The following is a 186,483-nucleotide window of genomic DNA, read 5'->3' on the forward strand; positions in this document are numbered from 1 at the left end:
GTGTGGTCTGGGTCGGGGGGGGGGGGGGGGGGGGGCACCCGGGGGGGGCCCCCCCCCCGCCCCCCCCCCCCCCCCCCCCCCCCCCCCCCGCGCCCCCCCCCCCCCCCCCCCCCCCCCCCCCCCCCCCCCCCCCCCCCCGGCGCGCCCTTCGGGCGCGCTAACCCTGTGTGCCAGGGGCACGCAACGGGATCACTCGACGCGTTCCACCGTCCCGCGCGCCCCAAGGCCCATCTGCATCAGCATCTTCCGCACGGCCGGCAGGGCATAAAGCGAGCTCACCCCGGCGGCCCGCGCATCGCGCAAGAGCGGCGTGCTCAGCATCGAGGTCCGGTTCAGCGCCGTGATCCCCGCGACCCGCACGCGGATGTCGCCGATCCGTGCGCGGTGATAGGCGCCCAGCATCTGCGCGTCCCCCAGCCCCTCGGGCCGCGCCACGGCCAGGTCCAGCAGCGCGCCGATATCCTTCAGCGACATGTTCAGCCCCTGCGCGCCGATGGGCGGGACAACGTGCGCCGTCTCGGCCACCAGCGCGACCCGCTCACCGTCGAGCCGCTCCGCCTCCTGCGCGATGATCGGCCAGATCGTCCGGCGCGAGGCCAGCTTCAGCGGGCCAAACAGGTGACAGGACCGCTCGGACATGGCCGCCTCGAAGGCCTTGTCCCCCAGGGCCATCAGCTCCAGCGCCTTCGGCCCTTCCTCCATCCAGACCACCGCCGAGGAAGGCATGCCCTGCCAATCGGGCAGCGGCACCAGCGTGAACGGCCCCCCGGTTCGGTGGATCTCGGTCGAGACATTCATGTGCGGGATCGGGTGCGTCACGGCAAAGGCCAGCGCCTTCTGACCGAACCGGGTGGTGCGCACGCCGATCCCCGCCGCCGCGCGCATCGGGCTGGCGCGCCCGTCGGCGGCCACCACCAGCCGCGCTGTCGCCCGGCTGCCGTCACTGAACGTGACCTTCGCCCCGGCCGTGCGGGTGAACAGGCCCGCCGTCCCGGTTCCCGGTCGGAACGCGACAGTCGGCAATTCGGCCAGCCGCGCGGCCATCTCGCGCCGGAGCAGCCAGTTGGGCAGGTTCCAGCCAAAGGGCAGATCGCCGATGTCGCTCGATTCGAAATCGCGGATGACGCGCGGCTCGGGCTCGGGGCCCCCGGCATCAACGATCCGCATGACGGTCAGCGGCGCCGCATATTCCGCCAACCGATCCCAAAGCCCCGCTCTGTCCAGCAGCGCGCGGGCCGGCTGCAAAAACGCCGTGGTCCGCATGTCGGAGCCCTCGGCCTCCCGCTCGGTCACCGGCGGGGCCGGGTCGACGCAGAGCACCGAGAACCCGGCCGAGCCGAAGGCGGCCGCCGCGGTCAGCCCCGCGATCCCGCCGCCCGAGACGATGACGTCGTACTGCATGGTCACTCTCCTTTGCGCCAGCATCTAGGGCGTGGCGCGGGAAATGACCATGCGGCCTACTTGCCCACGGTGATCAGCATCAGCACGACGAACATCAGCGGCGTCGCCGTCACCCCGACCATGGTCAGCGCCACCAGCCCCCAGGTCTTGACCGCCAGCACCAGCAGGGTCAGCAGGATGACGAGGAAATAGTAGATGTTGCCGTGGAAATCCCGGGCGAGGTCGCGGGCGAACCAGCCCAGCACGGGAATGCGGTAAACCAGGCCCGAGGGGCGCTGCGTGTCGATGATGGCCATGTCGCGGTTCCTTGAAGGTACACGCGTGATATGTGTTTCAGCCCGTTGCGATCAAAGCGACATTCTGCCCCGCGACTAATCGACGATGCGACCCAGAAACGCGGCAAGGTCGTCGGTGTGATGGTGGATGTGATCCGCCTCATGCGCCGCCTCGGCCACGTGCACGGTGCGCATCCCCATTGCATGCGGCACCTCGAGGTTGCGTGGATCGTCCTCGAACATCGCCGCCGTCTCTGGGTCCAGCCGGTCCTGTGCGAAGATGGATTCAAAGGCGGCGCGTTCCGGCTTGGGCAGGAAATCCGCGTGTTCGACGCCATAGACGGCGTCAAAAAGCCCGGAAAGCCCCCGCGCCTCGATCACCCGCTCGGCATAGGGGCCGCAGCCGTTGGTGTAGACGATGCGTCGTCCGGGCAGGGCGCCGATCCTGGCGGCCAGCTTCGCGTCGGGCGACAGCACCGAAAAGTCGATCTCATGCACCTCGGTCAGGTAGGGCCCGGGGTCCACGCCATGCACCCGCATCAGCCCCGCCAGCGTGGTGCCGTAGTCGCGCCAGTATTCGCGGCGCAGCGCATCGGCCTGCGGCTGGTCCACCCCCAACGCATCCATGACGAACCGGGTCATCCTGACCTCGATCTGGTCAAAGAGGCGCACGGCAGGCGGGTAAAGCGTGTTGTCGAGGTCGAACACCCAGGTGGACACGTGCGCAAAGCTCTCCTTGGGCATGGCGGATCCTTCCGGCCTGCGGCCATTGTGACGGTTGATCGGGGCGGGTGCATCTGCCTTACTACGCCGAACCGCAGACAGGAAACACCCCCATGGCCAGTTCACGACCCGCGCAGACGGATGCCTATTCGCTGATCCTCGATGCGATCGACGTCGGCGTCTACGTGCCCGGCGACCGGCTGGTCGAAAGCGAGCTGGCCGAGCGGTTCGGCGTCTCGCGCACGCCGATCCGCGAGGCGCTGCAGCGGCTCGAGACGCAGTCGCTGCTGACCCGCGACGGGCGGTCGCTGATCGTTGCCTCGCTGGACCATAACCAGCTGAGCGAATTGTATGTCGTGCGGGCCGAGCTCGAGGGCCTTGCCGCCCGTCTCGCCGCCCGCCACGCGACCGAGGAAGAGGTTCGCGTGATGGAGGAGATGGTCGAGGAGGACATGTCCCTGATCGGCCAGCCCACCGCGCTCAGCCGCGCCAACCGGCGGTTTCACAAGCAGATTCACTTGGCCTCGCACAACCGGTTCCTGGTGCAGCAGCTGGACCTGGTGCACCGGTCGATGGCGCTGATGGCGACCACGTCACTGGCGGCCGAGGGGCGGGGCGAAAAGGCCCTGGCCGAGCATCGCGCCATCGTCGAGGCGATCCGCGCGCGCGACGGGGATGCCGCCTACAAGGCGCTGCGCGACCATATCTCGGTCGCCTTCATGACCCGCCTCAAGCTCGATTCGGCCGATCCGGAACGGTCGGCCTGACCGCCAAGCGGTCCCGCGAGGGGGCCGCTTGAGAGCCTTCTGTATCTCGGCTTTGCTATTTTGTCGCCGTCACCAACCTCGGCCAAGGAAGGTGACGGGACGGTGTTTGGCGTCTGAGCCTTGTGGCCTGACCACGTCTGCTAGCGAGCCAGCACCGTCTCTCTTTCATCATCTCGAACAGTTGGATGCGGCCGACAAGGACCGCGAAGCAGAAGGAAGAGAGCATGAACTCAGTATCATCTGAACAGGTCATCGGAATAGGCGTCTCGCGCGACTGGCTGGACATCTATTGCCTGCCCGATGGGAAGCGCCTTCGGTTGCCGAACGCGCCAGATGGCCATGCCCAGGGGGCGTCCCTCGCGCGACGGCGCGGTGCCCTGGTCTGCTTCGAAGCCACCGGCGGACAGGAGTGGCGGCTATGGGCTGAGCTCGATGCGGCGCAGATCGCCACACGTCAATTGCCGCCCGCACAGGTCAAGGCCTTTGCCGCCAGCCGTGGCACACGGGCCAAGACGGACCGAATCGATGCGGAACTCATTGCCCGCTTCATGGTGTTCCGCCCCGAGGCAGGACGTAGCCATCCGGCCGGAAAATTGCGCGTGCTCAGGGCCTTGACATCGAAGCGAGGGCAACTCGTCGAGATGCGCAAGCGGCTAATCGCCCAGATCAAGGCACACGAAAAACTCGCAACCGCTGGAATGTTCAAAGACATGGACGTGGAGTTGAAGGCTTTGCTCGATGCCAGGATCTCACAGTTGGAAGAACGGATCGAGCAAGCCGTCGCGGCAGACGAAACACTGGTCGAAACCGCACGCATCCTGCGTTCTATTCCCAGTGTCGGCCCCGTTACCAGCACTATGCTGATCGCCGAAATGCCCGAGCTCGGGGCCATCTCCGGAGAACAGGCTGCCGCCCTGACCGGGCTCGCTCCAATAGCGCACGACAGCGGCGCCCTGCGCGGAAAGCGGACCATCGCCGGAGGACGGCGCGCTCTGCGGCATGTCCTCTTCCAGGCGGCGCTCGTCGCCGCACATCACAACCCCATACTGAAGGCATTCGCACAGCGATTGCGCGACGCAGGAAAACCGCACAAGGTCATCATCACCGCGGTCGCCCGGAAGCTCGTCACCATCGCGAACGCCCTATGCAGAAACCGAAAAATATGGGGCCCTCAAGGCGCATAACAGATACAGTTGCTAGTCCTTCCCCGGCTCGGCGGGACTGTGGCCGTGGCTGGTCTTGTCCCACCAGAACGGACTTCGGATCAGCTCGTAAAGCGCCTTGTAGGCGGCCAGCGTGCCGAAGGGGAAGTAGAACAACAGCGTCGGCACCCAGCGGCCGAGCTTCTTGTGCTTGGTGTTGGCGACGGCCACGGCGGCGATGGTCAGGTCCATGATCGTCGCCAGCAGGAACAGCACCGCGAGGCCCAGCGTCACTGTCTCGCCCAGCACCGGCACCGCCGGGTGGAGCAGGCCGAAGGCGACGATCCAGAAGGACCAGAGCAGCGGCGCCACGAGGAATTGCACCAGCGAGGCGGCAAAGAACACCTGGAAGCCAAGGAAGCGCCAGGGCCCCAGTTCGCGCCAAAGGGCTCCGGGCCGGCGCATGTGGACGAGGTAGGTCACCATGTAGCCCTTGAGCCAGCGCGAGCGTTGCCGCACCCAGGGCCAGAGCCGGTTGTTCGCCTCTTCGCGCGTCACGGTCGGCACCATTTCCGTGACATAGCCGCGGCGGGCCAGGCGCATGCCAAGGTCCGCGTCCTCGGTCACGTTATGGGCGTCCCAGCCGCAGACCTCCATGATCGCGGCGCGGCGGAAGAACACGGTGGTGCCGCCCAGCGGGATCGCGAAACCGAGCCGGCAGAGACCGGGCAGCATCATGCGGAACCAGCTCGCGTATTCCATGGTGAAACAGCGCGCCAGCCAGTTCGAGCCGGGGTTGTAGTAGTCGAGGATGCCCTGCAGGCAGGCGACGTGTTCGGGCCGGGTGCGGAACGCCTCGACGATGCGTTCGACCTGGTCGGGGGCGGGCGAATCCTCGGCGTCGTAGATGCCCACGATCTCGCCGGTGCAGAAGCCCAGCGCGTAGTTCAGCGCGCGCGGCTTGGTCTTGACGGGGCCATCCGGCACCTCGACCACGCGGAACCAGGGGGGCAGCGCGGCGCCCTCCAGCGCGCGGCGGGTGGCGGTGTCGGTTTCCTCGAGCACCAGCACGATCTCGAGCAGCGGTTTGGGGTAGGTCAGGCGCGACAGGCGCCCGACCAGCAGCTTGGCGACGTTCTCCTCCTTGAAAAGCGGCACCATGATCGACACGCGCGGCAGCGGATCGCCCCGGGGCGGCGCCTTAAGTGGGAGCGCCTCTGGCACCCTGCGCCGGCCGCGCAGCATGGCGGTCAGCACCGCGACCTTGAGCCCCAGCGTCATCACCAGCGTCGCCGCACCCCAAAGTGCCAGCAGCGCGAAGGCGTGGTTCGGGACGGCCAGCACGGCCACGGCCAGGACGATGCAGGCGACCAGCGTGATCCGCGTCGCGCGCCCCCCCGAATCGAGGAATTCACGGCAGGAATCGGGCTCGGGCACCCAGGTCTCGGCCGAGCGGATCAGCGTTTCGCGGTGCCGGGCGGCGAGGAAATCGTGAATCTCGCGTTCGCTCGCCAGGGCCATGGTGAGGCGGCCGGGCAGGGCGGGGGCCTCGGCCATCAGCCGCTCGAACGCCTCGGGGCGCGAGGTGGCCAGCACCAGCATGTCGCCGATCGTGCCCCAGGGCACGATGGCGTTGTCGCGGCAGAAGGTGACGGGCAGAAGGTCCGACACCGACGGATCGGGCGGGTCGTCGTTGAGGCTGAGCCGCATGGCGCCCCATTGCAGCGCCTGGGCGCTCAGCACCTCGTCCTCGGTCGCGAATCCCTCGGCGATGCAGACGCGGGACATCGGCGCGCGGCAGGTGCCGTGGATCGCCAGGGCGCGCAGCAGGTCGCCCGAGGTCATCACGCCCATGTCCAGAAGGATCTGTCCCAGCGGTTGGTTCAGGTGACGAGACGAGGCAGCGGAAACCGAGTCGCGATACGCGACACGCAGATTGGTCATGAAAACACCAGGGGCAGGGCAGCAGATCCTTCCCCATATGTGGTGAGCAATGATTAACGCGCAGTTAAGGAATTGGGAAATATTGGGGCGTTTACAGACATTTCGCGCGAATTTTGCCTGCTGGTGTTAACCATCTGTTAACCATTCCTGACCCCGCTGCAGGGTGACGCTACGGCAGGGTAGGGTGGTTCGGCCCGGCTCAGGCGCGGGCGGCCATGGCGGCGGCGAAGCGTTCGAACAGGTAGTAGCTGTCCATCGGGCCGGGGCTTGCCTCGGGGTGGTACTGCACCGAGTAGACCGGGCGGCCCTTCATGGCGATGCCGCAGTTCGACCCGTCGAACAGCGACACATGGGTTTCCTTGACGCCCTCGGGCAGGGTCTGGCTGTCGACCGTGAAGCCGTGGTTCATCGACGTGATCTCGACCTTGCCGGTCTCGAGGTCCTTGACCGGGTGGTTGGCGCCGTGGTGGCCATGGCTCATCTTGATGGTCCGGGCGCCCAGTGCCAGCGCCAGCATCTGGTGGCCGAGGCAGATGCCGAAGACCGGCAGCTGCGTTTCCGACAGCACCTTCTGGATCATCGGCACGGCATAGGCGCCGGTCGCGGCCGGATCACCCGGGCCGTTCGACAGGAAGACGCCGTCGGGCTGATGGGCCAGTACTTCGTCGGCGGTCGCCGTCGCGGGCAGGACGGTCACGTCGCAGCCGGCAGAGGCAAGGCAGCGCAGGATGTTGCGCTTGGCGCCGAAATCCAGCGCCACGACCTTGTGCCTGGCCTCGGTCTGGCGGGAATAGCCCGCAGGCCAGGCCCAGCGCATCTCGTCCCAGCGGTAGCTTTGCGCGCAGGTGACATCCAGCGCCAGGTCCAGCCCCTCGAGCCCCGGGAAGGCCCGGGCCGAGGCGATCAGCGCGTCGGTGTCGAAATTGCCCTCGGGGTCATGGGCCAGCGCCGCATGGGGCGCGCCCTGCAACCGGATCGCCCGGGTCAGGCGCCGCGTGTCGATCCCGCCGATGGCGATGCGGCCGCGCTTGGCCAGCCACTCCGACAGGTTCTCGGTCGCGCGCCAGTTCGACGGCTCGGTCGGGTCCCACTTGACCACCATGCCCTCGGCCACCGGATCGTTCGTCTCGTCATCCTCTGGGTTGACGCCGACATTGCCGATATGCGGGAAGGTGAAGGTGACGATCTGCCCGGCATAGGACGGGTCGGTCATGATCTCCTGGTAGCCGGTCATGGCGGTGTTGAAGCACAGCTCGGCGCGGGTCTGGCCCGTGGCCCCGAAACCGCGCCCGTAAAAGACGGTTCCATCGGCAAGCGCAAGACAGGCAGTGGGGCGATCGGCCATGGCAGCATCCTCCGTCGGGTCAAATCTTGGGCGTCGTAAAGGCGCCGGCGGGCGCGGTCAAGCCGGAGCGGGGCTTAATGCGGCGCGGCAACACCCCGGCGGCCGGCTTTGCCGCCCCGCAGCATGGGTTCTTGTCAGGTTGGGCCGTTTTGAGTAAAACGCAAGGCTTCACGGACCATGGGGATGGGACAGACATATGGAATTGCGCGACCGCGTGACCACGGCCCTCAAGCAGGCCATGAAGGACAAGGACGCGGCACGACTGTCGACCTTGCGCCTGATCAACGCCGCCATCAAGGATCGCGACATCGCGGCCCGCGGCGATGGCAACGACGAGGGCGTGGGCGAAGGCGAGGTGCTGCAGATCCTCGGCAAGATGGTCAAGCAGCGCCAGGAAAGCGCCAGCACCTACGAAGAGGCCGGCCGGCTCGACCTTGCCGAAAGCGAGCGCTCGGAAATCGAGGTGATCGAGGAGTTCCTGCCGCGCCAGCTGTCCGAGGCCGAGGTGGACAAGGCCGTCTCCCACGCCATTGAGGAGGTCGGCGCCAGCTCGATCCGCGACATGGGCCGGGTGATGGGCGTGCTCAAGGGCAAGTACACCGGGCAGATGGATTTCGGCGCGGTGGGGCCGCGGGTCAAGGACCGGCTCAGCGCCTGATCGGGACCACGGGGGCTGCGGCCCCCGTTTTCATGTACGGGGCGCGGCAATTTCGCTGTTTCGCTCTGGGCCGCCCGGGGCTATACCCGCGCCCGTTTGGAACGCATCAATCGACGGGGAGTCGAGCAAATGGCAAACGTGGTGGTCGTGGGCGCCCAGTGGGGCGACGAAGGCAAGGGCAAGATCGTCGACTGGCTGAGCGAGCGCGCGGATGTCGTCGCCCGCTTCCAGGGCGGTCACAATGCCGGCCACACGCTGGTGATCGACGGCAAGGTCTACAAGCTGCATGCGCTGCCCTCGGGCGTGGTGCGCGGCGGCAAGCTTTCGGTGATCGGCAATGGCGTGGTGCTGGACCCCTGGCACCTGGTCAAAGAGATCGAGACGGTGCGGGCCCAGGGCGTCGAGATCAGCGCCGAGACGCTGATGATCGCCGAGAACACGCCCCTGATCCTGCCGATCCACGGCGAGCTTGACCGCGCGCGCGAAGAAGGCGCCTCGGCCGGCACCAAGATCGGCACGACGGGCCGCGGCATCGGCCCGGCCTACGAGGACAAGGTCGGCCGCCGCTCGGTCCGCGTGGCGGACCTGGCGGACGAGGCGACGCTGATCGCCCGCGTTGACCGCGCCCTGCAGCACCACGACCCGCTGCGCCGCGGCCTCGGGATCGAGCCGGTGGACCGCGACGCGCTGATCGCCCAACTGCGCGAGATCGCGCCGCAGATCCTGCCCTTCGCGGCGCCGGTCTGGAAGGTGCTGAACGAAAAGCGCAAAGCCGGCAAACGCATCCTTTTCGAAGGGGCACAGGGCGCGCTGCTCGACATCGACTTCGGCACCTACCCCTTCGTGACCTCGTCCAACGTGATCGCTGGCCAGGCGGCGACGGGCGTCGGCATCGGCCCGGGCGCCATCGACTTCGTCCTCGGCATCGTCAAGGCCTACACCACCCGCGTCGGCGAAGGCCCGTTCCCGACCGAGCTGCTGGATGCCGATGGCGAACGCCTGGGCGAGCGCGGCCATGAATTCGGCACCACCACGGGCCGCAAGCGCCGCTGCGGCTGGTTCGACGCGGCCCTTTTGCGGCAGACCTGCGCCACCTCCGGCGTCAACGGCATCGCGCTGACCAAGCTCGACGTGCTCGACGGGTTCGACACGCTCAAGGTCTGCGTCGGCTACGACCTCGACGGCGAACGGCTCGACTACCTGCCGACGGCGGCCGAACAGCAGGCCCGCTGCACGCCCATCTACGAAGAGCTTCCCGGCTGGTCCGAATCGACCGAAGGCGCGCGCAGCTGGGCCGAGCTGCCGGCCAACGCGATCAAGTACGTGCGCCGGGTCGAGGAACTGATCGACTGCCCCGTCGCGCTGCTCTCGACCTCGCCGGAACGCGACGACACGATCCTCGTCACCGACCCGTTCGCCGACTGATGCTCAGCTACAAGACACGCAAGCGCCTCAGTATCCTCGTCCTCGTGGTGGGGCTGCCGCTCTACATCCTGGTGGCGGTCAAGGTCGTCTCGCTCTTCGACCGCCCGCCAATCCTGGTGGAACTGCTGGTCTATGTGGTCCTTGGGTTCCTCTGGATGATCCCCCTGCGCAAGGTCTTCCTCGGCGTCGGCAAACCCGACCCCGAGGATGACAAGGGCGGCCAGGACTGACCGTCCCTCCACTGACTTCCATGCCTCCGGCGGGAGTATTTGGGGAATAATGAAAGCAGGGGCGCGCGGATCCCTCTTCATCTTGCCGCCTAAACTCCGGGGTGCGTGAGGGGCTGGCCCCTCACTCCCACACGCTCCACGCGTGCAGACATCCCGGACTGCGCCCCCCGCCGCAACTCGCGCCGAATTCCTTTCATCTTTCCGGAAATATGCCGGGGGTGAGGCCCAAGGGGCCGAGGGGGCTGGCCCCCTCAATTCCCCCTCGCAGCCAAGCGCCCCGCTCAGGACAGCGCGCGCCAGCCGATGTCCGAGCGGTAGAACCCCTCCGGCCAGTCAATGCTGTCCACCATCGCATAGGCGCGCTCGGCCGCCTCGGCCAGCGTCGCGCCCCGGGCCGTCACGTTCAGCACCCGGCCGCCCGAGGCCAGCACCTTGCCGCCCTCGGCGCGGGTTCCGGCGTGGAACACCATGTTCTTCGAATCCTCGGGGCAGGCCTCCAGCCCTTTGATCTCCGTGCCCTTGGCGTAGGCCCCGGGGTAGCCCTTGGCCGCCATCACCACGGTCATCGCGTGATCGTCGGCCCAGTTGACCGTGCAGCCTTCAAGCCGCCCTTCGGCCGCCGCCTGCATCAGGTCCAGCGCCTGCCCGCCAAGGCGCAGCATCAGCACCTGGCATTCGGGATCGCCGAAGCGCACGTTGTATTCCACCAGCCGGGGCTTGCCGTTCTCGATCATCAGCCCCGCGTAAAGCACCCCCTGGTAGGGCGTTCCGCGCTCGGCCATCACGCGCAGAGTCGGCTTGACGATCTCGTCCAGCGCCATCTGCGCGATCTCGTCGGTCAGCACCGGGGCCGGGGAATAGGCGCCCATGCCGCCGGTGTTGGGGCCGGTGTCGCCGTCGCCCACGCGCTTGTGGTCCTGGGCCGTGCCGATGGGCAGGGCGGTCTCGCCATCGCAGAGCACGAAGAAGGACGCCTCTTCGCCGGCCATGAACTCCTCGATCACCACCTCGGCGCCGGCCGCGCCGAATTCGCCGCCGAACATGTCGCGGATCGCGTCCTGCGCCTGGTCCACCGTCTCGGCCACGATCACGCCCTTGCCGGCCGCCAGCCCGTCGGCCTTGACCACGATGGGCGCGCCCTCGGCCGCCACGTAGTCGAGCGCGGGCTGCGCCTCGGTGAACCGCTTCCAGGCGGCGGTGGGCGCCTTGGCCGCGTCGCAGACCTCCTTGGTGAAGCTTTTCGACGCTTCCAGCCGGGCCGCCTCTTTGGACGGGCCGAAAACCGAAAAGCCCGCCCCGCGCAGGTCGTCGGCCACCCCGGCGGCCAGCGGCGCCTCGGGGCCGACGATGATGAAATCGATGGAATTGGCCTCGGAGAAGCCGATCACGGCCGCCCCGTCCTCGATATCCAGGGACGCGCATTCGGCGATCTGCGCGATCCCGGCATTGCCCGGCGCCACGATCAGCTTGTCGCACTTGGGGTTCTGCAGGCAGGCCCAGGCCAGGGCATGTTCGCGGCCGCCGCCGCCGAGGATGAGGATGTTCATGGAAGGCTCCACCGGGTCCGAAAGGGTCCCGCGCCTTCTAGGCAGCGCGCGGCGCAAGGGCAAGCGCGCCGCGCTTTTTGCGGGTTTTGCGTCGCGTTCGTGCGTGGCATGGTCCGCGCCAAAGGAGACCGCGCGATGGACATGTTCGAAGACGCCCCCGGCAACACGCCCGAATACACGGTCAGCGAGCTGTCGGGCGCCGTGCGCCGCGCCATCGAGGGCGAGTTCGGCCATGTCCGCGTGCGCGGCGAGGTCGGCCGCGTCATGGTCGCGCGCACCGGGCACATGTATTTCGACCTCAAGGACCAGCGCGACGTGATCGCCTGCGTCAGCTGGAAGGGGCAGGTGTCGAAGTTCCGCCATCGCCCCGAGGAAGGGATGGAGGTCATCGCGACGGGCCGCATGACCACCTTCGGCCCGCAATCCAAGTACCAGCTGAACGTCGAGTCGGTGGAACCGGCGGGGGCCGGCGCGCTGATGGCGATGCTGGAAAAGCGCAAGAAGATGCTCGAGGCCGAGGGGCTCTTCGCGGCCGAGCGCAAGACCCCGCTGCCCTACCTGCCCGAGGTGATCGGCGTCGTGACCTCGCCCACCGGGGCCGTCATCCGCGATATCCTGCACCGGCTGCGCGACCGGTTCCCGCGCAAGGTGCTGATCTGGCCCGTGGCCGTGCAGGGCGAGGCCTGCGCGCGGCAGGTGGCGGCCGCCATCGAGGGGTTCAACCGCCTGTCGCCCGGCGGCGCCGTGCCCCGGCCGGACCTCTTGATCGTCGCGCGCGGGGGCGGGTCGATCGAGGATCTCTGGGGCTTCAACGAGGAGATCGTCGCCCGGGCGGCGGCGGCGTCGGAGATCCCGCTGATCTCGGCGGTGGGGCACGAGACGGATACCACGCTCATTGACTACGTCAGCGACCGGCGCGCCCCGACGCCGACGGCGGCGGCCGAGATCGCGGTGCCCGTGCGGCTGGAGCTGCTGACCTGGCTCGACGGGCAGGGTGCGCGGCTGAGCCGGGCGCTGACCTCGGGCATCACCCAGCGCGGCCAGCGGCTCCGTGACCTCAGCCGCGCCTTGCCGCGCCCGGATAGCTTGCTGGACCGGCCGCGACAGCGGCTGGATGTGGCGTCAGACCGCTTGCCCGCCGCGCTGACGCGGACGGTGCAGGCCCGGCGCGTGGCCCTCAGCGAGGCGGCCGGGCGGCTGCATCCGTCGACCCTGCGCGGCATGGTGTCGGGGCGGCGCGACCGGTTCGCGCTGTGGCAGGGGCGGCTCTCTCCGGCCCTGCTGCGGGCGGTCTCGGACAAGCGCAACGCGCTGGACCGGCGGGCCGACCGGCTGAGCGTCACGCCGATCCGGCGCGAGATCGCGCAGGGGCGGCGGGACCTGGACCAGCTGGCGCAACGCTTCGAGGCGGCGGCGCAGCGGCAGGTGTCCGGCTGGGCCGACAGGCTTGCGGGCCTCGACCGGCTGCGCGAGACGCTGGGTCACAAGGCGACCCTGGCGCGGGGCTACGCGGTCGTCCATTCCGATGCCGGGCTGGTGACCAGCAAGGCGGCGGCCGAGGCGGCGACGGGGCTGGAGATCGAGTTCGCCGATGGCCGGATGAAGATCGGCGGCGCGGCGCCGAAGAAGGCGGCCAAGCCGAAGCCGCCGGAGCAGGGGTCGCTGTTTTGAGCCGGGGAAGGTGGGGTGAAACCCCACCCTACGGATCTAGGCGGGCGTTTCGATCAAGGATGTAGGGTGGGGCTCCACCCCACCGGCCGTTGCGTCGAAAGTTCGCGTGGGCGGCGGTCACCTGCGCCCCGTCACGCCCCCACGTCGGGCCCGTAGCACACCATCGGATCGTCCCGCTCGCGCGCCTCGTAAAGCGGCACCTGCGTGGAATTCTCGCTGAATTCGGCGACCAGCCCGCCGGGGCTGTCGAAGAAGCGCCAGCAATGCGGGGCCGGGTCGTCCTCGTAGATGAAACAGATCTGCCCGTCCTCGGCCCCGTACCATTCCCCTGCAAGGCAGCGGCCGTCGAGGAAGGACCAGGTCACGCGCCGATTCCCTTCGTAGCGCTCGACCCCGTAGTAATTCCCGCTGCGCCCGAAATAGAGCGTCTTTCCTTCCGTGTAGCGATCGAAGGCTTCGGGGGTCATGGGGGTCTCGGCCAGCGCGGGGGCGGCGGCGAGGCAAAGCATAAGAGCGAGCGTTTTCATGCGCCGGAGCCTGCCAGAAACCAAAGCCAGTGGAAAGGCCGCGCCGATCACGCCGGCGTGGAGCCGCCAGCGCCTTGCCAGCGCGCCGCGCGGCGGTCCATCACCCGGCGCCAAAGCGGCGGGATTGTCGCGATGGTCGCCATCACGGGCAGCGAATGGGGCAGGATCGGCATGGTGGCCGCGTCGATCTCGAGCTCTTCGAAGCCGCGGCCGGGACGGATGTGGTGATCGGAATGGCGCGGCGCATTGAGCATCAGGGCGGCCGAGTACCAATGCGGTGCATTCCAGCTGTGCTGCGGGCCGACCGGTTCCAGCCGCCCGGTGGTATCCACGCGGCGCCGCAGCCCGTAATGCTGCACGTAGTCGGACATCAGCAGCTGCATCGTGGCATAGCCGGCCAGGCACACGAGGCTCAGCACCCCGGCCCAGCCGGCCAGCGCAAAGGCCGTCGTGGCGGTCAGCCCCGCGCCGCCGACGTAGCGCGCATAGGGGTGCAGCGTGCCGGGCTTGCACCGTTTGCTTTCGGCCCGAAAGCCCGCACGGAACGATCCGATCCAGGCGCGGGGCAGGAAGCGCCACAGCCCCTCTCCGGGCCGGGCGGAGTTCGGGTCGTCGTTCGTCGCCGCGTGGACATGGTGCACCAGCCGGTGGGCCGAGGCATGGTGGCCGAAAAGCAGCGAGATATAGACCCATTCGCCCAGCCGCCGGGCGGCCCGGGGGCTGGCATGGATCAACTCATGCGCGTTGGAATTCGACACCTGCCCGAAGAAAACGCCAAAGGCGAGGAAGGCGGCCAGCCTCTCCCACACGGCAAGCCCCGTCGCGCCCGACAGCGCCAGCACGCCCAGCGCCAGCAGCGGGAAATGCAGCGCGCCCAGCGTCACCGACAGCGCCCGCGCGGCCGAACAGCGCGCCAGCGGCAGCGCGATCCCGCGCGTCAGCCGGTCCATCGCCGTGACCATCGCTGTGACCGCCACAACCGCCAGCACCGACCACGCCCCGCCATAAAGCGCGGCCCCGGTCAGCAGCCCGGCCGGCCCCAGCGTGGCGATGGCGAATTTCAGCATCTCGGCTCCTTTGTTCCGACATGTCTTAGGCTGCGCCCCTTGCTAACCCGTGAATGCGGCCGCATCGGGGATGCCCCGGGCCCATTTCGTGGTCAAGGGGGCAGGGGGCGCGGGCCATCCGCCCTTCCATCCCGGCGCGTGTCACATTAGGTGGGTTGCAGGCATGGCGGTAAGGGGAGAGCCTGATGGCGTTCTTCAAGAAGCTCAAGGACAAGCTGTTCAAATCTTCGTCGAAGCTCGACGAGGGGCTGGAGGCAATCGTCAGCGATGGTGGCGAGGAAGAACTCGTCTCGGCAGAAGCGCCCGAAGAACGGCCCGCGCCGCCGCAGGAAACCCCGGCGCCCGACACGCCCGAGACCCCCGCGCCCGATCTGCCGGAGGAAACGCCGCCCGAGCCGGAACCCGAGATCACGCCCGATCCGGACCCCGAGCCGATCCCGGAACCCGAGCCGATCCCGGACCCCGAAACGCCATCCACGCCGCAGCCTGACCTGCCACCCGGCCCCACCCCCGGCGACACGATCCCCGGCCCCGGCCCGGTGGAAATCCCCCAGCCCGAGGCGCCCGCCGGCATCCCCTCGGGCCCCGGCCCGCAAGAGATCCCCGGCAGTCCCGCGCCGATCGAGATGCCCGTCTCTCCGACCCCGCAGGAAATTCCGACCAACCCCGGCCGGATGGAGCTGTCGAATACCGACGTGGCCGAGGTCGCCAGGGCCGCCCCCGCCGCCAAGCCCGGCTTTATCGGTCGCATCCTTGGCCGGGGCGTCGAACAGAAGGTGGTCGTGCGCCGCGTGCTCGACGACGACATGCTGGAAAGCCTCGAAGAGCTGTTGATCGCCTCGGACATGGGCGTCGACACGGCCCTGCGCGTGACCGCGAACCTTGCCGAGGGGCGCTATGGTCGAAAGATGAGCGTGGACGAGATCAAGCGCGCGCTCGCCGACGAGATCGCCCGCGTGATGGAACCCGTCGCCCGCCCCATGCCGATCTATCCCAAGACCCCGCAGGTGGTGCTGGTGGTGGGCGTGAACGGGTCGGGCAAGACCACGACCATCGGCAAGCTCGCCAGCCAGTTCAAGGCCGCCGGCAAGGACGTGGTGATCGCGGCCGGCGACACCTTCCGCGCCGCAGCCGTGGAACAGCTGAAGGTCTGGGGCGACCGCGCCGGCGTGCCCGTGCTGACCGCGCCCGAAGGGTCGGACCCGGCCAGCCTTGCCTTCGACGCCATGACGAAAGCGCAGGCCGATGGCGCGGACCTCTTGATGATCGACACCGCCGGCCGGCTGCAGAACCGCGCCGACCTGATGGAGGAGCTGGCCAAGATCGTCCGTGTGATCCGCAAGAAGGACCCCGACGCGCCGCACAACACGATCCTGGTGCTCGACGCCACCACCGGCCAGAACGCGTTGAGCCAGGTCGAGACCTTCCGCAAGCTCGCCGATGTCTCGGGCCTGGTCATGACCAAGCTCGACGGCACGGCCAAGGGCGGGGTGCTGGTGGCGCTGGCCGACAAGTTCGGCCTGCCGATCCATGCCATCGGCGTGGGCGAACAGATCGACGACCTCGCGCCCTTCGATCCACAGGAATTCGCCGAGGCGCTGACGGGGATCGAGGGGTGATCCGCGCCGCCGTCCTCGCGCTGGCGCTTTGCGCCACGTCGGTGGCGGCAAGGGATGTGACGCCCCGGCTTTGCAACGATGGCTGGACGACCTTTTACGACAGCATCAAGGCGCTTCACGCGAAACGCGGGATCGGCGGGGCGCTGGGCGACCTGCGCCGTCATCCCGGCCACGAGGTGGACGCAGGCTGGTGCCATATCGCGATGGAGGCGCCGGACGGTCGGCCGCTCGACATCCGCTGGCGCGCGGAGGATCTTGCGGAGGCGCTGGGCCTTGGCCGGATGCCTGCGCTGCTGGAAGTCGAGGTCCTCGGCCTGCGCCCGTTGGAGGCGGAGCGGGCCGCGCTGCCCGCGCCGCTGCGGGACGTGTCGGTCACGATCACGGCCGCGCTGCGCTTTTCACACGAAGACCAGATGCTGACGCTTGACACGCTGACGCTGGACGCAAGAGAGGCGGGGCGGATCAGCGCCTCTGGCCTTGTCACCGGCCTCGACACAACCAGCGCGCAGCGGGTGGTCGAGACGCTGGGCATGGCCCGGCTGCGCGCCGCCGCGCTGTCGGTCGAGGTGCCGCCCCCGGTCGCCGCCCTGCTGATGGATGCGCAGAGCCCGAGGCTGATCTTCGATGCGCTGCAGGGGCTCGACCTCGATCCGTCCTCGCGGCAGGCGCTGGATGACTACCTTTCGGCCTGGCCCGAGGTGGAGGGACGTCTCGAGGCAACCCTGCAGGCCGATCCCGGCCTCGGCGCCTTCCAGCTGGCCTATGTCCTGCCGAAACGACGCCCGGGCCAAACCCAAGCCGACCACGTCCGCGCCATCGGGCCGGCGCTTGCCGTGCTCACCAGCGGCGCGCGGCTGACGCTGCATTGGTGGCGCGCATCGTGAGCGCCCTGCCGTGAGCGACTGGCTGATCTCTCTCGAAGGGACCGAGGCGGGCCGGCAGGTCGCCCTGGGTCTCGCCCTTCTCGCCGCCGTGCTGCACGCGGTCTTCGGCGCGCTGCAAAAGGGCCGCCATGATCCCTGGCTGTCGCGCGGGGCGATCGACGGCGCCTACGGGATCATGGCCGCACCCTTCGCGCTCTTCGTCGTGCCCTGGCCCGCGCCGCACATGTGGCCGATCTTTGCCGGCGCCTTCGTGATCCACACGGTCTACAAGATGTTCCAGGGGCTGGCCTACACGAAAGGCGCCTACACGGTCGTCTACCCGGTGGTGCGCGGCACCGGGCCGCTGTTTACCGTCATCGGCGCCTGGATGATCTTTGGCGAGCGCTTCGCGCCTGGCCAATGGGCCGGGGTCGGCGTGCTGCTGGCCGGGATCTTCGGCCTCGCGCTCTACAATGCCCGCCACCTGACCCTGGCGCGCGACACGCTGGGCATCGCGCTGGTCTTTGCCCTCATCACCGGCCTCTTCGTCGCGCTCTACACCACCTACGACGCCTATGGCATCCGGGCGGCGGCCGATCCGTTCACCTTTCTCGCCTGGTTCTTCATGATCGACGGGCTGGTCTTTCCGGTCGTCGCCGGGATCCGCTGGCGCCGGATGGCAGAGCCGCCCGCGCTGGGCCCGCTGCTGCGCCGGGGTGTGATCGGCGGGGTCATTGCCTATATGAGCTTTGGCTCGATCATGCTGGCGACCCGCCTCGACAAGGTGGGCGAGGCGGCGGTGATGCGCGAGACCTCGACGGTCTTCGCCGCGCTGATCGGCTGGCTCTGGCTGAAAGAGCCGGTGGGCCCGGCCCGCGCGGGGCTGATCGCTTTGATCGCCGCCGGGGCCGTGATAGTGGAATTCGGCGGATAGAGCAGGGAGCCGACAATGGCGGAACGCAAGATCAACGCAGGCCTGAAAACGGCGCTCGAGATGGGGCCGATCGTGATCTTCTTCGCGGCCTATCTCTGGGTGCGCGACCGGGTCTTCACCCTCGGCGGGACCGAGTATGACGGCTTCATCCTGGTGACGGCGGGCTTCGTGCCGCTGATGATCGCCTCGACGCTGGTGCTGTGGAAGCTGACCGGGCACCTGTCGAAAATGCAGATCGCCACGGTTGTGCTGGTCACGGTTTTCGGCGGGCTGTCGGTCTGGCTCAACGACGACCGCTTCTTCAAGATGAAGCCGACGATGATCTACCTGCTCTTCGGCGGCGTGCTCGGTTTCGGCCTGCTGCGCGGCCAAAGCTACCTGCGCGTGGTGATGGAAGAGATGGTGCCGCTCGCCGACGAAGGCTGGATGATCCTGACCCGGCGCGTCACGGCCTTCTTCTTCGGCCTTGCCGTTCTGAACGAAATCATCTGGCGCACCCAAAGCACCGACACCTGGGTCTATTTCAAGACCTTCGGGCTGACGGCGGCGATCTTCGTCTTCTTCATGACCCAGGGAAAGCTGTTCCAGCAATACGGAACCGAAGAGACGGACGAGGGGTAGGGATGCCTCCGGCGGGAGTATCTGAAGAATAATGAAGGGATGGATGATGTCCCCCTTTTCATTATTCCGAAAGTACTCTGGGGAGTTTGAGGGGCTGGCCCCTCAAGTGCTTTCCACGAGCGTCACCGCCGGCGAGGAATCCCGGTGCTGCGACACCGGCGCAAACGCCGACAGCGGCGTCCGCTCCGGTTCGCGCAGCAGCGCGGAGTAGAGCGGCCAGAGCCCCGGCCGCAGGTAGGGCTGCCAATGGCAGGCCAGGCGGCGCGGGGCGGTGATGTCATGGCCGAGGCGGGCGAGATGAGTCGCCGTCTCCGGGCAGTCCAGCCGCAGCAGGTGATGTGCAGAACCCTGGAGCGGGTGCAGGCCAAGCGCGCGGTCGCGCCGCTGCGCCGGGCGCACGCTGGCCTGGAAGGCAAGGTCATAGACCAGATTCTCGGGGCCCCAGACCGTCAGCATCTCGGCCCGCCGGCCGGCGGGGGTCTCCAGCGCCTCTTGCGCGGCGCCGTGATACTCGGCCGGGTTCAGGCCGATGAGGCGGCCCAGGTCTCCGGGCGCGAGGTGGGGTAGGGACTGCAGCACCACCCGGACGCCCAGCGAATGGGCGATCGCATGGACCGGGCGGCGGGGCGCCATGCGGCGGACCTGCCGGATCAGCCGGGCCAGCTGCGCCCCGGCCCCGGCAGCACGCCCGTAGGCGCCCCAGATCGTGCCCTGCGCCGGCCAGCCGAAGGCCAGCGCCAGCCCCTCGTCCGACTGCCCCGCGCCGAATCCCAGTGCCTCGGGCCAGCTGCAGGCGCGGCGATGCGTGCGGGGACGGGCGGCAAGGATGTGCTCGTGCGGGCAGCGCCCCGCAAGGCCGGGACGGTACTTGAACCCGTGCACCATGACGATCACCGGCCCGTCGCCCCTGGCCTTCGCGCGCAGCGCGGCCAGCGGGTCGGCCGGACTGCCATGCAGGCTGAGCCCATCCGCCCCGGCATTCGTTCGGAGAATCGGCACCCGCCCCTCCTGTCACCATATCTTGTGGGATGATCCTGCCCGAAGGCTACGACGCGGGCGTGAAGCGCGCATTACACCTGCGTGACGTTGCCGGGCGCGTCGTCCAAGGCGCATCGGGCGTCGCGCGCGACATTGACGCAGGTATGTCCCGGCGCTAAACCGCCGTCCAAGTGGCGATTTGTTACCGGATTGCGGGCCACTCAAAACATGCCGCTAAAGAGGTCAGACGCAAGGAACCCCCTTTCGCTTGGCCGGACGGGGGTTTTTTGATGGGGCCGCGCCCCGAAGGAGACAGACATGAGCGACACGCGCAAACTGAGAACCACGCTTGTCCATGGCGGCGCCCGCCGCAGCCAGTATGGTGAGGTGAGCGAGGCGATGTTCCTGACCCAGGGCTTCGTCTACGACAGCGCCGAGCAGGCCGAGGCCCGTTTCGTCAAGGCCGGTCCGGACGAGTTCATCTATGCCCGCTACGGCAACCCGACCGTGCGCATGTTCGAGGACCGTATGGCCGCGATCACCGGCTACGAAGACGCCTTCGCCACCGCATCCGGCATGGCGGCCGTGAACGGCGCGCTGATGGCGCTGCTGAAGGCGGGCGATCACGTGGTGTCGTCGCGGGCGCTCTTCGGGTCCTGCCTTTACGTGCTCGAGGACGTGCTGGCCCGCTTCGGGGTCGAGATCACGCTGGTCGACGGCACCGACAATGCCGCCTGGGATGCGGCGATCCGGCCCGACACGACACTGGTGTTTCTCGAGGCGATCTCGAACCCGACGCTCGAAGTGATCGACCTGGCGCATGTGGTCGAGGTCGCGCATCGGAACGGCGCCAAGGTCATCGTCGACGATGCCATGGCGACACCGATCTATTCCTATGCCGCGGCCTGCGGCGCGGACCTCTGCGTCATCTCGACCACCAAGCATGTGGACGGGCAGGGGCGGATGCTGGGCGGCGTGGTCTGCGGCACCCGCGAGACGATCCGCGGCCCCATCGAATCCTACCTCAAGCACACCGGCGCCGCGCTGAACCCGTTCTCGGCCTGGGTCCATCTCAAGTCGCTCGACACGCTGGACCTGCGCGTGCGCGCACAGTCCGGTGCGGCCATGCAGATCGCCGAGGCGCTGGAAGGCCACCCCAAGCTCAAGGCGGTGCGGTACCCACAACTGCCCAGCCACCCGCAGCACAAGGTCGCCATGACCCAGGCGGCTTCGGGCGGGACCGTGCTGTCGATCGAGATCGACGGCGACCGCGAGGCCTGCTTCCGCTTCTTCAATGCCCTCGAGATCTTCACGATTTCGAACAACTTCGCCGATTCCAAGTCGATTGCGACCCATCCCGCGACCACCACGCACCAGCGCCTGCCGCAGGAACAGAAGGACATCCTGGGCATCACGCCGGGCCTCGTCCGCGTCTCGATCGGTCTCGAAGACCCCGAGGACCTGCTGGCCGACCTGCGCCAGGCCCTGGACGCGGTGTGACGGTAGAGTGAACCAAGAGCAGCGGCGGCGCGTAATGTCGGTAATTACTGGATTTCGCGCCGCCGATGCTTATGTTGCCCGGTGCGACTGGACCTGAAAGGGGGCCTGCGGATGAACCTCCACATGCGCGACATCGAAGACAGCCCGAGCCGCGAAGAAGCACAGGCGGCATTGCAACTGCTGCGGCGGTTCATGGGCCAGGCCGGGGAAAGCGAACGGGCGCGGCTGGTGCCCGAGATGCGCGAGCTTGGCGCGCCCGAATACCCGGAGCTGTCGCGCGACTACCCCGAGGCCTTTGCCGCCACCCCCGATTACCGCGCCACGCTGCCCGATCTTCAGAACGGCCCCGCCGCGCTGATCCGCGGCGCGCGGACGGAAATCCAGCATGTCGGCATCTCGAACTTCCGCCTGCCGCTGCGCTTCCACACCCGCGACAATGGCGACCTGACGCTCGAGACCTCCGTGACCGGCACGGTCAGCCTCGAGGCGGACAAGAAGGGCATCAACATGAGCCGCATCATGCGGTCCTTCTATTCCCATGCCGAAAAGACCTTCAGCTTCCAAGTGATCGAGGCGGCGCTGGACGATTACAAGTCGGACCTCGAAAGCTTCGACGCGCGGATCATGATGCGCTTTTCCTTCCCGCTGCGGGTGGAAAGCCTGCGCTCGGGCCTATCGGGCTACCAATATTACGACATCGCGCTCGAGCTGATCGAGCGGGCCGGGGTGCGCCGCCGGGTCGTGCATCTCGACTACGTCTACAGCTCGACCTGCCCCTGTTCGCTGGAGCTGAGCGAACATGCCCGCCGCGACCGGGGCCAGCTGGCCACGCCGCATTCACAGCGCTCGGTCGCGCGGATCTCGGTCGAGGTGCTGCCGGGCGATTGCCTCTGGTTCGAGGACCTGATCGACCATTGCCGCGCTGCCGTGCCGACCGAGACGCAGGTCATGGTCAAGCGCGAGGACGAGCAGGCCTTTGCCGAATTGAACGCGGCCAACCCGATCTTTGTCGAGGACGCGGCGCGGCTGTTCTGCGCCGAGCTGCGGGCCGATCCGCGCATCGGCGATTTCCGCGTGGTGGCCAGCCACCAGGAAAGCCTGCACAGCCATGACGCGGTGAGCGTGCTGACCGAGGGCGACTTGTTCGCGTCGGAGAGCCTCGATCCGAAGCTGTTCCAGACCTTGATCCACGGCTGATCCGGGGCGGGGATGAGATTGAGCGGCGGTGCCTTCGGGCGCCGCCGTTTTTGTTTGGGCCGCTAGATAGGCCGACGGTGCCACGATGCGCTAAGGGCAGTCTCCGGCCGCGGGTGGGGGTGAAGCCCCCGCCCGTCACGCTAGAAGCGTGCCGAGCATAGTCGGCGCACCTTTGGTGCGATGGGGCGGCCGGGGGCTGCCCGGCGAGCCGCCGGGCGGGACATCGCAGGCAAGGTCGCGACTATTGAGGCGTACAGTCGGATAGGTCTGCCAAGATCTGCTTCCCCGACGTCGCCCGGCACTAACGATCTTCCGATGCTGCAATGCAGTATAAGGTGCCCTATATTGGTGCCGTGGGAGGAGACCGAACGCGAACGCACGAGGTTTCCACGTGGCAAGACATATCACGACACCCGATATCGCGATCCGCACCGTTCCGCCCGGCTGGCGCGCGGCGCTTGATCGGTATTTTGCCGGGTTGGGGCAGGGGGTGAATGCGCATCTTGCATCCCGCGACCGGCTCGACCGCATCCTGGCGCTGAATGCGCTTTCCGATGACGAGCTGGCGCTGCTTGGCATTGCCCGGGACGACATCCCTGCCTTTGTCTTCCGCGACCTCTTTCCCACCTGACCCGGGCCGCGGCACCCCGCGCGCTTGACACAGCGCGCGACCCGCGCCAACGCTGCGGCCATGTTCGACATGCGCCCCGTGGGATACGTCATCGGTCTTCTGGTCACCGCGCTGTCGGTCACCATGCTGCCGCCCCTCATGGTCGACCTGGCCGAGGGGCAGGGCGAATGGCACGTCTTCGCAGAAAGCTTTATCGTGACCATGATGTCCGGCGTCATGATCTCGATGGCCTGCCGCAATGGCGTCAAGGAAGGGCTGACGATCCAGCAGACCTTTTTGCTGACCACCGGCGTCTGGGTGGCGCTGCCGATCTTCGGCGCGATCCCCTTCGTTCTGGGCGCGACCGAGGCGCGGTTCGTCGACGCCTTCTTCGAGGCGATGTCGGGGCTCACCACCACCGGCTCGACCGTCTTTTCCGGGCTCGACACCCTGCCCAAGGGGCTGCTCTTGTGGCGCGGCATCCTGCAATGGCTGGGCGGCATCGGCATCATCGTCGTCGCCATGGTTTTCCTGCCGGAACTGCGGGTCGGCGGCATGCAGATCTTCAAGGCCGAAGCCTTTGATACCATGGGCAAGATCCTGCCCCGCGCCTCCGAGATCGCCTCGCAGATCTCGGTCATCTACATCGCCATCACCATGGCCTGCATGCTCAGCTACGTGACCGTGGGCATGAGCCTTTTCGACGCCACGGTCCATGCGCTGACCACGGTCTCGACGGGCGGCTTTTCGAACTACGACGCCTCGTTCGGCACCTTCTCGGGGCCTGCGGAATACGTCGCCTCGGTCTTCATGGTGCTCGCCGCGCTGCCCTTCGTGCGCTACGTGCAGATGGTCAACGGCAACCGCATGGCGCTGTTCCGCGACAGCCAGGTGCGCGGGTTCCTGTGGGTCATCGGCACGCTGGTCGTGGTGACCTCGGTCACCTTGCTGCATGTCTTCCCGCACCACTGGGAACAGGCGGTGCGCGAGGCGTTGTTCAACATCACCTCGATCATCTCGGGCACCGGCTATGCCAGCGTCGACTACATGGCCTGGGGCCCGTTCCTGATCATGATCTTCTTCTTCATCGGCCTGATCGGAGGCTGCGCCGGCTCCACCGCCTGTTCGGTCAAGATCTTCCGATACCAGCTGCTGTTCGCCTCGATCAGGGCGCAGCTGCAGCGCATCCGCAGCCCGCACGGGGTCTTTACTCCGCGCTACGACGGGCGGCCGATTTCCGAGGACGTGCTGTCCTCGGTCATCGCCTTCTTCGTCTTCTTCATCATCTCGATCGGCGCATTGTCGGTGGCGCTGGGCCTCACCGGGCTCGACTTCACCACCTCGGTCTCGGGCGCGGCCACGGCGCTGGCGAACATCGGGCCGGGTCTGGGCGACACCATCGGGCCGGCGGGCAACTTTGCCACGCTGAACGACACGGCCAAGTGGCTGCTGGCCGTGGCCATGCTGGTCGGACGGCTTGAGATCCTGGCGGTCTACGCGATCCTTACCGTGCGGTTCTGGCGCGGTTAATGATGGCCCGGCACGGCCTCGGTCGGCAGCTGGCGGGCCTGGTCCGCCACGGTCTCACCCTGGTTTCCCGCGGTCAGCGGCAGCGACCCGATCGCGGTGATCACGACGGCTGCGGCGATGATGAGCTTTCTCATGGCAATACCCCTGGGCGTTGGCCCCGGACAAATACGGGGACGTTAAAGCGAAACTGCGCGGGATTGACGAAGCGTCGGTGAATGAAATGTGGCAGAAACGCGGCTTATACCGACAGTTTGAACCAACAGCCCGGCATCTGGCCATGAGAAAAGGGCCGCGCATTTCCCATGCGCGGCCCCTTGCCGATGCCTTGCGGTTTTCCGCCGGGGGTCAGTCCCAGCAGCTGACCAGCACGGTCATGCCGGTGGCGATCCGGGTCAGGTCGACCGGGTCCAGCACGGCCCCGCCCGCGGTCGCCGCGGCGGAAAGGCCCGCGCCCTGAAGCACGCTGCGGATGCTGTCAGACCCGGTGGCAAAGCTGACCGCGTCGGGCAGTTGGCGCGCGCCAGTGGTGCGTGGCAGCAGCATGCCCACGACCGAGCCCGCCGCGTCCAGCACCGGGCCGCCCGCGTCGCCGGGCTGGTGGTTCAGCGCCAGGCGGCGCAGCCCGGGCTCACCGCCCAGGCCCTTGACGTCCTCGAGCTTGCCGAAGGTCAGGGTGGGGGCGCCCAGCACCCCTTCAAAGCTGTAGCCCGAGACCGCGACCTCGGATTGCAGCCGCGGCTGCGCCTCGGGGAAGGCGGCGACGGACATCGGCGCCAGGGCCCTGTCGGGGCGCAGTACGGCGATCCCGGCGGCCTCGTCCAGCGTCACGAGGGTGGCGTCGAATTCCTCGTCCAGCGTGATGCGGGTGCAGTTCTGCACTGCCTCGGCCACGGTCACCACGGTGCCGCTGGCATTGACGTAGAAGCCCGAGCGCGACAGGCGCGGCTTGCGGATCTCGAGCCCGGCCAGCAGGTCGATGTCCTGCTCGGCCCGGCCGTCAGAGGGCTGCAGCACGGCGCCGGGGATGCGGGCAAAGCTGTCCTGCATGGCGGCGAGGATGCGGGTGCGGCGTTCTTCGTCACCGGCGGGCCAGATCAGGGTGAAGCCCTTGACCTCTCCGCCTTCCAGCGACGCTTCGGTGTGCGACACGATACGGTCGTTCTGCCCGACCAGCGTGAAATTGCCCGAGCGCCGCTCGCGCGGGCCGTTCAGCGGCACGATCTCGAGCGTCTGCATGATGTCGTACAGCCCGAACAGCGTGTTCTGGTCGCCCGCCTGGCTGATCAGCAGCACCCGCGCGCCATCCACCGTGCCGGTGCCGGTGTAATGGGCAAAGGGGTATTCGTAATGATCGAAAGCCACGGCGCCCGTGGGCAGTTGCATCGAGATGCCCGCCTCGTCGTCGCGCACCTGCGCCATGCCCATCCCTTCGAGCACGGCATTGTACTGCGCGATCAGTTCGGCCCGCTGGCGCGTGGTCAGCACGCCCGTGGTCTGGTAGCCGTTGGCGTCCTGCCAGGCGGCCATCGAGTTGCGGGTGCCGGCGCCGAAGGCCGCGTCGATGGTCGAATTGTAGAACCCCGCCCAGCGCAGGGCGATCTGCAGGTCCATCTTCTCGTCCCGGGTCAGCAACGCCTCGGACCGGCGCGCCTCGGCCGGGGTTTCGTCCACCGGCTGCGGGTCGGGCTCGGGGGTGGCCACGACGGCGGGCGCTTGCGGCGCGGGCTGGGTGGCCTCTGCGCCGATGGGATAGAAGCGCTGGCCGTAATCCTCGGCCACGGCGACGTAGCTGTCGCTGGGCACGGCACCGGCGCGGCGGTAGTCACGCAACCGTGCCTGGGCGGTGTCCGGATCGAACGGTCCCAGCGCAACGGCGTACCAGCCGCCGCCCAGGGCAAAGCCGTTCACGTCCTGCAACCGGGCGGCATAGCCGCGCACTGCCTGCTCGGCCTCGTTCAGGGACGGATGCGCCTCGATCTGGATATAGACGCGGTCCTGCGCCTGGGCCGCGATGGCCATGAGAAGAAGAGAAAAAATCGTCGATAGAAAAAGTCGCGCCATGTGCGGATTGCCCTTGCAGTCCTTGGTGTTTTCCGGGTTCCGACCTCTTTAACAAAACAAGGGCCGGGTGCACGTCAAATCGGCTTGAAGTCGCGGGAAAAGCGGCGGAACTGTCCCCATGGCAACGGGTTCGGGGGCGGGCGACGCGGCGGCGCGGCTCATTGACCCCGCGGGGCGCTTGGCCTAAAAGGCCGCGATGCGAAACCCAGCCAAGGGGGCAGAGCCGTGGCGGTGGAAAAACCCAAGTCTTTTCAGGAAATTATCCTGCGTCTTCAGGCCTATTGGGCGGCCCGGGGTTGTGCCGTGATGCAGCCCTACGACATGGAGGTCGGCGCCGGCACCTTCCACCCGGCCACCACGCTGCGCGCGCTTGGCTCGAAAAGCTGGGCCGCCGCCTATGTGCAGCCCTCGCGCCGCCCGACCGACGGGCGCTACGGCGAGAACCCGAACCGGCTGCAGCATTACTACCAGTACCAGGTGCTGATCAAACCCAGCCCGCCGGACCTTCAGGCGCTCTACCTGGGCTCCCTCGAAGCCATCGGCATCGACATGGAGATGCATGACATCCGTTTCGTCGAGGACGATTGGGAAAGCCCGACCCTTGGCGCCTGGGGCCTGGGCTGGGAAGTCTGGTGCGACGGCATGGAAGTCAGCCAGTTCACCTATTTCCAGCAGGTCGGCGGCCATGATTGCACGCCGGTCTCGGGCGAGCTGACCTATGGCCTCGAGCGGCTGGCGATGTACGTGCTCGGCATCGATCACGTGATGGAGATGCCCTACAACGACCCGCAGGCCCCCATCGCGCTGAGCTACGGCGATGTCTTCCGCCAGACCGAGGAAGAATACTCTCGCTGGAACTTCGACGTGGCCAATACCGAGATGCTGCTGAAGCATTTCGAAGAGGCCGAAGCGGAATGCGAGGCGATCCTGGCCCAGGCGCATGACGATCCCAAGACCGGCAAGCGCATCGTCATGGCCCACCCGGCCTATGACCAATGCATCAAGGCGTCGCACATCTTCAACCTGCTCGACGCGCGCGGCGTGATCTCGGTCACCGAGCGGCAGGCCTATATCGGCCGGGTGCGGGCGCTGGCCAAGCAATGCGCCGACGCCTTCGTGCAGACCGAAGCCGGGGGCTACGCCCCGAGCGCGGCCTGACATGGCGGGCAAGATCTTTGCCGGGGCACTTGTCTTGGTGGCACTGATCGCGGGCGTGGCGATGTATTACCTGCAAGTCTACGCCTATTACGACGAGGTTGTCGGCAACGGCAGGGACGACGTGACGCTGGTCAGCCTGGTCTCGGGCCAGCCAGAAACGATCCTTTACGAGGATTTCGAGGCGATCGACAGCGACAGCTCGCCCATCCGCTACCGCGCCTGTTTCACCACGCAAAGCAGCATCGCCTTGCTGACCGAGACCTACGAGAGCCTCGCCCGGGCCGAGCCGCGCGTCGCGCCGAACTGGTTCGGCTGTTTCGACGCCAAGCAGATCGGGGCCGATCTGGAACAGGGCGTGGCGACCGCCTTTGTCGGGGCGCGCAACGTGGACTACGGCATCGACCGGATCGTCGCGATCTACCCCGACGGGCGCGGCTATGCCTGGCACGAGATCAACGAATGCGGTGCGGTCGTGTTCAACGGCGACCCGCTGCCCGAAGGCTGCCCGGAACCCGAGTGACCGCGGGCCCTTGGCGACAATTCAGCGGCGGGCCCCCGGGTCCGCCGTTCACTTTTTACGGAACTGATCGCGATCTCATGCGCTGACCTTCCAGCAGAGGAGATCCCGCCATGACCGCAACCCCGACCCAATCCGGTTCCGACCGCGCCCCCCGCTGGGTGGTGCCCGTGATGCGCGCGGGCTATTCCGCCCGCGGCATCGTCTACACCATCGTCGGCGCGCTCGCCGTTCTGGCCGCCTGGCAGGGTGGCCAGGCCGAAGGCACCACGGACGCCGTCGCCCAGTTGCGCCAGGCGCCCTTCGGCACCGCGCTGATGTGGGTCGTGGCCATCGGGCTTTTCGCCTACATGGTCTGGCGCCTGATCGACGCGGCCATGGATCTCGAGGAGTACGGCGACGGCGCCAAGGGCTTCTTTGCCCGCGGCGGGCTGGTCGTGACCGGGCTGATCCACGGCGCGCTGGGGGTGTCGGTCGCCAGCGCCGCTATGAGTGGCGGCTCGGGTGGCGAGGGCGGCGGCGCGGAAAGCGCCACGCAGCAGCTCATGTCCATGCCCTTCGGCATCTGGCTGGTCGGCATCGCCGGGGCCGCAACCATCGGCGCCGGGGCCTATTACGTCTACAAGGGCGTGGCGGAAAAGTACAAGGAACACATCCGCGTCACCCCCACCGCCCGCAAGCTCGACCCGGTGATGAAGTTCGGCTGCATCGCCGAGGGCGCGGTCGTCGGCATCATCGGCCTGTCGATCGTGATCGCCGCCCTGACGGCCGATCCGAACCAGGCTGGTGGCGTAGGCGAGGCGCTGGCGCAGGTCCGCTCGGTCGCCTATGGCCGCATCCTGCTGGCCATCGTGGGCCTCGGCCTTGTCGCCTTTGCCGTCGAGAACTTCGTCGAGGCGGTCTACCGCATCGTGCCGCGCCGCGCCGGGTCGGACGTCATGACGCTGGCCCGCCGCGCCAAGCTCAAGGCCGAGGGCAAGGTGCAGGCCGCCACCGCCTGATCGTTTGAAGCGACCTGTGTTAACGGCCTCCGCACCCCGCGGAGGCCGTTCCCGCTTGCCGCCGGACGCGCGGGCCGTTATCCCCTGCCACGGACAATCCGGGCCCTGCTTTGGGGCCCAAAATTGACGTGGTGAGCCAATGCCCGACCTTCTGATCGAACTCTTTTCCGAGGAAATCCCCGCCCGCATGCAAAAGCGCGCGGGTGAGGACCTGAAGAAGCTGGTGACCGATGGCCTGGTCGAGGCCGGTCTCACCTATGCCTCGGCCGGGGCCTTCGCCACGCCGCGCCGCCTGGCCCTGTCGGTCGAGGGGCTGCTGGCCCGCTCTCCCGACCTGCGCGAAGAGCGCAAGGGCCCCAAGGTGGGCGCGCCCGACCAGGCGATCGAGGGCTTCTGCCGCGGGGCAGGAGTCGCGCGTGACGCGCTGCAGGTCCGCGACGACAAGAAGGGCCAGGTCTATTTCGCGGTGATCGACCGCCCCGGCCGCCCGGCGGCCGAGATCGTGGCCGAGGTGCTGGAAAAGACCATCCGCACTTTCCCCTGGCCCAAGTCCATGCGCTGGGGCGCGGGCAGCCTGCGCTGGGTGCGCCCGCTGCATTCGATCCTCTGCATCCTGAGCGACGAAGCCGGGGCCGAGACCGTGCCGCTTGAGGTCGACGGCATCACCGCCGGCAACATGACGAAAGGCCACCGCTTCATGGCGCCGGCCGCGTTCTCGGTGTCGTCCTTCGACGATTACCGCGCCAAGCTGCGCCGCGCGTTCGTGCTGCTCGACCCCGAGGAACGTGCGAACCACATCTGGACGGATGCCACCAACGCGGCCTTCGCCCAGGGGCTCGAGCTGGTCGAGGACGCGGGGCTTCTGGCCGAGGTCGCGGGGCTGGTCGAATGGCCCGTCGTGCTGATGGGCGAGATCGGGGCCGATTTCCTCGACCTGCCGCCCGAGGTGCTGCAAACCTCCATGAAAGAGCACCAGAAGTTCTTTTCCGTGAAGAACCCCAAGACGGGCCGGATCGAGCGTTTCGTCACCGTCGCCAACCGCGAGACCGCCGACAACGGCGCGACTGTGCTGGCCGGGAACCAGAAGGTCCTCGCCGCGCGCCTCTCGGACGCCAAGTTCTTCTGGGAGAACGACCTGCGCATCGCCAAGGGCGACAAGATGGCCCCCTGGGTGGCGCAGCTGGAAAACGTGACCTTCCACGCCAAGCTCGGCAGCCAGGCCGCCCGCATCGCCCGCATCGCCGCGCTGTCGGGCGAGATCGCGCCCATGGTGGGCGCCGATGCCGCGCTGGCCGTCGAGGCCGCCAAGGTCGCCAAGGCGGACCTGTCGTCCGAGATGGTCTACGAATTCCCCGAACTGCAGGGCCTCATGGGCCGCTACTACGCCGATGCCGCGGGCCTTCCGGCCGAGGTCGCCGCCGCCTGCCAGGAGCATTACTCGCCCCTCGGCCCCTCCGACGACGTGCCTTCCGCGCCGGTGTCGGTGACGGTGGCGCTGGCCGACAAGCTCGACACGCTGACCGGCTTCTGGGCCATCGACGAAAAGCCGACGGGGTCGAAAGACCCCTACGCCCTGCGCCGCGCCGCGCTGGGGGTGATCCGGCTGGTGCTGGGGAATGGGGTGAGAGTGAATATCGCTTCACAACTTCAGAGCGACTTCCATCTGCATCTTTCGGGAGTTCGGTACGACGTCAAAGAAACCTTCGTTAGCAACGAAGAGTGGTGGCCAGGAGATTTCGATGAACCTGAATTGAAACGTGGTGCGGTGGAGAAACAGGACTTCATAGTTTTCACAAATTCTGTAGAATCTATCGTCTTCAATTTCGACGGACTGAGCGACCGCTTTATTTCAAAGAGACAAGAAGTGATTGAAGGACGGAAAGCGGATCCACACTACGATGACTACGACCAGTACAACGAACTGGTTGATGAAATTCGGCTGCGAGCAAACTCAATTTGGTCGCCGGAAGCAAAAACGCAGAATCACATTCAAGCCGCCAGCTTGTCACTTGCCACCGACCTCCTCGCCTTCTTCCACGACCGCCTCAAGGTCCACCTCCGTGACGAAGGCGTGCGCCACGACGTGATCGACGCCTGCCTCGCAATGCCCGGCAACGATGACCTGGTGCTGCTGGTCAAGCGGGCCGAGGCGCTGACTGCCTTCCTTGGCACCGAAGATGGCACCAACCTGCTGCAGGGCTTCAAGCGCGCCAACAACATCCTCACCCAGGCCGAAGAGAAGGACAGCGTCGAATACAGTTTCGGCGCCGAGCCGAAACTGGCCGAGGATGCCAGCGAAACGGCGCTTTTCGCCGCGCTCGACGCCGAAGCGCCGCAGATCGCCGCCGCGATGAAGGCCGAGGATTTCGCCGCCGCCATGTCGGCGCTGGCCCGGCTGCGCGCGCCCATCGACGCCTTCTTCGAGGCGGTGCAGGTCAATTCCGACAACGCGGTCATCCGCCGCAACCGCCTGAACCTGCTCAGCCGCATCCGCACGCTCTGCCTTGGCGTGGCCGACCTTACGAAGATCGAGGGCTGACCCCGGACCCCGGGCCGGAAAAGTCTTCTGACGAAGACTTTTCGCCCCCGCCCGGCCGCCCACCAGTCGCTCCGTGGCGCGAAGATTGTTCGTCAGAACAATCTTCCCGGCCGCCTGCGACCTAGGTGCACGGGTCCGAACCAATCCTTGCCAGCGGCCGCGCGGCGCGTATTCTGCCTCCATCTCCGGAGGATGCCGCGTTGCAGCAAAAGCCAGGCCCGTTCACCTTCATCACGCCGACCGCGCCGGTCGCGACCCCGACCCATGGCGGCCGGGCCAAGTGCTTGCAGCGCCTGATCCGGCTCGACCTGCCGGTGCCGCGCACGGTCGCGCTGTCCTTCGACGCGGTGCATGCGATCGCCGCCGGCTGTGAACCCGACGTGGGCGCGATCCTCGCCGAGTTCCCCGAGGACGCGCTGCTCTGCGTGCGCCCCTCGTCCGAGGACCCGGACTGGGGTGGGCCGGGATCTGTGCTGAACATCGGCATGAACGACGCCAGCTTCGTGACCCTCGCCGACCGGATCGGGACCGAGGCGGCGACCGCGCTCTACCTGCGCTTTGTCCAGGGCTATGCCGTCCACGTCGCCCGCCTTGACGCCGACATCTTCGAAGACATCCACGGCGTCGATTCCGACGCGCTCAGCGAGGCGCTGCGCGTCTACCAGGACGAAGCCGAAGAACCCTTTCCCCAGGACCCGGGCGTGCAGCTGGCCGGCGTGCTCCGCTCCATGGCCCGCGCCTGGGAAGGCACCACCGCGCGCCTTCTGCGCCAGGCCAAGGGCGCGCCGGCCGATGCCGGGCTCGGCCTCGTGGTGCAGGAAATGGCGCTGGGGCTCGGGGCGGGCGAATGCGGCTCGGGCGTGTTGCAGCTGGTCGATCCGCAGACCGGCAAGCGGCAGATCACCGGGCGCTATCTCAGCCAGAGCCAGGGCCGCGAGGCGCTGACCGGCGGCAAGGCGATCTACCTCGAGCGCGACCCGCGTGGCCCCTCGCTCGAGGAACTGGCGCCGCAGGCCTTCGCCGCGCTGAAGGAGCATGCCGCGCTGATGCGCCAGCGCCTGCGCGAAGAGATGCAGATCGAGTTCACCATCGAGGACGGCCAGGTCCACATCCTCGACGGGGTCCGCGTCAGCCGCCGGGGCCGGGCCGCCGTGCGCATCGCCGTGCGCCTGGCCGAGGACGGCATCATCTCGCGCGAAGAGGCGCTGATGCGGGTCGAGCCGCGCGCACTGTCGGAAATGCTGCACCGCCAGGTCGCCCCTGCCGCGCCGCGCGACCGGATCGGGCAGGGGATCGCCGCCAGCCCCGGCGCCGCCTCGGGCGCCATTGTCTTTTCGACGCGCGAGGCGCAGGCCTATGCCGCCCGCGACGAGGCCTGCATCCTGGTGCGGCGCGAGACCGGATCGGAGGACGTGCGCGGCATGCATGCGGCCCGTGCCGTGCTGACCGAACGCGGCGGGATCACCAGCCATGCCGCCGTGATCGGCCGGGGCATCGGGCGACCCTGCGTGGTCGGCGCCTCGGACCTGCATTTCAACATGGCCAAGAAAACGCTGACCACCCGCGACGGCCGGGTCTTTCGCCGCGGCGACATCATCACCGTGGACGGCACCGCCGGGGACGTGCTGGCCGGCACGCCCGAGATGGTCGAGGCGGCGCAGGACGACAGCTTCCGCACGCTCATGGCCTGGGCCGACGCGGTGCGCGACATCGGCATCCGCGCCAATGCCGACACGCCGGCCGATGCGCTGACGGCGGCGAATTTCGACGCCGAGGGGATCGGCCTCTGCCGGACCGAGCACATGTTCTTTGACGCGGACCGGCTGACGGTCATGCGCGAGATGATCTTTGCCGACAGCCCGCAGGGACGGCGCGGCGCGCTCGAGCAGCTTCTGCCGATGCAACGCGCGGATTTCATTGAGCTTTTCCGCATCATGGAGGGCCGGCCGGTCTGCATCCGCCTGCTTGACCCGCCGCTGCACGAATTCCTGCCCGCCGACCGGACAGGCATGCGCGACCTGGCCGAGGCGCTGGACCGGCCCCTGTCGGACGTGGAACGCCGGGTTGAGCTGCTGTCCGAATACAACCCGATGCTGGGGATGCGCGGCGTGCGGCTGGGCATCGCCGTGCCCGAGATCTACGAGATGCAGGCCCGCGCCATCTTCGAGGCGACGGTCGAGGCGAACCGCGCCGGGCTCAAGGTGGTGCCCGAGATCATGATCCCGCTGGTCTCGGCCAAGCGCGAGGTCGAGATGGTGCGCGCGGCCATCGAATCCGTGGCGGGGCAGGTGCGCGGCCGCACGGGGGCGGAGTTCGAGTTCCGCCTGGGCGTGATGGTCGAGACCCCGCGCGCCGCGCTGCGGGCCGGCGACATTGCCGGGTATTGCGACTTTCTCAGCTTCGGCACCAACGACCTGACGCAGATGACCTATGGGTTGTCGCGCGACGACGCAGGCCGCTTCATGTCGACCTACGTGCAGCAGGGCGTCTACGACGAAGACCCGTTCCACGTTCTCGACCGTGACGGTGTGGGGGAGCTTTTGCGCATCGGGGCCGAGCGGGGCCGCAGCGCGGACCCGGGAATCACCCTGTCGATCTGCGGCGAACATGGCGGCAATCCCGAATCGATCGCCTTCTGTCGGGCGGTCGGATTCGACTATGTCAGCTGCTCGCCCTTCCGCGTTCCGGTCGCGCGCCTCGCTGCCGCGCAAGGCGCAATTTCAGACAAAATAAAGTAGATATGCCGATTGCGGTGCCCGACATTTGGTGTCAAATCTGAGGGCGATTCACCATGAGCAATCTACCGCCTATAGGGGCGGTGGACGCGCCGCGTCTTTTTGATGTAAGACGCCGACCGGCGGGGGCTGCTACCCGTCTGGTTACGGAAGGTGAAGATGCGGTATCTTTTTGCTGTCGTGGCGAGCGTCCTGCTCGCATCTGCTGCTACGGCCGAAGCCCCGGCTTCCAGGATCGAGGATGCGCTGCGCAAGGAACGCGTCGCGCTGGACCGGATCGGAACGGAAAAGCTCGAGACCCTGGTCGCGGCCCCGTCCTTCGACGGGATGCGCTACGACCGAAATTGGCTCGCCTCGGTCGAGCTCGAGCCGGGCAGCGATCAATGGGCCTGCCTCGCCCAAGCGCTCTACTTCGAGGCGCGCGGCGAGACGGTCAAGGGCCAGTTCGCCGTGGCCGAGGTGATCCTGAACCGGGTCGATTCCGCGCAGTTCCCGAACTCGGTTTGCGGCGTGATCCACCAGGGCACCGGCAAGAAATACGCCTGCCAGTTCACCTACACCTGCGACGGGCTGAAAGAGACGATCGCCGAGCCGGCGGCCTACAAGCGCGTCGGCAAGGTGGCCCAGATCATGCTGGACGGCGCCCCGCGCCCGCTGACGAACGGCGCCACCTATTACCACACCAAGTCGGTCAAGCCGCGCTGGTCGCGCCTGTTCACCCGCACCGCCACCATCGGCGTGCACCATTTCTACAAGCGCCCCACGCAGCTCAGCTCGAACTGACAGCCGCCGCACAAGATTTTTCATCTGAAAAATCTTGTGATCCGGCGCCAGGCGAAGATCGTTCGTCAGAACGATCTTCCGGTGCGGTGGGCGGCCTGCGTTTCCGATAGCGGTCGTATGCGCCGCATCGGCGCCAATGATGTCGGACCCGGTGCCTGCCCGGTCGCATTGTGCGCTGGTTGTGCCGGGTCGGTCCTGTTAATCAGCCCCGGCAGCCACACGGGCCGCAGCAGGGAGAGCGCATCATGACCCAGGACATCCGACTGGCCTTTGCCCATCCGTCAGAGCGGGCGGAGGCGATGGCGGGCGACGATCTGCTGGACCGGATCAGCCTGCGCGACCACGTGGTCGAGGCCGAGATCGGCGCCTTTCAGGCGGAACGCGGCACCACCCAGCGGCTGCGCTTCAACGTGGTGGTCGAGGTGCGCCCGCTGTCGGCCGAGATCGACGACGACGTCGACCGCATCCTCAGCTACGACAAGGTGACCGAAGCCATCGCCCATGAGCTGGCCGCCGAGCGGCTGAACCTGCTCGAGACCCTGGCCGAGCGCGTGGCCGAGCGCATCCTGCTCGAGCCCCAGGCCCAGCGGGCCTTTGTCCGCGTCGAAAAGCTCGACCGCGGCCCCGGCGCCCTCGGGGTCGAGATCGTGCGCGGCCGCGGTGACGTGCACCATGTCCAGCCCGAGGACCGGCCGCATCCCGTCATCGTTTACCTGTCGAACGCCGCCATCGCCGCGCCCGCGCTGCCCCGCTGGCTCGACCGGCTCGAGGCCGAGGGCGCGCCGGTGCTGCTCTGCGTCGGCACGCCCGACGTGGCCGCGCCGCAATCCGCCGTCGCCCCGGCGCAGCGCCGCATCGACCTGCTGTCGATCGAGCAGAACGCCTGGGTGCTGGCGGGGCGCGATCCGCGCTGCGTCGTGGTCGCCACCCGGACCGAGCTCGACTGGTCGATGAAGCATGGCCAGATCGCGGTCTGGGCGCCCTCCAAGATCGTGCTCGACGCCGCGCAAGGCCCCCGGACCCAGCCCAAGGACAGCCCCGGCCTGGCCGCCTGGTTCGCCGGCGAGATCTCGGCCCGCGAACTGGTCATCATCGGCGAAGCGGCACCCGCGACCGACATCCCCCTGCGCGTGGTCTCGGTCGAGGCGGGCCTGTGACGAGCCGCTTCTGGCCGATCCCCGAGGCGCGGCACGCCGGCGGCAGCCCCGGCCTGCCGCTCGCCGGCAGCCGCCATGTCGCCTGGGACCTGGTGAACCGGCTGGGCGATGGGCCGGACGAGCACCTGCTTGCCTCGGACCTCGTCCCCGAGAGGCGGGACCGCCTGGTGGCCCTGCGCGCGCCCGTCTGCGGGCTGTCGATGGACGTGCCGCGGATCATGGGCATCCTCAACGTCACGCCCGACAGTTTCTCGGACGGCGGCCGCCATGACACGCTCGAGCGCGGCGTGGCCCATGCCCATCTCATGGCCGCCGAGGCCGACATGATCGACATCGGCGGCGAATCCACGCGGCCCGGCGCCCGCGAAGTCCCGGTGGACGAAGAGATCGCCCGCACCGCCCCGGTGATCCGCGAGATCCGCGCCCAGGGCATCGCAACGCCGATCAGCATCGACACCCGCAAGGCTGCCGTGGCCGAGGCGGCCCTGGACGCCGGCGCCGATTTCGTCAACGACGTGACCGCCCTGCGCTGGGACGCCCGCATGGCTGCGCTCTGCGCCGACCGGGACGTACCGGTCTGCCTGATGCATTCCGTGGCCGACCCCGAGACGATGCAGGCCCATGCCACCTACCAGGACGTCACGCGCGAGGTCTATGACCACCTGGCCGAACGGATCGACGCCGCCCTGGCGGCCGGTATCCGGCTGGACAACATCGTGACCGACCCCGGCATCGGCTTCGGCAAGACGCTCGAGCACAACCTCGACCTGCTGCGCCGGTTGGCGATCTTCCACGACCTCGGCGCGCCGGTGCTGCTGGGTGCCTCACGCAAACGTTTCATCGGTACGCTGGGTCTTGCCGATGACGCGGCGGCGCGGATGCCCGGCTCGGTCGCAGTGGCTTTGCACGGCGCCGCGCAGGGAGTACAAATCCTGCGCGTCCACGACGTGGCCGAGACGCGGCAGGCGCTTCGGCTCTGGGCCGCCATCGCGGGCGACAACGACAACAGCGGGCCCGCCTGACGCCCGCGAAGACAAGGGGCAGGGTGACATGGTGCGCAAACTTTTCGGAACCGACGGGGTGCGGGGCAAGGCGAATGCGTCGCCGATGACCGCCGAAATGGCGATGCGGCTGGGCGCCGCCGCCGGGCGGTATTTCCGGCGTGAGGCCGACAGTTCCGTCCACCGGGTGGTGATCGGCAAGGACACGCGCCTGTCGGGCTACATGTTCGAAAACGCGCTGACGGCCGGTTTGACCTCGACCGGCATGAACGTGCTGCTCCTGGGCCCGGTGCCGACGCCCGCCGTGGGCTTGCTGACGCCATCCATGCGCGCCGACCTCGGCATCATGATCTCGGCCAGCCACAACCCGGCCGATGACAACGGGATCAAGTTCTTCGGCCCCGACGGGTTCAAGCTCTCGGACGAGGCCGAGGCCGAGATCGAGGCGCTCGTAGACCGGGGCGTGTCCCTGGCCCAGGCGCAGAACATCGGCCGCGCCAAGCGGATCGACGATGGCCGCTTCCGCTACCAGGAAAGGGTCAAGTCGACCTTTCCCCATGGCATGCGGTTGGATGGCATGAAGATCGTCGTCGATTGCGCCAATGGCGCGGCCTACAAGACCGCGCCAGAAGTGCTGTGGGAGCTGGGCGCCCAGGTGATCCCCGTGGGCGTCAGCCCCAACGGACGCAACATCAACGACGGCTGCGGCTCGACCGCGCCGCGCACGGCGGCGGAAACCGTGGTGGCCCATGGCGCGGACGTGGGCATCTGCCTCGATGGCGATGCCGACCGGATCATCCTGATCGACGAAACCGGCAAGGTGGCCGATGGCGACCAGCTGATGGCCCGCATGGCCGCCCGCTGGGCCGAGGACGGCCGGCTCGCCGGTGGCGCATTGGTGGCGACGGTCATGTCAAACCTCGGGCTGGAGCGTTTCCTCGAAGGACGGGGGCTGCGCCTGGAACGCACCGCGGTGGGCGACCGCTACGTGGTCGAGGCGATGCGGCGCGGCGGCTACAACCTCGGCGGTGAGCAATCGGGCCATATTGTCATGACCGATTTCGCCACGACCGGCGACGGGCTGATGGCTGGCCTGCAATTCCTGGCCGAGATGGTGCGCACGGGTCAGCGCGCCTCCGAGCTCACGAAGGCCTTCGAGCCGGTGCCGCAACTGCTCAGGAATGTGCGTTTCGGCACGGGCCAGCGGCCGCTTGATGCCGACAGCGTGAAATCCGCGATCGCCGGGGCCGAGGAGGATCTGAATGGCTCGGGCCGCCTGCTGATCCGCAAGTCGGGGACGGAACCGTTGGTACGGGTCATGGCGGAATGCGAGGACGAGGCGTTGCTGACCCGCGTGGTCGATGACGTCGTGGCTGCAGTCGAGGCGGTGACGCAGGGCTGATCCCGACTGCCGCCGTGGATGCGGATGGCCCGGACGGGGGGCCAGCCCCCCGCGCGCCAGGGCGCGCTCCCCCCGAGGTATTTTGCAAACAATGAAGCAATCTGGTTCGAAGGAGTCCGAGGCGCCAGCCAGGGCTGCTCCGCTCCTTCATTGTTTCAAAAATACCTCGGGGGTCCAGGGGGCTGGCCCCCTGGTGGCCTTCCGTCAGTCGCTTGCGCCGCGGGGATCAAGCAGACGGGCGAGGATTTCCGCTTGCGTGACCTGGCCGACAAGTGCGCCGTCGCGTAGCACGCCGACAGGCGTCTCGGACTGGCGGGCGGCCTCCATCACGTCGCGGATCGGCGTGCGGGGGGCGACGGAGATCGCGCAACTGCCGGTGGGGGGCGTCATGACGTCTTCGGCGCAAAGCACGCCGAGCGGGTTCATGTGCTGCACGAATTCGGCCACGTAATCCGTTGCGGGGGATGTAAAAATCTCCTGCGGGGTGCCGCATTGAACGATCCTGCCGCCCTCCATGATGGCGATGCGGTTGCCGATCTTGAAGGCCTCGTCGAGGTCGTGGCTGACGAAGATGATGGTGCGTTTCAACTGGGCTTGCAGCTCGAGCAGCTCGTCCTGCAGCTTGGTGCGGATCAGCGGGTCGAGGGCCGAAAAGGGCTCGTCCATCAGCAGGATCGGGGCCTCGGTGACGAACGCGCGGGCGAGGCCGACGCGCTGCTGCATGCCGCCCGAGAGGTCTCCGACCTTGCGCTCGGCCCAGTCCGACAGGCCCACGAGGGCCAGCTGCCGGTCGACCTTGTCCTGCCGCTCTGCCCGGCCCATGCCGGCCAGCTCCAGGCCCAGACCCACGTTCTCGCGGACCGACCGCCAGGGCAGCAGTCCGAATTGCTGGAACACCATGGCCACGTGATGTGCGCGGATGCGCCGCAGGGTCGCCGCGTCGGCGTTGGTCACGTCGACCAGCCCCTTGCCGTCAGAGACCAGCGCCGCGCCGCGCACCACCGGGTTCAACCCGTTGACCGCGCGCAGCAGGGTCGACTTGCCCGAGCCCGACAGGCCCATGAGCACGAGGATCTCGCCTTCCTCGACGTCGATGGAGCAGTCGTGCACGCCCAGCACCTGGCCCGTCTCGGTCTGGATCTCGGCGCGGCTTTGCCCGGCATCCATCAGCGGCAGGGCGCGGTCCGGGTGCTCGCCGAAGACGATGGAGACGCGGTCGAAGCGGACGGCGAGGGCCATCTCAGCGCTCGACCCGAAGGATGCGGTCGAGCATGATGGCGACGACCACGATGATGAAGCCGCTCTCGAAGCCGAGCGCGGTGTTGACCTGGTTCAGTGCCCGCACGACCGGCACGCCCAGCCCGTCCGCGCCGACCAGCGCGGCGATCACCACCATCGACAGAGACAGCATGATCGTCTGGTTCAGCCCGGCCATGATCTGCGGCAGGGCATAGGGCATTTCCACCTTCCACAGGGTCTGGCGCGGTGTGGCGCCAAAGGCCTGCGCCGCCTCGAGCAGCGGCCTGGGGGTCGAGCTGACGCCGAGGTGGGTCAGTCGAATCGGGGCGGGCACGACGAAGATTACCGTGGCCAGCAGCCCCGGGACCATGCCTATGCCGAAGAAGACGATGGCGGGGATCAGGTAGACGAAGGTCGGCAGGGTCTGCATCAGGTCCAGCACTGGCCGCATCCAGGCATAGAGCCGGGGGCGATGGGCGGCGGCGATGCCGATCGGCACGCCGACCAGCATGCAGACGACGCAGGCCGACAGGACCAGGGTCAGGCTCTCGGTCGTTTCTTCCCAGTAGCCCTGGTTGAGGATGAAGAGGAACCCGAGCGCCACGAAGAGCGGCACCTTCCAGCTGCGGTGCAGCGCCCAGGTCAGGCCGACGATCACCGCGATGACCAGCCATTCCGGCGGCGTCTGGAAGACCCAGAGGATCGCGTCGATCATCGCTTCCATCACCACGGCGAGGCCGTCAAAGAACCAGCCCCCGTGCACTTGCAGCCAGTCGAAGACGCTGGCAGCGGTCTTTCCGACCGGGATCTTGGTGTCTGTAAGCCATTCCATGGCCCGAGCCTTAGCGGGCGCGGGGCAGGGGTCAAGCCCCAATGGTGAGGGCCGGGCGTTTCTCCCGTGGCGGCTCGGTCGCTCAGGCGGCCCGTTGACCGGTGCCGCGGGCCGAGCCCAGCTCGAACTCACTGATCGCCTCGGCGAGGCTGCGGGCATGATCGGCGATTTCGAGCGCGGCGGCGCGGCTGGCCGAGGCCACCTGCCGGTTCTGCGCGGTCAGGGCGTTCAGCCGTTCCATCGAGGTATTGACCTGCCCCACCTCCTGGGCCTGGTCATCGGCGGTGGTGCTGACCTCGCTCAGCACCTCGTCGACGCGCTGGATATGGTCACGGATCGCGCTCAGTGCCTCGCCGGTGTTGCCGACCAGCGTCACGCCGCTGGTCACTTCGCGCACGCTTTCCTCGATCAGCCGCCGGATCTCGTGGGCGGCGGTTTGCGACCGGCCGGCCAGCTCGCGCACTTCCTGGGCGACGACGGCAAAGCCCCGGCCGCTGTCGCCGGCGCGCGCGGCCTCGACCCCGGCATTGAGGGCCAGCAGGTTGGTCTGGAACGAGATGTCCTGGATGACCGAGATGATCTGCGCGATCCGGTCCGAGGAGGCCGAGATCCGGTCCATCGCCGCCACCGCGTCGCGCACCACCGCGCCCGAACTGTCGGCGCGGGCACGGGCCTCTCCGGCCAGGGACTTGGCGCCCTTGAGCGAGGCGGTCGTCTCGGCCAATGCGCTGGTCAGCCGGGCCATGGCCTCGGCGGTCTGGCCGATGGTCTCGACCTGGTCGTCGGTGCGGCTGGCCAGGTCCTTTGCCGTGTGGCGCATCCCGTCAGAGCGTGCGTCGAGATCACCAACCGTGCGCGCGATCTCGGAGATCACGTCGCGCAGGCGCTGCGTCGCGGCGTTGAAATCGGCGCGGATCGAGTCGTATTCTGCGGCCAGCGGCGTATCGAACCGCAGCGTCAAGTCGGCGCGGGCGAGGGCATTCAGCCCCTCGGTCATCAGGTCGACGACTTGCTGGTGACGGGCGTTCAGGCTTGCCTCGTCGCGGGCTTTCCTGTCGCGGGCTTCCACGCTCAGCAGCTTGAAGGCATGCACCGAGCGGGCCATTGCGCCGACCTCGCCTCGGGTGTCGGTCAGGGGCACGGTCGCGTCGAACCGACCCTCGATGAACTCGCCCATGATGCGGATCAGGCGGCGCAGCCGGCGCGTGCTTGATTCGGCCATGGCGATTGCGAGGGCCAGCATCAGCCCCACGGCAGCGGCGACCACGGCGGCGGTCCGCCACATCGTCGCGTTGGCCGCTTCGGATGTCGCGACGGCCAGCACCTCCTGTTCGATCACCAACTCGCGTTCGAGCGCCCGCAGCGAATCGATCCAGTCGGTCGAGGCGGCGAACCAGGCAGGGGCCGTGAGCGCGCCGCGCGCGCCGCCATAGGGCAGGGCGGCGATGGCGTCACGCATCGGCGTCAGCGTGGTGGCCGCGTCCTGGGTCATCAGGCGGTCCACCAGTCCCGGCCGGTCCAGCGCCTGTTCGGCCTGCGCAAGAAAGGCCGCCTGCCGCGCGCCGAGGTCCATGAAGCGGCGGTGGATCGCGGCCGGGAAGTCTGCCCCGCCCAGCCCCGTGGCCCCCATCGCCCGTTCGAGCCCCGCGCTTTCCTTGGCCAGCGCGATCAGTTCGCGCCCCTCCATCAGCACGGCGCCATCCTGGGCCACGAAATGCGTTCGGATGCGGCTGGTGGCGTGCAGCAGGTCATTGATGATGCCGGTGTAATAGCCCGCCAGTTCGGGCACGGTCAGGGCCAGGGCGTCGATCTGCCCGCGCTGCGCGCCCAGCCGGTCCAGCGCCGTGTCGGCCGCCTCGATCCTGGTCGGAGCAAGGGCGCGGGTGCCGTCGATCCGGCTGCGGTAGCGGTCCAGCACAGCGTCTGTATCGGCCCGCTGCCGCGACAGCTCTGCCACGAAATTCGCGCCGGAAGAGCCGGTGAAGCCGGCGGAATAGCCGCGTTCCTTCTGCAATTCGTGGACGAGGTCGGCCATCACCTCGGATTCGACCGAGAGCCTGTCGATCCGCGCATGGCTCCGTGCCACGTCCCGAAGCTCGACGATCTTGAGCGTTGCGAGGACGATGACCGCAAGGAACAGCGGGCCCAGCGCACCGAGCATCATGAAACGAAGTGACATCAGGAAGGGCCCCGGCGTGGATCACGTTGAGGCATCATGTACGACAAACAATGAACAATGATTGAACGGCGGCAAAGCGCCGTGCAACAGCTTGAAAAACCGCCAGGTTTCAGGGGATCAGCCGCCGGTTTCGGCCCGCACGAAGGCCACGATGGCGTTGGCATGTCCATGCCCAAGCCTATGTTCGGACTTGAGCCAGTTGACCACCTCCATGTGCTTGAGGCCGGACTGGCCGCGCGCGAGGTCGAGCCAATGGTCGATCGGCTGGCCGTACTTTTTCTCGATCGAGGGGAAATAGGACGCGGGGCCCTTGGGTTTGTCGGTCATTGTCAACGGTCCGAAAGGGGAAGGCGGCGCGGGATGCGCGCCGCCCGCAGATCACATGTCGAGGGCGGACTGGACCGCGGCCATGGCGTCGCCGCCATCCATCGTGGTCACGCCGTCCAGCCAGCCGTCCAGCACCGAGGGGTTGGCCGAGAGCCAGGCCTTGGCCGCGTCCGACGGATCGGTCCCGTCGTTCAGGATCGCGCCCATGATCTCGTTCTCCATGGCCAGCGTAAACTCGAGGTTGGTCAGCAGCTTGCCGACGTTCGGGCAGTCCTCGACATAGCCCGCGCGGGTATTGGTAAAGACGCTGCCCTCGGCGCCGAACCATTCCTCGCCGCCGGTGAGGTAGGTCAGCTCCATCGCGGCGTTCATCGGATGCGGCTCCCACGCGAGGAACACCACCGGCTCGCCGCGCTTGTCGAGGCGAGTGGCCTGCGCCAGCATGCCCTGTTCCGAGCTTTCGACCAGCTCGAGCTTGGACATGCCGAAATCGTCGCCTTCGATCCGGTCGAGGATCAGCCGGTTGCCGTCATTGCCCGGCTCGATGCCGAAGATCTTGCCGTCCAGCGCATCGGCATGGGCCGCGATGTCGGCGAAATCCGCGATGCCCAGCGCCGCGCCGGCCGGGTTCGTCGCCAGCGTGTACTTGGTGCCCTTGAGGTTCTCTTTCACGGTGTCGACCGTTCCGGCCTCGCGGTAGGGGGCGATATCCGCCTCCATCGTCGGCATCCAGTTGCCGAGGAACACGTCGATGTCGCCTTCGGCGAGGCTGGTATAGGTCACGGGCACCGACAGCAGCTTGATGTCGGTCTCATAGCCCAGCGCCTCGAGCACCAGCGTCGTGGCCGCGGTCGTGGCGGTGATGTCGGTCCAGCCAACGTCGGAGAAGCTGACGCTGCCGCATTCGGAGTGGCTGGCAGCAAAGGCCGGCGCGGCTGCCACGATGGCAAGCACCGAGAGCGTGGATCTGAAGGTCATGAGGTGTCTCCCTGTTTTCTTGATTGACGGGTCAATAAAAATCGAATTAGCGTCTTTGGGCAACCTTTAGCCTGGTGATTTTATGCCCAAGATCGGGATGGAGCCTATACGGCGGGCAGCGCTGGTGAAAGCCACGATTGCCGAGATCGGCGAGGCGGGGACGCTGGACGTCACCGTCAGCCAGATCGCGAAACGCGCCGGCATGTCCAGCGCGCTGGCGCATCATTACTTCGGTGGCAAGGAACAGATCTTCCTCGCCGCGATGCGGCACGTGCTGGCGCTTTATTCCGCCGAGGTGCGCGGCGCGCTGATGATGGCCGACAGCCCGCGTGCCCGGGTCGAAGCGGTGATCCGCGCCAGTTTCACCCAGCAGAATTTCCGCCCCGAGGTGATCGCGGCCTGGCTGAACTTCTACGTTCTCGCGCAGATCTCGCCCGAGGCCATGCGCCTTTTGCGGATCTACCATGCGCGCCTCCTGTCGAACCTGACCCATGCGCTGCGTCCGCTTGCCGGCGACGCGGCGCCGGGCCTCGCGCAGCGCGTCGCGGGGTTGATCGACGGGCTCTACCTACACCAGTCGCTGGGGCAGGGCACACCGGATGGCGCGGCAGCGGTGGCACAGGTCATCGCGGCGCTGGACTGCGGACTCAAGGAAAGCTGATGCGCCCCAATATCCTCATCATCATGGTCGACCAGCTGAACGGGACCCTGTTCCCCGACGGCCCCGCCGACTGGCTGCATGCCCCGACGCTGAAAAAGCTGGCGGCCGAGTCCGTGCGCTTCCCGAATTGCTACACCGCCTCGCCGCTTTGCGCGCCTGGGCGGGCCAGCTACATGTCGGGTCAGCTGCCGTCGGTGACCGGCGTCTACGACAACGCGGCCGAGTTCGGCTCGGACATCCCGACCTATGCGCATCACCTGCGCCGGGCCGGGTACTACACGGCGCTTTCGGGCAAGATGCATTTCGTCGGCCCCGACCAGCTGCATGGGTTCGAAGAGCGCCTGACCACCGACATCTACCCGGCCGATTTCGGCTGGACCCCGGACTACCGCAAGCCGGGCGAGCGGATCGACTGGTGGTATCACAACATGGGGAGCGTCACCGGCGCGGGCGTGGCCGAGATCTCGAACCAGATGGAATATGACGACGAGGTCGCGCATTTCGCCAAGATGAAGGTCTATGATCTCGCGCGCGGCCACACCGGCCGCCCCTGGTGCCTTACGGTCAGCTTCACCCATCCGCACGATCCTTACGTGACGCGCAGGAAATACTGGGACCTCTACAAGGATTGCGAGCATCTGATGCCCGAGGTCGGCCCGATCCCCTACGACGATCAGGACCCGCATTCGAAACGCATCTTCGACGCCAACGACTGGCGCAGCTTCGATATCAGCGACGAGGACGTGCGCCGCTCGCGCCGGGCCTATTTCGCCAACATCTCCTATCTCGACGACAAGATCGCCGAGGTGCTCGAGGCGCTGGAGACGACGCGCCAGGCCGAGACCACGGCGATCCTCTTCGTGTCGGACCACGGCGACATGCTGGGCGAACGGGGGCTGTGGTACAAGATGAACTTCTTCGAGGGCTCGGCCCGCGTGCCGATGATGCTCAAGGCGCCGGGGCTGGCGCCCGCCCGCGTCGACGCCCCGGTCAGCAACATCGACGTCTGCCCGACGCTCTGCGACATCGCCGGCGTCAGCATGGACGAGGTCATGCCCTGGACGGCCGGCGAAACGCTTCTTCCTTACGCGCGCGGCACCGAACGCACCGCGCCCGTCGCCATGGAATACGCGGCCGAGGCGTCCTATGCCCCCATGGTCTGCCTGCGCCAGGGCCGGTGGAAATACACCCGCTGCGCGCTCGACCCCGAGCAGCTCTTCGACCTCTCGGCCGATCCGCACGAGCTCAGCAACCTCGCGGAAACCCCGACCGGCGACGCCGCCGAAGCCCTCGCCCATTTCCGCGCCATGGCTGATGCGCGCTGGGACCTCGACCGGTTCGACGCAGAGGTGCGCCGCAGCCAGGCCCGCCGCTGGGTGGTCTACGAGGCGCTGCGCCAGGGCGGCTACTACCCCTGGGACTTCCAGCCGCTGCAAAAGGCTTCGGAACGCTACATGCGCAACCACATGGACCTCAACGTGGTCGAAGAAAACCAGCGCTTCCCGCGCGGCGAATGACCGAAATGCCCCCGCCCGGCCCGATCCAGCGGCGCGCGCGTACCGCGCGCCCGGTGTCAGCCCCGCCGCCCGTCGGGCGACGTAGCCGGTTTGCCTCCGGCGGGAGTATTTCGGGAATAATGAAAGTACAGGCACACCCCATGTTCTTCGTGTTCCCCAAGGCCGATCCGCACAAGCGCGCCGACCTTGCCGCTCCGATCGCCTCGCTCCTTCATCGTTTTGAAAATACCTCGGGGGCGTCCGCCCTGGCGGACGGGGGCAGCGCCCCCAGGCACCCCATCCACAAGGACCCCCGCTGATGGAATCCGATTACGTCATCGTCGGCGCCGGCTCGGCCGGCTGCGCCATGGCCTACCGCCTGTCCGAGGCGGGTGCCTCGGTGCTCGTCATCGAACATGGCGGCACGGATGCGGGCCCCTTCATCCAGATGCCCGCCGCGCTCAGCTACCCGATGAACATGCGCCGCTACGACTGGGGCTACGAGAGCGAGCCAGAGCCGCACCTGGGCGGCCGGCGCCTCGTGGTGCCGCGCGGCAAAGTGATCGGCGGGTCCTCGTCCATCAACGGCATGGTCTACGTGCGCGGCCATGCGCGCGATTACGATCACTGGGCCGAGGTCGGCGCGGATGGCTGGAGCTATGCCGACGTGCTGCCCTACTTCAAGCGCATGGAATCCTGGCACGACGGCGGCCATGGCGGCGACCCGGACTGGCGCGGCAAAGACGGCCCGCTGCATGTCACGCGCGGGCCGCGCCGGAACCCGCTGTATCATGCCTTCGTCGAGGCGGGGCGCCAGGCCGGCTACCCGGTCACCGACGATTACAATGGCCGCCAGCAGGAAGGCTTCGGCCCGATGGAGCAGACCGTCTGGCGCGGCCGGCGCTGGTCGGCGGCCAATGCCTACCTGCGCCCGGCGCTGAAACGCGCCAATTGCGACCTCGTCCATGGGCTTGCCTGCCGCGTCGTCATCGACCAGGGCCGCGCCACCGGCGTCGAGATCGCCCGCGGCGGCCGGCGCGAGATCATCAAGGCCCGGCGCGAGGTTATCCTCGCCGCCAGTTCGATCAACTCGCCCAAGCTCTTGATGCTGTCGGGGATCGGTCCCGGCCGGCACCTCGCCGAGCACGGGATCGAGGTCATCGCGGACCGCTCCGGCGTCGGGCAGAACCTGCAGGACCACCTCGAGGTCTATTACCAGTTCGCCGCGCGCAAGCCGATCACGCTCTATTCCTACTGGAACCTGTTCTGGAAGGGAGTCATCGGCGCGCAGTGGCTGTTCACCAAGACCGGCCTCGGCGCCTCGAACCAGTTCGAAAGCGCGGCCTTCATCCGCTCGCGCGCGGGGATCGACTACCCTGACATACAGTACCATTTCCTGCCGCTCGCCGTGCGCTATGACGGCAAGACCGCGGCCGAGGGGCATGGCTTCCAGGCCCATACCGGGCCGATGCGCGCCGCCTCGCGCGGGGCCGTCACCCTGCGCAGCGCCGACCCGGTCGAGGCGCCGCGCATCGCCTTTAACTACATGTCCGACGCGCAGGATTGGGTCGATTTCCGCACCTGCCTGCGGCTCACGCGCGAGATCTTCAGCCAGGACGCCTTCCGCGAGCACGTCAAGCACGAGATCCAGCCGGGCGCCGACCTGCAGACCGACGACGAGCTCGACGGTTTCATCCGCGACCATGCCGAAAGTGCCTACCATCCCTGCGGCACCGCCCGCATGGGGCGGCGGGACGATCCGGGCGCCGTGGTCGACCCCGAGACGCGGGTGATCGGCGTCGATGGGCTGCGGCTGGCCGACAGCTCGGTCTTTCCGCGCATCACCAACGGCAACCTCAACGGGCCGTCGATCATGGTGGGCGAAAAGGCCGCAGACCACATCCTTGGCCGCAGCCCGCTGCCCGCGGCGAACGACGCGCCCTGGATCAACCCGAACTGGGAAACGGCGCAAAGGTGACAGCCCCGCGCCATTGGTAACCATGCCCGCCGCTTTCGCTTGAAACGCGAAAGCGGCGCGGCCATCTTAACGAAATGTTAAGACTTCGTTCCTTATTTGTTTCCATCGCGCTGGCCTGTGCCGCGCCGGCGCTGGCCGGCCCGCAGGGCGTGATCTCGGTCGTCGACGGCGACACGATCGACGTGGGCGGTGAACGCATCCGCCTGCACGGCATCGACACGCCCGAGGATGACCAGAGCTGCGGCGGCGGGGCCACGCCCATGTGGGCCTGCGGTGCCTGGGTCACGCGCGAGGTGCGCGCCCGCTACCAGGGCCGCCACGCCCTGTGCGAGGGGATTGAACGCGATCGCTACGGCCGTCTCGTGGCCAAATGCGTGGTCGAAGGGCGGGACATGGGCGATGCGCTGGTCGCGGAGGGGCTGGCCTTTGCCTATCGCACCTACTCGATGGACTACGACCTCACGGAAAAGCAGGCCGCGATTCGCCATGTCGGCCTGCATGGGCAGGGGGTGCAGCCGCCGCACCTGTTCCGCGACGCGCAGCGCAGCGTGCAGGCCCGGCAGACCGTCACGGCCGCGCCCGATGGCTGCGTGATCAAGGGCAACATCTCGAAGAACGGGCGGATTTTCCATGTTCCCGGCCAGGAATGGTACGACCGAACCCAGATCAGCCCGCACAAGGGCGAGCGCTGGTTCTGCACCGAAGCCGAAGCCCTTGCGGCCGGTTGGAGAAAGGCGCGGCGCTGATGCCTCTTTTGATCGGGATCAAGGTGTGACCCTGCGCCCTGCGCCAATGTGATCCCGACACGAAGAACAGGAGGATCACATGTCCCATACCCCCCATGAGCTGCACGAGGAATTCCCGGAATTCGCCGCGCGCATCAGCGAGCTAAAAGCAAATGACACCCATTTCGCGAACCTTGCGGACAAGTACCACGAGTTGAACCGCGCCGTGCACCGCGCGGAGACCAACGTGGAGCCGGTCGAGGAAATGACCGAGGTGCAGATGCGCAAGGAGCGGGCCGCGCTGAAGGACGCGCTTTACAAGCTGCTGAGCGCCGCCGAGGCGTGAGCAGCGGCTGAGCAATGCAAAGGGGGCGGATCCGGATGGACCCGCCCCCTTGGCATCGGGGAAGGGGAAGTCGCCGGTTGGGTCCAGGGTTCAAAGAGCTGAACTTACTGGCCATCAGCGGTAGATCGCGGGACTCAAATTGTTCAAAGCTGCTTGATCTGGTGCCGGAGTCCGACGAGACTGGTAATCTCGGTATTCGAATGGGCCTCGGGCAATGATCAGAAACATGGGTTTGAGCGCGGCTTTTTGTGTTCTCTTGGGCAGCGCTTCTTCTGCAGGTGTATGTGACTATCGTCTCAGCCAACTGGCCAGTCCCAAGACTGCAACGGCTGTTGCTACGGCAAGCGGCGCCGGTGCGACCGTGGGGCCGGCAACCATGGCGATCGGCGGACTCTACTTTTTCCCGCATGCAACCAGCGGGACATTAATGCTGGGTTCAACCCTCGCTGGAGCTTCCGGGGCCGGAACAGTCGGCATCATCGGCGGTAGCGGATTTGCAGCAACTGTACTTGCAGTCATCACTGCGCCAATCACATTGATCCTAGCAGGCGGCACAGCAATCTCGGTTGGTGGACTCGAGGCTGGGTGCTATTTTGTGGATGAACGAATAACCGAGGAACAAGAGGTACTTGCCGTCCTCAGGAAAGTCGCGTTGACTGCCAATGAGGACTACTTCAAGTTATTTGACGTGGATGAAAAGGAAGCTGCAGAGACGGGGACCTTCAGCCGGGTGCGTATTGTCGGCGAGGACGAAACGTATGAATTTTACGCAGTTTCGAAGCTCTACATTGTGAATGGAGAGTTGCTTCATAGAGATTGGGGTTTCAACACTTCGTTGGGAAACATTGCTGCGTCGGTTGTTGCGGAACCTTAGGTACTTTTTGGCTCCATTGTCAGTGATGACTCATGATGCTTGGCCTAACAACGTTGTTGCGTACGACCTCTTCCGCTTGTTGCTTCCTGATATGTGGCATTTAAGCTTTCGAAGTACGCTTGAATCCGAATGGTTTTTTGCCACAACAGGCGCACCGTTGCATGTTTTGACAACGACGTCCGCCTTTTCTGCGGGTCGCTTGAAGCGGTGGCACGCCCTCACTCCACATCATAGGGCAGCACCCCCCGCGCATTCGGATCGATGCTCAGCCGCCGTTCCAGCGGCGGCACCGACCGCTGATGACAGCGGGTCCGTTCGCAGATCCGGCACGAGATGCCGATGGGCTCGTAGGCCCGCGCATTGCCGACGTCCAGGTCGTCCGCATAGACCAGCTGCGGCGCGTGGGTGACCTCGCAGCCCAGCGCGATGGCAAAGCGGCGCACGGGCGCGCCAAAGCTGCCGCCCGGTTTCGACACGTCCCGGGCGAGGCTGACATAGCGCACGCCGTCGGGCGTCTCGGCCAGCTGGCGCAGGAAGCGGCCGGGCGTCTCGAAGGCGCGGTGGACGTTCCAGAGCGGGCAGGCCCCGCCGAAGCGCGCGAATTGCAGCCTTGTGGCCGAGTGGCGCTTGGTGATCGTGCCGGCCTGGTCCACGCGGACGAAAAAGAACGGGATGCCCTTGGCACCCGGTCGTTGCAGGGTCGAGAGGCGATGGCACACCTGCTCGATCGAGGCGCCGAAACGGTGGCTCAGCAGCTCGAGGTCATGGCGGACCCGCTGCGCCTCTTTCAAAAAATCCGTGTAGGGCATCAGCGCGGCCCCGGCGAAGTAATTCGCAAGGCCCACCTTGGCGATGGCCCGCGCTTCGTTGGTCTGGAAGCGGGCGAGGTCCAGCGTCGCCTCGAGCAGCTTGTCCTGCCGCACGAGGGCCAGTTGCAGCAAGAGCTGGAAGGCCTGCGTCTCGGGCGCGGCGCGGGAGGACAGGGTCAGGCAGCGTTCCTCGGGGTCGAACTGGCGAACTGCGGCGACATCGCGGTGCTCGACCCGTATCCCGATGCTCTTCAGCGCGGCCTCGGCGGCCTGGGGCACGCGGCGACTGTCGCCCGCTTGCCGCGCGAATTGCTCGGCCGCGCGGTCCACCGCGTCGATGTAATTGTCGCAATAGTGGAAGAAATCGCGCACCTCCTCCCAGGGGGAGGGCTTGGTGCGCGCATCCTCGCGCCCCAGCGCCTCGTCGAGGCTGGCGAGCCGCTCATGCGTCTGCCGATAGGCCCGGTGCAACGCCAGGAAGGCATGGGCAAAGGCCGGCGCGTTCGAGGCGGTCAGGCGCAGGTCGGCCTCGGGCGGGATGTCGTCAAAGACCGGGTCGGCCAGCGCCTCGCGCATGTCGCTGACCAGCCGGTCCGCGTCGCCGGTGCTCAACTCGGTCACGTCCATGCCGAATTGCTGCGCCAGCGCCAGCACGACCGTGGTCGACACGGGCCGCGCGTTCTTTTCCATCTGGTTGAGATAGGGCAGGGAGATGCCCAGCTTGGCCGCGAAATCCTTTTGCGTCAGGCCAAGGCGCAGGCGCTGTTCGCGCAGCTTGGCGCCGGCATAGAGTTTTTGCGTGGCCATGGCGGCTCCGGACTTTGCATGTTTGCAATCATCCGGAGCCTAGGTTTGCAAAGCGGCGCCCGCAAGCGCTGCGATCACATGCCCGCAATGCGCCGTTGCCGGCGGATCACGATGAACATCGCGATGAGTCCGCAGATCAGCGAGGTGAGCATCAAGAGCACCAGCGGCGTCTCGCCCGTCTCCGGCCCCAGGATCAGCCCGGCCAGGAAGGACAGCGCCGCCCCGCCGCCGATCATGATGGCGCCGCCCAGCCCGCTGGCCGCGCCCGCCTGTTTCGGCCGCACGGCCAGGTAGCCGGCGGTGGCATTGGGGATGATCAGGCCGTTGCCGAGGCCAACCAGGATGACCAGCCCGAAGAAGGTGTAGGGAGAGGCCTGGCCCGAAAGCCCGATCACCAGTTCGACCAGAAGGGCGCCGATGGCCAGCGTCAGGCCCGCGATGGCCATGGTGTTGATGCCGTAATGCACCGCGTAGCGGCCCGAGAGCCCGTTCCCGACAGCATAGCCGATGGCCGGCGCGCCAAGGAACCAGCCCAGCGTCTGCGGCGACAGCCCGTAGATGTCGCTGCCGACGAAGGGCGCCCCGCCGAGAAAGGCAAAGAACGACCCCGACCCCAGCGCGCAGGCCAGCGAATAGCCCCAGAACCGGGGCGAGCGAAGCAGTTCGGGGTAGTCGCGCAGCTGCTTGCCCAGGCTGTTGTCGCTGCTTTTCGGCGCGGTCTCGCCGCTGTCGGCCCAGATCAGCACGGTCAGCCCCACGCCGACGATCGCGAGGAACCAGAAGTTCGTGCGCCAGCCCAAAAGCCCGTCCAGCTGACCGCCGACGATGGGCGCGACCAGCGGAACGATGGCCATGCCCATGGTCACGTAGGCGATCCGCGAGGCCGCCTTTTCGCCGTCCACCGTGTCGCGCACGATGGCGCGGCTCAGCCCCATGCAGACGGTGACGACCGCCTGCACGGCGCGCAGCCCCAGCACGGCCCAGAAGTTTGTCGTGAGCGGAATCGCGATGGTCGCCAGCAGGAACACCGTCAGGCCGCCCAGCAGCACGGGCCGCCGCCCCAGCGCGTCGGAAATCGGCCCGGCCACGATCTGGAAAAAGGCCGAGGACAGCAAGAAGACGCTGATCGTCCAGCTCATCTGGGCCGAGCTGACCTGGAATTCCGCCCCCATCGAGGGGAGCGAGGGCAAGTAGATATTCGTCGCCAGGGCCGAGATCGAGGCCATGGCAATCAGGGTGCCGATATGCGGCGGGGAAGACCTGTCGAGAAAGACAGTGGTTTGCGCGCTACTCATGAGCGAAAGGGGTAGGCAGAAGGAAAAGTCTTGTCCATCCGCCTTGCAGGTCATCGTCACGCATTTCGCAAATTTGCAATTCGCAAAACATGCATTTGCAATGCTTTGCAAATTTGCTCAATTGTGCTTTGTGTCTGCGCCCGGCTTCGCTACAACGCAGAAAACATAGGGCGAGGAGACCAGCCGATGAAGGATATCCTGCACGAGCTCGAAGCGCGCCGGGGCCAGGCGCGACTTGGCGGCGGCGAAAAGCGCATCGAAGCCCAGCATGCCAAGGGCAAGCTGACGGCGCGCGAGCGGATCGAATTGTTGCTCGACGAAGGCTCTTTCGAAGAATTCGACATGTTTGTCGCCCATCGTTGCACCGACTTCGGCATGGAAAAGCAGCGCCCCTATGGCGACGGCGTGGTGACCGGCTGGGGCACGATCAACGGCCGCATGGTCTATGTCTTCAGCCAGGATTTCACCGTCTTCGGCGGGTCGCTGTCGGAAACCCATGCACAGAAGATCTGCAAGATCATGGACATGGCGATCCAGAACGGGGCGCCCGTCATCGGCATCAACGATTCGGGCGGTGCCCGGATCCAGGAGGGCGTGGCATCGCTCGCCGGTTATGCCGAGGTGTTCCAGCGCAACATCATGGCCTCGGGGGTGATTCCCCAGATCAGCGTCATCATGGGCCCCTGCGCCGGCGGTGCGGTCTATTCGCCGGCCATGACCGACTTCATCTTCATGGTGCGGGACAGCAGCTACATGTTCGTCACCGGCCCCGACGTGGTGAAGACCGTGACCAACGAACAGGTGACTGCCGAAGAATTGGGCGGCGCCTCGACCCATACGAAAAAATCCTCGGTTGCCGATGGCGCCTTCGAGAACGACGTCGAGGCGCTGGCCGAGGTGCGGCGCCTTGTCGATTTCCTGCCGCTGTCGAACCGAGAAAAGCCGCCCGTGCGCCCGTTCTTCGACGAACCGGGCCGGGTGGAAAAAAGCCTCGACACGCTGATCCCCGACAACGCCAATGCGCCCTACGACATGAAGGAACTGATCCTCAAGGTCGCGGACGAGGGCGATTTCTACGAGATCCAGGAGGATTTCGCCAAGAACATCATCACCGGGTTCATCCGGCTCGAAGGGCAGACCGTGGGCGTCGTGGCGAACCAGCCGATGGTGCTGGCCGGGTGCCTCGACATCGACAGCTCGCGCAAGGCCGCGCGGTTCGTGCGGTTCTGCGACTGTTTCGAGATCCCGATCCTGACGCTGGTGGACGTGCCGGGTTTCCTGCCGGGGACCAGCCAGGAATACGGCGGCGTCATCAAGCACGGCGCCAAGCTGCTGTTTGCCTATGGCGAGGCGACGGTGCCCAAGGTGACCGTGATCACCCGCAAGGCCTATGGCGGCGCCTATGACGTGATGGCGTCGAAACACCTGCGGGGCGATTTCAACTACGCCTGGCCGACGGCCGAGATCGCGGTGATGGGCGCCAAGGGCGCGACCGAGATCATCCATCGCGGCGACCTTGGGAATGCCGACAAGATCGCGGCCCATACCAAGGATTACGAGGACCGGTTCGCCAACCCCTTCGTCGCGGCCGAACGTGGCTTCATCGACGAGGTGATCCAGCCGCGGTCCACCCGTCGCCGTGTCAGCCGCGCCTTCGCCTCGCTTCGCAACAAGAAGCTGACGAACCCGTGGAAAAAGCACGACAATATTCCGCTGTAAGGGCAGGGGCTTAGCGATATGGCCAAGGGCTGGTACATCGACCGGGGCGTTGATGTCGTGACAGTGTCACGGCGCGTCCCTGTCCGCTTCGACCTTGCGGTCGAGGCGCGCCTGCCCCTGGCGCGCAGCCTGACGCGGGTCGCCCAGCAGGTGCGCCAGGACCTCTGGCGCGCCCTGCGGGACCTGCGCGGATTTGCCCCCGCCGTCCGGGTCGAACGGCAGGCCGATGCGCTGCTGGTCCGCGCGGGCGGGCAGGTGGACGGGCCGATCCCGGCGACGGCCGCGCGCCGCGTCGCGGCGCTGCTCGAAAGCCCCGTGCATCGCGCGCGGTGGCAGAGGTGGGCGTCATGATCCGCGGAACCGGCTGGCTTGGCCTGGTGTTGTCCCCGAAAGGAGGACACCATGACCCAGAGCCACGGAGCGTCCATCAAGGACGACGAGACCTACGAAGCCTTGCGCGCGGATGGCGCGTCCAAGGAAAAGGCCGCGCGGATCGCCAATGCACGGGCCTCGCGCCGCTTTTCGCCGTCGAAAAAGGGCGGCCGGGCCGGTCCCTACGAGGACTGGACCAAGGATGCGCTCTACCAGCGCGCAAGGGAGATCGGCATCGACGGCCGGTCGGACATGACCAAGGGCGCGCTTATCCGGGCCTTGCGCTCGCACTGATCCTGCTCGCCGCGCCCGCCTGGGCGCAGGACAGCCTCGTGCCCTCGGGCCAACCGGTCGAGCTGTTCGACGTGTTGGTCGACGAGGACGGCACCACGCGCTGGCGCTTTCTTGCGCCCGAGGTCCGCAGCCTCGACAGCGACGCGGTGCTGGACGACATGCAGGCGCTCTGCGAGACCTTCGTGCTGCCCAGCCTCGACGGCGAGGAAGAGGGCGAACGGATCATCGTCAGCCTGATGGATATCCCGGTCGAATTCGGCAAGATCACGCCGGAGGCGCGCCAGCATTTCGAGGTCTACACGCTCGAGAACGGCACCTGCATATGGGAGATGTTCTGATGCTCCCACAACATGTTGCGGGCCTCTCTTCATGCAGCGGCGGGCTTGCGTCTTCCGCGTCACAGCAAACCTGCCTTGCGCCGGGCGCGTATCGCGGAGCCTTGATTTCAGGTATGCTCGGGACTGGCCGTGGTGACGCGGCCGAGCCAACGCAACTGGTCCAGGGGGCGCCGCGCGCGACCTGCACCGCATTTGGAAACAGGAGACAGGCATGTCCAAGAGCATCAAGCTTCTCGCCCTTCTGGGCGTCGTCGGCACCTTCGCGGCCTGCGGCAGCACCGAGGAAGACTACGTGGTCGTCCAGCCCGAGCCGATTTCGGCCGAGCCGGTCTACACCGGCAAGTACAAGTAAGACCCGCGCGGGGCAGGCCGGTCGGCCGGCCCCGCACGTGGCCGCCTTTGCGCAGGATCAAGGTGCCGCGGCGGTCATCCTGTATCCTGTGTCCAACCGGGCCCGTTCGGCGGCGCGGTTTGCGACAACGGGAGCCACAGAGACATGCGCAACATTTCCGGAATTTTCCTCGCGGGCGCGTCGCTTGCCCTGCTGGCCGCCTGCGCGCAGGAACCTGCGCCGGTCGGGATGTCGCCGATCTTTGACAAGTACGGCGACCCCAGCTGCCCGGGCGGCTACAGCCTTGTCGATGACATCTGCGTGCCGCGTCCCGATGACCGGCCGCATGACGACGGGTCTGTCGCGGGGACTCCTGCTGGTGGGGCGGCCGGTGCCGGCACCGGCCCGACAACGGGCCGCGGCACCCGGAACACCAACCAGACCCAGAACACCAATCAGAATACCAACCAGGCCCAGAATACCAACCAGAACAACAAGCCCTGAGGGTCGGCGCGGCGCGCGTCCGGCACGGGCCGGAGGCGCGCCATGCTGAAGCACAGGGGCTTTCCCGGGCGTATGCCCGGTACCGATTACCAGTTCGTCATCCGTCGCGCGAACCCCAAGGGCGTCACGCCGCTGACCCCGCGCGAACGCTTCCGAGATCGCAAGCCGGCCGACCGGCGGGCGGATGCCGCCTTCATGGCGGCCCTCTGGGCGCATTTCGGCGATGAACCGTTCGAGCGGGGCAACCTCGACGCCGGCCGGCTGTCCTGGCTCTTTGGCCGCGAGGTCAAACCCTACGACCCCGACACCTTCGACCCGGCCAGCTACGAATCGCTTCTGGTGATCGACGAGGCCGTCGCGCGCGCCGCCTTTCCCGACGCGATGAACGGGAATTGGGCATGACCTCGCACCCAGAAATTCTATTTAGGCGAGAATTGGCCGACGCCTCTTCCTTTGCGTCAAGGTTGTTGCAAAGTAGGCGAAAGTGGCAGACGCTTGAGATCGACGGCTACGGGCCGGTCCACCATATTTCGGGCCGCGTTCTTCTCCGTTACCCTTCCCCTGAAGGGCGGCTGGTTGCGTCCCTTTACCAGCCGCCCACCCCTTTTCCCCCACAGGTCAGAGCCTCCCGCGCCAGTCGCGCCCGCTCCCTTTGGGATCGCCCCTGTTCAACCACAGGTGCAGCACTTCGAATTCGCACCAATTCCGTACACGGACCCGCGCGGGAGGCGCGGCCAAGACACCACGAAGGGACATGTGATGTTTGACAAGATCCTCATCGCGAACCGGGGCGAGATCGCCTGCCGGGTCATCAAGACGGCGCGCAAGATGGGCATCAGGACGGTGGCGGTCTATTCCGACGCCGACCGCCATGCGCTGCATGTCGAGATGGCGGACGAGGCCGTGCATATCGGCCCGCCGCCCGCCAACCAGTCGTATATCGTGATCGACAAGATCATGGAGGCGATCCGCCAGACCGGCGCGCAGGCGGTGCATCCGGGCTACGGCTTCCTGTCCGAAAACCCCAAGTTCGCCGAGGCGCTGGCGGCCGCAAACATCGCCTTTGTCGGACCCCCGGTCGGCGCGATCGAGAAGATGGGCGACAAGATCACCTCGAAGAAGATCGCGCAGGAGGCGGGCGTCAGCACGGTGCCCGGCTACATGGGCCTGATCGAGGACGCCGAAGAGGCGGTGAAGATCTCGAACCAGATCGGCTACCCGGTGATGATCAAGGCCTCCGCCGGCGGCGGCGGCAAGGGCATGCGGATCGCCTGGACCGATGCCGAGGCGCGTGAGGGCTTCCAGTCGTCCAAGAACGAGGCGGCGAGCAGCTTTGGCGACGACCGCATCTTCATCGAGAAATTCGTGACGCAACCGCGCCATATCGAGATCCAGGTGCTGGCCGACACGCACGGGAATGCGGTCTACCTGCATGAACGCGAATGCTCGATCCAGCGCCGCAACCAGAAGGTCGTCGAAGAGGCGCCGAGCCCCTTCCTGGACGAGGCCACCCGCAAGGCGATGGGCGAACAGGCCGTCGCCCTGGCCAAGGCCGTGGGCTATGCCAGCGCCGGCACGGTGGAATTCATCGTCGACGGCGACAGGAACTTCTACTTCCTCGAGATGAACACGCGCCTTCAGGTCGAACACCCGGTGACTGAGTTGATCACCGGCGTCGACCTGGTCGAGCAGATGATCCGCGTCGCGGCGGGTGAAAAGCTGCCCTTCGCGCAGGAGGACCTGAAGATAACCGGCTGGGCGATCGAGAACCGGCTTTACGCCGAGGACCCGTATCGCGGCTTCCTGCCCTCGATCGGCCGCCTGACCCGCTACCGCCCGCCGATCGAGATCGCATCCGGTCCGATGGCGGCCGCCGGCACATGGCATGGCGACGCGCCCACCGGCAAGACCGCCGTGCGCAACGACACCGGTGTCTTCGAAGGCGGCGAGATCTCGATGTATTACGACCCGATGATCGCCAAGCTCTGCACCTGGGGCGAGACGCGCGATGCGGCCATCGAGGAGATGCGCCAGGCGCTCGACCGGTTCGAGGTCGAGGGGATCGGGCACAACCTGCCGTTCCTCGCCGCCGTGATGGATCACCCGAAATTCATCAGCGGCGACATGACCACCGCCTTCATCGCCGAGGAATATCCCGAGGGGTTCGAAGGCGTGGAACTGTCCGACGACTGGCTCAAGAAGATCGCCGCCTCCTGCGCCGCGATGCACCGGGTCGCCGAGATCCGGCGCACCCGCGTGTCGGGCCGGATGGACAACCACGAACGCCACGTGGGCGAGGAATGGAACGTCGCGCTGCAGGGCACCGATTACACAGTCAGGATCGACGCCGACCATGACGGGTCGACCATCGCCCTGCCCGACGGGACCTCGCACCGGGTCGAGGGCAGCTGGACCCCCGGCGACCAGCTGGCCGAGATGACCGTCGACGGCCAGCCCATCGCGCTGAAGGTCGGCAAGATCTCTGGCGGGTTCCGCATCCGCTTCCGCGGCGCCGACCTCAAGGTCCATGTGCGCACCCCGCGCCAGGCGGAACTGGCGCGGCTGATGCCGGAAAAACTGCCGCCCGACACGTCGAAACTGCTGCTCTGCCCGATGCCTGGCCTCGTGGTGAAGATCGACGTGGAAGTGGGGCAGGAGGTGCAGGAGGGCCAGGCGCTCTGCACCATCGAGGCGATGAAGATGGAGAACATCCTGCGCGCCGAGAAGAAATCCATCGTCACCAAGATCAACGCCGGGGCCGGCGACAGCCTGGCCGTGGACGAAGTGATCATGGAATTCGAATGATCCCATGGCCACGCGCATCGCATATCGGCTAACGCCTGGTTCACCTTTCCCTGTCAGGGTGCCCGCACCCGCGACCGGGAAAGGAGCCTGCGATGCGCGCGGCCATATTGGCGCTTTGCGCCGGCCTCTCCTTGTCCGCCTGCAAGCTGGACAAGGAAGAGAGCCTGCGCAGCCTCGTCTCGGACTGGCTGTTCCTGGACGAGACCTACCATTTCACCTCCAAGGCGACCTGCACGGTGGCCGTGTTCCGCCTAACCTCGTCCGAGGTCAAGATGGCGGTGCCGCGCGCCCGCGACGTGCAGAAGGCGCTGCGGCTGATCCGCGGCGGCCGGCCGGTGCTGTTCGACATGGCCGGGTCCTCGCCCAACGCGGTGTCGGAACAGGTGATGTCCAAGGCACTGGAAGAGGGGCTGGGCCTGATCTCGACCGTCACGGGGCCCAGCGAGACATGCATGGACGACGAGGCCATCCTGCGCGGCTTTGCCCGGGTGGTGATGGCCGACGCCACCCTCACGCTTTACGATGCCGGCCGGAACATGCTGATCCTGATCTACCCGCCGGAAAACCTCGCCTTCGTGCTGCGCGGCAACGTCTGAGCAACGCGCCGACCGCGCGCCCGTGGTGCGGTCAGGATGCCTCCGGCGGGAGTATTTGTGGAATAATGAAAGCAGGGGCGCGGATCCCTTTCATCTTGCCGGTATATTCCGGGGGGGGCGCCAGTGTCGCGCCAGTGGTCCGAGAGACACGGGCGGCGGGGCTGGCCCCCCGGGGGCGGGGTCAGCGCGCCTCGCGCAGCTCCTGCTGGCGCAACGGCATCTTGTCGATCGAGCGCATGATCTCTCGCACGTCCCAGGGGAAGGGCTTGCGCAGGTACACCTCTCCGTCCTTGGACATGAGCACCAGCATGAAGCCGCGCGGCCGCATCCTGTCGCGCGCCTCGGACCCGGTGGCGGGGTCGGAATCGACCAGCACCACAACGTCGCGTTCGGCCAGCTCGTCCGCACGCGTGGCGAGGTATTCCATCTGCTGCTGGAACCGGGGGTCGTTTTCGCTGTCGGCAAAGACCAGCACTGGCCGATGGGTCCAGAGGAAGTCGTCCAGGGATGCCTCGGCGGCCGGGCGGAACAGCCCGCCCTCGTCGGTCACGGGGTCCGTCACTGCGGCCTGCGCCACCGCGCCCGTCGCCATCCACAGCAAAGTCGAGAACACCGCGATTAGTCGTGTCATGTCAGCTCCTTGTTCCAAGGATATAGGTGCGACCCCGCACTTGCACAAAGTTTTTAATCTTAATCCTTCCTCCAGAGGTCTCTGCCCATGATGCCTGCGCCGACATCTGTCCGGGGCGCGGGTCTTGCGCCCCCGGTGCGCCGGGAGCTTTGGCATGGATATCACCCTGCACGTGGGGGCGCATCGCTGTGCCTCGACCTCGTTCCAGTATTACCTGCGGGTCAATGCCGTGGCCCTTCAGGCGCGCGGGATCGCGGTCTGGGGTCCCAAGCGGCTGCGCAGCGGGATGCTGCACGGGCTGGGTCACCAGCCGCTCAGCGCGGCGGATCGCAAGGCGGCCGCGCGGGCGCAGGGGCGCATCCGGCTGAACCTCGCCACCGCCGCGCAGTCGGGCATCACCCAGGTGCTGGTGAGCGAGGAGAACCTGCTGGGTTCGATCCGGTCCAACCTGCGGCGCCAGCGGCTTTACCGCGACGCGGGCGAGCGGATGGCGCGGGTCGCAGGCGCCTTTGGCAGCGTCACCCGCGTGGTGCTGGTGGTGCGGCCACAGGATCAATACTGGGCCTCGGCCACCGGCCTTGGCATCGCGCGCGGGATCGCCGCGCCGACGCAGGACCGGCTCGACCGGCTGGTGACGCAGCCGCGCAGCTGGCGCGACGTGGTGACGGATCTCGCCTGTGCCGTGCCGGGGGCCGAGATCCTGGTGCTGCCCTTCGACCGGGTGGCGGGCCGGCCCGACACGCTGCTGCGCACGGCGACCGGCGGCGCCCCGGCCCCGCGCGAGGGGCGCGAGGCCTGGCGCCTGGCCACTCCGCCCACGCCCGTGCTGCGTGCCATCCTGCGCGAGCGGGGCGAGACCACGCCGATGCCCGAGGGCGACGGCCGCTGGGACCCATTCAACGACCTGCAACGGGCGACCTTGCGGGAAATCTGGGCGGACGACCTGTTCTGGCTGCGTGCCGGTGCGGACGGCCTTGCCCAATGGCTAGAGGAAGAGACCCCCAGCTTGCAGGCCGTCAAGGCCCCGGGGGCAGAGGACAGAGGATATGCCCATGACAAAGAGGGACACATGGTCTGAGCTCGCGGAAAAGGACCTCCGCGGCCGCCCGGTGGAGGACCTGACCTGGAAGACGCTGGAAGGCATCGACATCCAGCCGATGTATTCCGAGGAGGACGTCGCCGGCCTGCCGCATCTTGGCACGCTGCCGGGGCAGGCGCCGTTCACCCGCGGGGTCAAGGCGACGATGTATGCCGGGCGCCCCTGGACGATCCGGCAATATGCCGGCTTCTCGACCGCCGAGGAGTCGAACGCCTTCTACCGCAAGGCGCTGGCGGCGGGTCAGCAGGGTGTCTCGGTCGCCTTCGACCTCGCCACCCACCGCGGCTATGACAGCGACCATCCCCGGGTCGAGGGCGATGTGGGCAAGGCCGGCGTCGCGATCGACAGCGTTGAGGACATGAAGATCCTCTTCGACGGCATTCCGCTGGACAAGGTGTCGGTGTCGATGACCATGAACGGCGCCGTGATCCCAGTGCTGGCAAGCTTCATCGTCACCGGCGAAGAGCAGGGCCATGACCGCGCGCTGCTGGCGGGGACCATCCAGAACGACATCCTCAAGGAGTTCATGGTCCGCAACACCTATATCTACCCGCCCGAACCCTCGATGCGGATCATCTCGGACATCATCGAATACACGTCGAACGAAATGCCGAAATTCAACAGCATTTCGATTTCCGGTTACCACATGCAGGAGGCGGGCGCGAACCTGGTGCAGGAGCTGGCCTATACCCTCGCCGACGGCAAGGAATACGTGAAGACGGCGATGGGCGCCGGCATGGATATCGACAAGTTCGCCGGGCGGCTGTCGTTCTTTTTCGCCATTGGCACCAACTTCTTCATGGAGGCGGCCAAGCTGCGCGCCGCCCGCCTGCTGTGGTACCGCATCATGGACGACCTCGGCGCCAAGAACCCGCGCTCCAAGATGCTGCGGACGCACTGCCAGACGAGCGGGGTCAGCCTTGCCGAACAGGACCCCTACAACAACGTCATCCGCACGGCGTATGAGGCGATGTCGGCGGTCCTGGGCGGCACGCAATCGCTGCACACCAACGCGCTGGACGAAGCCATCGCGCTCCCGACCGAGTTCAGCGCCCGCATCGCGCGCAACACCCAGCTGATCCTTCAGGAGGAAACCGGCGTCACCAAGGTGGTCGATCCGCTGGCGGGCTCCTACTACGTCGAAAAGCTGACCCATGACCTGGCCGAGGCCGCGTGGAAGCTGATCGAGGAAGTGGACGAGATGGGCGGCATGACCAAGGCCGTGGCCTCTGGCATGCCCAAGCTGCGGATCGAGGAAACCGCGGCCCGGCGCCAGGCCGATATCGACCGCGGCACGCAGGTCATCGTTGGCGTCAACAAGTACCGGCTCGAGAAAGAGGATGAGCTCGACATCCTCGACATCGACAATGCCAAGGTCCGGGACAGCCAGATCGCCCGGATCGAAAAGACCCGCGCCGCGCGGGACCAGGCCGCCTGCGATGCGGCGCTCGCGGAACTGACGCGGCGGGCAAAGGACGGGGGCAACCTGCTCGAGGCGGCGGTCGAGGCCGCCCGCGCCCGGGCCACAGTCGGAGAGATCTCCATGGCAATGGAAAAGGAATTCGGCCGCCACCGCGCCGAGGTCAAGACGCTCGCCGGGGTCTACGGCGCCGCCTACGAGGGCGACGAAGGCTTTGCCGCGATCCAGAAGGATATCGAGACCTTCGCCGAGGAAGAGGGCCGTCGCCCGCGCCTCTTGGTGGTCAAGATGGGCCAGGACGGGCATGACCGGGGCGCCAAGGTGATCGCCACGGCCTTTGCCGACATCGGCTTCGACGTGGACGTGGGCCCGCTGTTCCAGACGCCCGCCGAGGCGGCGCAGGACGCCGTCGACAACGACGTGCACGTGGTCGGCATCAGCTCGCAGGCGGCGGGGCACAAGACCCTGGCGCCGCAGCTGATCAAGGCGCTCGAGGAAAAGGACGCCGGCGACATCATCGTGATCTGCGGCGGGGTGATCCCGCACCAGGATTACGAGTTCCTGAAAAAGGCGGGGGTCAAGGCGATCTTCGGCCCGGGCACCAATATCCCGGCAGCCGCGCGCGACATCCTCGACCTGATCCGCGCCGCCCGCGCGTGACCGAAACGGCCCTTGCCCCACGGGGCGGGGGCCACCTATCCTGCCCCCCGGGCGCCATGCGGGAGGGCAGCAGATGACGGGCAAGGTGACGGGGATCGGCGGGCTCTTCTTTCGCGCCCGCGACCCGCAGACGCTGGCCGCCTGGTACGCGACGCACCTCGGCGTCGGCGGCGACCCGGTCTGGCCGCAAGAGGCCGGGCCGACCGTCTTCGCCCCCTTCAAGGCCGACACCGATTACTGGCCCGAACGCACCCAATGGATGCTGAACCTGAGGGTCACCGGCCTCGACGACCTCCTGGCCCGGCTGGCTGCTGCCGGGATCGAGGCCGAAACCCGCCCCGAGGAATGGGACCACCCCGAGGTTGGCCGCTTTGCCCGCATCCACGACCCCGAGGGCAATCCGATCGAACTTTGGGAGCCGCCTGCATGAAGTAAGGCCCGCCGAACTTCTCGGGCATGGCTTGGGCCCGCGGGTCGCTCCGCATCGGCGACCCTGTCGTCTCGCGTCCGGTTTCTACCCCACGGTCCTGGCCGCCATCGCGCCCCTCGCCACTTCCGCCCTCTGATCCAATTTCATTGTGCCGATAAACTCCGGGGGTTTGGGGGCAGCGCCCCCAAGGCCTGCGTGATGAGGCGCAAACGGACCTGTGCGCCAGCGGCGCACCGCCGGATCAGAGGCCGAGCACCAGCCGCCCCTTTGCGCGGGAACAGCAGGCCATCATGCGCCGCCCCTCGGTGCGTTCGGCCTTCGTGAGCACGGCATCGCGATGGTCGGGCGTGCCCTCCAGCACCGCCACCTCGCAGGAGCCGCAGATCCCCTCGCGGCAATCGCAGGCCAGGTCGATCCCGGCGGCCTGCACCACGTCCAGCAGGCTGCGACCCGCTGGCACCTCCAGCTCGAGCCCGCTATCGGCGAGGGCGACGCGGAAGGCCTCGTCCGTGGCGCCGGCGGGCCGGGGCGCTGCCTCGAACCGCTCGACATGCAGCGCGCCCTCGGGCAGGTCCAGCGCCTCGAGTGCCTCGATCATCCGGCCCGGCCCGCAGGCATAGACCTGCGCACCGGGGCTCCGCCCGGCGACCAGCGCCGCCAGGTCGCAGCGCCCGCCGTCGTTCGATACGTGCAGCACCGCGCCCAGCGCCTTGGCGCGGCCCAGCAGCGCCATCCGGACCCGCGAGCGCCCCGCGTAATGCAGCGCGAAGGGCTTGCCCAGGGCCGCCAGCCGGTCGGCCATGGCGAGGATCGGCGTGATGCCGATGCCGCCCGCGATCAGCAGGTACGCCGGCGCCGTCTCGTCGAGGCGGAAGAGGTTCGAGGGGCCGCGCAGCCGCAGTTCGGTCCCCGGCCGCAGGCCGTCATGCAGGGCGGCTGACCCGCCGCGCCCGGCGTCTTCGCGCAGGATCGCAATGTCCCAGGCGCCATCGCGGCCGCAGAGTGAATACTTCCGGTCGAACCCGCCAAAGCTCAGCTCTACATGCGCGCCGGGGGACCAGCCGGGCAGGGGGCGGCCGCGCGCGTCCTCGAGCGTGACGCCCAGCACGCCCTCCGCCTCCTGCCGCACTGACGTCACCCTCACGGGACGAGACACGTCCCGCCGCGCAGGCGCGCCGACGGCAAAGTCGCGCGGGGCGCCGACCTGCGCGGGCAGCGCGCTGACGTCCCAGTCGACATGCACCGCCTCGGGGCCCCGGAACGAGGTGTTGGGCAGGTAGGAGAAGTCCTGCTCGGACAGCCGCAGGCCGGGGATGCGGCGCGACATCTCCTCGAGAAAGATCCGCATCTCCATCCGGCCGATGTTCTTGCCCATGCATTGATGCGACCCGTAGCCGAAGGTCAGGTGATCGGTCGTGTTCTCGCGCATGATGTCAAAGCGGTCCGGCTCTTCGAAATGGCGCGGATCATGGTTGGCGCTGGCCGTCACGATCAGCAGCTTGGCGCCCTCGGGCAGGTCCACCCCGCCAAGGCGCGCCGGCGTGGTCACCTGCCGCCGCCAGGCCACGACGGACCCCGCATGGCGCAAACATTCCTCGACCGCGTTGGGGATCAGCGACGGGTCGGCGCAGACATCCTCCCAGGCCTGGCGATGCGTCAGCATCAGCCGGAACATGTTGGCCGAGGCCAGCGAGGTCGTCTCATGCGCCGCCACGATGATCGCCATCATCATCGAATGCAGGTAATTGTCGGTCACCACATCCGGCATCACCGCGTTCTGGCGGATCGCGTAATGCATCCAGCCGGGCCCGTCGGGCTCGGCCCGCATCCGGTCGAGCACCTCACCGGCGTAACGCCAGAACTTGCCGACCGAATGGGCGACTTCCAACTGCTCTTCGGGGCTGGGCCGGCCCCAGGTGTTGACCGTGTGGGCGACGGAGAACCGCTTGAAGGTCTCGAAATCATCCTCCGGAACCCCGAGGAAATCCAGGGCCACGGCCAGTGGCACCTCGTACAGCAGATCGCCCACCAGTTCCGCCCGGCCGCGGTTGATGAACCGGTCGATCCGCTCTGCGGTCAGCGCACGGATGCGCGCGGCGCGGGGTTCGAGGTTCTCGGGGATGAAATGCTCCATCAGCGCGCGGCGGCGGGCCATATGGGCGGGCTCGTCCTCGTTCACCAGGGTGCGGTTCAGCGCGAAATCGTAGCCCTTGAGGATCTCGAGCGCCTCGGGCCGCACCGGGGTGATCTTTTCCAGCACGATGCAGGGCGAATAGGTGATGTTGTCGCGAAAGACCGCCTTGATGTCGTCGTAACGGCTGACCACCCAGTAACCGAGCCTGGGCGCGAAAAAGACCGGCAGCTGCTCGCGCGACCAGCGCAGGGCCTCGGCCGGGTCGGCCTGGTAGGGGGTGTCGAACGGGTCGAACGCCGCCGCCTGCGCGTGAAAGGGGCAGCCTTCGGCGCCCGTTGCCTGGTGTCCGTCCATGTCCTGCCTCCCTCGCATCGCGCAAAGGCTATCCGGGGGCCACAGGGGCGTCAACGCGGCCTGCCGCTGCGGCAAAGGTCGCGGGCCTGTCGAATTGACTGGATTTTTCCGGGAACGCGGCCAAAAATCTGCCTGAAGACCAAGAGTTTGGGGCACATCGATGGAATTGGATCACCTGGCCGTATCGGGCGAAACACTCGAGGCGGCGGTGGAGCACGTGGAATCTGCGCTGGGCGTGCGCATGCAGCCCGGCGGGAAACATGCGCTTTTCGGCACCTGGAACCGGCTGCTGGGCCTCGGTGAGGGGCTGTACCTCGAAGCGATTGCCGTCGATCCTGTGGCGCCGCCGCCGGGGCGGGCGCGCTGGTTCGGGCTGGACGATTTCGCGGGTCCGGCGCGGCTGACCAACTGGATCTGCCGCACCCATGACATCGAGGCCGAGCTGGCCACCTGCACCGAAAAGGCCGGTGGCGCGGTGGCGGTCAGCCGCGGCGATCTCAGCTGGCGGATCACCGTGCCGGACGACGGGCAGATGCCCTTTGACGGCGCCTTCCCGGCCTTCATCGAATGGGAGGGCACGGCGCACCCATCGGTCACGCTGTCTGACAGCGGCTGCGTCTTGCGGCAGCTTACGGTGGCCAGCCCCGACGCGGCGGCCCTCAGCGAGATCATGCGCCGCCGCGTGACCGACCCGCGCATCCGCATCGAAAGCGGCCCGGTGCCCGAGTTCCTGGCCGAGTTCGACACCCCCGCGGGCGTGCGGTCGCTGCAATGATCGTCCGCCCCGCGCGGCCCGGGGATGCGGGCCAGATCGTCGCCTTCTGGAACCCGGTGATCGAAGCGACCACCGTCACCTTTTCGACCGAGTTGAAGACCGAAAGCGGCGTGGCCGCCGATATCTCCGCCCGCGGCGCCGCTTTCCAGGTGGCCGAAGACGACGGCAAGGTGCTGGGATTCGCGACCTATTTCCCTTTTCGCTCGGGCCCGGGCTACCGCCACTCCAAGGAACACACGATCATCCTGTCCCCCGAGGCGCGGGGCAAGGGCGCGGGCCGCGCGCTGATGGAGCGGCTGTTTGACGTGGGCCGGGCCGAGGGCGTCCATGCCCTGATGGCCGGCGTCAGCGCCGAAAACGCGGCGGGCGTGGCCTTCCATGCCGCCATGGGGTTCGACATCCGATGGGTCATCCCCGAGGTCGGGCGCAAGTTCGACCGCTGGATCGACCTCGTGTTGATGCAGAAAATTCTCTGATGTCGCACTGACTTTGGCGCGCCGCAGGGGTATTCTGAGCCCATGTCGATCTGGACCCGCATCACCGAAGCCTTGCAGGCACTGGCCAAGGGCGAGAGCCTGTCGGCGGTGTTCGACCGCCTGCGCACCCCGCCCGAGCGCAGCGTGGCCTTCACCATCGCGGTGATTGCCCTTGGGGCCAAGATGGCCAAGGCCGATGGCCTTGTGACCCGCGACGAGGTGACGGCGTTTCGCGACGTCTTCCAGATCGCGGCCGAAGACGAGGCGGGCGCGGCCCGCGTCTTTGACCTCGCCCGGCGCGACGTCGCGGGCTACGAGGAATATGCCCGCCGGATCAAGGGGATGTTCGGCCCGGGCACGCCGACACTTTGCGACCTGCTCGAGGGGCTTTTCCACATCGCGGTGGCCGATGGCGAATACCATCCGGCCGAAGACGCGTTCCTGCAGAACGTGGCCGAGATCTTCGGCCTGCCGAAATCCGAGTTCGCGGCGCTGCGCGCGCGGTTCGTGCCCGAGGCCGAGCCCGACCCCTACACTGTGCTGGGCGTCAGCCCCGACACCCCCATGGACGAGATCCGCAGCGCCTGGCGGCGCATGGTGCGCGAGAGCCACCCGGACCGGATGATCGCCCGCGGCGTGCCCGAAGAGGCGGTGAAACTGGCCGAGCGGCGCATGGTCGACATCAACCGCGCCTGGGAGGCGATCCAGGCGGAAAGCGTCGGATGACGCGGCCCATCCGCATCGCGACCTACAACGTGGAATGGTTCGATTCGCTCTTTGACGACGCGGGCCAGCCGCTGGCCGACGACGGCTGGTCCGCGCGGCGCGACGTGACCCGGGCCGACCAGCTCGCCGCCCTGGGCATCGTGTTCACCGCGCTCGACGCCGACGCGATCATGGTGATCGAGGCGCCGGACACCCATGCGCGCCGCGACGGCGTGAGGGCGTTGGAAAACTTCGCGAAACTGATGGACCTGCGCGCGAAAAAGGCGCTGATCGGTTTTCCCAACCAGACGCAGCAGGAAATCTCGCTGCTTTACGACCCATACGTGATCGACGCCCGGCACGACCCCATCGGCCTGCCCGAAGGCGGCGCGGGCGAGGCGCCGCGCTTTGACGGGCAGTACCGGATCGACCTGGACGTGGATACGCGGGCCGACCGGGTGGTGTTTTCCAAGCCGCCGCTCGAGGTGGCGATGCAGGTGCGGGGGCGCGACATCCGCATGATCGGCGCGCATCTGAAGTCCAAGGCGCCGCATGGGGCGACCAACCGCGACGAGATCATGCGCCTGTCGATTTCGAACCGGCGCAAGCAGCTGGCGCAGGCGATCTGGCTGCGCGAACGGGTGGCGGCGCATCTGAACGCGGGCGAGAGCGTGATCGTTCTGGGCGATCTGAACGACGGACCGGGGCTGGACGAATACGAAGACCTCTTCGGCCGCTCCTCGGTCGAGATCGTGATGGGCGAGGATGGCGGCCCCTGCCTTTACGATCCCAATGCCGCGCGGGCGCTCAGCGGCAAACTGGCCGCGCAGCCGACCTCGGCCCGGTTCTACATCGGGGCGGAGGAGCGGTACCTGCAGGCGCTGCTCGACTACGTGATGATCTCGCCCGACCTGCGGACCGCCGATCCGCGCTGGCGCATCTGGCATCCGTTCGAGGACCCGGTCTGCTACAACACGCCCGAGCTGCACGATGCGCTTTTGACGGCCTCGGACCATTTCCCGGTCTCGGTCGACCTGGCCCTTTGAAACCGGCGGGGCCGGGCCCATCTTAAGGGGCATGAAACAGCTTGTCCTTGCCGCCCTGATCGCCTTGCCCCTGCCTGCCGCCGCGCAGGAGGAGGGGTCGGACCTGATGAAACGTGGGTTGCAGCTGTTCTTTGACGGCTTGCACGAGGAAATGGAGCCGGCGCTGCGCGAGTTGGACCTCTTGATGGACGACTTCGGCCCTGCGCTGCGTGATTTCGCCACCGAGATGGGGCCGGCCCTGCGGGAGCTCCTTGCCGAGGTGGAGGATTGGAGCGTTTACGAAGCGCCCGAGGTGCTGCCCAACGGTGATATCCTCATCCGCCGCAAGCCCGAGGCGCCGCCGCTGCCGCGCCGCGCCCCGATGATCGCGCCGCCCGAAGAGATCGAGCTGTAGACGCGTCAGTCCTTGTCGCGGTGGATCGAGACCGAGGTATCCTCGGCCCCCAGCGCCTTGGCCAGCGACTGGAACCGTGCCAGCGCGACCTCGCCGAAGAGCGGCGCGGCCCGTTCGGCCAGTTCCAGCTCCAGCACCTTTTTCTTGGGCCGCCAGCGCAGCTCGCCGGGGGCGGCATGGTCGGTCAGCCACATCATCGCGCCGAAACGCATGGCCTTGCCGACCACTTCGGCCTGGTGCACGTCCGCCGGGTCCAGCAGCCTGAAAAGCTCGGCATAGGGGGACCCGTCGCGGCTGTTGCGGTAGCGGTGCAGCAGCGACAGGCCCAGGTAGACGCGTTCGGAATGCTTCAGCCCGCCAAGGTTGGCGCGGGTGGCGTTGTCGAAGGTCACCTCGGCCCGGTAATCGGGGTGGGCGCGCCAGCTGACGTCATGCAGCAGGCAGGCGGCCTGGATGATGCGCTTGCGCTCGGGCCGGGCATGTCGGAACAGCGGCTCGATGAAGCGGTAGAGCACGCGGCCAAAGCCGGGGACGCGGGCGTCTTTCTGCTCGGCAAAGCGGCAGGCCTCGATCAGCGGGTCGCGGTCGCGCAGGTCCTGCGGCATCTTCTCGAACAGCAGCCCCTCGCGGATGCCGTAAGACGACACCGCGATCTCCTTGGGCGAAAAATGCCCGACCAGCACGCGCAGCACTTCCGACGCGAGCGGCACCAGCGACATCCGCGCGGTCGAGATCGAGCAGCGCAGGCGCAACTCCTCGAGGTCGTTCTTCTGGATGAACTTGATCGTCTCGCGGCAGGCCTTCACCGACATGCGGTATTCGTGCTGGACGTGCAGCGGGTAGCCGCGCCGTTCCATGTCGATCCGGGCGATGGCGCGCCAGGAGCCACCGACCAGGAACAGCCGGTCGTATTTCGGTTCGATCCGCGCCTGCAGCCCCTCGATCACGTCGCGGATGTACTTGGCGCGGGCCTTCTTGCCACCGGGAATGGCTTTTAGCTTGAGTGGCCCGAGGCCGGATGTGACACGCCGCCCGACCTCTCCGTTGCCGATCTCGGCCAGCTCCATCGACGAGCCGCCGATGTCGCAGACTAGGCCGCGCGCCTCGGGCCAGCCCAGCAGAACGCCCTGGGCCGACAGCCGCGCCTCCTCCTCACCGTCGATGACATGCAGGTGGAGGCCGGTCTTTGCCAGCACCTCGTCGCGGAATTCCTGCCCGTCTTCGGCGTCCCGTACGGCGGCAGTGGCGACGGCGGAAAGCGGCGCGATTCCAAGCCCTTCGGCGATGGTCTGAAAGCGGTGGATGGCCGACAGCGCGCGCACGCGGCCCTCGGGGTTCAACCGGCCGGTCTCTCCCAGGCCAGCCCCCAGCGCGGCCATGACCTTTTCGTTGAAGAAATAGGCGGGGCTGCGCGCGGCACCGTCGAACACCACCATCCGGACCGAGTTCGACCCGACGTCCAGCACGCCCACCCGGGCAAGGCGCCGTGCGGCGGGGTCGTCGTAAAGGGGCCGTCCGAACAGCTCCCAGTCGCGGTTCGCAACCTCGTTCATGGTGCAGCGTCTCACTTCCGGCTGGCCTTTGTCCGACCATGCGACAGCGGAGGGGCAGGGTCAATGCACCCCGCCGCCCGACCTTCGGTCAATCGTGGGTCAGTTTCGGCACGTCCCCGGCACCCGCCTTGCCGCGGCCCGACAGCGACGGGTTTTCCATGAAGAAACGGTGGCAGGAAAAGGCGAACTCCCCCTCGGCCAGGGGCGCGCGGGTGAAATGGCCGTCGGGCTTCATCACCCAGCTCTGCGCCACGTCGGCAAGGTTGGCGGCCATGATCTGTTCGACGATCTGCGCCTTGACCGTGGGGTTCGTCGCCTCGACCAGCGTCTCGACCCGGCGGTTGAGGTTGCGCCCCATCCAGTCGGCGGAGGACATGAACACCCGCGCCTCGGGCGAGGGCAGTCCATGGCCGTTGCCGAAACAGACGATGCGGCTGTGTTCAAGAAACCGCCCGACGATGGACTTGACGCGGATGTTCTCCGACAGGCCCCGGATGCCGGGCCGCAGCCCGCAGATGCCGCGGATCACGAGGTCGATGCGCACCCCCGCCTGGCTCGCCGCATAAAGCGCGTCGATCACCTGTGGCTCGATGATCGAGTTCATCTTGGCCCAGATCCGCGCCGGCCGCCCGGCGCGGGCATGCTCGGCCTCGGCCTCGATCAGCGCGATCAGCTTGGTCTTCATCATGTCGGGCGAGATCGACAGGTTCTCCAGCCCCTCGGGCTGGGCATAGCCGGACAGGAAGTTGAAGACCTTGGTGGCGTCGCGCCCCAGCGCCGCGTCACAGGTGAACAACGACAGGTCGGTGTAGATCCGCGCCGTGATCGGGTGGTAATTGCCGGTGCCGTAATGGGTGTAGGTGACCAGGTTGTCGCCCTCGCGCCGCACCACGGTCGAGATTTTCGCATGTGTTTTCAGGTCGATGAAGCCATAGACCACATGCGCGCCCGACCGTTCCAGCCGCCGCGACTGGCGGATGTTCGCGGCCTCGTCGAACCGCGCCTTCAGCTCGACCAGCGCGGTGACCGACTTGCCGTCCTCGGCCGCCTCGCACAGCGCCTCGACGATGGGCGAGTTCTTGGAGGTGCGGTAGAGCGTCTGCTTGATCGCCACCACGTCCGGGTCGCGGGCGGCCTGCTGCAGGAACCGGATCACCATCCCGAAGCTCTCGTAGGGGTGATGCAGCAGCATGTCCTTGCGGCGGATCGCGGCGAACATGTCGCCGTCGTGGTCGGTCACCCGTTCCGGCGTGCGGGGGGTAAAGCTGGGCCACAGCAGGTCTGGCCGGGCGTCGATCACCAGCTGGCCGACATCCGAGATGCCGATCATGCCGTCGACCTCGATGATCTCGTCGCCCTGCACGTGCAGCTCGCGTTCGATCACCTCGCGCAGGCGTTTGGGGGCGCCGGCGCTGATCTTCATGCGCACCACCTCGCCCCGGCGGCGGCGTTTCAGCGCGGTTTCGAATTCGCGCACCAGGTCCTCGGCCTCTTCCTCCAGTTCCAGGTCGCTGTCGCGCAGCACGCGAAAGGTGCAGTAGCCCTGCATCTCGTAGCCCGGGAAGAGCTTGGGCAGGTGCAGCAGCAACAGTTCCTCGAGCGGCAGGAAGCGGAAGCAGCCCGGATCGGAGGGCAGGGTGACGAAACGGTCGATCTGCGCCGGAATCGGCAGCAGCGCCTGCAGCGCACGGCTGTCGCGCTTGCGTTCCAGTTGCAGCGCCAGGCAGTAGCCGGTGTTCGGGATGAACGGGAACGGGTGCGCCGGGTCGATCGCCAGTGGCGAGAGCACCGGGAAGACCCGGTTGAGGAACACCTCTTCGAGATAGGGCAGGTCGTCCGCCTGCAGGTCGCCGCGCGCCAGGATCGACAGGTTCGCCGCCTCCATCTCGCAGCGCAGGCTGGTCAGCACCTCCTGCTGGCGCTCCATCAGGTCGCGGGCGTCGGCGTTGATCAGCACCAGCTGCTCGGCGGGCGAGAGCCCGTCGATGGCGGGGGTGGTGTTGCCGGCGCGGGCCAGTTCGCGCAGGCCGGCGACGCGGACGGTGTAGAATTCGTCGAGGTTGGTGGCCGAGATCGACAAAAAGCGCAGCCGTTCCAGCAGCGGCACGCGGGGGTTGTCCGCCTCTTCCAGCACCCGCCAGTTGAAGCCCAGCCAGCTGAGTTCCCGGTTGTGGAACCGGCCCGGCCCCTCGAGGTCGAGATCGGGCATCTCGGTCGGCGTGGGCAGGGGCGCCTTCAGGAAATCGGCCATCTGCACCTGGTGGCTCTCTTCGGTCGGTGCGTCGGGCGTCGCGTCCTTCATCGGGTCCTCGTGGGGTCTTGTGCGTGTGTCTGGCAGAGGCGCCGGGCCTCTGGGGCGTCATGCGACAGCCCCGTGACATCTGCATGACATTTCACCCGTTTTGGGCGGAATTGTCCAGCAATCGGCCCACGTAGGCGCGGGTCAATGGGCGCTTGTCCGCCATCGAGGCGGCGTCGAGCCGCGCGACCACCGATTGGGCAGAGGCAAAGCTGCGCTCGATCCGGGTCACGAGGTAGGCGATGACATCGGGCGGCGGGGCAAGTTGCTGATCGGCAAAGAGCTTGAGGATCACCGCGCCCAGCAGCGCGTCGTCGGGCGGGTTCAGCCCGACGGTCGGCGTGCCCTGCATCCGGCTGGCGAGGTCGGGCAGGGTCAGGCCCCAGAATGCCGGCTCGCCACGGCCCGTCACCAGCAGCGACTGGCCATTGGCCAGCACGAGGTTGTGCAGGTGAAAGAGCGTGCGCTGCGCCGCGCCGTCGCCGGCGATGGCGGGCACGTCCTCGATCGCGACGGGGCCGCTTGCCAGCGCGGGCACATCCGCCTCGGCCAGCGCGGCGGCCGGCACGATCCGCGCGCCGCTGGTGGCGGCCCAGACATGGGCGAGGTGGGTCTTGCCCGACCCCTCGGGTCCGATCAGCGCCAGCTTGTTGCCGGGCCAGCCCGGCCAGGTGCCGATCTGCGCCACGGCCACGGCATTGGCCGGCGAGACAAAGAAATCCTCGCGGCCCAGCGCCGGTTTCGCGGCGAGGTCGAATGTCAGTTGCCTTGGCATGGGATCACCCAGCCCGGTCCTGCGCGGCTTCTTCCTCTTCGGTCAGGCCCTTGTAGAGGCTGCTCGACCGGTACTGGTCGATGGCAAAGCGCACCAGCACGCCGATGGCGGCGGCAACCGGCACGGCGACCAGCATGCCCACGAAACCGAACAGCGCGCCAAAGACCGACAGGGCGAGGATCAGCCAGACCGGGTGCAGCCCGACGCTGTTGCCGACCAGCTTGGGCGTCAGCACGTTGCCCTCGATCAGCTGGCCGACCTGGAAGATGATGGCGACGGCGACGATCCAGTACCATTCGCCCCAGAACTGGAACAGCGCCAGCCCGATGGCGAGGCCGCCGCCAACGATGGCGCCGACATAGGGAATGAAGGTCAGCACACCCGCGATGACCCCGACGACCAACCCGAATTGCAACCCCACCAGCCACAGCGCCAGCGCGTAATAGCTGCCAAGGATCAGGCAGACCGTGCCCATGCCGCGGATGAAGCCTGCCAGCGTGCGGTCGATCTGCGACGCCAGGTGCCGGATCGTGTCCACGTGATCGCGCGGCAGCAGCGTGTCGACCCGCGCCACCATCCGGTCCCAGTCCAGCAGCAGGTAGACCGCCACCACGGGAGAGATCACGAACAGCATCAGCACGTTGAGGATCGACGCGGCCGAGCTGAGCGCGGTGTTGATCAGCTCGGCCCCGCGTTCCTTGATCGTGTCCCCGATCGAGGCGAGCGTCTCGCGGACCACGCCGCCGTCTTCCATCAGCTGCGGGAAATGGGTGTTCAGGAACTCGGGGATGCGACGGAAGAGCTGCGGCGCCAGCTCGATCAGCTGGCCGGTCTGGCGCACCAGCGAGGGCACGACCACGATGGCCAGCAGCACGAAGATGATGATCGCCGAGACGGTGATCGTCGCGGTCGCCATGGACCGGCTCAGCCCCGCGGCCTCGAGCCGGTCGGCAAGGGGGTCGAGGAAATAGGCGATGGCCGCGCCCAGCACGAAGGGCAACAGGATATCGCCGAGGAACCACAGCACCACGGCAAAGACCAGGGCCGCAATGCCCCAGTACCGCATCTGATCCCGGACGGGCAGCGCCATGGTCGTCTCCTCTTTCCGATGGTTGCTGTCTATGTCGCCTTTGCGCGTCGCCGTTTCAACCGAAAATGCCGGGGCGCGCGGGTGTCGCACCATCGACAGGGCCCCGGCTGCGGCGTATGGTGGCGCAATTGCGAAAGACCCTTGCGTGACCCAGGTTGACGATCCACACACACGGCCCCCGGGCCATGACGGCGGGGGGCCGCCCATTGCGCTGGGCGGCGCGGCCGGGATCGCCCCCGGGGACGTGGTGCACGAGATCCTCGCCATCGCCCATCTCGGCACGATCGAGGAGGTCTGGCAGCGCACAGCCGCCGCGCTGCGTCGCTATGGGTTCGTGCGCGTCAACTACGGATTTACCCGGTTCCGCACCGGGTTGGGGATCGGCGACCCGGATGACGCCTTCTTCCTGTCGACCCATGCGCTGGAAAAGGTCAAGGCGTTCCACGAAACGGGGCTCTACCTGCGCAGCGCCGATTACCGCTGGGTGCGCGAGAATGTCGGTGCCTGTCCCTGGGACTGGGTGACGCGCGAACGCGCGGCCGGGCGGCTGAGCCCCGAGGAAGAGCGCACCATGGACCAGCTGGGCGCGGGCCGGGGCCGGGCGGGGATGACGATCAGCTTTGCCGTGACCCTGCCGCGGTCCAAGGGGGCCATGGGTCTTGCCGCGCCGAAGGGCACCAGCCAGGACGAGGTCAACGCGCTGTGGCGGGCGCAGGGCGAGGCGATCGAGGCGCTGTGCAACTTTGCCCATCTCAAGCTGAGCCAGCTGCCGATGCCCGTCCCCTCGGGGCAATTGTCGGACCGGCAGCGCGAGATCCTGGAATGGATCGCGGACGGCAAGAGCCTTCAGGACGTCTGCGTGCTGACCGGGCTGTCGCTGTCCTCGGTCGAGAAACACCTGAGGCGCGCGCGCGATCTATTGGGGGTTGAAACGACCCCCCATGCGGTGGCAAAGGCATCGTTTCTCAACCAGCTTTTCGCACGAAATTCAGCGGGTTGAGGTGCATACCTCACGCTTTCGTGAGGTATGAGGATTCCCGCACTTTCGCCTGGTTAACGCGCACGTCATGGTCCGAATCGTTCCGGTCGGGGATGCGACCCGGGCGGGCGTGCGGTGGTGATTTCGGTAAATTGCCCGGCGCGAGCCTGGTCTGGCCCTTCACAGGGCTTGACGGCCGGGGCATCCAAGGGCGCGGTCGGCTGTCCCCAAAAGGCAGGCCGCGCCCGCTTTGTGCCCCGCGCGCGGGTCTTGCCCTTGCGGGCCGCATTCTCTAGGCAGGCGCAGGACCAGCCAATAGGACAGACCGGATGCGCCTTTCCCGCTATTTCCTTCCCGTTCTGAAAGAGACGCCCGCCGAGGCGCAGATCGTGTCGCACCGCTACATGCTGCGCGCCGGCATGATCAAGCAGGCCAGCGCCGGGATCTATTCCTGGCTGCCGCTGGGCTTCAAGGTGCTCAAGAACATCGAGAACATCGTGCACGAAGAGCAGCAGCGCGCGGGCCATATCCCGATGCTGATGCCGACGCTGCAATCGGCCGACCTGTGGCGCGAAAGCGGGCGCTATGACGCTTACGGCGCCGAGATGCTGCGCATCACCGACCGCCATGGCCGCGACATGCTCTACGGCCCGACGAACGAAGAGCTGATCACCGACATCTTCCGGTCGAACGTGACCAGCTACCGCGACCTGCCGCTGACGCTGTACCACATCCAGTGGAAGTTCCGCGACGAGATCCGCCCGCGCTTTGGCGTGATGCGGGGTCGCGAGTTCTACATGAAGGACGGCTACAACTTCGACCTCACGAAAGAGGACGCGCTGCACGCCTACAATCGGCACCTGGTCAGTTACCTGCGCACCTACGAACGCATGGGCCTTCAGGCCATCCCGATGCGCGCCGACGGCGGCCCGATCGGTGGCGATTACACCCATGAATTCCTGGTGCTGGCCGAAACGGGCGAGTCCGAGGTCTTTTACGACAGCGAGATCACCGATCTAAAGTTCGGCGACCGCGAGATCGACTACGACAGCGTCGAGCAGTGCCAGGCCGTGCTCGAGGAGTTCACCTCGCGCTATGCCCGCACGGACGAGACCCATGACGAGGCGGTGTTCAACCAGGTCCCCGAGGAGCGCCGCCGCACCGCGCGCGGCATCGAGGTCGGGCAGATCTTCTACTTCGGCACCAAGTATTCCGAGGCGATGAACGCGAACGTGCAGGGGCCGGACGGCAAGCCCGTCCCGGTCCACATGGGTAGCCACGGCATCGGCGTCAGCCGCCTGCTGGGCGCGATCATCGAGGCGAGCCATGACGACAAGGGCATCATCTGGCCCGAGGGCGTGACCCCGTTCCATGTCGGCATCGTCAACCTCAAGTCCGGCGATGCCGAGGCGGATGCGGCCTGCGACAAGCTTTACGCCGCCTTCACCGCCATCGGGCTCGAGCCGCTCTATGACGACACCAACGAACGCGCCGGTGGCAAATTCGCGACTATGGACCTGATCGGCCTGCCCTGGCGGATCACCGTGGGCCCGCGCGGCCTGAAGAACGGGGTGGTCGAACTGACCTCGCGCCGCACCGGCGAGAGCGAAGAGCTGCCGCCGGAAGAGGCGGTCAAGCGCATCGCCGGGATCTACGGCAAGCTCTGATCCGTCGCCAAGCGATGCAGACGGCCGGTCCCGCGCAAGCAGGGCCGGCTGTGCGCGTTTGATGGAAAGCCCGGGGCGTTTGCCGGAGGGTCGGCGCCTGTACAGGTCGCAGCAGGCACCATGTCCGCGCGTCTGAGGTAGCGACTGGGCTGGTGATCCACGTCGGCGGGCACGCGCTTGAGCGGCCCGGGGGCACCGGTTGACCAGACCTCCGCGTCTTCTGACGCCGGTTCAAGGGCGAGAAATAAATCATTGCCCTGAAACGGAAAACCCCCGCCCGGGTCGCGCCCGGACGGGGGTTTCCTGTCACTTGCGCCGGGCGTCAGCCCACGGCGCGGTCGTCGGGGCGAAAGCCGATGCGGTCCGACACGGTAAAGCGGCCGCCGTCGATCTTCTCGATCTTGCCCGACCGCAGCAGCTGGCCGAAGTGGCGCAGGCCATCCTCGCGGCTGAACTCGTCCACGCCGACCTGGCGCACCTTGGTCATCAGCTGCGGGCGCGAGAACTGCTCGCGGCCCTCGACAAAGCTCATGTAAGCGGCTGCGGCCTCCAGCAGGTCGGGCAGCTCGACCGCGCCCATCTCGCGGGCGAACTCGGTAAAGCTCTCGGCATCGCCGTCGTAGTCCGGCTCGTCCTGCACCAGGTCCATGACGCGGCGCGGCTGGACCGGATCGTGGGCCACGTCGATGCGCTGCTCGGCCACCAGCTTGAGCGGGGCGGGCCGCGCCGCCGGGGCGCGGGGCCGCTCGGCGGCGGTGTGTTCGGCCTGCGGGCGGCGCGGGCGCACCACCTCGGCCAGGTCGTCGCGATAGGCCTCGGTGCTGTCCTGGCCGCTGCCGTCGGTGTTCAGCCCCTTGTCGGCCTTGGTCGCGGCGACGGCGGCCCGCAGGTGCTGGATCGCGTTGCGGCGGCGGTTGCTTTCCGGCTCGGCCATCTGGGCCGTGGTCTCGTTCATCAGGCGCGAGACCGAGCCTTCCTCTTCGACCGGGCGGGCGGTCAGCATGGCGCGCCCTTCCGAGCCCATCTTGACCGTCTTGCGGGCCAGCTGGCGGATCTGCGCGGCCAGGCCGGATTCGCGCGGGGCCTCGTCCTCGGGGTCGGCGTCACTGCCAAGCCGGCTGCGCGCCGCTTCGAATTCGCGGTTCAGCTCGTCCTCGTCCAGCGGCTCGAGCGCGCGGGGGCGGGCGGTGGCGGCGTCGGGCCAGGCCTCGCCGTCCTCGTCGTCCTCGTCCGCGTCGAGGGCATCCCAGCCGGTCACCGCGGCCGTGTCCTCCTCGTCCTCGTCGTCATCCCAGCCGGTCAGGCGGTCCGCCTCGGCGCCGTCTGCGGCCGCGTCACCCTCGTCGTCGTAGTCCAGCAGGTCCGCGCCGGTCAGGATCCGCGGCCCGTTGGGGTCGTCCATCGCGGCGACGGCGTCATCCTGGTCGTCGTCATATGCCTCGTCCCAGGCCGCGACGGCGGCGGTCCGGTCTTCCTCGACGGCCTCCTCGTCCTCGTCCTCGTCGGCCTCGTCCCAGGCGGTGACGGCGTCTTCGTCCTCAGAGGTGTCGATGGAGTCGTCGTCCTCGTCCCACGCGGTGATCGCGCCCTTGTCCTCCAAGGTGGCGACGGCCTCGTCATACTCCTCGTCGTACTCGTCATCGAACGCGCTCTCGGTCCCGGCGGCGGCTTCCCAGGCGGCATCGGCCGAGCTTTCGTCCGTGTCCTCGCCTGCGTCTTCGTCCTGGGCGTCCGGGTCGCCTTTGAACTCGAACTCGATGTCGGCCAGCTCCTGTGCCAGCTCGGCCTCGTCCTCGTCCGACAGCGAGCTGCCGGACCAGCCCTGGGCCGCCGGCCGCGTGGTCTCGGCGACCGCCTCTTCGCTGTCGTCCTCGGCCACTTCCTCGACGGCGCCGGCTGCGACCGCGCGCTCGAAATGGGCCTTGGTCACCTTGATGACGCGGGCGCGGGGGCGGGCGGGGGCGGCAGGTTCGGCCGGGGCAGCGTCCAGCTCGGGGTCGGCCAGCAGGCCGGTTTCCGCAGTCGGGGCGGTCGGGTCCTCTTCGGCCAGCTCGAGGGTCTCGCGCGCGACCAGGTCGGCCAGCGTGTCGCCGTCATCCTCGGCCTCAAGCTCGGCAGCGGGTGCATCGTCGAACTCGGGATCGTCCAGCAGGCCGGTTTCCGTCGTGGCGACGGTCGGGTCCTCTTCGGCAAGCGCGAGGGGCTCGTGGGCGACCAGGTCGGCCAGCGTCTCTTCCTCGTCCCGGTCCGCGACCTCGGCAGTCTCGTCCTCGAACCCGGGGGCCTCGGCGGTCTCTTCCGCGTCGAAGGACAGCGCCTCCTCGGTCTCGTCCTCGTCGAACGTCAGGGCGTCCTCTTCGTCGGTCTCGGCAAAGGTCGCGTCAAAGCTGAGCGTGTCAGCCTCGTCCTCCTCGTCGAAGAGCGCAGGATCAAGCGTCACCGACACCGGCGCGTCCTCTTCGACCTCGGCGGTGTCGTCCTCGGCGAAAAGCGCGGGGTCGAACGTCAGCGGGGCGGTGGCGGTCTCTTCGCCGTCGCTTTCATCGGTCTCGTCCTCGTAGGCCTCCACGGCCAGCGCCTCGGCGGCGGTCAACTCGGGGCCGGTGTCCGCCTCCAGCGCGGCGTCGATCTCGCGGGCCGTCTGGGCCAGGAAATCGTCGGCATGTTCGTCCTCCGAGTAAGCCGGAGCAGGGGGCTCAGACTCGGAGGTGCCCTTTGAGACAACGTCGCGGATGCGTTGCAGCTTGGCCGCGACCGACTCTTCCTCGGTCTCGGGGGCCTCTGCCGCGTCATCCTCGTAGACGCTGTCCTCGGCGTCGATGATCGGATCATCGGTGCCGAAGGGCGGTGTTTCATCGGTGGCGGCGGGGGCCGCCTCGGGCTGCGGGGCGATCCCGCGGGTCAGGGCCTGCACGGCGGCCACGGCCGACAGGGCCGGAGCCTCTGCGGCGACCTTGGGCGCGGTCTCTGCGACGGGTTCGGGCGCGGCGACGGGTTCGGTGGCGGGCGCGGCTTCCGCTTCCGGCGTGGCCTCGGCGGGCGCCTCGGGCGCTTCCGACGCGGCCGAAGTCACAGCCGCCCCTGTCGCGGCGGCAGCCTTTGCGACGGGGGCGGCGACTTCTTCCTGCGTGGCAGCGCGGAGAAGGTAGGAGCCGTTGTCCTGCATGCGCGCCTCGACCCGACGCGAGATCTCGCGCTCGGCGATGCGGGCCAGCATCTCGGCATCGGGGGTCGGCGGTTCGGCGCCGAAGTAGCGGTCATCGGCCGCCAGGTCGCGGAAATACTCCGCAATGGCTTTCATGGTATCGAAGGAATCGTCGAACCCTTCGAGGGTGCACGAAAACGTTCCGTAGGATACCGTGAGGATCTTACTTGTACCAACCATCGCGTTGCTCGCTTTCCGTCTGTATCCGGTTCATGCCATTTACCAAGGACCTGTCGTCAATACGTGAACGATTCTATGCAAAGCAGCGTATCATTTCGTGACTTCATTGTGTCCTTTGTCCCAAGGCAGGGATAATTGGCGATGAACGCTCCGATTGTTCTTTCTGCGGAACCTGTCGCCCTCGTGGGAGGAGGGGATTGTTCGCCGCACGACCTTGCGTTGATCGCCGGCCGGGTGTCGGATTTCGTCGCCGCGGACAGCGGGGCCGAGTCGCTCTTAACCAACAATCTGCCCATTCGCGCGGTCTTTGGCGACATGGATTCTATTCCGGCCCCGGTACGCGCGGCAGTGCCCGAGGGGCGCCTGCACGAGATCGAAGAACAGGATAGCACGGATTTCGACAAGTGTCTGCGCCACGTGGAGGCACCGTTGATCCTCGCGGCCGGCTTCCTGGGCGCGCGGATCGATCACCAGATGGCGGCGCAGACCACCTTGGTGCGCCACCCGCACAAGCGCTGCGTGCTGCTGGGGGCGCATGATATCGTCTTCCTCGCGCCGCCCCGGATCTCGCTGGCGCTGGAGCCGGGCAGCCGGGTGTCACTGTTTCCGATGGGGCCGGTGACGGGGCGGTCGACCGGGCTCGACTGGCCCATCGACGGGCTGGAGTTCGCGCCCGATGGCCGGATCGGCACGTCGAACCGGACGGCGGGCGGGGCGGTGACGCTGGCGTTCGACGCGCCCCGGATGCTGGTCATTCTGCCACGGGCGGCGCTGGACGCGACGCAAGCGGGGCTGACAGCTGCGCCCGCGCGATGGCCTGCTCCCTGAACAGGACATAAAGCCCGGCGCCGATGGTGATGACGATGCCAAGGGCTGCCAGCCCGTTCGGCAGGTCCTGGAAGATCACCAGGCCGAGGATCGTGGCAATCGGGATCTCGAGGTACTGCATCGGCGCCAGCGTGGCCCCGGGGGCGTAGCGCAGCGACCAGGTCATCATCAGGTGCGCCAGTGTGCCCACCGCGCCGATGCCGAAGAGCAGCGCCCATTCCCCGGCATCGGGCGCCTGGAAGGTGAAGTTCGGCAGGCCGATCCGGTGCGTGACCAGCAGCACGGGCGTCAGCAGCACCGTCGCCATCACGCCGTTGACGGCCTGCAGGCCCACCGGGTCGGTTTCCTTGGCGATCATCCGCGTGATCAGCATGAAGACCGAGAAATTCACCGCCACCCCCAGCGGCCAGAGCGCGGGCCAACCGACCTCGGAAAAGCTCGGCTGGATCACCAGGAGCGTGCCGATGAACCCGACCGTGCAGGCGATCAGGCGGCGGGGGCCGACCTCTTCGCCCAGCACCAAGTTGCCCAGGAGCAGGTTGATGAACGGCAGCACAAAGGCGATGGCCACGGCGTCGGCCAGCGGCAGGTATTGCAGTGCCGTGAACATCATGCCGATGCCGAGGATATGCAGCAGCGTGCGCAGCGCGGCCAGGCGCAGCACCCGGCCGGACATGCGCCAGGGCAGGCGGGCCAGCCCCACCAGCGGCACCAGCAGCAGCGCCTGGAGGCCAAAGCGCACAAGCAGGAGTTGACCCAAGGGAAGGCTTTCGCCCAGCAACTTGGCCAGGGCATCGCCCATGGGCGCGAGAATACAGAAGGCACCCATCAAAAGGATGCCGAGAACGGGGCGGTCACCTTGCATGGCGCAACCTAAGACACGAAACTTTCCGTCACGCAATCCTTGGTTGATCTGTCCTAAGGTAAACCGCACGCAAGCTGTGCGGCACCGGGTCAGCAGTTCGGCACGTTGACGGCAAGCCCGCCCAGCGAGGTCTCCTTGTACTTCTCGCTCATGTCCTGGCCGGTCTGGCGCATGGTCTCGATGCAGGCGTCGAGCGGAACGAAGTGGCTGCCGTCGCCGCGCAGCGACAGGCTGGCCGCGCTGACCGCCTTGATCGCGCCGACGCCGTTGCGCTCGATGCAGGGCACCTGGACAAGGCCGCGGACCGGATCGCAGGTCATGCCAAGGTGATGTTCCAGCGCGATCTCGGCCGCGTTCTCGATCTGCTCGGGCGTGCCGCCCATCACCGCGCACAGCCCGGCGGCGGCCATGGCCGAGGCGCTGCCGACCTCGGCCTGGCAGCCGGCCTCGGCGCCCGAGATGGAGGCGTTGTACTTGATCAGCCCGCCGATGGCCGAGGCGGTCAGCAGGAATTCGGGCACCCGCCGCTCGGTCGCGCCGGGCACGTGGTCGAGCCAGTAGCGGATGACCGCCGGGACCACGCCGGCCGCGCCGTTGGTGGGGGCGGTGACGACCTGGCCCCCGGCGGCGTTCTCCTCGTTCACGGCCATGGCGTAGCAGCCGATCCAGTCGTTGATGACATGCGGCGCCTGCATGTTCATGCCGCGCTCGGCCTGCAATTCGTTGTACATCCTGGGCGCGCGGCGCTTGACGTTCAGCCCGCCGGGCAGGGTGGTGGCGTCGGAGGTCAGCCCCCGGTCGATGCAATCGCGCATGACCTGCCAGATTCGCGCCACGCCGGTGTCGAGGTCGCGTCCGCCGCGCGAGCGCTCGTTGGCCTCCTTCATCTGCGCGATGGACTTGCCCGAGGCCTTCGCCATCTCGAGCATCTGCGCCGCGTTGTGGAAGGGGAACGGGATCGCCGGGCCGGTGTCGGTGTCGCGGCCGGCGGCCAGTTCCGCCTCGGTCAGCACGAAACCGCCGCCGATGGAGTAGTATGTCTCTTGCAGGATCACGTCGCCCTGCGCGTCCCGCGCCAGCAGGATCATGCCGTTGGCATGGCCGGGCAGGGCCTTGTCGTAGTCAAAGCGCAGGTCCGTCTTGGGGTCGAAGGCCATGGCGTGCAGCCCGGGCGGGGTGACGGTGCCGGTGGCGTGGATCTCGGCCAGCACCGCCTCGGCCTTGTCATTGTCGTAGTCTTCCGGCGTGAATCCGGCGAGGCCGAGGATCGTCGCCCGGTCGGTGGCATGCCCGACCCCGGTGAAGGCCAGCGAACCGTGCAGGCTGCCCCCCAGCGCGGCCACGTCGAAGGGAGCGGCGCGCACCGCGTCGAGGAACCGCGCGGCGGCCACCATGGGCCCCATGGTGTGCGAGGACGACGGGCCGATGCCCACCTTGAACATGTCGAAGACCGAAAGGAACATGGCGTCTCCTGTTGCGCGTGTCTGATTTCGCCATCTCACGGGGCGGTGCGGGGCAGGTGCTCGAAAACGACATTCCCGGCATCGGAACGGACGTCGGGCGTCTTTCAGGCCTTTTCGGCGATCCAGACGAAATGCGTGATGCTGAAAAAGAAGGCGCCGCGCGCCGCCAGCTCTTCCTGTTCGGCCAGCCAGGCCTCTATCAGCGCCTCGGGCAGCAGGTCGTTCTGGCGGATGTAGGCGGGCAGCAGGAGCGACATCATCCGCGTCAGGCCATCGGGCCGGAAGTGCGTGTCGACGAAGGTCAGCGGCCGGCAGTCCATCGGCCGGAAACCGGCCGCGACGAGGGCCGGCGCCAGGCGTTCGGGCAGATCGCGATGGGCCAGGTGCGTATCGTAGGCGCCGAGCACCTGCGCCATGCGGGCCGGGTTCTCGCTGTGCCAGCAGCCCGAGCCGAAATGCATGTCGCCGATGACCAGACGGCCGCCGGGGCGCAGGATCCTGTGCAGCTCCGACAGGGGCGGGGCGAGGTCGGTGAAGTACTCGAAGCACTGGACGGATACGGCTCGGTCCACGCTGCCCGGGGCGAGCCCGGTGGCATCGGCCGGGGCCTCGATGAGCGCGACCTGGGGAAGTGCGGCGCAGGAGGCCCGCGCCCGCACCAGCATGGCGGGCGAGAGGTCCAGCCCGATCGCCCGGCCCGTCGGGCCGACGGCGCGCGCAAGGTCGAGCGTCAACAGGCCCGTCCCGCAACCGAGATCGAGCACCGTCTCGCCCGGGCGGGCCCCCAGCGCGTCGAAATTGGCCCGCCGCCGCGCGACGAAGTCGGCGCCGTGGTAGGCCGTCTCGAGAAGGGCCGTGGTGGCTGCGTCGAATGTCAGCATGGCAAGGCATCGTCCTGTCCGGGGCGGCGCCAGCGTAACACAGGGCGGCCGGATTGTCGCGCATTCGAGCCGTTTTGCCCCCTCGCGCGGGGAGGCAAAGCTGCGTATAACACAGCCAATTCTGTTTCGGAGTTTTGTCATGCCCGGAGAGCTGTCGCCCATCGACAAGGCCAAGTTCGTGGCCGCCAAGCGCGCGGCGCAATTCGTCGAGGACGGGATGCGCGTGGGCCTCGGGACGGGATCGACGGCGGCCTGGCTGGTGCGCTGCCTTGGCGAGATGGTGCGCGAGGACGGGCTGAAGTTCCGCGGCGTGCCGACCTCGACCCGGACGGCGCAGCTGGCCCGCGAGGTGGGGATCGAAGTGATCTCTCTCGACGAGGCGAAATGGCTCGACATCACGATCGACGGGGCGGACGAGTTCGACGGTGACCTGAACCTCGTCAAGGGCGGCGGCGGGGCGCTGCTGCAGGAAAAGATCGTGGCGACCGCGAGCGACCAGATGGTGGTGATTGCCGATGCGGCCAAGGAGGTCGAGCACCTGGGCGCCTTCCCCCTGCCGGTCGAGGTGATCCCCTTCGGCTGGCAGACCACGCGGGCGCTGCTCGAGGAAACGCTGATCTCGGTCGATGTGCTGGGCCGGGACGTGACGCTGCGGATGAACGGCGACGCGGCCTTTGTCACGGACGAAGGCAATTACATCCTCGACCTGCACCTCGGTCGCATCGGCAACCCGCGCCAGCTGGCGCTGGTGCTGAACCAGCTGCCGGGCGTGGTCGAGAACGGGCTCTTCATCGACATCTGCGATTCCGTTGTGGTCGGCTACGGCAACGGCCGGGTCGACGTGCGCGACATCAACTCCGGCACGGTCGAGACCGAGCGGCTGGATTTCGTGGAAAACGACAACCTCTTTTCAGACCTCGACGACTGACCGACCCCCGAAAAGTCTTCTGACGAAGACTTTTCGGCCACCGCGCACCAAGCGTCGGGCCGGGGGCGCCGCAATATTCTTCGTCAGAAGAATATTGCGGGAACACACAGGTCCCGTGGCCCGTGCCGGTCTGGCCTTTCCGCGCGCGGCGTGAAATACCGTGCGCGACCAAAGCAAGAGGCGGATCACATGAGCGATTTCGACTACGATCTCTTTGTCATCGGCGGTGGCTCGGGCGGGGTGCGCGCCGCGCGCGTCGCAGCCGGCGAGACCGGGGCCAAGGTGGGCCTGGCCGAGGAAAGCCGTTACGGCGGCACCTGCGTGATCCGCGGCTGCGTGCCGAAGAAGCTCATGGTCTTCGCCTCCGAGTACCCGATGCGCGTGGACGAGGCGCAGGCTTACGGCTGGGACGCGCAGATCGGCGATTTCGACTGGGGCCGGTTCCGGAACAACCTCGAGGGCGAGTTGGACCGGCTCGAGGGCATCTACCGCAAGCTGCTGGCGAACTCCGGCGTCGAGACCTTCGACACCCGCGCCAAGCTGCTCGATGCCCACACGGTCGAATTCCTTGACGGCACGCGCAAGACCGCCAAGCACATCCTGATCGCCGTGGGCGGCTGGCCGGTGAAGGCTGATGTAAAAGGCGCCGAACTGGCCATCACCTCGAACGAGGTCTTCCACATGGAGACCCTGCCCAAGTCGATCCTGATCCTGGGCGGCGGCTACATCGCCTGCGAGTTCGCCTGCATTCTCAACGGTCTGGGCGTGAAGGTCACGCAGTATTACCGCGGCGCCCAGATCCTGCGCGGCTTTGATGACGAGGCGCGCGGCCTTGTCGCCGAAGAGATGAAGCAGCAGGGCATCGAGATCCACACCGGCACCAATATCCTCGAGATGGAAAAGGTCGAGGGCGGCATCAAGGTCAAGGCCACCAACGGGACCGAGCAGGTGTTCGACGAGGTGATGTTCGCCACCGGCCGTTCGCCCAACACCACCGGGCTGGGCCTCGAGGAGGTCGGCGTCAAGACCGGCCGCCGTGGAGAGATCGTGGTGGACGACTACAGCCAGACCTCCGTGCCGTCGGTCTATGCCATCGGCGACGTGACCGACCGGCTGCAGCTGACCCCGGTCGCGATCCGCGAGGGGATGGCCTTTGTCGAGACGGTGTTCAAGGGCAACGCCACCCCGGTCGATCATGACCTGGTGCCGACCGCGATCTTCACCCGGCCCGAGATGGGCACGATCGGCATGACCGAGGAACAGGCCCGCGACGAGCGCCCGATCGAGGTCTACTCGACCTCGTTCCGGCCCATGCAGACCAGTTTCATCGGCAAGTCCGAGCGGGTGATGATGAAGCTCATCGTCTGCGCCGAGACGCGCCGCGTCCTGGGCTGTCACATCGTCGCACCGCAGGCGGGCGAGATGATCCAGCTGGCCGGCGTGGCCGTAAAGATGGGCGCCACAAAGGAGGATTTCGACCGGACCTGCGCGGTGCACCCGACGATGGCCGAAGAGATCGTGACCATGAAGAACCCCGTCCGCACCGCGTGACGGTTGATTTTGCGGCCGGACTGCACAGGTTATGTGCATGATCCGGACAGACAGACAGCATCAGAAGGGACCAACACTGATGGCAGGGAACACTGGCGGCCCCTGGGGAGGGGGCGGCAACAATGGCGGAAACGACCAACGTCCGCCGCAACGACCGAACGGCGGGCCGAACCGGCCGCAGGGCGAAGGCCCGCAGATCCCCGAGATCGACGAGCTCGTGCGCAAGGGTCAGGACAAGCTGAAGGTCCTGATGGGCGGCGGCGGAGGCCGTGGCCCCGGTGGCGGCGGCGCGGGCGGCGGTGGCGGCCCGGCCTTCACCAAGGGCACTGTCGGGCTCGGCATTGCCGCGGCCGTCGTGCTGTGGGGCTTTGCCAGCTTTTACACCGTCAAGCCCGAGGAACGCTCGGTCGAGCTGCTGTTCGGCGACTACCTCGCCACCGGCGATCCGGGCCTGAACTTCGCGCCCTGGCCCTTCGTGTCCTACGAGGTGGTGCCGGTGACCAACGAACAGACCGAGGATATCGGTGTCGGCGGCCGCTCGGGCGACGAGGGGCTCATGCTGACCGGCGACGAGAACATCGTCGACATCGATTTCCAGGTGGTCTGGAACATCAACGATCCGGCGCTGTTCCTGTTCAACCTGCGTGAGCCGCAGCAGACCATCCGCGCCGTGTCGGAATCGGCGATGCGCGAGATCGTCGCCCAGTCCGACCTGGCGCCGATCCTCAACCGTGACCGGGGGCCCATTGCCGACCGGCTGCTCGACCTGATCCAGTCGACGCTCGACAGCTACGACAGCGGGGTCAACGTCGTGCGCGTGAACTTCGACAAGGCCGACCCGCCGACCCAGGTCATCGCCGCCTTCCGCGACGTCCAGGCCGCGGAACAGGAACGTGACCAGACCCAGAAACTGGCCGATGCCTATGCCAACCAGGTGCTCGCCAATGCCCGCGGCCAGGCCGCGCAGCTGCTGGAAGAGGCCGAGGGTTACCGCGCCCGCGTCGTCAACGAGGCCGAGGGTGAGGCCAGCCGCTTCAGCGCGGTGCTCGAGGAATATTCCAAGGCGCCCGAGGTCACGCGCAAGCGTCTCTACCTCGAGACCATGGAGGAAGTCCTGGGCCGCATCGACAAGGTCATCATCGACGAAAACAGCGGTGGCTCGGGCGTCGTGCCCTATCTGCCGCTGACCGAGCTGGGCGGGCGCACCTCGTCCGGCCAGTCCAACACCGGGGGGAGCAACTGATGCGGAAATCGACCCTGATCATTCCTGCGCTGGTCGTCCTGATCGCTCTGGTTCTGTCGTCGATCTACATCGTCGACGAACGCGAAAAGGTCCTGGTGCTGCGCTTTGGCCGCGTCGTCGATGCCAAGGAAGACCCCGGTCTCGGCTTCAAGCTGTCGGTGATCGACACCGTCGTCCGATACGACGACCGCATCCTGTCGCGCGACCTCGAGCCGCTGGAAATCACCCCGCTGGACGACCGCCGCCTCGTGGTCGACGCCTTTGCCCGCTTCCGCATCGCGAATGTCGAACAGTTCCGGCAGGCGACCGGGGCCGCGGGCGACACGGCGATTTCGGTTGCCGGGCGACGGCTCGATTCGATCCTGCGCTCGCAGACCCGCGAAGTCCTGGGCTCGGTGTCGTCGAACGACATCCTCAGCTCGGACCGGGCGGCGCTGATGCTGCGCATCCGCAACGGCGCGCTGAACGATGCGCAGAACCTCGGGCTCGAGCTGCTTGACGTGCGTCTCAAGCGCACCGACCTGCCGCGCGAGAACCTCGATGCGACCTTCGGCCGGATGCGGGCCGAGCGGGAACGCGAGGCGACGGACGAACGGGCGCGCGGCCAGGAAGCGGCCCAACGCATCCGCGCCCAGGCCGACCGGACCGTGACCGAGCTGGTGTCGGACGCCAACCGCCAGGCCGAGATCATCCGAGGTGAGGCCGACGCCCGCCGCAACTCGATCTTTGCGAATGCCTATGGCGCGGACGAGGAATTCTTTACCTTCTACCGCTCGCTCCAGGCCTATCGCCGGGCGCTGCTCGAAGGCAATTCCTCGATGGTCATGAGCCCGGATTCGGAGTTCTTCACCTACCTGAAGTCCGATCGCGGTGTAGCCGGGACGGTCGTGTCCGGCATTCCCGGCACGCCCATGCCGACCGGTGAGGCGGCGCCTGCCGCCGATGCCGAGCCGGCCCCCGATCCGGCGCCCGCTGCCGACCCGGCCCCCGCCGGCGATGCGGCGACCGGTGACGCTCCGGTCCAGGCGGACCAGTAAGACATGGCCTGGGTCCTCCTGGGACTGGGGCTGGTATTGTTCGTGGAGGGGCTGGCCTGGGCGCTGGCCCCTTCGCTTGTCGAGCGTATGCTCGAAGCGCTGCGCCTCTTGCCGCTGGACCAGCGGCGCATCGTCGGCCTGCTCGCCATGGCGGCCGGCCTGGCGATTCTCTGGACGGTGCAGGCGCTGGGGCTGATCGGCTAGCTCAGCCTGCCGGGAGCTGCCAGCGCACGGGCAGGCCGGCCGCGGCCGTCGCGCGGGCAAAGGCTGCGCAGCGCCTGGCGTAGGTTTCCTGGAACTTCGCCTGCGTCTCTTCGGACATCACCCGTTCCAGCGCGGCGCGCGGCCCGATCTCGTCCAGCTCGGCCCGCGAGAAGGCCGGCAGGTCGAAGAACCCCGCCAGTTCCTTGACCCGCACGTCGTCATAGACGAACCCGGCCGGCAGCCCGGCCTGAAGGAAGGCGACCCCGCCATGGAACCGGTCGCCCAGGTAGACGTCGCGCGTGCCCGCATAGGCGCGCCAGGCGATGGGCGAGCGGAAATAGTAGTAGCGCGCGAAACCGTTGGGCAGGCCCAGCGCCACAGAGGCCGCGTCGCAGGCGGCCTTGTCGACCTCGTGGGTCTCGGAGTTGTAGCGCGTGGCGTCGCGAACCGGATCGGGAAAGAGCTGGTAGAGATCGTTCTGAAAGGTGAAATCCGTGTCGAATTCGGCCGCCATCCGGGCCAGCCCCTGGATCCGCCCCTTGGCACTGCCCGAGGTGGACAGGCGCCCCGCCGCGGTCACCCGCAGCCCGTCGTGCGGCGCGCCGGGCCGGATCGCCCGCACGTTGTCCGGCGCCACGTAAAGGCTGGGACAGCCCAGCGCCTGCGCCCTGTCGATGCCCAGCGCCTGCAGGAAGCCCGCCGTCCGCTCGCCCCTTGTGCCGATGATCGCCGCCCGCTCCTGCAGGGCCTTGAGCAGGCCCAGCAGCTCGGGCCCGATCAGGGCGGGGTCGGGCGGGATGTCGTCCTGCAACCCGATCCCGAAGGCGTAGATCTTTGGCCCTTGGATGCTGCGCACCTGGCGGGCGGTGCTGGCCATGCCCTGTTCAAGCTTGGCGAAGGCCGCGGGCGTGGTTTCGGCCCGCGCGCGGATGATGTTGGCAAAGTTCAGAACCACCGCGTCGAAATTGCGTGCGATCCCCTCCAGCCGGGTCTTCACCTGCTGCGGCGGCAGCTTGGGCGGCAGGCCCGGCAGGCGCCCGATGGTCGAATCCTGCAAGTCGCAGGCAAAGATCCGCGCCGCGGATTCGGCGTGGATCATGTTGCCGTTATTCGGTGTCACGCTTTCCTCGTCCAGCGCCAGCCCCGCGAGGGTCGAGAAGGTTTCGAGCGGCATTGTGCTGCGCGCCCGGTATGCGGTCGAGGAAATCTTCATGCCGGAATAGGCGGGGGTGAACAGCACTCTCACGGGACGGCATCTCCTCTGGGGGCCCATCGCGCGGCATGGCGCCGCGGGGCGTCTGCAGAGGGATAGCAAGGCGCCCGCGCGGACACAACGGCCGGGCGGGCGCCAGGGTCATCGGCCCGTGCCGCCGCCCCGGGGAGGGACACCCGGGCGGCAGCGGGGAAAATGTGGCCGACGAACGCGCGGTCAGTGCGCCGGGCGGATGAAGGTGCCGTTGCGCAGCTCGCGCATGGCCTGCTGCAGTTCGGCCTGGGTGTTCATCACGATGGGCCCGTGCCACGCCACCGGTTCCTGGATCGGCGCGCCCGAGATCAGCAGGAAGCGCACGCCGTCCTCGCCGGCCTGAACGGTCACCTCTTCGCCCGTGCCAAAGCGCACGAGGGTCCGGTTGCCCGAGAGGTCGCGGATATTGACCTCTTGCCCTGCCACCTCTTTTTCCAGCAGCACGCCGGTCGGGGCCGAGGCATCGGCAAAGGCGCCCGCGCCGGCGAAGACATATGCAAAGGCCCGGCGGTAGGTGTCGATCTTGAATGTCTTCTTCACCCCCGGCGGCACCGAGATGTCGAGGTATTGCGGATCGGCCGCGATCCCGTCGACCGGGCCGCGCTTGCCCCAGAAATCGCCGGTCACCACGCGCACCACGGTGCCGTCGTCGTCGATCACCTCGGGGATGTCAGCGGCCTTGACGTCCTGGTAGCGCGGCGCGGTCATCTTGTGCTGCGACGGCAGGTTGGCCCAAAGCTGAAAGCCGTGCATCTGGCCCTTGGCGTTGCCCAGCGGCATCTCCTGGTGCAGGATGCCCGACCCGGCGGTCATCCATTGCACGTCACCGGCGCCCAGCCGGCCTTCGTTGCCAAGGCTGTCGGCATGGTCGACCGATCCGGCCAGCACGTAGGTGATCGTCTCGATCCCGCGGTGCGGGTGCCAGGGAAAGCCGCGCATGTAGGCATGCGGATCGTCATTCCGGAAATCGTCGAACAGCAGGAACGGGTCCAGCTCGCTCGGGTCCTGAAATCCGAAGGCACGGTAAAGATGGACGCCGGCGCCTTCCATGGTGGCTTGCGCCTTGCGCGTCTCGAGGGTGGGGCGAAGGGACATGGGTTTCCTCCTGTTCGCTGTCTGACCCAGAGATAGGGGCAGGGGCGCCATCCCGCAATCGGCAGGCCCGCACGCGCGCTGTGCAGGAATGGACCGGGCCGTGCGCCCGTGCTAGTCCCGCGCGAGCACAAGGAGAGCGCGATGGACCATCAGCCCGAGACCACACCCGAGATCCTGGCCCGGATCGAGGCCTCGCCCGCGCGGCGCTGGCTGGCCGTGGGCATGCTGTGGCTGCTGGCGGTGCTTCTGCTGGGCACGGCGATCCAGTCGCCGCCGACGGACCGGCTGCTGCTGCTGTTCCTGGCGGGGGTGGGGATCGTGGCGATCCTGATGGCCGTGGCGCTCTACCGGGCGACGGCGCGCAGCCTGGTGCTGACGCGCGATGCGCTTTGGGAAGACGGCGGCGACCTGGTGGCGCGGATGGACAACATCCGCAGCGTCGACCGGGGGTTCATGGCGTTCAAGCCGTCGAACGGCTTTGTCCTGACATTGACCAAGCCAGAGGCCCGGGCATGGCGCCCGGGTCTCTGGTGGCGACTTGGGAAGCGCGTCGGTGTGGGTGGGGTGACGCCCGGGTCCCAAGCCAAGTCCATGGCCGACCTGATCCTGATCGCGTTGCGGGAACGCGACGGCCAGGACGGCCGGCTTTGATCACGCCCCGAGATCGTCGGGGTCGTAGCGCAGCTGCGGCGCAAAACGCGGGCGGTTGAACACACGCGTGTCGATGGTCCGCTGGCTCAGGCCCCAGCCCACCGGCGGCTCGTAAAGGATCGAGGTTTCGACCAGGATGGTCTGTTCCCCGTCAACCATGATCGGCAGGGTGTCGTGCCAGTTGCGCACGTCCTGATTGCGGTAGGGCTCGTAGCCGGCGCCGCGCACTTCGGACCAGACCACGTTGAACCGGTCGCGCTGTTCGTCGTAGCTGATCACCGAGACGCGCAGCTTGATATCCGTCGTCTGGGTGTCTGCCATGAAGGTCAGCAGGTTGTAGGCATTGTCGATATAGGTGTCGTCGATGAACTGCGTCTCGCGCGACAGCATGTCCGATACCGTGTAGGCGGCACGCTGGTTCACGGTCTGCGCCCGGAACCCGTCGAAGACCGAATAGAGCCCGACGAAGGTGGTCAGCAGGATCGGCATCAGGATGACGGCCTCGACCGTCATGTTGCCGCGTTCGACGCGGGCAAAGCGGCGCAGGGAGTCAGGCAGGCAGAACATCACAGGGGCTCCTGCACGTAGGCGCCGACCGAGATCAGCGAATAATCGCCCGCGCCGTCGCGGTTCAGCGACGAGGCGATGCCGGTGGTCGGGAAGACCGGCGAGAATTTCACGCAGGCGCGCAGGATCATCAGCTGGTTCTCGTCGCCGTTGTCGAAGGTGGCCTGCTCGTTCACCTCCTCGGACCGGTCCGTGCATTCGGCGTCGTTGTCGATGTTGAGGGTGCCGCGCAGGTCCTGGATCCGCATCTCGAGCATCATGTTCTCGGCACAGTTGGGGATGATCGCCGCGGTGTCGCAGATGGTCTGCACCAGGGTGTCGTGATCGACGTCCTGGTCGGTCTCGAGCTGCACCAGCCGCACGGCGGCATCGACGCCGAATTCCAGCCGGGCATGGCGGGCCGCGATCAGCCCCAGCTCGGTCGTGCCGCAGATGAAGGCCACGAAGATCGGGAACCAGAGCGCGAATTCGATGGTCATCGAACCACCGTCGCCACGCAGGAAGCGGCGCAGGGCTCCGCGCCGTCGGGCGCGGCGTCCTTGGCCCTTGATGAAAACCTTGTGTCGAGCCGTCATCGTCATCGTCACTTTCACTCAGCAGGCGGTCACCCGTTCAATGTTCGGGTCTAGCCACCGATTAAGGCGCGAGTTTGGCACAATCCGGCGAATTTCCCGGTTTTGGTCCTGTCGAGTGCGGGATCGGCCCGTCCTGGGCCAGCGCCTTCTGCGGTCCCGTTCCCCTCTTCGGCGCTGCCCCCGGCCGGTGAAACCCACCGGGGGCAGCTATGCCCGGCCGCGCGGGGTCGAATCGGCGGCCGGACATTTCCCTTAATTGATCAGCTTGAGCCGCTTGATCTGGTTGGCGATCTGGTTGAACGCCGTTCTGATCTGCGTGCCTTCCACGTCAAAGAAATGGTTCGGCGAAGAGGCACATTTCTGCATCTCAGAGGTGCCGTGTTCGTCGGTCTCGAAGGCGATGGACCAGATGATGATGCCCTCGTCCTTGGCTGCGGTGCAGATGTTCTGCAGCAGGGTGTCGCCCAGCGTGGCCGTGTACTTCTGCTTGTAGTAATCCGAGAAGGAGTAGCCGTAGGTCGTGGCCGCGCTGGCATTGCCGATGATGTCGCAGAGGTCGACGTTGCCGATGCCGCTGCCCTGGTTGCCGTCGAGGCCGAGGCCCACGCCGATCCCGTTGTTGCTGCAGACACCAACGCCGTTCAGCAGGCCGTTCGACACGTTCACCAGGTCTTCGGCCGCGGATCCGGCGCCAAGCAGGCCGCCGATCCCGACAACCGTCTTCTCGGTCGAGCCGTTCCACTCCGAGGTGTTCTTGATCGTGGTCTGGCCGCTCTTGAAGTTGGCCCAGTAGCCCAGGCTGTACTTGGCCCAGAGCGCGCGCTGGTCATAGGTCGCGTAGTTCGCCGGCTTGATCCGGTTGGAAAAGTCGTTCTTGCCATCCGTCATCAGGACCACGGTCTTGTAGGTCGTGCTTTCCTCGCCCTCGGCCGGGAAGGCGACCGGACGGTCGACAAAGGCCCCGTCGACCACGTTTGCGGCAACCAGCGCCTGGGTCACGCCGCGGAAGCTGGGGTCGAGCATGGCGGCGCCCCATTTCATCCCGAGGAAGATCGCGGTGCCCGAGCGCGGCTGGAGCGCTTCGATCTGGTCGATCAGAGCTTGCTGGTCCTGGCTCAGCGGGGTGATCGCCTCGTAGCTCTGCTGCGGGCAGACCGGGGCGTCCATCGCGTTGGTGGACCCGTTGAAGTTCCACTGGAAATGCGGGACCTGGTCGTAGGTCAGCGTGCGGTCAAGCGCGATGTCGCCGAATTCGCTGTCGGGGAATTCCACGCACCAGGAATAGGGGTGCAGCAGGTTCACGTTCAGCTGGTTCATCAGGTTCGGGCCGGCGGCCACGTGCTCGGAATAGGGCACCAGCGACAGCGACACCCGGTTGCGGGTGTTCTCGTTGACCATGGTGCGGACAAACTCGCTTGCCGCGTCCTGCAGGTTCTCGAGCTTCTGGTTGTCTTTCATCGACCCGGAGATGTCGAGGACGAGCGAAATTTCCACGTCGTTGCGGGTTTCCGTCGCGGTCCCCTTCGCGGGGGCCTTCAACTGGTCGACGCCGACCAGCTTGAGGAACAGCGAATCGCGCGGGGCCGAGGCTTCGGCAAAGACGGTCTTGGTGTTGCCGTCATCGCTTTCGAAGGGCGTCACGCGGTCGAGATATTCCAGCATGCCGGACTTGGCGAAATAGTCGCGGACGATGGTTTCCTCGTCCTGTCCCTGGCTGAGGCTGGCCGCGGCCAGAACGGCCCGGTCAAGCGTCGCCTGCAATTTCATCCGACGAAGCTCGGCCGCCATCATGTCGATGCCGAGACCTCCGAGAATCAGGATGGTCATGAACATGAAGACCGAAAAGATCGACATGGAGCCGATCTCGTCGTCGCGAAAGCGCCGGCCCATCTGGCGCCTTCTTGTCGCCCGCAAAAACCGGGCGGGGGCACTGGTATTCAACAGCATTCTACGCACTCCGTTTACCGGACCGATGCGAGGCCCTGTGGGGATCAAGGTCGCCGGTCCGGATAGGAACAATTTATTTCAGTTGAATTGTGACCCGATTGGGGCATCCGGGTGTCTGTTTCGAAGCCCTGTCGCCGGGTCTTGCCCAATGTCGGGCAGCCATGTCGACTGTTGCCGGATGCAGAACGCGTTAACGCACTTTCGCCAGGGAGCAGGTCGGGTTTAGCGCGACTTGGATCGGCATTCACCTCGAATTCCGTCTATTCCGTTAACCTGACGCGGGTGATTCCTTACGTGAACGTCAGGAAGACCGGGGGCGGCGATCCGGCCCCCCCCCGGGCGGGCCGTCACTGGGTCAGGCGCAGCTGGTTGATGTTGCGCGCGATGGCGGCAAAGGCATCGGTGATCTCGTCGCCCGAGACCGAAAAGTAGTGGTCCGGAGACGAGGCGCAGCCCGACATCACGGTGTCGCTGTGTTGCGGCACCTCGAAGCCGATGGCCCAGATGACGATCCCGTCGGCCTTGGCGGCGGTGCAGATGTTGCGCAGCAGCGTGTCGCCCTGGGCAGGGGTGTATTTCTGGGTCCGGTAGCTGCCCGCGCCATTGCCGAAAAAGCTGGGCGCGGCCAGGCCGTCATAAATCGTGTCCATCGCCACCGCGGCGGCGGCACCGTGACCGGCGTCGACCGCCAGGCTCTCGGTCACGCCGTCCCAGTCATTGACGCCAAGGATGGTGGAATTGTCATGCCCGCGCTCGTTGTAGAACCAGTGCCAGAGGTTCAGCTCGGCCCAGAGCGCGCGCTGCTGGTAGGTGGCGTAGTTCTTGGGCTGGATGCGGTTGGAATAGTCGTTCATCCCGTCGGTCATCAGCACCACCATCTTGTCGGTTGTCTGGTCCTCGCCCTCGGCCGGGTAGGCGACCGGACGGCCGGCAAAGACGCCGTCGACCACGTTGTCGGCCGCAAGGCTTGCCGTGATCGGGCGGAAGGCGGGGTCGAGCAGCGCGGCGCCCCATTTCATGCCAAGGAAGATCGAGGTGCCCGCCTGCGGCTGGAACGACCGGATCTGCGTGGTCAGCGCCACCGGGTCCTGGCTGAAGGGGGTGATCCGCTCGTAGGCCTGCATCGGGCAGACCGGGATGCGCACGTCGGCATAGGTGCCGTAGTAGTTCCACTGGTAGTGCTGCGCCTGCTCGTATCGGACCGAAAGGTCCAGCGCGGTCTCGTCAAAGGCGCTGTCCGGCATCTCGACGCAATGCGAATAATCATGCAGCCGCGTGGTGTCGAGCTGGTCCATGATCAGCGGCCCGGCGTTCACGTGTTCCGAATAAGGCACGAGCGAGATCGACACCCGATCGCGGTTGTTCGGCGTCAGCATCTCGGCGACGAACAGCGCGGCCGCGTCCTGCAGGTTGGTCATCTTGTCCTCGGACATCGAGCCCGAGATGTCGAGCACCAGCGAGATCTCGACATCGTTGACCCGTTCAGAGGCGACCGAGGCGACCCGCGCCTCGAAGCTGTCACGCCCCAGCACCTGCAGGAACAGCGACCGCACATCGGCCTCGGCCGTGGCCGACACCCGGCGCGAGGTGGTGCCCGAGGCGACCTGCACATCGGTGATCTCGCCCTCGACGCCGGCCTTGGCGAAATAGTCGCGCACCACCGTCTCGGGGTCGAGCGTCTGGTCGAGGTTGGCGGCGGCCAGCAGGGCGCGGTCCAGCGTCGCCTGCAGCTTCATCCGCTTGAGTTCGGTTCGCATCATGTCGATGCCGATCCCGCCCATGATCAGGATGATCATGAACATGAATACGGCAAAAATGGACATACTTCCGGACTGGTCGCGCAGAAAGGCGCGCGGCAGGCGGGGATTGGGGCACTTGTGACACATTCTGGCAGCTCTCCGGCGAAGCGGGCAGCGGGGACAGGCAGAAATCCCCTATTTTCGACGAATTTTCATGGTCCAGATGTTGCCTCAAGTGTGGCGGAATTGTGGCGCTGACCGGGCGGATTGCGTTCACTGTTGCGCCGGGCCGGGGCAATCGCGCAAGATGTAGTTGATTGTCTGGCATCCTGCGACGGCCCGAGGGCCATCACGCACCGCGGCGACGCGCCGGCCCCACGGATTTGCCGTCTTTCGGCCCCAAGAGGGGCGAGATTCGGATCGCGGGTTAACCGGTTTCTCACCTGTTTGCGGTTCGACTGCACTGCCAGCCGCCGATCAGGAGGAGAGAGAGGCGATGTCGACCCAACCCAAACCCGAGGCCCATGCGCAGGCCCAGACCCCCGCGGAACCCAGCTTCCGCCAGTCGGTGGACCTGATGTTCAACCGCGCGGTAGCGCTGATGGACCTGCCGCCGGGGCTCGAGCAGAAGATCCGCGTCTGCAATGCCACCTACACGGTGCGTTTCGGCGTGCGCCTGCGCGGCAAGATCGAGACCTTCACCGGCTACCGGTCCGTCCATTCCGAGCATATGGAGCCGGTCAAGGGCGGCATCCGCTTTGCCGACACGGTCAACCAGGACGAGGTGGAGGCGCTGGCCGCGCTGATGACCTACAAATGCGCGCTGGTCGAGGCGCCGTTCGGCGGCTCCAAGGGCGGGCTTTGCATCGACCCCCGCCAGTACGACGAGCACGAGCTGGAACTGATCACCCGCCGCTTTGCCTACGAGCTGATCAAGCGCGATCTGATCAACCCCAGCCAGAACGTGCCCGCCCCCGACATGGGCACGGGCGAGCGCGAGATGGCCTGGATCGCCGATCAGTATGCCCGGATGAACACCACCGACATCAACTCGCGCGCCTGCGTGACCGGCAAGCCGCTGAACGCCGGCGGCATCGCGGGCCGGGTCGAGGCGACGGGCAGGGGGGTGCAATACGCCCTGCGCGAATTCTTCCGCCACCCCGAGGACATGGCGGCGGCGGGTCTTGCGGGCTCGCTCGACGGCAAGCGGGTGATCGTGCAGGGGCTGGGCAACGTGGGCTACCACGCCGCGACCTTCCTGCAGAACGAGGACGGCGCAAAGATCATCGGCATCATCGAACGCGACGGAGCGCTGTATGACGAGACCGGGCTGGACGTGGACGCGGTGCATGAATGGATCCTGCGCCACGGCGGCGTGTCGGATTATCCAGACGCGCGCTGCCACGAGGACAGCGCCGCGGTGATGGAGGCCGAGTGCGACATCCTGATCCCCGCCGCGCTGGAAGGGGTCATCACCATGCAGAACGCGCCCCGGATCCAGGCGCGGCTGATCATCGAGGCGGCGAACGGTCCGATCACGGCGGGCGCGGACGAGATCCTGCGCGATCGCGGCGTGGTCATCATCCCCGACATGTATGCCAATGCGGGCGGCGTGACCGTGTCCTATTTCGAATGGGTCAAGAACCTCAGCCATATCCGGTTCGGCCGAATGCAGCGCCGCCAGGAAGAGGCGCGGCACCAGCTGGTGGTCGATCAGCTGGAACGGCTGTCGGATTCGCTGGGCAAGACCTGGTCGCTCGATCCGCAGTTCAAGGACCGCTACCTGCGCGGCGCGGACGAGCTCGAGCTGGTGCGCTCGGGCCTCGATGACACCATGCGCACGGCCTACCAGTCGATGCGCCAGGTCTGGCATGGCCGGGCCGACGTGACCGACCTGCGCACTGCCGCCTACCTCGTCGCGATCGACCGGGTGGCCAGTTCGTACCGCGCCAAGGGCCTCTAGCGCGGCGGTGAGTCGGGGGCGGAGACGCCTCCGACAATCGGCGCGGACGGGCGGCATTTGTCTCGTATTGGAGGGGCAAGCCGGGATTCCGCACGAAAAATGACACGAAGACGCCCGAAAGAAATCGGCAAATGTCCGGTGACACGACGTCGGCCCATCCCCGCAACGGGGCAGGGCGGACGGCAGCACCGGAGAACGCGCAATGCACCGCCAAGACCCACCGTCAGACCCCCTTGCCCCCCGCGGATTGCCGCGGGATCGGGGCGGCGTGCGCGGCCGGCCGCAGGCCGGCGGTGGTGGGAGCGCCCGGGAACTTCCCAATGAAACATGGCACAACGCGGCCAAGCCCCCGGGGCCGAGGGCCGCTCTTCCTTTCCGGGCACCGCGCCCGCGTCCAGCCGGCAATCCGGGGGCACGGCGGCAGCGCGAGGCGGTGCAGAAGATGGCCGAAACAAGGCAAAGATCCGGCACTTAACCAAGAAATGGCCGTCAACCGTCCACAAATCCTTCTCATTGCAGGGTTTAAAGGAAGATTAACGTATTCGAATCTTCCGATTGGTTAACACGCATCGGTGAGCTCGCGACGAGGACAGAACCATGAATGCCAAGACCCCCAGGACAGCCTCCTTCGTCGCGGAAGAAGACGGCAACGTGACGATCTTCTCGATCTTCATGATGGTCCTCTTGCTGCTCTTCACCGGTGCCGCCGTGGACATCATGCGGTTCGAGACGATCCGGACCTCGATGCAGTCGACCATGGACCGCGCGGTGCTGGCCGCCGCCGACCTCGATCAGGAGCAGGAACCCAAGGACGTGGTGCTCGACTACCTGACCAAGGCCGGCATCCCCTCGGCCCGCGCGACCGTCTGGGTCGACGGCGAGGTGAACTGGCGTTCGGTCAAGTCGACCGCGCATACCAATGTCGACACCATCTTCATGCAGATGTCCGGCTATGACAGCCTTTACGCCCCGGCCCGCGCGAAGGCGGTCGAGCGGATCTCGAACGTCGAGATCTCGCTCGTTCTCGACATCTCGGGCTCGATGCGCTGGAACAGCCGGATGGACAACCTCAAGCCGGCCGCCAAGGCGTTCATCGACAAGGTGATGACCAGCGAGTCGGACGGCGTGACCACGCTGAACCTGGTGCCCTATGCCGGCTCGGTGAACCCGGGCGACGCGATCTTTGACTACCTGCGCGGCGAACGGCCCAAGCTGAACGAGAACAACGGCTGGGGCAATGGCGACCAGGACGCGCCCGGCAACTCGCTGTGCAACAACAACGCCGAGAACGCCGACGAAGGCGCGGCCGACCCGTCCTGCCAGGACGGCACCAACACAAATGTCGCGAACACCGAAGGCTTCTTCCCGGCCTGGGACGGCGCCATCGACAACGTGGTGTTCTACTTCGACGAAAACGGCGACGGCATCGCTGATGGCCGCACCGACTATTCCTATAAGCTGGTCGACCTGCCCAACGCTTTCACCACCGACCTCGACCAGTTCTACAAGGGCGCCGTGGCGCAGATCATCGCCGAGAACGACGAGCTGGTGCACAGCGACCAGTTCCTGGGCGCCTCGATCAAGGGCGACAAGGGCAAGCGCAAGTATTACCAGGTCAAGGGCGACCAGAACGGCGAGACCGAAGATTACGGCCCGACCAAGAACAACGCCACCGTGACCGGCAAGACCTATTCCTACAGCGAGATCGACTACGACACCTACCTTGCGCTTTACGTCCCGCCGGTCGGCGAGACGATCACCGAGGGCGAAGAAGGCGTCAAGAAGAACAACCAGAACGTCAACATGCCGTCGTCCTGCGTCGAGATCTACAACGCCGAGTTCGACACCGCCGAGATGCCCAAGTCGGATGATTACATCCCGCATTTCAACTTCTGGCCCATCGACTGGCCGACCATGGACTGGGGCTGGTGCCCCGAGGACGACACGGCGATCCAGTACTATTCCGACGACGCGGAGTCGCTGAAGACCTTCATCGACAACCTGCGCATGCATGACGGCACCGGCATCCACATCGGCATGAAATACGGCCTGGCGCTGCTGAGCCCGGACATCCGCAACCACGTGTCCTTCCTGATCACGCAGAACCTCGTGAACGCCGACTTCCAGGGCCGGCCGAAGGATTGGGACGATCGCGAGACCGAAAAGTACATCGTTGTGATGACCGACGGCGAGACGACCGAACAATGGCGGCCGCTCAAGCCCAAGGCGCCCGAGAACGGTTATGTCGACCTGCAGACCCAGGGCTCGAGCACCTACGAGCAATGGCGCACCAAGTCGACCAACGTCGACCTGCTGCTTCGGCAATGCGACCTGGCCAAGCTCAAGGGTGTGACCGTCTTCGCCATCGCCTTCGAGGCCAATGCCACCGGCCAGGAACAGATGAAGTCCTGCGCCTCGTCGCCCAGCCATTACTTCAACGTCACCGGCGCCGAAATCGCGGATACGTTCGACATCGTCGCCCGGCAGATCAACAACCTGAGGCTGGTCCAATGACGCGCTGGATGTTCGGCATGCGCCGCTTCGGCAAGGATGAGCGCGGCTCCTTCTCGGTCGAATTCGCCTTCTACTTCGTGGCGCTCTTCATGTTGCTGGCCACCGGGGTCGAGATGGCCCACATGAGCCTGCGGCGCGCCATGCTGGAACGGGCGGTGGACCTGTCGGTCCGCGACATCCGCCTGGCCACCGGCATGCCGCCGACCTACGAGGAAGTGCGGGCCGAGATCTGCGCGGCCGCCTCGATCGTCGGGAACTGTTCCCAGAACCTGATGCTCGAGATGGTGCAGGTCGACCCGCGCGACTTCCAGCGCCTGCCGGCCGACGCCCAGTGCCGCAACGCCCAGGAAGCGCCCAAGCCCGTGCGCAAGTTCGACCCGGGCCAGGACAACGACCTGATGCTGATCCGCGCCTGCCTCAAGTTCAACCCGGTGTTCCCGACCTCGGGCCTGGCCGCGCGTCTTCCGCAGGATGCCGATGGCTATGCCAGCCTGATCGTCACCGCATCCTTCGTCCAGGAACCGAGGTAAGACCATGCTGACCCAGTTGATATCCCGCATCCGGGGGTTCCGCGGCCGCGAAGAGGGCAGCATGACCCTCGAGGCGCTGATCTTCATCCCGCTGCTGATCTCGACCCTGGCCGCGACCTTTGCCTTCCAGCAGATGTTCCACTACCGGACGCTGAACACCAAGGCCGCCTACACGATCACCGACGCCCTGTCGCGCGAGACCGAGGCGATCGATGCCGAGTATATCGACGGCATGCTCGAGCTGATGTCCTACCTGACGCACTCGGCCGGGCCCTATTCGCTGCGGGTCTCGGTGGTGCGCTACGAGGCGGCCAGCACCATGACCGACGAAGAAGGCAACGAGGTGATCGTTCCCGCATCCCTGTCCGTCGACTGGTCCAAGGTCCGCGGCGATTACGCCGAGCTGAACGACTCGACCGTCAGCTCGATCGCGGGCCGCCTGCCCAACATGCTCGACAACGAACGGATCATCGTGGTCGAGACCGGGACCGACTATGTCCCGCCGTTCCCGTTGCAGGATCTCGACCTGAACCGGCACTTCCAGAACCTCGTCTTCACCCGCCCGCGCTTTGCGCCGCAGCTGGTCTACGAAGAACCCGAGGACGGCGGCTCCACCTCCTGAGCGCAGGCGATTTTCCTGCCGCGCCATCCACGTGCGAGGCCATCGGCGGCCTCGCACGTGGATGGCGTTTTGCGTGTTGAACCTGCCGCGTGCTTTGTCCAACCTGATCCCGAACCATCGGGGACCCGTCATGCGATTTTCTGCGCTGGAAGTGCTGCGCCAGGGGCTGACCGGCAACAGGGGCTGGCAGCCCCATTGGCGCGACGCCCAGCCGAAGCCCGAGTATGACGCCATCATCATCGGCGGTGGCGGCCACGGGCTGTCGACCGCCTATTACCTGGCGCGGAACCACGGGCTGACCAACGTGGCCGTGCTGGAAAAGGGCTACCTTGGCGGCGGCAACGTCGGCCGCAACACCACCATCGTGCGGGCCAACTACTTCCTGCCTGGCAATGCCGAGTTCTACTCGCATTCGCTCAAGCTCTGGGAGGGGCTGGGCGCAGAGCTGAACTACAACGTGATGCATTCGCAGCGCGGGCTGATCAACCTGTTCCATTCCGACGGCCAGCGCGATGCCTTTGCCCGGCGCGGCAACGCGATGATCAACCAGGGCGACGACGCGGTGCTGCTGGACCGCGAGGGGGTGCGCAAATACCTGCCCTATCTCGATTTCGACAACGGGCGTTTCCCGATCCACGGCGGGCTGCTGCATCCGCGCGGCGGCACGGCGCGGCATGACGCGGTGGCCTGGGGCTATGCGCGTGGCGCCTCGGACCGCGGGGTGGACCTGGTTCAGAACTGCGAAGTCACCGGCATCGACATCGAGGGCGGCCGCGTGCTCGGCGTTCAGACCACGCGCGGGGCGATCAAGGCGCGCAAGGTCGGGATCGTGACGGCCGGCCGCTCGGGCCAGGTGGCGGCCATGGCCGGGATGCGCCTGCCGGTGGAAAGCCACATCCTCCAGGCCTTCGTCACCGAGGGGCTGAAGCCGGTCATCGACCACGTCGTGAGCTTCGGCATGGGGCATTTCTACATCAGCCAGTCCGACAAGGGCGGGCTGGTCTTTGGCGGCGATCTCGACTTCTACCCGTCCTACGCGCAGCGCGGCAACCTGCCCATGGCCGAACACGTGATGGAGGCAGGCATGACCCTCATGCCGATGATCGGCAAGGCCCGCGTGCTGCGGTCCTGGGGCGGGATCATGGACATGACGCCCGACGGCTCGCCGATCATCGACAAGACGGGGGTCGACGGCCTCTACCTCGATTGCGGCTGGTGCTACGGCGGGTTCAAGGCCGTGCCCGCCTCGGGCTGGTGCATGGCGCATCTGATGGCGACGGACACGCCGCACGAGGTGGCGCGCGGCTTCCGGCTGGACCGGTTCCGCGACGGGCAAGGCCTGATGGACGAGGAGGGGACCGGTGCCCAGCACAACCTTCACTGACCCCCACCAGCGGCAAGGAGCCTGAGATGCGTTTTCCATGCCCCCTGTGCGGCGATCGAGACCTGCAGGAATTCACCTTTGGTGGCGCGGCGGTCATGGCGGAACGGCCCGCGCCCGATGCGGGGGTGGTGGCGTGGGACGCCTACCTGCACCTGCGCGACAACCCGGCCGGGCGCAGCGAAGAGCTGTGGCAGCACGACAAGGGCTGCGGCGCCTGGATGGTCGTCACCCGCGACACGGTCACCCACGCCGTCCACGGCGCCCGGCTGACGAAGGGCGCGACATGACCCAACCCTTCCGCATTCCCGGCCTCGGCCGGGTCGACACTGCCCGGACCCTGACCTTCCGCTTCGACGGAGAGGCGTATACCGGCCATCCCGGCGACACGCTCGCCTCGGCGCTTCTGGCCAACGGCGTGCGGCTCATGGGCCGGTCCTTCAAGTACCACCGCCCGCGCGGGGTGCTGACCGCCGGGCCGGAAGAGCCGAACGCGCTGGTCACCGTGGGGAAGGGCGCGCATCGCGACCCCAACACCCGCGCCACGGTGCAGGAGCTGTTCGACGGGCTCGAGGCGGCCAGCCAGAACCGCTGGCCCTCGCTCGGGCTCGACCTCATGGGCGTCAACGACCTGGCGTCCCGCTTCCTCGGCGCGGGTTTCTACTACAAGACGTTCATGTGGCCGCGCGCCGCCTGGCTGAAGCTCTACGAGCCGCTCATTCGCCGCGCCGCCGGCCTCGGGGCGCTCTCGGGACAATCCGACCCGGACCGGAACGAAAAGGCTTTTGCCTTTTGCGATCTGCTGGTGATCGGCGCCGGCCCCGCTGGCCTGTCGGCCGCGCTGACCGCCGCAAGGGCCGGGGCGCGGGTGATCCTTGCCGACGAAAGCGCCTGGATGGGCGGGCGGCTCGCCTTCGACCGGCATGACTTCGACGGCCGCGCCGGGTTCGATTGGGCGCAAGAGGTGGTGGCGGAACTGGCAGCGATGGACAACGTCACCCTGATGCCCCGCACCACCGTGACCGGCGCCTATGACGGCGGCACATACGCGGCGCTCGAGCGGGTCGCGCGGCATGTCGCGCCGGGCCATGACGCCCCGCTCGACTGCTTCTGGCGCATCCACGCGAAACGCACGGTGCTGGCGGCGGGCGCGCTGGAACGCCCCGTGGCCTTCCGCGACAATGACCGGCCGGGCGTCATGCTGGCCGGGGCGGTGCGTGCCTATCTCAACCATTACGGCGTCGCGCCGGGCCGGTCGGTCGTGGTCTTCGGGACCAGCGACGATGGCCACCGCACCGCGCTGGACCTCGTGGACGCGGGCATCCACGTCGCCGCCTATGTCGATCCGCGCCACGAAGAGCGCCTGAAAGCCCCGTTCCCGGTCTACACAGGCTCGGTCGTGGCGCGCGCGCACGGCAACCCGGTCGAGGCGGTGACCATCCGCCACCAGACCGGCCGGGAGCACCGCGTCGCCTGCGACACGCTGGCCATGTCCGGCGGCTGGAACCCCACGCTGCATCTCAGCTGTCACATGGGCGACCGCCCGGAGTGGAACGAGGATATCGCCGCCTTCGTCCCGCGCCCCGACGCGGTGCCGGGGTTGGTCGCCGTCGGGGCGGCCGGGGGCAGCTTTTCGACCGCCGCCGCGCTGGCCGAAGGCATGGCCGCCGCCAATGACGCCCTCTCGGCACTGGGCTTCAAACCGCAGGACGTCGCGCTGCCCGTGGCCGAGGATGCGCCCTATGCCATCCAGCCCGTCTGGTCGGTGCCCGGCAAGGGCCGCGCCTGGCTGGACTTCCAGAACGATGTGACGATCAAGGACGTGACCCAGGCGGCGATGGAGAACTTCGCCTCGGTCGAGCACATGAAGCGCTACACGACGCAAGGCATGGCCCCTGACCAGGGCAAGTCGTCCAACGTCGCGGCCCTTGCCGTGCTGGCCGATGCGACGGGGCGCAGCATCCCCGACACCGGCACGACCACCTACCGACCACCCTTTGCCCCCGTGCCCATCGCCGCCATGGGTGCGGGCGGGCAAGGTGCGGGCTTTGCGCCAAAGCGCCTGACCACCAGCCACGCCGCGAGCGTGGAAATGGGCGCGCCGATGATCGAGGCGGGGCTCTGGTTCCGCCCCTCGTATTTCCCGGCTCGGGGCGAACGGGTCTGGCGCGAAAGCTGCGACCGCGAGGTCGCCTATGTGCGGAACGCGGTGGGCATCTGCGACGTCTCGACCCTTGGCAAGATCGACGTGCAGGGGCCGGACGCGGGGGCCTTCCTCGATTTCGTCTACACCAACACCATGTCCACGCTGCCCGAGGGCCGCTGCCGCTATGGCCTGATGCTGCGCGAGGATGGGCACGTCATGGACGACGGCACCGCCGCGCGCCTTGGCCGGTCGCATTTCGTGCTGACGACGACCACCGCCGCTGCAGGCCCGGTCATGCGGCACCTCGAGTTCGTGGCGCAGGTGCTGCGGCCCGACTGGGACGTGGCGCTGAGTTCGGTGACCGAGCACTGGGCGCAGGTCGCCGTGGCCGGGCCCCGGTCGCGCGAGCTGCTGTCGGGGCTGCTCGATGCGCCGCCCGAGCTGCCCTTCATGGGCTGCGGCCCGGTGTCGGTCTCGGGTGTTTCGGGGCGCCTGTTCCGCATCTCCTTCTCGGGCGAGCTGGCTTATGAATTGGCCGTACCTGCCCGCTATGGCGACGCGCTCTTCCGCGAGTTGGTGGCACGGGCCGAGGCGCTGGGCGGCGGCGCCTACGGGATCGAGGCGCTGAACGTGCTGCGGCTGGAAAAGGGCTTCCTGACCCATGCCGAGATGCATGGCCGCGTGACAGCGGACGACCTCGGGCTGGCGGGGATGCTGTCCGGCAAGAAGGACTTCATCGGCAAGGCCATGGCTGCGCGACCGGGGCTTTCAGGTCCGACGCGCGAGCAACTCGTGGCGCTGAAACCCACCGGTGCAGTCAAACAAATGACCGCCGGCGCGTTCCTCTTCGACGCGGGCGCCGAGCCGGTGCGGGAGGCCGCGCAGGGCTATATCACATCGGCCTGTTATGCCGTGACGCCCAGGCACACGCTGGCGCTGGGCTTCCTGCGGAATGGCCGCGCGCGGATGGGCGAAACCGTGCGCATGGTCGACCACCTGCGCGGCCTGGACACGACCTGCGAGGTGATCCCGCTGGTGACCTACGACCCGGACGGAGGACGCGCCCGTGGCTGAGCTGACCGCAACCCCACCCTTCGCCGGGCTGTGCCTGCCGCTCGAGATCGGCCGCGCGCGGATCGACGCGGCGGAGCTCGGCCAATTGACCAACATCGCCCCTTTTCGCGGCAAGGATGCGGCCCTTGCCACCGCCCTGCAGGCCGCGCACGGCCTCGATCTGCCGCAGGCGGGTCAGTCCAGCGCGCTGGACGATGCCCTCATCCTGTGGTTCGGCGCCGGGCATGTCCTGCTCTGCGGGCCGGCGCCGGATGTGGCACTCGCCGACCACGCGGCGCTCACCGCCCAGACCGACGGCTGGGCCGCGCTGACCCTCTCGGGCCCCGATGCCGAACCCGTCCTCGCCCGCCTCGTCCCGCTCGACCTCTCGCCCGCCAGCTTGGGCGCGGGCCGGACGGCGCGCAGCACGATCGGCCACATGCCGGCCAGCATCACCCGGCGACAGGACGGCACATTCCTGCTCATGACCTTCCGATCCATGGCCGGCACGCTTGCCGAGGACCTGCAAACCGCTATGTCTGGCGTCAATGCCCGGCGCTCGCTCGGATGACGCGGACGCCCTGACACGGAACGGGAGAGCCCCATGACCCGCATCTTCTCCGCGGCCCTTCTGGGCCTCGCCCTTGCCACGCCCGCCGCGGCCGACGTGACCTGCGACGGTGTGGCGGCCATGACGAACGAGGCCGTGGCCCTGCGCCAGGGCGGGGCGCAGAACGACCGACAGGCGATGAAGACGCTGATGGATGGCTACCCGGCCGGAGACGCCATGCGCGACCTCGTCCCGCAGATCGTCGGCTGGGTCTGGCAGACCCCGGCCGAACAGCTGGGCCCCGAGATGGGAGAGACGCTGGTGCAGCAACTGACCGCCGCCTATCCCGGCGTCTGCAAGAACTGAACCCGCCCCGCGCCCGAGGGGCGCGGAACGCCGAGGGCCAAGGCCCCCGGCGTGGCCTCCGGCGGAGGTATTTGAGAAACAATGAAGACCTGGCGCGCGGCCCCTCCTTCATTGTTTTCCAAATACCTCGGGGGGAGCCGAAGGCGGGGGGCTGGCCCCCCATTTCTCCGGACCGGCCGGGCGCTGGTCTCTGGACTTGCGCGGTCCCGCGTAGGATAACGAGGACATGAGTCTCCCACCCGGTTTTCTGGACGAACTGCGCAACCGCACCTCGCTGACCCAGGTGGTCGGGCGCAAGGTCATGTGGGACCAGCGCAAGTCGAACCAGGCCAAGGGCGACATGTGGGCGCCATGCCCTTTCCACCAGGAAAAGAGTGCCTCGTTCCACGTCGATGACCGCAAGGGGTTCTATTACTGCTTCGGCTGCCACGCGAAGGGCGACGCGATTTCATTCGTGCGCGAGACCGAGAACGTGGAATTCATGGAGGCGATCCGCATCCTGGCCGGCGAGGCGGGCATGCCGATGCCCGAACGCGACCCGCAGGCGGCGCAGAAGTCCGACCGTCTGAGCGAGCTGGCCGAGGTGATGGAGGCTGCCGTGCGGTTCTTCCGCATGCAGCTCAACTCCGGCGCGGCCGGGGCGGCGCGGGACTACCTTGCACGGCGGGGCCTCGATGCCGCGACGCTGGAGCGGTTCGAGATTGGCTTTGCCCCGCCCGGATGGGAAGCCCTGCGTGAGCATCTCGCGGCCAAGGGCGTCAAGCCCGACCTGATGCTGGCGGCCGGACTCGTGAAGGCCTCGGACCGGGGTCGCGCGCCCTATGACGTCTTCCGCGACCGCATCATGTTCCCGATCCGCGATGCGCGGGGCCGGGCGATCGCCTTTGGCGGGCGGGCGATGGATCCGAACGACAAGGCCAAGTACCTGAATTCGCCGGAAACCGAGCTGTTCGACAAGGGCCGTAACCTCTATAACCACGGCCCAGCGCGGGCGGCGGCGGGCAAGGGCCAGCCGCTGATCGTGGCCGAGGGCTACATGGACGTGATCGCGCTGGCCAGTGCCGGGTTCGAGGCCTCGGTCGCGCCGCTGGGCACCGCCGTCACCGAGACGCAGCTGCAGCTTCTCTGGCGGATCAGCGACGAGCCGATCATCGCGCTCGACGGCGACACCGCTGGCTTGCGCGCCGCCTACCGGGTCATCGACCTGGCGCTGCCGCTGCTCGAGGCCGGCAAATCGCTGCGCTTTGCGCTGATGCCAGAGGGCAAGGACCCCGACGACCTGCTGCGCGCCGAAGGTCCCGAGGCGGTCGAGCGGGTGCTGGGCGCCGCCATGCCCATGGTCCGGCTGCTGTGGCAGCAGGAGACCGAGGGCAAGGTGTTCGACAGCCCCGAGCGCAAGGCGACGCTCGACAAGGCGCTGCGGGCGCGGATCACCGCGATCCAGGACCCGTCGCTGCGTCGGCATTACGGCGACGAGATCAAGGAGCTGCGCTACCAGCTCTTCCGTCCCGCGCGGCCGCAATGGACCGGCGGGCGCAAGGGATCGCGGGCCTGGAACGCGCCGCAACCGGCGTCGGCGACGGCCAAGTCGTCGCTGCTGGCGGCGGCCGGGGACGAGGTGCAGGTGCACCTGCGCGAGCAGGTCGTGCTGGCCGTCTTGCTGCGCTACCCGCAATTCATCGACCGGTTCGAGCCGGACCTCGAAAAGATGACCTGCACGGACCCCGAGCACGCCCGCCTGCGCGGGCTGCTGCTGGGCGCGGCGGGCGAGGGGCCCGAGGCGCTGCGCGCGCGGATCGAGGACGCGCTGGGCTGCGGCCCTCTTGAAAAGTTGCAACAGGCGGCCCATGTCGCGATCACGCCCTGCCTCAGGCGGCAGGGCGAGGTCGAGCTGGCCGAGGCGACCGTGATCGAGCAATTCACCTGGCTCGAGGCGCGGCGCGGTCTTGCGACCGAGATCGAGGAGGCGATCGACGATCTCAACGACCTGCCGGACGAGGTGGTCACGCGGCGCCTGAGACAGGCCGCCGAGGCGCATCAGAAGGCATTGCGGAACGTCCAGGAGGACAGAACCGAATACGAGACCGGCCCCAACGGGGCCGCGATCAACCGGGCCGAGCGGGATGCGCTGGATGCGCTTCTGCAACAAATTTCGGGCCCGCGCGGCGATTCGGGGTCGTAGGGCACGAGTTGCTAACAATTTAAGGTCAAACGGGTGTGTATCGTCGCGAATCAGGATAAATGATTCGGACACGCCGAATCACTCGTTCCAACCAGGAGCTTTGCATGGCTGCGAAGGACAACGACGAAAGCAAGTCTGCCGAGAGCGAGGAGGCCTCGCTCGATATGAGCCAGGCCGCGGTCAAGAAGATGATCGCCGAAGCTCGGGAAAAGGGGTACATCACCTACGACCAGCTGAACCAGGTCCTTCCGCCCGACCAGGTCTCGTCCGAGCAGATCGAGGACGTGATGTCGATGCTCTCCGAGATGGGCATCAACATCATCGAGGACGAGGAAGCCGAGGAAGAGGCCGGATCGACCGAGGTGACGACCACCGGCGCCAAGGAACTGACCCTCGGCGCGGCCGAGACGGAAAAGCTGGACCGCACCGACGACCCGGTGCGGATGTACCTGCGCGAGATGGGCAGCGTCGAGCTGCTGAGCCGCGAGGGCGAGATCGCCATCGCCAAGCGCATCGAGGCTGGCCGCAACACGATGATCGCGGGGCTTTGCGAAAGCCCGCTGACCTTCCAGGCGATCACGATCTGGCGCGACGAACTGCTGTCCGAAGACATCCTGCTGCGCGACGTTATCGACCTCGAGACCACGTTCTCGGGCCAGATGGGCGACGATGACGACGAGCCGGTGATCGAGGCGGCGAACGTGTCCTCGGCCCCCAAGGACCGGTCGGACGAGCCCGAGCTGGATGCCGATGGCAACCCCATCGCCAAGGACGACGACGAAGACGACGACGAGCAGGCCAACATGTCGCTCGCCGCGATGGAATCCGCGCTCAAGCCGCGGGTGCTGGAAACGCTCGACCGCATCGCCGAGGATTACGCCCAGCTGTCCGAAATGCAGGACAGCCGGATCTCGGCCACGCTGAACGAGGATGACAGTTTCTCGGACGTTGACGAGGCGACCTACCAGAAGCTGCGGTCGGAGATCGTGCAGCTGGTGAACGGGCTGCACCTGCACAACAACCGCATCGAGGCGCTGATCGACCAGCTTTACGGCATCAACCGCCGCATCATGCAGATCGACAGCGCGATGGTGAAGCTGGCCGACCAGGCCCGCATCAACCGCCGCGAATTCGTGGACGAGTATCGCGGCTATGAACTCGACCCCGCCTGGCTGGACCGGATGGCCGAAAAGCCCGGGCGCGGATGGCAGATGTTCATCGAACGCTCCTCGGCCAAGGTCGAGGACCTGCGCGCCGACATGGCGCAGGTGGGCCAATATGTCGGCCTCGACATTTCCGAATTCCGCCGCATCGTGCAGCAGGTCCAGAAGGGCGAAAAAGAGGCCCGCCAGGCCAAGAAGGAAATGGTCGAGGCGAACCTGCGCCTGGTGATTTCCATCGCCAAGAAATACACGAACCGTGGTCTGCAATTCCTTGATCTCATTCAGGAAGGCAACATCGGCCTGATGAAGGCCGTGGACAAGTTCGAGTATCGCCGCGGCTACAAGTTCTCGACCTACGCGACCTGGTGGATCCGCCAGGCGATCACCCGGTCCATCGCGGACCAGGCGCGCACGATCCGCATCCCGGTCCACATGATCGAGACGATCAACAAGCTGGTCCGCACCGGCCGCCAGATGCTGCACGAGATCGGCCGCGAGCCGACGCCCGAAGAGCTGGCGGAAAAGCTGCAGATGCCGCTCGAGAAGGTCCGCAAGGTGATGAAGATCGCCAAGGAGCCGATCAGCCTCGAGACGCCCATCGGCGACGAGGAAGACAGCCAGCTGGGCGATTTCATCGAGGACAAGAACGCGGTCCTGCCGCTGGATTCCGCCATTCAGGAGAACCTGAAGGAAACCACGACCCGCGTTCTGGCCAGCCTGACCCCGCGCGAGGAGCGGGTTCTTCGGATGCGCTTCGGCATCGGCATGAACACCGACCACACGCTGGAAGAGGTCGGCCAGCAGTTCAGCGTGACCCGCGAACGGATTCGCCAGATCGAGGCAAAGGCGCTGCGCAAGCTCAAGCACCCGAGCCGCAGCCGCAAGCTGCGGTCGTTCCTCGACCAGTAAGGGCAGGGGGCGCATGTCCGGCGAGCCTCGCGCGGGCACGGCGCCCCTGTTCGACCCCCGGCAGCCCGAGACCGATCTCGGCCGCATGCTCGACAAGGCCGCGCCCCCCGGGCGCGGCTATTTCATTGCCTTCACCGCGCGGTCGGGCAGTTCCTGGCTGTCGGACCTGTTGTCCAGCCACGGCGGGCTGGGTCACCCCAAGGAATATTTCAACCCCGGTTTCCTGCCCACCGGGGCCGCGCGGCTTGGCGCGCGCGACGCCGCGACCTATGCCGCGCGGTCGGCCAAGCGCACCGCGCGCGCCGGGGTGCACGGGGTCAAGCTCACCTCGACCCAGGCCGTGCAGACCTTCGGCTCCATCCCTGCCTTCCTGGACCTGCATCCGGGCTATGCCGCGCTGCTGCTGGTACGGCGCGACATCATCCGACAGGCGGTCTCGCTTTACCTCATGCGCTTCCAGTCCCGCGTCCATTCGATCGAGGGGCAGGGCGAGGGCGACCGCGTCGAGGATGCGCCCTACGACGGCGACGCCATCCGCAAGCGCGCGCGGCAGCTCGCCGCGCAGGAGGAGGCCTGGGACGCGGCCCTTGCCGGGCGCCCCGTGCTGCGCCTGTGCCAGGAGAACATGCTGGCTGGCGACCCGGCTGCCCTGGTGGCCCGCATCGCCGCCCATGTGGGCGTGCCGGCGGGCACGGTGCCTTCCGTCGCCAGCCGCCACCGCAAGATCGGCACCGACCTCAATGCCCGCATGGCGGCGCGGTTCGCGGCCGAGATGCCGGGTTTCGTCACCAAGCTGGCAGAGGCCCGCGCGGACCGGCTGGCGCGGCTCGAGCCGCCGCTGGGCTGAGGTCCGGAATCCCTGACTACCCGGTCCGGTCCCGCGCCTGTACCCTATGCTTCTGCGACGCAATGAAACTTTCTGCCGGTTTCCGCGTTGGTGATGCAAAGGAGGACGTCACATGAAACGCGCTGCCCCTGTTCTGATTGCCGGCCTTGTCCTGACCGCATCCGCTGCCATGGCTGCCCTTGTCGTTGCCCCCGAGGACCTGCTGCCCGGCATCGACGCCCCCGAACCCCGCGGCGAGGTGATCGAGATCGCCGTGCCCGCCGCCGACCTCGAACGCTGCCAGGAGACCGTCGCCAACGTGCTGAGCGCCCCGGTCGATGCGCCCGCCAAGGTCTTTGTCGAGCCCGTCGCCATGACCGCGCCCACCGTGGTCTGCGTGGTCGAATAACGGCACCTCTCAAGCCGATCTTAACCGGCATGGGGCAGTCTGCCGTCACCTACACGCGGAGAAGCCCCATGTTCCGAATCCAGACAGCGCTGACCCTGGCTGGCGCTCTCGTTGCCGCGACCTTCGCGGCCGCCGCGACCCCGCCGGCGCAGCCCGGCACCCCCATCCTCATTACCGTGCCCGTCGAAGACCTCGCCCAGTGCCGCGACACGCTGACCAGTGTGCTGCCCGCCGCGGCCGAGGCGCCGCGTGGCGCGGCAGGGCAGGTGCGCCCGGTGGCCCGGCCCCCTGTACGCTGCGTGCCGGGCTGACTGCGGCAAAGCGCGTCATGGTGCGCACGACCCCGGGGTTTAGCTTTGCGGCATGCCCCGGAGGCTTCCGCGATGTTGCACGTGTCCGACCTGCCGCCCGATCTGCAAGCCCGCCTGGGCGGCCGTGATCTGATCGTCTTTGACGGCGTATGCGTGCTCTGCTCGGGCTTTTTCCGCTTTGTCCTGCGCCATGACCGGGCCGGTCGCTTTGCATTTGTCACGGCGCAGTCACAGCTGGGTACGGCGCTTTATGCCGCGCTTGGCCTGCCGACGACCGAGTACGAAACCAATCTTGTCATTGTCGAGGGCCGCATCCACCGCCACGCCGGCGCCTTTGCCGCCGCCATGGGCGCGCTGGGCTGGCCCTGGCGCCTGGCCGCCCCCATCGGCCTGATGCCGCGCTGGCTGACCACGCCCGCCTATCTTTTGATCGCGCGCAACCGCTACCGGCTGTTCGGTCGCCACGACAGCTGCATGGTCCCGCCCCCCGACCTGCGCGCCCGCTTCCTGGCCGGCGGATGGAGCTAGGGGACCCCTTCGCCCATGCCTGCGCCGCGCGCGGTGTCGCGATGCCCCCGGTGCTGCGCGATTTCCACGGCGCCCCCGGCATCTGGGCGGGTCAGGCCGAGGTCACCCATGGCCGCGGCCCGCTGGTCCGCCTGGCCCCCCGCCTTGGCGGCTTTCCTCCGCCCGGGACCTGTGCCGTGCGGGTGGACACCGCGCCGCACGGCTGGACCCGCGATTTTGGCGGCCACCTCACCCGTTCGCGCCTTTCCTTCGACGCCGAGACAGGCGAGATCGTCGAACGCTTCGGCCCCTTCGCCATCCGAATGACCCCGCAGGCCTCCCCTGACGGCATCGACCTCGCCATCACCGGCCTGCGCCTGTTCGGCCTGCCGCTGCCCCGCCCCCGCAGCGCGACGCGCGAACGTGCCGAAACCGCGACCCGCCTGCGGTTCGACGTTTCGGCCACGGCCCCTGTGCTTGGCCTCATCATCCGCTACAAGGGGTGGTTGGAAAGACAGGAGCCCCCCGATGCAGACCACCTTCACCATTCCGACTGAAGGCCAGGGCCTGTACGAGATCACGCGCGAGGTGACCGGCTGGGTCGCGAACGCCGGCCTGCGCGACGGGCTGCTGACCCTCTTTGTCCGCCACACTTCGGCCAGCCTGCTGATCCAGGAAAACGCCGACCCCGAGGTGCGCACCGACCTGCGCAATTTCTTCACCCGCCTCGTGCCGCCCACGACCGATCCGAGCATGGCCTACCTGACCCACACTTACGAGGGGCCGGACGACATGCCGGCCCATATCAAGGCCGCGCTGCTGCCGGTCAGCCTGCAGATCCCGGTCGCCTCCGGCCGGCTTGGCCTTGGCACCTGGCAGGGCATTTACCTCTTCGAACATCGCGACGCGCCGCACCGGCGTGACATCCTTGCACATCTTTGCTGACAGGACCTTGTGGCGCGTCATTACCCTCTATCCAAATCTGGGGCGCCCGCCTATGATCCTGTGGATAAGGGGGCCAAGATCCCCAATCAGAGGCGGTGACAAGGGAAAGGGGACAAGGGAATGCGTTGTCCGTTTTGCGGCAATATCGACACGCAGGTGAAGGATTCACGCCCGGCCGAGGACCACGTGTCCATCCGCCGGCGCCGGTTCTGTCCGGCCTGCGGCGGGCGGTTCACGACCTATGAGCGCGTGCAGCTGCGCGACCTCGTGGTCATCAAGTCCAACGGCCGGCGCGAGGATTTCGACCGCGACAAGCTGGAACGCTCGATCCGCATCTCGATGCAGAAACGGCCCGTCGAGCCCGAACGCATCGACCAGATGATCTCGGGCCTCGTGCGGCGGCTGGAAAGCATGGGCGAGACGGACATTCCTTCGAAGTCCATCGGCGAGATCGTGATGGAGGCGCTGGCCCGGATCGACACCGTGGCCTACGTGCGTTTCGCCAGCGTTTACAAGAACTTCCAGGCGGCAGACGATTTCGACAAGTTCGTGGCCGAGCTGCGCCCGGATCCGAACTCCGAGGCGTGAACGACGCGCGTTACATGGCCCTGGCCCTCGGGCTGGGGCGGCGTGGCATGGGGCGGTGCTGGCCGAACCCGGCGGTGGGCTGCGTGATCGTGAACGCGGGCCGCATCGTCGGCCGTGGCTGGACGCAACCCGGCGGTCGCCCCCATGCGGAAACGGTGGCGCTGGCCCAGGCCGGGTCGCTGGCGCGGGGTGCCACGGCCTATGTCACGCTCGAACCCTGCGCCCATCACGGCAAGACGCCCCCCTGCGCCGAGGCGCTGGTACGCGCTGGCGTGGCCCGGGTCGTGTCGGCCCTGCAGGACCCGGATCCGCGGGTGGCGGGCGGCGGCCATGCCATCCTGCAAGAAGCGGGGATCGAGGTCACCACAGGCGTGCTCGCGGACGAGGCCGCGCAAGACCACGCCGGGTTCCTGACCCGCATCACCCGCGGCCGCCCCCGGCTGACGCTCAAGCTTGCCCTGTCGCTCGACGGGCGCATCGCGACGGCCACGGGCGAAAGCCAGTGGATCACCGGCCCCGAAGCGCGTCGCCATGTCCATTCACAGCGCGCGCGTCACGACGCGGTGATGGTCGGCGGCGGTACGGCTCGCACGGATGACCCGTCGCTGACCGTGCGCGGGCTCGGCATGGCGCACCAACCCCTCCGCATCGTCGCCTCGCGCCGCCTGTCGCTGGCCGAGGATGGACAGCTGGCCCGCACCGCGACCGAGGTCCCGGTCTGGCTGCTGCATGGCTCGGATGCCGACCCGGAGCTGGCCAGCCGCTGGCGCGCCCGGGGCGCGACCTGCCTCGAGGTGCCAGTGATCCAGGGGCGCCTGTCGCCCTCGGCCATGCTGGACATGCTTGGCGTCGAGGGCCTCACGCGCGTCTACTGCGAAGGCGGCGGCACCTTCGCCGCCTCCTTGCTGGAAGAAGGCCTGGTCGACGAATTGCACGTCTACACGGCCGGCCTCGCCCTTGGCGCCGAAGGCCAGCCCGGCCTCGGCGCCCTCGGCCTCGACCGCCTGGCCGAAGCGCCACGTTACCGGCTCACGACGCTGCGCCAACTCGGCCCTGACATCTTCCACCGCTGGCAGCGCTGATCGCCCGATCCGCCCTTCATTGTGCCAATAAACTTCGGGGAGTGTGAGGGGCTGGCCCCTCACTCCGACGTCGATGTCGCAGCGCCTCCGGCGGGAGTATTTGCGGAATAATGAAAGCAGGCGCGCCCATTCCCATTCATTATTCCGAAAGTACTCCGGGGGGCGTCACCAAAGGTGACGGGGGGCAGCGCCCCCTGCCAGATCACCGCCAAAGATGCGCCTGGCTGGCGAAGACACCCTGCAGCTTGGCCAGCAGCCGGTTGGCCAGCCCGGGATGCGGGATGCGTCCCTCGGCCAGCCGCTCGGCCACGACCTCGACGGGGCAGGGCGCGCCGGTCACCGGGTCCCAGTAGCGCGGGTAGTCGATCAGCGTGGCGTGGACCAGCGCGGGCAGGGCAACGCGGTGCTTGCGGCGGCGCGGCGGCACAGGGCCGCGGTCGGTGGTCAGGCCCCAGCCGGCGTAGAAAGGCGCGCCAAGGCAGACCACCTTGCGCCCGCGCAGCAGTGCTTCGAACCCGAGACCCGAGGTCATGGTCCAGACCTCGTCCACCGCGTCCAGCAGCGCGGCGGGGTCGGCGCCTGGCAGCACGACATCCGCCAAGGCTTCGCCCTCGATGGCGCCCTTGCGCAGGCCCGCTTCGACATCCGGGTGCGGCTTGTAGATCAGCACGGCATCGGGGTTCGCGGCGCGTGCGGCGGCGAGCAGCGCGACATTGGTCCTGACCTCGCCCGCCCCGAGCCGGATCGAGGCATCGTCCTCCACCTGGCCCGGCACTAGGATGCGGCGGCCCGCAGGCAGCTCGGGCAGCGGCGGCAGGCCGGCTCCGAGGTTGTACTTGGTCAGCCCGTCTTCGGTCAGCCTGCGGATCAGCCGCTCGGCCCGTCGCTGCTGGTCGGGCCGCAGGTTCTTCGAGGCAATGATCAGCCTTTCCAGCCGCGAGGGCGCAGAGGGGTCGTAGTAGATGCCGAGATCGTCGAGCACGAGGCTCACTGGCGGCACCAGTTCCGCCCCAAGCCCACGCGAGCGCAGGAAACCGTCTTCGACCCGCACCATGTCGTCGCCCGCGGTGGTGCCCCAACCCATGACGCGGCGGTCGCCGAAATCACCGGGCGCGCGCCGGAACCGGACCGCCACCTGCTGGCCGAAATAGCGCTGCATGTGCGGGCGTTTCCAGAGCCGCATCCCGCAGGCAATCCAGCCCGTGCGATCCTCGCGCCAGGCGCGGACCTGCGCCTCGAGCGCATCCAGCACCTCCTCGAGCTGGCAGAGCCGGTCGCGGAACGGGTCGTACCAGCGCGGATAGAGGATCATGGCGGCGGCAAAGAGCTGCGCCCGCGTCAGGTTGCGCTGGCGCCGGTCGAGCGGCGTGAAATCCTGCGTCAGCCCCCAGCCGGCATAGAAGGGCTGGCCGAAGACATGCGGCTTGTGGCCGGCCAGGATCGCTTCGAACCCCAGCTGGGACGACACGGTGTAGACCGCGACGGCGCCTTCGAGCAGCAGCCAGGGCGAGATCGGCTCGTCGTGGAACTCCATCCCCTCCGACAGGTCGCCCGGCTCGAAATAGCCCTTGCGGTGGCCGGCGCGGGTCTCGGGGTGCGACCGGATCAGGATGCGGGCGGCGGGATGGGCCTCGCGCGCCTCGAACAGCATCTCGCGAAAGGTGTTGCGGTCGGCGCGGCTGGCCGTGACCGAGGCATCGCCCTTGGTCTGGTCGATCACCAGCACGTAGCCGGGGGCGGGCGGGTCGATATCCGTGCGGGTGGCGGCGTATTTCGTCAGGTGGCTGTCGCGCAGCCGCGCCATGGCATCGCGCGCGCGGTTCAGCAGGGCGGTGTCGTCCAGCGGGTGGGTGGCCAGCAGCTCTTCCAGTTCCGACGGCCGGGCGGGGTCGAAATGCACGCCCTTGGCATCGAGCATCAGCCCGACCGGCGGCTCTCCGTCCCGACCGGGGAACAGCGAGCGCAGGAAGGCATCCTCGACCCGCAGCACCGGCGCGTCGCGGCGGGCGGCCACCGCCTCGCCCCGCGGCGCTGTCGGCGACATGCCCCAGACGCCGACCATGTCGCCGTCGCCCGGCAGGCCCAGCTTGATGTCGTAGCCCGCCAGCTCGAGGATGCGGCGCACGCGGCCCTGGGTCAGGAACCCGCCGTTGTAAACGTAAAGCCGCCGGGGACGGGCCCCGGCGGCTTGGTCATCGGATGGCGCGGGGCCCATGGTGTCAGCCGCCGACGCCCAGCGTCGAGGCGGCGGTGCCGACCGAGCCGATCGCACCGAGCGAGCCGGTGAGCGCGGCAATCGTCTTGGACCACTGGGTGAAGGGCGCCTCGGTCACGTACAGCGTGTCGTCGTCGCGCACGCTGAAATCGCGCGCCATGAACATCCCGTTGGGTTCCGTCAGGTCGAGCACGTAGACCATGCGCTGCGGGCCCACCAGATCGCTGCGGCCCAGCACCTGGCCGGCGATCTCGGCCGGCTCGTTGCGGAACACGAAGACGCCGGTCGGATCGGCCGCCGAGGCGGTCAGGCCGCCGACGCGCGCGATGGCCTCGACCGCCGACAGGGTCTGGCTTTCGAAGGGCACGCGGGCCTGGCTGCCGGTGGCGCCCAGCGCGGTAAAGGCGCGGGTGTCTTCCTCGACCAGGATGCGGTCACCGGCGCGCAGGGCGATGTCGTTTTCCGGGTGGTTGAACAGGTCCTGGAACCAGATCGTGCCCTTGTGCCCGCCGCGGATCAGCGAGACCTGGGCGATTTCCGGCTCGATGGTGATGCCGCCCGCCTGCGCCAGCATGGCGCCCAGCGTACGGGTGGGCCGCTCGATGGCAAAGACGCCCTGCGTGCCGACCGAGCCGACCAGGCTGACCGTCGCGCCGTCGCCTGCGATGCGGCGCACCTCGACCTGCGGGTCGGGCGTCTGCTCTTTCAGCTTGTCGGTGATGATGCGGCGGACCGCTTCGGGCGAATTGCCCGAGGCTTTGATGCGCCCGGCATATGGCACGAAGATAAAGCCCGAGCCGTCGACCTGCACCTCTTCCAGCGTGGTGGAATTGGCGGTCTCGGCAGCCAGCAGGCCATCGTCGACGTTTTCCCAGATCGTCAGGCCCAGCGTGTCACCGGGGCTGATCGTGTCGCTGCCGACGCGGCCGGCGTTCAGGAAGGCATCGCCAAAGCCAAGCGCGGGCACGACCCCGGTCGCGGCGGTCACCCGGTCGTTCACGGCGACGACAAAGGCATCGCCCTGTTTCTGGACGGACCCTGCGTAGATCTCGCGCTTGTTGGGGCCGACGCGGGGCAAGCCGCAGGACGACACCAGTGCAACGGCGGTTACAAGGGCGACGCCTTTCGCCCAGCGGGAAGGATTGGACATCACTGCTCGGTCTCCTGGACCCGTTCTTGTTGTTGACCCGCGCCGGACCTGGCGGCCGGACGGAAATTTGCCCCGGGTTGTCCCGGATGCACTGCCTCAATCTGAACGCTAGACGGGAAGGCCTGCAAAATCCATCCCTTGGACGGGAAAGCTCAGGTCACGACCCGCAACTGTTGCCGTGGCGCCGCGGTGCCCTTGCGCAGCGCGTCATAGGGATCTTCGGGCGACAGCATCATGTCGACCACCAGCCGCAGCAACTGGCGCCGCCCCTTGGCCGAGTAGAACCCGCCCGGAACCTGGCTGGTTTCCAGCAGGTACCGGCGGTAATCGAGGTAGGCCCGGGCGTCGGGCCGGGTGGCGCCGCCGAAGAATTCCGCCAGCGGCTGGGTCGAAACGAATTCGGGCTTGGCATAGACCGCCGCGCCGAAGGTCTTGAGCGGGATGCCCCGCCAAAGCACCTGTTGCCCGGCGGTGGAATTGACCGTCACGGCGCTGCGCGCGTCATTGAGCAGCTGCGCCAGCTTGCCACCGCGGATGTAGTGCACGCGGTCCTCGACGCCATGCTCGCGCGCGAGACGCTTGAGCGTGGCGCGGATCGGGGCGCGGCCATCCTCGAGCGGATGCGCCTTGACCACAAGGTGGTGATGCCCCGGCGCGCCCTTGGCGAACCCCTCGACCACCACGGCCAGGAAATCCGTCATGGACCCGAAGGGCGAATGCATCTGGAAGCTGCTGTCATGTTCCAGTTGCAGCAGGCACATGTGGTACGGGTAGCCGCCGCCGCGCACGCGCCAGGTCCGCAGGATGCGGTCGGCGGCGGTCATCGGCATCGTCAGCAGCCGCTTGACGTAAAGCCGGAACTCCTGCGCCACGCCCAGGGCCCGGTGCGGGCGGAAGTTGCGGAAGGCGCGGTTCCGGAACATCACGAACCAGTGGTAGAGCGCGCCGTAAAAGATGTGGTGCCGCATGTCGCCCCAGTGCGATGGGGGCAGGGGGGTGTCGGCCTCGCAGAATTGCAGCGCCTGCTGCATCTCGGCCACGGACATGTCCATCAGCCGCGAATGGCCGTTCGAGCCGCCGCGCTCATAGGTCACCCAGTAGGGGCGCATGTAGCCTTCCTCGAAGACATGGACCATCAGGCCCAGCGCGCGCGCGGCGCTGACCGCTTCGGCATGGACGAACCGCGTGTCGCCATAGAGCACGATGTCGGTGATGCGCTTTTCGCGGGCGATCTCGCGGAAAGCGGCCGGCCAGTCGGACTGCTGCGCCGTGAAGGGCAGAAAGCTGGCGCTGTCGAACCAGAACGCCCGGTCGCCGGCGTTGAAACCCACGCGCCAGACCTCGGCGCCCGCCATGCGCAGCATGCGGCCGAGCTTCCAGAAGAAGGGACCATGCGGCCCCTGCAGGAAGAGGAAGCGGCGGTTATCTCCGGCGGCGTTGCCCAAGGTTCTGAAATGTCCCATAAGATCGAAGGTATACCCCTATACCTTGCGGCCGGGTCAAAAATGTGGCGCGGGTGGGGCGATTGTTTCGAATGAGGCGCAAAGGAGAGCCGGGCATGTTCACGGGCATCATCACCGACGTGGGTCGGATCGCGCGGATGGAGCAGCGCGGCGACCTGCGCGTGCGAATCGAGACGCGCTATGACACCAAGGGTATCGACATCGGTGCCTCGATCGCCTGCGACGGCTGTTGTCTGACGGTGGTTGCCCTGGGGCCGGACTGGTTCGACGTGGACGTGAGCGCGGAAAGTGTCGCGAAGACCGCGCTGGGGCGCGGCGCCTGGGCCGAGGGCAAACGGGTGAACCTCGAACGCGCGCTGAAAGTGGGGGACGAGCTGGGCGGGCATATCGTGTCGGGCCACGTGGACGGCGTGGCCGAGGTGATCGCCATGACGGACGAAGGCGACAGCACCCGCGTGACCTTCCGCGCGCCCGAGGCGCTGGCGCGCTTCATCGCGCCCAAAGGGTCGGTGGCGCTGAACGGCACCTCGCTGACGGTCAACGACGTGGCCGGGCGCGAGTTCGGCGTGAACCTGATCCCGCACACCCAGGCCGTGACGACCTGGGGCGAAACCCGCGTGGGCGATCCGATCAACCTCGAGATCGACACGCTGGCCCGTTACGTCGCCCGCCTGACCGACTACGCCTGAGCCAGCATTGTTCGGGGCACATGCGCGCGGTGCCGCGAGACCGGCCCGGGGCCGGTCCCGCGCCATGACCTCCGGCAAGAGTATTCCAGGAAAGTTGCAAGACGGATCCGGTTCCTTGTTCATCTTTCCGGAAATATCCCGGGGAGCTCGAGTGGCAGCGCCCCTCGTTTCCTTGTACCGCGCCTTCGGCGCGAGGGCCTGGCGCCTCCCTCCGCAGGACAGGTGACGCCTCCGGCGGGAGCATTTGAGGAAAAGTGAAAGCAGCGGCCCCGGATCCCTCTTCATCTTGCCGATAAACTCCGGGGGTGAGGCCCAGGGGGCCGAGGGGGCTGGCCCCCTCTGCGCCTGTTCAGCCCGCGCAACACCCCGAATTCGAACGAGCCATCGCCGCCTGCGCGCAGCCGCAGCTGGCCGCGATGCCGTCGCTGCGGGCCTGGGCGATGGCGAGCTTGCCGGCGATCAGGCGCCGTTCGGCCTCGGGGGCGGCGCGGGCGTCGAGGCAGGTCATGAGGCCATACAGCGACCAGACGTTGTCCGGGTGCTGGCAGGCGCGGGGCAGGGCGCCCGCAAGGCCCAGGTCCTCGCGGTAGACCTTCTCGGCCTCTTCCATGCGCCCCTGTTCCAGCAGCAGCGCGCCAAGCGCGTGGCGGGTGGGCTGCATCCAGCCCCAGGGCTCGTCGTAGGGGAGCGCGTCGTCCAGTGCCACCGCGCGGCGCAGGTGCGCAAATGCCACGTCGTAGCTGCCCTTGCGGTACGCGAGCTCGCCCCGCGCCATTTCGGTGGCGATGTCCAGCAGGTCCACCACCCGGCAATTGTGCAACAGGCGCGTCTCCGGCACGGCCGCCTTCGACGCCTCGAACCGGGACATCTGTGTCTCGGCCTCTGCCACCCGGCCGAGCGCCGAGAGGGCGACGGTCTTGGCGTAGTCGATCATGGCCGTGAGCGTGCAGTAGAGCGCCCGCTCCTCGGGATAGCCCATGGCGACGATTTGGTCCCACTTGCCGAAGCGCACGAGGATATGCGGCGCCATGGACAGGTAGGCCTCGAAATAGTCCGCCATGGGCGGGCTTTCTATCCGCAGCATCTCTTCGGGCACGGTGGCTTGCATCCGGGCGAGGGCGGCATGGGCCGGGGCCTCGGCCCCGAGGAAGAGCGCGGCGTAGATGGCGAAATGCTCATCGTGGATCCGGTAGCCGGTATAGAGGTTCATCGCGCCCATTCGGTCGTAATAGACCATGTTGGCGCGGCTCGCCGCCTCGTTGGCGCGCAGGGCGGCGGCGTAATCGCCGACCTGGATGTCGATATGGCTGGGCATGTGGACAAGATGCCCGGCCCCCGGCGCGAGGGTCCGCAGCACGTCGGCCTGGGGCAGGGCCAGCTCGGGCCAGGGCGACATCTCCATCAGGTGAACGTAAAGGTGCAGCAGGCCCGGGTGCGCCATGCCGCCGGGGCGGGCGAGCGCGGTCTCGAGCACGGCGCGCGTCTCGGCCGTGACCGGGCCGGGGGCGCCATCGAGCGTCCACATCTGCCAGGGGGTCAGGTTCATCAGCGCATCGGCAAAGATCGTGGCGGTGTCGAGGTCCTCGGGAAAGAGGGCATGGACATCGCGCATGGCCGCCGCGAAATCGGCATCCCAGCCGCGCATGGTCTCTTCCTCCGCCGGGGTCGCCTGCGGATAGCGCCGGGGCAGGGCCGCGATCAGGGCCTGTTCGACGGGCGCGGCCGCGTCGGCCCCTGCCAGGGCTGCCTCGGTCGCGGTATGGGCTGCCGCGAGGGCCGCCGCGCGCCCCGCCTCGTCGTAGATCGCCCAGGGCATGTTGTAATTCGGCCCCGTCGCCCAGGCGATGCCCCAATGGGCCATGGCCAGCGACGGATCGGCGGCCAGCGCCTCGCGGAAACAGGCGATCGCCTCTTCGTGGTTGAAGCCGTAGCACCACATCAGCCCCCGGTCCCACCAGGTCTGCGCGGCGGGCACCTGGGTCGTGACGGGACGCCGGTAGGGGCCGAGATCGTAGGGGTAGTCCATCGCGGGCCTCCTCAGCTGGGCCCGCCCATCGTCGGGATGCAGGCAGGAAATGGCAAGTCCCTGCTCGACATGCACGCTGGGCGTGTTACGCCTGTACCGGACGGCAAACGAAAGGGACCGACATGAAACGCAAGGGCTCGGCCGCATGGCGCGGCGATCTGAAGACCGGTGGCGGAGAGATCTGGACCCAGTCCGGAGTCATCAAGGACGCCAAGTATTCCTTTGGCCGCCGCTTCGGCGAGGATCCCGGCACCAACCCCGAGGAGCTGATCGGCGCGGCCCATGCGGCCTGCTATTCGATGGCCTTGTCGGCCAACCTCGGCGAGTCGGGCTATGAGCCGGATTCGATCCGCACCACGGCGACGGTGACGCTGGACCAGGACCGGGACGGATTCACGATCACCGAGATCCACCTGGACGTGAAGGCGCAGATCCCCGGCATCGACGACGCCACCTTTCGCGACATCGCGGCCGAGACCAAGTCGACCTGCCCTGTGTCGCGTGTGCTGAAGGCGCGGATCACCATGGATGCCGTGCTCGACATGTAGCGCCCCGATGACGACGGGGCGGAAGGTGATCCCTCCCGCCCCGCGTCCCGGTCGACCCGAAGGCCGTCACTTGAAGTTGCGGCTTTCCTTGAGCTGGTCCCAGGCCCACATGACCTCCTGCAGCTGCTCTTCCTGGCTGCGGTCGCCGCCGTTCATGTCCGGGTGCAGCACCTTGATCAGCGCCTTGTAGGCCTTGCGCACCTCGGCCTTGGTGGCGGATTCGTTGATCTCGAGGATCTCGACCGCGCGCCGCTCGGTCGGGGGCAGGCGCTTGCCGCCGCCGGTGGCGGCCTTGTTGCGCCCCGGGTTGCGGGTCGCGTTCTCGCCCAGCACCTGGTGCGGGTCCTCGATCCCCAGCCGCGCCCAGGCCCGCGCCTCGGGGTCGCGGAAATCCTTGGTCTCGCGTTCCCAGACCTTGTCCTTGGACATCTGGGCGTTCAACTCGGCCTCGGTCTGGCCCTGGAAGAAGTTCCACTTGAGATTGTATTCGCGGATGTGCTCCTTGCAGAACCAGAAGTAATCATCCAGCACGTCGGGCGCTTTCGGCGCCCGGTACTGGCCGGCTTCCTCGCAACCCTCGTGTTCGCACAGGCGCGTGGAGGTTTCGGACGCGCCCGACATGCCGCGCCGCCCACGTGGGTTCTTCTTCTTGGACGACGACACGGACATGTCGAAACCGAAGGGGTCAGGTCTGCTCATTGATCTCACCTTTTCGACTCAGGCGCTCAAGGATAGGCTATGGGGCACAGAATTGAAGAGGCAGGACGCGAAAAAATGACCAGAGCCGAAGAAATCGAGACCCGTCTGCGCGCCGCGTTCGCGCCGCGCGAGCTGATCGTCGAAAACCAGAGCAACCGGCACGCGGGGCATTCCGGCGACGACGGCACGGGCGAGAGCCATTTTGCCGTGCGAATCCGGGCGACGGGATTCGCGGGCCAGAACCGCCTGGCCCGGCACCGGGCGGTGCACAAGGCGCTGGGGCCCGACCTGGTGGGCGAGATCCACGCCCTGGCGCTCGACATCGACGCGTGATCCGGGCCGCGCGCCTGGACCGGCCAGGGCGGGGCAGGGCGCTGCCCTGGGTCTGCCTCCGGCGGGAGTATTTCGGGAAAAGTGAAAGCAGGGCGCAGGGGATCCCCTTCATTGTGCCCCTAAACTCCGGGGAGTGTGAGGGGCTGGCCCCTCACTCCGTCCTCGGCCACAGGCGCCTGCCGCCCGAGCGGTTGGAGGCACAGGACAGACCGGGCGCCCGCCGCCTCATCATTTGACCGGGCATGTTGCGGGGCACCCGGTGGCGCGCGACGGGCAGGCCCCGGGCTTGCACTGGCGGGCCGACAAAGGCGCGCAAACCGGCTTCGCAGCCTTGTCCCCGCAGCACCCGTCACACCTGGGACGGACCGTGCGCCGCTCGGTCCTGCGATCACCGGCGGCTGTCGTTGTCCTCTGCGAAATCCTTGACCCTCTCCTCGGCCGCGCGGGTCCAGTCGTCGGGGTCGGGAGCGGAGTCTTGCCGGGTCTCCGTCTCCGCTTCCCCCTCCGCGTCATCGGTCTCGGGCATCTCGTCTTCAGCCGTGTCGTCCCCGGCCGCCTCGGGCAGGGGGGTGTCCTCGACCAGGGCCTTGCGGAACACCAGGACCGAGCGCCAGTTGGTCACGTGGCCGGTCAGGCCCGTGCGTTCCTCGCTTGGCAGGGTGTCGGCGCGCAGGTAGTCCCAGCCCTCGGCACCCATCTCGTTCATCAGCCGTTCCAGAGCATGGGCGAACCGCCCCTCGGCGCTCTTGACGCCCTTGGCCTTCTCGCCCTTGGCCGGGGCCGGAACGACCCTGTATGCGTAGCGTGTCATCACCCGCCCCCTTGTTTCCCGGGGCGCGGGATAGCAGGCGGCGGCGGGCTTGGAAAGGCTCGCGGCATCTGCGCCCGCGTGCCGAGCGGCGCGCCCGGTCTACCCGGCCCGAGCGCTGGCCCGTTCTTGTGCGCCCGCCGAGGCGACGTGCATCCTTGCCAGCAGGTCGCGGCCCGCTTAGCGTGGCCGCGTATTCAACCCGGTCACGGAGACCGCCAATGCCTTTCCTGATTGCCGCGCTCGGGATCGCTGCCGCGGCCTGGTTCTACGTCATCCGCGCCCGCAATGCCCATCACATCGCCACCGAGCTGATGGAGGCCGCCAATGATGTCCGCCTTGCCGCGCGGCGCTTCGGCTTTACCCGCCGGTCCAGCCAGCACCCGGTCGAGGCGCTGGACGATCACCGGCTGGCCATCGCCGCGCTGGGCGAGGCCTTCGTCGAGCTCGATGACCTGCCCACGGCCGAGCAGCGGCGGGCACTCGCCGCCTCGCTTGGCCGCGCCACCGGCCTGACGCTGGCCGATGCCGAAGAGATGCTGATCCTTGGCCGCTGGCTGGTCGGCCAGTGCGGCGGCGCGGTGCAGGCGATCCCGCGCATCGGCCGCAAGCTGTACAAGCTGCGCGGGGCCGAGGGGTTCCAACCCCTGATCGATGTGGTGCAGGCCACGGCGCAGGCCGGCACGGGCCAGTTGAGCCCCAGCCAGAAAGAGGCGCTCGAGGACCTGCGCCGCGCTTTCCGGTTGGGCTGATCGCGTCCCCGACAGCGTTTGTATACCACCGAATCCCGTTGCCGCGCGCCGCGCCGGAATGCGACGGACCTTCGCCATTGAACAGGTTAATTTGCATGTGTTAACCATTTATGAAGAAACGATTTTTGGTTAACCTTGGCCTTTGACCGGAACTCCCGAACAGGCCCCCGGTTTCTTCGGACCTTCGTCATGGATTTGTCCCAATTGGCGGCGATCCCCGAGGTCCAGATAACAACAGGTGTCGCCATGTCGATCCACGCCTTCCCGAGCATCAGCCGCCCGTCCGTCACAGGCAAACCGTTGCACCTGACCCTGCCGGTCGATCCCGCCTCTTGCGCGCTGCCGATCCGCCAGGCCTGGCGCGACCGCGCGCGGGTCAAGGCAACGATGAAGCGATGGAACGACCTGTCGCATCTGTTCCGGACAGAGGATGCCAAGCGCAGCACCGCGCCCGACTGGATGCCCGTGACGCTGTTGCTGGCGATGGGCGCGCGCGACGCCTTGCAGGAGGCAGGCAGCCTTTCCAAGGTGCCCACGGTCGAGATCATCGAAAGGCTGATGGCCAACTACCCGTCGGACTACGTTCCGGCCCTGCTGGCCGCGCTTGGCCACATCGATCTGGGCCAGTCCCTGCGCGGCACCGTTCCGGCCAGCAGCCTCAGCCCCGATCGCGACGCCGCCTATCGTGCCCATATCGACCGCGCGGCCGAGATCGTGGACGTGATCTCGAGATACGCTCCGAACTCGGCCGCCGTGGCCACGGCCCGCTGTGCGGTGCTTCCCGCGTCGTCGGACCCGACGCTGGGCGTGCGCGCCGAGTTCAAGCGGCTGATCGACCTCGACCCCACCAACCCGATGCACATGCGCGGGCTCGGCACCTACCTGCTGCCGCGCTGGTTCGGCTCGCATGACCGGATTGAGGAAGAGGCGCGCAAGACCATGGACCGCACCCGCGGCATTTGGGGCCGGGGCGCCTATGCCTGGGTCTGGATGGATGCGCTGGCGCTGGACGAAGAGGCCGCGGCCACGATGAACCCCGAGCTGTTCCTGGAAGGCGTTCACGACATTCTGGCCCGCGCCGAGACCCCGCGCGAGGCGAACCTCTGGGCCGCCTTTGCCGGGATCACCATGCGCCCCGAGCCCTGCGAGCGTCCGGGCCGGGCCAGCGACAACCGCGCGCGGCTGCACAAGGCCTTCCGCTGGATCATGCTGGACCACGTCTCTGCCCTGCACCCCGCCTACTGGTCCGAGGCCCTGCACCGCCTGTCGCCCTGCGACACGGCGATGCGCCGGTTGCGCCGCTCGACCCTGCCCAGCCGCGACTCGATGGGCCGTTTCGTGCAGTCCCTGCCGCAATACATGCCCGAGGGCTTCGGCTTGCAGGTCCTCATGTGCGAGGCGAGCCCTGTCCAGGTGCAGCCGCGTCGACTTTCCCGCGCCGCCAAGCATTGAAACCCGGGCGGGCTTTGGCTAAGCCATCCCCGTTGACACGACGGGAACGAAGCCATGCTGGACCTGACCTATGAGACCCCCAAGCCCAAGGTGATCGCGGGCGCCAAGTACGATTGGGAACTGGTGATCGGCATGGAGGTCCATGCCCAGGTCGCCAGCCAGGCCAAGCTGTTCTCGGGCGCCTCGACGCGCTTCGGGGCCGAGCCCAATTCCAACGTGTCGTTCATCGACGCGGCCATGCCCGGCATGCTGCCCGTGATCAATGAATATTGCATCGAGCAGGCCGTGCGCACGGGCCTGGGCCTGAAGGCGGCGATCAATCTCAAGTCGGCCTTCGACCGCAAGAACTACTTCTACCCCGACCTGCCGCAGGGCTACCAGATCAGCCAACTCTACCATCCGCTGGTGGGCGAGGGCGAGATCCTCGTGGACATGGAGCCGGGCATCGCCCGCCTCGTGCGGATCGAGCGCATCCATGTCGAGCAGGACGCCGGCAAGTCGATCCACGACATGGACCCGAACATGTCCTTCGTCGACCTCAACCGCACGGGCGTGGCGCTGATGGAGATCGTCTCGCGCCCCGACATCCGCGGCCCCGAAGAGGCCGCTGCCTATGTCACCAAGCTGCGCCAGATCCTGCGCTACCTCGGCACCTGTGATGGCAACATGCAGAATGGCAACCTGCGCGCCGACGTGAACGTCAGCGTCTGCCGTCCCGGTCAATACGAGAAGTACCAGGAAACGCAGGATTTCTCGCATCTCGGCACGCGCTGCGAGATCAAGAACATGAACTCCATGCGGTTCATCCAGATGGCCATCGATTACGAGGCCAAGCGCCAGATCGCGATCCTCGAGGCGGGCGGCAAGGTCGACCAGGAAACGCGCCTCTATGACCCGGACAAGAACGAGACCCGCTCGATGCGGTCCAAGGAGGAAGCGCACGACTACCGCTACTTCCCCGACCCCGACCTGCTGCCGCTCGAGATCGAGCAGGCCTGGGTGGACGATATCAAGGCCTCGCTCCCCGAGCTTCCGGACGCCAAGAAGGCGCGCTTTGTCGGTGATTTCGGCCTGTCCGAATACGACGCTTCGGTGCTGACCGCCGAGGTGGCGAATGCCGCCTATTTCGAGGCCGTGGCGGGTGAGGCGGGGGACGGCAAGCTCTCGGCCAACTGGGTCATCAACGAGCTCTTCGGCCGGCTGAAAAAGGAAGACCATTCCATCGAGGACAGCCCCGTGTCCCCGTCGCAGCTGGCCGGGATCATCAAGCTGATCAAGTCCGATGCCATCTCGGGCAAGATCGCCAAGGACCTGTTCGAGATCGTCTATACCGAGGGCGGCGACCCGGAAAAGATCGTCGAAGAGCGCGGCATGAAGCAGGTGACCGACACCGGCGCCATTGAGGCCGCCGTGGACGAGATCATCGCCGCCAACCCCGCGCAGGTCGAAAAGGCCAAGGCCAACCCCAAGCTGGCCGGCTGGTTCGTCGGACAGGTGATGAAGGCAACGGGCGGCAAGGCGAACCCGAAAGCGGTGAATGAGCTCGTCGCGCAGAAACTTGCGCAGGCATAACGCATCCTGCGGGCAAGCTGCACCCGGTCGCAGGTCCGCGCAACGCTGCCCCTTGAACGACCTCTTGGTGGCCAAGCTGGGGCGGTGAGACATGGTGGGGTTAAACCCCACCCTACCCAAATCGAAAAGGGCCCGCGTCGTGCGGGCCCTTTTGTTATGTGCAGGGGGGCCGGGTCAGCTGGCCAGGATACGCGTGACCATCTCGGAGGTGTCGCGCGACAGGCCCGGCGTGGCGGCGATGCGCTCGAGCGCGGCCTTGGCGGCGGCCTGCCGCGCGCTGTCGTAGCGGCGCCAGGTCTGGAAGGCGGTCGACATCCGCGCCGTGGTCTGCGGGTTCAGCGGGTCGAGCTTGATGAGCCAGTCCGCCAGCAGCGCGTAGCCCTCGGGCCGGTGAAAGCCCGCGTGGTGCCCGGCCAGCGCGCCAAAGACCGCACGGAAGCGGTTGGGGTTGGTCATGTCAAAGGCCGGATGCCGGGTCAGCGCCTCGGTCACCGCGACGACTTCGTCGGGGTGTGCGGCCGAGATTTGCAGCCCGAACCACTTGTCCATGACCAGCCGGTCATCCTGCCATTGCGTTTCGAACTGCTTCAGCGCCTCGGTGCCGCGGCCTGCACGCAAGAGGTTGGCGAGGGCCGAGAGTTGCAGCGTCATGTTGTCGGCATGGTCGAACACCGCCTGCGCATTGGCCCCGCTGTCGAGCCGCCGTTGCAGCGCCATCACGGCCGTGCCCAGCGACCGCTTACCCGATTGCTCGGCGTTCGGGGCATAGGGTTCGGTCACCGCGGCCTCGGCCGCGAGGCTGGGCAGCAGGTCGGCCCAGCGGTCGGCCATCGTGTCCAGCAGGGTCTCGTTCGCCTGCCAGATTGCCATCGGGTCGGGCGTGCTGCCGGTATCGGCCAGCACCTGCGCGATCTCGCTCTGGCTTGGGCCCTGCAGCATCAGCGCGCGGAAGGCCGGGTCCTGGCTCTCGTCGCGCAGCACCTCGCGCAGCCCGTCCAGCCAGAGCGTATCGGGGCCCGCGCCGTCGCGGACCATGGCGACAAGGCAGTCGCGGGCCAGATCGCGCGAGGCTTCCCAGCGGTTGAACGCATCGGTGTCATGGGCCAGCAGGAAGGCGCGTTCCTCGCGGCTGACCACGCGGTCCAGCACCACGGGGGCCGAGAACTCGCGCAGGATCGACGGGATGGGTTTCGCGGACAGCCCGTCGAATGTGAACGACTGCTCCGCCTCCGTCATCTCGAGCACGGTGGTCGGCACGACTTCGTCACCATTGGGCGACAGAAGGCCCACGGCGATGGGCAGCACCTGCGGCAGTTTCTCGGGCTGGCCGGGGGTGGGGGGCGTCATCTGCTTGAAGGTCAGCGTATAGGTGCCATCGGCCCAATCCTCGGCCACGGTCACGCGCGGGGTGCCGGACTGGCTGTACCAGCGCTTGAACTGCGTGAGGTCCCGGCCGGTCGTGTCCTCGAAGACCTTCAGCCAATCCTCGATCGTCGCCGCGTCGCCATCGTGCCGCTCGAAATAGAGATCCAGCGCCCGGGCATAGGCCGCGTCGCCCACCAGCCGCTTGAGCATGCCGATCACCTCGGCGCCCTTTTCATAGACCGTTGCGGTGTAGAAGTTGTTGATCTCCTGAAAGCTTTCCGGCCGCACCGGGTGGCTCAGCGGCCCCTGGTCCTCGGGGAATTGCCGGGCGCGCAGGGCGATCACGTCGTCGATCCGCTTGACCGGAGCCGAGCGCATGTCGGATGTGAACTGGCTGTCGCGATAGACCGTCAGCCCCTCTTTCAGGCACAGCTGGAACCAGTCGCGGCAGGTGATGCGGTTGCCGGTCCAGTTGTGGAAATACTCATGCGCGATGATCGCCTCGATCCGCTCGAAGTTCATGTCGGTGGACGTCTCGGGCGAGGCCAGCACGCAAGAGGAGTTGAAGATGTTCAGCCCCTTGTTCTCCATCGCGCCCATGTTGAAATCGTCCACGGCCACGATGTTGAAGATGTCGAGGTCGTATTCCCGGCCATAGACATCCTCGTCCCATTTCATCGACTCCTTCAGCGCCTGCATGCCGAAGGCGCATTTGCCCTCGTCACCGGGGCGGACCCAGATGTTCAGCTCGATCTCCTTGCCGGATTTCGTGGTGAAAGACCCGGGATGGTTCACCAGATCCCCCGCGACCAGCGCGAAGAGGTAGGCGGGTTTGGGCCAGGGGTCATGCCATTCGGCAAAGCCCTCTCCTTTCGCCACGGGGTTGCCGTTCGACAGCTTGACCGGTTCGTCCCCCTCGATCCGCACGGTAAAGACCGACATGACGTCGGGCCGGTCGGGGTAGAAGGTGATCTTGCGGAACCCTTCGGCCTCGCATTGGGTGCAATACATGCCGTTCGACATGTAAAGCCCCTCGAGCGCCTTGTTGGCGATGGGGTCGATCTCGACCTCCGCCTCCCAGGTGAAGGGGGCATCGGGGACGGGGCAGGTCAGGCCCTCGTCGGTCTGGGTGACCTCGGCCGGGCCGCCGTCGATGCTGGCGCTGATCAGTTTCAGCTTTTCGCCGTGCAGGAAAAACTCGCCCCCCGTGGTGGGCACAAAGCGGATGCGGCTCAGCACCCGTGTCGCATCGGGGGCGAGGCGGAAGGTCAGGTGCACATCCTCCACCCGCCAGCCGAAGGGCTGGTAATCGGCAAGGTAGATCGTCTTGGGGGCGGCGTCCTTCATGTCAGGCTCCGGGTCGGTTGCGCTTTGGAGCGCAACTTGGCGCGGGGGCCGGGGAGTGTCCAGCGCATCGCCTGAATTCGCGGGGAACCTTTCGCGCAGAGGCGCGTTGAGAGGATGAACAGAGACAACGACAGGAGCTGACCCATGTCCGCACCGGACACCGACATCACCAAGGAAGAACGCCGCCACAAGCCCGCCCTCATGGGCATCAAGGGGGCGCTCGCCGTCGTGATCCTGATGTTCGTCGGATGGGTGGGCTGGACCTTCGTCGCCGCCGACGGCCCGGATGGTGCCGCCACCCAAGTGGATGGCCGCACCGGCGAGGTCGCCGACTGACCCCGCTTTCTTGATCGACCCCCTCCCTCGGGTCACCAACTTGGCCGCGCCATACCCTGGCGCGGCCTTTTTCCTTGCATCACGTTCGGTGCTTTATGCCAGCACCTCGGCCCCGATGTGGCGGGCGAGCTTCGACAGGGTCTGCAGCCCCAGCGCCTCGGCCCCGAAGCCGCGGGCGGTCTGGAATTCCTCGACCGTCACGAAGGTCATGCGCAGGGTGACCCGGGTCGCCTCGCCGAGGTCTTCGAAGGTAATCACTTGGTCCGCATGGTCGGGGCCGTGTTCGCCATGGCCCAGCGTCAACGCAATCCGGGTCTGCGGCGTGTAGCGGAGGCCGCGGTGATGGTTTGGATAGAGCGTGCCATCGGGGCCGATCATGTCGAACACCCATTCCCCGCCGTCCCGCAGGTCGATCCGGTGGGTGCGGCAGGAAAACCCCTCGGGGCCCCACCAGAGCGGCAGCGCCTCGGCGTCGGTCCAGGCGGCCCAGACCGCGGCGACGGGCGCCGCGATCTCGCGCACCAGGACCATGGTGCGGTCCTCGCTCATTTCGCGACCAGCGACAGGGCGTAGTCGTCCAGCTGCGTGGCCACCGTGCCCCAGCCGTCGTAGAACCCCATCTGCTTGTGCGTCTCGGCCGTCTCGGCCGTGCGGTGCCGCGCCGTCGCGGTGTAGATCGTGCCGCCGTCCGGCGCATCCGACATCTCGACGATGGCGGTCATGAAGGGGTCGGCCTTGGGCTTCCAGCCTTCCTCGTAGCTGTCGGTGAAGACGAGCTTTTCCTCGGGGATGATCTCGAGGTAGACGCCCTTGTTGTCCATCTTGTTGCCTTCGACGTCGAAGACCGTGTCAAAGCGGCCGCCGACCCGCAGGTCGATGTCGACACTGACGATCTTGTGCGGGCGAGGGACGAAGAAATGCGGGATGTGCTCGGGCCTGGTCCAGCATTCCCAGAGCAGGGCGCGCGGCGCGCGCAGGGTCCGGGTGAAGGTCAGGTCAGTCGTCGGGTCGAGTGTCATTGGCGCGCTCCCTTGCTAGCCGTGTCACGTAATCGTCGAGGCGATCGAGGCGGGCGCCCCAGATCGCGCGTTGCTCTTCCAACCAGCCCTGAACCGGGGTGAAGGCCCCGGGGACAAGGGCCACGTGCCGGGTGCGGCCTTGCTTTTGGGTCGTCACGAGGCCGGCCTGTTCCAGCCGGGTCACATGGCCCATGAAGCTGGGCAGCGCCATGTCATGCGGCGCGGCCAGTTCCGACACCGTCGCCGGCCCCCGCGCCAGCCGCTCGAGGATCGCCCGCCGCGTGGGATCCCCCAGCGCGGTGAAAAGGCGGTCGAGCTGTCCGGGGGCGAGGTTCATGGCACCGTGTTTGGTTAGGTTGTGGCCTAAGTATTCCGGGCGCGAGGGACAGGTCAACAAAAAACTTAGGGCATGACCTAACTTTTAGTGGATCCCGGCCTTGACGGTCGGACCGGGGCGCTGCCCCGGACCCCGGAGTTTATTGGCACAATGAAGGGGGATCCGGCGCGATGCGAGGGACCAGCGCGCGCGGCACCTGCAGGAGTGAGGGGCCGGCCCCTCACGTTCCCCGGGATACTTCTGGAAAGATGAAGAGGGAACCAGCGCCCAGCCTTTCACTTTTCCCCGAATACTCCCGCCGGAGGCGACGCAACCGTGCCGACAGGCGCGAGCTTCGCCAGCGGCGCATCAGGGCAGCAGGCGGGCGGCTTCCTTGGCGGCGAAGGGCTTCATCTGCGGGCCATGGGCGTCGACGAATGCGCGGGCGCGGGGGGCATCGTGCTTGGACAGGTCGCGGATCCACCAGGCGACGGCCTTCTGGATGAACCAGTCGGGGTCGGTCACGTAGCCCGCGGCCCAGCCGAGGATGCGGTCGCGGGCGGCGAGGTCCTCGGGCTTGGGGTTGTTCTGCTTGGTCCAGGGCAGGGTCATGACCAGCGCCGCGCGGCGGGTCCACATGTGCGGGGAGGTCGTCCAGCTCTCGACCTCGTCCAGGCGCGCGGGGTCGGCTGTCAGGCGTTTCTGCCCGGCCATGCAGGCGTGGTCGGCGATGGCCCAGCTGTCGAAATCGGGCACCCAGGAGGCGATGAGCCGCCAGGCCGCATCGTCGGGGCGGATGCGGGCCTGGGTCAGCAGCTTGGCGGCGGCGATGCGGCCCTCGAAGATGTCGGTCTGCCAGAGCGCATCGGCGAGCGCGACGCGGTCCGCGACCGTCATGGATTGCCGCCAGCCCTTGGTGATGTCGTTGAGCGCCGGGTTGGGGATGCCCAGGACCGCGCGCGTTTGCTTGTGGTAGGCGGCCATCTGCTCGGCGCGGCCGGGCTCGATGGCGGCGCGCAGCTCGGCCAGGGCATCCTCGAGGCTCACCAGTTCGCCTCGATCCCGGTGGGAGCGCCGTCGAGCGTTTGGGTGTTCTTTTCCTCCCAGTAGGCGCGGATGCCCTCGGGGCCCTTGTCATTTGCCCAGGTCTCGAGCGTGTCGCGCTCGGATCTGAACTCCATGAAGGGCACGGCGTAACCGCAGGAGGTCTGCACCAGCGTGACATCCATGTCGTAGACCTGCCGCGCGCCGGGCGGGTTGCCGAACTGCGCAACCATGTCGTCCCAGTCGGGCGCGTCATGGTGCAGGGTCCGCGCCGTGCCGAAGGCGCGCAGGATCAGCGGGCGCGTGGTGGTGCTGCACCACATCACCGTCATGCGGTTGACTTGCGCCAGGTGCCCGGCGGTCTCGTTCCCCGAGCCGGTGAGGTTCAACCAGATCAGCCGGTTCGGCCCCAGCACGCGCAGGCTGTCGCGGCCCTTGGGCGAGACGTTCACATGGCCCGTCGCCGCCGCCGTGGCGACAAAGAACATGTGCTGCTCGGCGATGAACCGGGTGTGGGCCTCTTCGAAGGCGGGGAATTGCTTGGCCATGGCTTACTCCACCGTGACGGATTTCGCGAGGTTGCGGGGCTGGTCCACGTCGGTGCCCTTGGCGACGGCCGCGTAATAGGCCAGCAGCTGAGCGGGGATGGCGTAGAGGATCGGGGCCAACAGGGCCGGCACCTCGGGCAGGGTCAGGAGGGTCATGCAGTCTTCGCCCGCCCGTTTCGCACCTGCGGCGTCGGTCATCAGCACCACCTGGGCGCCGCGCGCGATCACCTCTTGCATGTTCGACACGGTCTTGTCGAAAAGCCCGTCGTGCGGCGCCATGACGATCACCGGCACGTCGCGTTCGATCAGCGCGATGGGGCCGTGCTTGAGTTCGCCCGATGCATAGCCTTCGGCGTGGATGTAGCTGATTTCCTTGAGTTTCAGCGCACCTTCCAGTGCCAGGGGATACATCGCGCCCCGACCCAGGAACAGCACGTCGCGCGCCTCGGAGATCTTGCGGGCGGCGGCGTCCACGTCGCGGGCAAGGTCCAGCGCATGGTTCAAATGGCCAGGCAGACCGCGCAGGGCGCTGAGGTGATCGGCCAGCGCGTCGTCGCTGAGATGCCCGCGGGCATGGGCGGCTTTCAGCGCCATCAGCAGCAGCACGGTCAGCTGGCAGGTGAAGGCCTTGGTCGAGGCGACGCCGATCTCGACCCCGGCATGGATCGGCAGGGCCAGGTCGCTTTCCCGCGCGATCGAGCTTTCGGCCACGTTGACCACCGACAGGATCCGGTCGGCCTTGCCCGTGCTGTAGCGCAGCGCGGCGAGCGTGTCCGCCGTCTCGCCCGACTGGCTGACGAACAGCGCGGCGGTGCCGGGCGACACCGGGGGTTCGCGGTAGCGGAATTCGGAGGCGATATCGACCTCGACCGGCAGGCGGGCGAGCTGTTCGAACCAGTACTTCGCCGTCAGGCAGGCGTAGAAGGCGGTGCCGCAGGCGACCATGGTCATGCGCTCGACCCTGGTGAAATCCACGCCAGCCCCGGGCAGCACGACGTCGCGGCCATCCTCGCTGAGGTAGGCATTGACGCATTCGCCGATCACGGTCGGCTGCTGCATGATTTCCTTCATCATGAAGTGCTTGTAGCCGCCCTTGTCGACCCGGGCGCTGTCCACATGCACCTGCCGGACCTCGCGGTTGGCGCGGGTCCCGTTGGCATCGACGATGTCGAGCGTCGTGCGGGTGACGACCGCGCGGTCGCCTTCCTCGAGATAGGTGATCCGGTCGGTCAGCGGCGACAGCGCGATCGCGTCCGAGCCGACGAACATCTCGCCATCCCCGTGCCCGATGGCGAGCGGAGAGCCCTTGCGGGCGGCGATCAGCAGGTCGTCCTGACCTTCGAAGAGGAAGACCAGCGCAAAGGCGCCCTCGAGCCGCGCGAGTGTGGCATCGACCGCCTGAACGGCGTTCATCCCGGCCTGCATGGCCTGTTCGACCAGCAGCACGACGGTTTCGGTGTCGGTCTCGGTCGCGAACTCGACGCCCTTGGCGGACAGCTCGGCGCGCAGGTCGCGGTAATTCTCGATGATGCCGTTGTGCACCACGGCGACGCCGCCCGCGCGGTGCGGGTGGGCGTTGGTGGTGTTCGGCGCGCCGTGGGTGGCCCAGCGGGTGTGGCCGATCCCGGCCTTGCCGGCGAGCGGTTCGTGCACCAAGAGGTCCGAAAGGTTCACCAGCTTGCCGACCGCGCGGCGGCGGTCCAGCGTCCCGTGGTTCAGCGTGGCGATGCCCGCGCTGTCATAGCCGCGATACTCGAGCCGCTTGAGCGCCTCGACCAGCAGGGGGGCCGCCTCGTGATTGCCTAAGACCCCGACGATTCCGCACATGTCTACTCTGCCTCTTGTTTTTTCAGGGCGCGCAGACGGTCCATGAACCGCACCGCGAACCCGTCCTTGTTGTCCTGCTTCGAACGTCCCACGGCCATGGCGCCCGCGGGCACGTCGCGGGTGACGACCGTGCCCGTCGCGGTCATCGCCGCATCGCCCACGGTCACGGGCGCGACCAGCATGGTGTTCGACCCGATGAAGGCGCGTTTGCCGATGGTCGTGCGGTGCTTGAAGACACCGTCGTAATTGCAGGTGATGGTGCCGGCGCCCACGTTGGTGCCTTCGCCCACGTCGGCGTCGCCGATGTAGCTGAGGTGGTTGACCTTGGCCCCCTCATCGATGATCGCGTTCTTGACCTCGACGAAATTGCCGACATGCACCTTTTCGGCCAGTTCCGCGCCGGGGCGCAAGCGGGCGAAGGGGCCGACGGTGGCGCCCTGGCTGACGTGGCAGCCTTCGAGATGGCTGAAAGACCGGATGGTCGCGCCGGATTCAATGGTCACGCCGGGGCCGAAGACCACGTTGGGCTCGATCACGCTGTCGCGGCCGATATAGGTGTCATGGGCCAGGAAAACCGTCTCGGGTGCAACCAAAGTGACGCCGATGTCCAGCAGCTCGGCCCGGGCGCGCGCCTGGAAGGCCGCCTCGGCCCGGGCGAGGTCGGCGCGGGAATTGACGCCCATCGTCTCGGATTCGTCGCAGGCGATGGCGGTGGCCGTCAACCCGCGCGCACTGGCGATTTCGACGATGTCGGTCAGGTAGTACTCGCCGGCCGCATTGTCGTTGCCGACCGCGTCGATCAGGTCGAACAGCAGCTTGGCGTCCGCCATCACGAGGCCGGAGTTGCAGAGCGTGATCTTGCGCTCTTCGTCCGTCGCGTCCTTGTACTCGACGATCCGGGTCAGCGCCTCTCCGTCCATGATCAAGCGGCCATAGCGGGCGGGGTCCGCCGCCTCGAAGCCCAGCACGACCACGTCGGCCTTGCTGCGCGCCTCGGCCATGGCTTCCAGAGTTTCGGGCCGGATGAAGGGCGTATCGGCGTAAAGCACCAGCGCGTCACCGTCGAAGCCATCGAGCAACGGTTTCGCCTGCGCCACCGCATGGGCGGTGCCCAGCCTTTCGGCCTGCACGACGGTCTGGGCGGCGGGGTTCCACTCCTCGGCCTCGGCCTGCACCGCCTCGGCGCCGTGACCGGCCACGACGACCAGCCGCGACGGCTCCAGCATGGCGCCCGCGTTCATCGCATGGGCCAGCAGCGGCGCGCCGGCCACCGGGTGCAGGACCTTGGGCAGGTCCGAGTTCATGCGCGTGCCCTGGCCCGCCGCCAGGATGATGAGTGCGGTTGCACCGGTGGTCATGTGGGTCTGCCCGTCGTCTGTTTTGTCTTTGCGCCCCTTTTAGCCTTGTGTCTGCCTGCTGGAAAGCGCTGCGGCGTTCAACTTGGGTTGCGGCTTGTGTCAGATCGGGGCAGGGTCGCGCCGATCTGGGAAAGGGCGGATATGGGCACGGTCATCTTCGATCTGGACGGCACGCTGGCGGATACCTCGGGCGACCTGCTGGCTGCGGCCAACCATTGCTTTCGCGGCATGGGTCTGGGCGACCTGCTGGGCCCGGGTGACGCAGGCGTCGCGCTGCGCGGCGGCAAGGCCATGCTGCGCGCGGGGCTGACCCGCGCCGGGCGGCTGGACGAGGACGTGATCGAGCGCTGGTATCCCGAGCTGCTGAGCGCCTATGGCGAGGCTTTGGACGTGCACACCGTGCTGTACCCCGGCGCGATGGAGAGCATTGCGCGGATGGCCGGCGACGGGTTCAACATTGGCATCTGCACCAACAAGCCCGAGGCGCTGGCCGAGGAGTTGCTGCGTCGCTTGGGCATCCGCGACGCCTTTGCCAGCATGGTCGGCGCCGACACGCTGCCGGTGCGCAAGCCCGATCCCGAGCCGCTGCGCGAGGCGGCGCGGCGTGCGGGCGGCGATCCCGCGCGCTGCCTGCTGGTCGGCGACAGCATCACCGACCGCGATACCGCCCGCAATGCCGGGGTGCCCTGCGTGCTCGTGGGCTTCGGCCCGGCGGGCGGCGACATGGCGGCGCTGGAGCCCGAAGCCATCATCGCCCATTTCGACGAGCTGCCCGAGGTGGCAGCGCGCTTGCTGGAGGTCTGAATGGAGCGTTTCACCGGCAATTTCACCCAGCAGGAGCCGATCCCCGAAGAGGCCATCGCCCGCGCGGTCGAGGTCATGCGCTCGGGCCGGCTGCACCGTTACAACCTCTCCCCCGGCGAAGAGGGCGAGGTGAGCACGCTTGAGCGGGAATTCGCCGCGGCCATGGGGTCGACCTATTGCCTGGCCGTCGCCTCGGGCGGCTACGCGCTGGCCTGCGCGCTGCGGGCGGTGGGCGTCCAACCGGGCGACACGGTTCTGACCAACGCCTTCACCCTGGCCCCGGTCCCGGGCGCCATCGCCAGCGTCGGGGCCGTGCCGGTCTTTGTCGGCGTGACCGAAGGGCTGGTGATCGACCTCGACGACCTCGCCGCCAAGGCAGGAGAGGCCAAGGTGCTGATGCTCAGCCACATGCGCGGGCACCTCGCGGACATGGACCGGCTGATGGCGATCTGCGACGCGGCCGGCATCACGGTGATCGAGGATTGCGCCCACACCATGGGCGCACGCTGGAACGGGCGCCTGTCGGGCACCGACGGGGCGGTGGGCTGCTATTCGACCCAGACCTACAAGCACATGAACTCGGGCGAAGGCGGGCTGCTGGTCACCGACGACCCCGAGATCGCGGCGCGGGCGGTGATGCTGTCCGGATCCTACATGCTGTACGGAACACATACGGCCGCGCCGGGGCCCGAGGTGTTCGACGAGATCAAGTACCACACGCCCAATGTCTCGGGCCGGATGGACCACCTGCGCGCCGCGATCCTGCGGCCGCAACTCGCGCGGCTGACCGAGCAATGCGAGCGGTGGAACGAACGCTATCGCGCGGTCGAGGACGGCTTGCGCGGCACGCCGGGTCTCACGGTGGTCGAGCGGTCCGCGGCGGAATATTATGTCGGCAGTTCGATCCAGTTCCTGCTGCTCGACTGGCCCGAGGCCAAGCTGCTGGACGTGGTCGCCCGCTGCAAGGCGCGCGGGGTCGAGCTGAAATGGTTCGGCGGGGCCGAGCCGGTGGGCTTCACCTCGCGCTACGACAGTTGGCGCTATGCACCAAGCGCGCCAATGCCGGCCAGCGACCGGGTGCTGAAAGCGATCCTCGACATGCGTCTGCCGCTGACCTTCGAGCTTGAGGACTGCGCGCTGATCGCCCGTATCATCCGGGCAGAAGTCGGCGCTGTCTGGCAGGGTTAGGACTTTGCCCTGATGGCGTCGATCGCCATGAGTTGGCTTTCAAAGCCGCCAAGGTGGTACGACCCGTCCTTGTAGATCGAAAAGTCATCGGCGCCGATGACCCTGCGGGTCTGCACGATCTCGAACTCATGCCCGCTTGAATATATCACGTCGACCACCTGCCTGTCGGCGCCGTACTTGCTCATGATCTGCCCTCTTCCCAATCGCCCGCTTCGAAAATATGCAGGAACTGGAAGGCAATCAATGGGGGAGGCGGTCAAACAACCTCCCCCATTGCGGGAGTGTGGTGTCGATCAGAAGACGATCAGCCCGTGATCGCCGACATCTGGCGTCTCATCGGTCAGATTTGCCTTGGCGATCTCGTACATGAAGCCCGCGGCCCCGTCCGTGGCCCAGATTTCCGCCGTCTTCGGCGTGAACTTGATCAGCCGCACCTTGGGATCGTCGCGGCCCTTGTCGAACCAGGCGCCGGCGACGGGCGACCACAGTTCATCAAGCTTTGACTCGTTCTTTTCTTGGGTCAGCGTGCCCTCGACCCGGGCATAAAGATGCGCCTTGCTGTCGGCCACGACATGGGTCGCCTGTGCGCTGCCGTGGCAGGCGCGTTCCACATCCGTGCCCTCGGCGGTGATGAAGTAGAGCACGCCTTCGTCCTTGTCGGCGAAATGGCTCATCGGCGTCATCTCGGCGCCGCCCGCCTCGAGCATGCCGGCCTGCGCCTTGTCGATGCGGTTCCAGAACTCGGATTTCAGATCTTGTGCCATGGTGGTCGTCTCCTTTCGGTTCGACGGACCAACGCGGCGGGGCGGATCATGTTCCAGCCGCGGGGCGGGGCGGTGCGAGCAGACACGCGCCCCGGGCCGACGGAGCGCGGCCACGTCCCCCTGGCCGACCTCAGTCGGCGCGTCCGCGGATCAGCAGAAGGATCGCGACCGCGATCAACGCTTCGCCCAGCGCGATGCCGGCACCGCGTTCGATCATCAGCCGACCCAGCACGAGGATCAGCGCCAGCGCGGCGAATGGCCGAACCAGCACGGCCGAGACCAGCATCGCGCCACAAAGCGCAAAGCCGGCGCGGAACCACGTGTCGATCTGTGCGCCCATCCCGGTGGGCTGCGTCAGCCCGGTCAGCCAGGGCGACGGCGACAGCTCGACCCCCAGCAGGGGCCAGGTGCCAAGACCGAACAGCACCAGCCCGGGCAGCAGGCACAGGAAATAGGTCACGACGTTGGTCGTCTGTGCCGGAAGCACGGTATGGTTGTAGATTGTGGTAAGAAAACGCGACACGCGCTTGACGGCGGACGCCTGTTTCAGCTGCTGAAACGCAGGCTCCGAACGCATGTCGACCTGTCTGAGCAGTTTTGGCAAGTTAGCCTCATTCCTTGTTTCGCGCGCCACCTGGCCTCAGGCATGCGGACACGCATTCGTGGTCCCTGGTGCTACCCTGTCACGAACTGAAACCCGGAAAAAGCGAAAATATGCATGTCGCATGCATAAGTATGTGCGCCGCATGCAAATTTGCAACGCCATGAAAATGCTATGATTTTGCCAGAATCTCGCGCGAATTACGAGACTTGGTCACGGTTTTTCCACCGAGGACCAAGGCGAGAAGGCAAGTTATCAGGAGGATGTCGAGCATAACGGGCTCCGGTATGAAAACTGGTTAACATGTACCACTGAATCGGCACGTGGTCACCTTTCATCCAAGCGTGGCGGAATTGAGGCAAAACTGGTGAATTCTTGCGAAGACACTGTGGCACTTGCCTTTTTCCGGATTGCCCGGACCCGCGCGACACTCTGTTTCGATTCGCGCAACGCGAGAAAACGCCGCCTGGACGCGTCCATCGCGAAAAGGATTGACGGAAATGATGTCCCGGGACTAGAAATGAACAAGCGTTCAATTAACGGGAGGGGAGGCCCCATGTTCACCGCGACGATGAAGTTCGACCTTGGCGAGGACGTGGCCGCCCTTCAGGAAAGCGTCCACCGCTGGGCGCAGGATCGCGTCAAGCCGCTGGCGGCGCAGATCGACGAGACCAACGCATTCCCGAACGAGCTGTGGCCCGAGATGGGCGAGATGGGGATGCTGGGCATTACCGTCCCCGAGGAATACGGCGGGCTGGGGATGGGTTACCTCGCCCATGCCATCGCGGTGGAAGAGGTGGCGCGGGCCTCGGCCTCCGTCTCGCTCAGCTACGGGGCGCATTCCAACCTCTGCGTCAACCAGATCAAGCTGAACGGCACGCATGAGCAGAAACAGAAATACCTGCCCGGCCTGATCTCGGGCCAGCATATCGGCGCGCTGGCCATGTCCGAACCCTCGGCCGGGTCGGACGTGGTGTCGATGAAGCTGCGCGCGGAAAAGCGCAACGATCACTTCCGACTGACCGGCAACAAGTACTGGATCACCAACGGCCCCGATGCCGACACGCTGGTGGTCTATGCCAAGTCCAACCCCGAGGCCGGATCGAAGGGCATCACCGCCTTCCTGGTCGAGAAAACCATGAAGGGCTTCAGCACCTCCAAGCATTTCGACAAGCTCGGCATGCGCGGATCGAACACGGCAGAGCTGATCTTTGACGACGTGGAGGTCCCGTTCGAAAACATCCTTGGCGAAGAGGGCAAAGGTGCGCGCGTCCTGATGTCCGGGCTCGATTACGAGCGGGTCGTGCTGGCGGCCATCGGGCCGGGCATCATGGCCAACTGCCTCGACGAGATCATGCCCTACATGGTCGAACGCAAGCAATTCGGCCAGTCGATCGGGGATTTCCAGCTGATGCAGGGCAAGATCGCCGACATGTATGTGGCGATGAATTCGTCCCGCGCCTATGTCTACGAGGCCGCCAAGGCCTGCGACCGGGGCGAGGTGACGCGCCAGGATGCGGCGGCCTGCGTGCTTTATGCCTCTGAAGAGGCGATGAAGGTCGCGCACCAGGCGGTGCAGGCCATGGGCGGGGCCGGGTACCTGACTGATAACCCGGTCGGGCGGCTCTTCCGCGATGCCAAGCTGATGGAGATCGGGGCCGGCACATCCGAGATCCGGCGCATGCTGGTGGGACGCGAGATGATGGCCGCGATGCGGTGACGGGCTTGCGCCCGCGGCGCCTCTGCCTACACCTTGGCAGGGACGCAAACCAACATCCGTCCCCGGACGGGCAGTCGAGGCCCCGATGAAAACACTCCGCCCCGCATCCGATTACGACACGCTGCGCAAACGCTTCTTCTGGGATCTGCCGGACGAGCTGAACATGGCTCAGCAGGTCTGCGATGGCTGGGCGGCGACCGAGCCCGACCGGCTGGCGATCATCGACCTCAGCGGGAAAGAGCGGCGCGATGTGACCTATGGCGCGCTTTGGCAGCTGTCGCGGCGGATCGAGGCGGCTCTGGTCAGCTTCGGCGTGCTGCGCGGCCACCGGGTGGGGGTCCTGCTGTCGCAATCGCCCTATTGCGCGGCGGCGCATGTCGCGATCTGGCGGCTGGGCGCGATTTCCGTGCCGCTGTTCAAGCTGTTCCAGCCGGCCGCGCTGAAGACGCGGATGGACGATGCCGGCATCGGCGTCGTGCTGACCGATGACGAGGGGCGCGAAATGCTGAAGGGCCTCGGCCCCCGCGCCGTGCTCGAGCGCGAACTGCCGGGGCCCGAGATGGCGACCCGCGCGATCCACACGACGGGCCCGGACGAGGCGGCGGTGCTGATCTACACCTCCGGCACCACCGGCGCGCCCAAGGGGGCGCTGCACGGCCACCGGCTGCTGACCGGCCACCTGCCGGGGGTCGAGATGAGCCATGATTTCCTGGGGCAGGAGGGCGACTGCCTTTGGACACCGGCAGATTGGGCCTGGATCGGCGGGCTCTTCGACGTGCTGATGCCGGGGCTTGCGCTGGGCGTGCCGGTCGTGGCCGCGCGAATGCCGCGCTTTGTTGTGCGGAAATGCCTGAAGATCATCGAGCAAGGCAATGTCCGCAATGTGTTTTTCCCGCCCACGGCCCTGCGAATGCTCAAGGCCGAGGGCGCGGTGATCCCCGGGTTGCGCACGGTGGCGTCGGGGGGTGAGCCGCTGGGGGCCGAGATGCTCGACTGGGGCCGCGAGGCGCTGGGGGTCACGATCAACGAATTCTACGGCCAGACCGAATGCAACATGGTGGCGTCCTCCTGCCAGGCGCTGTTCCCGCCGAAACCCGGCTGCATCGGCCGCGCCGTGCCCGGCCACCGCGTCGCCGTGATCGACGCCGAGGGGCGAGAGACGGAGGGCGAAGGCGACGTGGCCGTGATGCGCGGCTCAGCATCCATGATGCTGGAGTATTGGCGCAAGCCCCAGGAAACCAAGGAAAAGTTTCGCGGCAAGTGGATGGTTACCGGCGACCGCGGCGTGATGGAGGATGGCTTTCTCCGCTTTGTCGGGCGCTCCGATGACGTGATCACGAGCGGCGGCTACCGCATCGGTCCGGCCGAGATCGAGGATTGCCTGCTGACCCATCCGGCCGTCGCCACGGTCGGCGTGGTCGGCAAGCCCGACGCGCTGCGGACCGAGATCGTCAAGGCCTACGTGGTCGTCAAGGACGGGGTCGCGGCCGATGACAAGCTGGCTGGGGAACTTCAGATATGGGTGAAAGATCGCCTCGCAAACTACTTGTATCCAAGGGAAATCGGGTTTCTGGATGCGCTGCCTGTGACCGTGACCGGCAAGGTGATCCGGCGCGAACTCAAGCTGCGCGCGATGGAGGAAGGATTGTGACACGCGGGCGCGGTATCCTTGGGATGGTCTTGGTGTGCAGCCTAGTTTTGGGCCTGCTGCCGGCAGCCTTGTCGGCGCAAGATGGTCAAGGGGGTCGCGTAGATGATTTCCGGATTGACGTCCTGACATGGTTCGATGGCTGCGCCGCTTTGACCCAAGACGGGCCGACAGGTAGTACCATGGACATAAAATGTGTGTCCGCCTCGACTGACTATTGCGCATTCGGTCGTCCGGAGCCGGACCATCTTCTTTGCCTGACGGATCTCACCGAGCATCTTGAGCGCGCAAACGAGGCACTCTTGGCTGTATTGCCCTCGGGCGACGGGTTGACCGGCTTTCGAAGGGTGCGTTTCGAACTGGGCCTCGCCCGGATCACCTCCGGCACATCGAGCACCTGTTACTTCCCTCCGGATGTACTCCCGGCCGAGATAGGGTGCCCACTGTCTCAGGAAGCGATCAAGTGGGTGAATTTGCGCGACCTCATCCGACTGACCTCCGGGGGCGTGCAGTGAGCCGTCTCCTGCATATCCTGATCCTGTTGCCGACGGGTCTGGGTTCCCAAGCCCTTCCCACCGATTTCGACAGCTGCCTCGATCTCGAGATCGCCCGGTTCGAGCGCAACCTGCGCTATCACCGCCTTGGCCCCGAGGCCGACAGTTTCGAGGTCGGCACGACCCGCGGCACGCAATTCTGCGGCACGGTGGGGATTGCGAACTGCGACCTCAGCGAGGACCGCGCGCCCTGCCAGCACGACCTTGCCGCGCGTCAGGATGCGGTGACCGACCACGTCCGCGCCACGCTGCCCGCGCCCGATGCGGTCGCAGGGAAGGCGGGGGCGGAGTCGGATCTGCTTTACCCGCAGCTTTACGCGCTGGCCTTCGATCTTTCGGCCGGGCCCGATTGCGCCGGCGATACCGACCTCATGGCGGCATGGTGCCAGGCGCGCAACGCCAATCACCGGCTCGGCTCGGCCGTGCTGGCCTGGCAGATGGCGCGCTACCTCGGGGCCGCGCCCGATGCGATCACCGCCGGCTGGGCCAAGGCGCCGCCGGCGACGCGGCCCCGGGCGCGGAACGAATGAAGACAGGAAGGGGAGGCGTCACATGAAACTGCAATCCAAGATCATCGCGTCCGGCGCCGATTTCGACGCCAACCGCGCCGCGCATCTCGCCGCGCTGGAGGCGATCCGCGCGGCGGCCGAGGCAGCCGCGGCGGGCGGCGGGGAGAAGGCGCGAGAGCGGCACCTGTCCCGCGGCAAGATGCTGCCGCGCGAGCGGGTGGCGAACCTGCTCGACCCCGGCTCGCCCTTCCTCGAGGTCGGTGCGCTGGCGGCGCATGACATGTATGGCGGTGCGGCCCCGGCGGCGGGGATGATCGCGGGGATCGGGCGCATCCATGGGCGGCTCTGCATGGTGCTGGCCAACGATGCCACCGTGAAGGGCGGCACCTATTATCCGATGAGCGTGAAAAAGCACCTGCGCGCCCAGGAGATCGCCGAGGAAAACTCCCTGCCGTGCCTCTACCTGGTCGACAGCGGCGGGGCGAACCTGCCGAACCAGGACGAGGTGTTCCCCGACCGCGACCATTTCGGCCGGATCTTCTACAATCAGGCGCGGATGTCGGCCAGGGGCATTCCGCAGATCGCCGTTGTGATGGGCTCCTGCACGGCGGGCGGCGCCTATGTGCCGGCCATGTCGGACGTGACGATCATCGTGCGCGAGCAGGGGACGATCTTCCTGGCCGGCCCTCCGCTGGTCAAGGCCGCGACTGGCGAAGTCGTGACCTCCGAGGACCTGGGCGGCGGCGACGTGCACACGCGCCTGTCGGGCGTGGCGGATTACCTGGCCGAGGACGACGCCCACGCGTTGGCCCTGGCGCGGCGGGCAGTGTCGCACCTCGGGGTGATGCCGGGCGCCTCCGTGCAGATGGCGAGCCCCGAAGAGCCCGCCTATGACCCCGAGGAAATCCTCGGCGTCGTGCCCGGCGACCTGCGCACGCCCTATGACATCCGCGAGGTGATCGCGCGGCTCGTGGACGGCTCGCGCTTTGACGAGTTCAAGGCGCGGTTCGGCGAGACGCTGGTGACCGGGTTCGCCCATGTCAAAGGCCTGCCGGTCGGGATCGTCGCCAACAACGGCGTGCTGTTTTCCGAGGCCGCGCAGAAGGGGGCGCATTTCGTTGAACTCTGTTCACAGCGCGGCATCCCCCTGGTGTTCCTGCAGAATATCACCGGCTTCATGGTCGGCCGGAAATACGAGAACGAGGGTATCGCGCGGCATGGCGCCAAGATGGTGACGGCGGTGGCGACCACGAACGTGCCCAAGATCACGCTGCTGGTCGGCGGCTCTTTCGGAGCGGGCAATTACGGCATGGCGGGGCGGGCCTACCAGCCGCGCTTCCTCTGGACCTGGCCGAACAGCCGCATCTCGGTGATGGGCGGAGAGCAGGCGGCCGGCGTGCTGGCGACGGTCAAGCGCGACGCCATCGAGCGCGGCGGCGGCGCCTGGTCGGCCGATGATGAGGCCGCGTTCAAGCGCCCCACCATCGAGATGTTCGAGCGGCAGTCGCATCCGCTTTACGCTTCGGCCCGGCTCTGGGATGACGGCGTGGTGGACCCGCGCAAGACCCGCGACGTGCTGGCGCTTTCGCTGCAGGCGTCGCTTTGCGCCCCGATCGAGGAGACGCGCTTTGGCGTGTTCCGGATGTGAGGGCGCTTCGTGGCTTCATCGAGGATGCCTTCGTCCTAAAGGGCAAGGGCGTGGCGGTGATGCTGACCCATGTCGAAGGCATGCCCGAGGTGGCGATGCGCGTGATGGTCGGCGATCACGTTCTCACGATCCTCGCGCTTGGCCAGAACTCGACCGACGGGCAGGCCGTGTCCCATCGGCCCTGCCTGACCGGCAAGCCGGGGCCCGGGTATGGGGGCGTTGTGGTAGACTGGCCGGGCAATCCGCGAGACATCGCCAGGCAATGGGTCGAGGACTGCTCAGAGCTCCGCAGCAGTTCCACAGGACCGGTGTCCGCCATCGCCTGCCCGGCGTCCGGGCCTTTGCGCTTGCAGGTCCTCAAGCAGAACGAAAGCGGGATGTAGTGGTGAGATGCGCCTTCAAGGCCGCCAGGCAGAGTGGCTGGCGTTGCGCAAGCGAGGGGCCAGCCCCTCGCGCTCCCCGGAGTTTATTAGGCAAGATGAAGGGGGATCGGGGATGAGCGTGGAGGTCTGGCGCGGGGACATCACCACGCTCGCCGTGGATGCCATCGTCAACGCGGCGAACCGGTCCTTGTTGGGCGGGGGTGGCGTGGATGGGGCCATTCACCGGGCGGCGGGACCGGGGTTGCTGGCCGAATGTCGGGCGCTCGGCGGGTGCCAGACCGGGCAGGCGAAGGTGACGGGCGGGCATGACTTGCCTGCGCGCTACGTGATCCACACCGTCGGCCCGGTCTGGCAGGGAAGCGGCGCGGGGGAGGCGGAGCTGCTGGCCTCGTGCTACCGGCAGAGCCTGGCACTGGCCGAGGCGGCCGGCTGCGCGTCGGTCGCCTTTCCGGCGATCTCGACCGGGGTCTATGGCTATCCGGCCGACGCGGCCGCGCGGATCGCCGTGCGGGAAGTGAGCAAGAGCGACATGGCGGTCACGCTGGTCGCCTTCGACGAGGGAACGGAGCGGCTCTTGCGCGATGCGCTGGCCGCCAAGGAGGGGTGATGTTCGACACGATCCTGATTGCGAACCGGGGCGAGATTGCCTGCCGGGTGATGAAGACGGCGCAAGTCATGGGGCTGCGCTGCGTGGCGGTCTATTCCGACGCCGATGCGGGCGCGATGCATGTCGCCATGGCCGACGCGGCGGTGCATATCGGCGGGCCGGCCCCGGCCGACAGTTACCTGCGGGGCGACGCGATCATCGCGGCCGCGCTGGCGAGTGGCGCGCAGGCGATCCATCCGGGCTACGGGTTCCTTTCCGAGAACCCGGAGTTCGTGGAGGCGGTGGAGGCCGCCGGCCTGACCTTCATCGGGCCCTCGGCCAGCGCGATCCGCAAGATGGGGCTGAAAGATGCCGCCAAGGCCTTGATGGAAAAGGCGGGCGTGCCGGTCGTGCCGGGTTATCACGGTGAGCGGCAGGAGCCGGACTTCCTGGCCGGCGAGGCGGACCAGATCGGCTATCCCGTGCTGATCAAGGCGGTCGCGGGGGGCGGCGGCAAGGGGATGCGGCTGGTCGAGCGGCCGGAGGATTTCGCAGAGGCGCTGAAAAGCGCCCAGTCCGAGGCGCGGACCGCCTTCGGCAACCCGGCGGTGCTGATCGAGAAATATGTGACCAAGCCTCGCCATATCGAGGTGCAGGTCTTTGGCGATGGCACCCGCGCGGTGCATCTCTTTGAACGGGACTGTTCGTTGCAGCGCCGCCACCAGAAGGTGATCGAAGAGGCGCCGGCCCCCGGCATGACCGAGGAAATGCGGCAGGCCATGGGCGCCGCCGCCGTGCGCGCGGCCGAGGCGATCGGCTATTCCGGCGCGGGAACGATCGAGTTCATCGTGGACGGCAGCGACGGGCTGCGCCCCGATGGCTTCTGGTTCATGGAGATGAACACCCGCCTGCAGGTCGAACACCCGGTGACCGAGGCGATCACGGGCGTGGACCTTGTCGAATGGCAGTTGCGGGTGGCTGCCGGGGAGCCTCTGCCCGTACGGCAGGAGGACCTATCGATCACCGGTCATGCCTTCGAGGCGCGGCTTTATGCCGAGGACGTCCCCAAGGGCTTTCTGCCCGCGACCGGCCGGCTGACGCACCTGGCCTTTCCCGAAAGCGCGCGGGCCGATACCGGCGTGCGGGCCGGCGATGAGATCAGCCCGTGGTACGATCCGATGATCTCGAAGGTCATCACCCACGGTCCGACCCGGGCCATCGCGCTCAAGCGGCTGGCGCGGGCGCTGGAGGAGACGCAGGTGGCGGGCACTGTGACCAACCTTGCCTTCCTTGGCGCGCTGGCCCGGCATGAGGGGTTCGCGGCAGGTGATGTCGATACCGGGCTGATCGCGCGGGATATCGACGCGCTGACCGATACGCCCGAGGTGCCCGCACCCGTGATCGCCCAGGCGGCGCTGGTGGCGCTGGGGCTGGACGGGAAACCGGCCTGGGATCAGGGCTTTCACCTCTGGGCGCCTGCCTGGCGGACGGTGACGCTCGACTGGACCGGCGAGGCGCGCGACCTGCGCGTCATGGTGCGCGGGCCAGGCTCTGCCCTGGTCGACGTGGATGGGCTGGTGGTCGAGGCGCTGTGGCAGGACGGCTGGCAGCTGGATGGCACGGCCGCCGCGCCCGCCGCGCGCAGCGGCGATACGATCACGATCTTTGCCCACCACGGCATCTCGATCCGCGTGATCGACCCGCTGGCGCGGGACGCCGCCGCCGGGGCAGGGGCCGGGGTGATCGAGGCGCCGATGCCGGGGCTGGTGCGCGCCGTGCTGGCCAAGCCGGGGCAACAGGTGACGGCCGGGGATCGGCTGGCCGTGCTCGAGGCGATGAAGATGGAACATGCCCTGACCGCCGCCCGAGACGGGGTGGTGGCCGAGGTACTGGTCACCGAGGGCCAGCAGGTCGAGGCGGGCGCGCCGCTGATCCGGCTCGAGGACGAAGCGGAGGCCGCCGCGTGACCGAAGATCGCCTCTGCCTGCACCATGTCCCGTCCTCGCGCAGCTTCCGGGTGCTGTGGATGCTGGCCGAACTCGGGATGACCCCCGAGATCGAGCTTTACGCCATCCCCGACGGGTCGCTGCGGACCACGGACTTCCTTGAGAAATCCCCGGCCGGCCGCGTGCCCGCGCTGGAAATCGACGGGCAGGTGATCTTTGAATCCGGCGCGATCCTGGAATACCTGGCCGAAACCCGCCCCGAGGCGGCGCTGGGGCGCGCGCCGGGGCAAACCGAGCGGGTCGACTACCTGCAATGGATGCATTTCGCAGAGACCCAGGCCAGCATCCTCGCCAATCTCAACCTGCAACACGTCTTCCTGCGCGACCCTTCGACCAAGTCACCCACCGTGCTCAAGATCGAGGCGGCGCGGCTGGCCCGCACGCTCGACGTGATCGAACGGGCCGTGACCGAAAGGGACTGGCTGCTGGCCGGGGGCTTTTCCGCCGCCGACATCATGCTGGGCTTCAACCTTTACGCCGCGCCGTTCTTCGTGCGGCTTGATCCATACCCGGCCGTCCGGGACTACATAGACCGGATCGAGGCGCGCCCGGCCCATGCCAAGGCCCGGTTGATGGACGGCCCGCAAGCGTTCTACAGCCGCGATTTCTACCCCTGGGACAGCTGAACGCGCGCCGCCGCACCGCAGGCGGAGGACACGGGAGGGGCAGGGAATCACACGGGGTTGAGATATTCCGCCATTGGAATGCATTGGCGATTTTTGCCGCGAATCCGGGCGTTTCGGTATACGCGCGCATGCCGCAACCCCAGCGTGCCGGGACAGCCCCGCGCCACCGATTCCGCTGCAATGCCGCATATACTGGGGAAAACCCTGCGCCTGCCGCCAGTTGCACCGCAAAGATCACGCCCGCTGCGCCTTCGTGTTCGGTTGACCCTGCCCGGTGGCGGGTCTAAACCCCGTGTTGACTCAATACGTCTAGCCGTCGGTAGCAAAGCCCTGCCGGAAAGGAGCCACCCGTGGATGAGATGCTGAGGGAATACCTTCCCATTCTCGTGTTTCTTGTCGTCGCTGTCGGGATCGGAGTCGTATTCATTGTCGCTGCCCTTGTGATCGCGGTCCGCAACCCGGATCCGGAAAAGGTGTCGGCCTATGAATGCGGGTTCAACGCCTTCGACGACGCCCGGATGAAGTTCGATGTCCGCTTTTACCTGGTCTCGATCCTCTTCATCATCTTCGACCTGGAAATCGCCTTCCTGTTCCCCTGGGCCGTCGCCTTCAAGGACATCAGCATGGCCGGCTTCTGGTCGATGATGGTCTTCCTGGCCGTGCTGACCGTAGGCTTTGCCTATGAATGGAAGAAAGGGGCCCTGGAATGGGAGTGATGACCGGAGCGAACACCGCAGGGCCCGACCGCGAGGTCGCCGTGCAGGAGCTGAACCGCGAGCTGCAGGACAAGGGCTTCCTGCTGACCTCGACGGAATCGATCATCAACTGGGCGCGCAACGGCTCGCTGCACTGGATGACCTTTGGTCTTGCCTGCTGCGCGGTCGAGATGATGCACCTGTCAATGCCGCGTTATGACCTCGAACGCTTCGGCACCGCGCCGCGCGCCAGCCCGCGCCAGTCGGACCTGATGATCGTCGCCGGCACGCTGACCAACAAGATGGCCCCGGCGCTGCGCAAGGTCTACGACCAGATGCCCGAGCCGCGCTACGTGATCTCGATGGGCTCCTGTGCGAACGGCGGCGGCTATTACCACTACAGCTACTCGGTCGTGCGCGGTTGTGACCGCATCGTGCCGGTCGACGTCTACGTGCCCGGCTGCCCGCCGACCGCCGAGGCGCTGCTCTATGGCATCCTCGCGCTGCAGCGGAAGATCCGCCGCACCGGGACGCTGGTGCGCTGAGGAGGGGATGATGAGCGAAGCACTCAAGGAACTCGGCCAGCATATCGAGCTGAAACGCCCCGATTGCGTCATCGGCTGGGAGGTCGTGCACGGCGAGCTGAACGTGGACGTGGCGCCGCAGAACATCTGCGGCCTCGTGGATTTCCTGCGCAGCGACCCGACCTGCCGGTTCTCGTCGCTGGTGGACATCACGGCGGTGGACTATCCCGACCGGGCCAAGCGGTTCGACGTGGTCTACCACTTCCTGTCGATGTACCAGAACCAGCGCATCCGGCTGCGCGCCGCCGTCCGCGAGGACGAGATGGTGCCGTCGATCGTGTCGGTCCACCCCTCGGCCAACTGGTTCGAGCGCGAGGTCTTCGACATGTACGGCGTGCTCTTCTCGGGCCACCCGGACCTGCGCCGCATCCTGACCGACTACGGCTTCCGCGGCCATCCGCTGCGCAAGGACTTCCCGACCACCGGCTACACCGAGGTCCGTTATGACGAAGAGCAGAAGCGCGTCGTCTACGAACCCGTGAGCCTTGTTCAGGAATACCGCCAGTTCGACTTCATGTCCCCGTGGGAGGGTGCCGAATACATCCTGCCCGGCGACGAGAAGACGGAGGCGGCGAAGTGAAGCCAGGCCTCGCCCCCGGCCATCGCGGGACGTTCTCGCGGGTGATGACGCAGGCCGATACCGTGCCGGCGCTGTTTCCCGACGCGACACACCTGCAAGGCATGCCGGGCGTGCTGGCCACGGCCAAGATGATCGGCCTGATGGAATGGGCCTGTGTCGAGCACCTGCTGCCTTACTACGACGAGGGCGAGGTGTCGCTGGGCATCCACGTGGACGTGAACCACATCGCGGCGACCCCGCCGGGGATGAAGGTGACGGTCGAGACCGAGGTCGAAGAGATCGACGGCCGCTTCATCTGGTTCCGCGTTCGCGCCCGGGACGAACACGACGTGATCGGCGAGGGGCGGCACCGCCGCGCAATCGTCGCGCAAGAGAAATTCGAGGCGAAAGCAGCCGCCAAGGCTGCCGGCCTTACCGAGGAGGCACTCTGATGTGGTGGGATGCTCTTGGGGAAATCGGAAATTTCCTTGTTGGAATGGCCGCAATGAGCACAGTTTCAGTGGTCGGGTGGAACAAAAAAAATGTTTGGGCTGGAAACAAGGGGCTGCTCAATGTCTGAAAAGGCGTTTGATTTCAGCTGCGTATGCGTCACGGCGAAAAGCGTGTACGGCTTTTTCTTGCCAGTTCTTGCCGAGGAGGCACTCTGATGGACGGCTCCCAGAACCCGCGCGGGTACGAAGACGCCCTGACCGGCGAGCAGAAGATCCGCAACTTCAACATCAACTTCGGGCCCCAGCACCCGGCGGCGCACGGCGTGCTGCGCCTGGTGCTCGAGCTGGACGGCGAGATCGTCGAGCGGTGCGATCCGCATATCGGCCTGCTGCACCGGGGTACGGAAAAGCTCATGGAGAGCCGGACCTACCTGCAGAACCTGCCGTATTTCGACCGGCTCGACTACGTGGCGCCGATGAACCAGGAACATGCCTGGTGTCTGGCCATTGAAAAGCTGACCGGCACGCCGGTGCCGCGCCGCGCCTCGCTGATCCGGGTGCTATACTCCGAGATCGGCCGGGTGCTGAACCACCTGCTGAACGTGACCACGCAGGCCATGGACGTGGGCGCGCTGACGCCGCCGCTCTGGGGCTTCGAGGAACGCGAGAAGCTGATGATCTTCTACGAGCGGGCCTGCGGCGCGCGCCTGCACTCGGCCTATTTCCGGCCCGGCGGCGTGCACCAGGACCTGCCGCCCGCGCTGATCGACGATATCGAGACCTGGGCGCATGAATTCCCGAACCTGCTCGACGACCTCGACACGCTGCTGACCGAGAACCGGATCTTCAAGCAGCGCAACGTCGATATCGGCGTGGTGAGCGAGCAGGAGATCCAGGATTGGGGCTTCTCGGGCGTCATGGTCCGTGGCTCGGGCCTGGCCTGGGACCTGCGCCGCGCGCAGCCCTACGAATGCTACGACGAGTTCGACTTCCAGATCCCGGTCGGCAAGAACGGCGATTGTTATGACCGCTACCTCTGCCGCATGGCCGAGATGCGCGAGTCGACCAAGATCATCCTGCAGGCCATCGAAAAGCTGCGCGCGCCCGAAGGGCAGGGCGACGTTCTGGCCCGCGGCAAGGTGACCCCGCCCAAGCGCGCCGAGATGAAGACCTCGATGGAGGCGCTGATCCACCACTTCAAGCTCTACACCGAAGGGTTCCACGTCCCGGCCGGCGAGGTGTATTGCGCGGTCGAGGCGCCCAAGGGCGAATTCGGCGTCTACCTTGTCGCCGATGGCACCAACAAGCCCTACAAGGCCAAGCTGCGGGCCCCCGGCTACCTGCACCTGCAGGCGATGGACCACATCGCGACCGGCCACCAGCTGGCCGACGTCGCCGCCATCATCGGCACCATGGACATCGTGTTCGGGGAGGTCGACCGTTGATCCGCAAGACCCTGATTGCCCTGCCGTTCCTGGCGCTCGCCGCCTGTGACGACGTGCCATACGTGCCCGGTGTGCCCATGCAGACCATGGCCGAAAAGGTCGCGGCCTATGATCTGGCCGTCGCCTCGATCGGCTGCCGCATGATCGGCGAAAGCGATTACCTGGCCGTGGAATTCCAGGCCGACCTGACGCGCGAGGAGTCGGTGGCCATCACCGAAGCCAAGCTGTCGTCGGGCAATGCCGAGCGTCTGGAAGACGGCGGCGTGCTGGTGACCAACGGGGCCTGCGCCGCGTGAGCCGGGCCGCGCATATCGCCGCCGCCCCCGGCGGCATGTGCGAGCCGTTCCCGGCCATCCACCGGACCGGATGGACCGATGAAACCGAGGCCTGCGCCGGACTCCGCCTGATCCGCGAAGCCTGCTTCGAAGACCCGAAAACCTTCAATACCGTGAAGGAACTGACCTGATGCTGCGCCGACTGCACCATGACCAACCCGAAAGCTTCGCCTTCACGCCTGCCAACCAGGCCTGGGCCGAGGCGCAGATCACCAAGTATCCCGAGGGCCGCCAGGCCTCGGCGATCATCCCGCTGCTCTGGCGCGCCCAGGAGCAGGAAGGCTGGCTGAGCCGCCCGGCGATCGAAGGCGTCGCGGACATGCTGGGCATGCCCTATATCCGCGCGCTCGAGGTGGCGACCTTCTACTTCATGTTCCAGCTGCAACCCGTTGGATCCATTGCCCATGTGCAGGTCTGCGGGACGACCTCCTGCATGATCATGGGGGCCGAAGGGCTGATCTCGGTCTGCCAGCGCAAGATCGCCGAACGGGCCCACGAGGTCAGCGGCGATGGCAAGTTCTCCTGGGAAGAGGTTGAATGCCTCGGTGCCTGCACGAACGCGCCCATGGTGCAGATCGGCAAGGATTACTACGAGGACCTGACCGAGGAGAGCTTTGAGAAGCTGCTCGACGACTTGTCGGCCGGCAAGGTGCCGGTGCCCGGTCCGCAGAACGGCCGCTTCGCCTCCGAGCCCAAGTCGGGCCTGACCAGTCTCAAGGACTTCGACAGCGGCAAGACGCAGTACAACGCCTCAGCCCAGTTGGCTGTGGACATCGGCGAGACGGTCAAGCGCATCGACGGGACCGAAGTGCCGCTAAAGGCGCCCTGGGGCGATGCCGGCGGCCGGCCGGCCAATGCGCCCAAGGCGCCCGAGCCGAAGCCCGCGGCCGGCAAGCCTGCCGACGCCACTGGCGCGACCGTGCAGGAAGCGCCGGCCACCCCGACCGCCAAACCCGCCGCCGCCCCGACCGAGGGGACAGGCATCAAGCCCTCGACCCCGCTGCCGGGGCAGGAGGAGCTGGCCAGCCGCAAGGGCAGCTGGAAATACGAGGCCCCCGCCGCCGAAGCGGCCCCGGCCGCCGAAGCGTCCGCCGCCGCGCCGACCGATGCCGACAAGCCCGCGACGCTCGACGCGGCCCGCGATGGCCAGCCCGACGATCTCAAGCAGATCAAGGGCGTTGGGCCCAAGCTCGAGGCGATGCTGAACGACATGGGCTTTTATCACTTCGACCAGATCGCCTCGTGGACCGCGCGTGAAATCGCCTGGGTCGACGAGAACCTGACCGGCTTCAAGGGCCGTGTCAGCCGCGACACCTGGGTGGACCAGGCCAAAAAGCTGGCGGCGGGCGAAGAGACCGAGTTCTCGTCGCGCGTGAAGAAGGGCGACGTTTACTGACAGCACATAGGGACCGAGGGGGACAAAGATGATCGGACAAGACAACATGCAGGGCTGCCGCATGCGCTGTTGGATGACAGCGGGCGGGATCGGCTTCTTCACCTTCCTGGTCCTGCTGGCGATCGCCGGGCAGGGCTTTGTCGCGTCCCTCTTCCTCGGTCTGCTCACGGCCGGCATCACCGGACCGATCTTTGTCTGGCTCTTCTGCGCCGAGATCCCGCAGCCGGCGCAATCGACCGCCTCGACCGCCGGCACGGCCGCCGCGGGGGCCATGTCGTCCGGCACCGTGACGGCGCCACCCGCCGCCACGGGCGGCACGGTGGCCCCGGCGTCCAAGCCCGTCCCCGAGGCAAAACCGGAACCAGCCGAGGCCACGACCGAGCCCGAAGCGCCGGCCGCCATGGAGCCTGCCGCCGAAACGCCCGCGCCGGCCGCGACCGAGGCAGACGTGGAAGCGTCTGACGAGGAGTCCGACGCCCCTGCGACCTCGCCGATCAAGCCTTCGACCCCGCTCGCCGGAGAGGCGGAGCTGGCGTCGCGCAAGGGCGAATGGAAATACCAAGGCGGCGCGGCCGCGTCGACTGGTGCCAGCGCGGACAAGGCCCCTGCGGCGGCCTCCGCATCGACCGAGGGCGCGGCGGACGACAAACCGGCGGGCCTTGACGGCCCGCGCGAGGGCGGTGCTGACAATCTCAAGGAAATCAAGGGGGTTGGCCCCAAGCTGGAAGGCTTGCTCAACTCCATGGGTTTCTATCATTTCGACCAGATCGCGGCCTGGACCGAGACCGAGGTGGCCTGGGTCGACCAGAACCTCGTCGGCTTCAAGGGCCGGGTGACCCGTGACGACTGGGTGGCGCAGGCCAAGGTGCTGGCGTCGGGCGGAGAGACCGAGTTCTCGAGCCGCGTCGATGCGGGCAAGGTCTACTGACGAGGCGACCCATGGGCGAGAACAAGGATCAGCAGCAGGCACGGCAGGGGCGCGTCGTCGCCGTCGTGATCGCCATCGGCGGCCTGCTGGCGATCCTCGCGCCCTGGCTCGTGCAGGTCTTCGGCCTCGCGCCGCGATTTGAAATGCTGTTCTACCTGGCTTCCATGGCGGCGTTCGTCTGGGCCCTGGTGGTGGCGATCGGGATCTGGCGGAAACGCCAGGACACATGAAGGATGTTTGAGCGATGCTGAAGGACGAAGACCGTATCTTCACGAACCTTTACGGGATGCACGAACGGACCCTTGCCGGCGCCAAGGCGCGCGGCCACTGGGACGGCACCGGCGATCTCATCAAGAAGGGCCGTGACTGGATCATCGACGAGATGAAGAAGTCCGGCCTGCGTGGTCGCGGCGGGGCGGGCTTCCCGACCGGGCTCAAATGGTCCTTCATGCCCAAGGAAAGCGACGGACGCCCGGCCTACCTGGTCGTCAATGCCGACGAATCCGAACCGGGGACCTGCAAGGACCGCGAGATCATGCGCCACGATCCGCATACGCTGATAGAGGGCTGCCTGATCGCGTCCTTCGCGATGAACGCCCATGCCTGCTACATCTATATCCGCGGTGAATACATCCGCGAGAAAGAGGCGCTGCAAGCCGCCATCGACGAGGCCTATGACAATGGCCTGCTGGGCAAGAATGCCTCAGGTTCGGGTTGGGACTTCGATCTCTACCTGCACCACGGCGCGGGCGCCTATATCTGCGGCGAGGAAACCGCGCTGCTGGAAAGCCTCGAGGGCAAGAAGGGCATGCCGCGGATGAAGCCGCCGTTCCCGGCCGGTGCGGGCCTTTACGGCTGCCCGACCACGGTGAACAACGTGGAATCCATCGCCGTCGTGCCGACCATCCTGCGCCGCGGCGCCACCTGGTTCGCCGGTTTTGGCCGCCAGAACAACGCGGGCACCAAGCTCTTCGGCATCTCGGGCCACGTCAACAACCCCTGTGTGGTCGAAGAGGCGATGTCGATCACCTTCGAGGAACTGATCGACAAGCATTGCGGCGGCATCCGCGGTGGCTGGGACAACCTGCTGGCCGTGATCCCCGGCGGGTCGTCGGTTCCTTGCGTGCGCGGCGAGAAGATGCAGGACGCCATCATGGACTTCGACTACCTGCGCAATGACCTCGGGAGCGGCCTTGGCACCGCGGCGGTCATCGTGATGGACAAGTCGACCGACATCGTCAAAGCGATCTGGCGCCTGTCGAAGTTCTACAAGCACGAAAGCTGCGGGCAATGTACGCCCTGCCGCGAAGGCACCGGCTGGATGATGCGCGTCATGGACCGGCTCGTCAAAGGCGAGGCCGAGCTGGAAGAGATCGACATGCTCTGGGACGTGACCAAGCAGGTCGAAGGCCACACCATCTGCGCCTTGGGCGACGCGGCCGCCTGGCCGATCCAGGGGTTGATCCGCAACTTCCGCGAGGAAATCGAGGATCGGATCAAGGCGCAGAAATCGGGCCGCATGGGCGCGATGGCGGCGGAGTAAACGTGTGAGCAAGCTCATTGAGCATATGGTCGATCTGAGGACGTGGTCGGAGAGCGGTATAGTCTTGCTTGTGACTGTGCTTGAATTTCAAAGTCAGGTGAAAGACAGAGCTCGCGCTATTGACGAAGGCAAACGTGCGAATGCCAGCAAGCTGTTGAATAATATGGCTCAAACAATTGAGAGTCTGGAGCGGGAAATCCGCTCTGAGACTCCAATTGTGGATCCTCTTCTCGGAAAGATGCGAGTCTATCTCGCCGCCTTCAAGGACATTTTTGAACCGCTCCTTGGAAAAGCAGCCGCGGGCGCGATCTATGATCGGCTTGCGGAGTTATTCCTTGCTCGCGCGGATGGCGGCCCGCTTCTTGTGCATGGCCTTTTGGAAATGAAGAAGCACCATGGAAGTTCAGATCAACAAGGGCATTGCAACGCCGCTATCGCGACTTTGACGCTAGCGGCAGAACAGCTTTTTGCATTGGCTGAGATAGTCGAGTTCCCAGAGGCATTCTCTTAATGAAGCAGTTTCAGCATCACCTTGCCGAACTGAACGTGGGCCGCCTGCTGGCCCCCACGGACGACCCGCGCGTGGCCGAGTTCATGGCGAATCTCGACCGGATCAACGGGCTGGGCAAGCGGATGCCGGGGTTCGTCTGGATGATGGAGGGCTCGGGCGAGCCCGGCACCGGCAACACCGAGGCCAAGATCGACGGCGATCCGCAATATGTCTCCAACCTCACCGTCTGGGAGGATGCGGACAGCCTGCGGACGTTCGTCTGGAACACGATCCACAAGCAGTTCTACGAGCGGCGGCAGGAGTGGTTCGAGGTGATGGGCCAGATGCATTTCGTCATGTGGTGGGTGCCCGCGGGGCATCAGCCGACATTGGACGAGGCGCTGGAGCGGCTGGATCATCTGCGAAAGCACGGCGACAGCGAACACGCCTTCGGCTGGAACTGGCTGGAGCACGCAGAAAAATGGGACGCCAAGAGATGCGCGGCAGAATGATGGCTTTGCGGAAATACACGGGCCTTGGCGCCCTTCTGGCGCTGGTTGCGGCCTGCGGGCAAAGCCCCGATGCGCGGCCCAGCTTTGACGGCAAGTACTTCCGCGCCCGCGTCTCGGCTGAACGGGATGTGCGGCAGAACTTCTTTGTCACCGTGCAGCCGGTCAGCGCCAGCCTCGACGGCGCGCGCGAGGCGGCGCGCTACGAGGCGGTCAAGTATTGCATCAAGCGCTACGGCAGTTCCGACATCCTGTGGTCGGCAGGTCCGGACGAGACCCCCACCGGCTATGCCATCGACGGCGACGCGGCAACCTTCCGGGGGGCCTGCGCGAGTGATTAACAATGCTGTCATAAAGGCGGAATCGTGCCTGTGTTATTGGATAACGCACGGCTCCGGGTCCATGTCCTGCGGGGAAGAGGGCCGGGAATCGGCCCTCCGGTTCCGCATGGAAGGAGAGACCCGATGAAACGCCTGATGACGCTTACCCTGGCCGCAACGCTGCTGGCAGGGGCGACCAGCGCCAAGCCCGCGCTGCGCGACGTGGCCGAGATCGACAATTCGCTGATGATGGTTGCCATCGCCGACGAGTTGCGCAAGGAGTGCGGCGACCTCGATGCCCGGATGCTCAAGGCCCTGGGTTACCTCGAGACGCTGAAGTCCCGGGCGCGCAGCCTCGGCTACAGCAATGACGAGATCGAAGAATACGTGACCTCGAAGTCCGAGAAGACGCGCATGCGCGCCAAGGCGACGGGGTACCTGGAGAGTTTGGGCGTGAACCCGGCCGATGAGGCCAGCTTCTGCGCCTATGGACGCAAGGAAATCGAGAAGGGGACCCTGGTGGGGTCGCTTCTAAGGGCAAGGTGAACCATGGCTGACCTGCGCAAGATCAACATCGACGGAACAGAGATCGAGGTCGACGGGGCGATGACGCTTCTTCAGGCCTGCGAGGTGGCGGGCATCGAGGTGCCCCGCTTCTGCTACCACGAGCGTCTCAGCATCGCGGGCAATTGCCGCATGTGCCTTGTCGAGGTTGTCGGGGGCCCGCCGAAACCGGCGGCCTCCTGCGCGATGCAGGTGCGCGACCTGCGCCCCGGGCCGGAAGGCCAGGCGCCGGTGGTCAAGACCAACAGCCCGATGGTCAAGAAGGCCCGCGAGGGTGTGATGGAGTTCCTGCTCATCAACCACCCGCTCGACTGCCCGATCTGCGACCAGGGCGGCGAATGCGACCTGCAGGACCAGGCCATGGCCTATGGTGTCGATTTCAGCCGTTACCGCGAGCCCAAGCGCGCGTCGGAGGATCTGGACCTCGGCCCGCTGGTCGAGACTCACATGACGCGCTGCATCTCCTGCACCCGCTGCGTGCGTTTCACGACCGAGGTCGCGGGCATCACCCAGATGGGCCAGACCGGCCGCGGCGAGGATGCCGAGATCACGTCCTATCTCAACACCACGCTCGAATCGAATCTGCAGGGCAACATCATCGATCTCTGCCCGGTGGGCGCACTGGTCTCCAAGCCTTACGCGTTTACGGCGCGTCCTTGGGAGCTGACCAAGACCGAAACCATCGACGTGATGGATGCGCTGGGGTCCAACATCCGCGTGGACACCAAGGGGCGCGAAGTCATGCGCATCCTGCCGCGCAACCATGACGGCGTGAACGAGGAATGGATTTCCGACAAGACGCGCTTTGTCTGGGACGGTCTGCGCCGCCAGCGCCTGGACAAGCCCTACATCCGCGAGAACGGCAAGCTGCGCCCGGCGTCCTGGGACGAGGCGCTTGGCGCTGCCGCCGCCGCGATGAAGGGCAAGAAGATCGCCGGCCTGGTCGGTGACCTGGTCCCGACCGAGGCCGCCTATGCGCTGAAATCGCTGGTCGAGGGGCTGGGCGGTCACGTCGAATGCCGCACCGACAATGCGCAGCTGCCGATGGGCAACCGGTCGGCCTATGTCGGCACCGCCAGCATCGAAGATATCGACAGCGCCAAGACCATCCTCCTGATCGGCACCAACCCGCGCCTCGAAGCGCCGGTGCTGAACGCCCGCATCCGCCGCGCCTGGTCCAAGGGCGCACATGTCGCGCTGCTGGGCGAAAACGTGGACCTGACCTACCCGGTCAGCCATATCGGCAACGACCGCGAGGCGCTGAAGAAGCTGGCCGCTTTCGACCATAGCGAAAAGAAGGGCACCCCCGGCGTCATGATCGTGGGGCAGGGCGCGCTGCGCCAGCCCGACGGCTGGACCATCCTGGCCACCTGCATGGAAATGGCCGAGGCGGCCGGCGCCAAGTTGATGGTGCTGCACACTGCTGCGGCCCGCGTCGGCGCGATGGACGTGGGTGCCTGCACCAAGGGCGGGCTCGAAACGGCACTCGAAGGGGCAGAGGTGATCTACAACCTCGGCGCCGACGAGGTGCAGATCGACCCGGGCGCCTTTGTCATCTACCAGGGCAGCCATGGCGACCGCGGCGCGCATCGCGCCGACGTGATCCTGCCGGGCGCGGCCTATCCCGAGGAAGGCGGCCTGTTCGTCAACACCGAGGGCCGGCCGCAGCTGGCCATGCGGGCGTCTTTCCCGCCGGGCGAGGCCAAGGAAAACTGGGCGATCCTGCGCGCCCTCTCGGCCCGGACCGGCGAGGCGCTGCCCTTCGACACGCTGGCGCAGCTGCGCCGCGCGATGGTCGAGGCGGTGCCGCACCTGGCGAAGATCGACGAAGTGCCGGAAAACGCATGGGAGGCGATCAAGCCGCGCAAGCTGGCCGCCGGGATCATCGGCAACGCGATCACCGATTTCTACCTGACGAACCCCATCGCCCGCGCCTCGCAGCTGATGGCCGAGCTTTCGGCCGGCGTGAAGGCGCGCGGACAGCAGGCGGTGGCGGCCGAGTGATGAGGGCACTTGCCCTCATACCCCTGGGCCTTGCGGCCGGCGCCATCGCGGGGTGCGACACCGCGCCCGAGGTGACTCGGTTCGCGCCCGACTACCAGGGCGTCGAGACGCGCCTGCTGGACGGGGACCTAGTCAATTTCCGGGTCGCCATGGCAGGGGCGCGCGGCGCCGACGATGTGGCCGATTACGCGGAATGCGCGGCCGCCCAATACACGCTGATCCGGGGCTACGGATTTGCCAGGCATTTGCGGACGAATGTTAGCGAAAGCTCTGGCCTCTGGCAGGCAGATGCTGTTTACACCATCTCGCCGGCGCTGCCCCAGGGCCTGAAAACGATCGACGCAGAAGTCGTCGCCGCCAATTGCGCGGAAAACGGAATACCGATGGTGTGAGGACCTGATGTACGAATTCTTCACGACAACCGGAACGGGCATCTTTCTGACGGTCCTTGGCCAGATCCTGCTGCTTTTGGTTCCGCTGCTGCTGGCACTCGCCTTCCTGATGTATGCCGACCGCAAGATCTGGGCCGCCGTGCAGATGCGCCGCGGGCCCAACGTGGTCGGGGTCTTCGGCCTGCTGCAAAGCTTTGCCGACTTCCTCAAGTATATCGTCAAGGAAGTGGTCATTCCCGCCGGCGCTGACAAGCCCGTCTTCTTCCTGGCGCCGATGGTCAGCCTCGTGATGGCCTTCATCGCCTGGGCGGTGATCCCGTTCAACGACGGCTGGGCGATTGCCGACATCAACGTCGCGATCCTTTACGTCTTTGCCGTCAGCTCGCTGGAAGTCTACGGCGTGATCATGGGCGGCTGGGCCTCGAACTCGAAATACCCGTTCCTCGGCTCGCTGCGATCCGCCGCGCAAATGATTTCCTACGAGGTCTCGATCGGGTTGATCATCATCGGCGTCATCATCTCGACAGGCTCGATGAACTTCGGCGACATCGTCCATGCGCAGGACGGCAACTGGGGTCTCTTCAACTGGTACTGGCTGCCACATTTCCCGATGCTGTTCCTCTTCCTGATCTCGGCGCTGGCGGAAACCAACCGCCCGCCCTTCGACCTTCCGGAAGCGGAATCGGAACTCGTCGCCGGTTACCAGGTCGAATACAGCTCGACCCCGTTCCTTCTGTTCATGATCGGCGAACTGGTCGCCGTCGTGCTGATGTGCGCGCTGGTTTCGCTGCTGTTCTTCGGCGGCTGGCTGTCGCCCATCCCGGGCCTGCCTGACGGCGTGTTCTGGATGGTGCTCAAGATGCTGTTCGTCTTCTTCATCTTCTCGATGGTCAAGGCGATCACCCCCCGCTACCGCTACGACCAGCTGATGCGGATCGGCTGGAAGGTCTTCCTGCCGCTCAGCCTTGCCTGGGTCGTGCTGGTCGCCTTCTTTGCGAAATTCGAAGTGCTTGGCGGCTTCTGGGCCCGCTGGGCGATGGGAGGCTGAGAATGACTCAGATCGATTACGGACGCGCCGCCGGCTACTTCCTTCTCAAGGATTTCATCGCCGGGTTCCGGGTGGGGCTGAAGTACTTCTTCGCCCCCAAGGCCACCGTGAACTACCCGCATGAAAAGGGGCCGCTCAGCCCCCGGTTCCGCGGCGAACACGCGCTGCGCCGCTACCCGAACGGCGAGGAACGCTGCATCGCCTGCAAGCTGTGCGAGGCGATCTGCCCCGCGCAGGCCATCACCATCGATGCCGAACCGCGCAGCGACGGCAGCCGCCGCACCACGCGCTACGACATCGACATGACGAAATGCATCTACTGCGGCTTCTGCCAGGAAGCCTGCCCGGTCGATGCCATCGTCGAGGGGCCGAACTTCGAGTTCTCGACCGAGACCCGCGAAGAGCTGTTCTACGACAAGGAAAAGCTGCTGGCCAACGGCGACCGCTGGGAAGCCGAGATCGCCCGCAACCTGGAGCTGGACGCGCCCTACCGATGACCGACCACCCCCGCAATCCGTTCGAGGCGATGATCGCCCAAGCGCAGGAGATGGCGAAAGCCTTCAACCCCGCGCTCGAGACGTTCTCGCCCAAGGCGTTCGAGGCGATGTGGCCGACGATGCCCAAGGATTGGATGGAGGCGTTCTTTGGCAATGCCTTCAACAAGGAGGGGCTCGACGCCAAGACGCGGCTGATGCTGACGCTCGCGGGTCTGACCATGCAGGGCGCGCAGGCCGATACGGCGCTGCGCCAGACCGTGCGCCACCTGCTCGAGGTGGGGGCCACGAACCAGGAAATCGTCGAGGCGATCGGGCAGATGTCCATGTTCGCCGGAATACCCGCCATGACCCGCGCGCTAGAACTTGCGCGCGAGGTGCTGGAAGAGAATGAGGACAAGGACACATGACCGTCTTCGCCTTTTACATGTTCGCACTCGGCGTGATCGCCGGGGGGCTGTTCACCGTGATTTCCCGGAACCCGGTGCATTCGGTCCTGTGGCTGATCCTGGCCTTCCTCAGCTCGGCGGGGCTTTTCGTGCTGCTGGGCGCGGAATTCGTCGCGATGCTGCTGGTCATCGTCTACGTGGGGGCGGTCGCTGTGCTGTTCCTCTTCGTGGTGATGATGCTGGACATCGACTTTGCCCAGCTCAAGGCCGAGATGGCCCGCTACCTGCCGCTGGCGCTGCTGATCGCCGTGGTGATCCTGATGGAGTTTTCCATGGCCTTCGGGGTCTGGACCACGGCCGAAGGGGTCGAGGTCGCGCAGGGGATCGACCAGATCGCGCCGCCGGTCGCGCCCAACACCGCGCTGCTGGGCGAGGTGCTCTATGACAAGTACTTCCTGCTGTTCCAGCTGTCGGGCCTGATCCTGCTGGTCGCCATGATCGGCGCCATCGTGCTGACCATGCGCCACCGCAAGGACATCAAGCGCCAGAACGTCCTGGCCCAGATGTACCGCGACCCGGCCAAGGCGATGGAGCTGCGCGACGTGAAACCGGGGCAGGGGCTCTGACATGCACCTGGGCGGCGCCGGGCTTGCTGGCCTCGCCCTGCTATACCCGGTCAAGATCCTGGTCGGGCTGAGACTTTATAGATGGCTGCGCGCCTGGCGTGGCCGGACGACGGAAAGACAATAGGGCAAAGGCCCAGAGGGACGACATGATCGGACTGGAACATTACCTCACGGTGGCCGCGACGCTGTTCGTCATCGGCATCTTCGGCATCTTCCTGAACCGGAAGAACGTCATCATCCTGCTGATGTCGATCGAACTGATCCTGCTGTCGGTCAACATCAACCTGGTGGCCTTCTCGTCCTTCCTGGGCGACCTGGTGGGCCAGGTCTTCACCCTCTTCGTCCTGACGGTGGCGGCGGCCGAGGCGGCGATCGGGCTTGCGATCCTGGTCTGCTTCTTCCGCACCCGCGGCACGATTGCCGTCGAAGATGTCAACGTGATGAAAGGCTGACGCCCCATGGAGACGATCATTCTCTTTGCCCCGCTGGTGGGCGCGATCATCGCGGGCTTCGGCTGGCGGATCATCGGCGACAAGGGCGCGCAATGGCTGACCACCGGCCTGCTGTTCCTGGCCGCGCTGCTGTCGTGGATCGTGTTCCTGTCCTTCGACGGGGAAACGCAGCACATCAACATCCTGCGCTGGATCGAAAGCGGCACGCTGCAGACCAACTGGGGCATCCGCCTTGACCGGCTGACCGCGATCATGCTGATCGTCGTGACCACCGTCTCGGCGCTCGTGCACCTCTATTCCATGGGCTACATGGCCCATGACGACAATTTCGGCCATCACGAGAGCTACCGGCCGCGGTTCTTTGCCTACCTGTCGTTCTTCACCTTCGCCATGCTGATGCTGGTGACCAGCGACAACCTGGTGCAGATGTTCTTTGGCTGGGAAGGGGTCGGCGTTGCCTCCTACCTGCTGATCGGCTTCTATTACCGCAAGCCAAGCGCCAATGCCGCCGCGATCAAGGCCTTCGTGGTCAACCGGGTGGGTGACTTCGGGTTCGCGCTCGGCATCTTCGCGCTGTTCTTCCTGGTCGACTCGATCAAGATGGATGACGTCTTTGCCGCCGGCCCGATGCTGGCCGAGACGCAGGTGTCGTTCCTGTGGGGCGAATGGAACGCGGCCAACCTGATCGCCGTGCTGCTGTTCATCGGCGCGATGGGCAAGTCGGCGCAGCTGATCCTGCACACCTGGCTGCCGGACGCGATGGAAGGCCCGACCCCGGTGTCGGCGCTGATCCACGCCGCGACCATGGTGACGGCGGGCGTCTTCCTTGTCTGCCGCATGTCGCCGATCTTTGAATACGCACCCGAGGCGCTGATGTTCGTCACCTTCCTGGGCGCCACGACGGCCTTCTTCGCCGCGACCGTGGGTCTGGTGCAGAACGACATCAAGCGCGTGATCGCCTATTCGACCTGTTCGCAGCTGGGCTACATGTTCGTCGCCGCCGGCGTGGGCGTCTATTCGGTCGCGATGTTCCACCTGTTCACGCACGCCTTCTTCAAGGCGATGCTGTTCCTTGGCGCCGGCTCGGTCATCCACGGGATGCACCACGAGCAGGACATGCGGAACTACGGCGGTCTGCGCAAGAAACTGCCCTATACCTTCTGGGCGATGATGATCGGCACGCTGGCGATCACCGGCGTCGGCATCCCGCTGACCCACATCGGCTTTGCCGGCTTCCTGTCGAAGGACGCGGTGATCGAAAGCGCCTGGGCCGGGACCGCTGGTGGCTATGCCTTCTGGATGCTGGTCATCGCGGCGGCCTTCACCTCCTTCTACTCGTGGCGCCTGATCTTCCTGACCTTCTTCGGCAAGCCGCGCGGCGACAAGCACACGCATGAGCACGCGCATGAAAGCCCGATGGTCATGCTGGTGCCGCTGGGCGTGCTGGCGCTGGGGGCCGTGTTCTCGGGGATGATCTGGTACAACAGCTTCTTCGGCGACCATGACTCGGTGAACCGGTTCTTCGGCATTCCGACCCATGAGACGGTCGATGCCGGCCATGGCGAAGAGGCGGCCGCCGAGGATCACGGCGAAACCGCTGCCGCGGAGGATCACGGCGACGCGGCCGCCACCGAGGATCATGGCACCGCCGTGGCCGATCACGGCGCGGGCGTCGCCCCCGAGGGCGCGCTGTTCTTCCACCCAGACAACCACACGATGGACGATGCGCACCATGCCCCGACCTGGGTCAAGGTGAGCCCCTTCATAGCCATGCTCGGGGGCCTTCTGGTCGCGCTCTGGTTCTACGTCTGGGATACCTCCATGCCCAAGCGCGTGGCCGAGACGAACCCGGTCCTCTACCGCTTCCTGCTGAACAAGTGGTATTTCGACGAGATCTACGATGCCATCTTCGTCCAGCCCTCCAAGGCCATCGGACGCTTTTTGTGGAAGCGCGGGGACGGAAACGTCATCGACGGGTCCATCAACGGGGTCGCCATGGGCATCGTGCCCTTCCTGACCCGCCTGGCTGGCAAGGCCCAGTCCGGGTACATCTTTACCTACGCCTTCGCGATGGTGATCGGTCTTGCCGCCCTCATCACCTGGATTACGCTCGCCGGAGGGGCACACTGATATGGATAACCTGCTTTCCATCGTCACCTTCATTCCCGCGCTGGCTGCCCTGATCCTGGGCGTGTTCCTGCGGGGCGATGATGAGGCCGCGGCCAAGAACGCCAAGTGGCTGGCGCTGTTCGCGACCTCGGTGACCTTCCTGATCTCGCTGTTCATCCTGGCGCAGTTCGACCCTTCGGACACCGGCTTCCAGATGGTGGAAGAGGGCGAATGGCTGCTGGGTCTCAAGTACAAGATGGGCGTCGACGGGATCTCGGTGCTTTTCGTGCTACTGACCACCTTCATGATGCCGCTGACCATCGCCGCGTCCTGGGACGTCAAGGTGCGGGTCAAGGAATACATGATCGCCTTCCTGCTGCTGGAAACGCTCATGCTGGGCGTGTTCATGGCGCTGGACCTGGTGCTCTTCTACCTCTTCTTCGAGGCGGGGCTGATCCCGATGTTCCTGATCATCGGCATCTGGGGCGGGGCGAACCGCATCTATGCTTCGTTCAAGTTCTTCCTCTACACCTTCCTCGGCTCGGTGCTGATGCTGGTGGCCATGGTCGCGATGTTCGCCGACGCGGGCACCACCGACATCGCCGTGCTGCTGACGCATGAGTTCGGGTCCGAAAGCTTCAGCCTGCTGGGCATCCAGATCGTCGGCGGGATGCAGACGCTGATGTTCCTCGCCTTCTTCGCCAGCTTTGCCGTCAAGATGCCGATGTGGCCGGTCCACACCTGGCTGCCCGATGCGCACGTCCAGGCGCCGACCGCGGGCTCGGTCGTGCTGGCCGCGATCCTGCTCAAGATGGGTGGCTACGGCTTCCTGCGCTTCTGCCTGCCGATGTTCCCCGTGGGGTCCGAGGTGCTGGCGCCGCTGGTGCTGTGGATGTCGGCCATCGCCATCGTCTACACCTCGCTGGTGGCCCTCGTGCAGGAGGACATGAAGAAGCTGATCGCCTATTCCTCGGTCGCCCACATGGGTTACGTGACCATGGGCATCTTCGTGGTGAACCAGCAGGGGATCGACGGCGCCATCTTCCAGATGCTGTCGCACGGCTTCATCTCGGGCGCGCTGTTCCTTTGCGTCGGCGTGATCTACGACCGGATGCACACCCGCGAGATCGACGCCTATGGCGGCCTCGTGAACCGGATGCCGGTCTACGCGCTGCTGTTCATGTTCTTCACCATGTCGAACGTCGGCCTGCCGGGCACCTCGGGCTTCATCGGGGAATTCCTGACGCTCATGGGCGCCTTCCAGGAAAACACCTGGGTCGCGGCCGTGGCGACGTCCGGCGTGATCTTCTCGGCGGCCTATGCGCTCTGGCTCTACCGCCGGGTGGTGATGGGGGATCTGATCAAGGAAAGCCTCAAGTCGATCACCGACATGACGGCCCGCGAAAAGTGGATCTTTGCGCCGCTGGTCGCGATGACCCTGCTGCTGGGCGTCTACCCCGCGCTGGTCACCGACATCATCGGCCCCTCGACCGAGGCGCTGGTCGACGATTATGACACCGCCATTGCGGCGTTCGAGCCTCAGGCCGCGACCCAGGTCGCCGCCGGCGGCCACTGACGGAGAGAGAGAATGATCGGTTCTGATCTGAACATCATCCTGCCCGAGATCATCCTGTCGCTCTTTGCGATGGGGGCGCTGATCGGGGCAGTCTATTCCGGCAAGGACGCGCTGGCGCCGGTGCTGACCTGGGCCTCGGCCGCGGTCATGGCCGTGGTCGCCATCTGGATCGGCATCTCGGGCGAGGGCACGCAGACCGCCTTTGACGGGATGTTCAACGACGACGGCTTTGCCCGCTTTGCCAAGGTGGTCATCCTGCTTTCGGGCGCCGCGGTGCTGCTGATGAGCCAGGATTACATGGCGCGCCGCGGCCTCTTGCGGTTCGAATACCCGGTGCTGATCGTGCTGGCCTCGGTCGGCATGATGGTCATGGTCTCGGCCGGTGACCTGATCGCCCTCTACATGGGTCTCGAGCTGCAATCGCTGGCGCTTTACGTCGTCGCGTCGCTGCGCCGCGACTCTGTGCGCTCGACCGAAGCGGGCCTGAAGTACTTCATCCTCGGCGCGCTCAGCTCGGGCCTGCTGCTCTATGGCGCCTCGCTGGTCTACGGCTTCGCCGGCTCGACCACCTTCGACGGCATCATCGCCGCGGCGGGCGAAGAGGCATCGCTGGGCCTGCTCTTCGGTCTCGTGCTGGTGATCTGCGGCCTGGCGTTCAAGGTCTCGGCCGTGCCGTTCCACATGTGGACCCCGGACGTCTACGAAGGCTCACCCACGCCGGTCACCGCCTTCTTTGCCACCGCGCCGAAAGTGGCGGCCATGGGCCTTTTCGCCCGGGTGCTGCATGACGCCTTTGGCGGCGTGATCGCCGACTGGCAGCAGGTGCTGGCGATCCTGTCGCTGCTGTCGATGTTCCTTGGCGCCATCGCCGCCATCGGTCAGAACAACATCAAGCGCCTGATGGCCTATTCGTCGATCGCCCACATGGGCTACGCGCTGATGGGCCTTGCATCGGGCACGGTCTTCGGCGTGCAGGCGATGCTGATCTACATGGCGATCTACGTGACCATGAACGTCGGCACCTTTGCCTTCATCCTGTCGATGGAGAAGGACGGCACCCCGGTGACGAGCATCTCGGCGCTGAACAATTACTCCAAGAAAGAGCCGGGCAAGGCGCTGGCCGTGCTGGTTCTGATGTTCAGCCTGGCCGGTGTGCCGCCGCTGGTCGGCTTCTTCGGCAAGCTCTACGTGCTGCGCGCCGCCTACGAGGGCGGGCTGGCCTGGCTGGCCGTCGCGGGCGTGGTCGCATCCGTGATCGGGGCGTTCTACTACCTGCGGATCGTGTTCTACATGTACTTCGGCGAAGAGCGCGAAGATGCGCTGGACAAGACCCGGTCGCCGATTCTCTGGGGCATGTTGATGGCTTCGGCGCTGCTGATGGTCGTGGGGGTCGTGAACCTCTTTGGCATCGAGGGCGTGGCCCAGGCCGCGGCCGCCACGCTGGTGAACTGATCCGGCTTTTCAGAACATCTGCGCGGCTTTCGCGCAGGGAACACCTCGGCGGCGCCCACTGGGCGCCGTCTCGGTTTTCTTGCCTCCGGCGGGAGTTTATCGGCACAATGAAGCGGGATCTGGCGCGGTGACCTGGCCGGCGGGATATGGCCGGCGGGTGCTGGCCGAGGTGGACAGCACCAATGCCGAGGCCGCGCGCATCGCGGCGCAGCTGGCGGGGCCGGAATGGATCCTCGGGCTGCGCCAGACGGCCGGGCGCGGGCGCCGGGGGCGGCCCTGGGTCGACCCCGTGGGCAATTTCGCCGGCACTCTGGTCATGCGGCCGACCGAGGGGCCGGAGGTCGTGGCGCTGCGGTCCTTCGTGGCCGCGCTTGCGCTTTACGACGCGCTGGCGGGCCTGCCGGGGCTGGCGGGGCAGGTGACCCTGAAATGGCCGAACGACGTGTTGCTGGCGGGCGGTAAGGTCGCCGGCATCCTGCTGGAAAGCGCGGGCGGCCCGTCGGGCATGAGCTATCTCGCCATCGGGATCGGCGTGAACCTCGCCTCGGCCCCGGACGTGGCCGACCTGCCGGACGGCGCCGTCGCGCCGGTCTCGGTCGCCGGCCTGACGGGCCAGGTCGTCGGTCCCGAGGATTTCCTTAATCGTCTCGCCCCGGCCTATGCGGAATGGGAGAGCCGGTTCGCCACCTATGGCTTTGCCCCCATCCGCACGGCCTGGCTGGCCCGCGCGGCCCGGCTGGGAGAGCGGATCACCGCACGCACCGGACGCGAAACCCTCACGGGCCTCTTCGAGACGGTGGACGCGCAGGGCAACCTGTGTCTTAACACGGCCCAAGGGCGGCGGGCGATCCCCGCGGCCGACGTGTTCTTCGAAGGGGGCTGAGACATGCTGCTGTGCATCGACACCGGGAATACCAACACCGTGTTCTCGATCTGGGACGGGGAGGAGTTTCTCTGCACCCTGCGGACCTCGACGCACCATGCGCGCACGGCCGATGCCTATTTCACCTGGTTCTCGACGCTGGTCGACCATTACGGGATCAAGCCCGACATCACCGATGTCATCATCTCGAGCACGGTACCGCGCGTCGTCTTCAACCTGCGGGTCTTTGCCGACCGGTTCTTTGGCTGCCGCCCGATGGTGGTGGGCAAGCCGGACTGCCTGTTGCCGCATCCGCCGCGGGTCGATGCGGGCACGACCGTGGGTCCCGACCGGCTGGTGAACACCGCCGGTGCCTTCGACCGCCATGGCGGCGACATCATCGTGGTCGATTTCGGCACCGCGACTACCTTCGATGTGGTCGACCACGACGGGGCCTATGTCGGCGGGGTCATCGCGCCCGGCGTGAACCTCAGCCTCGAGGCGCTGCACATGGCCGCCGCCGCGCTGCCGCACGTGGATATTTCCAAGCCGGAGGCGGTCGTCGGCCGTAACACCATCGACTGCATGCAATCGGGGATTTTCTGGGGCTATGTCGGCCTGGTCAAAGAGATCTGCGCCCGCATCAAGGCCGAGCGCGACCGCAAGATGCAGATCATCGCGACCGGGGGTCTTGCGCCCCTCTTTCAACAAAGCGTCGAGCTGTTCGACGCCTTCGAGGACGATCTGACCATGCATGGTCTGACCGTCATCCACGCCTACAACAAGGAGCACGGGACACTTGGCTAAGGAGCGCTTGATCTACCTGCCACTCGGCGGCGCCGGCGAAATCGGCATGAACGCCTATGTCTACGGCTACGGCGCCCCCGGCAAGGAGCGGCTGATCCTGGTCGACCTCGGGGTCACTTTCCCCGACATGGACGGCTCGCCCGGGGTCGACCTGATCTTTCCCGACATCGCCTGGCTGCGCGAGAACCGCGACCGGCTCGAGGCGATCTTCATCACCCATGCGCACGAGGACCACGTGGGCGCCATCGGGCACCTTTGGGGCGACCTTGGCGCTCCGGTGCATGCGCGGGCCTTCACGGCCAACATCGCGCGCCGCAAGATGGACGAACGGGGCCATCCCGACCGCACCGTCCGCACGGCAAGCGCCTGGCCCGAGACGGTCAAGGCGGGGCCGTTCGAGGTTGGCTTCCTGCCGATCTCGCATTCGATCCCCGAAAGCTCGGCCCTGGTGATCGACACGCCCGTGGGGCGGCTGCTGCACACCGGCGATTTCAAGATCGACCCGACGCCGATCGTGGGCGAGGCGTTCGACCCCGAAGCGTTCAAGGCAGTGGCCAAGGACGGCGTCAAGGCGCTGATCTGCGATTCCACCAACGTCTTCTCGCCCCAGCCGGGGCGGTCCGAGGCGTCGATCGGCAGCGAGATCGAGGGGCTCATTGCCCGCGCGCCGGGCATGGTGGTGGCGACGACCTTTGCGTCCAACGTGGCGCGGGTCAAGACGCTGGCCGAGGCGGGCGTGCGCGCCGGCCGCTCGATCTGCCTGCTGGGGCGGGCGATGCGGCGCATGATCGAGGCTTCGGTCGAGACTGGCGTGCTGAAGGATTTCCCCAGCGTGATCGGGCCCGAGGATGCGCTGTCGCTGCCGCGCGAGAACGTCATGCTGATCGTGACCGGCAGCCAGGGCGAACGCCGGGCGGCCAGCGCGCAGCTGGCCAATGGCAAGTACAACGGGATCACGATGAAGGAAGGGGACATGTTCCTGTTCTCGTCCAAGACGATCCCGGGCAACGAACGCGGCGTGATCCGGATCATGAACCAGTATTCGGAAATGGGCGTGGACGTTGTCGATGACGATGGCGGCAAGTACCACGTCTCGGGCCACGCCAACCGGCCCGACCTCGAGACCATGCATGACCTCGTCAAGCCCGACATGCTGATCCCGATGCATGGCGAACACCGCCACCTGCGTGAACATGCGCGGCTGGGCGCGTCCAAGAACATCGCCTCGATGGTGGTGGTCAACGGGATGATGATGGACCTGACGGGCGATCAGCCGGTGGTGGCCGAGCATATCGAAACCGGGCGGGTATACCTCGACGGCACGGTGCAGATCGGCGCGCTGGACGGGATCGTGCGGGACCGGCTCCGCATGGCGCTGAACGGCCACGTGATGGTCAACGTGATCATCGACGAGGAGGGCGAGCCGCTGGGCGAGCCCTGGGTCGAGGTCATGGGCCTGGCCGAGACCGGCCGGTCGAACGCTCCGCTGATCGATGTGCTGGAAGAAGACCTGTCGCAATACATCGGCCGGGCGGGGGCCAAGACCCTGCGCGACGACGACAAGCTCGAGGAAGGCATCCGGCGGGCGGTGCGGCAGTCCAGCCTGGACGAGATCGGCAAGAAGCCGCAGGTCACGGTGGTGATCTCGCGCCTCGAGTGATCCCGCAACAGTCTTCTGTCGAAGAATGTTGCGGCGCCCGGACCGGGGCCGAAGCGAAGGGCCGTCCCATGGGGGCGGCCCTAAATACTTCGTCAGAAGAATTTAGGGCAGTGGCCGTGGACCTTTCCGTGCCGCGAGACGTTGACCTTGGAACGGCCCGATGGCCGCGACACAAGGAGGTCACCATGATCAAGAAGCACGCATCCGCCAACTGGAAGGGCAGCCTGACCGAGGGCACCGGCACCATCTCGACAGAATCCGGGGTGCTTGACGCTGCAAACTACGGCTTCAAGAAGCGGTTCGAGGGCGAGCCCGGCTCGAACCCCGAAGAACTGATCGGCGCCGCCCATGCGGCCTGTTTCTCGATGGCGCTGTCGATGATCCTGGGCCAAGGCGACATGGAAGCCGCCGACATCTCGACCAAGTCGACCATCTCTATGGACAAGGAAGGCGAGGGCTTCGCGATCAAGACAGCCCATCTGGACGTCACCATCGACTTGCCCGGCGGCGACAAGGCCGCGGTGCTCGAGGCGGCCGAGACGGCCAAGGCCAATTGCCCCGTGTCCAAGCTGCTGAACTGCGAGATCACGATGGAGGCGCGGGTCGCCTGAGGGGCCCGCACCAACCGAAACGACAAAGGCCGCGTCATGGGACGCGGCCTTTTTCATGTGAAGCAAACGGCTGTCAGCTGGTGCGGCGCTCGTCGAAGCTGAGGGCGATGAAGCCGGGCAGGTGATCGCCAAGGCCGACGACCTCCTTGTCAGATCCACGCCCGCGCGACCGGGGCGGTTCGCGGCGGTTGTCGCTCCGGGGCTCGGGCTTCGCATCGGCCCTGGGTTCGGGCTTCGCTTCGGTCCTCGGTTCGGGCTTGGCCTCGGGCGCGGCCTCCGCCTTGGGGGCGTCCTGCACCGGGGCGTCTGCCGCCTCGGCCTTGGCCGCGCCCGGTTCCTTCACGCTGTCCTTGCGGCTGCTGCTGCGGCTCCGGCTGCGTGCGGGTTTCTTCTCGGCCGGCTTGACCTCGTCCCCGTCGCTGTCGTCGCTCGCGGCGCCCTTCACCGGGCTCTCGAGGCGCGGGATCGGCTTCTGAAGCAGCGCCTCGACTGCATCGAAGTTCTTTTCATCGCGCGGCACGACGATGGTGATCGCCTTGCCTTCGCGCCCGGCCCGGCCCGTGCGGCCGATGCGGTGCACGTAATCCTCGGCGTGGCCGGGGACGTCGAAGTTGAACACATGGCTGACCGCAGGCACGTCGAGCCCGCGCGCCGCCACGTCCGATGCGATCAGCAGGCGGAGCGAGCCGTCGCGGAAGCCATCCAGCGTCCTGGTGCGCTGCGACTGGTCGAGATCCCCGTGGATCGGCGCAGCGTCATAGCCGTATTTCTTGAGGCTCTTGGCCACCACGTCCACGTCGACCTTGCGGTTGCAGAAGATGATCGCGTTGGTGCACTTGTCGCCCTCAGCATCGATCAGTTCGCGCAGTAGACGGCGCTTTTCGCTGGCCTCGCGGTCCTTCCGGCTGCCCTTGAAGAAGACGGCCGCCTGCTCGATCGTCTCGGAGGCGGTCGCCTGGCGGGCGACCTCGATCCGCGCGGGGCCGGACAGGAAGGTGTTGGTGATGCGTTCGATCTCGGGCGCCATCGTGGCCGAGAAGAACAGCGTCTGCCGGGTGAAGGGGGTCAGCGAGAAGATCTTCTCGATATCCGGGATGAAGCCCATGTCGAGCATCCGGTCGGCTTCGTCCACCACCATGATCTGCACGCCGGTCAGCAGCAGCTTGCCACGCTCGAAATGGTCGAGCAGCCGGCCGGGGGTGGCGATCAGCACGTCGACGCCCTTGTCGATCAGCGCGTCCTGTTCCTTGAACGAAACGCCGCCGATCAGCAGCGCCTTGGTCAGCTTCACGTGCTTGGCGTAGGTGTCGAAGTTCTCGGCCACCTGGGCCGCCAATTCGCGCGTGGGGCACAGCACCAGGCTGCGCGGCATGCGCGCGCGGGCGCGGCCGCGGGCCAGCATGGTGATCATGGGAAGGGTGAAGCTGGCGGTCTTGCCGGTGCCGGTCTGGGCGATGCCCAGGACGTCGCGTCCTTCGAGCGCGGGCGGGATCGCGCCCGCCTGGATCGGGGTCGGCGTTTCGTAGCCGGCCTCTTCGATGGCTTTAAGGACTTTGGGGTTCAGGTTCAGGTCTGAGAACTTTGTCATGAGTATCCGTACTTTACGGACACGATCATGGCCCGTAGCGTCGATGTGCCGGGCAGGCCCGGTCGGCCCCGTCAAGTGACGCTTGCGCCCCGCGCGCGACCCTTACACGGAATCCGCCGCACAGGTCAATGCAACAGGCGATTCCACAGGAAATGGCGGGTAGATGCAGGGCGACCGGCGCCTTTTCGGCAACATTCTGGCCGATGTCCGGGCTTGCGCAGGCGCGCCGCTGCGCCGGTGATCGCAGCGACGGAGCCCGACGTGGACATGACCGACCCGCCGCCGGTGCACACCGATTTCTCAGACGAACCGGCGCGGCTGGCAATGTTGGCGGGCCTTTGACCCCCGTCAGGTGCCCGGGAACTGCGCCAGCCGTTTCGCGTCGAGCCCGAGGTCGATGCGGCGCAGCAGTCCCTCGGCCTCGAGCCGCGCCTGCGTGTCGGGCGTGGCCAGGCACACCTCGTCGTAAAAGGCGCGCAGGCCGGCTTCGCCTTCGGTCTCCATCAGCCCGGTGAACAGCTCGTGCAGCGTCAGTCCGCCCTGGTTGCGCCAGACCGGCGCGCGCAGCTCGGCCCGGTAGGATCCCTTGTCGAGACGGTAGTCGAAGCGGCCTCGCCAGGCCTCCCAGCTTTCGGCATGCATGTGGCAAAGCGCCAGATCGCCCAGCTCGACCTGGCCCGGGTTTTCGTCGTCATCGAGATAGGCGTTGTGGATCTTGACCCGCATCCCGATCCCGGCGCGGAAAAACACCTTGCCCTGAACATGGCTCAGAAAGCCACCGGACAGGTGCTGCCCCCAGGTCGGATAGGCGCGGGCGGCGGCGGCCTGCCGCGCCTTCTGGTCGACGTGAAACCCCTTGAAACAGGTCGCGGGGGCGGTCGGATGGGCCGGGTCCTCGGCCAGCGCCTCGATCGGGCGGACGCGGGCGGCCAGGCAGGTGACGGGCACGGCGTCGAGCGCGGCCGAGACGTCGCCCACCAGGAACTCGTCCACGTCGATATGGATCAGCCAGTCGCATTCCGGGTTGCGGTTGCAGGCGTGACGCGCGTTCATCACCTGCCGCGCCTGGTGCTTGTCGGGGCGGCCCTTGCGCTTGGCCCACCATTCGGCGCCCGTTTCGACCACCTTCAGCTGCTTGTGCCCCTTGAGCGCCTTGGCGGTCACCGGATCGCCGTCATCGAGGTAGAGGTAGATGCGATGCGCCCCGGCGCTCAGGTGATGGGCGACGAAGTTCAGGATATCCCGCGTTGGCGCCTTTACGGTCGCGATGATCCCCCAGCTGGGCGGCTGGCCCGGGCCGGGGATGTCGGTGCTGTCGGGGTCGTATTCGGGAGCGTCCATCATCAGACCATGCCCGGCGCGGCGTGCACCCTCAAGGCCCCAGTTCGATGCGCCAGTCGGGCTGTTCGCCCAGCCAGTCGAACAGGTCGTCATAAGCCTGCCGGTTGGCGCGGGCCCAGGCCATCGCCGGTTCGATGTCGCGCAGGCTGTCGAGCATCGGGATCTCGACCCCGGCCGAGGCAAAGATGCCCTCGATCTTGTGGCTGTTGCCCCGGGTCGAGACAAAGGGCACCCGGGCCTTGCAGGCCGCGTAGACCGCGTGGTGGCGGCCCGTGATCAGCATCTCGTTGCGTTTCAGCAGCGTCACCATCTGGTTCCAACTCAGCTTGCGCATGTCGACGTAAGGCAGCTTGCGCAGGGGGCCGCCGTTCAGGATCACGAATGCGCCAAGGTCCTGCGAGTAGAAGTCGGTGAGCAGCACCTTGCCCTTGGGCGCAAAGGGCATGGGCACCGTCTTGACCGGGGCGGAGTAGGACAGGTCGGGGATGACCTGCGCCTCGATCCCGTGGTTCTCGCGCAGGTCGATCTGGCTGAGTTTCTCTCTCACGACGATCTGGTCGAGCCGTTTGAGAACGTGGTCGTAGGCGTTGGAATTCTGCTGCCAGAGCGTGTTGATCAGCAGGACCTTGCGGCCGCTGTCCAGCGCGCTTTCCATCAGCTTCATCTTGTTGACGAAGGCCGGGGTGTCGTGGTGCATCGACCCTTCGCCGTTGACCACAAGCACCTCGTACTCGTCGCCGTCCACCAGCACGCCGTGGCCCCGGATCTTGCGCTTGATGTAATCGGCGACGGCCGCTGATCCGCAATGGTACTTGGCGTGATCCCCGGCAAGCTTGAACCGCAGCGCCTTCATGGGGGCGGCCTGGGGCTGCTCTTGTCGGGGGGCGGCTGGCAGGGGGCGATCATTGGTCATTTCGGCCTCGGTCAGGCTGTCGAACAGGAGCTTCTCTCCGGTCCAGTTGTGCCGGAACGACGGAGAGGTCTTCCGGGCGAAATTGGCGGAGCTGCGGTTCTCTCCGATCTGATCGGTCAGGCCGAACCCGTAGAACGACAGGCCCGAAGCTCCGCCACGGGCCGAGAGCAGCGACAGGATGATCTGCAGGCCGGAACTGGACGGCGCACCCAGGGCCTCGATCAGCCGGGTCTCGTCGGCTTCGGGCACACGGGCCAGCTGGTACCCGTCGGCGATCAGCCCGTGCATCTGCGCAACGCTGGGGTTCTGCCGCATCATGTCGAGCCCGGTGACGATGGCGGCCTCAAGCGACGCCTCGGCCTTGCGGACAAGGCGGACGGTATCGGTGTTGCAGACGATGATCGAGGTGCGCGCGCCGTAATCGGCGCGGCTCGGCGCGGGTACACTGGCAAGGTTGAACCGGATTACGACATTATGGGCGTCGATTTCGGGCCCCTTGCCAAGCCCGCGCTCTTTCGGCGAATTGCCGACGACGGCCACGCTCAGGTGCGGGTCTGACAGGCGCTGCCAAAGGCTGTCCGATGCCGCGCGCAGGTGCTGGGCCACTGCGTCGGCGCGGCGAATGGCGGGCGTGTCGGCCCAGCCGTGCCGGATGGCCTGCGCGGCGATATCCGGCGCGCGGGCGATTTCGCGGCGGTTGCGCTTGTCTGACAGGATGCGCGCGATCTCGGGCGTGTCCTCTTGGCGGTTCAGCAGGATCCCGGCCCCGCCGACCTTGAAGGCGCGGGCGGCCTTCCAGTGAAACGCCCGCGACCGGGTCAGCGCGCGGATCAGCCTGTCACGCGCCCGGTCATCGAAGGCGCCCGCGATCTCGAGCATCCGGTAGGCGCGCAGGGCGGCGGTCGGGCCCAGCCCGGCCGCAAGGTAGCCGGGCAGCGCGCCGATCTGGTCCGGGCCGAACAACCCGTACTTCCACCATTGGACGACCAGCCCCTCGCGCGCCGCGCGCCGCCGGTCCGGATCCAGCGCACGCCAGGGGCGCTCGGCCTCGGCAAAGCGGCCCTGCGCGGCCATCCAGTTGGTCGAGACGGTGAGGAACCGCAGCGCCTGCTGGGTGGCCATGGGGACATGGGTCCGGGCCACGGCCACGCATCCGTCCTGCGCGGATTGCACGTCGCCCGCCGCCGTCACCTGTTGCGCTTGCCGCTTGACAGACGGCGCGCCGATCAGGGCGCGGGCAACATGGATCCGCGGCCGGGGTGTCATCTCAGACCATCATTTCCTTGGTCGCCGACAGGGTCACGTCCGGGTAGTCCCGCTCGATCCGGTCGATGTCCCATTGCAGGCGCGTGAGATACACGATGTCGCCGTCATGGTCGTGGCTGATGTGCTGCTTGTTGACGGTGCAGAACTTGTCCACGGCCGCTTTCGGCCCCGTGACCCATCTCGCGCTCGTGAACTGCGACGGCTCGAAGCGGACGGGCAGGCCGTATTCCAGCTCGATCCGGCTGGCCAGCACCTCGAATTGCAGCGCGCCCACGACGCCGACGATGAAGCCCGAGCCGAAGGCGGGCTTGAAGACCTTGGCCGCGCCTTCCTCGGCGAACTGCATCAGCGCCTTTTCCAGATGCTTGGCCTTCATCGGATCGCCCGCACGGCAGTTCTGCAAGAGCTCCGGCGCGAAGGAGGGGATCCCGCTGGCGCGCAGTTGCTCGCCCTCGGTCAGCGTGTCGCCGATGCGCAGCTGGCCATGGTTCGGGATGCCGATGATGTCTCCGGCCCAGGCCTCCTCGGCCAGTTCGCGGTCCGAGGCGAGGAAGAGCACGGGGTTCGTCACCGCCATCTGTTTCTTGGACCGGACGTGCAGCAGCTTCATGCCGCGCTCGAAGTGACCCGAGGCCAGGCGAACAAAGGCGACCCGGTCGCGATGCTTGGGATCCATGTTCGCCTGGACCTTGAAGACAAAGCCGGAAACCTTTGTTTCCTCGGGAGAAATCTGCCGAGGCTCGGCGCGCTGCGGCTGCGGCTCGGGCCCGTAGGTGGCGATGCCGTCCATCAGTTCCTTGACGCCGAAGGAGTTGATCGCCGAGCCGAACCAGATCGGGGTCATGTGCCCTTCGAGCACCGATTGCGGGTCGAGCGTCGGCAAGAGCTCGCGCGCCATCTCGACCTCTTCCTTCAACTGCTCGAGCAGCCGGGCGGGCACATGTTCGGCCAGTTTCGGATCGTCGAGGCCGTTGATCTCGATAGACTCCGCCACGCGGTTGCGGTCCGCCTTGTCGATCAGCTCGAGCCGGTCGCGCAAGAGGTCATAGCAGCCGATGAAATCCTGCCCCATGCCGATGGGCCAGCTGGCGGGCGTCACGTCGATGGCCAGGTTTTCCTGGATCTCGTCGATGATGTCGAAGGTGTCGCGGCTTTCGCGGTCCATCTTGTTGCAGAAGGTCAGGATCGGCAGGTCGCGCAACCGGCAGACCTCGAACAGCTTGCGGGTCTGGCTTTCCACACCCTTGGCGCCGTCGATCACCATGACCGCCGCGTCCACGGCTGTGAGCGTGCGGTAGGTGTCCTCGGAAAAGTCGCTGTGGCCGGGCGTATCGACGAGGTTGAACCGGAAGCTCTTGTAATCGAAGGACATCGCCGAGGCGGAGACCGAGATCCCCCGGTCCTTCTCCATCTGCATGAAGTCCGACCGCGTGCGCCGCGCCTCGCCCTTGGCGCGGACCTGTCCGGCCATCTGGATCGCCCCGCCGAAGAGCAGGAACTTTTCAGTCAGCGTGGTCTTGCCGGCGTCGGGGTGCGAGATGATCGCAAAGGTCCGGCGGCGGGCGATTTCGGGCGGAAGGGAGGGGCGATTGTCCAGCATGAGCGGCGTATAGGGCGCGGCCGGTTTCTTGGCAAGATCGTGGGACGGGGCGGCGCTATTTCAGCAGCTTGGGGAGGTACTCGATCCATTTGGCAAGCCAGGCCAGTTCGCCGGGCTGTATGCCGGCCAGTTGGTTCACTTTTCAGAAATCGCGAGAGCCACGGGCAGGCGAAGCTGTCCCATTTCCCAGATTGTCACGTTTCTTTTTTCCATCCCCTTACTGCAGGATAAGCCACCATCCACAGTGAAAAGGCAAACAACATCCAAACAAGCATATCGGACGCATCCGGAATCCCCACGAATATCAGGAGAATTAGGGTCAGGACTCATAGCCAGTAGATGACGATTGCGGCGAGGGCGATGGCTGAGAGGAAGACCTTCGGGCATCTGTCGTATC

At 67.0% G+C, this 186,483-nt stretch carries 179 protein-coding genes and 1 riboswitch; of the genes, 123 read left to right on the forward strand and 56 right to left on the reverse strand.

The genetic code is table 11. From position 1 onward, the window contains the following. Positions 1-189: 189 nt before the first annotated feature. From MF270_RS16110 to MF270_RS16120, 3 genes are all read right to left on the reverse strand, one after another. Positions 190-1,401 (reverse strand): UbiH/UbiF family hydroxylase, encoded by a 1,212-nt coding sequence (locus MF270_RS16110; RefSeq protein ID WP_238366937.1) that lies wholly within the window; start codon positions 1,399-1,401, stop codon positions 190-192. Between the two features lie 56 nt (positions 1,402-1,457). After that, positions 1,458-1,697: a hypothetical protein gene (locus MF270_RS16115; RefSeq protein ID WP_238366938.1), complete on the reverse strand. Its 240-nt coding sequence runs from the start codon at positions 1,695-1,697 to the stop codon at positions 1,458-1,460. 75 nt (positions 1,698-1,772) lie between these two features. After that, entirely contained in the window at positions 1,773-2,420 is a 648-nt protein-coding gene (locus tag MF270_RS16120; protein WP_238366939.1) for a pyrimidine 5'-nucleotidase, read from the reverse strand. 92 nt (positions 2,421-2,512) lie between these two features. On the opposite strand from MF270_RS16120, the gene MF270_RS16125 reads away from it, so the two are divergent. Further along, on the forward strand, positions 2,513-3,166 hold the full coding sequence (locus tag MF270_RS16125; RefSeq protein WP_238366940.1) for a GntR family transcriptional regulator: 654 nt from the start codon (positions 2,513-2,515) through the stop codon (positions 3,164-3,166). 224 nt (positions 3,167-3,390) lie between these two features. Next, positions 3,391-4,350, forward strand: a complete 960-nt coding sequence (locus MF270_RS16130; RefSeq protein WP_238366941.1) for an IS110 family RNA-guided transposase — start codon at positions 3,391-3,393, stop codon at positions 4,348-4,350. A 12-nt stretch (positions 4,351-4,362) separates the two neighbouring features. Here the strand turns inward: MF270_RS16130 and MF270_RS16135 are convergent, their stop codons facing one another. Together MF270_RS16135 and carA are read right to left on the reverse strand one after the other, a co-directional pair. After that, the gene (locus MF270_RS16135) at positions 4,363-6,252 is read right to left on the reverse strand and encodes a glycosyltransferase family 2 protein (RefSeq protein ID WP_238366942.1); all 1,890 of its coding nucleotides are present in this window, start codon (positions 6,250-6,252) and stop codon (positions 4,363-4,365) included. 199 nt (positions 6,253-6,451) lie between these two features. Next, the gene (gene carA, locus MF270_RS16140) at positions 6,452-7,597 is read right to left on the reverse strand and encodes a glutamine-hydrolyzing carbamoyl-phosphate synthase small subunit (RefSeq protein WP_238366943.1); all 1,146 of its coding nucleotides are present in this window, start codon (positions 7,595-7,597) and stop codon (positions 6,452-6,454) included. Between the two features lie 196 nt (positions 7,598-7,793). On the opposite strand from carA, the gene MF270_RS16145 reads away from it, so the two are divergent. The 3 genes from MF270_RS16145 to MF270_RS16155 all read left to right on the forward strand — a co-directional run bounded on the left by MF270_RS16145 (position 7,794) and on the right by MF270_RS16155 (position 9,910). After that, positions 7,794-8,255, forward strand: coding sequence for a GatB/YqeY domain-containing protein (locus MF270_RS16145; protein WP_238366944.1), 462 nt, complete (start codon positions 7,794-7,796; stop codon positions 8,253-8,255). 129 nt (positions 8,256-8,384) lie between these two features. Then, entirely contained in the window at positions 8,385-9,680 is a 1,296-nt protein-coding gene (locus MF270_RS16150) for an adenylosuccinate synthase (RefSeq protein ID WP_238366945.1), read from the forward strand. Continuing rightward, positions 9,677-9,910, forward strand: coding sequence for a DUF2842 domain-containing protein (locus MF270_RS16155; protein ID WP_238367107.1), 234 nt, complete (start codon positions 9,677-9,679; stop codon positions 9,908-9,910). The genes MF270_RS16150 and MF270_RS16155 overlap by 4 nt, the downstream gene beginning before the upstream one ends. A 281-nt stretch (positions 9,911-10,191) precedes the next feature. On the opposite strand, the gene purD is transcribed toward MF270_RS16155, so the two are convergent. Next, a complete protein-coding gene (gene purD / locus MF270_RS16160; protein ID WP_238366946.1) occupies positions 10,192-11,457 on the reverse strand; it encodes a phosphoribosylamine--glycine ligase in 1,266 nt (421 codons plus the stop codon). 135 nt (positions 11,458-11,592) lie between these two features. Between purD and xseA the strand changes: the two genes are divergently transcribed. Further along, entirely contained in the window at positions 11,593-13,128 is a 1,536-nt protein-coding gene (gene xseA, locus MF270_RS16165) for an exodeoxyribonuclease VII large subunit (protein ID WP_238366947.1), read from the forward strand. Between the two features lie 131 nt (positions 13,129-13,259). Here the strand turns inward: xseA and MF270_RS16170 are convergent, their stop codons facing one another. Both MF270_RS16170 and MF270_RS16175 read right to left on the reverse strand, forming a co-directional pair. Then, on the reverse strand, positions 13,260-13,655 hold the full coding sequence (locus tag MF270_RS16170; RefSeq protein WP_238366948.1) for a hypothetical protein: 396 nt from the start codon (positions 13,653-13,655) through the stop codon (positions 13,260-13,262). Between the two features lie 47 nt (positions 13,656-13,702). Continuing rightward, positions 13,703-14,722, reverse strand: coding sequence for an alkane 1-monooxygenase (locus MF270_RS16175; protein WP_238366949.1), 1,020 nt, complete (start codon positions 14,720-14,722; stop codon positions 13,703-13,705). Positions 14,723-14,907: 185 nt separating this feature from the next. Here MF270_RS16175 and ftsY point away from each other — a divergent pair, with 185 nt between their 5' ends. From ftsY to MF270_RS16195, 4 genes are read left to right on the forward strand one after another with little or no spacing between them, the layout of a single operon-like run. Next, positions 14,908-16,341, forward strand: a complete 1,434-nt coding sequence (ftsY, locus tag MF270_RS16180; RefSeq protein ID WP_238366950.1) for a signal recognition particle-docking protein FtsY — start codon at positions 14,908-14,910, stop codon at positions 16,339-16,341. Next, positions 16,338-17,225, forward strand: coding sequence for a hypothetical protein (locus MF270_RS16185; protein WP_238366951.1), 888 nt, complete (start codon positions 16,338-16,340; stop codon positions 17,223-17,225). The genes ftsY and MF270_RS16185 overlap by 4 nt, the downstream gene beginning before the upstream one ends. Positions 17,226-17,235: 10 nt before the next feature. Further along, positions 17,236-18,138, forward strand: coding sequence for an EamA family transporter (locus MF270_RS16190; RefSeq protein WP_238366952.1), 903 nt, complete (start codon positions 17,236-17,238; stop codon positions 18,136-18,138). 15 nt (positions 18,139-18,153) lie between these two features. Then, positions 18,154-18,759, forward strand: coding sequence for an inner membrane-spanning protein YciB (locus tag MF270_RS16195; RefSeq protein ID WP_238366953.1), 606 nt, complete (start codon positions 18,154-18,156; stop codon positions 18,757-18,759). 102 nt (positions 18,760-18,861) lie between these two features. Here MF270_RS16195 and MF270_RS16200 read toward each other — a convergent pair whose 3' ends face one another. Then, the gene (locus tag MF270_RS16200) at positions 18,862-19,758 is read right to left on the reverse strand and encodes an alpha/beta hydrolase (RefSeq protein WP_238366954.1); all 897 of its coding nucleotides are present in this window, start codon (positions 19,756-19,758) and stop codon (positions 18,862-18,864) included. A gap of 29 nt (positions 19,759-19,787) precedes the next feature. On the opposite strand from MF270_RS16200, the gene MF270_RS28205 reads away from it, so the two are divergent. The 5 genes from MF270_RS28205 (at position 19,788) to MF270_RS16220 (ending at position 24,574) form a co-directional block, all read left to right on the forward strand. Next, positions 19,788-19,916, forward strand: coding sequence for a hypothetical protein (locus tag MF270_RS28205; protein WP_272490788.1), 129 nt, complete (start codon positions 19,788-19,790; stop codon positions 19,914-19,916). A 2-nt stretch (positions 19,917-19,918) separates the two neighbouring features. After that, a riboswitch (SAM riboswitch) is annotated at positions 19,919-19,996 on the forward strand. Positions 19,997-20,055: 59 nt separating this feature from the next. Beyond that, positions 20,056-21,237 (forward strand): trans-sulfuration enzyme family protein, encoded by a 1,182-nt coding sequence (locus MF270_RS16205; protein WP_238366955.1) that lies wholly within the window; start codon positions 20,056-20,058, stop codon positions 21,235-21,237. A 111-nt stretch (positions 21,238-21,348) separates the two neighbouring features. Then, on the forward strand, positions 21,349-22,434 hold the full coding sequence (gene folE2, locus MF270_RS16210; protein ID WP_238366956.1) for a GTP cyclohydrolase FolE2: 1,086 nt from the start codon (positions 21,349-21,351) through the stop codon (positions 22,432-22,434). A 391-nt stretch (positions 22,435-22,825) separates the two neighbouring features. Then, positions 22,826-23,065, forward strand: coding sequence for a hypothetical protein (locus MF270_RS16215; protein ID WP_238366957.1), 240 nt, complete (start codon positions 22,826-22,828; stop codon positions 23,063-23,065). A 60-nt stretch (positions 23,066-23,125) separates the two neighbouring features. Further along, complete coding sequence (locus MF270_RS16220) at positions 23,126-24,574, forward strand: TrkH family potassium uptake protein (RefSeq protein WP_238367108.1); 1,449 nt, start codon at positions 23,126-23,128, stop codon at positions 24,572-24,574. Here the strand turns inward: MF270_RS16220 and MF270_RS16225 are convergent. Together MF270_RS16225 and MF270_RS16230 are read right to left on the reverse strand one after the other, a co-directional pair. After that, positions 24,571-24,708 (reverse strand): hypothetical protein, encoded by a 138-nt coding sequence (locus tag MF270_RS16225; RefSeq protein WP_238366958.1) that lies wholly within the window; start codon positions 24,706-24,708, stop codon positions 24,571-24,573. The genes MF270_RS16220 and MF270_RS16225 overlap by 4 nt on opposite strands. A gap of 211 nt (positions 24,709-24,919) precedes the next feature. Next, positions 24,920-26,635 carry a serine protease gene (locus MF270_RS16230; protein ID WP_238366959.1) on the reverse strand — a complete coding sequence of 572 codons (1,716 nt, stop codon included), beginning with the start codon at positions 26,633-26,635 and terminating at the stop codon, positions 24,920-24,922. Positions 26,636-26,860: 225 nt separating this feature from the next. Between MF270_RS16230 and MF270_RS16235 the strand changes: the two genes are divergently transcribed. The 9 genes from MF270_RS16235 to glmM all read left to right on the forward strand — a co-directional run bounded on the left by MF270_RS16235 (position 26,861) and on the right by glmM (position 38,928). Continuing rightward, complete coding sequence (locus tag MF270_RS16235; protein ID WP_336246025.1) at positions 26,861-27,793, forward strand: glycine--tRNA ligase subunit alpha; 933 nt, start codon at positions 26,861-26,863, stop codon at positions 27,791-27,793. A 1-nt stretch (position 27,794) separates the two neighbouring features. Beyond that, entirely contained in the window at positions 27,795-28,313 is a 519-nt protein-coding gene (locus MF270_RS16240; protein ID WP_238366961.1) for a DUF6446 family protein, read from the forward strand. A gap of 110 nt (positions 28,314-28,423) precedes the next feature. After that, positions 28,424-29,311: a DUF1206 domain-containing protein gene (locus tag MF270_RS16245; RefSeq protein WP_238366962.1), complete on the forward strand. Its 888-nt coding sequence runs from the start codon at positions 28,424-28,426 to the stop codon at positions 29,309-29,311. Positions 29,312-29,450: 139 nt separating this feature from the next. Next, the gene (gene glyS, locus MF270_RS16250; protein ID WP_238366963.1) at positions 29,451-31,850 is read left to right on the forward strand and encodes a glycine--tRNA ligase subunit beta; all 2,400 of its coding nucleotides are present in this window, start codon (positions 29,451-29,453) and stop codon (positions 31,848-31,850) included. 200 nt (positions 31,851-32,050) lie between these two features. Next, positions 32,051-34,588: a pyruvate, phosphate dikinase gene (gene ppdK / locus MF270_RS16255; protein WP_336246026.1), complete on the forward strand. Its 2,538-nt coding sequence runs from the start codon at positions 32,051-32,053 to the stop codon at positions 34,586-34,588. A gap of 156 nt (positions 34,589-34,744) precedes the next feature. After that, the gene (locus MF270_RS16260) at positions 34,745-35,368 is read left to right on the forward strand and encodes a cell wall hydrolase (protein ID WP_238366964.1); all 624 of its coding nucleotides are present in this window, start codon (positions 34,745-34,747) and stop codon (positions 35,366-35,368) included. 245 nt (positions 35,369-35,613) lie between these two features. Next, positions 35,614-36,525 (forward strand): dihydroneopterin aldolase, encoded by a 912-nt coding sequence (locus MF270_RS16265; protein WP_238366965.1) that lies wholly within the window; start codon positions 35,614-35,616, stop codon positions 36,523-36,525. After that, the gene (gene folP, locus MF270_RS16270) at positions 36,522-37,547 is read left to right on the forward strand and encodes a dihydropteroate synthase (RefSeq protein WP_418887887.1); all 1,026 of its coding nucleotides are present in this window, start codon (positions 36,522-36,524) and stop codon (positions 37,545-37,547) included. The genes MF270_RS16265 and folP overlap by 4 nt, the downstream gene beginning before the upstream one ends. Positions 37,548-37,575: 28 nt before the next feature. Then, positions 37,576-38,928, forward strand: a complete 1,353-nt coding sequence (glmM, locus tag MF270_RS16275; RefSeq protein WP_238366966.1) for a phosphoglucosamine mutase — start codon at positions 37,576-37,578, stop codon at positions 38,926-38,928. Between the two features lie 204 nt (positions 38,929-39,132). Here glmM and choV read toward each other — a convergent pair whose 3' ends face one another. The 5 genes from choV to choX all read right to left on the reverse strand — a co-directional run bounded on the left by choV (position 39,133) and on the right by choX (position 44,483). Continuing rightward, positions 39,133-40,167 carry a choline ABC transporter ATP-binding protein gene (gene choV / locus MF270_RS16280; protein WP_238366967.1) on the reverse strand — a complete coding sequence of 345 codons (1,035 nt, stop codon included), beginning with the start codon at positions 40,165-40,167 and terminating at the stop codon, positions 39,133-39,135. A gap of 1 nt (position 40,168) precedes the next feature. Continuing rightward, positions 40,169-40,999, reverse strand: a complete 831-nt coding sequence (gene choW, locus MF270_RS16285) for a choline ABC transporter permease subunit (RefSeq protein ID WP_238366968.1) — start codon at positions 40,997-40,999, stop codon at positions 40,169-40,171. An 82-nt stretch (positions 41,000-41,081) separates the two neighbouring features. Then, positions 41,082-43,178: a methyl-accepting chemotaxis protein gene (locus MF270_RS16290; protein ID WP_238366969.1), complete on the reverse strand. Its 2,097-nt coding sequence runs from the start codon at positions 43,176-43,178 to the stop codon at positions 41,082-41,084. A gap of 117 nt (positions 43,179-43,295) precedes the next feature. Next, positions 43,296-43,505 carry a DUF4287 domain-containing protein gene (locus MF270_RS16295; RefSeq protein WP_472850403.1) on the reverse strand — a complete coding sequence of 70 codons (210 nt, stop codon included), beginning with the start codon at positions 43,503-43,505 and terminating at the stop codon, positions 43,296-43,298. A gap of 51 nt (positions 43,506-43,556) precedes the next feature. Further along, on the reverse strand, positions 43,557-44,483 hold the full coding sequence (gene choX / locus MF270_RS16300) for a choline ABC transporter substrate-binding protein (RefSeq protein WP_238366971.1): 927 nt from the start codon (positions 44,481-44,483) through the stop codon (positions 43,557-43,559). An 82-nt stretch (positions 44,484-44,565) separates the two neighbouring features. Between choX and betI the strand changes: the two genes are divergently transcribed. The 7 genes from betI to MF270_RS16335 all read left to right on the forward strand — a co-directional run bounded on the left by betI (position 44,566) and on the right by MF270_RS16335 (position 50,563). Beyond that, a complete protein-coding gene (gene betI / locus MF270_RS16305) occupies positions 44,566-45,144 on the forward strand; it encodes a choline-binding transcriptional repressor BetI (protein ID WP_238366972.1) in 579 nt (192 codons plus the stop codon). Further along, positions 45,141-46,661, forward strand: a complete 1,521-nt coding sequence (gene betC / locus MF270_RS16310; RefSeq protein ID WP_238367111.1) for a choline-sulfatase — start codon at positions 45,141-45,143, stop codon at positions 46,659-46,661. Before betI ends, betC begins: the two co-directional genes overlap by 4 nt. 140 nt (positions 46,662-46,801) lie before the next feature. Further along, a complete protein-coding gene (locus MF270_RS16315) occupies positions 46,802-46,960 on the forward strand; it encodes a hypothetical protein (protein WP_238366973.1) in 159 nt (52 codons plus the stop codon). Continuing rightward, positions 46,960-48,618: a choline dehydrogenase gene (betA, locus tag MF270_RS16320; RefSeq protein ID WP_238366974.1), complete on the forward strand. Its 1,659-nt coding sequence runs from the start codon at positions 46,960-46,962 to the stop codon at positions 48,616-48,618. The genes MF270_RS16315 and betA overlap by 1 nt, the downstream gene beginning before the upstream one ends. 74 nt (positions 48,619-48,692) lie before the next feature. Continuing rightward, the gene (locus MF270_RS16325) at positions 48,693-49,364 is read left to right on the forward strand and encodes a thermonuclease family protein (protein WP_238366975.1); all 672 of its coding nucleotides are present in this window, start codon (positions 48,693-48,695) and stop codon (positions 49,362-49,364) included. A 79-nt stretch (positions 49,365-49,443) separates the two neighbouring features. After that, positions 49,444-49,689, forward strand: a complete 246-nt coding sequence (locus tag MF270_RS16330) for a YdcH family protein (protein ID WP_238366976.1) — start codon at positions 49,444-49,446, stop codon at positions 49,687-49,689. Positions 49,690-49,903: 214 nt separating this feature from the next. Then, positions 49,904-50,563, forward strand: coding sequence for a hypothetical protein (locus MF270_RS16335; RefSeq protein ID WP_238366977.1), 660 nt, complete (start codon positions 49,904-49,906; stop codon positions 50,561-50,563). 218 nt (positions 50,564-50,781) lie between these two features. Here the strand turns inward: MF270_RS16335 and MF270_RS16340 are convergent, their stop codons facing one another. Both MF270_RS16340 and MF270_RS16345 read right to left on the reverse strand, forming a co-directional pair. After that, the gene (locus tag MF270_RS16340) at positions 50,782-52,179 is read right to left on the reverse strand and encodes a helix-turn-helix domain-containing protein (RefSeq protein ID WP_238366978.1); all 1,398 of its coding nucleotides are present in this window, start codon (positions 52,177-52,179) and stop codon (positions 50,782-50,784) included. Positions 52,180-52,253: 74 nt separating this feature from the next. Continuing rightward, positions 52,254-53,474, reverse strand: a complete 1,221-nt coding sequence (locus MF270_RS16345; protein WP_238366979.1) for a multidrug effflux MFS transporter — start codon at positions 53,472-53,474, stop codon at positions 52,254-52,256. Between the two features lie 186 nt (positions 53,475-53,660). On the opposite strand from MF270_RS16345, the gene MF270_RS16350 reads away from it, so the two are divergent. From MF270_RS16350 to MF270_RS16390, 9 genes are all read left to right on the forward strand, one after another. Next, positions 53,661-55,193 (forward strand): acyl-CoA carboxylase subunit beta, encoded by a 1,533-nt coding sequence (locus MF270_RS16350; RefSeq protein ID WP_238366980.1) that lies wholly within the window; start codon positions 53,661-53,663, stop codon positions 55,191-55,193. Positions 55,194-55,211: 18 nt separating this feature from the next. Beyond that, a complete protein-coding gene (locus tag MF270_RS16355) occupies positions 55,212-55,544 on the forward strand; it encodes a hypothetical protein (protein WP_238366981.1) in 333 nt (110 codons plus the stop codon). Positions 55,545-55,595: 51 nt separating this feature from the next. Beyond that, positions 55,596-55,859 carry a DUF7218 family protein gene (locus MF270_RS16360; protein WP_238366982.1) on the forward strand — a complete coding sequence of 88 codons (264 nt, stop codon included), beginning with the start codon at positions 55,596-55,598 and terminating at the stop codon, positions 55,857-55,859. A 2-nt stretch (positions 55,860-55,861) separates the two neighbouring features. After that, positions 55,862-56,197 (forward strand): DUF6497 family protein, encoded by a 336-nt coding sequence (locus MF270_RS16365; RefSeq protein ID WP_272490796.1) that lies wholly within the window; start codon positions 55,862-55,864, stop codon positions 56,195-56,197. A gap of 211 nt (positions 56,198-56,408) precedes the next feature. Next, the gene (locus MF270_RS16370; protein ID WP_238366984.1) at positions 56,409-56,549 is read left to right on the forward strand and encodes a hypothetical protein; all 141 of its coding nucleotides are present in this window, start codon (positions 56,409-56,411) and stop codon (positions 56,547-56,549) included. A gap of 144 nt (positions 56,550-56,693) precedes the next feature. Continuing rightward, positions 56,694-57,032, forward strand: coding sequence for a hypothetical protein (locus MF270_RS16375; RefSeq protein ID WP_238366985.1), 339 nt, complete (start codon positions 56,694-56,696; stop codon positions 57,030-57,032). A gap of 42 nt (positions 57,033-57,074) precedes the next feature. Beyond that, complete coding sequence (locus tag MF270_RS16380; RefSeq protein WP_238366986.1) at positions 57,075-57,434, forward strand: hypothetical protein; 360 nt, start codon at positions 57,075-57,077, stop codon at positions 57,432-57,434. Positions 57,435-57,791: 357 nt separating this feature from the next. Then, on the forward strand, positions 57,792-59,837 hold the full coding sequence (locus MF270_RS16385) for an acetyl-CoA carboxylase biotin carboxylase subunit (RefSeq protein WP_238366987.1): 2,046 nt from the start codon (positions 57,792-57,794) through the stop codon (positions 59,835-59,837). 92 nt (positions 59,838-59,929) lie between these two features. Further along, positions 59,930-60,433, forward strand: a complete 504-nt coding sequence (locus MF270_RS16390; protein WP_238366988.1) for a hypothetical protein — start codon at positions 59,930-59,932, stop codon at positions 60,431-60,433. Between the two features lie 181 nt (positions 60,434-60,614). Here the strand turns inward: MF270_RS16390 and MF270_RS16395 are convergent, their stop codons facing one another. After that, positions 60,615-61,064 carry a DUF4174 domain-containing protein gene (locus MF270_RS16395; protein ID WP_238366989.1) on the reverse strand — a complete coding sequence of 150 codons (450 nt, stop codon included), beginning with the start codon at positions 61,062-61,064 and terminating at the stop codon, positions 60,615-60,617. 154 nt (positions 61,065-61,218) lie between these two features. On the opposite strand from MF270_RS16395, the gene MF270_RS16400 reads away from it, so the two are divergent. From MF270_RS16400 to MF270_RS16410, 3 genes are all read left to right on the forward strand, one after another. Then, the gene (locus MF270_RS16400; protein ID WP_238366990.1) at positions 61,219-62,142 is read left to right on the forward strand and encodes a hypothetical protein; all 924 of its coding nucleotides are present in this window, start codon (positions 61,219-61,221) and stop codon (positions 62,140-62,142) included. After that, positions 62,117-64,243 carry a methylmalonyl-CoA mutase gene (gene scpA / locus MF270_RS16405; RefSeq protein WP_238366991.1) on the forward strand — a complete coding sequence of 709 codons (2,127 nt, stop codon included), beginning with the start codon at positions 62,117-62,119 and terminating at the stop codon, positions 64,241-64,243. The genes MF270_RS16400 and scpA overlap by 26 nt, the downstream gene beginning before the upstream one ends. A gap of 73 nt (positions 64,244-64,316) precedes the next feature. Beyond that, positions 64,317-64,673: a VOC family protein gene (locus tag MF270_RS16410; protein WP_238366992.1), complete on the forward strand. Its 357-nt coding sequence runs from the start codon at positions 64,317-64,319 to the stop codon at positions 64,671-64,673. A 241-nt stretch (positions 64,674-64,914) separates the two neighbouring features. Here MF270_RS16410 and MF270_RS16415 read toward each other — a convergent pair whose 3' ends face one another. After that, positions 64,915-67,161, reverse strand: coding sequence for a cytochrome P450/oxidoreductase (locus tag MF270_RS16415; protein WP_238366993.1), 2,247 nt, complete (start codon positions 67,159-67,161; stop codon positions 64,915-64,917). 160 nt (positions 67,162-67,321) lie between these two features. Here MF270_RS16415 and MF270_RS16420 point away from each other — a divergent pair, with 160 nt between their 5' ends. Genes MF270_RS16420 through MF270_RS16440 form a run of 5 tightly spaced genes read left to right on the forward strand, consistent with a single transcriptional unit; the run spans position 67,322 to position 70,557 of the window. Next, a complete protein-coding gene (locus MF270_RS16420) occupies positions 67,322-67,936 on the forward strand; it encodes a VOC family protein (protein WP_238366994.1) in 615 nt (204 codons plus the stop codon). Then, positions 67,933-68,412, forward strand: coding sequence for a GNAT family N-acetyltransferase (locus MF270_RS16425; protein ID WP_238366995.1), 480 nt, complete (start codon positions 67,933-67,935; stop codon positions 68,410-68,412). Before MF270_RS16420 ends, MF270_RS16425 begins: the two co-directional genes overlap by 4 nt. A 42-nt stretch (positions 68,413-68,454) precedes the next feature. Further along, complete coding sequence (locus MF270_RS16430; RefSeq protein WP_238366996.1) at positions 68,455-69,138, forward strand: molecular chaperone DjiA; 684 nt, start codon at positions 68,455-68,457, stop codon at positions 69,136-69,138. Positions 69,139-69,146: 8 nt separating this feature from the next. Next, entirely contained in the window at positions 69,147-70,163 is a 1,017-nt protein-coding gene (locus MF270_RS16435) for an endonuclease/exonuclease/phosphatase family protein (RefSeq protein WP_238367112.1), read from the forward strand. Between the two features lie 31 nt (positions 70,164-70,194). Next, positions 70,195-70,557 (forward strand): hypothetical protein, encoded by a 363-nt coding sequence (locus tag MF270_RS16440; RefSeq protein ID WP_238366997.1) that lies wholly within the window; start codon positions 70,195-70,197, stop codon positions 70,555-70,557. Between the two features lie 5 nt (positions 70,558-70,562). Here the strand turns inward: MF270_RS16440 and MF270_RS16445 are convergent, their stop codons facing one another. The 4 genes from MF270_RS16445 to MF270_RS16460 all read right to left on the reverse strand — a co-directional run bounded on the left by MF270_RS16445 (position 70,563) and on the right by MF270_RS16460 (position 76,274). Continuing rightward, positions 70,563-72,110 carry a Ppx/GppA family phosphatase gene (locus MF270_RS16445; RefSeq protein ID WP_238366998.1) on the reverse strand — a complete coding sequence of 516 codons (1,548 nt, stop codon included), beginning with the start codon at positions 72,108-72,110 and terminating at the stop codon, positions 70,563-70,565. An 88-nt stretch (positions 72,111-72,198) separates the two neighbouring features. Beyond that, complete coding sequence (locus MF270_RS16450; RefSeq protein WP_238366999.1) at positions 72,199-74,412, reverse strand: RNA degradosome polyphosphate kinase; 2,214 nt, start codon at positions 74,410-74,412, stop codon at positions 72,199-72,201. 91 nt (positions 74,413-74,503) lie between these two features. Continuing rightward, a complete protein-coding gene (locus tag MF270_RS16455; RefSeq protein WP_238367000.1) occupies positions 74,504-75,184 on the reverse strand; it encodes an HdaA/DnaA family protein in 681 nt (226 codons plus the stop codon). Positions 75,185-75,188: 4 nt separating this feature from the next. Then, positions 75,189-76,274, reverse strand: coding sequence for an AI-2E family transporter (locus MF270_RS16460; RefSeq protein WP_238367001.1), 1,086 nt, complete (start codon positions 76,272-76,274; stop codon positions 75,189-75,191). A 145-nt stretch (positions 76,275-76,419) separates the two neighbouring features. Here MF270_RS16460 and MF270_RS16465 point away from each other — a divergent pair, with 145 nt between their 5' ends. Both MF270_RS16465 and proS read left to right on the forward strand, forming a co-directional pair. Continuing rightward, a complete protein-coding gene (locus tag MF270_RS16465; RefSeq protein WP_238367002.1) occupies positions 76,420-77,274 on the forward strand; it encodes a helix-turn-helix transcriptional regulator in 855 nt (284 codons plus the stop codon). Positions 77,275-77,582: 308 nt separating this feature from the next. Beyond that, positions 77,583-78,920, forward strand: a complete 1,338-nt coding sequence (gene proS, locus MF270_RS16470) for a proline--tRNA ligase (RefSeq protein ID WP_238367003.1) — start codon at positions 77,583-77,585, stop codon at positions 78,918-78,920. A gap of 322 nt (positions 78,921-79,242) precedes the next feature. On the opposite strand, the gene MF270_RS16475 is transcribed toward proS, so the two are convergent. Next, complete coding sequence (locus MF270_RS16475) at positions 79,243-82,221, reverse strand: hypothetical protein (RefSeq protein WP_238367004.1); 2,979 nt, start codon at positions 82,219-82,221, stop codon at positions 79,243-79,245. Positions 82,222-82,446: 225 nt separating this feature from the next. Here MF270_RS16475 and MF270_RS16480 point away from each other — a divergent pair, with 225 nt between their 5' ends. After that, positions 82,447-83,133, forward strand: coding sequence for a thiamine diphosphokinase (locus MF270_RS16480; RefSeq protein WP_238367005.1), 687 nt, complete (start codon positions 82,447-82,449; stop codon positions 83,131-83,133). On the opposite strand, the gene MF270_RS16485 is transcribed toward MF270_RS16480, so the two are convergent. The 3 genes from MF270_RS16485 to MF270_RS16495 all read right to left on the reverse strand — a co-directional run bounded on the left by MF270_RS16485 (position 83,057) and on the right by MF270_RS16495 (position 86,342). Next, positions 83,057-83,998 carry a DMT family transporter gene (locus tag MF270_RS16485; protein ID WP_238367006.1) on the reverse strand — a complete coding sequence of 314 codons (942 nt, stop codon included), beginning with the start codon at positions 83,996-83,998 and terminating at the stop codon, positions 83,057-83,059. The genes MF270_RS16480 and MF270_RS16485 overlap by 77 nt on opposite strands. Positions 83,999-84,087: 89 nt before the next feature. Further along, a complete protein-coding gene (locus MF270_RS16490; RefSeq protein ID WP_238367007.1) occupies positions 84,088-85,461 on the reverse strand; it encodes an L-serine ammonia-lyase in 1,374 nt (457 codons plus the stop codon). A gap of 104 nt (positions 85,462-85,565) precedes the next feature. Continuing rightward, entirely contained in the window at positions 85,566-86,342 is a 777-nt protein-coding gene (locus MF270_RS16495; protein ID WP_238367008.1) for a methyltransferase domain-containing protein, read from the reverse strand. 139 nt (positions 86,343-86,481) lie between these two features. Here MF270_RS16495 and rpiA point away from each other — a divergent pair, with 139 nt between their 5' ends. From rpiA to MF270_RS16520, 5 genes are all read left to right on the forward strand, one after another. After that, entirely contained in the window at positions 86,482-87,270 is a 789-nt protein-coding gene (gene rpiA / locus MF270_RS16500) for a ribose-5-phosphate isomerase RpiA (RefSeq protein ID WP_238367009.1), read from the forward strand. A gap of 189 nt (positions 87,271-87,459) precedes the next feature. Then, positions 87,460-88,821, forward strand: coding sequence for a glutathione-disulfide reductase (gene gor / locus MF270_RS16505; protein ID WP_238367010.1), 1,362 nt, complete (start codon positions 87,460-87,462; stop codon positions 88,819-88,821). A 79-nt stretch (positions 88,822-88,900) separates the two neighbouring features. Further along, the gene (gene hflK / locus MF270_RS16510; RefSeq protein ID WP_238367011.1) at positions 88,901-90,064 is read left to right on the forward strand and encodes an FtsH protease activity modulator HflK; all 1,164 of its coding nucleotides are present in this window, start codon (positions 88,901-88,903) and stop codon (positions 90,062-90,064) included. Next, positions 90,064-91,101 carry a protease modulator HflC gene (hflC, locus tag MF270_RS16515; RefSeq protein WP_238367012.1) on the forward strand — a complete coding sequence of 346 codons (1,038 nt, stop codon included), beginning with the start codon at positions 90,064-90,066 and terminating at the stop codon, positions 91,099-91,101. Before hflK ends, hflC begins: the two co-directional genes overlap by 1 nt. 3 nt (positions 91,102-91,104) lie before the next feature. Next, complete coding sequence (locus MF270_RS16520; RefSeq protein WP_238367013.1) at positions 91,105-91,305, forward strand: DUF2065 family protein; 201 nt, start codon at positions 91,105-91,107, stop codon at positions 91,303-91,305. Position 91,306: 1 nt separating this feature from the next. Here MF270_RS16520 and MF270_RS16525 read toward each other — a convergent pair whose 3' ends face one another. Continuing rightward, positions 91,307-92,551, reverse strand: a complete 1,245-nt coding sequence (locus MF270_RS16525) for a polysaccharide pyruvyl transferase family protein (protein ID WP_238367014.1) — start codon at positions 92,549-92,551, stop codon at positions 91,307-91,309. Between the two features lie 183 nt (positions 92,552-92,734). After that, positions 92,735-93,646 (reverse strand): pirin family protein, encoded by a 912-nt coding sequence (locus MF270_RS16530; RefSeq protein ID WP_238367015.1) that lies wholly within the window; start codon positions 93,644-93,646, stop codon positions 92,735-92,737. Between the two features lie 141 nt (positions 93,647-93,787). Here MF270_RS16530 and MF270_RS16535 point away from each other — a divergent pair, with 141 nt between their 5' ends. Continuing rightward, positions 93,788-94,297 (forward strand): hypothetical protein, encoded by a 510-nt coding sequence (locus tag MF270_RS16535; protein ID WP_238367016.1) that lies wholly within the window; start codon positions 93,788-93,790, stop codon positions 94,295-94,297. Here MF270_RS16535 and MF270_RS16540 read toward each other — a convergent pair whose 3' ends face one another. The 4 genes from MF270_RS16540 to MF270_RS16555 all read right to left on the reverse strand — a co-directional run bounded on the left by MF270_RS16540 (position 94,298) and on the right by MF270_RS16555 (position 99,272). Next, entirely contained in the window at positions 94,298-94,864 is a 567-nt protein-coding gene (locus tag MF270_RS16540; protein ID WP_238367017.1) for a TadE/TadG family type IV pilus assembly protein, read from the reverse strand. Then, positions 94,864-95,445 (reverse strand): TadE/TadG family type IV pilus assembly protein, encoded by a 582-nt coding sequence (locus MF270_RS16545; protein WP_238367018.1) that lies wholly within the window; start codon positions 95,443-95,445, stop codon positions 94,864-94,866. Before MF270_RS16545 ends, MF270_RS16540 begins: the two co-directional genes overlap by 1 nt. A 246-nt stretch (positions 95,446-95,691) precedes the next feature. Further along, complete coding sequence (locus MF270_RS16550; RefSeq protein ID WP_238367019.1) at positions 95,692-97,329, reverse strand: Tad domain-containing protein; 1,638 nt, start codon at positions 97,327-97,329, stop codon at positions 95,692-95,694. Positions 97,330-97,733: 404 nt separating this feature from the next. Then, positions 97,734-99,272 (reverse strand): pilus assembly protein TadG-related protein, encoded by a 1,539-nt coding sequence (locus tag MF270_RS16555; RefSeq protein ID WP_336246027.1) that lies wholly within the window; start codon positions 99,270-99,272, stop codon positions 97,734-97,736. Between the two features lie 349 nt (positions 99,273-99,621). Between MF270_RS16555 and MF270_RS16560 the strand changes: the two genes are divergently transcribed. The 19 genes from MF270_RS16560 (at position 99,622) to ribD (ending at position 119,172) form a co-directional block, all read left to right on the forward strand. Further along, positions 99,622-101,088, forward strand: coding sequence for a Glu/Leu/Phe/Val family dehydrogenase (locus MF270_RS16560; protein WP_238367021.1), 1,467 nt, complete (start codon positions 99,622-99,624; stop codon positions 101,086-101,088). 597 nt (positions 101,089-101,685) lie between these two features. Further along, complete coding sequence (locus MF270_RS16565) at positions 101,686-103,602, forward strand: Tad domain-containing protein (protein WP_238367022.1); 1,917 nt, start codon at positions 101,686-101,688, stop codon at positions 103,600-103,602. Continuing rightward, positions 103,599-104,132 carry a TadE/TadG family type IV pilus assembly protein gene (locus tag MF270_RS16570; RefSeq protein ID WP_238367023.1) on the forward strand — a complete coding sequence of 178 codons (534 nt, stop codon included), beginning with the start codon at positions 103,599-103,601 and terminating at the stop codon, positions 104,130-104,132. Before MF270_RS16565 ends, MF270_RS16570 begins: the two co-directional genes overlap by 4 nt. Before the next feature lie 4 nt (positions 104,133-104,136). Beyond that, positions 104,137-104,754 carry a TadE/TadG family type IV pilus assembly protein gene (locus MF270_RS16575; RefSeq protein WP_238367024.1) on the forward strand — a complete coding sequence of 206 codons (618 nt, stop codon included), beginning with the start codon at positions 104,137-104,139 and terminating at the stop codon, positions 104,752-104,754. A 130-nt stretch (positions 104,755-104,884) separates the two neighbouring features. Further along, positions 104,885-106,138 carry a sarcosine oxidase subunit beta family protein gene (locus MF270_RS16580; RefSeq protein ID WP_238367025.1) on the forward strand — a complete coding sequence of 418 codons (1,254 nt, stop codon included), beginning with the start codon at positions 104,885-104,887 and terminating at the stop codon, positions 106,136-106,138. Between the two features lie 26 nt (positions 106,139-106,164). Further along, a complete protein-coding gene (locus tag MF270_RS16585; protein ID WP_238367026.1) occupies positions 106,165-106,425 on the forward strand; it encodes a sarcosine oxidase subunit delta in 261 nt (86 codons plus the stop codon). Beyond that, entirely contained in the window at positions 106,422-109,355 is a 2,934-nt protein-coding gene (locus MF270_RS16590; RefSeq protein WP_238367027.1) for a sarcosine oxidase subunit alpha family protein, read from the forward strand. The genes MF270_RS16585 and MF270_RS16590 overlap by 4 nt, the downstream gene beginning before the upstream one ends. After that, positions 109,348-109,905: a sarcosine oxidase subunit gamma gene (locus MF270_RS16595; RefSeq protein ID WP_238367028.1), complete on the forward strand. Its 558-nt coding sequence runs from the start codon at positions 109,348-109,350 to the stop codon at positions 109,903-109,905. The genes MF270_RS16590 and MF270_RS16595 overlap by 8 nt, the downstream gene beginning before the upstream one ends. 33 nt (positions 109,906-109,938) lie before the next feature. Then, positions 109,939-110,250 (forward strand): hypothetical protein, encoded by a 312-nt coding sequence (locus MF270_RS16600; protein ID WP_238367029.1) that lies wholly within the window; start codon positions 109,939-109,941, stop codon positions 110,248-110,250. Positions 110,251-110,476: 226 nt separating this feature from the next. Then, positions 110,477-112,432: a DNA primase gene (dnaG, locus tag MF270_RS16605; protein ID WP_238367030.1), complete on the forward strand. Its 1,956-nt coding sequence runs from the start codon at positions 110,477-110,479 to the stop codon at positions 112,430-112,432. A 104-nt stretch (positions 112,433-112,536) separates the two neighbouring features. Further along, positions 112,537-114,504: an RNA polymerase sigma factor RpoD gene (rpoD, locus tag MF270_RS16610; protein WP_238367031.1), complete on the forward strand. Its 1,968-nt coding sequence runs from the start codon at positions 112,537-112,539 to the stop codon at positions 114,502-114,504. A 13-nt stretch (positions 114,505-114,517) separates the two neighbouring features. After that, on the forward strand, positions 114,518-115,351 hold the full coding sequence (locus MF270_RS16615; RefSeq protein WP_238367032.1) for a Stf0 family sulfotransferase: 834 nt from the start codon (positions 114,518-114,520) through the stop codon (positions 115,349-115,351). A gap of 112 nt (positions 115,352-115,463) precedes the next feature. Next, positions 115,464-115,739 carry a hypothetical protein gene (locus MF270_RS16620; protein WP_238367033.1) on the forward strand — a complete coding sequence of 92 codons (276 nt, stop codon included), beginning with the start codon at positions 115,464-115,466 and terminating at the stop codon, positions 115,737-115,739. A gap of 68 nt (positions 115,740-115,807) precedes the next feature. Next, entirely contained in the window at positions 115,808-116,050 is a 243-nt protein-coding gene (locus MF270_RS16625; protein ID WP_238367034.1) for a hypothetical protein, read from the forward strand. A gap of 72 nt (positions 116,051-116,122) precedes the next feature. Next, positions 116,123-116,578, forward strand: a complete 456-nt coding sequence (locus MF270_RS16630; protein WP_238367035.1) for a thiol-disulfide oxidoreductase DCC family protein — start codon at positions 116,123-116,125, stop codon at positions 116,576-116,578. Then, positions 116,569-117,114 carry a DUF4166 domain-containing protein gene (locus MF270_RS16635; RefSeq protein ID WP_238367036.1) on the forward strand — a complete coding sequence of 182 codons (546 nt, stop codon included), beginning with the start codon at positions 116,569-116,571 and terminating at the stop codon, positions 117,112-117,114. The genes MF270_RS16630 and MF270_RS16635 overlap by 10 nt, the downstream gene beginning before the upstream one ends. Continuing rightward, the gene (locus tag MF270_RS16640) at positions 117,086-117,502 is read left to right on the forward strand and encodes a secondary thiamine-phosphate synthase enzyme YjbQ (protein WP_238367037.1); all 417 of its coding nucleotides are present in this window, start codon (positions 117,086-117,088) and stop codon (positions 117,500-117,502) included. The genes MF270_RS16635 and MF270_RS16640 overlap by 29 nt, the downstream gene beginning before the upstream one ends. 120 nt (positions 117,503-117,622) lie before the next feature. After that, on the forward strand, positions 117,623-118,090 hold the full coding sequence (nrdR, locus tag MF270_RS16645; protein WP_238367038.1) for a transcriptional regulator NrdR: 468 nt from the start codon (positions 117,623-117,625) through the stop codon (positions 118,088-118,090). A 14-nt stretch (positions 118,091-118,104) separates the two neighbouring features. Next, the gene (gene ribD, locus MF270_RS16650; RefSeq protein WP_238367113.1) at positions 118,105-119,172 is read left to right on the forward strand and encodes a bifunctional diaminohydroxyphosphoribosylaminopyrimidine deaminase/5-amino-6-(5-phosphoribosylamino)uracil reductase RibD; all 1,068 of its coding nucleotides are present in this window, start codon (positions 118,105-118,107) and stop codon (positions 119,170-119,172) included. Positions 119,173-119,374: 202 nt separating this feature from the next. Here ribD and MF270_RS16655 read toward each other — a convergent pair whose 3' ends face one another. The 3 genes from MF270_RS16655 to MF270_RS16665 all read right to left on the reverse strand — a co-directional run bounded on the left by MF270_RS16655 (position 119,375) and on the right by MF270_RS16665 (position 124,000). Then, positions 119,375-121,387 (reverse strand): capsular polysaccharide biosynthesis protein, encoded by a 2,013-nt coding sequence (locus MF270_RS16655; protein WP_238367039.1) that lies wholly within the window; start codon positions 121,385-121,387, stop codon positions 119,375-119,377. Between the two features lie 4 nt (positions 121,388-121,391). Then, positions 121,392-122,537 carry a polysaccharide biosynthesis/export family protein gene (locus MF270_RS16660; protein ID WP_238367040.1) on the reverse strand — a complete coding sequence of 382 codons (1,146 nt, stop codon included), beginning with the start codon at positions 122,535-122,537 and terminating at the stop codon, positions 121,392-121,394. A 152-nt stretch (positions 122,538-122,689) separates the two neighbouring features. Continuing rightward, complete coding sequence (locus tag MF270_RS16665; RefSeq protein WP_238367041.1) at positions 122,690-124,000, reverse strand: capsule biosynthesis protein; 1,311 nt, start codon at positions 123,998-124,000, stop codon at positions 122,690-122,692. Between the two features lie 95 nt (positions 124,001-124,095). Between MF270_RS16665 and MF270_RS16670 the strand changes: the two genes are divergently transcribed. Then, positions 124,096-124,689: a riboflavin synthase gene (locus MF270_RS16670; protein ID WP_238367042.1), complete on the forward strand. Its 594-nt coding sequence runs from the start codon at positions 124,096-124,098 to the stop codon at positions 124,687-124,689. A gap of 349 nt (positions 124,690-125,038) precedes the next feature. On the opposite strand, the gene MF270_RS16675 is transcribed toward MF270_RS16670, so the two are convergent. Continuing rightward, complete coding sequence (locus tag MF270_RS16675) at positions 125,039-126,715, reverse strand: hypothetical protein (RefSeq protein ID WP_238367043.1); 1,677 nt, start codon at positions 126,713-126,715, stop codon at positions 125,039-125,041. Between the two features lie 122 nt (positions 126,716-126,837). Here MF270_RS16675 and MF270_RS16680 point away from each other — a divergent pair, with 122 nt between their 5' ends. Further along, a complete protein-coding gene (locus MF270_RS16680) occupies positions 126,838-127,263 on the forward strand; it encodes an OsmC family protein (protein ID WP_238367044.1) in 426 nt (141 codons plus the stop codon). Positions 127,264-127,329: 66 nt separating this feature from the next. Here the strand turns inward: MF270_RS16680 and MF270_RS16685 are convergent, their stop codons facing one another. Further along, positions 127,330-127,962 (reverse strand): J domain-containing protein, encoded by a 633-nt coding sequence (locus MF270_RS16685; protein WP_238367045.1) that lies wholly within the window; start codon positions 127,960-127,962, stop codon positions 127,330-127,332. Between the two features lie 75 nt (positions 127,963-128,037). Between MF270_RS16685 and MF270_RS16690 the strand changes: the two genes are divergently transcribed. Then, complete coding sequence (locus MF270_RS16690) at positions 128,038-128,295, forward strand: BolA family protein (RefSeq protein WP_238367046.1); 258 nt, start codon at positions 128,038-128,040, stop codon at positions 128,293-128,295. Positions 128,296-128,683: 388 nt separating this feature from the next. Here the strand turns inward: MF270_RS16690 and MF270_RS16695 are convergent, their stop codons facing one another. After that, positions 128,684-129,106, reverse strand: coding sequence for a DUF4177 domain-containing protein (locus tag MF270_RS16695; RefSeq protein WP_238367047.1), 423 nt, complete (start codon positions 129,104-129,106; stop codon positions 128,684-128,686). A gap of 218 nt (positions 129,107-129,324) precedes the next feature. Between MF270_RS16695 and MF270_RS16700 the strand changes: the two genes are divergently transcribed. From MF270_RS16700 to gatB, 3 genes are all read left to right on the forward strand, one after another. Beyond that, a complete protein-coding gene (locus MF270_RS16700; protein WP_238367048.1) occupies positions 129,325-129,855 on the forward strand; it encodes a hypothetical protein in 531 nt (176 codons plus the stop codon). 189 nt (positions 129,856-130,044) lie between these two features. Beyond that, complete coding sequence (locus MF270_RS16705) at positions 130,045-131,307, forward strand: hypothetical protein (protein WP_238367049.1); 1,263 nt, start codon at positions 130,045-130,047, stop codon at positions 131,305-131,307. A gap of 54 nt (positions 131,308-131,361) precedes the next feature. Continuing rightward, entirely contained in the window at positions 131,362-132,879 is a 1,518-nt protein-coding gene (gene gatB, locus MF270_RS16710; protein WP_238367050.1) for an Asp-tRNA(Asn)/Glu-tRNA(Gln) amidotransferase subunit GatB, read from the forward strand. Between the two features lie 174 nt (positions 132,880-133,053). Here gatB and pepN read toward each other — a convergent pair whose 3' ends face one another. Next, the gene (pepN, locus tag MF270_RS16715; protein WP_238367051.1) at positions 133,054-135,591 is read right to left on the reverse strand and encodes an aminopeptidase N; all 2,538 of its coding nucleotides are present in this window, start codon (positions 135,589-135,591) and stop codon (positions 133,054-133,056) included. Positions 135,592-135,735: 144 nt separating this feature from the next. Between pepN and MF270_RS16720 the strand changes: the two genes are divergently transcribed. Beyond that, complete coding sequence (locus tag MF270_RS16720; RefSeq protein WP_238367052.1) at positions 135,736-135,927, forward strand: hypothetical protein; 192 nt, start codon at positions 135,736-135,738, stop codon at positions 135,925-135,927. 93 nt (positions 135,928-136,020) lie between these two features. On the opposite strand, the gene MF270_RS16725 is transcribed toward MF270_RS16720, so the two are convergent. The 7 genes from MF270_RS16725 to glmU form a co-directional block, all read right to left on the reverse strand. Then, positions 136,021-136,476: an SRPBCC domain-containing protein gene (locus tag MF270_RS16725; protein ID WP_238367053.1), complete on the reverse strand. Its 456-nt coding sequence runs from the start codon at positions 136,474-136,476 to the stop codon at positions 136,021-136,023. After that, the gene (locus MF270_RS16730; RefSeq protein WP_238367054.1) at positions 136,473-136,946 is read right to left on the reverse strand and encodes an SRPBCC family protein; all 474 of its coding nucleotides are present in this window, start codon (positions 136,944-136,946) and stop codon (positions 136,473-136,475) included. The genes MF270_RS16725 and MF270_RS16730 overlap by 4 nt, the downstream gene beginning before the upstream one ends. After that, positions 136,924-137,283, reverse strand: a complete 360-nt coding sequence (locus tag MF270_RS16735) for an ArsR/SmtB family transcription factor (RefSeq protein WP_238367055.1) — start codon at positions 137,281-137,283, stop codon at positions 136,924-136,926. Before MF270_RS16735 ends, MF270_RS16730 begins: the two co-directional genes overlap by 23 nt. A 348-nt stretch (positions 137,284-137,631) precedes the next feature. Continuing rightward, positions 137,632-138,309 (reverse strand): DNA alkylation repair protein, encoded by a 678-nt coding sequence (locus MF270_RS16740; protein ID WP_238367056.1) that lies wholly within the window; start codon positions 138,307-138,309, stop codon positions 137,632-137,634. Continuing rightward, complete coding sequence (locus tag MF270_RS16745) at positions 138,306-138,854, reverse strand: pyridoxamine 5'-phosphate oxidase family protein (RefSeq protein WP_238367057.1); 549 nt, start codon at positions 138,852-138,854, stop codon at positions 138,306-138,308. The genes MF270_RS16740 and MF270_RS16745 overlap by 4 nt, the downstream gene beginning before the upstream one ends. A 3-nt stretch (positions 138,855-138,857) precedes the next feature. Next, complete coding sequence (gene glmS, locus MF270_RS16750; RefSeq protein WP_238367058.1) at positions 138,858-140,681, reverse strand: glutamine--fructose-6-phosphate transaminase (isomerizing); 1,824 nt, start codon at positions 140,679-140,681, stop codon at positions 138,858-138,860. A gap of 2 nt (positions 140,682-140,683) precedes the next feature. After that, complete coding sequence (glmU, locus tag MF270_RS16755) at positions 140,684-142,039, reverse strand: bifunctional UDP-N-acetylglucosamine diphosphorylase/glucosamine-1-phosphate N-acetyltransferase GlmU (protein ID WP_238367059.1); 1,356 nt, start codon at positions 142,037-142,039, stop codon at positions 140,684-140,686. A 141-nt stretch (positions 142,040-142,180) separates the two neighbouring features. Here glmU and MF270_RS16760 point away from each other — a divergent pair, with 141 nt between their 5' ends. Both MF270_RS16760 and MF270_RS16765 read left to right on the forward strand, forming a co-directional pair. After that, the gene (locus MF270_RS16760; protein WP_238367060.1) at positions 142,181-142,843 is read left to right on the forward strand and encodes an HAD-IA family hydrolase; all 663 of its coding nucleotides are present in this window, start codon (positions 142,181-142,183) and stop codon (positions 142,841-142,843) included. After that, a complete protein-coding gene (locus MF270_RS16765) occupies positions 142,844-144,031 on the forward strand; it encodes a DegT/DnrJ/EryC1/StrS family aminotransferase (RefSeq protein ID WP_238367061.1) in 1,188 nt (395 codons plus the stop codon). Here the strand turns inward: MF270_RS16765 and MF270_RS16770 are convergent. The 3 genes from MF270_RS16770 to MF270_RS16780 form a co-directional block, all read right to left on the reverse strand. After that, positions 144,028-144,216 carry a hypothetical protein gene (locus MF270_RS16770; protein WP_238367062.1) on the reverse strand — a complete coding sequence of 63 codons (189 nt, stop codon included), beginning with the start codon at positions 144,214-144,216 and terminating at the stop codon, positions 144,028-144,030. The two genes, MF270_RS16765 and MF270_RS16770, sit on opposite strands and share 4 nt — an antisense overlap. Before the next feature lie 108 nt (positions 144,217-144,324). After that, the gene (locus MF270_RS16775; RefSeq protein ID WP_238367063.1) at positions 144,325-144,795 is read right to left on the reverse strand and encodes a pyridoxamine 5'-phosphate oxidase family protein; all 471 of its coding nucleotides are present in this window, start codon (positions 144,793-144,795) and stop codon (positions 144,325-144,327) included. A 130-nt stretch (positions 144,796-144,925) separates the two neighbouring features. Then, entirely contained in the window at positions 144,926-145,318 is a 393-nt protein-coding gene (locus MF270_RS16780; protein ID WP_238367064.1) for a hypothetical protein, read from the reverse strand. Positions 145,319-145,952: 634 nt separating this feature from the next. Between MF270_RS16780 and MF270_RS16785 the strand changes: the two genes are divergently transcribed. The 38 genes from MF270_RS16785 to MF270_RS16965 all read left to right on the forward strand — a co-directional run bounded on the left by MF270_RS16785 (position 145,953) and on the right by MF270_RS16965 (position 179,378). After that, positions 145,953-147,116, forward strand: a complete 1,164-nt coding sequence (locus tag MF270_RS16785; protein ID WP_238367065.1) for an isovaleryl-CoA dehydrogenase — start codon at positions 145,953-145,955, stop codon at positions 147,114-147,116. A gap of 85 nt (positions 147,117-147,201) precedes the next feature. Beyond that, entirely contained in the window at positions 147,202-148,767 is a 1,566-nt protein-coding gene (locus tag MF270_RS16790; protein WP_238367066.1) for an AMP-binding protein, read from the forward strand. Between the two features lie 508 nt (positions 148,768-149,275). After that, on the forward strand, positions 149,276-149,848 hold the full coding sequence (locus tag MF270_RS16795; RefSeq protein ID WP_238367067.1) for a hypothetical protein: 573 nt from the start codon (positions 149,276-149,278) through the stop codon (positions 149,846-149,848). 22 nt (positions 149,849-149,870) lie between these two features. Next, complete coding sequence (locus MF270_RS16800; RefSeq protein ID WP_238367068.1) at positions 149,871-151,475, forward strand: carboxyl transferase domain-containing protein; 1,605 nt, start codon at positions 149,871-149,873, stop codon at positions 151,473-151,475. Beyond that, positions 151,472-151,858 (forward strand): hypothetical protein, encoded by a 387-nt coding sequence (locus MF270_RS16805; protein WP_238367069.1) that lies wholly within the window; start codon positions 151,472-151,474, stop codon positions 151,856-151,858. Before MF270_RS16800 ends, MF270_RS16805 begins: the two co-directional genes overlap by 4 nt. Before the next feature lie 112 nt (positions 151,859-151,970). Next, positions 151,971-152,465 (forward strand): O-acetyl-ADP-ribose deacetylase, encoded by a 495-nt coding sequence (locus MF270_RS16810; RefSeq protein WP_238367070.1) that lies wholly within the window; start codon positions 151,971-151,973, stop codon positions 152,463-152,465. Next, complete coding sequence (locus MF270_RS16815; RefSeq protein WP_238367071.1) at positions 152,465-154,411, forward strand: acetyl/propionyl/methylcrotonyl-CoA carboxylase subunit alpha; 1,947 nt, start codon at positions 152,465-152,467, stop codon at positions 154,409-154,411. The genes MF270_RS16810 and MF270_RS16815 overlap by 1 nt, the downstream gene beginning before the upstream one ends. After that, positions 154,408-155,076: a glutathione S-transferase family protein gene (locus tag MF270_RS16820; RefSeq protein WP_238367072.1), complete on the forward strand. Its 669-nt coding sequence runs from the start codon at positions 154,408-154,410 to the stop codon at positions 155,074-155,076. Before MF270_RS16815 ends, MF270_RS16820 begins: the two co-directional genes overlap by 4 nt. A 350-nt stretch (positions 155,077-155,426) precedes the next feature. Then, positions 155,427-155,792: an NADH-quinone oxidoreductase subunit A gene (locus tag MF270_RS16825; protein ID WP_238367073.1), complete on the forward strand. Its 366-nt coding sequence runs from the start codon at positions 155,427-155,429 to the stop codon at positions 155,790-155,792. After that, positions 155,783-156,316: a NuoB/complex I 20 kDa subunit family protein gene (locus MF270_RS16830; RefSeq protein ID WP_238367074.1), complete on the forward strand. Its 534-nt coding sequence runs from the start codon at positions 155,783-155,785 to the stop codon at positions 156,314-156,316. Before MF270_RS16825 ends, MF270_RS16830 begins: the two co-directional genes overlap by 10 nt. A 10-nt stretch (positions 156,317-156,326) precedes the next feature. Next, positions 156,327-156,935 carry an NADH-quinone oxidoreductase subunit C gene (locus MF270_RS16835; RefSeq protein WP_238367075.1) on the forward strand — a complete coding sequence of 203 codons (609 nt, stop codon included), beginning with the start codon at positions 156,327-156,329 and terminating at the stop codon, positions 156,933-156,935. Then, the gene (locus tag MF270_RS16840; RefSeq protein WP_238367076.1) at positions 156,932-157,366 is read left to right on the forward strand and encodes a thioesterase family protein; all 435 of its coding nucleotides are present in this window, start codon (positions 156,932-156,934) and stop codon (positions 157,364-157,366) included. The genes MF270_RS16835 and MF270_RS16840 overlap by 4 nt, the downstream gene beginning before the upstream one ends. Continuing rightward, positions 157,366-157,494: a hypothetical protein gene (locus MF270_RS28210; protein WP_272490792.1), complete on the forward strand. Its 129-nt coding sequence runs from the start codon at positions 157,366-157,368 to the stop codon at positions 157,492-157,494. Before MF270_RS16840 ends, MF270_RS28210 begins: the two co-directional genes overlap by 1 nt. A gap of 87 nt (positions 157,495-157,581) precedes the next feature. Beyond that, positions 157,582-158,811 (forward strand): NADH-quinone oxidoreductase subunit D, encoded by a 1,230-nt coding sequence (locus MF270_RS16845; RefSeq protein ID WP_238367077.1) that lies wholly within the window; start codon positions 157,582-157,584, stop codon positions 158,809-158,811. After that, positions 158,808-159,107, forward strand: a complete 300-nt coding sequence (locus MF270_RS16850; RefSeq protein WP_238367078.1) for a hypothetical protein — start codon at positions 158,808-158,810, stop codon at positions 159,105-159,107. Before MF270_RS16845 ends, MF270_RS16850 begins: the two co-directional genes overlap by 4 nt. Continuing rightward, positions 159,104-159,277: a hypothetical protein gene (locus MF270_RS16855; RefSeq protein WP_238367079.1), complete on the forward strand. Its 174-nt coding sequence runs from the start codon at positions 159,104-159,106 to the stop codon at positions 159,275-159,277. Before MF270_RS16850 ends, MF270_RS16855 begins: the two co-directional genes overlap by 4 nt. Next, on the forward strand, positions 159,277-160,542 hold the full coding sequence (locus MF270_RS16860; protein ID WP_238367080.1) for an NADH-quinone oxidoreductase subunit E: 1,266 nt from the start codon (positions 159,277-159,279) through the stop codon (positions 160,540-160,542). Before MF270_RS16855 ends, MF270_RS16860 begins: the two co-directional genes overlap by 1 nt. Before the next feature lie 28 nt (positions 160,543-160,570). After that, a complete protein-coding gene (locus MF270_RS16865) occupies positions 160,571-161,470 on the forward strand; it encodes an endonuclease (RefSeq protein WP_238367081.1) in 900 nt (299 codons plus the stop codon). An 11-nt stretch (positions 161,471-161,481) separates the two neighbouring features. After that, positions 161,482-161,700, forward strand: a complete 219-nt coding sequence (locus MF270_RS16870; RefSeq protein WP_238367082.1) for a DUF5337 domain-containing protein — start codon at positions 161,482-161,484, stop codon at positions 161,698-161,700. A 14-nt stretch (positions 161,701-161,714) separates the two neighbouring features. After that, positions 161,715-163,013 carry an NADH-quinone oxidoreductase subunit NuoF gene (gene nuoF / locus MF270_RS16875; RefSeq protein ID WP_238367083.1) on the forward strand — a complete coding sequence of 433 codons (1,299 nt, stop codon included), beginning with the start codon at positions 161,715-161,717 and terminating at the stop codon, positions 163,011-163,013. A gap of 4 nt (positions 163,014-163,017) precedes the next feature. Beyond that, positions 163,018-163,524 (forward strand): hypothetical protein, encoded by a 507-nt coding sequence (locus MF270_RS16880; protein ID WP_238367084.1) that lies wholly within the window; start codon positions 163,018-163,020, stop codon positions 163,522-163,524. Continuing rightward, positions 163,524-164,015, forward strand: coding sequence for a DUF3291 domain-containing protein (locus tag MF270_RS16885; protein WP_238367085.1), 492 nt, complete (start codon positions 163,524-163,526; stop codon positions 164,013-164,015). The genes MF270_RS16880 and MF270_RS16885 overlap by 1 nt, the downstream gene beginning before the upstream one ends. After that, complete coding sequence (locus tag MF270_RS16890; protein ID WP_238367086.1) at positions 164,015-164,353, forward strand: hypothetical protein; 339 nt, start codon at positions 164,015-164,017, stop codon at positions 164,351-164,353. Before MF270_RS16885 ends, MF270_RS16890 begins: the two co-directional genes overlap by 1 nt. 123 nt (positions 164,354-164,476) lie before the next feature. After that, positions 164,477-164,878 (forward strand): DUF5333 domain-containing protein, encoded by a 402-nt coding sequence (locus MF270_RS16895; protein WP_238367087.1) that lies wholly within the window; start codon positions 164,477-164,479, stop codon positions 164,876-164,878. A gap of 3 nt (positions 164,879-164,881) precedes the next feature. Next, entirely contained in the window at positions 164,882-166,900 is a 2,019-nt protein-coding gene (gene nuoG / locus MF270_RS16900; protein WP_238367088.1) for an NADH-quinone oxidoreductase subunit NuoG, read from the forward strand. Beyond that, complete coding sequence (locus MF270_RS16905; protein ID WP_238367089.1) at positions 166,900-167,292, forward strand: hypothetical protein; 393 nt, start codon at positions 166,900-166,902, stop codon at positions 167,290-167,292. Before nuoG ends, MF270_RS16905 begins: the two co-directional genes overlap by 1 nt. Positions 167,293-167,299: 7 nt before the next feature. Beyond that, positions 167,300-168,340 carry an NADH-quinone oxidoreductase subunit NuoH gene (gene nuoH / locus MF270_RS16910; protein ID WP_238367090.1) on the forward strand — a complete coding sequence of 347 codons (1,041 nt, stop codon included), beginning with the start codon at positions 167,300-167,302 and terminating at the stop codon, positions 168,338-168,340. A gap of 2 nt (positions 168,341-168,342) precedes the next feature. Continuing rightward, positions 168,343-168,837, forward strand: coding sequence for an NADH-quinone oxidoreductase subunit NuoI (gene nuoI, locus MF270_RS16915; protein ID WP_238367091.1), 495 nt, complete (start codon positions 168,343-168,345; stop codon positions 168,835-168,837). Continuing rightward, positions 168,834-169,244 carry a carboxymuconolactone decarboxylase family protein gene (locus tag MF270_RS16920; protein ID WP_238367092.1) on the forward strand — a complete coding sequence of 137 codons (411 nt, stop codon included), beginning with the start codon at positions 168,834-168,836 and terminating at the stop codon, positions 169,242-169,244. Before nuoI ends, MF270_RS16920 begins: the two co-directional genes overlap by 4 nt. Next, positions 169,241-169,849: an NADH-quinone oxidoreductase subunit J gene (locus MF270_RS16925; protein WP_238367093.1), complete on the forward strand. Its 609-nt coding sequence runs from the start codon at positions 169,241-169,243 to the stop codon at positions 169,847-169,849. Before MF270_RS16920 ends, MF270_RS16925 begins: the two co-directional genes overlap by 4 nt. Before the next feature lie 146 nt (positions 169,850-169,995). After that, positions 169,996-170,301 carry an NADH-quinone oxidoreductase subunit NuoK gene (gene nuoK, locus MF270_RS16930; RefSeq protein ID WP_238367094.1) on the forward strand — a complete coding sequence of 102 codons (306 nt, stop codon included), beginning with the start codon at positions 169,996-169,998 and terminating at the stop codon, positions 170,299-170,301. A gap of 6 nt (positions 170,302-170,307) precedes the next feature. Then, a complete protein-coding gene (nuoL, locus tag MF270_RS16935) occupies positions 170,308-172,431 on the forward strand; it encodes an NADH-quinone oxidoreductase subunit L (protein ID WP_238367095.1) in 2,124 nt (707 codons plus the stop codon). 1 nt (position 172,432) lies between these two features. Beyond that, on the forward strand, positions 172,433-173,986 hold the full coding sequence (locus MF270_RS16940) for an NADH-quinone oxidoreductase subunit M (protein WP_238367096.1): 1,554 nt from the start codon (positions 172,433-172,435) through the stop codon (positions 173,984-173,986). 12 nt (positions 173,987-173,998) lie between these two features. Further along, entirely contained in the window at positions 173,999-175,438 is a 1,440-nt protein-coding gene (nuoN, locus tag MF270_RS16945; protein ID WP_238367097.1) for an NADH-quinone oxidoreductase subunit NuoN, read from the forward strand. 127 nt (positions 175,439-175,565) lie between these two features. Beyond that, a complete protein-coding gene (locus tag MF270_RS16950) occupies positions 175,566-176,321 on the forward strand; it encodes a biotin--[acetyl-CoA-carboxylase] ligase (protein ID WP_238367098.1) in 756 nt (251 codons plus the stop codon). A 3-nt stretch (positions 176,322-176,324) separates the two neighbouring features. Further along, positions 176,325-177,107, forward strand: a complete 783-nt coding sequence (locus MF270_RS16955; protein ID WP_238367099.1) for a type III pantothenate kinase — start codon at positions 176,325-176,327, stop codon at positions 177,105-177,107. Then, a complete protein-coding gene (locus tag MF270_RS16960) occupies positions 177,100-178,767 on the forward strand; it encodes a ribonuclease J (protein ID WP_238367100.1) in 1,668 nt (555 codons plus the stop codon). The genes MF270_RS16955 and MF270_RS16960 overlap by 8 nt, the downstream gene beginning before the upstream one ends. A gap of 185 nt (positions 178,768-178,952) precedes the next feature. Further along, positions 178,953-179,378: an OsmC family protein gene (locus MF270_RS16965; protein ID WP_238367101.1), complete on the forward strand. Its 426-nt coding sequence runs from the start codon at positions 178,953-178,955 to the stop codon at positions 179,376-179,378. 73 nt (positions 179,379-179,451) lie between these two features. On the opposite strand, the gene MF270_RS16970 is transcribed toward MF270_RS16965, so the two are convergent. The 5 genes from MF270_RS16970 to MF270_RS16990 all read right to left on the reverse strand — a co-directional run. Further along, on the reverse strand, positions 179,452-180,966 hold the full coding sequence (locus MF270_RS16970) for a DEAD/DEAH box helicase (RefSeq protein WP_238367102.1): 1,515 nt from the start codon (positions 180,964-180,966) through the stop codon (positions 179,452-179,454). A gap of 348 nt (positions 180,967-181,314) precedes the next feature. Further along, entirely contained in the window at positions 181,315-182,307 is a 993-nt protein-coding gene (locus MF270_RS16975; RefSeq protein ID WP_238367103.1) for a glycosyltransferase family 2 protein, read from the reverse strand. A 31-nt stretch (positions 182,308-182,338) separates the two neighbouring features. Further along, positions 182,339-184,486, reverse strand: a complete 2,148-nt coding sequence (locus MF270_RS16980) for a glycosyltransferase family 29 protein (protein WP_238367104.1) — start codon at positions 184,484-184,486, stop codon at positions 182,339-182,341. Between the two features lies 1 nt (position 184,487). Continuing rightward, on the reverse strand, positions 184,488-186,086 hold the full coding sequence (locus MF270_RS16985) for a peptide chain release factor 3 (protein WP_238367105.1): 1,599 nt from the start codon (positions 186,084-186,086) through the stop codon (positions 184,488-184,490). A 135-nt stretch (positions 186,087-186,221) separates the two neighbouring features. Continuing rightward, positions 186,222-186,483, reverse strand: a 262-nt coding sequence (locus MF270_RS16990; protein WP_238367106.1) for a hypothetical protein, incomplete at its 5' end; no start/stop codon positions are given.

The sequence above is a fragment of the Mesobacterium pallidum genome (assembly GCF_019966535.1).
Taxonomy (GTDB): domain Bacteria; phylum Pseudomonadota; class Alphaproteobacteria; order Rhodobacterales; family Rhodobacteraceae; genus Mesobacterium; species Mesobacterium pallidum.

What these genes read in the sequence shown, in the direction of transcription:
- MF270_RS16705 (WP_238367049.1), top strand. Translation starts at nt 130,045, where the DNA reads ATGGATTTGTCCCAATTGGCGGCGATCCCCGAGGTCCAGATAACAACA.
- purD (WP_238366946.1), bottom strand. Translation starts at nt 11,457, where the DNA reads ATGAACATCCTCATCCTCGGCGGCGGCGGCCGCGAACATGCCCTGGCC.
- MF270_RS16985 (WP_238367105.1), bottom strand. Translation starts at nt 186,086, where the DNA reads ATGCTGGACAATCGCCCCTCCCTTCCGCCCGAAATCGCCCGCCGCCGG.
- MF270_RS16920 (WP_238367092.1), top strand. Translation starts at nt 168,834, where the DNA reads ATGACCGACCACCCCCGCAATCCGTTCGAGGCGATGATCGCCCAAGCG.
- MF270_RS16580 (WP_238367025.1), top strand. Translation starts at nt 104,885, where the DNA reads ATGCGATTTTCTGCGCTGGAAGTGCTGCGCCAGGGGCTGACCGGCAAC.
- MF270_RS16760 (WP_238367060.1), top strand. Translation starts at nt 142,181, where the DNA reads ATGGGCACGGTCATCTTCGATCTGGACGGCACGCTGGCGGATACCTCG.
- MF270_RS16485 (WP_238367006.1), bottom strand. Translation starts at nt 83,998, where the DNA reads ATGCAAGGTGACCGCCCCGTTCTCGGCATCCTTTTGATGGGTGCCTTC.
- MF270_RS16675 (WP_238367043.1), bottom strand. Translation starts at nt 126,715, where the DNA reads ATGGACTACCCCTACGATCTCGGCCCCTACCGGCGTCCCGTCACGACC.
- MF270_RS16540 (WP_238367017.1), bottom strand. Translation starts at nt 94,864, where the DNA reads ATGTTCTGCCTGCCTGACTCCCTGCGCCGCTTTGCCCGCGTCGAACGC.
- MF270_RS16600 (WP_238367029.1), top strand. Translation starts at nt 109,939, where the DNA reads ATGACCCGCATCTTCTCCGCGGCCCTTCTGGGCCTCGCCCTTGCCACG.
- MF270_RS16730 (WP_238367054.1), bottom strand. Translation starts at nt 136,946, where the DNA reads ATGACACTCGACCCGACGACTGACCTGACCTTCACCCGGACCCTGCGC.
- MF270_RS16450 (WP_238366999.1), bottom strand. Translation starts at nt 74,412, where the DNA reads ATGAAGGACGCGACGCCCGACGCACCGACCGAAGAGAGCCACCAGGTG.
- MF270_RS16245 (WP_238366962.1), top strand. Translation starts at nt 28,424, where the DNA reads ATGACCGCAACCCCGACCCAATCCGGTTCCGACCGCGCCCCCCGCTGG.
- MF270_RS16890 (WP_238367086.1), top strand. Translation starts at nt 164,015, where the DNA reads ATGGCTTTGCGGAAATACACGGGCCTTGGCGCCCTTCTGGCGCTGGTT.
- MF270_RS16205 (WP_238366955.1), top strand. Translation starts at nt 20,056, where the DNA reads ATGAGCGACACGCGCAAACTGAGAACCACGCTTGTCCATGGCGGCGCC.
- MF270_RS16370 (WP_238366984.1), top strand. Translation starts at nt 56,409, where the DNA reads ATGTCCAAGAGCATCAAGCTTCTCGCCCTTCTGGGCGTCGTCGGCACC.
- choV (WP_238366967.1), bottom strand. Translation starts at nt 40,167, where the DNA reads ATGGCCCTCGCCGTCCGCTTCGACCGCGTCTCCATCGTCTTCGGCGAG.
- MF270_RS28210 (WP_272490792.1), top strand. Translation starts at nt 157,366, where the DNA reads ATGTGGTGGGATGCTCTTGGGGAAATCGGAAATTTCCTTGTTGGAATG.
- MF270_RS16425 (WP_238366995.1), top strand. Translation starts at nt 67,933, where the DNA reads ATGATCGTCCGCCCCGCGCGGCCCGGGGATGCGGGCCAGATCGTCGCC.
- nuoG (WP_238367088.1), top strand. Translation starts at nt 164,882, where the DNA reads ATGGCTGACCTGCGCAAGATCAACATCGACGGAACAGAGATCGAGGTC.
- choX (WP_238366971.1), bottom strand. Translation starts at nt 44,483, where the DNA reads ATGACCTTCAGATCCACGCTCTCGGTGCTTGCCATCGTGGCAGCCGCG.
- MF270_RS16395 (WP_238366989.1), bottom strand. Translation starts at nt 61,064, where the DNA reads ATGACACGACTAATCGCGGTGTTCTCGACTTTGCTGTGGATGGCGACG.
- nuoK (WP_238367094.1), top strand. Translation starts at nt 169,996, where the DNA reads ATGATCGGACTGGAACATTACCTCACGGTGGCCGCGACGCTGTTCGTC.
- nrdR (WP_238367038.1), top strand. Translation starts at nt 117,623, where the DNA reads ATGCGTTGTCCGTTTTGCGGCAATATCGACACGCAGGTGAAGGATTCA.
- MF270_RS16150 (WP_238366945.1), top strand. Translation starts at nt 8,385, where the DNA reads ATGGCAAACGTGGTGGTCGTGGGCGCCCAGTGGGGCGACGAAGGCAAG.
- MF270_RS16445 (WP_238366998.1), bottom strand. Translation starts at nt 72,110, where the DNA reads ATGAACGAGGTTGCGAACCGCGACTGGGAGCTGTTCGGACGGCCCCTT.
- MF270_RS16695 (WP_238367047.1), bottom strand. Translation starts at nt 129,106, where the DNA reads ATGACACGCTACGCATACAGGGTCGTTCCGGCCCCGGCCAAGGGCGAG.
- dnaG (WP_238367030.1), top strand. Translation starts at nt 110,477, where the DNA reads ATGAGTCTCCCACCCGGTTTTCTGGACGAACTGCGCAACCGCACCTCG.
- MF270_RS16575 (WP_238367024.1), top strand. Translation starts at nt 104,137, where the DNA reads ATGCTGACCCAGTTGATATCCCGCATCCGGGGGTTCCGCGGCCGCGAA.
- MF270_RS16925 (WP_238367093.1), top strand. Translation starts at nt 169,241, where the DNA reads ATGACCGTCTTCGCCTTTTACATGTTCGCACTCGGCGTGATCGCCGGG.
- MF270_RS16545 (WP_238367018.1), bottom strand. Translation starts at nt 95,445, where the DNA reads ATGACGATGACGGCTCGACACAAGGTTTTCATCAAGGGCCAAGGACGC.
- MF270_RS16130 (WP_238366941.1), top strand. Translation starts at nt 3,391, where the DNA reads ATGAACTCAGTATCATCTGAACAGGTCATCGGAATAGGCGTCTCGCGC.
- MF270_RS16225 (WP_238366958.1), bottom strand. Translation starts at nt 24,708, where the DNA reads ATGAGAAAGCTCATCATCGCCGCAGCCGTCGTGATCACCGCGATCGGG.
- MF270_RS16785 (WP_238367065.1), top strand. Translation starts at nt 145,953, where the DNA reads ATGTTCACCGCGACGATGAAGTTCGACCTTGGCGAGGACGTGGCCGCC.
- MF270_RS16330 (WP_238366976.1), top strand. Translation starts at nt 49,444, where the DNA reads ATGTCCCATACCCCCCATGAGCTGCACGAGGAATTCCCGGAATTCGCC.
- MF270_RS16815 (WP_238367071.1), top strand. Translation starts at nt 152,465, where the DNA reads ATGTTCGACACGATCCTGATTGCGAACCGGGGCGAGATTGCCTGCCGG.
- betI (WP_238366972.1), top strand. Translation starts at nt 44,566, where the DNA reads ATGCCCAAGATCGGGATGGAGCCTATACGGCGGGCAGCGCTGGTGAAA.
- MF270_RS16325 (WP_238366975.1), top strand. Translation starts at nt 48,693, where the DNA reads ATGTTAAGACTTCGTTCCTTATTTGTTTCCATCGCGCTGGCCTGTGCC.
- glmU (WP_238367059.1), bottom strand. Translation starts at nt 142,039, where the DNA reads ATGACCACCGGTGCAACCGCACTCATCATCCTGGCGGCGGGCCAGGGC.
- MF270_RS16745 (WP_238367057.1), bottom strand. Translation starts at nt 138,854, where the DNA reads ATGGCCAAGCAATTCCCCGCCTTCGAAGAGGCCCACACCCGGTTCATC.
- rpiA (WP_238367009.1), top strand. Translation starts at nt 86,482, where the DNA reads ATGCCCGGAGAGCTGTCGCCCATCGACAAGGCCAAGTTCGTGGCCGCC.
- MF270_RS16260 (WP_238366964.1), top strand. Translation starts at nt 34,745, where the DNA reads ATGCGGTATCTTTTTGCTGTCGTGGCGAGCGTCCTGCTCGCATCTGCT.
- nuoH (WP_238367090.1), top strand. Translation starts at nt 167,300, where the DNA reads ATGTACGAATTCTTCACGACAACCGGAACGGGCATCTTTCTGACGGTC.
- MF270_RS16240 (WP_238366961.1), top strand. Translation starts at nt 27,795, where the DNA reads ATGGCGGGCAAGATCTTTGCCGGGGCACTTGTCTTGGTGGCACTGATC.
- MF270_RS16620 (WP_238367033.1), top strand. Translation starts at nt 115,464, where the DNA reads ATGAAACGCGCTGCCCCTGTTCTGATTGCCGGCCTTGTCCTGACCGCA.
- MF270_RS16195 (WP_238366953.1), top strand. Translation starts at nt 18,154, where the DNA reads ATGGCGGAACGCAAGATCAACGCAGGCCTGAAAACGGCGCTCGAGATG.
- MF270_RS16970 (WP_238367102.1), bottom strand. Translation starts at nt 180,966, where the DNA reads ATGACAAAGTTCTCAGACCTGAACCTGAACCCCAAAGTCCTTAAAGCC.
- proS (WP_238367003.1), top strand. Translation starts at nt 77,583, where the DNA reads ATGCGCCTTTCCCGCTATTTCCTTCCCGTTCTGAAAGAGACGCCCGCC.
- MF270_RS16110 (WP_238366937.1), bottom strand. Translation starts at nt 1,401, where the DNA reads ATGCAGTACGACGTCATCGTCTCGGGCGGCGGGATCGCGGGGCTGACC.
- MF270_RS16295 (WP_472850403.1), bottom strand. Translation starts at nt 43,505, where the DNA reads ATGACCGACAAACCCAAGGGCCCCGCGTCCTATTTCCCCTCGATCGAG.
- MF270_RS16865 (WP_238367081.1), top strand. Translation starts at nt 160,571, where the DNA reads ATGATCGGACAAGACAACATGCAGGGCTGCCGCATGCGCTGTTGGATG.
- ribD (WP_238367113.1), top strand. Translation starts at nt 118,105, where the DNA reads ATGGCCCTGGCCCTCGGGCTGGGGCGGCGTGGCATGGGGCGGTGCTGG.
- MF270_RS16975 (WP_238367103.1), bottom strand. Translation starts at nt 182,307, where the DNA reads ATGGACGCTCCCGAATACGACCCCGACAGCACCGACATCCCCGGCCCG.
- MF270_RS16475 (WP_238367004.1), bottom strand. Translation starts at nt 82,221, where the DNA reads ATGAAAGCCATTGCGGAGTATTTCCGCGACCTGGCGGCCGATGACCGC.
- carA (WP_238366943.1), bottom strand. Translation starts at nt 7,597, where the DNA reads ATGGCCGATCGCCCCACTGCCTGTCTTGCGCTTGCCGATGGAACCGTC.
- xseA (WP_238366947.1), top strand. Translation starts at nt 11,593, where the DNA reads ATGGACATGTTCGAAGACGCCCCCGGCAACACGCCCGAATACACGGTC.
- MF270_RS16290 (WP_238366969.1), bottom strand. Translation starts at nt 43,178, where the DNA reads ATGTCACTTCGTTTCATGATGCTCGGTGCGCTGGGCCCGCTGTTCCTT.
- MF270_RS28205 (WP_272490788.1), top strand. Translation starts at nt 19,788, where the DNA reads ATGATCCTGCCCGAAGGCTACGACGCGGGCGTGAAGCGCGCATTACAC.
- MF270_RS16895 (WP_238367087.1), top strand. Translation starts at nt 164,477, where the DNA reads ATGAAACGCCTGATGACGCTTACCCTGGCCGCAACGCTGCTGGCAGGG.
- MF270_RS16790 (WP_238367066.1), top strand. Translation starts at nt 147,202, where the DNA reads ATGAAAACACTCCGCCCCGCATCCGATTACGACACGCTGCGCAAACGC.
- MF270_RS16765 (WP_238367061.1), top strand. Translation starts at nt 142,844, where the DNA reads ATGGAGCGTTTCACCGGCAATTTCACCCAGCAGGAGCCGATCCCCGAA.
- MF270_RS16220 (WP_238367108.1), top strand. Translation starts at nt 23,126, where the DNA reads ATGTTCGACATGCGCCCCGTGGGATACGTCATCGGTCTTCTGGTCACC.
- MF270_RS16570 (WP_238367023.1), top strand. Translation starts at nt 103,599, where the DNA reads ATGACGCGCTGGATGTTCGGCATGCGCCGCTTCGGCAAGGATGAGCGC.
- MF270_RS16625 (WP_238367034.1), top strand. Translation starts at nt 115,808, where the DNA reads ATGTTCCGAATCCAGACAGCGCTGACCCTGGCTGGCGCTCTCGTTGCC.
- ftsY (WP_238366950.1), top strand. Translation starts at nt 14,908, where the DNA reads ATGGCGTTCTTCAAGAAGCTCAAGGACAAGCTGTTCAAATCTTCGTCG.
- rpoD (WP_238367031.1), top strand. Translation starts at nt 112,537, where the DNA reads ATGGCTGCGAAGGACAACGACGAAAGCAAGTCTGCCGAGAGCGAGGAG.
- MF270_RS16115 (WP_238366938.1), bottom strand. Translation starts at nt 1,697, where the DNA reads ATGGCCATCATCGACACGCAGCGCCCCTCGGGCCTGGTTTACCGCATT.
- MF270_RS16430 (WP_238366996.1), top strand. Translation starts at nt 68,455, where the DNA reads ATGTCGATCTGGACCCGCATCACCGAAGCCTTGCAGGCACTGGCCAAG.
- MF270_RS16565 (WP_238367022.1), top strand. Translation starts at nt 101,686, where the DNA reads ATGAATGCCAAGACCCCCAGGACAGCCTCCTTCGTCGCGGAAGAAGAC.
- MF270_RS16360 (WP_238366982.1), top strand. Translation starts at nt 55,596, where the DNA reads ATGACCCAGAGCCACGGAGCGTCCATCAAGGACGACGAGACCTACGAA.
- MF270_RS16775 (WP_238367063.1), bottom strand. Translation starts at nt 144,795, where the DNA reads ATGGCACAAGATCTGAAATCCGAGTTCTGGAACCGCATCGACAAGGCG.
- MF270_RS16735 (WP_238367055.1), bottom strand. Translation starts at nt 137,283, where the DNA reads ATGAACCTCGCCCCCGGACAGCTCGACCGCCTTTTCACCGCGCTGGGG.
- MF270_RS16460 (WP_238367001.1), bottom strand. Translation starts at nt 76,274, where the DNA reads ATGGCGCTGCCCGTCCGGGATCAGATGCGGTACTGGGGCATTGCGGCC.
- MF270_RS16335 (WP_238366977.1), top strand. Translation starts at nt 49,904, where the DNA reads ATGATCAGAAACATGGGTTTGAGCGCGGCTTTTTGTGTTCTCTTGGGC.
- MF270_RS16530 (WP_238367015.1), bottom strand. Translation starts at nt 93,646, where the DNA reads ATGTCCCTTCGCCCCACCCTCGAGACGCGCAAGGCGCAAGCCACCATG.
- MF270_RS16495 (WP_238367008.1), bottom strand. Translation starts at nt 86,342, where the DNA reads ATGCTGACATTCGACGCAGCCACCACGGCCCTTCTCGAGACGGCCTAC.
- MF270_RS16345 (WP_238366979.1), bottom strand. Translation starts at nt 53,474, where the DNA reads ATGAGTAGCGCGCAAACCACTGTCTTTCTCGACAGGTCTTCCCCGCCG.
- MF270_RS16665 (WP_238367041.1), bottom strand. Translation starts at nt 124,000, where the DNA reads ATGGGACATTTCAGAACCTTGGGCAACGCCGCCGGAGATAACCGCCGC.
- MF270_RS16400 (WP_238366990.1), top strand. Translation starts at nt 61,219, where the DNA reads ATGGATATCACCCTGCACGTGGGGGCGCATCGCTGTGCCTCGACCTCG.
- MF270_RS16590 (WP_238367027.1), top strand. Translation starts at nt 106,422, where the DNA reads ATGACCCAACCCTTCCGCATTCCCGGCCTCGGCCGGGTCGACACTGCC.
- MF270_RS16455 (WP_238367000.1), bottom strand. Translation starts at nt 75,184, where the DNA reads ATGCCAAGGCAACTGACATTCGACCTCGCCGCGAAACCGGCGCTGGGC.
- MF270_RS16175 (WP_238366949.1), bottom strand. Translation starts at nt 14,722, where the DNA reads ATGCTGAAATTCGCCATCGCCACGCTGGGGCCGGCCGGGCTGCTGACC.
- MF270_RS16885 (WP_238367085.1), top strand. Translation starts at nt 163,524, where the DNA reads ATGAAGCAGTTTCAGCATCACCTTGCCGAACTGAACGTGGGCCGCCTG.
- MF270_RS16375 (WP_238366985.1), top strand. Translation starts at nt 56,694, where the DNA reads ATGCGCAACATTTCCGGAATTTTCCTCGCGGGCGCGTCGCTTGCCCTG.
- hflC (WP_238367012.1), top strand. Translation starts at nt 90,064, where the DNA reads ATGCGGAAATCGACCCTGATCATTCCTGCGCTGGTCGTCCTGATCGCT.
- choW (WP_238366968.1), bottom strand. Translation starts at nt 40,999, where the DNA reads ATGGAATGGCTTACAGACACCAAGATCCCGGTCGGAAAGACCGCTGCC.
- MF270_RS16965 (WP_238367101.1), top strand. Translation starts at nt 178,953, where the DNA reads ATGATCAAGAAGCACGCATCCGCCAACTGGAAGGGCAGCCTGACCGAG.
- MF270_RS16770 (WP_238367062.1), bottom strand. Translation starts at nt 144,216, where the DNA reads ATGAGCAAGTACGGCGCCGACAGGCAGGTGGTCGACGTGATATATTCA.
- scpA (WP_238366991.1), top strand. Translation starts at nt 62,117, where the DNA reads ATGACAAAGAGGGACACATGGTCTGAGCTCGCGGAAAAGGACCTCCGC.
- MF270_RS16635 (WP_238367036.1), top strand. Translation starts at nt 116,569, where the DNA reads ATGGAGCTAGGGGACCCCTTCGCCCATGCCTGCGCCGCGCGCGGTGTC.
- MF270_RS16845 (WP_238367077.1), top strand. Translation starts at nt 157,582, where the DNA reads ATGGACGGCTCCCAGAACCCGCGCGGGTACGAAGACGCCCTGACCGGC.
- MF270_RS16685 (WP_238367045.1), bottom strand. Translation starts at nt 127,962, where the DNA reads ATGAGCAGACCTGACCCCTTCGGTTTCGACATGTCCGTGTCGTCGTCC.
- MF270_RS16615 (WP_238367032.1), top strand. Translation starts at nt 114,518, where the DNA reads ATGTCCGGCGAGCCTCGCGCGGGCACGGCGCCCCTGTTCGACCCCCGG.
- MF270_RS16725 (WP_238367053.1), bottom strand. Translation starts at nt 136,476, where the DNA reads ATGAGCGAGGACCGCACCATGGTCCTGGTGCGCGAGATCGCGGCGCCC.
- MF270_RS16230 (WP_238366959.1), bottom strand. Translation starts at nt 26,635, where the DNA reads ATGGCGCGACTTTTTCTATCGACGATTTTTTCTCTTCTTCTCATGGCC.
- MF270_RS16520 (WP_238367013.1), top strand. Translation starts at nt 91,105, where the DNA reads ATGGCCTGGGTCCTCCTGGGACTGGGGCTGGTATTGTTCGTGGAGGGG.
- MF270_RS16415 (WP_238366993.1), bottom strand. Translation starts at nt 67,161, where the DNA reads ATGGACGGACACCAGGCAACGGGCGCCGAAGGCTGCCCCTTTCACGCG.
- MF270_RS16135 (WP_238366942.1), bottom strand. Translation starts at nt 6,252, where the DNA reads ATGACCAATCTGCGTGTCGCGTATCGCGACTCGGTTTCCGCTGCCTCG.
- MF270_RS16125 (WP_238366940.1), top strand. Translation starts at nt 2,513, where the DNA reads ATGGCCAGTTCACGACCCGCGCAGACGGATGCCTATTCGCTGATCCTC.
- MF270_RS16315 (WP_238366973.1), top strand. Translation starts at nt 46,802, where the DNA reads ATGTTCTTCGTGTTCCCCAAGGCCGATCCGCACAAGCGCGCCGACCTT.
- MF270_RS16655 (WP_238367039.1), bottom strand. Translation starts at nt 121,387, where the DNA reads ATGGGCCCCGCGCCATCCGATGACCAAGCCGCCGGGGCCCGTCCCCGG.
- MF270_RS16835 (WP_238367075.1), top strand. Translation starts at nt 156,327, where the DNA reads ATGAGCGAAGCACTCAAGGAACTCGGCCAGCATATCGAGCTGAAACGC.
- MF270_RS16355 (WP_238366981.1), top strand. Translation starts at nt 55,212, where the DNA reads ATGGCCAAGGGCTGGTACATCGACCGGGGCGTTGATGTCGTGACAGTG.
- hflK (WP_238367011.1), top strand. Translation starts at nt 88,901, where the DNA reads ATGGCAGGGAACACTGGCGGCCCCTGGGGAGGGGGCGGCAACAATGGC.
- MF270_RS16555 (WP_336246027.1), bottom strand. Translation starts at nt 99,272, where the DNA reads ATGTGTCACAAGTGCCCCAATCCCCGCCTGCCGCGCGCCTTTCTGCGC.
- MF270_RS16390 (WP_238366988.1), top strand. Translation starts at nt 59,930, where the DNA reads ATGCGCGCGGCCATATTGGCGCTTTGCGCCGGCCTCTCCTTGTCCGCC.
- MF270_RS16560 (WP_238367021.1), top strand. Translation starts at nt 99,622, where the DNA reads ATGTCGACCCAACCCAAACCCGAGGCCCATGCGCAGGCCCAGACCCCC.
- MF270_RS16800 (WP_238367068.1), top strand. Translation starts at nt 149,871, where the DNA reads ATGAAACTGCAATCCAAGATCATCGCGTCCGGCGCCGATTTCGACGCC.
- MF270_RS16120 (WP_238366939.1), bottom strand. Translation starts at nt 2,420, where the DNA reads ATGCCCAAGGAGAGCTTTGCGCACGTGTCCACCTGGGTGTTCGACCTC.
- MF270_RS16660 (WP_238367040.1), bottom strand. Translation starts at nt 122,537, where the DNA reads ATGTCCAATCCTTCCCGCTGGGCGAAAGGCGTCGCCCTTGTAACCGCC.
- MF270_RS16690 (WP_238367046.1), top strand. Translation starts at nt 128,038, where the DNA reads ATGACCAGAGCCGAAGAAATCGAGACCCGTCTGCGCGCCGCGTTCGCG.
- glmS (WP_238367058.1), bottom strand. Translation starts at nt 140,681, where the DNA reads ATGTGCGGAATCGTCGGGGTCTTAGGCAATCACGAGGCGGCCCCCCTG.
- gatB (WP_238367050.1), top strand. Translation starts at nt 131,362, where the DNA reads ATGCTGGACCTGACCTATGAGACCCCCAAGCCCAAGGTGATCGCGGGC.
- MF270_RS16550 (WP_238367019.1), bottom strand. Translation starts at nt 97,329, where the DNA reads ATGGGCCGGCGCTTTCGCGACGACGAGATCGGCTCCATGTCGATCTTT.
- MF270_RS16860 (WP_238367080.1), top strand. Translation starts at nt 159,277, where the DNA reads ATGCTGCGCCGACTGCACCATGACCAACCCGAAAGCTTCGCCTTCACG.
- MF270_RS16480 (WP_238367005.1), top strand. Translation starts at nt 82,447, where the DNA reads ATGAACGCTCCGATTGTTCTTTCTGCGGAACCTGTCGCCCTCGTGGGA.
- MF270_RS16670 (WP_238367042.1), top strand. Translation starts at nt 124,096, where the DNA reads ATGTTCACGGGCATCATCACCGACGTGGGTCGGATCGCGCGGATGGAG.
- MF270_RS16170 (WP_238366948.1), bottom strand. Translation starts at nt 13,655, where the DNA reads ATGAAAACGCTCGCTCTTATGCTTTGCCTCGCCGCCGCCCCCGCGCTG.
- MF270_RS16810 (WP_238367070.1), top strand. Translation starts at nt 151,971, where the DNA reads ATGAGCGTGGAGGTCTGGCGCGGGGACATCACCACGCTCGCCGTGGAT.
- MF270_RS16870 (WP_238367082.1), top strand. Translation starts at nt 161,482, where the DNA reads ATGGGCGAGAACAAGGATCAGCAGCAGGCACGGCAGGGGCGCGTCGTC.
- MF270_RS16440 (WP_238366997.1), top strand. Translation starts at nt 70,195, where the DNA reads ATGAAACAGCTTGTCCTTGCCGCCCTGATCGCCTTGCCCCTGCCTGCC.
- MF270_RS16585 (WP_238367026.1), top strand. Translation starts at nt 106,165, where the DNA reads ATGCGTTTTCCATGCCCCCTGTGCGGCGATCGAGACCTGCAGGAATTC.
- nuoF (WP_238367083.1), top strand. Translation starts at nt 161,715, where the DNA reads ATGCTGAAGGACGAAGACCGTATCTTCACGAACCTTTACGGGATGCAC.
- pepN (WP_238367051.1), bottom strand. Translation starts at nt 135,591, where the DNA reads ATGAAGGACGCCGCCCCCAAGACGATCTACCTTGCCGATTACCAGCCC.
- MF270_RS16145 (WP_238366944.1), top strand. Translation starts at nt 7,794, where the DNA reads ATGGAATTGCGCGACCGCGTGACCACGGCCCTCAAGCAGGCCATGAAG.
- nuoL (WP_238367095.1), top strand. Translation starts at nt 170,308, where the DNA reads ATGGAGACGATCATTCTCTTTGCCCCGCTGGTGGGCGCGATCATCGCG.
- folE2 (WP_238366956.1), top strand. Translation starts at nt 21,349, where the DNA reads ATGAACCTCCACATGCGCGACATCGAAGACAGCCCGAGCCGCGAAGAA.
- MF270_RS16410 (WP_238366992.1), top strand. Translation starts at nt 64,317, where the DNA reads ATGACGGGCAAGGTGACGGGGATCGGCGGGCTCTTCTTTCGCGCCCGC.
- gor (WP_238367010.1), top strand. Translation starts at nt 87,460, where the DNA reads ATGAGCGATTTCGACTACGATCTCTTTGTCATCGGCGGTGGCTCGGGC.
- nuoI (WP_238367091.1), top strand. Translation starts at nt 168,343, where the DNA reads ATGACTCAGATCGATTACGGACGCGCCGCCGGCTACTTCCTTCTCAAG.
- MF270_RS16680 (WP_238367044.1), top strand. Translation starts at nt 126,838, where the DNA reads ATGAAACGCAAGGGCTCGGCCGCATGGCGCGGCGATCTGAAGACCGGT.
- glyS (WP_238366963.1), top strand. Translation starts at nt 29,451, where the DNA reads ATGCCCGACCTTCTGATCGAACTCTTTTCCGAGGAAATCCCCGCCCGC.
- MF270_RS16420 (WP_238366994.1), top strand. Translation starts at nt 67,322, where the DNA reads ATGGAATTGGATCACCTGGCCGTATCGGGCGAAACACTCGAGGCGGCG.
- MF270_RS16380 (WP_238366986.1), top strand. Translation starts at nt 57,075, where the DNA reads ATGCTGAAGCACAGGGGCTTTCCCGGGCGTATGCCCGGTACCGATTAC.
- MF270_RS16700 (WP_238367048.1), top strand. Translation starts at nt 129,325, where the DNA reads ATGCCTTTCCTGATTGCCGCGCTCGGGATCGCTGCCGCGGCCTGGTTC.
- MF270_RS16350 (WP_238366980.1), top strand. Translation starts at nt 53,661, where the DNA reads ATGAAGGATATCCTGCACGAGCTCGAAGCGCGCCGGGGCCAGGCGCGA.
- MF270_RS16535 (WP_238367016.1), top strand. Translation starts at nt 93,788, where the DNA reads ATGGACCATCAGCCCGAGACCACACCCGAGATCCTGGCCCGGATCGAG.
- MF270_RS16980 (WP_238367104.1), bottom strand. Translation starts at nt 184,486, where the DNA reads ATGACACCCCGGCCGCGGATCCATGTTGCCCGCGCCCTGATCGGCGCG.
- MF270_RS16630 (WP_238367035.1), top strand. Translation starts at nt 116,123, where the DNA reads ATGTTGCACGTGTCCGACCTGCCGCCCGATCTGCAAGCCCGCCTGGGC.
- MF270_RS16940 (WP_238367096.1), top strand. Translation starts at nt 172,433, where the DNA reads ATGGATAACCTGCTTTCCATCGTCACCTTCATTCCCGCGCTGGCTGCC.
- glmM (WP_238366966.1), top strand. Translation starts at nt 37,576, where the DNA reads ATGGTGCGCAAACTTTTCGGAACCGACGGGGTGCGGGGCAAGGCGAAT.
- MF270_RS16830 (WP_238367074.1), top strand. Translation starts at nt 155,783, where the DNA reads ATGGGAGTGATGACCGGAGCGAACACCGCAGGGCCCGACCGCGAGGTC.
- nuoN (WP_238367097.1), top strand. Translation starts at nt 173,999, where the DNA reads ATGATCGGTTCTGATCTGAACATCATCCTGCCCGAGATCATCCTGTCG.
- MF270_RS16905 (WP_238367089.1), top strand. Translation starts at nt 166,900, where the DNA reads ATGAGGGCACTTGCCCTCATACCCCTGGGCCTTGCGGCCGGCGCCATC.
- MF270_RS16490 (WP_238367007.1), bottom strand. Translation starts at nt 85,461, where the DNA reads ATGTTCCTTTCGGTCTTCGACATGTTCAAGGTGGGCATCGGCCCGTCG.
- MF270_RS16955 (WP_238367099.1), top strand. Translation starts at nt 176,325, where the DNA reads ATGCTGCTGTGCATCGACACCGGGAATACCAACACCGTGTTCTCGATC.
- MF270_RS16720 (WP_238367052.1), top strand. Translation starts at nt 135,736, where the DNA reads ATGTCCGCACCGGACACCGACATCACCAAGGAAGAACGCCGCCACAAG.
- MF270_RS16265 (WP_238366965.1), top strand. Translation starts at nt 35,614, where the DNA reads ATGACCCAGGACATCCGACTGGCCTTTGCCCATCCGTCAGAGCGGGCG.
- MF270_RS16385 (WP_238366987.1), top strand. Translation starts at nt 57,792, where the DNA reads ATGTTTGACAAGATCCTCATCGCGAACCGGGGCGAGATCGCCTGCCGG.
- MF270_RS16640 (WP_238367037.1), top strand. Translation starts at nt 117,086, where the DNA reads ATGCAGACCACCTTCACCATTCCGACTGAAGGCCAGGGCCTGTACGAG.
- MF270_RS16340 (WP_238366978.1), bottom strand. Translation starts at nt 52,179, where the DNA reads ATGGCCACGCAAAAACTCTATGCCGGCGCCAAGCTGCGCGAACAGCGC.
- betA (WP_238366974.1), top strand. Translation starts at nt 46,960, where the DNA reads ATGGAATCCGATTACGTCATCGTCGGCGCCGGCTCGGCCGGCTGCGCC.